Source organism: Nocardia iowensis (genome assembly GCF_019222765.1).
Classification (GTDB): domain Bacteria; phylum Actinomycetota; class Actinomycetes; order Mycobacteriales; family Mycobacteriaceae; genus Nocardia; species Nocardia iowensis.
The window spans coordinates 173,015-398,383 of record NZ_CP078145.1 but is presented as its reverse complement, the minus strand read 5'-3'; the positions used below and the strand labels follow the sequence as shown (position 1 = coordinate 398,383).

General features: G+C 65.7%; 232 protein-coding genes, 5 tRNA genes, 1 other RNA gene and 1 pseudogene (2 of these 239 only partly in view). 110 read left to right on the top strand and 129 right to left on the bottom strand.

Annotation, left to right across the window (positions count from 1 at the left end):
• Positions 1-460, bottom strand: a pseudogene (locus KV110_RS01925) (DNA polymerase III subunit gamma and tau) (its annotated part extends 1,133 nt beyond the left edge of the window); the annotation flags it as partial.
• Positions 461-947: 487 nt separating this feature from the next.
• Between KV110_RS01925 and KV110_RS01920 the strand changes: the two are divergent.
• The 6 genes from KV110_RS01920 to KV110_RS01895 all read left to right on the top strand — a co-directional run bounded on the left by KV110_RS01920 (position 948) and on the right by KV110_RS01895 (position 8,810).
• Positions 948-1,775 (top strand): hypothetical protein, encoded by an 828-nt coding sequence (locus KV110_RS01920; RefSeq protein WP_218472821.1) that lies wholly within the window; start codon positions 948-950, stop codon positions 1,773-1,775.
• 180 nt (positions 1,776-1,955) lie between these two features.
• The gene (locus tag KV110_RS01915) at positions 1,956-3,254 is read left to right on the top strand and encodes an ammonium transporter (RefSeq protein WP_218472820.1); all 1,299 of its coding nucleotides are present in this window, start codon (positions 1,956-1,958) and stop codon (positions 3,252-3,254) included.
• A gap of 86 nt (positions 3,255-3,340) precedes the next feature.
• Complete coding sequence (locus tag KV110_RS01910) at positions 3,341-5,626, top strand: MMPL family transporter (RefSeq protein ID WP_218472819.1); 2,286 nt, start codon at positions 3,341-3,343, stop codon at positions 5,624-5,626.
• Positions 5,623-6,300, top strand: coding sequence for a TetR/AcrR family transcriptional regulator (locus KV110_RS01905; protein WP_218472818.1), 678 nt, complete (start codon positions 5,623-5,625; stop codon positions 6,298-6,300). The genes KV110_RS01910 and KV110_RS01905 overlap by 4 nt, the downstream gene beginning before the upstream one ends.
• Before the next feature lie 147 nt (positions 6,301-6,447).
• The gene (locus KV110_RS01900) at positions 6,448-7,155 is read left to right on the top strand and encodes a DUF8020 domain-containing protein (RefSeq protein ID WP_218472817.1); all 708 of its coding nucleotides are present in this window, start codon (positions 6,448-6,450) and stop codon (positions 7,153-7,155) included.
• Positions 7,156-7,520: 365 nt separating this feature from the next.
• Complete coding sequence (locus tag KV110_RS01895) at positions 7,521-8,810, top strand: ROK family transcriptional regulator (RefSeq protein WP_218472816.1); 1,290 nt, start codon at positions 7,521-7,523, stop codon at positions 8,808-8,810.
• A 218-nt stretch (positions 8,811-9,028) separates the two neighbouring features.
• Here KV110_RS01895 and KV110_RS01890 read toward each other — a convergent pair whose 3' ends face one another.
• On the bottom strand, positions 9,029-10,660 hold the full coding sequence (locus tag KV110_RS01890) for a DUF2207 family protein (RefSeq protein ID WP_218472815.1): 1,632 nt from the start codon (positions 10,658-10,660) through the stop codon (positions 9,029-9,031).
• A gap of 373 nt (positions 10,661-11,033) precedes the next feature.
• Here KV110_RS01890 and KV110_RS01885 point away from each other — a divergent pair, with 373 nt between their 5' ends.
• Positions 11,034-11,951, top strand: a complete 918-nt coding sequence (locus tag KV110_RS01885; protein WP_218472814.1) for a neutral zinc metallopeptidase — start codon at positions 11,034-11,036, stop codon at positions 11,949-11,951.
• A gap of 109 nt (positions 11,952-12,060) precedes the next feature.
• Here KV110_RS01885 and KV110_RS01880 read toward each other — a convergent pair whose 3' ends face one another.
• A complete protein-coding gene (locus KV110_RS01880) occupies positions 12,061-12,393 on the bottom strand; it encodes a hypothetical protein (RefSeq protein ID WP_218472813.1) in 333 nt (110 codons plus the stop codon).
• Positions 12,394-12,529: 136 nt separating this feature from the next.
• Positions 12,530-13,105: an HhH-GPD-type base excision DNA repair protein gene (locus KV110_RS01875; RefSeq protein ID WP_218472812.1), complete on the bottom strand. Its 576-nt coding sequence runs from the start codon at positions 13,103-13,105 to the stop codon at positions 12,530-12,532.
• A gap of 255 nt (positions 13,106-13,360) precedes the next feature.
• Here KV110_RS01875 and KV110_RS01870 point away from each other — a divergent pair, with 255 nt between their 5' ends.
• Positions 13,361-13,948: a phosphatase PAP2 family protein gene (locus KV110_RS01870; protein ID WP_246634309.1), complete on the top strand. Its 588-nt coding sequence runs from the start codon at positions 13,361-13,363 to the stop codon at positions 13,946-13,948.
• A gap of 239 nt (positions 13,949-14,187) precedes the next feature.
• A complete protein-coding gene (locus KV110_RS01865) occupies positions 14,188-14,994 on the top strand; it encodes a methyltransferase domain-containing protein (protein WP_218472811.1) in 807 nt (268 codons plus the stop codon).
• Between the two features lie 52 nt (positions 14,995-15,046).
• Here the strand turns inward: KV110_RS01865 and KV110_RS01860 are convergent, their stop codons facing one another.
• The gene (locus tag KV110_RS01860) at positions 15,047-16,336 is read right to left on the bottom strand and encodes an aspartate aminotransferase type Ic (RefSeq protein WP_218472810.1); all 1,290 of its coding nucleotides are present in this window, start codon (positions 16,334-16,336) and stop codon (positions 15,047-15,049) included.
• A gap of 180 nt (positions 16,337-16,516) precedes the next feature.
• Positions 16,517-16,611, bottom strand: an RNA gene (gene ffs, locus KV110_RS01855) — signal recognition particle sRNA small type.
• 139 nt (positions 16,612-16,750) lie between these two features.
• Between ffs and KV110_RS01850 the strand changes: the two genes are divergently transcribed.
• From KV110_RS01850 to KV110_RS01815, 9 genes are all read left to right on the top strand, one after another.
• Positions 16,751-16,835: transfer RNA gene (locus tag KV110_RS01850), tRNA-Ser, on the top strand.
• Positions 16,836-16,973: 138 nt separating this feature from the next.
• Positions 16,974-18,215, top strand: a complete 1,242-nt coding sequence (locus KV110_RS01845) for a tyrosine-type recombinase/integrase (protein ID WP_218472809.1) — start codon at positions 16,974-16,976, stop codon at positions 18,213-18,215.
• A gap of 6 nt (positions 18,216-18,221) precedes the next feature.
• Positions 18,222-18,833 (top strand): site-specific integrase, encoded by a 612-nt coding sequence (locus tag KV110_RS01840; RefSeq protein WP_218472808.1) that lies wholly within the window; start codon positions 18,222-18,224, stop codon positions 18,831-18,833.
• A gap of 116 nt (positions 18,834-18,949) precedes the next feature.
• Positions 18,950-19,186 (top strand): hypothetical protein, encoded by a 237-nt coding sequence (locus tag KV110_RS01835; RefSeq protein WP_218472807.1) that lies wholly within the window; start codon positions 18,950-18,952, stop codon positions 19,184-19,186.
• A gap of 97 nt (positions 19,187-19,283) precedes the next feature.
• Positions 19,284-19,688 carry a hypothetical protein gene (locus KV110_RS01830; protein ID WP_218472806.1) on the top strand — a complete coding sequence of 135 codons (405 nt, stop codon included), beginning with the start codon at positions 19,284-19,286 and terminating at the stop codon, positions 19,686-19,688.
• A 140-nt stretch (positions 19,689-19,828) separates the two neighbouring features.
• A complete protein-coding gene (locus KV110_RS01825) occupies positions 19,829-20,236 on the top strand; it encodes a helix-turn-helix transcriptional regulator (RefSeq protein ID WP_218472805.1) in 408 nt (135 codons plus the stop codon).
• 81 nt (positions 20,237-20,317) lie between these two features.
• Positions 20,318-20,446, top strand: a complete 129-nt coding sequence (locus KV110_RS41755; protein WP_281427733.1) for a hypothetical protein — start codon at positions 20,318-20,320, stop codon at positions 20,444-20,446.
• Between the two features lie 188 nt (positions 20,447-20,634).
• Positions 20,635-21,009: a hypothetical protein gene (locus KV110_RS01820; protein ID WP_218472804.1), complete on the top strand. Its 375-nt coding sequence runs from the start codon at positions 20,635-20,637 to the stop codon at positions 21,007-21,009.
• 379 nt (positions 21,010-21,388) lie between these two features.
• Positions 21,389-21,748 carry a hypothetical protein gene (locus KV110_RS01815; RefSeq protein WP_218472803.1) on the top strand — a complete coding sequence of 120 codons (360 nt, stop codon included), beginning with the start codon at positions 21,389-21,391 and terminating at the stop codon, positions 21,746-21,748.
• Here the strand turns inward: KV110_RS01815 and KV110_RS01810 are convergent.
• Positions 21,745-21,885: a hypothetical protein gene (locus KV110_RS01810; protein WP_218472802.1), complete on the bottom strand. Its 141-nt coding sequence runs from the start codon at positions 21,883-21,885 to the stop codon at positions 21,745-21,747. The genes KV110_RS01815 and KV110_RS01810 overlap by 4 nt on opposite strands.
• On the bottom strand, positions 21,882-22,409 hold the full coding sequence (locus tag KV110_RS01805) for a hypothetical protein (RefSeq protein ID WP_218472801.1): 528 nt from the start codon (positions 22,407-22,409) through the stop codon (positions 21,882-21,884). Before KV110_RS01805 ends, KV110_RS01810 begins: the two co-directional genes overlap by 4 nt.
• 513 nt (positions 22,410-22,922) lie before the next feature.
• Here KV110_RS01805 and KV110_RS01800 point away from each other — a divergent pair.
• On the top strand, positions 22,923-23,108 hold the full coding sequence (locus KV110_RS01800) for a hypothetical protein (RefSeq protein WP_218472800.1): 186 nt from the start codon (positions 22,923-22,925) through the stop codon (positions 23,106-23,108).
• Positions 23,109-23,161: 53 nt separating this feature from the next.
• Here the strand turns inward: KV110_RS01800 and KV110_RS01795 are convergent, their stop codons facing one another.
• From KV110_RS01795 to KV110_RS01780, 4 genes are all read right to left on the bottom strand, one after another.
• On the bottom strand, positions 23,162-23,383 hold the full coding sequence (locus KV110_RS01795) for a hypothetical protein (protein WP_218472799.1): 222 nt from the start codon (positions 23,381-23,383) through the stop codon (positions 23,162-23,164).
• The gene (locus KV110_RS01790; RefSeq protein ID WP_218472798.1) at positions 23,380-23,703 is read right to left on the bottom strand and encodes a hypothetical protein; all 324 of its coding nucleotides are present in this window, start codon (positions 23,701-23,703) and stop codon (positions 23,380-23,382) included. The genes KV110_RS01795 and KV110_RS01790 overlap by 4 nt, the downstream gene beginning before the upstream one ends.
• The gene (locus KV110_RS01785; protein ID WP_218472797.1) at positions 23,696-24,073 is read right to left on the bottom strand and encodes a hypothetical protein; all 378 of its coding nucleotides are present in this window, start codon (positions 24,071-24,073) and stop codon (positions 23,696-23,698) included. The genes KV110_RS01790 and KV110_RS01785 overlap by 8 nt, the downstream gene beginning before the upstream one ends.
• 89 nt (positions 24,074-24,162) lie before the next feature.
• Positions 24,163-24,915 carry a hypothetical protein gene (locus KV110_RS01780; protein WP_218472796.1) on the bottom strand — a complete coding sequence of 251 codons (753 nt, stop codon included), beginning with the start codon at positions 24,913-24,915 and terminating at the stop codon, positions 24,163-24,165.
• Between the two features lie 241 nt (positions 24,916-25,156).
• Between KV110_RS01780 and KV110_RS01775 the strand changes: the two genes are divergently transcribed.
• Together KV110_RS01775 and KV110_RS01770 are read left to right on the top strand one after the other, a co-directional pair.
• Entirely contained in the window at positions 25,157-25,624 is a 468-nt protein-coding gene (locus tag KV110_RS01775; protein WP_218472795.1) for a hypothetical protein, read from the top strand.
• Between the two features lie 100 nt (positions 25,625-25,724).
• A complete protein-coding gene (locus KV110_RS01770) occupies positions 25,725-26,099 on the top strand; it encodes a hypothetical protein (RefSeq protein WP_218472794.1) in 375 nt (124 codons plus the stop codon).
• A gap of 68 nt (positions 26,100-26,167) precedes the next feature.
• On the opposite strand, the gene KV110_RS01765 is transcribed toward KV110_RS01770, so the two are convergent.
• The 6 genes from KV110_RS01765 to KV110_RS01740 all read right to left on the bottom strand — a co-directional run bounded on the left by KV110_RS01765 (position 26,168) and on the right by KV110_RS01740 (position 29,079).
• A complete protein-coding gene (locus KV110_RS01765) occupies positions 26,168-26,320 on the bottom strand; it encodes a hypothetical protein (RefSeq protein WP_218472793.1) in 153 nt (50 codons plus the stop codon).
• 140 nt (positions 26,321-26,460) lie between these two features.
• Positions 26,461-26,757, bottom strand: coding sequence for a hypothetical protein (locus tag KV110_RS01760; RefSeq protein WP_218472792.1), 297 nt, complete (start codon positions 26,755-26,757; stop codon positions 26,461-26,463).
• Positions 26,754-27,011 carry a hypothetical protein gene (locus tag KV110_RS01755; RefSeq protein ID WP_218472791.1) on the bottom strand — a complete coding sequence of 86 codons (258 nt, stop codon included), beginning with the start codon at positions 27,009-27,011 and terminating at the stop codon, positions 26,754-26,756. The genes KV110_RS01760 and KV110_RS01755 overlap by 4 nt, the downstream gene beginning before the upstream one ends.
• A 65-nt stretch (positions 27,012-27,076) precedes the next feature.
• Complete coding sequence (locus tag KV110_RS01750; RefSeq protein WP_218472790.1) at positions 27,077-28,003, bottom strand: nucleoside hydrolase; 927 nt, start codon at positions 28,001-28,003, stop codon at positions 27,077-27,079.
• Positions 28,004-28,126: 123 nt separating this feature from the next.
• The gene (locus KV110_RS01745; RefSeq protein WP_218472789.1) at positions 28,127-28,558 is read right to left on the bottom strand and encodes a DUF4254 domain-containing protein; all 432 of its coding nucleotides are present in this window, start codon (positions 28,556-28,558) and stop codon (positions 28,127-28,129) included.
• Between the two features lie 5 nt (positions 28,559-28,563).
• Positions 28,564-29,079, bottom strand: a complete 516-nt coding sequence (locus tag KV110_RS01740; protein ID WP_218472788.1) for a hypothetical protein — start codon at positions 29,077-29,079, stop codon at positions 28,564-28,566.
• Positions 29,080-29,871: 792 nt separating this feature from the next.
• Between KV110_RS01740 and KV110_RS01735 the strand changes: the two genes are divergently transcribed.
• The 4 genes from KV110_RS01735 to KV110_RS01720 all read left to right on the top strand — a co-directional run bounded on the left by KV110_RS01735 (position 29,872) and on the right by KV110_RS01720 (position 33,498).
• Complete coding sequence (locus tag KV110_RS01735; RefSeq protein WP_218472787.1) at positions 29,872-31,257, top strand: NsdA family TPR-like regulatory protein; 1,386 nt, start codon at positions 29,872-29,874, stop codon at positions 31,255-31,257.
• Positions 31,258-31,339: 82 nt separating this feature from the next.
• Positions 31,340-31,771, top strand: a complete 432-nt coding sequence (locus KV110_RS01730; protein ID WP_218472786.1) for a GNAT family N-acetyltransferase — start codon at positions 31,340-31,342, stop codon at positions 31,769-31,771.
• 17 nt (positions 31,772-31,788) lie between these two features.
• A complete protein-coding gene (locus tag KV110_RS01725; protein ID WP_218472785.1) occupies positions 31,789-33,066 on the top strand; it encodes a hypothetical protein in 1,278 nt (425 codons plus the stop codon).
• A gap of 93 nt (positions 33,067-33,159) precedes the next feature.
• The gene (locus KV110_RS01720) at positions 33,160-33,498 is read left to right on the top strand and encodes a glycosyltransferase (RefSeq protein ID WP_218472784.1); all 339 of its coding nucleotides are present in this window, start codon (positions 33,160-33,162) and stop codon (positions 33,496-33,498) included.
• Here KV110_RS01720 and KV110_RS01715 read toward each other — a convergent pair.
• From KV110_RS01715 to KV110_RS01705, 3 genes are read right to left on the bottom strand one after another with little or no spacing between them, the layout of a single operon-like run.
• Positions 33,495-34,283, bottom strand: coding sequence for a DUF4253 domain-containing protein (locus KV110_RS01715; protein ID WP_218472783.1), 789 nt, complete (start codon positions 34,281-34,283; stop codon positions 33,495-33,497). The two genes, KV110_RS01720 and KV110_RS01715, sit on opposite strands and share 4 nt — an antisense overlap.
• Before the next feature lie 9 nt (positions 34,284-34,292).
• Positions 34,293-34,778 carry a PPC domain-containing DNA-binding protein gene (locus tag KV110_RS01710; protein ID WP_218472782.1) on the bottom strand — a complete coding sequence of 162 codons (486 nt, stop codon included), beginning with the start codon at positions 34,776-34,778 and terminating at the stop codon, positions 34,293-34,295.
• A gap of 2 nt (positions 34,779-34,780) precedes the next feature.
• Positions 34,781-35,827: an asparaginase gene (locus KV110_RS01705; protein ID WP_218472781.1), complete on the bottom strand. Its 1,047-nt coding sequence runs from the start codon at positions 35,825-35,827 to the stop codon at positions 34,781-34,783.
• Between the two features lie 409 nt (positions 35,828-36,236).
• Between KV110_RS01705 and KV110_RS01700 the strand changes: the two genes are divergently transcribed.
• Positions 36,237-36,800 (top strand): HD domain-containing protein, encoded by a 564-nt coding sequence (locus KV110_RS01700; protein WP_218472780.1) that lies wholly within the window; start codon positions 36,237-36,239, stop codon positions 36,798-36,800.
• Here KV110_RS01700 and KV110_RS01695 read toward each other — a convergent pair.
• Entirely contained in the window at positions 36,788-37,255 is a 468-nt protein-coding gene (locus tag KV110_RS01695) for an NUDIX hydrolase (RefSeq protein WP_218472779.1), read from the bottom strand. The genes KV110_RS01700 and KV110_RS01695 overlap by 13 nt on opposite strands.
• A gap of 15 nt (positions 37,256-37,270) precedes the next feature.
• On the bottom strand, positions 37,271-37,741 hold the full coding sequence (locus tag KV110_RS01690; RefSeq protein ID WP_218472778.1) for a hypothetical protein: 471 nt from the start codon (positions 37,739-37,741) through the stop codon (positions 37,271-37,273).
• Between the two features lie 423 nt (positions 37,742-38,164).
• Here KV110_RS01690 and KV110_RS01685 point away from each other — a divergent pair, with 423 nt between their 5' ends.
• From KV110_RS01685 to KV110_RS01665, 5 genes are all read left to right on the top strand, one after another.
• The gene (locus tag KV110_RS01685; protein ID WP_218472777.1) at positions 38,165-39,064 is read left to right on the top strand and encodes a radical SAM protein; all 900 of its coding nucleotides are present in this window, start codon (positions 38,165-38,167) and stop codon (positions 39,062-39,064) included.
• Positions 39,065-39,125: 61 nt separating this feature from the next.
• On the top strand, positions 39,126-39,626 hold the full coding sequence (locus KV110_RS01680) for a hypothetical protein (RefSeq protein ID WP_246634308.1): 501 nt from the start codon (positions 39,126-39,128) through the stop codon (positions 39,624-39,626).
• A 109-nt stretch (positions 39,627-39,735) separates the two neighbouring features.
• Positions 39,736-40,284, top strand: coding sequence for a class I SAM-dependent methyltransferase (locus KV110_RS01675; RefSeq protein WP_218472775.1), 549 nt, complete (start codon positions 39,736-39,738; stop codon positions 40,282-40,284).
• The gene (locus tag KV110_RS01670; protein WP_218472774.1) at positions 40,281-40,838 is read left to right on the top strand and encodes a class IV adenylate cyclase; all 558 of its coding nucleotides are present in this window, start codon (positions 40,281-40,283) and stop codon (positions 40,836-40,838) included. The genes KV110_RS01675 and KV110_RS01670 overlap by 4 nt, the downstream gene beginning before the upstream one ends.
• A gap of 440 nt (positions 40,839-41,278) precedes the next feature.
• Complete coding sequence (locus tag KV110_RS01665) at positions 41,279-41,827, top strand: hypothetical protein (RefSeq protein WP_218472773.1); 549 nt, start codon at positions 41,279-41,281, stop codon at positions 41,825-41,827.
• Positions 41,828-41,892: 65 nt separating this feature from the next.
• On the opposite strand, the gene KV110_RS01660 is transcribed toward KV110_RS01665, so the two are convergent.
• Genes KV110_RS01660 through KV110_RS01650 form a run of 3 tightly spaced genes read right to left on the bottom strand, consistent with a single transcriptional unit; the run spans position 41,893 to position 43,886 of the window.
• Positions 41,893-42,219 (bottom strand): hypothetical protein, encoded by a 327-nt coding sequence (locus KV110_RS01660; RefSeq protein ID WP_218472772.1) that lies wholly within the window; start codon positions 42,217-42,219, stop codon positions 41,893-41,895.
• Between the two features lie 57 nt (positions 42,220-42,276).
• Positions 42,277-42,882, bottom strand: a complete 606-nt coding sequence (locus KV110_RS01655; protein ID WP_218472771.1) for a hypothetical protein — start codon at positions 42,880-42,882, stop codon at positions 42,277-42,279.
• On the bottom strand, positions 42,882-43,886 hold the full coding sequence (locus tag KV110_RS01650; protein ID WP_218472770.1) for a glycine-rich domain-containing protein: 1,005 nt from the start codon (positions 43,884-43,886) through the stop codon (positions 42,882-42,884). Before KV110_RS01650 ends, KV110_RS01655 begins: the two co-directional genes overlap by 1 nt.
• A gap of 282 nt (positions 43,887-44,168) precedes the next feature.
• On the opposite strand from KV110_RS01650, the gene KV110_RS01645 reads away from it, so the two are divergent.
• From KV110_RS01645 to KV110_RS01610, 8 genes are all read left to right on the top strand, one after another.
• On the top strand, positions 44,169-44,480 hold the full coding sequence (locus KV110_RS01645; RefSeq protein WP_218472769.1) for a WXG100 family type VII secretion target: 312 nt from the start codon (positions 44,169-44,171) through the stop codon (positions 44,478-44,480).
• 3 nt (positions 44,481-44,483) lie between these two features.
• Positions 44,484-44,783 carry a WXG100 family type VII secretion target gene (locus KV110_RS01640; RefSeq protein ID WP_218472768.1) on the top strand — a complete coding sequence of 100 codons (300 nt, stop codon included), beginning with the start codon at positions 44,484-44,486 and terminating at the stop codon, positions 44,781-44,783.
• A gap of 74 nt (positions 44,784-44,857) precedes the next feature.
• Entirely contained in the window at positions 44,858-46,171 is a 1,314-nt protein-coding gene (locus tag KV110_RS01635; RefSeq protein ID WP_246634307.1) for a WXG100-like domain-containing protein, read from the top strand.
• Positions 46,168-46,431, top strand: a complete 264-nt coding sequence (locus KV110_RS01630) for a hypothetical protein (protein ID WP_218472767.1) — start codon at positions 46,168-46,170, stop codon at positions 46,429-46,431. Before KV110_RS01635 ends, KV110_RS01630 begins: the two co-directional genes overlap by 4 nt.
• Before the next feature lie 78 nt (positions 46,432-46,509).
• Positions 46,510-46,941 (top strand): hypothetical protein, encoded by a 432-nt coding sequence (locus KV110_RS01625; RefSeq protein WP_218472766.1) that lies wholly within the window; start codon positions 46,510-46,512, stop codon positions 46,939-46,941.
• 261 nt (positions 46,942-47,202) lie between these two features.
• Positions 47,203-47,484: a YegP family protein gene (locus KV110_RS01620; RefSeq protein WP_393537387.1), complete on the top strand. Its 282-nt coding sequence runs from the start codon at positions 47,203-47,205 to the stop codon at positions 47,482-47,484.
• A gap of 1,434 nt (positions 47,485-48,918) precedes the next feature.
• A complete protein-coding gene (locus tag KV110_RS01615) occupies positions 48,919-49,212 on the top strand; it encodes a hypothetical protein (RefSeq protein ID WP_218472765.1) in 294 nt (97 codons plus the stop codon).
• Positions 49,193-49,825 (top strand): HAD family hydrolase, encoded by a 633-nt coding sequence (locus KV110_RS01610; protein ID WP_218472764.1) that lies wholly within the window; start codon positions 49,193-49,195, stop codon positions 49,823-49,825. Before KV110_RS01615 ends, KV110_RS01610 begins: the two co-directional genes overlap by 20 nt.
• A gap of 248 nt (positions 49,826-50,073) precedes the next feature.
• On the opposite strand, the gene KV110_RS01605 is transcribed toward KV110_RS01610, so the two are convergent.
• The 3 genes from KV110_RS01605 to KV110_RS01595 all read right to left on the bottom strand — a co-directional run bounded on the left by KV110_RS01605 (position 50,074) and on the right by KV110_RS01595 (position 52,921).
• Complete coding sequence (locus KV110_RS01605; RefSeq protein WP_218472763.1) at positions 50,074-50,718, bottom strand: class I SAM-dependent DNA methyltransferase; 645 nt, start codon at positions 50,716-50,718, stop codon at positions 50,074-50,076.
• 704 nt (positions 50,719-51,422) lie between these two features.
• Entirely contained in the window at positions 51,423-52,010 is a 588-nt protein-coding gene (locus tag KV110_RS01600; RefSeq protein WP_218472762.1) for a hypothetical protein, read from the bottom strand.
• A 194-nt stretch (positions 52,011-52,204) separates the two neighbouring features.
• Positions 52,205-52,921, bottom strand: a complete 717-nt coding sequence (locus KV110_RS01595) for a hypothetical protein (protein WP_218472761.1) — start codon at positions 52,919-52,921, stop codon at positions 52,205-52,207.
• A 210-nt stretch (positions 52,922-53,131) separates the two neighbouring features.
• Between KV110_RS01595 and KV110_RS01590 the strand changes: the two genes are divergently transcribed.
• Positions 53,132-53,938 (top strand): barstar family protein, encoded by an 807-nt coding sequence (locus KV110_RS01590; RefSeq protein WP_246634306.1) that lies wholly within the window; start codon positions 53,132-53,134, stop codon positions 53,936-53,938.
• Positions 53,939-54,387: 449 nt separating this feature from the next.
• Here KV110_RS01590 and KV110_RS41310 read toward each other — a convergent pair whose 3' ends face one another.
• From KV110_RS41310 to KV110_RS01475, 23 genes are all read right to left on the bottom strand, one after another.
• Positions 54,388-55,710, bottom strand: coding sequence for a peptidoglycan DD-metalloendopeptidase family protein (locus KV110_RS41310; RefSeq protein WP_246634305.1), 1,323 nt, complete (start codon positions 55,708-55,710; stop codon positions 54,388-54,390).
• Positions 55,707-56,267 (bottom strand): phage gene 29 protein family protein, encoded by a 561-nt coding sequence (locus KV110_RS01580; RefSeq protein ID WP_218472760.1) that lies wholly within the window; start codon positions 56,265-56,267, stop codon positions 55,707-55,709. Before KV110_RS01580 ends, KV110_RS41310 begins: the two co-directional genes overlap by 4 nt.
• Positions 56,264-58,309, bottom strand: a complete 2,046-nt coding sequence (locus KV110_RS01575) for a Gp37-like protein (RefSeq protein ID WP_218472759.1) — start codon at positions 58,307-58,309, stop codon at positions 56,264-56,266. Before KV110_RS01575 ends, KV110_RS01580 begins: the two co-directional genes overlap by 4 nt.
• Positions 58,306-59,244 (bottom strand): phage tail protein, encoded by a 939-nt coding sequence (locus KV110_RS01570; RefSeq protein WP_218472758.1) that lies wholly within the window; start codon positions 59,242-59,244, stop codon positions 58,306-58,308. The genes KV110_RS01575 and KV110_RS01570 overlap by 4 nt, the downstream gene beginning before the upstream one ends.
• The gene (locus KV110_RS01565) at positions 59,241-63,032 is read right to left on the bottom strand and encodes a tape measure protein (protein ID WP_218472757.1); all 3,792 of its coding nucleotides are present in this window, start codon (positions 63,030-63,032) and stop codon (positions 59,241-59,243) included. The genes KV110_RS01570 and KV110_RS01565 overlap by 4 nt, the downstream gene beginning before the upstream one ends.
• A gap of 7 nt (positions 63,033-63,039) precedes the next feature.
• The gene (locus KV110_RS01560; RefSeq protein WP_218472756.1) at positions 63,040-63,429 is read right to left on the bottom strand and encodes a DUF5361 domain-containing protein; all 390 of its coding nucleotides are present in this window, start codon (positions 63,427-63,429) and stop codon (positions 63,040-63,042) included.
• A gap of 2 nt (positions 63,430-63,431) precedes the next feature.
• Positions 63,432-63,686: a hypothetical protein gene (locus KV110_RS01555; protein WP_218472755.1), complete on the bottom strand. Its 255-nt coding sequence runs from the start codon at positions 63,684-63,686 to the stop codon at positions 63,432-63,434.
• A gap of 212 nt (positions 63,687-63,898) precedes the next feature.
• Complete coding sequence (locus KV110_RS01550) at positions 63,899-64,069, bottom strand: hypothetical protein (RefSeq protein ID WP_218472754.1); 171 nt, start codon at positions 64,067-64,069, stop codon at positions 63,899-63,901.
• A gap of 31 nt (positions 64,070-64,100) precedes the next feature.
• Positions 64,101-64,931 carry a phage tail tube protein gene (locus KV110_RS01545; RefSeq protein WP_218472753.1) on the bottom strand — a complete coding sequence of 277 codons (831 nt, stop codon included), beginning with the start codon at positions 64,929-64,931 and terminating at the stop codon, positions 64,101-64,103.
• An 82-nt stretch (positions 64,932-65,013) separates the two neighbouring features.
• Positions 65,014-65,943 carry an MBL fold metallo-hydrolase gene (locus tag KV110_RS01540; RefSeq protein ID WP_246634304.1) on the bottom strand — a complete coding sequence of 310 codons (930 nt, stop codon included), beginning with the start codon at positions 65,941-65,943 and terminating at the stop codon, positions 65,014-65,016.
• 62 nt (positions 65,944-66,005) lie between these two features.
• Positions 66,006-66,407 (bottom strand): hypothetical protein, encoded by a 402-nt coding sequence (locus KV110_RS01535; protein ID WP_218472752.1) that lies wholly within the window; start codon positions 66,405-66,407, stop codon positions 66,006-66,008.
• A complete protein-coding gene (locus KV110_RS01530) occupies positions 66,404-66,667 on the bottom strand; it encodes a hypothetical protein (RefSeq protein ID WP_218472751.1) in 264 nt (87 codons plus the stop codon). The genes KV110_RS01535 and KV110_RS01530 overlap by 4 nt, the downstream gene beginning before the upstream one ends.
• Complete coding sequence (locus KV110_RS01525) at positions 66,667-67,029, bottom strand: hypothetical protein (protein ID WP_218472750.1); 363 nt, start codon at positions 67,027-67,029, stop codon at positions 66,667-66,669. Before KV110_RS01525 ends, KV110_RS01530 begins: the two co-directional genes overlap by 1 nt.
• Complete coding sequence (locus KV110_RS01520) at positions 67,026-67,607, bottom strand: hypothetical protein (protein ID WP_218472749.1); 582 nt, start codon at positions 67,605-67,607, stop codon at positions 67,026-67,028. The genes KV110_RS01525 and KV110_RS01520 overlap by 4 nt, the downstream gene beginning before the upstream one ends.
• Before the next feature lies 1 nt (position 67,608).
• Positions 67,609-67,863, bottom strand: a complete 255-nt coding sequence (locus KV110_RS01515) for a hypothetical protein (protein WP_218472748.1) — start codon at positions 67,861-67,863, stop codon at positions 67,609-67,611.
• Positions 67,864-67,955: 92 nt separating this feature from the next.
• Positions 67,956-68,243, bottom strand: a complete 288-nt coding sequence (locus KV110_RS01510) for a hypothetical protein (protein ID WP_218472747.1) — start codon at positions 68,241-68,243, stop codon at positions 67,956-67,958.
• A 117-nt stretch (positions 68,244-68,360) separates the two neighbouring features.
• A complete protein-coding gene (locus KV110_RS01505; RefSeq protein ID WP_218472746.1) occupies positions 68,361-69,743 on the bottom strand; it encodes a phage major capsid protein in 1,383 nt (460 codons plus the stop codon).
• Between the two features lie 156 nt (positions 69,744-69,899).
• On the bottom strand, positions 69,900-70,619 hold the full coding sequence (locus tag KV110_RS01500; protein WP_218472745.1) for an HK97 family phage prohead protease: 720 nt from the start codon (positions 70,617-70,619) through the stop codon (positions 69,900-69,902).
• The gene (locus KV110_RS01495; RefSeq protein WP_218472744.1) at positions 70,594-71,829 is read right to left on the bottom strand and encodes a phage portal protein; all 1,236 of its coding nucleotides are present in this window, start codon (positions 71,827-71,829) and stop codon (positions 70,594-70,596) included. The genes KV110_RS01500 and KV110_RS01495 overlap by 26 nt, the downstream gene beginning before the upstream one ends.
• Positions 71,826-71,981 (bottom strand): hypothetical protein, encoded by a 156-nt coding sequence (locus KV110_RS01490; RefSeq protein WP_218472743.1) that lies wholly within the window; start codon positions 71,979-71,981, stop codon positions 71,826-71,828. Before KV110_RS01490 ends, KV110_RS01495 begins: the two co-directional genes overlap by 4 nt.
• On the bottom strand, positions 71,978-73,501 hold the full coding sequence (locus tag KV110_RS01485) for a terminase large subunit domain-containing protein (RefSeq protein WP_218472742.1): 1,524 nt from the start codon (positions 73,499-73,501) through the stop codon (positions 71,978-71,980). Before KV110_RS01485 ends, KV110_RS01490 begins: the two co-directional genes overlap by 4 nt.
• Complete coding sequence (locus KV110_RS01480; RefSeq protein ID WP_218472741.1) at positions 73,485-73,781, bottom strand: terminase small subunit; 297 nt, start codon at positions 73,779-73,781, stop codon at positions 73,485-73,487. The genes KV110_RS01485 and KV110_RS01480 overlap by 17 nt, the downstream gene beginning before the upstream one ends.
• Positions 73,781-74,185 carry a hypothetical protein gene (locus tag KV110_RS01475; protein ID WP_218472740.1) on the bottom strand — a complete coding sequence of 135 codons (405 nt, stop codon included), beginning with the start codon at positions 74,183-74,185 and terminating at the stop codon, positions 73,781-73,783. Before KV110_RS01475 ends, KV110_RS01480 begins: the two co-directional genes overlap by 1 nt.
• Before the next feature lie 489 nt (positions 74,186-74,674).
• Here KV110_RS01475 and KV110_RS01470 point away from each other — a divergent pair, with 489 nt between their 5' ends.
• The 3 genes from KV110_RS01470 to KV110_RS01460 all read left to right on the top strand — a co-directional run bounded on the left by KV110_RS01470 (position 74,675) and on the right by KV110_RS01460 (position 76,093).
• Positions 74,675-74,950, top strand: a complete 276-nt coding sequence (locus tag KV110_RS01470) for a hypothetical protein (RefSeq protein ID WP_218472739.1) — start codon at positions 74,675-74,677, stop codon at positions 74,948-74,950.
• Positions 74,947-75,168, top strand: coding sequence for a hypothetical protein (locus tag KV110_RS01465; RefSeq protein WP_218472738.1), 222 nt, complete (start codon positions 74,947-74,949; stop codon positions 75,166-75,168). Before KV110_RS01470 ends, KV110_RS01465 begins: the two co-directional genes overlap by 4 nt.
• Before the next feature lie 550 nt (positions 75,169-75,718).
• Positions 75,719-76,093, top strand: a complete 375-nt coding sequence (locus tag KV110_RS01460) for a hypothetical protein (RefSeq protein ID WP_218472737.1) — start codon at positions 75,719-75,721, stop codon at positions 76,091-76,093.
• Positions 76,094-76,111: 18 nt separating this feature from the next.
• Here the strand turns inward: KV110_RS01460 and KV110_RS01455 are convergent, their stop codons facing one another.
• From KV110_RS01455 to KV110_RS01445, 3 genes are all read right to left on the bottom strand, one after another.
• On the bottom strand, positions 76,112-77,362 hold the full coding sequence (locus tag KV110_RS01455; protein ID WP_246634303.1) for a DNA modification methylase: 1,251 nt from the start codon (positions 77,360-77,362) through the stop codon (positions 76,112-76,114).
• 566 nt (positions 77,363-77,928) lie between these two features.
• Positions 77,929-78,204: an HNH endonuclease gene (locus KV110_RS01450; protein WP_218472736.1), complete on the bottom strand. Its 276-nt coding sequence runs from the start codon at positions 78,202-78,204 to the stop codon at positions 77,929-77,931.
• A gap of 416 nt (positions 78,205-78,620) precedes the next feature.
• Positions 78,621-80,024: a hypothetical protein gene (locus tag KV110_RS01445; RefSeq protein ID WP_218472735.1), complete on the bottom strand. Its 1,404-nt coding sequence runs from the start codon at positions 80,022-80,024 to the stop codon at positions 78,621-78,623.
• Positions 80,025-80,223: 199 nt separating this feature from the next.
• Here KV110_RS01445 and KV110_RS01440 point away from each other — a divergent pair, with 199 nt between their 5' ends.
• Positions 80,224-81,114 (top strand): hypothetical protein, encoded by an 891-nt coding sequence (locus KV110_RS01440; RefSeq protein ID WP_218472734.1) that lies wholly within the window; start codon positions 80,224-80,226, stop codon positions 81,112-81,114.
• 3 nt (positions 81,115-81,117) lie between these two features.
• On the opposite strand, the gene KV110_RS41990 is transcribed toward KV110_RS01440, so the two are convergent.
• The 14 genes from KV110_RS41990 to KV110_RS01370 all read right to left on the bottom strand — a co-directional run bounded on the left by KV110_RS41990 (position 81,118) and on the right by KV110_RS01370 (position 90,565).
• A complete protein-coding gene (locus KV110_RS41990) occupies positions 81,118-81,300 on the bottom strand; it encodes a recombinase family protein (RefSeq protein ID WP_423710053.1) in 183 nt (60 codons plus the stop codon).
• Positions 81,301-81,347: 47 nt separating this feature from the next.
• Positions 81,348-81,614 carry a hypothetical protein gene (locus KV110_RS01430; protein ID WP_218472732.1) on the bottom strand — a complete coding sequence of 89 codons (267 nt, stop codon included), beginning with the start codon at positions 81,612-81,614 and terminating at the stop codon, positions 81,348-81,350.
• Positions 81,615-81,652: 38 nt separating this feature from the next.
• The gene (locus KV110_RS01425; RefSeq protein ID WP_218472731.1) at positions 81,653-82,582 is read right to left on the bottom strand and encodes a hypothetical protein; all 930 of its coding nucleotides are present in this window, start codon (positions 82,580-82,582) and stop codon (positions 81,653-81,655) included.
• 425 nt (positions 82,583-83,007) lie between these two features.
• On the bottom strand, positions 83,008-83,733 hold the full coding sequence (locus KV110_RS01420) for a hypothetical protein (protein ID WP_218472730.1): 726 nt from the start codon (positions 83,731-83,733) through the stop codon (positions 83,008-83,010).
• The gene (locus KV110_RS01415; RefSeq protein WP_218478088.1) at positions 83,730-84,725 is read right to left on the bottom strand and encodes a DNA-methyltransferase; all 996 of its coding nucleotides are present in this window, start codon (positions 84,723-84,725) and stop codon (positions 83,730-83,732) included. Before KV110_RS01415 ends, KV110_RS01420 begins: the two co-directional genes overlap by 4 nt.
• The gene (locus tag KV110_RS01410; RefSeq protein WP_218472729.1) at positions 84,719-85,159 is read right to left on the bottom strand and encodes a hypothetical protein; all 441 of its coding nucleotides are present in this window, start codon (positions 85,157-85,159) and stop codon (positions 84,719-84,721) included. Before KV110_RS01410 ends, KV110_RS01415 begins: the two co-directional genes overlap by 7 nt.
• A complete protein-coding gene (locus KV110_RS01405) occupies positions 85,159-86,082 on the bottom strand; it encodes a phosphoadenosine phosphosulfate reductase domain-containing protein (RefSeq protein WP_218472728.1) in 924 nt (307 codons plus the stop codon). Before KV110_RS01405 ends, KV110_RS01410 begins: the two co-directional genes overlap by 1 nt.
• Positions 86,075-87,103 (bottom strand): hypothetical protein, encoded by a 1,029-nt coding sequence (locus KV110_RS01400; RefSeq protein ID WP_218472727.1) that lies wholly within the window; start codon positions 87,101-87,103, stop codon positions 86,075-86,077. The genes KV110_RS01405 and KV110_RS01400 overlap by 8 nt, the downstream gene beginning before the upstream one ends.
• Before the next feature lie 195 nt (positions 87,104-87,298).
• Positions 87,299-88,543, bottom strand: coding sequence for a DNA cytosine methyltransferase (locus KV110_RS01395; protein ID WP_218478087.1), 1,245 nt, complete (start codon positions 88,541-88,543; stop codon positions 87,299-87,301).
• A 419-nt stretch (positions 88,544-88,962) separates the two neighbouring features.
• Positions 88,963-89,310: a WhiB family transcriptional regulator gene (locus tag KV110_RS41985; RefSeq protein WP_218472726.1), complete on the bottom strand. Its 348-nt coding sequence runs from the start codon at positions 89,308-89,310 to the stop codon at positions 88,963-88,965.
• Positions 89,307-89,702 (bottom strand): hypothetical protein, encoded by a 396-nt coding sequence (locus KV110_RS01385; protein WP_218472725.1) that lies wholly within the window; start codon positions 89,700-89,702, stop codon positions 89,307-89,309. The genes KV110_RS41985 and KV110_RS01385 overlap by 4 nt, the downstream gene beginning before the upstream one ends.
• A complete protein-coding gene (locus tag KV110_RS01380; protein ID WP_218472724.1) occupies positions 89,699-89,872 on the bottom strand; it encodes a hypothetical protein in 174 nt (57 codons plus the stop codon). The genes KV110_RS01385 and KV110_RS01380 overlap by 4 nt, the downstream gene beginning before the upstream one ends.
• 136 nt (positions 89,873-90,008) lie before the next feature.
• Complete coding sequence (locus tag KV110_RS01375) at positions 90,009-90,314, bottom strand: helix-turn-helix domain-containing protein (protein WP_218472723.1); 306 nt, start codon at positions 90,312-90,314, stop codon at positions 90,009-90,011.
• Positions 90,311-90,565, bottom strand: a complete 255-nt coding sequence (locus tag KV110_RS01370) for a helix-turn-helix transcriptional regulator (protein WP_218472722.1) — start codon at positions 90,563-90,565, stop codon at positions 90,311-90,313. The genes KV110_RS01375 and KV110_RS01370 overlap by 4 nt, the downstream gene beginning before the upstream one ends.
• A gap of 176 nt (positions 90,566-90,741) precedes the next feature.
• Between KV110_RS01370 and KV110_RS01365 the strand changes: the two genes are divergently transcribed.
• Positions 90,742-91,395, top strand: a complete 654-nt coding sequence (locus KV110_RS01365) for a hypothetical protein (protein WP_218472721.1) — start codon at positions 90,742-90,744, stop codon at positions 91,393-91,395.
• Between the two features lie 165 nt (positions 91,396-91,560).
• Here KV110_RS01365 and KV110_RS01360 read toward each other — a convergent pair whose 3' ends face one another.
• On the bottom strand, positions 91,561-92,481 hold the full coding sequence (locus tag KV110_RS01360; protein ID WP_218472720.1) for a CE1 family esterase: 921 nt from the start codon (positions 92,479-92,481) through the stop codon (positions 91,561-91,563).
• A 152-nt stretch (positions 92,482-92,633) separates the two neighbouring features.
• Here KV110_RS01360 and KV110_RS01355 point away from each other — a divergent pair, with 152 nt between their 5' ends.
• From KV110_RS01355 to KV110_RS01330, 6 genes are all read left to right on the top strand, one after another.
• On the top strand, positions 92,634-93,650 hold the full coding sequence (locus KV110_RS01355; protein WP_218472719.1) for a GAF domain-containing protein: 1,017 nt from the start codon (positions 92,634-92,636) through the stop codon (positions 93,648-93,650).
• A 412-nt stretch (positions 93,651-94,062) separates the two neighbouring features.
• Entirely contained in the window at positions 94,063-94,773 is a 711-nt protein-coding gene (locus tag KV110_RS01350) for an alpha/beta hydrolase family protein (RefSeq protein ID WP_218472718.1), read from the top strand.
• A 262-nt stretch (positions 94,774-95,035) separates the two neighbouring features.
• Positions 95,036-95,560, top strand: coding sequence for a DUF6932 family protein (locus KV110_RS01345; protein ID WP_393537405.1), 525 nt, complete (start codon positions 95,036-95,038; stop codon positions 95,558-95,560).
• Positions 95,554-96,453 (top strand): hypothetical protein, encoded by a 900-nt coding sequence (locus KV110_RS01340; protein WP_218472716.1) that lies wholly within the window; start codon positions 95,554-95,556, stop codon positions 96,451-96,453. Before KV110_RS01345 ends, KV110_RS01340 begins: the two co-directional genes overlap by 7 nt.
• A 703-nt stretch (positions 96,454-97,156) precedes the next feature.
• Positions 97,157-97,531, top strand: coding sequence for a hypothetical protein (locus tag KV110_RS01335; protein WP_218472715.1), 375 nt, complete (start codon positions 97,157-97,159; stop codon positions 97,529-97,531).
• 149 nt (positions 97,532-97,680) lie between these two features.
• On the top strand, positions 97,681-100,497 hold the full coding sequence (locus tag KV110_RS01330) for a tetratricopeptide repeat protein (protein ID WP_218472714.1): 2,817 nt from the start codon (positions 97,681-97,683) through the stop codon (positions 100,495-100,497).
• A gap of 839 nt (positions 100,498-101,336) precedes the next feature.
• On the opposite strand, the gene KV110_RS01325 is transcribed toward KV110_RS01330, so the two are convergent.
• On the bottom strand, positions 101,337-102,353 hold the full coding sequence (locus KV110_RS01325) for an alpha/beta hydrolase (RefSeq protein WP_218472713.1): 1,017 nt from the start codon (positions 102,351-102,353) through the stop codon (positions 101,337-101,339).
• 495 nt (positions 102,354-102,848) lie between these two features.
• Between KV110_RS01325 and KV110_RS01320 the strand changes: the two genes are divergently transcribed.
• Together KV110_RS01320 and KV110_RS01315 are read left to right on the top strand one after the other, a co-directional pair.
• Positions 102,849-103,733, top strand: coding sequence for a hypothetical protein (locus KV110_RS01320; protein WP_218472712.1), 885 nt, complete (start codon positions 102,849-102,851; stop codon positions 103,731-103,733).
• 311 nt (positions 103,734-104,044) lie between these two features.
• Positions 104,045-105,145, top strand: coding sequence for a type I restriction endonuclease (locus KV110_RS01315; RefSeq protein WP_218472711.1), 1,101 nt, complete (start codon positions 104,045-104,047; stop codon positions 105,143-105,145).
• Positions 105,146-105,234: 89 nt separating this feature from the next.
• Here the strand turns inward: KV110_RS01315 and KV110_RS01310 are convergent, their stop codons facing one another.
• Both KV110_RS01310 and KV110_RS01305 read right to left on the bottom strand, forming a co-directional pair.
• Positions 105,235-106,581, bottom strand: coding sequence for a hypothetical protein (locus KV110_RS01310; RefSeq protein WP_218472710.1), 1,347 nt, complete (start codon positions 106,579-106,581; stop codon positions 105,235-105,237).
• A 106-nt stretch (positions 106,582-106,687) separates the two neighbouring features.
• Complete coding sequence (locus tag KV110_RS01305; protein WP_218472709.1) at positions 106,688-107,809, bottom strand: hypothetical protein; 1,122 nt, start codon at positions 107,807-107,809, stop codon at positions 106,688-106,690.
• A 294-nt stretch (positions 107,810-108,103) separates the two neighbouring features.
• Between KV110_RS01305 and KV110_RS01300 the strand changes: the two genes are divergently transcribed.
• The gene (locus KV110_RS01300; protein WP_218472708.1) at positions 108,104-108,379 is read left to right on the top strand and encodes a hypothetical protein; all 276 of its coding nucleotides are present in this window, start codon (positions 108,104-108,106) and stop codon (positions 108,377-108,379) included.
• A gap of 264 nt (positions 108,380-108,643) precedes the next feature.
• Here the strand turns inward: KV110_RS01300 and KV110_RS01295 are convergent, their stop codons facing one another.
• The 3 genes from KV110_RS01295 to KV110_RS01285 all read right to left on the bottom strand — a co-directional run bounded on the left by KV110_RS01295 (position 108,644) and on the right by KV110_RS01285 (position 111,052).
• Positions 108,644-108,976, bottom strand: coding sequence for a hypothetical protein (locus KV110_RS01295; RefSeq protein ID WP_218472707.1), 333 nt, complete (start codon positions 108,974-108,976; stop codon positions 108,644-108,646).
• Positions 108,977-109,153: 177 nt separating this feature from the next.
• Positions 109,154-109,960: an NmrA family NAD(P)-binding protein gene (locus tag KV110_RS01290; RefSeq protein ID WP_218472706.1), complete on the bottom strand. Its 807-nt coding sequence runs from the start codon at positions 109,958-109,960 to the stop codon at positions 109,154-109,156.
• Between the two features lie 168 nt (positions 109,961-110,128).
• A complete protein-coding gene (locus tag KV110_RS01285; protein ID WP_246634302.1) occupies positions 110,129-111,052 on the bottom strand; it encodes an oxidoreductase in 924 nt (307 codons plus the stop codon).
• A gap of 154 nt (positions 111,053-111,206) precedes the next feature.
• Between KV110_RS01285 and KV110_RS01280 the strand changes: the two genes are divergently transcribed.
• The gene (locus tag KV110_RS01280) at positions 111,207-111,857 is read left to right on the top strand and encodes a TetR/AcrR family transcriptional regulator (protein WP_218472704.1); all 651 of its coding nucleotides are present in this window, start codon (positions 111,207-111,209) and stop codon (positions 111,855-111,857) included.
• An 8-nt stretch (positions 111,858-111,865) separates the two neighbouring features.
• On the opposite strand, the gene KV110_RS01275 is transcribed toward KV110_RS01280, so the two are convergent.
• Complete coding sequence (locus tag KV110_RS01275; protein ID WP_218472703.1) at positions 111,866-112,387, bottom strand: CAP family protein; 522 nt, start codon at positions 112,385-112,387, stop codon at positions 111,866-111,868.
• Between the two features lie 176 nt (positions 112,388-112,563).
• On the opposite strand from KV110_RS01275, the gene KV110_RS01270 reads away from it, so the two are divergent.
• From KV110_RS01270 to KV110_RS01260, 3 genes are all read left to right on the top strand, one after another.
• Positions 112,564-114,117, top strand: coding sequence for an MFS transporter (locus KV110_RS01270; RefSeq protein ID WP_246634301.1), 1,554 nt, complete (start codon positions 112,564-112,566; stop codon positions 114,115-114,117).
• Between the two features lie 99 nt (positions 114,118-114,216).
• Positions 114,217-114,639: a YciI family protein gene (locus tag KV110_RS01265; protein ID WP_218472702.1), complete on the top strand. Its 423-nt coding sequence runs from the start codon at positions 114,217-114,219 to the stop codon at positions 114,637-114,639.
• Positions 114,640-114,643: 4 nt separating this feature from the next.
• Complete coding sequence (locus KV110_RS01260) at positions 114,644-115,951, top strand: RNA polymerase sigma factor (protein WP_218472701.1); 1,308 nt, start codon at positions 114,644-114,646, stop codon at positions 115,949-115,951.
• Here the strand turns inward: KV110_RS01260 and KV110_RS41905 are convergent.
• Together KV110_RS41905 and KV110_RS01250 are read right to left on the bottom strand one after the other, a co-directional pair.
• Positions 115,944-118,136: a bifunctional serine/threonine-protein kinase/ABC transporter substrate-binding protein gene (locus tag KV110_RS41905; protein ID WP_218472700.1), complete on the bottom strand. Its 2,193-nt coding sequence runs from the start codon at positions 118,134-118,136 to the stop codon at positions 115,944-115,946. The two genes, KV110_RS01260 and KV110_RS41905, sit on opposite strands and share 8 nt — an antisense overlap.
• 103 nt (positions 118,137-118,239) lie before the next feature.
• Positions 118,240-118,908, bottom strand: coding sequence for a helix-turn-helix domain-containing protein (locus KV110_RS01250; RefSeq protein ID WP_246634300.1), 669 nt, complete (start codon positions 118,906-118,908; stop codon positions 118,240-118,242).
• 150 nt (positions 118,909-119,058) lie between these two features.
• On the opposite strand from KV110_RS01250, the gene KV110_RS01245 reads away from it, so the two are divergent.
• On the top strand, positions 119,059-119,442 hold the full coding sequence (locus tag KV110_RS01245; RefSeq protein WP_218472699.1) for a hypothetical protein: 384 nt from the start codon (positions 119,059-119,061) through the stop codon (positions 119,440-119,442).
• Between the two features lie 16 nt (positions 119,443-119,458).
• Here KV110_RS01245 and KV110_RS01240 read toward each other — a convergent pair whose 3' ends face one another.
• From KV110_RS01240 to KV110_RS01230, 3 genes are all read right to left on the bottom strand, one after another.
• Positions 119,459-120,679: a cytochrome P450 family protein gene (locus KV110_RS01240; RefSeq protein ID WP_218472698.1), complete on the bottom strand. Its 1,221-nt coding sequence runs from the start codon at positions 120,677-120,679 to the stop codon at positions 119,459-119,461.
• Positions 120,680-120,689: 10 nt separating this feature from the next.
• A complete protein-coding gene (locus KV110_RS01235) occupies positions 120,690-121,958 on the bottom strand; it encodes a cytochrome P450 (protein WP_218472697.1) in 1,269 nt (422 codons plus the stop codon).
• A gap of 504 nt (positions 121,959-122,462) precedes the next feature.
• Positions 122,463-123,050: a TIGR03086 family metal-binding protein gene (locus KV110_RS01230; RefSeq protein WP_218472696.1), complete on the bottom strand. Its 588-nt coding sequence runs from the start codon at positions 123,048-123,050 to the stop codon at positions 122,463-122,465.
• Positions 123,051-123,239: 189 nt separating this feature from the next.
• Between KV110_RS01230 and KV110_RS01225 the strand changes: the two genes are divergently transcribed.
• Positions 123,240-123,722, top strand: a complete 483-nt coding sequence (locus tag KV110_RS01225; RefSeq protein WP_246634299.1) for a GNAT family N-acetyltransferase — start codon at positions 123,240-123,242, stop codon at positions 123,720-123,722.
• Positions 123,723-123,777: 55 nt separating this feature from the next.
• A complete protein-coding gene (locus tag KV110_RS01220; protein ID WP_218478083.1) occupies positions 123,778-124,419 on the top strand; it encodes a class I SAM-dependent methyltransferase in 642 nt (213 codons plus the stop codon).
• 40 nt (positions 124,420-124,459) lie between these two features.
• Here the strand turns inward: KV110_RS01220 and KV110_RS01215 are convergent, their stop codons facing one another.
• On the bottom strand, positions 124,460-126,226 hold the full coding sequence (locus KV110_RS01215) for a wax ester/triacylglycerol synthase domain-containing protein (protein ID WP_246634867.1): 1,767 nt from the start codon (positions 126,224-126,226) through the stop codon (positions 124,460-124,462).
• A 416-nt stretch (positions 126,227-126,642) separates the two neighbouring features.
• On the opposite strand from KV110_RS01215, the gene qcrB reads away from it, so the two are divergent.
• A complete protein-coding gene (qcrB, locus tag KV110_RS01210; RefSeq protein WP_218472694.1) occupies positions 126,643-128,298 on the top strand; it encodes a cytochrome bc1 complex cytochrome b subunit in 1,656 nt (551 codons plus the stop codon).
• 167 nt (positions 128,299-128,465) lie between these two features.
• On the opposite strand, the gene KV110_RS01205 is transcribed toward qcrB, so the two are convergent.
• The gene (locus KV110_RS01205) at positions 128,466-128,675 is read right to left on the bottom strand and encodes a DUF397 domain-containing protein (protein WP_218472693.1); all 210 of its coding nucleotides are present in this window, start codon (positions 128,673-128,675) and stop codon (positions 128,466-128,468) included.
• 418 nt (positions 128,676-129,093) lie between these two features.
• Between KV110_RS01205 and KV110_RS01200 the strand changes: the two genes are divergently transcribed.
• Genes KV110_RS01200 through KV110_RS01190 form a run of 3 tightly spaced genes read left to right on the top strand, consistent with a single transcriptional unit; the run spans position 129,094 to position 131,303 of the window.
• Positions 129,094-129,576: a DUF309 domain-containing protein gene (locus KV110_RS01200; protein ID WP_218472692.1), complete on the top strand. Its 483-nt coding sequence runs from the start codon at positions 129,094-129,096 to the stop codon at positions 129,574-129,576.
• A gap of 48 nt (positions 129,577-129,624) precedes the next feature.
• Positions 129,625-130,542: a tRNA glutamyl-Q(34) synthetase GluQRS gene (gene gluQRS / locus KV110_RS01195; RefSeq protein WP_218472691.1), complete on the top strand. Its 918-nt coding sequence runs from the start codon at positions 129,625-129,627 to the stop codon at positions 130,540-130,542.
• A gap of 47 nt (positions 130,543-130,589) precedes the next feature.
• Positions 130,590-131,303, top strand: coding sequence for an RDD family protein (locus KV110_RS01190; protein ID WP_218472690.1), 714 nt, complete (start codon positions 130,590-130,592; stop codon positions 131,301-131,303).
• A gap of 77 nt (positions 131,304-131,380) precedes the next feature.
• On the opposite strand, the gene KV110_RS01185 is transcribed toward KV110_RS01190, so the two are convergent.
• A complete protein-coding gene (locus KV110_RS01185) occupies positions 131,381-131,893 on the bottom strand; it encodes a DUF4190 domain-containing protein (RefSeq protein WP_218472689.1) in 513 nt (170 codons plus the stop codon).
• Between the two features lie 29 nt (positions 131,894-131,922).
• On the opposite strand from KV110_RS01185, the gene KV110_RS01180 reads away from it, so the two are divergent.
• Positions 131,923-132,702 (top strand): queuosine precursor transporter, encoded by a 780-nt coding sequence (locus KV110_RS01180; protein WP_246634298.1) that lies wholly within the window; start codon positions 131,923-131,925, stop codon positions 132,700-132,702.
• Positions 132,703-132,772: 70 nt separating this feature from the next.
• Here KV110_RS01180 and tgt read toward each other — a convergent pair whose 3' ends face one another.
• The 5 genes from tgt to KV110_RS01155 form a co-directional block, all read right to left on the bottom strand.
• Positions 132,773-134,026 carry a tRNA guanosine(34) transglycosylase Tgt gene (gene tgt, locus KV110_RS01175; RefSeq protein ID WP_218472688.1) on the bottom strand — a complete coding sequence of 418 codons (1,254 nt, stop codon included), beginning with the start codon at positions 134,024-134,026 and terminating at the stop codon, positions 132,773-132,775.
• 138 nt (positions 134,027-134,164) lie between these two features.
• A complete protein-coding gene (locus KV110_RS01170; protein WP_218472687.1) occupies positions 134,165-136,087 on the bottom strand; it encodes an ABC transporter ATP-binding protein in 1,923 nt (640 codons plus the stop codon).
• A complete protein-coding gene (locus KV110_RS01165) occupies positions 136,084-137,817 on the bottom strand; it encodes an ABC transporter ATP-binding protein (RefSeq protein ID WP_218472686.1) in 1,734 nt (577 codons plus the stop codon). The genes KV110_RS01170 and KV110_RS01165 overlap by 4 nt, the downstream gene beginning before the upstream one ends.
• 162 nt (positions 137,818-137,979) lie before the next feature.
• Entirely contained in the window at positions 137,980-138,495 is a 516-nt protein-coding gene (locus tag KV110_RS01160; protein WP_218472685.1) for an RrF2 family transcriptional regulator, read from the bottom strand.
• Between the two features lie 44 nt (positions 138,496-138,539).
• Positions 138,540-139,133, bottom strand: a complete 594-nt coding sequence (locus KV110_RS01155; protein ID WP_218472684.1) for a TetR/AcrR family transcriptional regulator — start codon at positions 139,131-139,133, stop codon at positions 138,540-138,542.
• Between the two features lie 198 nt (positions 139,134-139,331).
• Here KV110_RS01155 and KV110_RS01150 point away from each other — a divergent pair, with 198 nt between their 5' ends.
• Complete coding sequence (locus KV110_RS01150) at positions 139,332-141,626, top strand: MMPL family transporter (protein ID WP_218472683.1); 2,295 nt, start codon at positions 139,332-139,334, stop codon at positions 141,624-141,626.
• Positions 141,627-141,842: 216 nt separating this feature from the next.
• The gene (locus tag KV110_RS01145; RefSeq protein WP_218472682.1) at positions 141,843-144,143 is read left to right on the top strand and encodes an MMPL family transporter; all 2,301 of its coding nucleotides are present in this window, start codon (positions 141,843-141,845) and stop codon (positions 144,141-144,143) included.
• 54 nt (positions 144,144-144,197) lie between these two features.
• Here the strand turns inward: KV110_RS01145 and KV110_RS01140 are convergent, their stop codons facing one another.
• The 3 genes from KV110_RS01140 to KV110_RS01130 all read right to left on the bottom strand — a co-directional run bounded on the left by KV110_RS01140 (position 144,198) and on the right by KV110_RS01130 (position 145,100).
• Positions 144,198-144,458, bottom strand: coding sequence for a hypothetical protein (locus tag KV110_RS01140; RefSeq protein ID WP_218479559.1), 261 nt, complete (start codon positions 144,456-144,458; stop codon positions 144,198-144,200).
• Between the two features lie 59 nt (positions 144,459-144,517).
• The gene (locus KV110_RS01135) at positions 144,518-144,718 is read right to left on the bottom strand and encodes a hypothetical protein (protein WP_218472681.1); all 201 of its coding nucleotides are present in this window, start codon (positions 144,716-144,718) and stop codon (positions 144,518-144,520) included.
• Between the two features lie 181 nt (positions 144,719-144,899).
• Positions 144,900-145,100: a hypothetical protein gene (locus KV110_RS01130; RefSeq protein WP_218472680.1), complete on the bottom strand. Its 201-nt coding sequence runs from the start codon at positions 145,098-145,100 to the stop codon at positions 144,900-144,902.
• 276 nt (positions 145,101-145,376) lie between these two features.
• On the opposite strand from KV110_RS01130, the gene KV110_RS01125 reads away from it, so the two are divergent.
• The 3 genes from KV110_RS01125 (at position 145,377) to KV110_RS01115 (ending at position 146,675) form a co-directional block, all read left to right on the top strand.
• Positions 145,377-145,670, top strand: a complete 294-nt coding sequence (locus tag KV110_RS01125) for a DUF6191 domain-containing protein (RefSeq protein ID WP_218472679.1) — start codon at positions 145,377-145,379, stop codon at positions 145,668-145,670.
• A 62-nt stretch (positions 145,671-145,732) separates the two neighbouring features.
• Complete coding sequence (locus tag KV110_RS01120) at positions 145,733-146,056, top strand: hypothetical protein (protein WP_218472678.1); 324 nt, start codon at positions 145,733-145,735, stop codon at positions 146,054-146,056.
• Position 146,057: 1 nt separating this feature from the next.
• A complete protein-coding gene (locus KV110_RS01115) occupies positions 146,058-146,675 on the top strand; it encodes a carboxymuconolactone decarboxylase family protein (RefSeq protein ID WP_218472677.1) in 618 nt (205 codons plus the stop codon).
• A gap of 20 nt (positions 146,676-146,695) precedes the next feature.
• On the opposite strand, the gene KV110_RS01110 is transcribed toward KV110_RS01115, so the two are convergent.
• Positions 146,696-147,550 (bottom strand): NAD(P)H-binding protein, encoded by an 855-nt coding sequence (locus KV110_RS01110; protein ID WP_218472676.1) that lies wholly within the window; start codon positions 147,548-147,550, stop codon positions 146,696-146,698.
• A gap of 62 nt (positions 147,551-147,612) precedes the next feature.
• Between KV110_RS01110 and KV110_RS01105 the strand changes: the two genes are divergently transcribed.
• The 4 genes from KV110_RS01105 to KV110_RS01090 all read left to right on the top strand — a co-directional run bounded on the left by KV110_RS01105 (position 147,613) and on the right by KV110_RS01090 (position 149,782).
• On the top strand, positions 147,613-147,996 hold the full coding sequence (locus tag KV110_RS01105) for a winged helix-turn-helix transcriptional regulator (protein WP_218472675.1): 384 nt from the start codon (positions 147,613-147,615) through the stop codon (positions 147,994-147,996).
• 4 nt (positions 147,997-148,000) lie between these two features.
• Complete coding sequence (locus KV110_RS01100) at positions 148,001-148,438, top strand: hypothetical protein (RefSeq protein WP_218472674.1); 438 nt, start codon at positions 148,001-148,003, stop codon at positions 148,436-148,438.
• Positions 148,439-148,818: 380 nt separating this feature from the next.
• A complete protein-coding gene (locus tag KV110_RS01095) occupies positions 148,819-149,316 on the top strand; it encodes a hypothetical protein (protein WP_218472673.1) in 498 nt (165 codons plus the stop codon).
• A gap of 199 nt (positions 149,317-149,515) precedes the next feature.
• Positions 149,516-149,782 carry a hypothetical protein gene (locus KV110_RS01090; RefSeq protein ID WP_218472672.1) on the top strand — a complete coding sequence of 89 codons (267 nt, stop codon included), beginning with the start codon at positions 149,516-149,518 and terminating at the stop codon, positions 149,780-149,782.
• 367 nt (positions 149,783-150,149) lie between these two features.
• Here KV110_RS01090 and KV110_RS01085 read toward each other — a convergent pair.
• The 3 genes from KV110_RS01085 to KV110_RS01075 form a co-directional block, all read right to left on the bottom strand.
• Positions 150,150-150,240 (bottom strand) — tRNA-Ser (locus tag KV110_RS01085).
• Positions 150,241-150,344: 104 nt separating this feature from the next.
• A complete protein-coding gene (locus KV110_RS01080; RefSeq protein WP_218478080.1) occupies positions 150,345-150,779 on the bottom strand; it encodes a nucleoside deaminase in 435 nt (144 codons plus the stop codon).
• Between the two features lie 34 nt (positions 150,780-150,813).
• Complete coding sequence (locus KV110_RS01075) at positions 150,814-151,353, bottom strand: tRNA adenosine deaminase-associated protein (RefSeq protein WP_218472671.1); 540 nt, start codon at positions 151,351-151,353, stop codon at positions 150,814-150,816.
• Between the two features lie 58 nt (positions 151,354-151,411).
• Here KV110_RS01075 and KV110_RS01070 point away from each other — a divergent pair, with 58 nt between their 5' ends.
• Positions 151,412-152,362, top strand: coding sequence for a prephenate dehydrogenase (locus KV110_RS01070; RefSeq protein ID WP_246634297.1), 951 nt, complete (start codon positions 151,412-151,414; stop codon positions 152,360-152,362).
• 125 nt (positions 152,363-152,487) lie between these two features.
• On the opposite strand, the gene KV110_RS01065 is transcribed toward KV110_RS01070, so the two are convergent.
• The 5 genes from KV110_RS01065 to KV110_RS01045 form a co-directional block, all read right to left on the bottom strand.
• Positions 152,488-153,105: a putative glycolipid-binding domain-containing protein gene (locus tag KV110_RS01065; RefSeq protein WP_107653662.1), complete on the bottom strand. Its 618-nt coding sequence runs from the start codon at positions 153,103-153,105 to the stop codon at positions 152,488-152,490.
• Between the two features lie 51 nt (positions 153,106-153,156).
• The gene (locus KV110_RS01060) at positions 153,157-155,004 is read right to left on the bottom strand and encodes an ABC transporter ATP-binding protein (RefSeq protein WP_246634296.1); all 1,848 of its coding nucleotides are present in this window, start codon (positions 155,002-155,004) and stop codon (positions 153,157-153,159) included.
• 32 nt (positions 155,005-155,036) lie between these two features.
• Positions 155,037-156,860, bottom strand: a complete 1,824-nt coding sequence (locus tag KV110_RS01055) for an ABC transporter ATP-binding protein (protein ID WP_218472668.1) — start codon at positions 156,858-156,860, stop codon at positions 155,037-155,039.
• Positions 156,861-157,221: 361 nt separating this feature from the next.
• Entirely contained in the window at positions 157,222-159,150 is a 1,929-nt protein-coding gene (fadD32, locus tag KV110_RS01050; protein ID WP_393537424.1) for a long-chain-fatty-acid--AMP ligase FadD32, read from the bottom strand.
• Between the two features lie 105 nt (positions 159,151-159,255).
• The gene (locus KV110_RS01045) at positions 159,256-160,503 is read right to left on the bottom strand and encodes a KasA/KasB family beta-ketoacyl-ACP synthase (RefSeq protein ID WP_218472667.1); all 1,248 of its coding nucleotides are present in this window, start codon (positions 160,501-160,503) and stop codon (positions 159,256-159,258) included.
• Between the two features lie 502 nt (positions 160,504-161,005).
• On the opposite strand from KV110_RS01045, the gene KV110_RS01040 reads away from it, so the two are divergent.
• The 3 genes from KV110_RS01040 to KV110_RS01030 all read left to right on the top strand — a co-directional run bounded on the left by KV110_RS01040 (position 161,006) and on the right by KV110_RS01030 (position 163,637).
• The gene (locus tag KV110_RS01040) at positions 161,006-162,139 is read left to right on the top strand and encodes a DNA cytosine methyltransferase (protein WP_218478078.1); all 1,134 of its coding nucleotides are present in this window, start codon (positions 161,006-161,008) and stop codon (positions 162,137-162,139) included.
• Positions 162,136-162,645, top strand: a complete 510-nt coding sequence (locus tag KV110_RS01035) for a very short patch repair endonuclease (RefSeq protein WP_393537426.1) — start codon at positions 162,136-162,138, stop codon at positions 162,643-162,645. The genes KV110_RS01040 and KV110_RS01035 overlap by 4 nt, the downstream gene beginning before the upstream one ends.
• Before the next feature lie 290 nt (positions 162,646-162,935).
• Complete coding sequence (locus KV110_RS01030) at positions 162,936-163,637, top strand: DUF998 domain-containing protein (protein WP_218472666.1); 702 nt, start codon at positions 162,936-162,938, stop codon at positions 163,635-163,637.
• On the opposite strand, the gene KV110_RS01025 is transcribed toward KV110_RS01030, so the two are convergent.
• Positions 163,638-165,212 (bottom strand): esterase-like activity of phytase family protein, encoded by a 1,575-nt coding sequence (locus KV110_RS01025; protein ID WP_246634295.1) that lies wholly within the window; start codon positions 165,210-165,212, stop codon positions 163,638-163,640. It lies immediately after the preceding gene.
• A 130-nt stretch (positions 165,213-165,342) separates the two neighbouring features.
• Between KV110_RS01025 and KV110_RS01020 the strand changes: the two genes are divergently transcribed.
• The 3 genes from KV110_RS01020 to KV110_RS01010 all read left to right on the top strand — a co-directional run bounded on the left by KV110_RS01020 (position 165,343) and on the right by KV110_RS01010 (position 167,475).
• Positions 165,343-165,735: a RidA family protein gene (locus KV110_RS01020; protein ID WP_218472665.1), complete on the top strand. Its 393-nt coding sequence runs from the start codon at positions 165,343-165,345 to the stop codon at positions 165,733-165,735.
• 146 nt (positions 165,736-165,881) lie between these two features.
• Positions 165,882-166,613, top strand: a complete 732-nt coding sequence (locus KV110_RS01015; protein ID WP_218472664.1) for a maleylpyruvate isomerase family mycothiol-dependent enzyme — start codon at positions 165,882-165,884, stop codon at positions 166,611-166,613.
• Between the two features lie 130 nt (positions 166,614-166,743).
• Positions 166,744-167,475 carry a phytanoyl-CoA dioxygenase family protein gene (locus KV110_RS01010; RefSeq protein ID WP_218472663.1) on the top strand — a complete coding sequence of 244 codons (732 nt, stop codon included), beginning with the start codon at positions 166,744-166,746 and terminating at the stop codon, positions 167,473-167,475.
• Positions 167,476-167,568: 93 nt separating this feature from the next.
• On the opposite strand, the gene KV110_RS01005 is transcribed toward KV110_RS01010, so the two are convergent.
• Positions 167,569-167,955 (bottom strand): DoxX family protein, encoded by a 387-nt coding sequence (locus KV110_RS01005; RefSeq protein ID WP_246634294.1) that lies wholly within the window; start codon positions 167,953-167,955, stop codon positions 167,569-167,571.
• Positions 167,956-168,075: 120 nt separating this feature from the next.
• On the opposite strand from KV110_RS01005, the gene KV110_RS01000 reads away from it, so the two are divergent.
• Complete coding sequence (locus KV110_RS01000) at positions 168,076-168,909, top strand: class I SAM-dependent methyltransferase (protein WP_218472662.1); 834 nt, start codon at positions 168,076-168,078, stop codon at positions 168,907-168,909.
• A gap of 103 nt (positions 168,910-169,012) precedes the next feature.
• Here the strand turns inward: KV110_RS01000 and KV110_RS00995 are convergent.
• The 3 genes from KV110_RS00995 to KV110_RS00985 form a co-directional block, all read right to left on the bottom strand.
• Positions 169,013-169,085 (bottom strand) — tRNA-Arg (locus KV110_RS00995).
• A 35-nt stretch (positions 169,086-169,120) separates the two neighbouring features.
• Positions 169,121-169,210, bottom strand: a tRNA-Ser gene (locus KV110_RS00990).
• A gap of 91 nt (positions 169,211-169,301) precedes the next feature.
• Positions 169,302-170,030 (bottom strand): dienelactone hydrolase family protein, encoded by a 729-nt coding sequence (locus tag KV110_RS00985; protein WP_218478074.1) that lies wholly within the window; start codon positions 170,028-170,030, stop codon positions 169,302-169,304.
• 117 nt (positions 170,031-170,147) lie between these two features.
• On the opposite strand from KV110_RS00985, the gene hisC reads away from it, so the two are divergent.
• The gene (gene hisC / locus KV110_RS00980) at positions 170,148-171,227 is read left to right on the top strand and encodes a histidinol-phosphate transaminase (RefSeq protein ID WP_218472661.1); all 1,080 of its coding nucleotides are present in this window, start codon (positions 170,148-170,150) and stop codon (positions 171,225-171,227) included.
• On the opposite strand, the gene KV110_RS00975 is transcribed toward hisC, so the two are convergent.
• Positions 171,224-172,294, bottom strand: a complete 1,071-nt coding sequence (locus KV110_RS00975; RefSeq protein ID WP_218472660.1) for an alpha/beta hydrolase — start codon at positions 172,292-172,294, stop codon at positions 171,224-171,226. The two genes, hisC and KV110_RS00975, sit on opposite strands and share 4 nt — an antisense overlap.
• An 87-nt stretch (positions 172,295-172,381) precedes the next feature.
• Positions 172,382-173,413 (bottom strand): Nickel transporter NicT, encoded by a 1,032-nt coding sequence (gene nicT / locus KV110_RS00970; protein WP_218472659.1) that lies wholly within the window; start codon positions 173,411-173,413, stop codon positions 172,382-172,384.
• Between the two features lie 476 nt (positions 173,414-173,889).
• Between nicT and KV110_RS00965 the strand changes: the two genes are divergently transcribed.
• Positions 173,890-175,014, top strand: a complete 1,125-nt coding sequence (locus KV110_RS00965) for a nitric oxide synthase oxygenase (protein WP_218478073.1) — start codon at positions 173,890-173,892, stop codon at positions 175,012-175,014.
• A 100-nt stretch (positions 175,015-175,114) separates the two neighbouring features.
• Positions 175,115-175,291, top strand: a complete 177-nt coding sequence (locus tag KV110_RS00960; RefSeq protein ID WP_218472658.1) for a hypothetical protein — start codon at positions 175,115-175,117, stop codon at positions 175,289-175,291.
• Positions 175,292-175,339: 48 nt separating this feature from the next.
• On the opposite strand, the gene KV110_RS00955 is transcribed toward KV110_RS00960, so the two are convergent.
• From KV110_RS00955 to KV110_RS00925, 7 genes are all read right to left on the bottom strand, one after another.
• The gene (locus tag KV110_RS00955) at positions 175,340-175,597 is read right to left on the bottom strand and encodes a DUF4235 domain-containing protein (RefSeq protein ID WP_218472657.1); all 258 of its coding nucleotides are present in this window, start codon (positions 175,595-175,597) and stop codon (positions 175,340-175,342) included.
• Positions 175,594-176,154 carry a DUF3618 domain-containing protein gene (locus KV110_RS00950; protein WP_218472656.1) on the bottom strand — a complete coding sequence of 187 codons (561 nt, stop codon included), beginning with the start codon at positions 176,152-176,154 and terminating at the stop codon, positions 175,594-175,596. The genes KV110_RS00955 and KV110_RS00950 overlap by 4 nt, the downstream gene beginning before the upstream one ends.
• Positions 176,151-176,564, bottom strand: coding sequence for a phage holin family protein (locus tag KV110_RS00945; RefSeq protein WP_218472655.1), 414 nt, complete (start codon positions 176,562-176,564; stop codon positions 176,151-176,153). The genes KV110_RS00950 and KV110_RS00945 overlap by 4 nt, the downstream gene beginning before the upstream one ends.
• A gap of 177 nt (positions 176,565-176,741) precedes the next feature.
• Positions 176,742-177,170 carry a hypothetical protein gene (locus KV110_RS00940; RefSeq protein WP_218472654.1) on the bottom strand — a complete coding sequence of 143 codons (429 nt, stop codon included), beginning with the start codon at positions 177,168-177,170 and terminating at the stop codon, positions 176,742-176,744.
• A gap of 118 nt (positions 177,171-177,288) precedes the next feature.
• Positions 177,289-177,373, bottom strand: a tRNA-Ser gene (locus tag KV110_RS00935).
• A 25-nt stretch (positions 177,374-177,398) separates the two neighbouring features.
• The gene (locus KV110_RS00930) at positions 177,399-177,899 is read right to left on the bottom strand and encodes a MarR family winged helix-turn-helix transcriptional regulator (protein ID WP_218472653.1); all 501 of its coding nucleotides are present in this window, start codon (positions 177,897-177,899) and stop codon (positions 177,399-177,401) included.
• Positions 177,900-177,948: 49 nt separating this feature from the next.
• Positions 177,949-179,127, bottom strand: a complete 1,179-nt coding sequence (locus tag KV110_RS00925) for a lactate 2-monooxygenase (RefSeq protein WP_393537430.1) — start codon at positions 179,125-179,127, stop codon at positions 177,949-177,951.
• 337 nt (positions 179,128-179,464) lie between these two features.
• Between KV110_RS00925 and KV110_RS00920 the strand changes: the two genes are divergently transcribed.
• The gene (locus tag KV110_RS00920) at positions 179,465-180,454 is read left to right on the top strand and encodes an NAD(P)H-quinone oxidoreductase (RefSeq protein WP_218472652.1); all 990 of its coding nucleotides are present in this window, start codon (positions 179,465-179,467) and stop codon (positions 180,452-180,454) included.
• A 511-nt stretch (positions 180,455-180,965) separates the two neighbouring features.
• Here KV110_RS00920 and KV110_RS00915 read toward each other — a convergent pair.
• Positions 180,966-182,168: a cysteine desulfurase-like protein gene (locus KV110_RS00915; RefSeq protein WP_218472651.1), complete on the bottom strand. Its 1,203-nt coding sequence runs from the start codon at positions 182,166-182,168 to the stop codon at positions 180,966-180,968.
• Between the two features lie 286 nt (positions 182,169-182,454).
• Between KV110_RS00915 and KV110_RS00910 the strand changes: the two genes are divergently transcribed.
• The 6 genes from KV110_RS00910 (at position 182,455) to KV110_RS00885 (ending at position 188,697) form a co-directional block, all read left to right on the top strand.
• A complete protein-coding gene (locus tag KV110_RS00910) occupies positions 182,455-183,048 on the top strand; it encodes a bacterial proteasome activator family protein (protein WP_218472650.1) in 594 nt (197 codons plus the stop codon).
• Between the two features lie 235 nt (positions 183,049-183,283).
• Positions 183,284-184,186, top strand: coding sequence for a galactan export ABC transporter permease subunit Wzm/RfbD (gene wzm / locus KV110_RS00905; protein WP_218472649.1), 903 nt, complete (start codon positions 183,284-183,286; stop codon positions 184,184-184,186).
• Positions 184,187-184,196: 10 nt separating this feature from the next.
• Positions 184,197-185,036: a galactan export ABC transporter ATP-binding subunit Wzt/RfbE gene (gene wzt, locus KV110_RS00900; protein ID WP_218472648.1), complete on the top strand. Its 840-nt coding sequence runs from the start codon at positions 184,197-184,199 to the stop codon at positions 185,034-185,036.
• Positions 185,033-186,154, top strand: coding sequence for a galactofuranosyltransferase GlfT1 (gene glfT1 / locus KV110_RS00895; RefSeq protein WP_246634292.1), 1,122 nt, complete (start codon positions 185,033-185,035; stop codon positions 186,152-186,154). Before wzt ends, glfT1 begins: the two co-directional genes overlap by 4 nt.
• 233 nt (positions 186,155-186,387) lie before the next feature.
• Positions 186,388-187,434 (top strand): ribosome small subunit-dependent GTPase A, encoded by a 1,047-nt coding sequence (rsgA, locus tag KV110_RS00890; protein WP_218472647.1) that lies wholly within the window; start codon positions 186,388-186,390, stop codon positions 187,432-187,434.
• A 411-nt stretch (positions 187,435-187,845) separates the two neighbouring features.
• Positions 187,846-188,697 carry an SDR family oxidoreductase gene (locus tag KV110_RS00885; RefSeq protein WP_218472646.1) on the top strand — a complete coding sequence of 284 codons (852 nt, stop codon included), beginning with the start codon at positions 187,846-187,848 and terminating at the stop codon, positions 188,695-188,697.
• Positions 188,698-188,834: 137 nt separating this feature from the next.
• On the opposite strand, the gene KV110_RS00880 is transcribed toward KV110_RS00885, so the two are convergent.
• Both KV110_RS00880 and KV110_RS00875 read right to left on the bottom strand, forming a co-directional pair.
• Positions 188,835-190,736 carry a glycosyltransferase gene (locus KV110_RS00880; RefSeq protein WP_218472645.1) on the bottom strand — a complete coding sequence of 634 codons (1,902 nt, stop codon included), beginning with the start codon at positions 190,734-190,736 and terminating at the stop codon, positions 188,835-188,837.
• A gap of 123 nt (positions 190,737-190,859) precedes the next feature.
• Positions 190,860-191,408 (bottom strand): GtrA family protein, encoded by a 549-nt coding sequence (locus tag KV110_RS00875; RefSeq protein WP_218472644.1) that lies wholly within the window; start codon positions 191,406-191,408, stop codon positions 190,860-190,862.
• 147 nt (positions 191,409-191,555) lie between these two features.
• On the opposite strand from KV110_RS00875, the gene KV110_RS00870 reads away from it, so the two are divergent.
• Positions 191,556-192,548 carry a glycosyltransferase gene (locus tag KV110_RS00870; RefSeq protein WP_218472643.1) on the top strand — a complete coding sequence of 331 codons (993 nt, stop codon included), beginning with the start codon at positions 191,556-191,558 and terminating at the stop codon, positions 192,546-192,548.
• Positions 192,545-194,137: a DUF2142 domain-containing protein gene (locus tag KV110_RS00865; protein ID WP_218472642.1), complete on the top strand. Its 1,593-nt coding sequence runs from the start codon at positions 192,545-192,547 to the stop codon at positions 194,135-194,137. The genes KV110_RS00870 and KV110_RS00865 overlap by 4 nt, the downstream gene beginning before the upstream one ends.
• 12 nt (positions 194,138-194,149) lie before the next feature.
• Here the strand turns inward: KV110_RS00865 and rfbB are convergent, their stop codons facing one another.
• Positions 194,150-195,166, bottom strand: a complete 1,017-nt coding sequence (rfbB, locus tag KV110_RS00860; protein ID WP_218472641.1) for a dTDP-glucose 4,6-dehydratase — start codon at positions 195,164-195,166, stop codon at positions 194,150-194,152.
• 310 nt (positions 195,167-195,476) lie between these two features.
• Here rfbB and KV110_RS00855 point away from each other — a divergent pair, with 310 nt between their 5' ends.
• Both KV110_RS00855 and KV110_RS00850 read left to right on the top strand, forming a co-directional pair.
• Positions 195,477-196,181, top strand: a complete 705-nt coding sequence (locus KV110_RS00855; RefSeq protein WP_218472640.1) for a DUF8020 domain-containing protein — start codon at positions 195,477-195,479, stop codon at positions 196,179-196,181.
• A gap of 171 nt (positions 196,182-196,352) precedes the next feature.
• The gene (locus KV110_RS00850; protein ID WP_218472639.1) at positions 196,353-197,057 is read left to right on the top strand and encodes a DUF8020 domain-containing protein; all 705 of its coding nucleotides are present in this window, start codon (positions 196,353-196,355) and stop codon (positions 197,055-197,057) included.
• 206 nt (positions 197,058-197,263) lie between these two features.
• Here the strand turns inward: KV110_RS00850 and KV110_RS00845 are convergent, their stop codons facing one another.
• On the bottom strand, positions 197,264-198,256 hold the full coding sequence (locus KV110_RS00845; RefSeq protein ID WP_218472638.1) for an alpha/beta hydrolase: 993 nt from the start codon (positions 198,254-198,256) through the stop codon (positions 197,264-197,266).
• Between the two features lie 237 nt (positions 198,257-198,493).
• Here KV110_RS00845 and rfbA point away from each other — a divergent pair, with 237 nt between their 5' ends.
• Both rfbA and KV110_RS00835 read left to right on the top strand, forming a co-directional pair.
• Positions 198,494-199,366 carry a glucose-1-phosphate thymidylyltransferase RfbA gene (rfbA, locus tag KV110_RS00840; protein ID WP_218472637.1) on the top strand — a complete coding sequence of 291 codons (873 nt, stop codon included), beginning with the start codon at positions 198,494-198,496 and terminating at the stop codon, positions 199,364-199,366.
• Positions 199,367-199,368: 2 nt separating this feature from the next.
• Positions 199,369-199,917, top strand: a complete 549-nt coding sequence (locus KV110_RS00835) for a dTDP-4-dehydrorhamnose 3,5-epimerase family protein (protein ID WP_218472636.1) — start codon at positions 199,369-199,371, stop codon at positions 199,915-199,917.
• Between the two features lie 68 nt (positions 199,918-199,985).
• Here KV110_RS00835 and KV110_RS00830 read toward each other — a convergent pair whose 3' ends face one another.
• Positions 199,986-201,449, bottom strand: a complete 1,464-nt coding sequence (locus KV110_RS00830; protein ID WP_218472635.1) for an MFS transporter — start codon at positions 201,447-201,449, stop codon at positions 199,986-199,988.
• Between the two features lie 85 nt (positions 201,450-201,534).
• Here KV110_RS00830 and KV110_RS00825 point away from each other — a divergent pair, with 85 nt between their 5' ends.
• Complete coding sequence (locus KV110_RS00825) at positions 201,535-201,960, top strand: MarR family winged helix-turn-helix transcriptional regulator (RefSeq protein ID WP_218472634.1); 426 nt, start codon at positions 201,535-201,537, stop codon at positions 201,958-201,960.
• Between the two features lie 7 nt (positions 201,961-201,967).
• Here KV110_RS00825 and KV110_RS00820 read toward each other — a convergent pair whose 3' ends face one another.
• Positions 201,968-202,849, bottom strand: coding sequence for a helix-turn-helix domain-containing protein (locus KV110_RS00820; RefSeq protein WP_218472633.1), 882 nt, complete (start codon positions 202,847-202,849; stop codon positions 201,968-201,970).
• Positions 202,850-203,051: 202 nt separating this feature from the next.
• Positions 203,052-203,633: a DUF4282 domain-containing protein gene (locus tag KV110_RS00815; protein WP_218472632.1), complete on the bottom strand. Its 582-nt coding sequence runs from the start codon at positions 203,631-203,633 to the stop codon at positions 203,052-203,054.
• Between the two features lie 310 nt (positions 203,634-203,943).
• On the opposite strand from KV110_RS00815, the gene KV110_RS00810 reads away from it, so the two are divergent.
• The 3 genes from KV110_RS00810 to KV110_RS00800 all read left to right on the top strand — a co-directional run bounded on the left by KV110_RS00810 (position 203,944) and on the right by KV110_RS00800 (position 207,656).
• Positions 203,944-204,426, top strand: a complete 483-nt coding sequence (locus KV110_RS00810; RefSeq protein ID WP_218472631.1) for a hypothetical protein — start codon at positions 203,944-203,946, stop codon at positions 204,424-204,426.
• A gap of 183 nt (positions 204,427-204,609) precedes the next feature.
• Positions 204,610-206,796, top strand: a complete 2,187-nt coding sequence (locus tag KV110_RS00805) for a molybdopterin-dependent oxidoreductase (RefSeq protein WP_218472630.1) — start codon at positions 204,610-204,612, stop codon at positions 206,794-206,796.
• 227 nt (positions 206,797-207,023) lie between these two features.
• Positions 207,024-207,656: a pyridoxamine 5'-phosphate oxidase family protein gene (locus KV110_RS00800; protein ID WP_218472629.1), complete on the top strand. Its 633-nt coding sequence runs from the start codon at positions 207,024-207,026 to the stop codon at positions 207,654-207,656.
• 77 nt (positions 207,657-207,733) lie between these two features.
• On the opposite strand, the gene KV110_RS00795 is transcribed toward KV110_RS00800, so the two are convergent.
• Positions 207,734-208,189 carry a GtrA family protein gene (locus tag KV110_RS00795; RefSeq protein ID WP_218472628.1) on the bottom strand — a complete coding sequence of 152 codons (456 nt, stop codon included), beginning with the start codon at positions 208,187-208,189 and terminating at the stop codon, positions 207,734-207,736.
• Positions 208,190-208,281: 92 nt separating this feature from the next.
• Between KV110_RS00795 and dprE1 the strand changes: the two genes are divergently transcribed.
• The 6 genes from dprE1 (at position 208,282) to KV110_RS00765 (ending at position 218,589) form a co-directional block, all read left to right on the top strand.
• The gene (gene dprE1 / locus KV110_RS00790; protein ID WP_246634291.1) at positions 208,282-209,769 is read left to right on the top strand and encodes a decaprenylphosphoryl-beta-D-ribose oxidase; all 1,488 of its coding nucleotides are present in this window, start codon (positions 208,282-208,284) and stop codon (positions 209,767-209,769) included.
• On the top strand, positions 209,766-210,545 hold the full coding sequence (gene dprE2, locus KV110_RS00785) for a decaprenylphospho-beta-D-erythro-pentofuranosid-2-ulose 2-reductase (protein WP_218472627.1): 780 nt from the start codon (positions 209,766-209,768) through the stop codon (positions 210,543-210,545). Before dprE1 ends, dprE2 begins: the two co-directional genes overlap by 4 nt.
• 315 nt (positions 210,546-210,860) lie before the next feature.
• Complete coding sequence (locus KV110_RS00780; RefSeq protein ID WP_218478069.1) at positions 210,861-212,855, top strand: galactan 5-O-arabinofuranosyltransferase; 1,995 nt, start codon at positions 210,861-210,863, stop codon at positions 212,853-212,855.
• 202 nt (positions 212,856-213,057) lie between these two features.
• Positions 213,058-214,857, top strand: a complete 1,800-nt coding sequence (locus tag KV110_RS00775) for a glycosyl transferase (RefSeq protein ID WP_393538186.1) — start codon at positions 213,058-213,060, stop codon at positions 214,855-214,857.
• A gap of 40 nt (positions 214,858-214,897) precedes the next feature.
• Positions 214,898-218,287 carry an arabinosyltransferase domain-containing protein gene (locus KV110_RS00770; protein ID WP_218472625.1) on the top strand — a complete coding sequence of 1,130 codons (3,390 nt, stop codon included), beginning with the start codon at positions 214,898-214,900 and terminating at the stop codon, positions 218,285-218,287.
• A gap of 140 nt (positions 218,288-218,427) precedes the next feature.
• A complete protein-coding gene (locus KV110_RS00765) occupies positions 218,428-218,589 on the top strand; it encodes a hypothetical protein (RefSeq protein WP_218472624.1) in 162 nt (53 codons plus the stop codon).
• A gap of 54 nt (positions 218,590-218,643) precedes the next feature.
• Here the strand turns inward: KV110_RS00765 and KV110_RS00760 are convergent, their stop codons facing one another.
• The gene (locus KV110_RS00760) at positions 218,644-219,231 is read right to left on the bottom strand and encodes a Uma2 family endonuclease (protein ID WP_218472623.1); all 588 of its coding nucleotides are present in this window, start codon (positions 219,229-219,231) and stop codon (positions 218,644-218,646) included.
• 135 nt (positions 219,232-219,366) lie between these two features.
• Complete coding sequence (locus KV110_RS00755; protein ID WP_218472622.1) at positions 219,367-222,729, bottom strand: arabinosyltransferase domain-containing protein; 3,363 nt, start codon at positions 222,727-222,729, stop codon at positions 219,367-219,369.
• 270 nt (positions 222,730-222,999) lie between these two features.
• On the opposite strand from KV110_RS00755, the gene KV110_RS00750 reads away from it, so the two are divergent.
• Positions 223,000-223,497, top strand: a complete 498-nt coding sequence (locus tag KV110_RS00750; RefSeq protein ID WP_218472621.1) for a peptidylprolyl isomerase — start codon at positions 223,000-223,002, stop codon at positions 223,495-223,497.
• Positions 223,498-223,564: 67 nt separating this feature from the next.
• Here KV110_RS00750 and KV110_RS00745 read toward each other — a convergent pair whose 3' ends face one another.
• Both KV110_RS00745 and pks13 read right to left on the bottom strand, forming a co-directional pair.
• On the bottom strand, positions 223,565-225,067 hold the full coding sequence (locus tag KV110_RS00745; protein WP_218478068.1) for an acyl-CoA carboxylase subunit beta: 1,503 nt from the start codon (positions 225,065-225,067) through the stop codon (positions 223,565-223,567).
• Between the two features lie 68 nt (positions 225,068-225,135).
• On the bottom strand, positions 225,136-225,369 hold the end of the coding sequence (gene pks13, locus KV110_RS00740) for a polyketide synthase Pks13 (RefSeq protein ID WP_393538188.1). It continues 4,983 nt past the right edge of the window; only the last 234 of its 5,217 coding nucleotides appear in the window; its start codon lies beyond the right edge, outside the window; the stop codon is at positions 225,136-225,138.

The window sequence follows — 225,369 nt, the reverse complement described above, 5'->3', positions numbered from 1 at the left end:
CGAAGATGAAGATCAGGTGGGCCGGCGGCTCTTCGACGATCTTCAGCAGCGCGTTGAAGCCCGCCGTGGTGACCATGTGCGCCTCGTCGACGATGAACACCCGATACCGGGATTCCGCGGGCGCGTAGAAGGCGCGGTCGCGCAGTTCGCGGGTGTCGTCGACGCCGCCGTGGCTCGCGGCGTCGAGTTCGATCACGTCGAGGTTTCCCGGCCCGCCCGGTCCGAGCGCGATACAGGACGGGCACACACCGCACGGCGTAGAGGTCGGGCCATGCACGCAGTTCAGCGAACGCGCGAGGATGCGCGCCGACGAGGTCTTGCCGCAACCACGCGGGCCGGAGAACAGGTAGGCATGACTGACCCGGCCGGTGTCGAGGGCGATGCTCAGTGGGTCGGTGACGTGCTCCTGACCCACTACCTCAGCGAACGTTGCCGGTCGGTACTTCCGGTACAGAGCCACGGCCAGAGGTTACCGGCGTGCACCGACAAAGAACATTCCCGCTCGTCGCCGGGCCCGGCGCGGCGGAACCCCAGCAGCAGCGTCGCCACAAATGTGATCCAAATCACAAGATTCTATTGACCTTCTTAACACCCATTGAGCGGCAACAACAGCGGCAACGCATGAGCTATCACTGACGCGGGACCGGTCGAATGCGGGAAATTACCGCCCAATTCCCCCATGTAGACCGAAAAATAGGTACTCACGCCCCGATTTGCCGCAGGTTTGTGGAGATAACGAAAGTGTCAACGAGGGTGACACCGACGCAAGCAGCTGGCTACCGTGGCAATCGGCAACTTCGGTAGCCAAACCTTCATCAGGTTGGTTGCCCCGGCCGGTCCCTCATCCCGACCGGGGCACAACCAAAAGTTCCCGCGCAGTTTCCCGCACCGCGCACGTTCCCGCACAGCGCTTTCGAGTTCCACTTCCATCGGAGGAACTTCTCACCGTGCCGTCGCCTGATGACATCGCCGCCGCGTTGCTGTCCAGCACCGACTTCGCCGGCGACCGCTCCGCTGTCGACCTGCTGAGCCGCGCGATCAGCCCGCAGGACTTCGCGATCAAACGCGATTCGCTCCCGGTGGCCGCCGCCGCCGATCCCGCCACCTCCGCCGCCATCCTGGAACTCCTCGAACGCGGCCAAGTCCCCACCATGGCGGCGATCCGCACCCTCACCGCGCAGAACGAGATGCGCCGCGAGGCCGAACGCATCGAGCGCCTCGGCCGCCGCGCCCAGCGCAGCATCGATGACTTCGGTCGCGCCCTCGCCACGTTGGCGCATGCCCACTGGACCGCACACGGCATCGGACCGACCCGCCGCGACGTGCTGTCCTCCGAAGAGGTCATGTCACTGATCCGCACCCGCATCGGCGACATCGCCCCCTCGTCGGTGAAACACCTCTGGCTGATCGAGCGCGCCCAGCGCGCCGGCTGGATCGCCTCCAACGCCAATGCCGGATCCCTGTGCGCCGGAAGGCGTTTCCACTCCGATCAATACGGCAACCGGGTCTCGCTGCGCCCGGTCAACACGATCGGCACCGCTGTGGCGGCCTATCTCGCTGACTACCTGGCCGAGCACGGCCGCGCACCGCGCTGGTCCACCGCCGCGCAGGACTTGCGCGACGATCGGGGCCGCCGAATCTTCCACAACACCGCCGACGCGCGAGCCCAAGAACTCTGGCTCACCACCGCCGAATGGGTCGCGTTGCAGGACGACCTCCCGGTGCCGGGCAAACGTGGTCAACGCGCGATCGCGCGCAAGTCTCGCGTCTCGTAGGCACTCCCGAGCCCGGCCCCTATGCTGCCCGCCCACGGGGGCGGCGTTAGCCCATCACACCCACAACATCGGCAAACATCCCATGTCCGAACCCGCGCCCAACTCGTGTACCAGCGCAAATCCGACAATGAGGGTTCGGTAATTTCCTTGCGACGCATCCCGCGTGGAAGGAGTTACCCCGTGTCCACACCCCTGGATCCCGCGGCCACCGCCTGGCTGCTCATCAGCACAGCCATGGTGCTGCTGATGACCCCGGCGCTCGCGCTGTTCTACGGCGGGATGGTGCGCTCGACCGGCGTGCTCAACATGCTGATGATGAACTTCATCGCGATCCCGCTGGTGACCGTCGCCTGGCTGCTGGTCGGCTACAGCCTGGCCTTCAGCGACGACGCGGGCGGCGGCCTGATCGGCAATCTCGACCATTTCGCCATGGCCGACATCGATCCGGGCAGCGTGCGCGGCGCGGTGCCCGAGCTGCTGTTCGCCACCTTCCAGCTGACCTTCGCCATCCTGACCGCGGCGCTGGTCAGCGGTGCGATCGCGGATCGCGCAAAATTCGCCGCATGGATGATCTTCGTGCCGGTGTGGGCACTGGCGGTCTACTCGCCCATCGCGCATTGGGTGTGGGGTCCGGACGGCTGGCTGGCTTCGTTCGGCGTGCTGGACTACGCGGGTGGCCTGGTCGTCGAAATCGCTTCCGGCGCTTCGGCACTGGCGCTCGCCCTGGTGCTCGGCCCGCGCATCGGCTTCAAAACCGACGCCATGCGACCACACAATCTGCCCTTCGTGTTGCTCGGTGCGGGCTTGCTGTGGTTCGGCTGGTTCGGCTTCAATGCCGGGTCGGCGCTGGCCGCGAATGGTGTTGCGGCGGCGGTATTCCTGAACACGTTGGTGGCGGGCTGCCTCGGCATGCTTGGCTGGCTCGCGGTCGAGCAGATCCGCGACGGGCGGCCGACCACCTTCGGTGCGGCGTCCGGCGTGGTGGCCGGTCTGGTCGCGATCACGCCGTCCTGCGGGTCGGTGAACACGTTCGGTGCGTTGATCGTCGGACTCGCCGCCGGTGTGGTGTGTTCGTTCGCGGTCGGCTGGAAATTCAAGGCGGGCTACGACGATTCGCTCGACGTGGTCGGCGTGCACTTCGTCGGCGGCATTGTCGGCACAGTGCTGATCGGCCTGCTCGCTACCCAGGTGATGACCGGCGGCGTCGAAGGACTGTTCTTCGGCGGCGGGCTCGCCCAGCTCGGCAAGCAGCTTGTCGGCGTGCTCGTCGTCGCGGCGTACGCGTTCGCGGTGACCTTCGTGCTCGGCAAGCTGATCGACCGGGCCATCGGCTTCCGGGTGAGCCAGGAAGACGAGACGGCCGGCATCGACTTCGCGCTGCACGCCGAAACCGCCTACGCGGAAGGGGTGCACGGCCACTCCCCCCGGCGGTTCGGCGAGGGACATTTCGGCCACGGCGGGAGTGACCGGGATCACTGAGCGGGCGGCGGCTCCCTCTATCGGCATAGCGTTAACAACGTTACGCTAACCGCGTTAACCTACTGCGTCGAGCAAGGGAGCCGCGCATGCTGGTCCGGATCGCCCAGATTGCCACCCGATACCCGCGCGCGATCCTGCTCGCCGCAGCCGCACTGGCGATCCTCTGTGGAGTGTTCGGCGCAACGGCGGCGTCCCACCTGAAGTCCGCGGGATTCACCTCACCCGACGCCGAATCGTCGCAGGTCTCGCAGTTGCTCGCGGACAATTTCGACGGTGCCGCACCGAACTATGTGCTGCTGGTCAGCTCGGCTGCGGGCGCCGACGCACCGGCCACCCGCGCCGTCGGACTCGACCTGGTGGACAAGCTGCGCGCCCGCTCCGACATCAAGGGCGTGCAGTCCTACTGGACCGCGCCGCCCGCGATCGGGTCCGCACTGCGCAGCACCAACGGCAAGGACGCGCTCGTCCTCGCCTACCTCACCGGCGACGAGACCAAAGCCCAGCAGACGGCGGGCGAGCTCACCGAACAGCTCACCGGAACCAAGGACGGCGTCACCGTCCGGCAGAGCGGCCTGGCCGCCGTCTTCCACGATGTGAACAAGCAGATCACACACGACCTCGCCCTCGCGGAGGGCGTCGCGATACCCATCTCGCTGATCGTGCTCATCCTGGTGTTCGGCAGTCTGGTCGCCGCCGCGCTGCCGCTGGCAGTCGGCATCTTCGCGATCCTCACCACCCTGGCCATCCTGCGGTTGTTCACGCTGATCACCGACGTCTCCATCTACGCGCTGAACATGACGACGGCGATGGGCCTCGCGCTGGCGGTCGACTACAGCCTGTTCATCGTCAGCCGGTACCGCGAAGAGCTCGCCAACGGCCTCGATCCGATACCCGCCACCATTCGCGCCGTACAGACCGCTGGCCGCACCGTGCTGTACTCCGCGCTGACCGTGGCGCTTTCGCTGTCCGTGCTGAGCATCTTCGACATCTACTTCCTGCGGTCGTTCGCCTACGCCGGTGTCGCGGTGGTCGCCGCGGCCGCGGCGGCGGCCATCGTGATCCTGCCCGCCGCGCTCACCCTGCTCGGGCATCGGGTGAATGCGCTCGACATCCGAATTCCATTGCGGCGCATGTTCGGCCGTCCCGCTCCGGACCCGATGGCGCCGCTGGTGCCGGAGCGGAGCTGGTGGTACCGGACGGTGACGTGGGTGATGCGGCATTCGGTGCCGGTGGCGGTGCTGCTCGTTGCCCTATTCCTAGCCCTCGGATCGCCGTTCCTCTCGGTGAAATTCGGCTACCCGGACGACCGCGTACTGCCGACCACCGCAGCCAGCCGTCAGGTCGGTGACGTGCTGCGCACCGAGTTCCCCGCGGCCAACGCGGGCAACAACACCACCGTCGTGCTGGACGGATATCACGGCGGACCGGGGCCGATCGGCGAGTACGCCACGGAACTGTCCAGGGTGGACGGCGTTTCGGCCGTACTGTCCAGCGCCGGGATCTACATCAAAGGCGCGCGGATGGCCGCAGGGCCGCCCGGAATGGCCAATGGCACAGGCGAATACGTGAATGTCGCGACCCGCGTCGACCCATTCTCACCGGCGGGCAAGGCCCAGTTGCTCGACCTGCGTGACGTGCCCGCCCCCGCGCCGACGCTGTTCGGTGGGGCGGCCGCGGTCAATTCCGATGCGCTCGATTCGCTCGGCGCCCGGCTGCCACTGGCCATCGCGCTGATCGCACTCGCCACCTTCGTGGTGTTGTTCCTGTTCACCGGCAGCCTGCTGTTGCCGCTGAAAGCTATTGTGCTCAACACGCTTTCGCTGGCGGCGGCGTTCGGCGCGATGGTCTGGATCTTCCAGGACGGCCATCTGTCCGATCTGCTCGGCTTCACCGCGGTGGGATATATGACACCGACGATGCCGATCCTGATGTTCTGCCTCGCGTTTGGCATGTCGATGGACTACGAGGTCTTCCTGCTCTCCCGCGTCCGTGAGGAATGGCTGGCCTCGGGCCGCGTCGTCGACGGCGTCATCGTGCGCACCGCGGCGGACAACGAGCACGCACTCGCCGTCGGTGTCGCCAGGACCGGCCGGATCTACACCGCCGCAGCCCTGCTCATGGCCATCGTGATGGGCGCGATGGTCACCTCGAAGGTGTCGTTCATCCAGTTGATGGGCCTCGGGTTGACCCTGACCGTGCTCGCCGACGCCACCCTCATCCGCACCATGCTCGCCCCGTCGCTGATGAAGTTGATGGGCACCGCGAACTGGTGGGCGCCGAAGCCACTGGCCCGGCTGCATGCCCGGGTCGGACTGCGCGAGCACGACGCCGATCCCGATCGGCCCGAACGCGTACTGGCCGGTCGCGAATGATCGGTGCCGGTCGATCCAGGTCGGCCCGCGGCGCCGGAGCGCAGTTGCGGACCGAAATCCTCGATGCCGCACGGGAATTGCTGGCCCGCACCGGGCACGCCGACGCGGTGTCGATCCGTGATATCAGCAAGCGGGTCGGCGTCAGCGCGCCCTCGATCTACCGGCACTTCGCCGACAAGGACGCGCTCATCGATGCCGTGGTCGCACAGGTCTTCGAGGACTTGGACGCCGCGATGCGTGCCGCGACGGATCCCACCGCGTCCCCGACCACCCGGCTGCAACAGCAGGGGCTCGCCTACGTCCGGTTCGCCCGGGAGCATCCCGAGCAGTATCGGCTGGCGACCACGCCGACCATCGTCGGCGGCGCAGTAGACCAAGTGCTGAGTAGCGGTGCGTTCCAACATTTTTCGCAGACCGTGCAGGAATGCATGGACGCGGGCGTGATGACACCGGGCGACCCGTTGCCGATCGTGCTCGACCTCTGGGCGGCCGCGCACGGCATCGCATCGCTGCTGATCGCGAAACCGTATATCCCATGGGGCGATACCGATGCGGCGGCGAACCGCGTGCTGCGCGCCGCGTGCATCGGCCACGTTGTCGTGGACATGATCGGCAGCGACCCGGCGCCGGATGAGGCTGCGGACTGGCTGAGCGAGTTGCGTCACCGGCTCTGACGCGGCGCGTCGAAACGGGCCGCTCGCCGGTCGCGTATTGGAATCTGCCTGCGTTTTTCCCTCGTTCTCCTCGGCCAGCTGCTCGATGCTTTGCCTCGACAGCAGCACCTAGATCGACAGCAGCACCTAGATGAGGGATCGCAGTAGATGAGGATGAGGAAGCTTGCCGTGGTCGCGGCACTGGTGACCATGGCGACCGGGGTCGCCGCAGGCACTTCCGTCGCCGCACCGCAGCCGCCCGAAGGCCCGATCAACTTTTCCGCGCACGCCACCGATAAGCAGTCCATCGTCTCGATCGACTCCGGTTCGCTCGTCGTCGAAGACGACGCTTTCGAAATCAAGGCCGCCAACGGCACCGTCGTCGCGGCGACCCCGTTGAAATTCCGGCTCGACGACTTCGAATTCCCCATCGCCGCCGACATCGTGGGCCGCACCGCGACCCTGACCCCTGAATTCGACATCTCGAAGGCTGTGTACAAGCCAATTGCCCTGCCGTTCGAGGACAAAGCGCCGTGGAAGTCCGAGTACGACCGTGAGCAGGCCGCCTGGAGCCGACTGACCAGCACGATCAGTCTCGGTGCCAGCATCGGCACCCTGGTGGGCGGTCTCGGCGGCGCGGCAGTCGGCTGTGTCCTCGGTGGCGCGCTCGGCGGCCTGGTCGTCGGCGGCACCATCGTCGGCCTGTTCGGCCCGTTCGTCGGTGGCATCATCGCGGGCTGCCTCGGCGGCGCTGCCGCCGTCGGTGCGCTCGGCACGATCGCGGGCCAGATCTTCGTCACGGCTCCGGTCGCGATCGGCGCGGCCATCCAGTACTTCACCACGATCAACCAGCCGTTCGTGCCGCCGGCCAAGTAGTCCACAGTCGATACTGCGAGAAAGCCCGCCCAGCACTCCTCGCGCTGGGCGGGCTTTCGTACGCGCCGCGCCTGCACTCGGACGGAGGTACCGAGCCGGGAAACTGTGTGTGCGAGAACACAGCGGCGGATTGAGGCTTGGTGAGTCGTGGTGGACGGTGTTAATTTCATACCATGTCTGCCGGTCGATCGAACGCTCTGCGGGTCACCTATGTGACCGCCGCGCTCGGCCTTCGGCTGCCGTTGACTCGCGAACTGTGTAGTCGCCCTTGCCGCAGCTGAACGGCCCTTTCGGCTCGTTTGCTGCCTAGTCGCCCCTGTAGGCACGTCCCGCCGGTCGCGGGACCTCGGCAAGGAACCTCACATATGTCCCTCCCTACCCTTGAACGATCCGTCGCCAGGGTCGCGGGCGGTCGCGTCCGCGTCCAGCGTCCCGTGGTCGCCCCGGAACTGCGCATCGCCGACAACCCGGCGGCCGCGGTCCTCCGTGCCGCGACGGGTGGCCCCGTCTCGCGCGACAATGCCGCGCGCACAACGGGTTTGAGCATCGCCACGGTCAACCGCCAGGTGTCCGCGCTGCTCAATGCCGGCCTGCTTCGCGAACGGCCCGACCTGACGGCGTCGGGTGCGGTCGGACGACCCCGGGTGCCCTTCGAGATCGACCACGAGGCGTACCTGACCCTCGGCATCCACATCGGCGCCGCGGTCACCAAGATCGTGGCGGCCGATCTGCGCGGCCGCATCCTCGGCGGACTGGCCATTGCCACGCCGCTGACCGGCCAGGAATTCGCCACCACCACCGTCGCGCGCAGCGCCAAGGCGTTCCTGCAGCGGTGGCATCGGCGCAAGCCGCTCTGGGCGGGCGTCGCCATCGGCGGCCGGGTCGATCCGCTCACCGGCGTGGTCGACCATCCCAAGCTGGACTGGCACGGCGCGCAGATCGGTGCCGTCCTCGGCGAGGTGCTCGAGCTACCGGTATCGGTGGCGCCGCATGTCGAGGCGATGGCGGCCTCGGAGTTGTTGCTGCCCACCATCGAATCGCGGGACGCGGCCAGCGGACGCGTCGCCGGACCGGAACGCGGCAGCAGCCTGTACTTCTATGTACGCGAAACCGCCGGTGTGGCAGTTACTTTGGATGGTCGCGTGCACACGCCGAGCAACGGACCCGGCTCCATCGCGCACTTGCCGACCGGCTCGGATGTCGAATGCGCCTGCGGCAGGCGCGGTTGCCTCGAGGTGACCGTCGGCGACCGTTCGCTGCACTCGCGGGCCGTCGGACGCGGAATCATCCCCGCGCACAATGGAACCGCGGGCTCGACCATCGCCGACCTCTACCGCGCGGCCGAGGCGGGCTCGGAACCGGCGCGCGAACTGCTCGCCGAACGCGCCACCATCCTCGGCCACACCGTGGCCATGGTGCGCGACATGCTCAACCCCGACCGGGTGATCCTCGGCGGCCAAGCCTTCACCGGCTACCGCCCCGCCGTCACCCACGTGGCGCGCGCCTTCGCCCAGGGTTCCACCTTGCCCCCCACCGACATTCGGATCAGCGGATTCGGCGGCAAGGTCCAGGAATTCGCCGCCGTGGTCACCTCCCTGAGCGTGCTCTACGCGGACCCGCTCGCCGCTATCCGCCGCACTACCCTCGCCGACTGACCGTTACCTCCTACCAGGAGAAGGCCGCCGCCCTCGTGCCCACTGGGTGCAGCGGATTGGCGGACACAAACACACCACCCGACCTGCCGCATACCGAATCGCATGCGATTTCGGATGCAGTGGGGTCGGGTGGTGTGCGGGGCTATCGCGGGGCGAGCGCACAGTTTGTTGGTACAGGCCGAGTGATGCTCGCGCACAGGCCAGCTCGGCGACGCGGTCTAGCGGTGGGGATCGCCCGCGGTGGCGAAGAGTCCTTCCAGCGCGGTAATGAAGAACGGGAAGTGGGCTGCGAACCGTTGCAGGTTGCGGTCCCGATCAAAGCCGCCGAACCAGTAGAGGCCCGGCTGGGAGTCGGCGGACGGGTTCAGGTCACGGAAAGCGCGAATCCAGTTGTCGGCACGGCCGCCGATCACCATGAACGGCAGCGCGCGGGAGAACACGGTCTCCTGGTCGAGCGGCGGGACCTGTTCGCGCCGTGTCGATTCCAGGCCGCGCTGGAGGGCGCGGAGCTGCCCGGTCAAGGCGAGACCGTGGGTGGTTCGGACGGGCAGGTACTTCGGCAGCAGCACGGTAGCGAGACCCGCGAGTGCGATGGCGACGCCGACCAGCGCGTGACCCGAGGTGAGGGCGAGTGCGATCGTCGCGGCGACACCGGCGACGATCAACGCGCCACCCAGCCAGATCGCCAGGCCGGGACGGCGGCGATTGTGGAAAGTGCCGCGGGCGACCGCGTCGGCGACCAGCGCGGTCCGCACCGGCCCGGACTGCACCCGTCCCGGTGCGCGCAGTTCGGTGATGGTGACCGCGTCGGTGCCGTCGGGCAATAGTGCCTGATAGATGGCCTTTTCGTAGTCACGTAGCTGGTCGTCGGGGGCATTGACCCGGGTGATCCGCCAGTCGGTATCGCCGAGCGGCGTCACCCAGAGGTACCGGCGCACGGCGAGATCCACCACCGTGGCGGCGATGTCGACCGGGTCCACATATCCGTCGAGCAGCAGGCCTGCCTCGCCGGGCAGCACGCCGTCCGGCGAGGTGAACTGCACTCGCTCACCGTCGCGCACCAGTGGGTCGATCGTCGCCGATCCGGTTCCGGCAGCGGCATTCTGGCGGCGTGCGCGCAGCACGAAGGCGACCAGACCGGCGAGCGCGAGCAGCAGCACGCCGAACGCGATGAGGACCGGCGTGGTGATCGCGAACGGCCCGGAATCGCTGCCATCGCGCACATCGGCATTGCTCGGCACAGTGCCCGGCGGCAGTTGCAAAGTGAGATCGATGGCGTCGCCCTTGCGCAGATCGGTCTGCTCCAGATGGAGCACACCATCGACCTCGGTCTTCACGTCGGCGCATGGCCTGGTGTTGCCGGGTGGGCCGAGTTTGCAGTCCACGATGCCCATTTCGAAGCTCGGGCTGATCAAGGTGGCGCTGATCGACGCGATGTCGGCGCCCATCACGCCCAGCCAGTTGAACACCTGGCTGCCCGGTGCGTCGCTGACCAGGTTGTGCACCGAATAGGTGAACGTCGACTCGCCGGGGTTGGCCTCGATGGTGAATTGATCGTTCGCCACCGTCGCGGTGCCCGCGCCCTTGGTATCGACATCGGTGACCTTGAAGAACCGCTCGGCGTCGTCACCCACTTTGAGCCGCAACGGCAGTGACATCCGGAACGTGCCGTCGGCGGGCACCGCGATCTGTTCGACGACCTCGAGCACCCCCTCGCGACTCAGCTTCAGATCGGCGGTGATGGTCACGCCGCTCGGTGCGGGCTGGGGATGGGCGATCGGGGCGGTCGCGAGCAATCCCGCGGTGGCGAGCAGCAGCGCGCCTACGGCGCCCCCCCGAAAAGTCAGCATGGCTGCCTACTTTAGACAGCTTGCTATTCTGCGTCATCGGCTGTCGGCGATCATTGAAGCGAGGGGGTACGGGGGCGTGACACAACCACCGTACGGATACGGACCGGTTCCGCCTGGTGGGCGACCGGTCGCGCCCTCGCCCGGGTACGGTCAGCCTGCTGCTCCGCCGCCGGGGTACCGCCAGCCGCCAGGGCACGGTCAACCGCCGGGCTATGGGCCGCCACCGGGCTACGGTCCGCCACCGGGATACGGTCCGCCGCCCGGCTACGCCCCGCCAGGTAATCGTCCGCCGCCGGGATATGGTCCGCCACCCGGTTATTCGCCGCCCGGATACGGTCCCCCGCCCGGACATCGCGCGCCGGTTCCGCCACCGATGCCGTATGGCCCGCCCGGCCGTCCGCCGTACCCGCCGCGCCGCCGGTCCGGTGGTGGCGGTGCGTGGATCGCGGTGCTGGTCGTAGTGGTCTTCCTGGTCGCGGGTGGCTTGGTGCGCAACGCGATATCGACCGGCAACGACGACAGCGACGCATCCGGCCCGGCGCCGAGTCTCACCTTCGCCCCCGATGGTTCATCCGGCCCGGCCGAGACCGCGGCCAACCCGCTGCTGGTCGACCCGAACGCCACCCTCGTCCCCGCGCGCTGCGCGTACTCCCCGTGGGGTACCCAGGTGGACGCCGCGCGCAAGTTCTTCGAAAGTGCGGCGGGCTGCCTGGAGGCGGCGTGGAAACCAGTGATGCAGAAGGCGAAGCTGCCGTTCCAGCCACCCGCGTTGAACGTCAGCGCGACCACCACCGGCATCACTACGCCCTGCACCGGTTCCACCAGCAACTTCGCCGCCTTCTACTGCCCGGCGAACAAAACCATCTACATGCCGATCAGCCAGTTGCAAACCGACTTCTTCAGAGACAACTGGGTCGTCTACCTGTCCGTCTTCGCGCACGAATACGGCCACCACATCCAAGCCATGTCCGGCATCCTGCGCAAAGCCAACAGCGAGCGCGCCGACGCGGGCCCGCGCAGCAGTCGCGGCCTCGAACTCTCCCGCCGAGTCGAGTTGCAGGCCAACTGCTTCGACGGTATGTACCTGGCCTCGTCGTCCGGCGGCGGCTCGCTCACCGACGCCCAGCTCAACCTGGCCCGCAAAGACGCCTACGGCCGCGGTGACCAAGCGGGCGACATGCGCGACCACGGCACCTCCGAAAACGGCGGTCTGTGGTTCGAGACCGGTCTCGACAAAAACCGTGCCGCCCACTGCAACACCTTCACCGCCGCACCCGGCGCCGTGAGTTAACCCGCAAGGCGTCTTCGCACGCCTATGCCGCGCTTCAGCCACCGGTCAACCAGTTGTCCGATATGCGTAGTCCTGACCAAGTCCGCGAACTCCAAATCGGGCAGGGGCCTTACGCCCCGTCGGCAAAAGGGGAACTCGACCGCCTCGCGTACGTGTTCTCCGGTGCCACGGTGATCACGTCGCACACCTGCACCAGTTCGTCGGGAACGTCTCCCTCGAAATGTGCTGTGCTGGGGACGATCACCGCATCCGTCTCCAGTCGCTGCGCCACACTCAACAACCTGCCGACGACGTCCTCGGTCTCCGCACCGAACACCACAGTCTTGGCAAGGTCATATCCGAACCGCTGCGCCAAACTCCGAATCAACACCTCATCCCACTGCTGCCGAGCACCGGAGATATCCCGGCGCAGATAGCCAACCGCCGCTGGACGTCGCCTCATCAGACCACTCCCTTCCGCCCCCGACGATCCCGGTAAACAGCGGTCCGCAACAACGCCCGACCGCTGCCAGTAACCCGCCACTGCACCGGCTGCCGGTGCGAGCCTCGCGCAAGTCAGATCGCCGAGCAGGTCAGCATTACCCCTGTTTGGCCGCCGCCTTCGCCTGCTTCTTGAATTCCCTGACCTGTGCCAGCGATTCGGCATCGGTTACGTCGGCGACTGAACGGCGGGAGCCTTCGTCACCGTAGGCGCCCGCGGCTTCCCGCCAACCCACCGGTTGTACGCCGCGCTGTTTACCGAGCAGCGAAAGGAAGATTTTTGCCTTCTGCTCGCCGAATCCTGGCAGGGCCTTCAAGCGGCGGAGCACCTCTTTGCCGTCGGGCTTGTCTTTCTTCCACAGGTTCTCGGTTTTGCCGTCGTAGTTCTCGATGATGTAGCGCGCGAGTTCCTGGGCGCGTCGCGCCATCGATCGACCGTAGCGGTGGATGGCGGGTGGTGTGGCGCAGAGGTCTTCGAATTCTTGGGGGTCGGCCTCGGCTATGCGGTGGATGTCGAAACCACCCATGCGGTCGGCGATCTTTTTCGGGCCGCGGAAGGCGTGTTCCATCGGATACTGCTGGTCGAGCAGCATGCCGAGCAGAGTGGCGAAGTGGTCCTCGGTTAACAGCTCGTCTGCCTCGACGTCCTGCGCCAGGCAAAGCTTGCGACTCATCGCCATTCCTTCCCACCGTGACAAACTGCTCGGACGGATTCGATCATCTCATCTGTCCAGACGCAGTGAAGGCGTCCTCCGCGCGACGGGTGGGCGTAGCGCACGTCCCGTGGTTGGATAGCGGCATGCAAGGGGGGTCTACGGTCCGTTCCGCCGTCGATCGCGTTTTCGCGATAGCGACGAAAAGCGAGTGACCGAACTGTTGAATGCGCTGAGCCGGAAGCCGAACAGCGGAAGGCAACGAGAGGTAATGGCGTGACGGAGACAGCGTTGGTGCGGGCACGGGCCGCGCGGGTGCTCACCGAACTCGGCGCACCGTGGATGATCAACATCGTCACCTCGGTGATCGCCGGGTTCCTGGTGGACGCGCCGAGGTGGGGGCTGTTCATCGCGACGATCTCCGGGGTGCTTCCGATGATCGTCATCCTGCTCGGTGTGCGGCGCGGCATCGCGAGCGATCACCACGTGACGGAAATCCGCGACCGCCATTGGGTGATACCGGCGATCCTGGCCATCGTGTGCGTCGGCCTCGCCATCGAGATCGCCCGAGGCGCGCCACGCGAACTGATCGCCTGGACCATCGCCGCCCTGGTTGTGCTGGTCGGGATCGGCATCGTGACCGTAGTAGGCGGCTGGAAGGTCAGCGTCCACACCGCGGTCGGCGCGGGCACGACGGTCCTGCTGGCAATGATCTCGTCCCTCTGGTTCCTGCTCGCGCTACCGCTGACCGCACTGGTCGGCTGGTCTCGGGTATGGCTGGGCGACCACACCCGTGCCCAGGTGATCGTCGGCGCTTTCCTCGGCGCGGCACTCGCCGCAGCCGCGTACCAACTCGCCGCCTAGCCGACTTCATGATCAACGGCACATGACGGTGACCTCTTCTCCCGAATTACCGCAGCCATGTGCCGTTGATCATGAATTGCGTGCGGGTATGCGGCGTTAGATGTTGTGGTGACAGGGCTCACAGGGCTGGCGTGCGTCGGTATGGGCCCGCGCGTAGGCTCCTGCGCATGCCACAGCAGACGGCAGTACCTACATCGGCTCCCCACACGATGGGCACGGCTAGGGATGGGAACGGGCCCGTGAACACCTATACATTGCGCCCGGATCGGTTCGACCGAGCAGGCCAGGATCAACTCGTCGACGTTCGCGACCTACAGGCCGCGTTGCCCGGCATCCGCCGGTTGCGCGAATGGGCGCACGCCGCGCTCGCACTGCAGCCGGGCGAACGCGCGGTGGACATCGGCTCCGGCACCGGCACGGAGGTGATGGCCTTCGCGGACGCGGTCGGCCCGGACGGAGTGGCGGTGGGCGTCGAACCCGACCCGAACCTGCTCGCCTCCGCGGAACGCCGTGCCGCGCAGACCGGTTCGACCGCCAAGTTCCATTCCGGCGACGCCTACGGCCTGCCGTTCGGCGCGAACAGTTTCGATGCCGCGTTGTGCGAGCGAGTGTTCCAGCATCTGACCGCGCCCGCCCGCGCCGCCAACGAGATCGCGCGCGTGCTGCGCCCCGGCGGCCGCGTCGTGGTGATGGACAGCGACTGGGGCACGGCCATCGTGCACCCCGGCGAGCGGCAGGTGGTTCGCGAGGTGGTCGACACGCTGATCTCCGCGACCACCAACCCGTTCTCCGGCCGCAAGCTGCCCGGCCAACTGACCAAGGCGGGCTTGGTGATCGATGAGATCGGCTCACACGCGCTGGTGCAGGATCGCACCGTCGGCGTCGGCTCGCTGGTCACCCGCATTTCGGCGATGGCGGTGGCGCGCGGCGTGATCACCGAGGAGCAGCGCGCTCAGCTGGTCGAGGACCTGGAAGCAGGCGCGGCCAGCGGCGATATCCACCTCTCGGTGACGATGTTCGCCGTGTTGGCGCACAAACCGAACTGACCTCGAACAGCACAGTGGGCGCGTACCTCGGTACGCGCCCACTGTCGTCGAGCTACTTGTCGAGCAGCTTCTCGGTGGCCGCGAGCAGCACGCAGGTGGCCAGGCCGTCCATCGCCTTCTCCAGTTCGGGCAGCTTCGGGAAGCTGGGCGCGATCCGAATGTTCTTGTCCTCCGGGTCATTCCGGTACGGGAACGCCGAGCCAGCTGCGGTGAGCGCGATTCCCGCGTCCTTGGCCAGCGCGATCACCCGTCCCGCCGTGCCCTCCAGGACATCCAGGCTGATGAAGTAGCCGCCCTTGGGCTCCGTCCAGGACGCGACCTTGGACGCGCCAAGCCGGTCCTCCAGGATGCGCAGCACCAGTGCGAATTTCGGTTCCAGGATGGCGCGGTGCTTCTGCATGTGCGCGCGCACGCCGTCGGCGTTCTTGAAGAAGCGCAGATGGCGCAGCTGGTTGATTTTGTCCGGGCCGATGCTCTTCTTCGACGCGTGCCCGAGGTACCAGTCCAGGTTCGCGGTGGAGCCGCCGAGGAAGCTGACGCCCGAGCCCGCGAAGGTAATCTTCGAGGTGGAGGCGAACACCAAGGGGCGGTTGGGGTTTCCGGCCGCGGCGGCCAGGCCGAGCACGTCGATAACGGGGGCCGCCGTGTCGGTCAGGGGATGAACGGCGTAGGCGTTGTCCCAGATCAGGCGGAAGTCCGGTGCCGCGGCGGGCATAGAAACCAGTTCCCGGACAACATCTTCGGAGAACGTGACGCCGGACGGGTTGGAATAGTTCGGTACCGCCCACAGACCCTTGATCTGCGGATCGTTCGCGATCAACGCGGCGATGGCGCGCGTGTCCGGGCCGTCGTGGTGCATCGGGACCGGAATCATCTCGAAGCCGAGCACCTCGGTGATCGAGAAATGCCGGTCGTAGCCGGGGCTCGGGCACAGGAACTTCAGCTTGTCCTCGGCGGCCCACCGGCGCTCGGAGTCGTTGGTGCCGTACAGCATCGCGAAGGCGAGCACGTCGTGCATGAGTTCGAGGCTGGCATTGTTACCCGCCAGCAGGTTGTCCACCGGGATGCCGAGCAGCTCACCGAAGATCGCCCGCAGTTCCGGAAGTCCGTGCAGGCCGCCGTAATTGCGGCAATCGGTGCCGGTGCCGTCCCGGTAGTCACCGTCGCCGGGCAGCGAAAGCAGTTCGGCGGACAGGTCGAGTTGTTCCGGAGAGGGTTTCCCTCGCGTCAGGTCCAGCGTGAGCTTCTCGGTCTTGAGCGTCGCGTAGTTCGCGTTCTGAGTCTCGTGCTCGGACACGAGTTCCTCGTGGCTCATCAAACCGATCTGCGTTTGCCGGGGCATCCTGGGCAGCCTTTCGAAGCAGCGGGACGTGGGGTGTGGCCGGACCGATGTGCGGCGGCCGGACATTCAGCCCGCCGAGCGCATCGTGCACCGACGGACCGTGTTCACGTTACCCGTGTGTTGCTCTGATTTGGAGGCGATATTCGACAGCCGGACCGCGGTCCCTGCGGGCCCCCGAAATTAAGGGGACCCCGCGCACCCGGCAGAGCCCATTGACCCTTGCTGCCTTCCGGCCCTGGGGGAGTTCACAGGATGCGCGCCGCGCGGGATCCGTCGGCCAGTGTAGCCGCTCCCCCGCCCACCGCCATCCTCCGGGTGCCCATAATCGGGTCAAAAGTGGACCGAACAGGGACTTCTCTGGCCCGAACAGACCCGTTTGGCGTCCACCCGCCCCGTACCGGTATGCTGCTCCACGGAGGATTCGCCTAGTGGCCTATGGCGCTCGCCTGGAACGCGGGTTGGGTTAACGCCCTCAGGGGTTCAAATCCCCTATCCTCCGCAGAGAAGACGCAGGTCGGGGGCTATTTTCGGATAGCCCCCGGGTTGCGGTCAACATGCGGTCAACACGACCGTGGCATCTGAGGCTCGATTCGGCGCACCGACACATTCCTGTAGGCGCGAACCCGAAGGTGACCCGATGCCCAGCATCCGCGAACGCACGACCAAGCGCGGCCCCTCGTATTTCCAAGTCCTGTTCCGGCACAACAAACGTCAGTGCTCCGAACGCTTCGACACTCTCGACGAGGCCGAGCGCTGGCAGGCGGTCCTCAATCTCTACGGTCCGGCCGAAGCGCTGAACTTCCTCTACGCCGAAGCCGAGAAGGCCGACGACGCGGCGGCGGTGCCGACCATCCACGACGCCTTCACCGAGATCATCGACAGCATGACCGGGGTGGAGCCGGGTACCCGGCACCGCTATCGGCGGGTGCTGGTCAACGACATCGAGCCGTTCTTCGGAGCCAAGTCCCCGGTGACGGTGTTCTGCGAGACGGTGATCGGCCGGTGGATCAACCACCTTGCCGAGAACATCGGCAACGCCGCGAAAACCATTGCGAACAAACACGGTGTGCTGTTCGGCATCCTCAAGAAACTCGCCCGCCGGGGAGTGATCACGTCCAACCCGTGCGAGCAAACCGAGCTGCCGCGCGTGGTGCGCGCGGAGATGGACCACCTCGAACCCGAGGAGTTCGCCGCACTACTGCGCGCGCTACCCGAGCGGTGGCGACTACTCGTGGAGTTCCTGGTGGCCTCGGGCGCGCGCTGGGGCGAGGTGACCGCCCTGCGCGTGCGCGACATCAACCGCGCGGCACTGACCGCGCGAATTCACAAGGCGTGGAAGTACACCGGCGGCAAACGCCGTCTGGGCGCGCCGAAGACCCGCAAGTCCACCCGCACGATCAATCTGCCCGGCGGTCTGGTCGCCAAGCTCCCGCTCGACGGGCGCGACCTCGACGAGTGGCTGTTCTGCACCATCGACGGTGAGCCGTTGAGCATCTCGCACTTCTACAAGGACGTGTGGGTACCCACCCGCGACGCGCTCTCCCTCGCGGCGAACGACCCGCTGGGTGGCAAGCGGCCTCGCATCCATGACATGCGCCACACCTGCGCGGCGTGGATGCTCTCGGCCGGAGTGCCGATCCACGTGGTGCAGGCCCATCTCGGGCACGAGTCGATCAAGACCACCGTGGACACCTACGGTCACCTCGACCGCCGGGCCGCCGCCGACGCGGCGGCGGTGATCGGCGCGAAACTCGCACCGCAACCCAACCAGCCCGCACCGCTGCCGCCCGAGCTCACACCGCTGCCGCCCACCCTGGCGAAGGTGATCTCGCTGCCCGCTCCGGTCTATGACACCCCGGCGTTCGCGAAGGCGGCGTGATTCACCATGGAGCACAACGACATCGGCGGCGGCACCGGTGCCGCCCGCCGCTCGCGGATGCGGCCACCGACGCCGCTGCAGCGCGCGCAGTACGCCGCGATCATCGAGCGGATGCCCGCGCACCAATGGCGGCTGTTGACCGACTATCTGGCCTTCTCCGGCGAGCGCCTGGCCGAGGCGTTCGCCCATGCCGATACCGACATCGACCCCGGCACCGGCGCGTGTGAAGTCCGCCGTTATTGGCGGCGTCGGGGCAATCGGTGGGAGCTGGTGGATTCACCCGCGCCGCGCCGGATCTATCTGCCCGAGGCGTTGGTGGCGCGGCTGGAGTTGGGCGGGACGGGTGAGGAGTTGTTCCGCATCGGCGGGGCGAGCGGGCCGGGGCTGCTCACACGCTACGTGCGCCGGGTCTGGACTCCGGCGGTCGCGGCGGTCTCCGACGAGATGCTCGGCGGGGCGCGTCCCGGCGTGGACGTGCTGCGGGTGACGTGTGCCCAGTGGATGGCCGAAGCGGGCGTGCCCTGGCCGCTGATCGCGGCACACCTGGGCTTCCCCGACAACGGAAAGTTCCTCCGGGCACATCCGGAGGTGCTGGCCACGGCCGTCGGGGAACAATAGGCACCGGCCGCAGGCAATCCAGCGGGGCGACTCGGCAAGATCCGGGTCGCCCCGCTGCCGTGGCCGACACCGTTGCCCCACCCCGATCGATCAGGAGATGGACGAGAATGATGATCATGACCGAGGAGCGGGTGCAGGTGCGGTGCATCTTGGTGTACGGCGAGGGCGCCGACGCGGTGGCGCAGCTGGCGACGCCGTGGCATGAAGGCCGTGCGCCGTTGCTGGTGGCGGCGTCGGTGATCGCCGAGCAGGCGGGTCTGCCCGCGGGCGAGCTGCCCGGCCGGCACTTCTGGGCCACCGGCGACGCGGCGGGACTCGACGGGTTCGAGTTGGTGGACGACCCACGCCAATAGCGTTGTAATCACTACTCTTCCGCTGTAATGTTGGTGCCGTTGGGCGGGGTCGGACCCGCCCGGCAGGCAAATCACCAATAACCCGGAAGGGGCTCACATGAGCGACGAACACGACGACCTGCTGGCCGCGCTCAGCGAGGTCACAGACCGCAACCACGCCCGCATCGCCAAGGTCCTGCTACTACTCGACATCCCGATCAAGATCGAGGTACCCGAGGACGCGCAGGATTCCGCAGCTATCGACGCCCTGCTCAACGCCCGCCAGCTCATACGTGAGCTGCCAACGCACCCGGTACACGAGGGCGTGCTGAATACGGTGATACTCGATTTCCTGGGCGGGCTGACCTTGACCAACACCGCCTTCGACAACCCCGGTGACGCGGAGTGGCTACTGCGCGCGGCGCTGCTGAGCATGTACCGGGTCAGCGAGCAGGTGAGCATCGCCTACGGCCTGCTCACCGGACAGATCTCGACCGAGGAGCTCGACGGCTTGCAGGACTGAACAACAGCGGATGCCCGGCGCGCTGCGCGCCGGGCATCCGCCCGTTGACGGTTTGGCGGCCAGCGGGGCGAGGCGAACCTCTGAGTCGGAACCCCGCTGGCCAGACAAATCGACCAACCCAGAAAGGGGGTCAACACACGATGGTAAGCCCAGACGGTCCCGCCGCGCCACGGTGGATCGCGCCCGAAATCGCCCAGCGCTACGGTCGCGCCCTGGCCACGGTGCAGAAGGTGTGGATGGTCAAGCCCGGCTGGCCCGCGCCGGTCGGGCGACGCGGTCACTGGAACGAGTACCTCGCCAGCGACGTCGAAGCCGCGATCGGCCCACCACCGGCCCCCGCCCAGACACCCGGCGACCCGGACGAGCTGCTGACCATCGCCCAGATCGCCGCCTACACCGGCAAGGCCCGAGGCACGATCGCCGCCTACGTCTCACGGGGCCAGTACCCCGCCCCGGACGAGGACGAGAACGGGGTCAAGCGCTGGCGTCGCGCCACCGTCGACGCCGACCTCGCCGCACGCCGGAAGTATCTACGGCCGAAGTCATGAAAACCTGTTCAGGACAACATATTTCACCTTGGGCATCGTTGTAGTTACTACTCTTCCACCGACGCAACGCAGCCGGATCTGGTGCAGACTCCGGCCGACGATCTACGCCCCGGCGACACCATCGTGGCCGTCACCCCGAACCCCGGCACGAATGACCTGTCCTTCACTGTGCGCCGGATCGGCATGCCCGAGCCCTCGGCCGACACCTGAGCACCTCTTGCCCTGGGCGGATCGCCGATTCGCCCAGGGCGATGTGTGTTGTGAAAACTGTTGCGGTAGAAGAGTTTTCATCGTCTATGTTGTTGTAAGCACTACCCTGTCGTTGTAATGTGGGTGTCGTTGGGCGGGGTCGGAACTCGCCCGGCGCGACAGATCACCACACGACGAAAGGGATCGAGATGAACCTCGACCAGTACGACAACAACGCCGAGAAGATCGGCGCGCTCGCCATGCAGACCTACGACGAGATCGCCGGATTCCTGGACACGCTCCCGGAGCCGATCCCGATGCCGACGATGATGCAGGTGAGCATCGACGACGCGCTCACCGCGATGATCGAGGCCCGCCGAAAGCTCAGTAGCGAGAAGGTGTCCGAGGACGCCCGCAGCGCCGCCCTCATGGCGATCTTGACCTGGGTCAGCGGGGTGAACCTGGTGATGATCCAGCGCGCACCCGACGGCAGCGACAACTACCTGCTCGAGGCGGCGGCGTTCCAGCTGCTGGAAACCGCGCACCACGCGCAGAAAGTCCACCGGCTACTGACCGCACACTGATCACGTATTGCCCTGGGCGACAAGCACACTCGCCCAGGGCAATGTCCGTTTCGGCCCCAGGCCGCCCCTCCGCGAGATTCCCCCGCCGATCCCGGACGGCACCGCTACACGAACCCGGCGACGACGCCCCCCCCCCCCCCCCCCCCCCCGGTCGGCACGGGATGCCGTGCCCGTCGAGTCCACATTTCTCCTCGGCGGCAGCGACCCGCCCGATGCCGAGCGAGCCGCGCGTACGCCCAGTAAAACGAAAGATGTTGCAGCACAACAGTTTTGCTCGCCAGATCGTTGTAATAACTACTCCGCCGTTGTAATATTGGACTCGTTGGAGCGGGGTCGGACCCGCCCGACAGGACAGATCACCGACACAAGGGAGCCCACGATGGACACCATCAACTTCGACGCCACCATCACCTTCCCCGCGCCCAGCGCAGACGCCGACGCGGTGCAAGCCGCCGTGAACCTGCTGACCGAGTACTACTGGATGGTGGAGACCGAGCCCGGCGACGACCTGGTCAGCGCCATCGCCGAGAACCTGGCCAGGGAGTTCGAATGCTTCGACGATCCCGAGATCAAGCGCAACGACGACGGGAGTGTGACCATTCACCTCACCGGACAGCGCGACGCCTCGGAAGCCGGTGACGCCTTCGACTACCTGGAACAGGCCGGAGCCACGGGCACCATCACCTATGCCAGCGACGACGGCACGGTCGGGACTTGGACCTTCCCGGAGGCTTCCTAGCCGAACGGTTCGAGGTGGCGGCCCTGCGCCGCCACCTCTTCGGCGTCGTCGGCGCGTGAACGCCCCTCCGGCGCACCGCGTGCGCGCTCTTCTTCTCTGTCCCACCTGGTGAAATCGTCCGCGTCAGCGGAGATCACAGGTCGTGAAAGTCCATGTCATAGTCCTCGTCGGTGTCATCGGTGTAGTTGGCAATGCCCTCGTGCCGGGTACAAGCCCGGTCGCAACTCTGACCGATGTAGCTGTGGGCTTGGGTGAGCGCGTCGCCGAGCTCGGCGACGCAGCGGCGGGCGTCGAGGAACCGGTGCGCGGCGGTGAACGCCTGCGAGGCGTCCAGCTCGTCGTATTCGTGACTCTGTTTGGCCCATCGCGCCAGACCCCAGTACAAGCGACGCTGCTCGTAGGCCATATCGGTCAGCGCGCACGTCAGCTCGAAGCGGTGCGCCGGGTCGGGTGCGCCATGCCAGCCCGGCGTTGCGATCGCGTTGCTGAGATAGCGGTTCAGCACCGACATCAGCTCGATCGCCTGTTTGAGCTGGGCAGGCGCATACGAGGCGCCCAGGTCGTCGTCGCGGAAGAACTTCGCGGTCAGCGCCTGGACGGCGGCGGCGCAGTCGTGGTCACGGGCACTGCGGGACTGCCACAGCGCGGTATCGGAAGTCATGCACGCACAGTAGAAGTGCGGCCGTGGCGCCGGGCGGATACGCGCCGCGATTCTGCTCGATCGCGGCACTCTGTCGCGGCCGGCGAGCGAGTGCCCGGCGGTCGTTGCGCGGCCCGGCGCGGCGACGATCCCGGAACTTCGCCTCAGCGTTGAGATCAGCCGCGGACGTTCGACTTCGGCGGGCGCCCTGGCCGGGGTTCGGGCTTGCCCCACGTCTGTCCGGTGTCGGGGTTGAGACGGACAACGCTGATCGGGTGGATGGATCGACGACCAGCACGCTAATGTCGAACCACGGCCGACCGCCCGCTCCCGCACCAGGGAGGGACGGTCGGTTCTTTCGTTCATCGAGGTCCCGCCGAAGGCCGGAGTCCGGTAAGCGCCACAGCACGTATCGCCGCGAATCTACGTAATGTCCTGTAGACCAGTTGATTACGCGTCGCAACGGTCGACTTTCTCGCCCGGCAGAGGAGTTCATGGTGTGGACGAAACAACCACAACGAGAAGGACGAGGCGATGGCCAACAACCTCTACATCGTGCAGGAGTACGACAACAACGGGATGCCCTTCGACGAGACCCTCTCCGACACCGAGTATTCGATGACGCGGATTTCGGCGGCCGACGCCGAGCCCGCGGCCGTCGCCGCCTGGGAGGCCGCCGCTGCGCGCGGTGGGTTCTGGAAGCTGCACAAGGCCGGGTAGCCCGAGAAGCCGCGATGCCGCCCGGTACGCCGGGCGGCATCGCTCGTCGGGGGTCAGCCCCATTCACCGGCCAGCGCCAGCGCGGCGGTCTCGGCGGTGTCGAAGAACGGGCCGCGCGTGCGGCCAGTGCTGTCGCTGACCTTGCGCCAGCCGGTGGGTACGCGGGCGACGTGCCCGCACGGCCAATCGTTGACCCGGACCTCACACCGCAGGGGCCCATCGGAGTCGGCCTCGACAACGGTGAGCACGACCCGGATCTCGCTTCGCCCGCTCATTCCCGTAGCCCCTTGTCCTGCAAAGCCTCCAGATATCTCACCAGGGCGGAGGCGGCAGCAATGCTGGGTTCGGCTTGTCCGGTGTGTGGCCAATCATCGCGATGGAGAGCGAGGTCATCGAGGAGCTTGTGCGCTTCGCTGACGAGGGTTTTCGGGTCGATTGCGGTGACGCCGCAGACCCATCGATACAGCTCGCGGCAGTAGAACTGGCCGACCCATCCGGCGGCGACGACTTTTGCTTCATCCTCGGTGAGCACGAGGCCCGCCCCCTCGTGACTATAGGCGCGGCGGGCGACGTAGCCGTAGGTCGGCCTAGCCATCCTGACCTGCCCCTGCGTGCAGGAACTCGGCCAATGCGGCGACGGCCAGGGCGGCGGTGTGCGGGTCGCCTGCCGGATCCCAGGTGTGCCATCGCGTCGCGATAGCCGGATGCTGGACTTCGGCCAACAGTCGCTCGGCTTCGGCGGCCAGCTGGCTCCGGGCGATCTGCTCGGCGTGTGGTCCGCCGTCGCACCAGTGGGCGAGGCTGAAGAATTCCTCGCCGTTCCAGGGCGTGCCGCCGTAGTAGTCGGTGAACCATCGCCATGCGATGGTCCGGGCCTCGGCGTGGGTGATCCGCGCGCCGGGGTCGGCGGCGAGCCGGGCGACGACCTCTCCATAGGTCTGATATCGGATATCGGTGTCGGGCATGGGTTTTGCGCCCCTTTCGATGTGGGTTCCAACGGCCAGCCAGGTGCACCGGCCGGTCGGCCGGTGCCCGAGGCTGGGCGTTGGATCCGCTACGCGTCGGCGGCGAGGGTGTAGCGCTTGGGCGCGTCGCAGGTCCGGATGGCGATCCCGTCGGCGACCAGCTTTTCCAGGGCGTTGTGGATGGCCCCGGCGGAGCGCTCCAGGTCCTTGGCGATATCGCCAGGGGTGAATTCCCTACCCTGGCAATCGGTCAGGAGTTCCTTGACCATCCCCCGCAGCACCCCCTTGCCCAGTCGCTTCGGCTTGACCGACACCTCGGCGTCCGAAGCCTCGGCGGCGTCGGTCTCGGCCGGTTCGGCGCTCTCGGTGGCGGGCTCGCCGCTGTCGGCGATGACCTCGTCGAGGTCTGTGGCTTCGTCGAGATCCGTTGTGGGGAAGTCGATTCCGGCGTCCGGAGTGTGGGCCTCGTCCTCGCCCGCTGTCGCGTCGTCATCGCCGGTGGTAGGCGTGGCCGGGTCTTGCGCCGTTGCGGCGGTGTCGGCCGATTCAGCGGGCACTTCGGCGGTCTCGTCGGCAGGGGTCTCGCTCTCGCCGTCGGCGTCGCCGGAGTCGGTGTTGGGCCACCAGCGGTCGGCGGGGCGGCGGGCGCTGCCGTCGGATTCGCCTTCGGTGCGGTACGCGCCGGTGGTGCGCTCCAGGGCGACCAGGAGCTTGCGGGCGGTGGAGCCGCCGATTCCGGCGCGCTCGGCGAGTTCGGCGGAGGTGGCACCAGGTGCTTCGTGCAGCGCGGCCCAGAGCTTGTCGGCGGTGGTGGGTTCGGTGGTCGTTGTGGTGTCGGACATGACAGCTCCTCGAAAGGTGTTGGTGGGTGGTCATGCCCCGGTCGGGGCGGTAGCCCCCGGTGTGCTGCCGGTGTGTTCGGGCTACGACACCATGAACGCTCTCGCGGCCACCGAAGTCAAGCCGGTTGTTGATGAAACATGTTGTGTAACAACCGATTTAGATCAACACGGCGCTTGACTCGCTGGGGGATGCAGAGCGTTCATGGTGTCGCAGCAATCAACCAGCACGAAAGGATTCGCGATGACCAGCGACACCAACCCGACCGCACTGCCCGACTTCTTGACCGGCATGGCTCTGGCCGACTTCGCCGAGCGCCTGGCTGAGCATTGGGGGCCCGGCTGGACGCTGTATCCGTACATGAACGGCGCGTGCGAGGCGTATCTCGACGGTCCGCAGCGCCAGAAGATTCGGGTCTCCCCCGTCGGCAAGCACCGAGTGGAGGTGGTCGGGCTCACCTACGACCTGCCGGACCTCTTCTACGACGAGAACGCCGAGAACTGGCACGAACGCATCAAGGTCAGCACCAAGCGACCCATCGACAAGATCGCCGCCAAGGTCCGCACCGAGTTCCTCGAAGGCGGGAACGGATATCTGGCCCACCACAAGTGCTTGCGTGACCTGCGTGACCGCTTGCGCGCCGAGGAGAAGTGGCCCGGTGTCGACCCTGAGACCTTCCCCAGCCCCCGCTACGGAACCCGCGTCCGCTAACCGGGAATCGGCACGGCGGGTAGAAATGGCTCCTCTACCCGCCGACCTCGTTTGACCAGGTCGTGAACTCGGTCCGGTTCGAGTGTGTTAGGCATGGCGGATGGATCATGCGGCTGCGTGGCTGGTGGCGGTGCTGCAGGTTATCGAGGACGAGGTCGAGGAGCTCGCCGACGCCGGGCAGGGCAGCATGACCAAACCCATCACGGCGCTCGATGTTTTTCGCGTGGTACGCCGCTTGGTCGATCCACCACCGAACGTGAATGAGGTCGCCGCCGTGCTCGACTTTTTGGCGTCACCACTGTTGGGCGGCCTGACCAAGGCCGAGGACGGCTACCTGCCCGGCGTGGATGCCAGTGCGGTCGCGCAGCGACTGCTCGACCTGGCTGAGCCGCTCGTCGAAGTCCACGAGCAGACGGCCGAGTCCAACGCTTACTTCAAGCGCTATTCAGCCGATGAAGACGATGACCGCTATTGAGGCTCCACCCGCGCGGAGTCTGGCCCGGTCGTCCGCGCCGGACGACCGGGCCGTACCGATTCACCAGCTCACAATTGGTGCTCGGATTCGTCACCGCCAAAGGTGGCGCCGCGAAGCTCTGCGAATACTTGCTGGCGCGCGAAGGCGACGATCGCGTTGTAGATCACGATCACCGTGACCGTGTAGGTCAGCGTCGCGATGCTCTTGTACAAAAGGCCCATGATGTTCTCCTTGCGATCCTATCGGGAAGCTTTGTTGGGCAGAGGAATTCGGATCCGCTGCCGGAGATCAGGTATCTGCTTGTCGGCTGAGTGGGGGTGGCGCGCGAGCTTGCACTGTCGGTGAACGGCCAGGACTACCGCTAGGTCGGTTCGCTGAGGCTAGGTCGGTGTTCGGACAGCCGCATTGCCACCCGGAGCCGGGCTGACATCACAGCGCCCCAGCTCTGGTCGGTCATCTCCTCGCTGGCAGCTGGCACCGAGCCGTACTCGGCTTTGAGTGTCGCTTCGGCCCTTCGCAGCGGCAGGCACTGGCGCGAGCAGTCGTGGTGGAGGCTCATCGCAGTGATGGCGTCGTCGCGAGTGAGTTCACCGGGATCGCCCAGGCAGTCACCGAAACTCGTTGTGGCACCGATCTGGTCGAGGCTCGCCGGGTTCATGACAACGCCTTCTCGGCCGCGACACTGTCGTCGACGATGCGCCACCGGCCCCACGCACACGGACGGTTGTCCCACGTCCGGTGCGCCTGAATTACGTTGTCGGCCACCGACACCGACCCGCACCACACGGCAGGGCAGGCGACCCGGATCAGCTGGTGCTCGGCGTCGAATTCGGCTCTGCCGCAATCAGCGTGCAGCCTGACGTATCCTTCTCGGCCTACCGCGACACCGATCGGAATCGTGTCACGTCGCATGTCGGCGGCTGCCGGAGTGCGGCGAGAGTTGGTCCGCGGGTGGGCATGTAGCCATGATCGCCACCTCACCGGTATGCCCCCGCTAGGAGGGTTTCGTGGAACCAATCGATAAAGCCCGGGTAGTCGACCGCGCACGATACCTCCATCACGCGACCGTCGAGGTCTCGGCAGATCCGGGCGTCTTTCTCGATCCGGATCCACTCACCGCGCATGGTCACGAACGGAAGCTGCAGGGGCAGGGTGAGTGTGAGCGGGTCGTGCATCCAACTTCCGCCGCGCCGCGCGAACCACAGCTCGAAGTTGGTCGCCAGCAACTGTGCCGCCGGGTTGGGCGAGGACCGCAGGCTGCGTATCACCGCCCAGTCCGGGGTGATTCGGATTTCTCGCACGTTGGTGAAATCCGACAGCATCAGCCGTGGCTTGTGAGCGATCCGCAACCCCAACCCGGCGGCGACAGTGTCGATGCGCAGGTTATGGCTGGCCACCCGCTTGTCCCGATAGCGATCGAGCCAACCGCCCATTTGATAGAGCACGAACCGCTCGGCCAGCTCCGGTGCAGCGGTCACGACAGCGGTGTAGTTGGTCATCGGCCCCATACCGACCCAGTCGATCGGACCGGTCGTCATGGCACAGACCCGAGCTACCGCATCGACCAGATCGTCGGGCTGTGGCTCCAGGCCATCGAGGTAGTCGTCCATCAGGAACCGCTGCTCGCCACCGAGATCGAGGCCGGCGATCACCGGCACATCGGTACGACCCAGCTGATCGAGTGCGTATCGGGCCAGGCGAGCGCGCCGACCACGGGTCTCATCAGCGGTGATCACAACGAGATTCGGTACCGTCTCGGCGGCAATGAGCAACGCCGCAAGGTCGTCGGGGTCATAGAACAGGTCGGTATCCAGGATCATCAGCCTGTCCAGCCAGCCGGACATCGTGCGGGTGAACGCCGCTTTCAACGGCTGACCGTTCAGCGGTGGCGGGTCGTCGAACATCTTCGATGCACTCCTTCATGGTGATGTTGGGATTCGGAGGGAAGCTCGGTGCCCAAGCTGCACAAGGCCAGGCGCACACAGCCGCCGCCATCGCAGCTATCGATGCCGTTCCGGCGGGTCTGATCAACGGCACTCACCGCCCACAGGAAGCCGCCGTGCCCTATTGCCCACCTCGGTGCACAGGTCGGTGTAACCGTCGGCGAGCTCGGCGACCCGATACCAGGCCGCATGGACCTTGACGTCGGCGGGATCGAGAGTCATCAGCAGGTGATAGGCGCCCACGACAGCGCACGCGAACCGGTCAATCACTTGGCCCAAGGTCTCGGTGTGCAGGGTCGCACTCGGGTGCGGGACCGGCAGCCGCTCCGAGACCCACAAGTCGATCTCGTAAATCAGTTCCGCACGCTCACAGCAGCTTTCGGCACACACGGGCTTACCGAGCAGCTTTCGCCAGTGCAGCCGCCCCAGTTCGTTGGCGAGCTCGCATAGCCGGTGGGTGCCGTCGAACTGCCCTCGGATCGCCAGAAACAGCTCGTCATCAGAAGGCAGCGACACCCCGATCACCGCCGGGTTGTCCGCACCGACGCCGGGTCACGCACCGCAATCGCTCTGTTGTGCAACGGATCCGGTGCCGCCTCGGCATGGTCGATCACGACCAGCGCCGAGTGCAACATCTCGGTACGGGCAGGAAGCAGTGCGCCGCGACGCGGTGGCGAGTGCCATGTCCACCCGAGTCCGGCATCGGTCATCGGTAGCCACACGGGCGACCGTGGCGGCAGGATCGCCCCGTTGTAGCGGGTCAACGCAGGCACCGCCCGGTTACGCAGATGCCCACGCCGCCTGCCGACGAGGAAGACCCAGAAACCGCCCCGTTGACCGTGACGGATGATCGGGATCGAAACGTCCTCGCGGAAACTGTTTTTCACCTGTCGGCCGAGCCATGGTGGCATCAAGATCGCGCCCACCGTGTCGTCGGTCAGCACGAATGCCCGCTGATAGGACAGCTCCGCCGCCAGCCCGTACCGGTTGCGGTAGAACTGCGCCACGTCCTTCGGCGTGTGACAGCCTTCGAACATCACCGCACCACCCTCAAATGAGGCGCGCCCTGATCACCTGGGTCTTCCAGCGGTGCAGGCGACTCGATCGGCTCCCACACGCACTCAGCGGCGTCACGCCGCCCCTCCGCCGCTCCGGTCATAAAGCCCTGAATCCGCTTGCCACGCACCTGGACCCGCTTGCCATGCAGCAACACCCAGTCGTGCGTCATCGAACGGCTCGCATCTCACGGCGAGCACTCGGTCGGACAGGCACAACGAGTTGACGGTCTTGCCATATGCACGGCTCTGTCGCCATGCCAACCACTTCCAGCGTCGTCAGGCCAAGGATCTGCGCACACGCTCCCAACGCCGAAAGTTCTTCGGCTGCCCTCAAGGCAAGAACAGCTTGATCCGCGGTGAGAGTCATCCCGGGCAAGAAGCTGACCTCCCACCCGCCGCCTTCCACACACCGCGCCTGGTGGTCGATCTGGTCACTTCTCATCGAGTGGCCGACTACGTGCACCGCCATCGCTCCCCGATCCCGATCGGCGTTAACCGAAGGATTTGTCGGTCGTTTCTCGGATCGACCGCATTCGGATCTGAACGATGTCCTTGCAGGCCGCGCCCATTGGCAATCCGCCTGTGCTGGTGCAGTTCATGTTCCGATAGCGATCGGTTGTATCCAGCACAAACGATGTCGGCGGCCGTGGCTACCGATCGCGATGCCGCACATCGCCGAACGTTGGCAGGCAGGTGTAGTATTTTGCCGAATTTCGGGTTCTAGCAGCACATTCGCTTCCACTTGCACGAAGTTTCAGTACGATTCAAGGAATGGGTGGGCTGAATTCCAACGCGGAACTGCGACGGCTGCTGGAGGAAATCGGGTGGTCGCCGTACGAATTGGCGCGAGCGGTAAATCGACTCGTCAGTCCAGATCGCCGCATTCATGCCAAGACTCCCTTTGCGTGGCGTGACCGTGGGACCGTGCCACGGGATCCGTTGCCTGCCGTGGTCGCAGGGATCCTCACTGAAGCGCGTGGCGAGATAGTCACGGTCGACCAGCTGTGGCCTGGACAGGCCCACAAGACCGAGGTATGGCTGCCCGCTGTAGCCCAGATTGCCCCGGATAGGTGGCTACCGCACGACACCCTGGCACTGCTGAAGGAGTTCCGGGCATCTGGGAAAGCAAAGACCCACTTCGCAGTCTCCGGTAACGAGCTCACCTCACTCGCCGAGTCCTGGGCCTTCGGCAACCACGCGTTGATGTCGAACCGTATGACTGCTGGACAAGGGCGGATCACCCCCGACTACATCGACTACCTCGAAAAGGACCTAGCCGAACTGCGGCGTCTCGACGACGGGCACGGTGGTGAGCTCGTCTTGCGCGCGGTCGTCAACCGGCTCGCAGAGGCGATCGACCTTCTCAGTGATTCGTCGTATCCAGCGGATCTAGGACGTCGTCTGCTCTCACTGGCTGGTCAGATGGCCCAGTTGGCAGGATGGCTCGGATTCGACCTGGGACGACACGGATTTGCCCAGCGCATGTACCTTCTCGGGCTTCGCGCCGCAGTAGCGGCAGGCGACAAACAACTTGGCGCCCTCGTGCTCAGTTGTATCGCGTTCCAGCAGACATGGCGCAACCGACCTCACGACGCAGTCTCCATCATGGGCACAGTTCAACAGGGGCTCCGCTCAGCCACGACACCTCGTGTGCAAGCGCTAATCGCGATGCGTGAGGCGCGTGCATTCGCTACCTCTGGAATGCACTCCGAGACCTCTGCCGCGCTCGAACGCGCGCACCAAGCCCTTGCGCGCGGCCAGCATGACCACGATCCTGCCTGGGTCTATTGGATGGGCCCGACCGTCCTTACCAGCGAGGCTGGCCGCTGCTATCTTCACCTCGGAGACACCCTTCAAGCCGAGCAACAGCTCGCGGAGGGTCTCGCAAACCTGAACCAGGATGCGACGCGCGACCGAGTCCTCTACGGACTTTCCCTCGCTCTTGCCCACGCCCGAGGAACAGGCGGGCGACAGGATCTTGAGCTCGCCTGCTACGAAGCTGGGCAAGTGCTGCCGATGCTGCCGGAAGTCGGCTCGGCACGCTGCCGCAATCTCATCGACACAATCAACGCAGAACTGCGCCCGCACCGCGCCACCTCAACCGTGCGCACCTTCATCGACAAGTTCGAAACGATGAAGAAGGCAAAAATCTGCTAATTCTGGATGTATGACTTCGTCGGTAACCGCTCAGGCAGTCGTACTGCGCTTCGAGCGATACGATTCTCCGGCCGCCACCGCGATGATCGCGAAAGCGCACGCTGTCAACGCGGAACTCTACGGACACCCGGACCAGACGCCGGTCTCACCTGGAGAGTTCACCCCACAACACGGCGGGGCGTTCGTCGTGGCCTACTTCGACGGTGTACCGATCGGCTGCGGCGGATACCGACGCCACGTCGAGGACAAGACAGGCGCCACAGCAGAGATCAAACGAATGTACGTCGAACCTCGCCTGCGTCGACACGGTGTCGCCCAGCAGCTACTTGCCCGCTTGGAGGAAGACGCCCGTGCTGCCGGTTATCGGGCAGCGATCCTCGACACCGGCAGCAAGCAAACCGCTTCACACGCGCTGTATGAAAAGTGCGGTTACGAGCGAACAGCCGGGTTCTCGATTTATAGGGACAAACCGGGGAACCGCGCCTACTGGAAGGCCCTCCTACCCAAGCGATAGCTGCTCGCTCATCTCGTGTGCAGCGATGGGACACCAAGCCCGACAAGCGCTTCAGGTGGACCTTTGCCCGTCACACCGCGGCGCATAACGTCTTTCTATGCCTGTGGGTTCGGCGAACGTCCGCATCTGCTGATTGCGGGGGATTAGCCATGCCACCGCCACGGTTTCGGCATCACCAGGCGGGAGTGATCGGACGCGGCACAGAATCGGGCGAATATGACGAAGTGCCCGTAGTATCCGCCGATGTGAGGAAAGTGTTTGCCGCTGCGGCGGTGCTGTTTTCGGTTGTAGTCGCCACAACGTCGTGTTCGTCGACACAGGCTAAACCAACGCCCACTTCACCGCCTGACCGGCCTGCGTATCCAGGGTTGCTATCGGCGCAGGACCAACAGACGATTGCCTACCGCGATACCCTCCGCCCACTGGATCCATGCGGCTACCTCGACGACGCAGCGGTACATCGAATCGGGACACCGGCCTACATCGGTGCCCTGTTCGATTTCAACGCGTGTTCGGCGTCGTTCAAGTCCCCGGACGGTGATCTCCTCGGCTCGATCCAAGTCAGCATGTTCCGGGCAGTGCCGGGGAGCGGCACCCAGCCCGAGGTCGGCGAGATCGAGGTCTCGGCCGGGCCGTCCGAAGGCAGCTGCGCAGCGAATGTGCCGATCGATGACCGTGTGAGCATCATGGTGCTCGCTGCCGGCAAGTTCGATTCGTGCGCGGTGGTGCGCGATGTCGGTCGAGCGGCTGTTACGCACCGGCTCGAACGCCCGCTGCGAGCGACTTCGCAACGCGCACACATGAACTCCCGGCTCGCCACTCTCGACCCGTGCGCCGTGCTCGGCAAGATCGGGCAAGGACACCACCCCGCGCTGGTGGCGAACGACGCGTCCCGGCTGGCGCTGAGACCGCACGGCGCTGACTACGACAACAGCGCGAACCCGTGGGAATGTGCCTTCCTACTGGACCGCGGCGCCGACTCGACCTTCCAGGACATCCGATACAAGTTCGCCAATGACTCCTTGAAAGCAGACGCGGGCAGCGATCAGAAGGAACTCAGGATCGGCGGACTCCGGGCCCTCGAGAATCCCAAGCCCGAAACGTCTTCTGTTGGTTCCTGCTTGATCGAGGTCTCGACCTCGCCGCAGCCAGCCGAGCCCGGACCCGACCGCTACAACCCGATCAGCGATGCCTGGAGCTCTGAGATCATCTCGATCGAGGCCGCCAACGGTTGCGACGCCGCCCGCGCCAGCGCCGAAGAACTCATACGTCTCTACAACCAACTCCCACGGTGACCGACAGCCACCGCCTTCGGCCAGTGACCCACTCACGTGCAAGGACCTTCGTCGCCAGCCGCCACCGAGTTCGTGGGTCCGGAGTTAGCGGATGTGTTCGCGCTGGTCGATGTCATCATCTCCCGCAGCGGCGCAGGAACGATCGCAGAGATCACTGCCCTCGGCAAAGCTTCGGTCCTCATGCCGCTGGCCTCGGCCGCGGGCAACGAGCAGGCCCACAACGCACGCACTCTTGCCGGACGCGGCGCGACAGTCGCTCTACTCGACGAGATGTCCGGGCCGTCGCTGCAAGAGGCGATCGCACCCCTGCTCACAGATCCCGGCCGCCGAACCACCATCGCAGCTCAAGCTCGTCGACTCGGTCGCCGCGACGCCGCTGAACAGCTTGCACATCAGGTGCGCTCTGTCGCGGATCAGTCGATGTCGCCCTAGTCCCACCAGAATCCCCAGTTATGGCAGCCGATCAATTTTGCCGCGTAGTCGTCGAAGGTGCCGAAGTCGAAGTTGTCCGGGCAGAAGGTGAGATGTTCGGCAGCCACCTGTAACGCGTGGTCCTGGGTTGTCGGCGGCGCGGCCACCGACAGGTACAGGGTGTCGAAGCCGAGCATGACTACTCGGACGTCGAATCGGTCTTCCCATGATCGAACGATCGCGGAAAGTTCCTCGGTGTCGTTGGTGAGATTCACTGCCCCTTCCCACCCGCTCAGGGCGATCGCGTCGGCACCGCGCGTCGCTGGGACCAGCCCGATCAGGCGATCTCTCTTACGCGCCAAGTCGTGAGCCAGCTTCCGAGCGGCTACGCCTGGGTCGCCGCCACCGGTGCCTGGAGCCGCCACGCCAGGCCAGCTGCTCGGTGCGCCGAGATCGGACGCGTAGGCATCGTCAGTCATTGGCCACATGCCCCGCAGGAGCTGCTCCGCGTCGAGTGCGTCGATCTTCTCGACTGGCACGAAACCCAACTCGCCGCTATGCCAGGGACGGTTCTGCAGATTTCCGGCGGGAGGGAAGGGATCCAGGACATCGAGCAACAGCGGATACAAACCCGTGTCGGCCCGCTGGTCATAGAGTCGGCCCCAGAGCACGTCAGCTCTAGGTTGCCGTTCGTCGGACACCCACAGGACCTCGCGCTCTTCTGCTGCAGTGTTGGTCGCCTTGACCATTCTTCCTGGCGGCAACCCGTTGTCGGGCAATGCGGGGAAGGCGAAGGAATCAGTCACGATCGCTACCTATCCGCCAACGTTGCGGCTGGCACCCTCAACGAATCGCAGCAGCGGCACGTCGTAAAGGTTGGGTTCGCGGATCCTCAGCATGTTTGGTTCCGCGACTTCGATGATGAGCATTTCGGTGAGGAACTGCACCTTTGCACTGAGTAGGTGACTTGTGTACCCGGTGGCTGAGTGCTCTTTGATGCCGACGGCCACGTGGATGTGCGGTAGTACCGTGCCGGTGTCGGGGTCATAGGCGAGGGTGCCTCCGCCGAAAGCTTCAACGTTGGAAAGGTGGACCTTCGACCAAACTGGCGCCTGGGGATCGTCGAGCCGATCACAGGTACCGACGATGTCGACTTCGCTGAATCCCGCGATGAAGGAGGGGATGAACCCTTGGCGGAGGTTGTTGGCGTGACAAAATTCAGCGAGCGTCGGATAGAAGTCGTCGCCGTGGTCGAATGCGACGCCGAATGACCGGCCGAGGGTGAGTTCGTGGCTGCGCATGGTTAGTTGCCCTCACTGAGATCAGTTGGCCACGGCCATGTTTCGGGGTCTCGGTAGCCGCCTGCTGCACCGAACGCCGCCGCGATTGCCTGATTGTCGCAGTCGGTTGCGAGCAGTGTGTGTAGCAGGATGCGCGCTTTGATCGGGTCGAGGTATCCGGCGGAGATGAGTCCGCGGGAGAGTAGGTCGCGCTCGGAACCGGGGAACCCGTAGGTGGATTCGAGGACTGATCCTGCGCCGGTGCGGCAAGCGAGCACGACCGGGATCCTGCTCGCGAGGTTTTCGAGGATCGGGACCAGATCAGCGGGCACGTGTCCGGCGCCAAGACCTGCGATGACAAGTCCGTCGACGTGCTCGCTTACTGCCCGCAGGGTGGTGCCGTCGTCACCCAGAACGATGGTCATGATCGCTACGCGTGTGTCATCGACGGGTTTGGCTGGCACGTTCGTGCGGTGAGTGAGGTGGTTGAGTAGCCGCGGATGTCCTTCGACGATGTAACCGAGGGGGCCGCCATTGGCTGACTGGAAGGTTGCGGTGCTGGTGGTGTGGGTCTTTCGGACGCGGCGCGCGGCGTGGATCTCGTCACCAAACACCACGAGGCACCCTTGGTGGCGAGCTTGCGGGTCGGCAGCGGTTTGGATGGCCGCCAGCAGGTTTGCGGGTCCGTCGGCTCCGGCCAGGGTCGGGTTGCGCATCGCTCCGGTCACCACAACTGGTTGGGCCGCTGTATGGAGTAGGTCGAGCAGGTAGGCCGTTTCTTCGATGGTGTCGGTGCCTTGGGTGACGACAGCGCCGTCCGCGTTGGCGAGCCGATCGTCGATCGCGTCGGCGAGTGCGGTGACGTCGGAGACTTTCAGTGAGGCTCCTGGCAGCTGCCGGAAGTCCACGACCTCTACTTCGATTTCCGTATCGCCGAGTCCGGGGATAGCTGCGATGAGTTGGTCGGCAGACAGTGCGGGTGCGACGCCGCCGGTGGAGGTTCTCGACATGGCTATGGTGCCGCCGAGAGCGAAAACGATCACCCTGGGACGGATTTCGGCACTGGACACTCCGGCAGCCTAGCGATCTTCGCGGGCAAGGTCGGCGAGAAAGCGGAGGCTGTTGTCGAGGCCGGCGAGAGAGAGCGCTTTCAGCTGCCTCCCACCGGATATGGACAAGAGCACGTCATACCGGGACTCGGATGACACCTACTGACAAGATCAGTCTCGCCCGGTGGGATGACCTGTTCACCGGTGGTTCAAGTCAAATCCGACGACGAATTCCTCGGACGTTAGCTGGTCACCCATCCAAGATGTCGTGCTGCGGCCATCGCCGCTTGATCTCCACGAGGCAGATGCTAGGCCGAGCGTGACCCGAACCCCGGGTGGGGACGGGTCGTCAGGTGTCGCGCAAAGTTCCTGTGGTTTGCGCCCGCGCAATCCACGACCAAGCGTATTCAGCAGCCGTTAGCGTTGGACGATGATCGACTACGAATCGTCTTGGGCGTGGCGTCTGGCTGGGAAGGAGTTGGAGACGTCACTGCCTCGGCGTTGGGCGCACTCGAAGGGAGTAGCCGAAGCCGCGGTCGAGCTTGCGGCGCGGCTTGGTTGCGATCGGGTATTACTCGAAGCGTCCGCCATCTTGCATGACGTAGGTTATGCACCCAGGCTTGTGGTGACCGGGTTTCATCCGCTGGATGGTGCCCGTTTCCTGCGGGAAGAGCAGCACGCCGACGAGCGGCTGGTCCGCCTGGTTGCCAATCACACGTTCGCCCTGCTGGAGGCAGAGGAGCGCAGCCTGCGTGAGCAGTTGGAATCAGAGTTTCCGATCCTGGAAGATCCTTTGTTGGTGGATGCCTTGACCTACTGCGACATAACGACTACACCGGACGGCACTCGGACCACGGCTGCCAACCGGATAGCAGAGATTCTGAGCCGCTACGGCCCGGATACCGTGGTGGGGCGGTTCATTCAGCGTGCTGCGCCGGATATCTTTGCGACGGTGGCGCGGGTCGAGCAAGCGTTATTGGCTCATCCGAGGTAGGGGTAGTTGTTGGATAGATAGTCGCCGATCTGTTGGCGCATACTCGGGTGGATGTCGTACTGGCCCAAGTCTTCGGGGAGCACGAAGGTCACGCCGTCGGCTTCCTCGTTGATGGTGGGCTTCCCGCCGATGGGTCGGCCGATGTAGGTGTTCTCGTACTGTTGGCGAATTTCGCCATCGGTGTAGGCGACGATGTGATTCGGGTTGCTGTATACGCCCAGGAACCCAGTGATTTCGGCGGTGATGCCGGTTTCTTCCTGACACTCGCGGATGGCGCACTCCGCGGGCGTCTCGCCCATGTCCATCGCGCCACCGGGCAACGCCCACTGGCCCGTGTCACGACGGCGTTGCAACAGAATCGCCCCCGACTCGTCGGTGACCAGAAGGTTGCATGCCACCACAAGTGAATTGGGCTTGGGTGCCTTCGGGTCGTAGTAGTACTCGATCCTGCCCATGCGATCGGCCTTTCGTCAGGGTGCCCAGGGCTTCGCCTCAGCCCAGATGGCATCGAAGCTTTCGGTGTAGTTGTCGAACCATCCAGTGTCGTCGACGCGGCGCAGTTGGAAGACCGGGTTCGCGCTGGCGGGTTGACCCCAGATGTGCGGGTTGACCATGAGGTTGTCGTCGTAGCGGAACATCGAGTTGTACAGCGTTGTGTCGTGTAACCGGACCTCGCATCCTTCTTCGGATAGCAGTGGCCGGTAGTAGGTGAGTGAGGCTCGAACCTTTGCAGCCAAGGTGTCGCCGATGCCCTCCTCATGGCCGCGAGCGGCTACAGCTTCCCCGCCTGGGTCACCGAAGCACAGGCGAATCCGCGTGCCCTGCAGGGCCCGCTCCGCGAGCATCTTCACGACCTGCGGGTTCGACTGTACGAAGAACGTTCCAGAGAAGACGAGGACGTCTATCTGCTCGGTTGCTTCGCGCAGGAGTGACAACCACACTTCGCGTGGAACCTCAGCGCGGTTGGGGTAGGTAGCCACCAATTCGACGTTTTTCGTGGCAGGCACAGTCTCCGGTGTAGGTGGCCACAGGAATCCTTCCTCGACGCGGAGGTGGTGAGCGACGCGGTGGCGGTGTTTCGGGTGCGGCACCCGTCCACCGAGCCATCGGCCGACCGTCTTCGGGTCCACCTCACACATTTCGGCCAACGCCTCGGGCCTGATTCCTCGCTGGAGGAGCACGGACTGAAGCCGGAGGTTCACAAGCTCTATGGAAGCCGACGTGCCGTGTCATAGGCAAGGACCACGGCCGTGCGGCTACCGAAACGTCCCAGGACGTCTATTGCCCTGTCCCATACGCGGTTACGCGGTCCCGGACCCCGCGGACACGATGGGTTTCCGCTCACAAACCCGAAGGGGGCCATCGTGATTGAGGAAGTCACCGGCATTCGCAAGATTCGGATGCTCTACCTACAGCTGCTGTACCGGTGCAATTTCAGCTGCGGTCACTGTTTCCACGGTGAGCGACTCAAGCACGCCGACGCCTACACGGTTGAGCAGGCGTGCAACCTGATGCGGCTCATGCAGCAACATCACAATGTTGAGGCTGTGACGTTGCTCGGCGGTGAGCCGTTCGTCTACAAGGACTTGGCGCGAGTGGTCCGCTATGCCAAACACACCCTTGGGCTGACCGTGGAGATATGCAGCAATGGCTACCACATCGGTCGCCGTCTGCGTGACATTGCGCCGTGCGTTGATCTGCTCCGTATCTCCTTGGAAGGGATCGGCAACACCAACGACCTCATTCGCCGGGCTGGAAGCTACACGGCTGCGCTCGAATCCCTCACCCTCGCTCGGGATCTGAGGGTTCCGACGGGTGTGACTCTGGTGGTTAATCGTTACAACATCGGCGAAGTGGTGGATCTGGCGTACACGCTGGAAGCGTTGGGGGTGTCGGAACTCAAACTGCACCAGCTACGCCCCGTCGGAAATGCAGCCCTGCACCCCGAGATGATGGTTACCGACGCGGCCGAATACTCGGTGCTACGGGACCAGCTACAGCGCGCATCGCTGAAAATCGACGTAATTCTGGACGAAGACCTGTCCGAAGACGACGCGCCGACTTGCGCCGTTCCCAGTAAGCGACACGAAATCGACCGAATCGAGTCGGACCCACGCGGCGCACTCACGATGTCATGCAAAGCTGTGGGCAAGGACTCGCACGCCTTCTGGTACGACAAGGACAATGACCGCATCCTGCATCGGCCATCGGCGAACGATGAACTGACCCTTTTGATTCCGGATGTGGTGTATAGCCGTGCGTGAACGACACCTTTTCGAGAGCATCGAGGGCCTACCTGGAACCGGGAAGTCGACGGTTGCGCCCTTGCTGGCCCAGGCCCGCCAGGCGGTACTTGTGCCCACAATTCCGGCGTTCTACCAACCACTTCGGCGAGAGCTCGATGTATACGAGAACGTGGATGCGCGGATGTGCTTCTACTTGTCCGCGTTGTTCACAGCCGTCGATCAGATACGCCGCTACCTCGACGCCGGAATACCGGTGGTGGTCGAGAGCTACTTTGCTCGCTGCCTGACTACTCATCGGGTCTTCGGGGCAGAGGTCGATGTCATCCTTCCGCGCAACCTTCCCCAACCCGTCATGTACCAATTGGTGTGTGAGCCGGAAGAACGCCGTAACCGGTTGGCCCAGCGGGAGAAACCGACCACGCGATGGGACGCCATCAGCGAACAGAACGCCGACCGCCTCACCGACGCATACCTTCAGTACCCCGTCCACCAGATCGACACCTCCGGAAGACAACCCGAACAGGTCGTACGAACCATCCTGTCCATGAATGCGATTGAGGCGAATCATGCCGACCGCTAGCCTCTGGGAACGAACCTTGACCTTCTTCCCCCAGTTTCTCCGCGCTCTGGCCGAGGAGTGTCGACCGGGCGCAATCGTCGCCGTGGTCGGTGCCAGTGACGGCAAGTTCGTGTTGCCGCTGGCGCAAGCCGGGTACGGTGTCATCGCAATCGAGAACGATCCGATAGCGCTGAACGGCGGTGAGGTGCTGCTCCCGGTATCCGGCACTGCGTACGCCCCCGGACTGGTGGAGCGCCTGAAGGAGGCCGACCTTCACGACCGGGTTCGTATCGTGTGCAGGGACTTCCTCGAATCCGATCCCGCCGATATGACCGCAGACGCGGTCTGGACAAGTTGCTCTTGGCACTACAGCGCCAACCACAGACGCCCTCTTGGCGAATTCGTATCCAGGATGCAACACCTCGTTCGACCAGGAGGATTGTTCGGCGCAGAGTTCATGATGCCGATCGGATACCGTCACGAGCTCATCGAGCACTACACCACACCCGACAGGCTCGCCCGCTACTTCGGCGACGAGTGGAACGTGCTGCTGACATTGCAGACTGACGCGTTCATCGAACGCGCCCACGTGGGACAACTACGCGACCACACACACCGAATGGGTTTACTCATCGGCACACGACGAATCCAGAGCGAAAGGCGAAAACTGCAACGATGAAAAACGAGTACGAGGCAAAATTCTTGTCGGTGGATGTCAACGACCTGCGGACGAAACTGGCGAGTCTCGGTGCTACGCAGTCCTTTCCGCGAACACTCTTGACCCGCAAGATATTCGAGAATGATTCACTGGCCCAGGGCGCCTGGGTTCGACTGCGCAACGAGGGATCTCGTTCGACCCTGACACTCAAGCAGGTCACCGACGCCACCACCATCGACGGCACCACCGAAATCGAAACCACTGTCGGGGACCTGCCCGCCATGGCCGAAATCCTGATCAAACTCGGCCTGCACGAGGTCCGGTACCAAGAGAACTACCGCGAGGAATGGCAACTCGGCGACGTGGTGTTCGATCTTGACACATGGCCAGGGTTGCCGACGTTCCTCGAAATCGAAGGTCCCGACGAAACCGCCGTGCGGCGTGCGGCGTCGAGCTTGGGATTGGACTACGCAGAAGCCAGGTTCGGCAGCGTGGACGAGATCTACAAGAGCGAGACCGGGCGGGAGATTCTCACTGAACCGACGCTCTTGTTCAAGGACGCGACCGGGCAATAATTACCAGCGGCGACCGCACACGACGGAAGAATGGTGGCCAGGCGAAGCAACGCCGTGGTTTGCCTACTGGTTTATGTCGCCGGACGAATTGGCGCATGTGTTGGACGGCAGCGGGTTGCGGATCGACGAGCTACAGCAGACGCTGCGAGCTATATGGCAGTTCTCGCCAAGTGCTAATGACGATCGACGTGAACCGAAGCGACGTTCATTCACCAGGAAAGCGTGAATACCGCGAGTGCGACCGACACCAAATCCTGATGTGTCGGCACTGCACGTGGGCCGTTTGCCGAACGAGCAACGCACTCCATTCCGACTACGCAACCCATTGCGCGCGCCCTTGTGTTTTAGCTGCCGAAAAGACTCGATATCCGCGTTCCAGTTTCTATCGACTAGAGCTACGTTCCGTATATACATTTCACGTATTGCGAAAGGAACGAGCGATGGCCGATGCCGCCTTGCCGACGGTGACCGCAACCCTCGACAACAGCTATGCCCCAGCGGGTTCAAATGTCATGGTCCATCTCGTCGACAAGGTCGAAATCCCGATCGCGTCCAGCACCGAGGCGTGTGGGCACGAATTCACCATCTGCTCGGAGTGCACCGAGAGTTGGGCGATTGATTACACGATCACCGGGCGGCTGCCGTGGGATACCACGGTGGCAGTGTGTGATCTGCTTCCGTTCGATCGGTGGCACGAGGGCGATCGCCGGGTCACGCGAGTGGTGCAGGATTCGCCGCGACCGGGGCGGGTGATGGTGTTGTTCACCGACCACACCTGGGTGGAGGTGGCGGCGGATCTACGGATCGACCGCACCACAGCGGCAGCCGCTGCGACACCTGGGTTCGAGTTGGTGCCCTCGCCGGAGGTGATCGTGGCGGCGATGGCGATCGTGGATGAACGAGGACTGGACGGGTTGGGCGAATCCAAACGGGAGGATTGGCTGGAGGCGCGGCGACGGGCGACTGGCGGGAGCCGGGTTTCATCCTGACCCCCGGATATGCGAAAAAGGGCCCCGGCTGTGAGGCCGGGGCTCGATCGCGTGCGGGGGTTTTGTCAGGTGGTGGGTGCATCGCCGAGTTGGTAGCCCAGCAGGCCGAGTGCCATGGTGTAGCAGCCTTCGAGGTAGTCGCCGGTGTCCGGATCGCTGTGCAGGACAAAGCTTCCGGGTTGGCGAAGCATCGACCAGGTGGCGCACGCGCCGGTGGCGGACGCGGCGACGACACCGACTTCGGCCTGCTGGTGCGGTAGGCGTGGTTGGACCCACACGGTGACGTATTCGTGGTCGGTGTCGCCGAGGCGGACGGGTGGGTCGAGTTTGTAGCAGCGGGCGGGTCCGATGTACCCGCCGAGGTTGTCGACGTGGAGTACGGCGTGCGCCATGAGTTACCTCTCCTCGGGTGTCGCGTCCTGAAATAGGCAGGTACGCAGGGGTTTGAGTCAGGGCGTGGTCGGCGGCGATTCGAAGAGGTATTCGATGAGGGTCAGCAGCCCTGCCGCACCGTGTGCGCCCGCACCGCCGCCACCCGCAGGAAAGCCACCCGGTTGCCCGTCGTTGCCACCGCCGCCGGATTGCCCGGCCTCCCACAGCACCGGGCGACTGATGCCCGCGGGCACGAGTCCAGAGGCGCCGCCGGTCGATCCGGATCCCGCGCCACCGCCGCCTCCGGCGAGCAGGGCGACAACACCGGACGTGACGGATTCGCCGGGTTGTCCTGGGCCGCCGCCGTTTCCGCCGCGCATGTTGGACGGTCCACCGGTACCGCCGTAGTCGGCACCGAGTCCTGGTGGGGCGGCGATGAGCTCACCGAACGCGGTGGGACCACCATCGTTGCCGAGGTCGCCGCCGGGGCCGACGAGGATGGCGATGGTCTCGGGTAATTGGCTGGCGCGGATGCGGCGGGGATGCACGGCAGCACCGCCTCCTCCACCGTGGGTGGCGTTGCCGCCGCCGCCCCCCGCACGGCCGACGATTTCGATCGATTCCAGCGCGGACGGTTTGTGCCAGGTGTCGTTCGTTGTATATAGGCGAAGGACGGTGCGCATCAGGTGAATCGCTCAACGACGTAGAGCACCCCGGATCCACCGTTGCCACCGTTGCCTCGGGGTGGGGTTATTCCGGCACCGCCGCCACCACCGCCGCCGGAGGGGGCTGCACCGTGGCCGCCGCTGGTGGTGGTGTTGGGTGCGCCTCCCCCGCCACCGCCGCCGGTGGTGACCACACTCGAGGGAGCTTGGCCGTCTTGGCCGGGCAGTCCGCCGAGGGAGATTCCTCCTTGGCCGCCTGGCATTCCTGGCCCGCCGAGCCCGCCGCCGCCTCCACCGCCCCCTCCGCCTCCGTTGAGTGAGTACGGCGAGTAGGAGTTGCCGCCCGCGGTGGCGAGTGCAGTGCTGCTGGAGGACGAGCCCTTGCCCCCGTCCCCACCTCGTATCATGCCGACGCCGCCCGCTCCGCCCGTGCCGCCGATTTCGGTGTCGGCTTGGCCGCCGACGCCGCCGCCTGCGGCGAGGAAGTCACCGAATTTGGTGTCGCCGCCGCCGTTTCCGGGTTCGGCGTCACCGACGCCGCCACCTCCACCACGTCCGATGACGATGGCGATGGGCAAGAAGTTGCCGCCGCGGTCGACCGGGAGCAGGGAGGCGGGGATGCTGTAGTGAACTTCCCCGCCGCCTCCCCCGCCGCCCCCGGTTTTTCGATACGCGCCGAGGACATCCCAGCGGCCGGCCGCGCCTCCGGCTCCGCCACCGAGCAGGATGACCTCGACGGAGACGATGCCCTTGGTGGGCGTGTAGGTGCCGTTGCCGGGGAACACGATCGTACGGCCGTGCAGCGTGAGTTGTTCGTAGGCTTGGCGCAGCTCGGTGATCGACTGGGAGTGGTCGTTGATGACGTTGACGACCTGGTTGTGCAGCCGCTGCTGGTAGCGGGTGAACACCGCCAGCGTCGCCTCTTTGAGCACCGCCTTAGCGGAGTCTTCGTTGATGTTCTGCCCGAACTGCGAGCCCAGAACGAACGAGCCATCGGGAGCGGACTGTCCGGGAGTGGTCATCTCACCTCCTGGCGCGAAGTAGGCAGCGGGCTATGCGAGACCGGCCGCGATGCGGCGAGCAGGGCAAGAAGGCATGAGCCGAAGGGCAGTCGAATCGGCGAACGAGGCTCGACGAACAGCCGTGGCCCGGGTTGTCGGTCTGCGGCACGCGATGTCCGCGGGCTTGGCGGGGCCGTGACAGCCCGCTAAGGAGTGGCGGTCTCCGCTCGGACTCAGACGGGGTTGGGTGCTGGCTTATAGTGCGTAGGCGATCTGGTCGACGGCTCTATGAGGGGAGACGGCATGTCCGAGCTGCAGGTCGAAGTAGATCGACTTCGAGAGACCGCGCGGTTCATCTCCCATAAAGCCCAGGTCATCAAGGATGGGATCGGGAAGCTCGACGGCACCGTCGGTCGAGAGCTGCTGGTGGATGGCTGGCAGGGCGGTGCCGCTTCGGCCTATGACGAGTCCTGGGTCGAGTGGAAGCAGGGTGCCGATGAGATCGTCGCCGCGCTCGAGTCCTCAGCCGCCAGCCTCCTTGTTGCCGCCGATCAATACATGATGCGTGACTTCGCCAATCGCGACGCGATCAACCAAGCTGGCGAGCAGGTGTAGGCAATGGCCGATGACAACAGCTACCGGGTAAACCTCGCGCAGCTCGATGAAGCGATCGCGACCATGGCAGCCTTCGGTGCCGATGTCGAGGGATGGCTACGGGAAGTCGATGCCAAGGTCGCTGAACTGCATCTGTCGTGGTCGAGCCGAGCGGCGCAGGCGCAGCGCGACGCGCACGACCGGTGGATGGCCGGTGCCGCGGAGATGCGGGAGAACCTCGACGAGTTGCGTGAGGTAGCCCGCCGAGCGCACACGAGCTACACGACCGCGGTCAACACCAATGTCGGGATGTGGCCGCAGTGACACCGACACCGACGGTGCCACTCATTGTTTACCGGGCCGGTGAATACAGCTCTGCTGGCGAGGTTTTCGGCCAGATGTCGGCCGACTCAGTGACCACCCATTCCGCGTTGGTCACGGTACTGACCGCGTACAGAGGAATGGCTGGCAGCGACAGCGTCGGCGCGCAGTGGGCGGCAGGCTATGACGAGGCAGCCCAGCTCGCGATATCGGCCTCATCCAGACTGGCGACCGCGTGCGGCCAGACCAGGGACATGATCGTTGTCGGCGCTTACAACCACCAAGTAGCTGAAGCTGCCGCCAACCTGCGGCAGCTGCCGGAGCCGCCAGCACCATCACTGTCGTCGGATCCGTGCCTGCCCGAAACTGCTCCGTCTGCCGCCGGAGACGGGATACCGGAGCCGTTCGGATGGTCGTTCATCGAAGACGTTGTCGGGTGGGCTTGGCCCAACGGGCATCAGGACCAGTTGAACGCCGCCAAAACGGCCTGGCATACCGCGTCATCGGATTTCCGCACCGTTGCTGGTGCGGTTCCGCGCGCGGTCGATCTGCTCACCAATCAGCAGTCACCCGAGATTGAGATCGGGGTGCAAACCTGTCAGACCCGCCAAGCCGACCTCAATGCGTTGGCCGACGCCTGCCAGTCACTCGGTGACGCCTGCGGGGAGTATGCCCACCACCTCGATGAGGCGCACAGCAAGATCCTCGACGAGCTCAAAGACATGGCCATCGAAACCGTCGCCGCCGAAGCAGCTTTCGCGGTCCTGGCACCGTTTACCGCGACCCTGTCGGAATGGGTGGGCAACGCGGCCCTAGCGGCCCGGCTCACCGCCAAGGCCCGACGTATCGCCACGATCATCGCCGAGCTCGCGGCGCGGGCGGCGAAAATCGTCGCCGACGTCATCAGGCCACTCACCGAACGATTGAAACCGCTGGTCGAAAAGGTTCGCACGTGGGTGCAAGCTGCCCGGACGAAGTTCCTTGGCCGTAGTGGACCCACCGCCCTCTACTCGCGCGGTGGCGCCCTGACCAATCGGGAAGTCTTGGAAGGCAATATCGGACTGCCCAGGGACATGGACACCATCGAGCACTACGCCCAGCTCGCTGGCATAGACCTCCGAGGCGCCAAGCTCGAAATCCTCGACGATGCCGACACGATTTCCTACCTGGACTTCCAAGGCGCCATCGCCAGAACCGACGCCCTCGGAGTCCAACTCGGACCCGCGGCGTTCCAGGACGCGGAAACACTCGTACGGACGCTGGCGCATGAAAATGTGCACGTCCGCCAATACACGGAAGGCAAGATCAATTCGATGACACGGGCACTTGAGGACGAAGCCTACGCAGCCGAGGACAGCTTCGTCGATACCTGGCGGAGGAACACGCAATGACCGACGGAACCTCACAACTGATCGTCGAGCGAGTCGACTTCCTCCCGAGCCGACCGGATTGGATCTTCGTCACCGGCACCCTCTCCGGCGATCCGGTCAGCGTCGGCGACAAGGTGTCTATCCACAACGGCGACCAAGCAACGAGCACGATCATCAAATCGATCGAAATACACAGTCGGCCGGGGAAAACTACGATCCTGTTGGATGCTGATCTCCGGCCTATCGTCACCGCCGGAACCGTCATTCGCCGCGAGCAATGACATGGTCGGCCAGGTCCGCGTGGAAGATATCTTTCCGGTGAGCTTCAGACGGAATCTGGAGGAAGGTGCCCAGCCGCGATGACGACCGATATCCAGGAGTGGGAGCAGCAGCTGCAGCGCGACCTCGCCGAGATTCGCCGCAGCGGTGAGAAGCTCGCCGGTGCCCTTGGTGCGGTGCGGGGTCGCGGCGAAACACGTGGTGTCCTCGTCGAGGTCGACGCCGAAGGCGAGATCACCAACCTGCAGATCGCCCCCGGCGCGATGCGCTGGAGCAGCAGCCAACTCACCGCAACCCTGCTCGACTGCCACCGCACGGCACGGGCCGATGCGAAAACCAAAGTCACAAGTCTGCTCAGCAAAGCCGACTCACGCATCCACAACCAGTTCGGACGTCTACGCGGTGAATCAGCCCCCGGTAATCAGCGCCGACAGCCCTCGGACGAAGAGATCCAAGCCGCCGACGATGAATACTTCGAACGCAGGAACCGCGACGGTTGGACCAATACCTAGGTGTGACCTGCGGGTCGGAGTGTGAGCGGAGCCGCCGACCGTTATCCACTCTGCACCCTCTACCAGGGGAGATCAAACCTCTGCTGGAGATAGTTCAACAGCCGGAGGCCACGCATCTTGTGCTGGCCGAACGCCCGCACAACGGCATACGGACGTTGACGAACGCGCGCCATGCGGCATCTTCGTGTGTCGGTGCCAGGTGCTCTTACGGCCGGTACGGGGCGGGACGGTGCAGCTCGTTGATTGCTGTTCGATAACCAGATGACGCTGTCGTTGGTTTCGGCCGTTGTTGATCACCTACCGTCGAAGGGTCAGGCGTTATCCAGGTCAACAAGAGCTGAGGTAACTGAGATGGCTGCGAAGTTCGAGATGTACAAGGACAAGGCTGGCAAGTACCGGTTCCGACTCAAGGCCACCAACGGCGAGATCATTGCTGTCGGCGAAGCGTATGAGTCTGAGACTGCGTGCGAGAACGGCATCGAGTCGGTCAAAAAGAACGCTCCAACCGCAGAAATCGTCAACCAGATAGGAGCAGGGGTCTAGCGAGTTCGATCCGCGGACTCGGCCCGAGGGCGCAGCATCGCCGAGTCGAGCCGGACCGTCCGGCCTCGCCCCGGCGATGCCGCCGTATCCGAGCTGGCGCACGTGCTCGCTGTTGGCAAAGCGGCAAATCGTGCGCCACATGGTATTCGGAGCGAGCCGTCATGAGGATGGCCCAGCCAGGCGTCACTGAGCATGTCGGGCGGCGCGGGCCGGTCAGAACTCGCAGGTTCATGCGTTGATTTCGCACGCCCAGCGGCATGAGCGCTCACTACTTCCGTATGCAGTCAGCTCCTAGTCGTTCGACTACACACGGGTAAGCTGCGGCCACTCGTGCCAGCATTGACAGTCGGTCACGCAGCAATGCATCCAGCCCTTGCACACCTCGTCCGGCGTCCAGAGCGCGTGTTCGGAGATCGGGTGCGGGCACTGATCACAGACTTCGGGTGGAGTCCACTGGCGGCTGGGCTTGCTCACGAGCAGCAATCATCAACGATCGATGCAGACGTAGGCATGTCGGGGCCGAGCAGCGGAGTCTGTGCCTATGCCCGCCCGGCGCGTCTATAAGTCGCTGGTGACGTCCGTCGCCATTTGACCGCGCGGGTCGCGGCATGAGGGTGTGTCCGCGTCGGATAGACGCGCGTCTGAAATCAGCGAGTAGCGCCAGGCCGGGCACCGCGATCGCGGTGGGCCAATTGGCGAAGTCTCCGAAGGTACTGACCGCGGAATCGACGCTGAGCAGTCTCCCGTCGAACATAGCTGGGATCCGCGAAGGCTTCGTAATAGGAGTTCTCTGCCTCATCACGCCCACCGTCAGCGTCGATGAGGCGCGCTAGTGAATCCTTCGATGGCGGATAGCTCGGGAATTCGTCGATCCAAGAGATCTTCGGTGCGCCTTCCTCTGTCACCGAATCAGTATGACGTGGCGGCCACGGCGGGCGGTTCTAAGAACATCGGCTCATCAGCCGTGGCGGACGTTCCAGACGTCATCGGCACGAGATCCCCTCGGGCCGTCGGTCTTGGTCCGTGCTGTCTGACCGCTGTGAACCGCGCGGGTCGCGGCAGAAGCGGACGTTCAGTCAGCACACCACACGCCACCGTTGCCTCCCGGTTGTCGCCGATCCAGAGGCCTGCGTTCGACGTCGGCTGACAGCCTGCTCCAGGGGTGTGTCTAGGATCGAGAATCGACCGAAGTCCGCTCGGAGGTGGCGCCATCATCGGCATCGTGCTCTTTATCGTGATCCTTATCCTGATCGTCGGCGTTGTCCTCGCGGTCTGCTGGCTGATTCTGCGATCGGTGCGCTTAGGAGCAATCCAGATCGACGTCGTGCCCCTGAACCCGCCACGAATTTCGACCGAGCACACCGAGGGCGAGCCCCGCTGATATCGGCAGGTCGCCGCGGCTGGCTGGTTCAGGCTGGGCGGTACGCGCGATAAGTGGTTGTTCTGCGCGGCGGCGCTCTCACCTTCGACCGGCCGCGCGCCCAGCGGCAGATGCGGACGTTCGCCAGCACACGGAATCGGCGTTGGCGAGAAGGTGACCTCCTCGGCTGCTCGTATCCGAGCCGGTACACCGTGATCGCGTTCCTAGCCCGCACCCTCGGCATCCACACCGACGTCGCCGTCGCATGGCAACCCCTGTCCGCCGGAGACTGGACTACCTACGCCGCCGAGATCAGCGGCCGAAACACCAACAAGGAGCGTTACTTTCATGACTGCTCGGACCTATGACGCCGTGCTCTGCGACCTCGACGGCGTGATTCGTCACTATGACCATGGTGAGGTGCATCGCCTGGAGGCGATCGCCGGTATCACGCGCGGCACGACCATGGAGCTGGCGTTCGCGCCAGAACGTGACCTTCCGCTGCTTCTCGGACAGGTCAGCCGGGCGCAGTGGGCCGCGTCCATCGCCAACGCACTCACCACGCTGACAACCCGTGCGCAGGCGGAGCAGTTAGCCCAGGAGTTCGCGCACGCACCATCCTGCACGGATCAAGCAACCGTGGAACTGATCCGCGATCTCCGGAAACGAGTGCCCGTCGTCCTGGTCACGAACGCCACCGTTTGGCTTGACGACGATCTGGCAGCCCTCGGTCTAACCGACCTGGCCGATGACGTGGTCAACAGCTCAATAGTCCAGATTGCCAAGCCCGACCCCCGGATCTATGCAATTGCCGCGGATCGGGCCAGAGTGCCAGTCGAACGTTGCTTGTTCATCGACGACAGCCAGATCAACGTTGACTCCGCCCGTGTGATTGGGATGGCAGCCGTTCACTACCGCTGCTTCGAGAACCTCTACGAGGCCGTCACGCCGCTTCTCACCGGACTGACACAGGAGTCCTGATTCGACAGGCGCCGACCTCTCGCTCATCGGCAGATTTGGACGTTCCAGAGACGTTGGCGGGCCGACCGTCCGAGGCCGGGCTACTGCCCGCTCGAAACGCGCGCTCCGCGCGGGCGGGATTCACAGGGCTTGCAGGGTGTAGAGCGCGTCCGTGGTCACGACGGTCGCGCCGAGGGTATAGCGCAGTGTCGGCGTCCATCTCGGGCATCGGCTCCGGATCCGACTGGCGAGCCCGACATATGCAGAAGTCAGGACTTACTGCGTGCGAAAAGAATCGCTTGCTGAGCTTCCGCCTCCGGGTCGAGCAGCATCTGAGCCTCGACCACGAATCCGGCATCGCGCAGCCAGGATGCCACCTGGTCAGGCTGACGGCGGTGGACATGGACCTTCATCGGGTGACCGCCATAGCCGTCGGTCTTCAACCGCGACTCGTCGCCGACGTGAAACAGCAGCTGCAGCGGTCCGCCGGGACGCAATGCTCGGTGGAAGTGCCCGAACACGGTCGGCACCTCGTCGTCAGGGATGTGGATCAACGACTGCCAGGCGAGCAGGCCGGCCACCGAAGCGACGGGCAGGTCCAGGTCCGTCATCGAGCCCACCTCGAACCGCAGGCCGGGGTGGTCGCGCCGGGCCACGTCGACCATCGCCGGGGAGAGGTCGACACCGAAGGCGTCGACACCGAGCTCATGCAGGTGGGCGGTGACTTCACCGGGGCCGCAGCCGACGTCCGCGACCGGCCCGCCGCCAGCGACCCGCACGCTGTCGGCGAACAACGCCAGAGCCGCGCGGAGGTACTGGTGTCCGGCGAGGGCGCCGCGCACTTGGTCGGCATAGCTGACCGCGACCGTGTCATAGGAGGTTCGGGTGTCGGCCAACCATTCATTCGTGGTCATGACCGGCACGATATTCCATGATCACGACCTCGTGGACGGCCGACGCAGAGAGAGATGATCTGGGCAAAGGGGGACACGAGCTCTCTTCGACCACCGGCAACTCCGGGGAACGCCTCGCTGGCGGTGTCATTACCCTAGAGCAGGATTAGCAGCCAACCCTGCGGCTCACGGCCCGGCTCAAGTACCTGAGCCGGGCCGTGAGCCTCTGCAATGCCTGTCGTATGCCAAGGCGTCGCATACTGCGCGTCGAACGGTGCTACAAAGCGTCAGCACAGCCAGGTCGGCGGCTGGCAAAATGTCCTCAATTCGGGACCACCGGATGTTCTGCGCGGCAGTCGATCTCGCCGTGTAGAACGCGCGCCATGCGGCATTATCGGATGTTCACTGCGAAGCGCGGAGGTCACACGCTTCGGCGACGCTCGCATCCGAACTGGCGAATCGGGCAGCTCGTCCGTCGATGTACCAGAAGGGAATTCGGAGCCGCCGTGTGCTCGATGCCCGACACCCCGGCGACACGATGTGCCGATAGGCACCCCGTCCGATCGTGCGTGTCACCCAAGACCCGCCCTGAGGCAGACGCCGACGTTCACGAACGCACGGGTCGCGGCAATACAAGATTGTTGGCCACGCGGCATCCGGTCGACGTGACTGGCTGCCCGGCCAATGTCGTTACAAGGACCTATGTCTAATAAACGATCAATCTATCAACGCTCACGTGGCGTCGGTGGGCGTTGCTGGCGGGGACGCTTCGTCGGGCCGCCCAGGAGCCGAACCTGCTCACCCTTCAAGGACATGAACCGCTCGCGGGTGTACTCACGCAGCAAGCCGCCCGGAAAAGGGATGAGTGACAGGTGCTCCTCATACTTACCCTGAGCCCAGCCCGCCGCGGTGATCTCGTAGCCGGAGACATGTGCGCAGAGATCGAGCAACACCTGCGGCATCTCCTGCTCGATGAGCAGGTCAGCTTTGGTTACCACTACATCGCGCATGGCCTGAATGTTCGGGATGAAGACCGCTAGAGCCCAGGTGCGCCATTCGGCAAGCTCATCCTCGGTAGGCGGGACATCGTGGCGAAAGGGGTCGCGGCCGTCGGGTCGAGCGAATCTCGCCGAGAAAGTGTCGTAGACGCGACTGTTGGCTTCAATCAAGGCGAATAGAGGGCCGTAGAAGTCGCTCAACTGGAGGTTGATCCTCGCCAACCGTGCCTGTCGCTGGGCCAACCGTAGGCCGTTGAAGTAGGTCGCCAGGTAGCCGACGAACGCTAAACTGACCGTCGTAATTACAGCCACCATGACAACGATCGTAGGCTGAATCGCTCATTTGGGCCCCGGTTTCGTTGGCAGTCAACATGTTTCGTTGGGCGTACGCGGGCTCAGCGGCACCGATGCACTGCGCAGGTCTTCACGGGCTATCACCGACTCAGTGAAGTTCATCAAGAGGCGGACGGAGACGTGGCTTCGTTGTGAGGGCCGGTGGCTCGTGCGGATCAAGGCCGCAGGACCTTGCCGGTCTGTACGTGCGAATTGTCCATCTCGACGAACTCCCAGCTGACGCTCATGTCAGGCACTCCTGACACGAGCGAATAGACGCTCCTGAATCGGTGCCCGGTCGGGGTCGTCCATGCCACGCCTGGCAGCCCATGATGAGTACTCACCATCGTTGGATCGACGGCGATGGCCTTGTAGACGTAGTCGGCACCGTCTTCGAGCACGGTTCCGTCAGTGTCGGAGTCGTCCAACTCGAACCAAACGTGTTGCGCTATAACGCCTTCGCCCTTCGGGGTCCTGACCGCGATCCGACTGGGCGCGATCCGATATATGGCGTCTTTCGAACGGTTCTCGATGGTGATCAACCAATGCGGTGGTTCGGCATCGCTGCGGTTCTCACAGCGGATGCGCACTCCGTTCGCGCGCAGCTGCGCGGCGGTCAGCTCGCTGGCTGCAGCCTGGGTGTGTGTCATCCACGTCAGCCCGATGAGCACCGCGGTCGACGCTATCGAACTCGCCCACGTCGCGACGTTCCCCCATCCCATTTGAAGACCAACATGCAGGTTCAGGCTGAGCAAAAGCGCGAGCGCAAGAATCGCGACCACTGCGACACGCACAGCTATCGGTGCAGGAGAAATCCACTCTGACAAGGCATTCCTCGGGCGCTTCAGCGAGTTCGGCATCGCCATGAAGATAGCGGCCACAACCGCCGTCACAGCCCCCACGAGGGCGCGACACGCGGCGACACGGACGCAGCGTGCGTGTGGTCCGGCCCGTGCCGAGGGTCGGCGGCTGCCTCAGAACAACCTTGTAAGCGGCATTTGCGTGCGTTTCAGGAGATCGCATGGCCGACACCTGCCGAGCATTCTCGCTTGTCTGCGCCCGTGCACGAATGCATAGGATAGGCAGCTCGCGAAAGGGTGGAGATGTCAGTCGATCAGGCCGATGGCTTGGGAATGTGTGCCTTGACAGGTGATGAGGACGACGAACACTGGGGGGACGTGCACGATGTCCGAGGACTTTTCGCAGCACGGGCCGAGGAAGACCTGCTCGCGGTCGAGCTTCTGGGCTGTGACCCACAGGGAAAGCTACGCAAGTGCCTGGACTCCTTACCTGCTGACGGAGTCCAGGTAGGCGGCGCTTCTCTCGACGTCCTCGACTCCAACAAAGTCTCTATGGGCTCCTACTACGTGTCCGAGATGACGGTCACCGCAGCTCGTCCGTCAAGCGTTGTGCCAGGTTCGTTCGATCTCAGTGTGACGCTGTACTGCGATAACGCGCATTTCGGTGGCGAGTGGGTGTGGAACCTGATCCGTGACGGCCGGTTGAACCGTCGCGACATCTGGCATCGGCTCGGTACCGAAGACAGGACCGCTTGGTTGGCGGTGGCTCTCTGGACGAGTGCCTACCAGCGCAGAGCCCGGCCGGATTCTGCCCCAGGACACGTCTTCACCCTGGATGGACAGGCTGTCACCGACATCGTCAGCTTCTACTGTGCGCTCGGGGAAGCGATCAACGGCCCCGGGGGCTATTTCGGCTGGAACCTCGATGCTCTGTCGGACTGCCTGTGCGGAGGATGGGGCGCCTCCAGTCCGTTCACGCTGGAATGGCTGCATTCCGATGTGGCGCGGCAGCATCTGCTGGCCCACCCGGCCGTGGCTGCCGGGCAAACCTTGTTCGATCTGCTCTCGGAGATCTTCGATGCGAAAGGCATCGAGGTGATCCTGAGATAGCGCCCTGTTCGATGCACTCAACTCGGCATTTGCGCGCGTTGAGGAGATTTCTGAGCAACGAATCTGGACGACCGACCAATGCACGCTCCTCGGCATTACAGCGCGTTGGGACCGGGCCGACACCGAGGGGTTGGCGCTACAGAATAAGTACCCTGCGCCGGGATGACCGCAACGTCCTCGTAGGCAAAGCGCGATTTGCTCGACGCTGATCTACTTGTCCGTATCTGGGCCAGTGGCGTTCGGGTGGTCAGAGGTTGTCATCTTCGGGATAACCGCAGCCCGGATGAGTAGTCCAGCGACCACTGGTGCGAGCAGGGTGTAGAGCGTCAGGGCGGGCTCGATCCAGTCGCTGTCGATTTCGCGGTTGAGTGCGTAGGCGGCGATGGCGGTTAACGTGATCAGCGCTGAGCGCACTAGTGCGGGCTCGGGAAGCCTCGGCGGGCGCGGGGTCACGGCTTGTACTCCCGTAGTGCGGCAGTGATCTTGGCGGGCAGGTCGTCGATGCTCTGCTGCAGCCGTTCGAGTGTGGCGGGCAGGTCGATGGAGGACTCGTGGACGCGGCCGTCGATGTTGAGCAGATATCCGGCCATGGTGTCCACCGGTTCGTCGGTGTCGCGGTAGTGCGAGCGTGATGGGTAGAGCTGGGTGAGTTCGCGGTGGAGCTCGTCGAGCTTGCGAGCCTGGTCGGGGGTCATATCGGTGTCCTTTCCGAAGAGTGCCGCGAGGGCGGGTTCGCCCCCGCGTACGGCGTTGACGTCGATGAGTTGTCCGGCGACGCGGGCGGTGGAGGAGAACTGGAGGATCTCGACGTTCTTGCCGCCCATTGGTTCCCATCCGGGATGGTTGTCGCCTGGGTAGAGGTCGCTGGCGTAACCGTCGCCGGTCACGTAGTGGCTGTTCCAGATCCCCACGGGTAGATCAGCAAGAGAGGGCGAGCCCATGCGGGAGGACCAGTACCAGCGCGGTAGGTAGATCGGCAGCAATTGGAAGCCGCGGTCGGTGAGTGCGGTGACCCGCGCCATCAGGTCTTCGATGCTGCCGTCGGCGTCGAGGTCCTCGTAGTCGATCTGCAGGCGGCAGGCGCCACCGGAGTGTGCCAGCGCGGTGTCGGCTTCGCGGTCGGGGTCGGTGCCGACCTTGCAGAACACGTAGCCGCCCCAGGCGTCGGGGAATTGGATGGCCATTTCGTCTCGGGCCAGGGGCCAGCACGGATCGGTCCAGGTGCCTTCGGAAATCTTGTGCGTGGCGAAGCTGAACCCTTCGCGCCGGGCTGCGTCGAAATCGAAGTCCCGTTGATGGTTGGAGACATCGATACCGAAGATTGTTTCCATGGTGGGCCTTTCGTTCGGATAGGTGGCTGCACCGAGCCACAGCAGCGGTTCGAGTCGGCCCGGTCCTGGTGGCACCCAGACGGATTCGTGGATCTCGACGTGGACGTGCGGGGCGACGCCGCCGTTGGTGGCGGGATCGGGATCGACGTGGGCGATGCGTTGACCGGCCTCGACGCGCTCACCGATAGCGACTTCGGGTACGACGTGCCCGTACACGGTGTAACCGCCACCATCAGCGGTGTCGTGGTCCAGGCACACCCAGCGCCCGAACCCGCTCGCGGGTCCAGCGCGATCGACTCGCCCGCCCGCCATGGCATAGACCGCGCGTCCGGCGCTGCCGCCGGGCCAGCCGAAATCGACCCCCCAGTGCCAGCCACCCTCGCGGGGCCCGAAGTAGGAGGTGACGTGGTGACCGCGTTCCATCGGCCAGTATCTGTTCATCCGAACCTCCGAAGGATTCCTTTGCGAGCCCGGTTGTTTCGTTCGACGTGGATGACTCGGCGATGTTCGATCGGATCATCGAGGCCGCGTAGATAGGCGTTGACCTCGGTGACCGAGTGCGCGGTCGGGTCGAAGCGGGGCGGGGAGTCGAGGGTGTCGATGATCTGGGCGGTCGGTGCCGCGGGCTCGGGCTCGTTGATCCGGTAGCCGAGATAGCGCAGCCGCTCGACCTGTGCCTCGCGCTCGCGCACGGTCATCGTCGCCGGGTCCTGGATGACGACCGGCTCGGGATCGGCGATATCGATGTCGACCCATTGCCCAGCCCCGTTGAGCGAGTGCTGCTCCCCCCGGTACGGGCGCTGAAACTTTTTGGTCGCCAACGCCGGATCCATCGGCGGGCACCCGGCTTCGGTGAGATGTTTGGAGATGGCGCGGGCCAGGGGCTCGACGAACACGATCGGAGTGCGCCCGATGATCGGAATGCATTGCAGTGCAGGAAGAAAGCGCTGCTCCGGGTCATCGGGATCGATATCTTCGATGCGCCAGAGCGTGTTCATAGCACTCCCAGGTCTCGTGCGAGGCCGGCGATCTCATCGAGCATTTCCAAGCCTTTCAGTAGTGGGTCGTCGGGTCCTCGCGCGCCGACGGTGATGTCCCAGGTCGGGGTGGTGGTGCGGTCCCAGGCCAGGACGATTTCGGTGATCCGGTCGACATAGACCCGCCCTGGCGTGCCCCAGTCGCGCACCGTGGTGCCGATGCGGGTGCCCAGCCAGGCGTTTCCGTGTCCGTGTTGGCCGACGCGCAGGTTCTCGTAGCCATCGACGACCTTGACCGAATGCGTGGTCTGCTCGCGGGTCCGCCACCGGCCGGTGCGCAGGGCAATCAGGGCATTGAGGGTGTAGGCGCGATCGCCTGCAGCGCACCAGGTTTCGTGATAATGCGACCAGCCGAGCGTGCGTTCGCGGACCGGGTCACCGCGCTTCTGGAAGGCTCCGAAAACGTCAGTGAACAGCGGTTTCAGGATTTCTGAGGCCACACCTCCCAGTGGCGGGATCGCCAAGGAAAGCGACACCAGATCGCCTAGGAGGTTGACCGCTGCCCCGAGCATTTCGTTGATTCCAGGTGCGCTGTGGCCTCCGGTGACGAAGCCGACGTCGGTGGCTGGGCGCCAGTGAAAGTTGTTGGATACCACTCCGGTTCGGTCGCCGTCGCGCAGGATGATCCCTGGCGCTCGCGGGATGGTGCCCTTCCAGCCGGGGCGGGAGTATTCCTGGGGGAAGGTCGGATCCCTGATCTCCTCGATGGTTTCGACCATGCCGTCGGCCGCGATGCGGGTGACCGCACGCACCAGGCCGTCGAAAAGGTTTCCCGCGAAGGAGGTTTCGGTGTCCCAGCCCGAGGAATCGACGAGGTCCCACACGAGTGCGCCGTGGCGTACTCGTGCTCCGGGCCAAGGTTCGGGGTCGCCGGTGAGCCAGCGGCGCGGCTCCCAAGTCAGTTGCGCGTCGGCAACGATGCGCTGACTGACCTCGTACATGGTCTTGAAGCGGGAGTGGACCACGGCGAACTGGGAATGGTCATCGAGGATCGATAGCGGCTTGACCACTTGTGACCAGGTCGAGGTATCCAAGTTCAGCCACGAACGTGGATCCAGCGGATCCCCTACCGGGAGGGTCCACAGTCGCCCTTCGAGGCGAAGGAGATTCAAGAACAGGGTCAGCAGCAGACTCCACCGGGCGGGCCCGAAGCAGTTGTGCACAGTGATTCCGTTGGCGACGAAGCGGTGCACGTCAGCGACCGCGATGTCAAAAACCTCGGTCTCGCCGATGGATTCGAACGCAGTGACCTGTTCGGGGACCTGGTGGTCGGCCATGACCCAGCCGCCGACACCGATGTCTTGGGCGGGTATGAATCCGTCCGGGGTGAGGACCTTGTGGTCTCCGGTGAGCTCGATGTGCTTGCCGGTGGCGGTGGTGAGCCGGTAGACCGGCTTGATGCCGTTGCTCCACGACCCGGTCGGCGAGTGGTGGATGCGCCCGTCGACCACGACCTCGCACGGGCGCCCGGCCAGCTCCCGGATCGGGCGAGCAACGATCTGATCGCCCTCGCAGACCTGCACGAGGGTCTCCCCCGACACGCACGCCCAGGTCTTCGGGAACTGAAATTCCGGCGGCGTGAACGGGTTACAGTAGGCGATTATGTGGCGCAGATGCTCCGTGTCGTGCTTGAACGTCGCCCGGATGATGCGCTGACCGCGCTCGTCGCGGTCCTGCTCGAGGTCGTCGAGCATCCCGGACCATCTCGCCCCGTCACGGTCGACCGTGATGAAAATGTTCTTGGTCGTTCGGGCGTCGTGATTGGTCATCCACCGCGCGAGGTAGTAGGTCGCGGGCAGCTCGACAGTGCCTATGCCGGTGTCGTTTTCGATCGCGGAGAACTTCGCCGAGATCTCGTTGTGGATCTCCCCGCGTAGCACCCAGTTGCCGTCCCAGAGCCGCATCAGCGGCGGCAGGATCCGGCGATCGGTGTCGCGCTTGAGGCGCGCGACGATGTCGTCGAAAACCCGATCGAAATCGATGGTTTCGACGCTCGTGCTCACTCCAACCCGCCCCAAGGGCGCGGCCACGGCCGCGGGCAGCGCACTTGAATTCCGGCACCGATCGGCGCACCGGTCACGGACACCGGAATCCGCGTCTCGGGAGTGCGCCCGGGCAGCGGGTACACAAACCGCTTGCCGCCCATACGCGCGTAAAACTCGGTGTCCAGGCTCGAGTTGGCTTGGCCGTTACGCGCCATCCGGTCGGTGTCGATGACGATATGCTCACCAGCCAGCAAAGGCGGCATGACGATCTTGCGGTCGGCGTCGATCTCGGCGCGGTCGAATTCGTCGCTGCCCCAAGAGAAGTCTGGGATCGTCCAGACGATTCCGGCGGTGCCCTGAAAGACCCAGCGCGGCCAGATCTCATAGTCGATCGGTAGCGGGTTGGCGACGGTGACAAACCCGGTCTCGACACCGCCACCGGTCGTGTCAGTCGTGGTGACGAAGGTGGAGGTGGCGTCGTCTTCGAGCCAGCGCGGATACGCACCGATCAGCGGCACGACGACCAGGCCGTAGTCGTGGACGTTCGGGTCGCCGACGATCTTGACGCGCGGTTTGGCGCCCAGGCGCACCGGCAGTCGGCGCGCGGTGTCGCCGATCTGGACCCGGACCAGCGAGTCGCGTCGGAACGAAAAGGCTTGCCGGAAAGCCGAATCAGCGTTGCGCCACGGCAGCTGTGGTGTGCCGAGAACATGGAAGGCGAGCGAGAAGTCGAACTTCTCTTCTCGCAGCCCTCCGAAGTCCGCGCCGATCTGATAGGCCGTGGCGTTCCAGATCGTGGTGGTCGCGGTCTCATACATCGCGTCAAAGTCGGTGCCGGAATCGATGTCGGCGAGCACGACTCCGTGATCGCCCATGCCCGGCCCGGCGACAGTGAACCGTTCCGCGGAGGGTCCTTCGATGACGATGCGGGTGTCTTCGGGTGGGGTGATCATCGGCCCTGCCAGGTCTTGGCGCGCTGACGCTGGTCCAGAGTCATCAGCGCCCATTCACGCCGGAACTCCGAAGCGCTCATCCCGGTGGTGAGGTTCTCGATGCGGACGCTGGCATCCAGTGCGGGCTCGGCGGCGAACCCACCCATGAACGCCCGCATCTGCCCCGGACTCGACAGCACCGGCTCTGGACGGCGCGACAGGTTGATCGCGGTCTCACCGGGCATCAACCAGCCACCACGGTCGAAAACCTTGGGCCGCAGCTTGTCCCACCATTCCGGCGGCGGCTGACCCGCCACCGGGGTGTAGCCGAGTTGCGCGGCGATCGACTCTGAGGAGAACGACGGCAGCGGCCCGATCGCCTCGCTCGCTTTCTGCGCAGCGCTCTGCCCGGCAGCGATCAGCGGCGAGTAGTCGATGGTCCACCAGCGGGTTTCGCCGAGCCCGAACGGCAGCTGTTCGAGCAGCGCGTCGAACGCAATCCCGGCGGCGTCGGTGACGAAGTCCCGGACGCGGCCCTGGATCTTGCTGCCGGAATTACGCAGCTCGTCGAGCTTGGCCTGCGCCCGCGAGAGCTCGGCATCGGCTTTGAGCCGATCGTTGGCGCTGGCCTCGGGATCGGCGTAGACCTCGTTGCGGCGAGTATTGGCCGAGTCTACGGAGGCTTGAGCGTCGATGCGGGCCAGCTCGTCGTCGCTGAACTTGCGCTCCAGCGCCGGAGCTTGCGGTGCGGGACCATCTGCTTTCCCAGACGCGGCGTCGTCCTTGCGCTGTTGCAGCCCGAGGACCTTCTGTTCGGCCTTCTCTACGGCGAGGTCGGCTTGGCGGCGATCAGCGTCGGACTTGCCCTCATCGGCGTAGACCTTGTCGCGGCGCTGCTTGGCCTGCTCGACGGAGACCTGCGCCGACTCCAGGTTGGTCTGGTCAGCGTCGGTCCACTCCTTTTTTCCCTTGCCCGTGTTGCCCGCAGCACTGGCTCCTTCTGCCCAGCCCGCGATCAGCTCGTTGGGCAGGTGAAAGGCGCGGGTGAATTGGGCGTCGGTCGCGCCGACGGCTGGTGATCCCAGGCGTGAAGTGCCGTGGGAGCCACCGGACTCGGCGGGTTGGCCGTTGATCGTGGCGGCCATGTGCTCGGCGTTCGCGCCGACTTGGAATAAAGTGCCGGCCGGACCGAGTCCGACTTGCAGGCCCGCGAGCCGCCCAGCGAGCAGGTCCAGGGTGGTGTAGAGGCGCACGGCCGGATTCGCCATGCCCATCGCCACGCGCTGGAGGAAGGAGATGAACCCGCTGCAGTCGAAACGGTCCGGGCCGACCCCGCCCCAGGCGTAGGGGTTGCCGGTCACTGTTCGCGCGGCGGCCAGGGCGTCGCGGATGCCGCGCGGGACCGCGCCTCCGGCGGCGAAACGTAGTGCGCCCGAACGCATCGCCGCACGCAGCCGGTACATCGCACCCTGGCCTCCCACGGAGGCGACCTCGCGGGCGGTGACGACGTGCTCGCCCGCGGACAGCCGGGCTACGACGCTGTCGGAGGTCGGGCCGCCGGGTCCGGCGATGGCTCCGCCGTCGGCGTGGCCGGGCAGGATACTGAGAACGCTGGAGCCGATCCGGCCCGCGACGTCGGTGACGGTGCCGATGATGCCTTTGACCCGGTCCCAGTATTCGAGGATCTTCTCGATGGCGGAGACCACCACATCGCGCAGCGAGGTGAACCAGCCCTTGCCGGTCTCGATCGCGGCTCCGATGATCGCCCAACCGGCGCGCAGGCCGTCAGCGAACCACGACACCTTGTCTCCGGCCTCACCGATCCCGGCTTTCCACGCCGCGAGATAAACCTGCACCCCGGACCACCAGCCGCTGATCAGGTCCGATACGAACCCGAACACCGGTTGGACCACGCTGGTCCACCACCAGGACACGATGTCTCCGGCTTCGCCGAGCGCGGTCTTCCAGGCAGCGAAGTAGACCTGCACTCCGGACCACCAGGTCGAGATCAGTGAGCCGATGAACCCGAAGACCGGTTGCGCCACCGATAGCAGCCAGAGCAGTTTGTCTCCGACCCAGCCCAGCGCGTCGAGCAAACCCGCCCAGATCGGTTGGATGTAGGACCAGGTAGCGGCGATCGCGGATTGGATTGCGCCCCAGACGGTTTGCCAGATGTGACGCCCGGTGTCGGTCTGGGTGAAGAACCAGACGAGCCCGGCGACCAGTGCCGCGATCGCGGCGATCACGATGCCAATGGGGTTCGCGGTGAGCGCGGCGTTCCACAACCACGTCGCTGCGGCGGCGACGCGAGAGGCTGCCGCCGTGGCGAGCGCTGCGACCTTGGCCCGCAGGGTGGTGGCGGTCTGGGTGTTCTGTACGCCGGTATTCACACCGGTCGCGACGGTGTTGGCGGTCAGTGCGGCCGTGTGGGCGATCATCGCGGCGGTGAGCTGGCGCTGCACAACCAGCTGCGCGAACATCGCCGGGGTCTGCACGATCCGGGCGATCTGATAGCCGGTCTGCGCGGCCTGGCCGGTCGCATAGGCTGCGGCCAACCCGAGCAGCAGCGGGGTGACGAGTCCGGTGTGCTCGGCCAGGACGCCGAGGATGTCGCTCATCGAGGCGAGGGCGGCGGTGAGCACGGTGATGGTGTCGACGCCGAGGTTGCCCAGCGCGCCGCCAAGGCCGGCCAGCCCGGCGGTGAGGCTGGACAGGAACCCGCTGCCCTCGCCATCATCGGCTTCACCGATCTCGGACAGCGAGTCGGTGACCGTGCTGAATCCGGCGGTGAGCTTCGAAAAGTCGAACTCGCCAAGGGAACTGGTGACCCGCTCGATCGTGGCGGGCAGGTTGGTCATCCAGCCGGTAAATGTCTCGACCGCTTGGGAGTCGGCCAACCGCTGGGAGAACGCTTGAATCTTCGGAGTGAGGGTGTCCAGCCCACCCGCGAGACCGGTCAAAGTGGTGGTGGCTATCGGCAGCCACGGCGCGAGGATCCCCGCACCGAAGCGCGCCATCGCCGCCTGGAAACCACCGGAAGCGCCAGAGAGGGTTTGGCGCAGTCCGGCCATGGTGCCCGCGTAGGCTTTGGTCGCTCCGGCGGCCCCGTCGGAGCCTTCCATGATCCCCTTGGCGAGGATGTCCATCGCCTTGTCGGCGGGCACCGCGCCCTTGGAGATCATCTTCTGCATCTCGGCGGTGGTGACACCGAACCCGTTGGCGAGGATGGCCAGCGCGGGGACACCGGCTTCGGCGACCGACCACACCTGATCCAGCGACACCTTGCCGGTAGCGGCCATTTTCCCGAATGCCGCCGAAACCTGTTCCACGCCTTCTGCGCCCTTGCCGGACGCGGCAGCGGCCTCACCGATCGCGGTGAGATAGCCAGGGACTTTCGCCGCGGGCACGTTCATCGCGACCAAGTTCTTGCCGACGTCGGCGAACTGATCCAAGTTGAACGGGGTGCCGTTGACGGTCTTTTTGATCTCGTCCATCAGGCGACCGGCCTCGGTGGCCGAGCCCATGATCGTCGTCAGCGACGTGGTGGCATTCTGGATCGTGGTCAGCCGATCCAACCCCGACTTCAGTGCAGTGCCACCGAACAGGGCCGCACCGATCCCCCCAGCGGTGACCGCAGTCTTGAACACCGCGCCAAATCCCGAGGCGAACCGCGACCCCAGCGAACGTCCGGCCTTGTCGGCACTGCCCTGCGCCTGGACGAATGCGCCCTCGACACCGGGGGCGACCTTGGAAGTCTCCGGGACCAGCGACACGTAGCCGGTGGCCAGGTTCACTCCGCCGCTAGTCATCACCTGATCACCGACCCTGGTTCTGAGTTCGCAAGGCCCGCAACCGGTCTCGGACCTCATTCATCGGGACCGCGTGCCCGCTGACACGGCGAGAGCCCGGGTCTTCGACGCCGGGGCGCGGGTAGGGGCGCGGCCTGTTGCGGTTCTTCGCGCCGTCTTTGGTCTTGGCCCACAGCAGCAGGCTCGCGAGGTCGATCAGCTCGGCCAGCAGGAACTCGCCTTGTCCCCACCGGGTCACATCGGGGTGCATGACGGCCATGAGCGCGGACTCGCGGGGCGACTGGCGGACCAGGACGAGCAGGTCGTGCCAGTTGAAGGACTCCGAGCCGACGTCGCGCAACCGGACACCAGCGCGGATGAGGTCGGCTTCCACGGCGTCGCGATGCGCATCGACCAAGCTCAGGAGTCCGAGGATTCCCCCAGCTCGATACCGGAATCCTTCTGCCAGGCGTTCATCAGCTCGCGCACCTCGGCTTGGGTCATCGCATCGATCACCGCGAGATCCTTTGCTGCGGCGACACCTTCGATTAGAGCGAAGAACTGCTCAGTGTCGTTCTCCTTGCGCAGTTTGCGGATGATCCCGAACGGGATGTTCTCCATCTTCGGTAGCGAGATCGCCTTGCCACCCGTGCTTGTGTACGTGAACTTCTCCATCACCTTCGGCCGGACCTTCCTCTGGGTTTCATTGGCGGACTGGGCCTTTCGGTGCCCGCCCGGCGAGGGCAGGCCCGGTCCAAGGGATGAATGAACCTCGCCGGACGGGATCGAGGGGCCACATGACGACGGGTGCGTCACAATCGCTTGTGCGCCGGTGCGAAGCGAGTTCCGTTGCTGTGACCGCGTTTTGGGTACGGAGGTCGCTGATCTCAGAGTCGGCCGTATTCGCCGAGGCGTCGGGCGCCGCCCCAGCTCTGGAGTACCTCGGTCTGCCACAGCGGTTTCTCCGGCGAGAACGGGTCCTGATCGATGGGTACGAAGTCCGCGTGCTTGCCGGACGCGCACGACTCGTGCCCTGCCCGCCACCGGCGCTTCGGCACCGGCGACCCGTGCGCGGGCTCGAACTGTCGATCAGGCGGGGGTGACGGTGAGCTTGGTGCCGGTGCCGCCGGTGAGTCCGGTGCCGTTGCCGGTCAAGGTGCCGCCGCTTGAGAGGGTGATCTGGTAGGGGCCACCGGCCGGGCCGGTTACGGTGACACCGTCGGTGCCGACCCCGGCCAGCGCCGCGAGTGCCGAGCGCACCGCCGCGTTGGTGGCGTCGAAAGCGAGTGCGGTGGTGGGTTTTCCGTCGACCGAGAGCAGGAAGGTGCCAGCGGTCGCCGACAGCGCGACGGTCCACTGGCTCGGCGGGCGGCCCTTGTGCACCCACTCATACAGTGGGGTGCCGTCGGCGTCTTCGAAGCATTCGACGGTGACGGTGTAGGCGATGGTTTCGGTGTGCACGATCTGCACGTCGTCGACGGTGCTGATCTGTCCGTCGGGGATCCAGATCCGGCGCAGCGCGACATCGGAGTCGAGGGTGTCGATGATCCAGCTCGAATGCGGAAGCTGGCGCTTGTTGTGCCGCACTGCGATCGAGTTACCCGTCACCGTGACGTTGTCGTCGCCGTACACAGCTCGCAGGACGAGCGCGTTGGTGGACTCGAGGAACGCGAACTGGGCGGTGAGGGTGTAGTCGGTCTGCAGGATCTTGACCGTCGAGCCGCCGAAGGCTTTCTTCTTGTCGACGTCACGCGACTCGGCGAGGGTGTAGCCGTCCTCACCGATGTAGCCGTGATCGAGGAACGCGGGGGCCAGATCGCTGGTGGCGCTGCTCGGACCGGTGGTGCCCAGCGGTGCGCGCAGCAACGAGCCGGTGGCGCGCGGCATTGCCGCGTAGATGTTGGCGACCGTGCTTGCCATGGTCGGTAGCCCCTTTCAGGCGCAAGGCGGACCGGGCCTGCTCGAAAGGGATGTGCAGCGATAGGGATAGAGGCGCGGGGTGTCAGCGCAGTGGCTGCCAGGTGGTGGTGCCGTCGCGACGGCGACGGACTCGGCCGAATGGCACGTCGGCGAAATGGATTCCGGCGGCCAGGTCTCCGGAAGCGGCGAGTTCGTCAATGAGTCGTTGCCGGTGCAGCACGGCTTGCGCGGGGGCGAGGTCTGCGGCGCAGCGCCACTGCGGATGCTGGACCTGCAGCGGTGAGTGCATCGCGTCGCTGAAGATGAGCATCCGGTGCTGGCCGCTGGTGAGTCCGAACGCGGTGTGCCCAGCGGTGTGCCCTGCCATCGCAACCGAGATGATGCTCGGCGCGATCTGCTGGTCCGCGGCGAAGGTTTCCACGCGCGGTACCAGGGCGGCGAGCAGCTCGGGCAGGTGCAGCTGTCCCTTGGCCCAGGGCGCCATGCGTTCGAGCATCGCTTCGAACTGTTGCGGGGTCAGGGTGTTCCACCATGCCCATTCCGCGTCGGCGATCAGCAACCGGGTGCGGGCAAACTCCGGACGGAAGGCCCAGCCGAGGTGGTCGATGTGCATGTGGGTGATGGCCACCGCGTCGAGCTGGGCAGGGGTGCAGCGCAGGCGGGTGAGGTTGTCAAGCAGTGCACCGCCGTGCAGGGCTGCGGTCAGCGGGTTGGCGGGGCCGTCGGGTACCGAGATGGGTCCGACGCCCGCGTCGATCAACAGTCGGTGCTCGCGGTGCTCGACGAGAAGCGCGCCGATGCCTGCGACCAGGTTGCCGTGCTGGTCGAGATGGTCGGCGTGGGTTGCCCAGTCGGCGTCGGTGGTCTCGGGCAGCCAGCCGCGCGGGCGCAGCCGAACCGCGCCGTCGGGGACGTAGGTGACTCGCATGTCGCCAAGCCGGACCGAACGCAGTCGAGGAGGGCGACGCAGCCGCTTGGTGCGGCATCGATTGAGTGCGGAACAGGACAGCATCGTGTAACTCCTTGGTCGGCACCGCGTGGCCGCGTCGAGCCGGGTCGTCGCGGCGGGAGTCGTCAGGTGAGTAGACCGCGCACGTCGAGGGAGACGGTGGCCTGATAGCGCGGGTGACGAGTGTCGGGATCGGGATGGTTGACCGGGGCCCCGGCCGTGACGGCAGCGCGGATCCGTGGTTCTTGGGGATCACGGGGCGCGCCCAGTAGCAGTGCGTGGCATAGCTCGGCCAGTTGTGCGGCTTCGGGTTCGCGCAGGTCCCAGCATTCGATGATCACCATGCGGGAGGCGAGGATCCGCCGGTCGTTACCGCCACCAGCGGCGCTCACGCGCACCAGCCGGTCCGGGCGGGGGTTGGGGACTTTCGTCGCGACCACGGCCCGATCGCCCCGTGCGGCCAGCCGCGCGCTCAGATAGGCGACGACGAGAGCCTCGATCGCCGGGTAGACAACGAGTTCGGTCACCGGCTGCGTCCAGCGTTGAGCGCTTTGACCAGGGTGTTGTCTTTGGCGTTGCGGCGGGCCGCTTTGATCGTGCGGGGGAAGATGGTGACCCGCCAGCGACCTTGCGGGTTGCGTGCGCCTTGGCGGGAGGTCATCTCGAAGCCCTCGCCCGCGGCTGCTTTCACGCGTCGGCCGCGAGCTTCGACGTCGCGGACCACGCCGGTCGCGCGGCGCAGGTTGTAGAAGGCGTCGGGCTTCCATTGGATCTTCGGCTTGGGCATTATCCGTCCACCTTTCGCAGCGTGATGACGTTGCCCGGCGTCCAGTCGAACGGGCCGTGGTTGGCGTCAGCGGCGACGCCGATTACCTCGAAACGACCAGCGGGACCTGACGGCAGGTCGATGAGATCTGCTGGGGAGGGATGGAATTGGGCGGGTGCATACACCTCGACCTCGGTGATCACCCGCGTGTGTCCGTCGAGGTCGGGTTCGCTGGAGCGGGCAGGTCCCCACCCGTACACGCGCACCGCGATACCGGTTTCGTCCAGGGGCGGGGTGTAGAGCGAGACGGGGTTGCCGTGGGAGTCGGTGCCGCCGTCGCGGTGGCGGTGGTGGCTCAGGGTGTGGCGTAGCGGCAGGTTCATGCGACCGGGACGATGCGATAGGCGGCGAGCAGGTCGCGTTCGACCTGGGTCAGCGACACCCCGCCGATTGAGCCGTCCGCGCTGACGGTGAGTTGTTCGCTGAACGGTCCTGCGGCGCGGGCGCGCACCGCCGAGGCTGGAGTGTCCTTGGTGCGCTTGGCGATTCCGAACACGACGCCGACGAGCAGCGGTGGGGGCGCGGGCCATCCGTGGGTGATCTCTATCCGGACGCCGCGCTCGCGGGTCGTCCACGCGACCGTGCGGCGCAGGTGTCCGGTCTGTGACCACCGGACCTTGGCGAGGTCGACCGGGCGGTCGTTCTCGGTGACCGAGTGCAGATCGAGCAGGCGCAGCGTCGGCACCACCTGCACCCGATCACCGGACCCGTCCAGGATCAGGGTCTCGGTGAGGATCGGGGCGATGTGCCAGCCGCACCAGTCACGCACCAGAGCGTTGGCGATCGCCAACGCCAGTGCGGGACTCCCATTTTCGTAATCGGCGAGCGCTGTCTCATCGGCCAGCGGCGGGATCGGTGCAGCTAGGGCCGCAGCCGGGGTAGGCGAGCCCGCGTCGGTCATCTCAATCGTGGACGGTCGTCTCGGGAGCCGGTGCTGGAGTTGCCTTCGCCTTCGGAGCCCGAGGCCGGCGAGGCACCGCAGTGGAGTCGGCTCCGGTATCAGGCTGCGAGGACTTCGCATCCACTTCGTGGTCGAACCGGCTGCGCAGCACCTGCGCGATCCGCGTCGCTTCCCCGGTCCTGCCCGCGTGGCGGGCGCGGGTGTACTGCTCGAGGTACGCGTGGAAGTAGTCGTCCTCGACGTCTCGGCTACTCACGATGTTGTCCTCCTCATAGGGATGAGTCAGTAGCAGTGGGCCTTTCGCTGCGGCCCTAGGCGTCGGGCCGCAGCGAAAGGAACCGCCGTGTGTCAGGCGGGCTCGCCGGTACCAGGCTCTTCCTCGTCCGGCTCACCGGGGTTCGGCTTGTCGGGGACGATGGCGTCGAGGTCGCCTGCGAGGGTTTCCAGCGCGGTGAAGTCCAGGACGCCGGTGCCGGTGTCGAGCTGGTCCTTGAGCCGCTGAATTTCGGTGACGATCTCGGTCTTGACCTTGGTCAGCTGTGCTGCCAGGGCGTCGATCTTGTCCTGATTGGCCATGACTACCTTCCTGATATCGGTGAACGGATCACCGTCGACGGTGATCGTGATGTGCCACATCGGCACTCCTCCCTTTCGGTAGGGGGGCTTGAAGGCCCTGATGAGGGCTGTGGCGCGCAAACCTGTTGTCCCCGAGCGGCGTGCCGCCGCTCGGAGACCAGGTCCCCGCGATAGATGTCAGCCGCCGAAGTCGGGCGGGGTGAGCCCGCCGATCTCGACGATCGACTGCGGGTAGCGCGCGGCTGTGAAGGCCAGGTATCCGTAGACCTGCAGTCGGGTGGTCAGCGTCGCCGAGCGCGGTGACGGGAAAACCCTTGTGCGGATACCGGATTCGTAGAGGCGCAGGTCCGAGGCGCGCATCACGAGGATGACGTCTTCGTTGTTGGCCGTGCCGAGGGTGATGGGCAGGTTCGGGTCGGTGATGACCGGTAGCCCGTGCAGGTTGCCGACGATCTGTTCGGCGGCGACCGCCCCCAGGGTGGCGAGCGCGTTCTGCGGCGAGTTCTGTTGCGGCAGAACCAGAGGGCGCTGGGTGTCGTCGAGCTGTGCGAGCAGCCAGCCCCAGCGGCGCGGGTGCATGGCGATCACCGTCGGCGGCTGGAGCCGCTTGGTGTGCACGCGTTGGACCGCGTCGGCGATCGCCCCGTAGACCGAGCGCACTGTCGGGGTAGCGGTGATGGTCGCGATACCTGCCGTGCGCCGGACGCCCAGCACCTGTCCGGCGGTGCCGGACCCGCCGATGACTTGGATATCGAGCTTGGCCGCGTAATCGGCGATCAGGTCGGAGAAGATCACCTGGTCGAAGTTGATCGGGCTCTGGTCCAGGAGCTGGACGGCAATGTCCTGTTGACCGGCTACGGTGCGCACCGGGGCGGAGACGTAGGTGTCGGTCAGGTCGGTGTCGGCGATCTGGGTGTTGTCGGCGGTCTGGGGTTCGGTCGCGGTGCCGGTGGCGACCTTGGGGATGTTGATCGAGTCCGTGCCCGGCGGCAGCACATCGGACTCGGCGAGGTTGGCGACCGCGCGTCCGGCACGAGCGAGTTCGATGAACTGGTTCATCAACCAGATCGGCGGCACGAAGAACCCACCGGTGCCGTCGACGCGATCGAGGTCGCGGTACTCCGGAGACCGGGTGACGTCCTCGCCGTGGTTACGCAGGCGTTCCTCGGCGGTGCCGTCGGCATCCATCCGAAACGAGAACCGGATCAGGTCCTGCAGGTAGGAGTGGCCGTTGCCGCGGACGTAAGTCGCTGGCTGCTCGGTGACCTGAACGCGCGCCTGGGCGCGACGCAGCGCGACCGCGCCTTCATCGATCGCGCGGGCGCGTTCGATCTCCTCGTTCAGCTCGCTGATGCGTTCGTCGCAACCGGTGATCTCGGCGTCAGCGGTGCGGATCTGGTCAGTGAGTTCGCGGAAGGTGCGGTCTTCGTCCTCGGTGAGGTCTTCGCGGCCGTTGTCGGCGGCCGTGGCAAGGATCGTCGTGCGCGCTCCGAGCAGCGTCGTACGGGTTTCGGTGGCTTGCTCACGCAGCGCGATGAGCCTGTTGAGCCGCTCATCCATGATGAGGTGTCCTTTGCTGGATTCAGGAATGGGTGAATGGCGGCCAGTGCCAGGCCATTTCCGCCCAGTGCCAGGGCTGTAGAAGCCCCCGATCCAGTGCCAGGACTCGGGAAACATGGTGTGGTAGTTGGGGATAAAGCTGTGAGTGGGTGGGGACTACTTCAGGTCGGTGCCCTCACCGAGTGCGATGAGCTGCGCGACGCGCAGCGTGTCGGAACGCTTCGGGCGTAGTGCGCCGTGCAGGCGGCCCAGCAGTTCGTGAGCGGAGCCGAGGCGGTCCGCGCCGACGGATCGGGCCTCGGCCAGCAGGGTGTCATCGACCTCGACGTCGGCCAGCGCGTCGAGCAGCCCACGCAAGCTGGCCGAGGTGGCGGGGTTCGCGCCGAAGTTCACGACGCTGACATCGCCTTTGTGCAGGCTGATCTCGGTGATGCGGCGGGTGGTCTGTTCACGGTTCCAGGCGTCGTCTTTGACGCGGAACGCGAAGCTCATCTCGTCCATGTCGCCTCGGCTCATCTTCGTTTCCAGGCGCACGACATCGGGGTCGCGGCGGTCGAGGTCGGCTTCGACAGCCAGGCCCTGCCGGTCGGCCGAGAGCCGCAGCGTGCCGGATTTCGTTCTGGCCAGCGGCATTCCGTCGTGGTTGATGAGCAGGTGCAGGTCGGGGCGTTCGCGCAGGGTGATGTCGAAGGCGCCGGGGTCGACGGTCTCGGTCCATCCGCCGGCCTCGGGTCCGCCGTACATCTCATACGGGGCATCGAAGATCGAGGCGTAGCCTCGCAAGGTCAGTTCGTCGTCGCGGCTGCGTAGCTGCACGTGATGAGCTGCGTAGGAACGGATCTCGCGTGAATCACGCAACTTCGTCGAGCGGTCCACTCGGGTCCTCCTGGGATGTCGGCTCATCAGAGCTGGTGGGGTCCGCGCCGAGCGGGCCATAGTTGAGGGGCTGGATGTAGGAGTCGCCGCCAGGGATCGGCGGCAGGTCCTCCAGCGCGCGGATCTCGTTGACGCTCATCCATCCGGCGTTGCGCGCGGAGGCGTAGGCGTCATAGCGGGCACGCTGGTCTCCGCGCAGCAAGCCACCGACGTTGAACTTGGCGAACTGCCCGCGGGGCAGCAGGTCCGAGAGGGCGTCCTCGATGCAGGCCAGCCACGGGCGCAGAGTGAAGGTGGTGAACCCGATGCCTTGGGCTTCGATGCCCGCACCCCAGCTGGTCGACTTCTGGGTGTCGCCGATCATGTGCGGCGGGATGCCGTAGAGCATCGCGATCTCGGCGCGCTGGAATTCGCGGGTGGCCAGGAATTGCGACTCTTCCGGGGTGATGGAGATCGGGCGCCACTTCACCCCGCCAGAGAGCACCGCTGGGTGGCGGCGTCCGCCGTGGGAGGAGATCCATTGCTTCTGCAGGTGAGTCACGGCCTCGGCCGAGAGTGGCTGGTCGGTCTCCAGCACGCTGGACGGGTTCGCCGATTGGCCGAACCAGCGTGCCCCGAACCGTTCGGCGGCCAGCCCGAGTCCGATGCTCTGGCGGGCCTGCGTGATGGGGCTCAACCCGATCAAGCTGCCGGGCAGTACGAAGCGACGCAGGTGCACGATGTCGGCAGCCGGAACCGGCTGGCCGAGCACGGAGTAGAAGATCTTGCCGCCGGTGGGGACACCCCGGGAGTCGACCCCGTGCAGGATCACCTCATCGGGGTGCAGCGGTTCGAGAACAGTCGGGAACTGGCTCAAGTCACGTGCGGTCACGTGCAGGTAGGCGTTGCCCCGCAACGCCAGCGAGCACACCACCTGGAACAGCCACTCGAAGCGGGTCCAGCGAGGATCCGGACGCCGCACCCACAACGGTGCGGGCGATATCTCCTCACGGACCTCCCCGCGTCGACGGTAAGCGTCCACCGGCAACGACGCGACCGCATCGGCCAGCAGGCGCACGCAGGCGTAGACGGTCACGTGCTGCAACGCAGTGCGTTCGGAAACCGCGATCCCGGATTCGGAGATGCCCGACCAATTCGAAGGGATCGAGGACAGCTCGGTGAGTGCCCGCGCCTCGCCGCCAGTGCCGAGCAGCCGCCACAACCAGCTCACGAGCGATCGACCCGCCGGTCGATCAGCGCCGCCGCGATGAGACAGATCGCGCCAGCGCCGATGAGAACGAACGCTGGCCCCAACAGCCACAGCCCGCCCAATATCGCCGCTGTGCCCGAAATATCGAGCAACAGCACAGTTTTCGCTCTCATACGCCGGTTTCCTCCCACAATTCCTCGGGCCAGTCATGGATCTGCGGGGCCGGGACATCCGGTGACAGCAGCGCCCACAAGGCCGCGATCGCGGCCACCAGCGGCGCGGCGTCACTCGGTGAGCGCTTGCGGTCGATCACCCACGCATCCCCGACCGGACGCACCGCCGCCGTGGTCGCTGCCAGGTCGAGTCCGGGGTGCGGGAGATGGCGTAGGCGTTTGTTGTCGACCAGGTCGAACGCTTGCCCGGTCGCGCGTCCGAGATCGGGACCAGCCCAGGCCAGCACCGGAAGCCCGGCAGCGGTCAGTGCGTCGAGCAAGCTCGATACCGGTGCGCCGTTGGCCTGCAGCACCACCGCCTCGATCCGGTCGCGGCGCTCCAGCAGCCAGTCGATGACCCAGTCGGTGCCAGCCCGGTCGGCGGTGATCTCCACATGCGCGCGCCCGTCGGCACGGAATCCGGCCAGCGCGATATAGGTGCTCGATCTGTTCCAGGAGACGTCCACGCCCACGACCCGGCGCGATCCCTCGGCGATGCGCGAGCCAGCGTCCAGGCTTGCCGCCCACGTGCCGTCGCCGAACGGTCCGGCGGTGGCTGATTCGAGCCATCGGCACAGCACCTCGACGGAGAACACCGCTGGTGGGTCGGTGCGCAGGGCGGCAGCGATCGCGCGTTCGGTGATCGTGAAGCCCAGGCTGGGGTTAGCCTGGGCCCACGCATCGCGGTCGCGGCGATCCGCGCTCGGCGGCGCGGACCACTCGAACAATGCCAGCGAATCGTCCTCGTCGGGCTCATCGACGACGTCATCGCCGACGAGTTCGAGCGCGGTGGCATCGGCGTCTCCGTCGGGCCAGCCCAGTACCTGGTGGGCCAGCGCCCGCAGGTAGCGCAGCACCACCGACAGCGAGTCACCCGCGTTGGAGAACCCCCACACCTGGGCGTGCGGCCGGGCCAGGGTGGTCTTGGTCGAGGCACCCCATGCGTCCCAGGACTGATGCTCACGCAGCTCGTCGAGCAGCACGAGGTCACCGGAGAAGCCGCGGGCGCCTCTGCGTGACGCGGCGGCGACCCGGTATTGCTCTCCGGCTTGCAGTTTCAGCGACTTCTTGCCGTTGACCTTGACCACATGCCGGATTCCGACCGCGAGATCCGGTACGGCTTCGGCGATTTCGACCGCCTCGCCCCACGCCTTCTCCGCGTTGGCGAGATCTTGAGCGGTGCCGATCACGGTGCGTGAGCCACGCACGTAGATGTGCCACAGCGCCAGGATCAGCATGCACAGCGTCTTGCCGTTCTGACGGGCTATGAGGACTAGCACCGTGCGGAATCGGTAGAGCCCGTCTTCACGCAGTTCGAGTGCGTGGATGAACAGCCACTTCTGCCACGGCAGCAGCTGGATCCCCAGCGTTGCCTCGGCGAAGTCGATCACCGAGAAGCCGTGGGTCGTCTCGCGTGTCAGTTCCCGCAGCGGCGGGGTGAAGATGCGTGGCTGTTCACAGCCTCTACGCGGGGTGTCCAAACTCGCGCCGCAACCTGATCAGCGTCGACTCGACTCCGTCGCCGACGCCGTCACCGAACGCTCGCCGGCCTCCTGGAGTGCCACCCAGCTCGGCGAGCGCCCGCAGTAGGTGCGGACCGAGGTACAGGGCCTTGGTCGCATCCTGACCGCCGCGACTGATCCCGGCTTCGATCTGCACCGCGTAGCGCAGTGCCAGATCTACCGCCGCCTGATCAGCGGGAGTCAGCCACGTCATCTCCTCGACCGCTGCGGCGACCGACTCCGGTAGCGAGCGCGCCATCAGGACTCCACCGCCCGCAACCGCGTTACGGCGCTCTGTTTATTCTCTCGCGCAGCGGCTTTCACCGATTCCAAGTAGTCGCCGACCTCGCTGCCGTCGCCGGATGCGGCGCGGTCGGCGAGCATGTCGGCGCGCATCCGCATCACCTCCAGGCCCTGTTCGACTGCTTTCGGATCGCCCTGGCCGATGTGCTTCCACAGACCGAGCAGCATCGCGTCCAGACGTTCGAGGTCCAGGCGGGTACGGGTCTCGGGCGCTTCCTCGTGCACCTGCAGCGCGGCGGTCACCATGTCGTAGGCGTCGGCTTCGGTGATATCGAGCTGTTCGGCGATCTTCGCGTAGGGAACTCCGGCTTTGCGGAGCTGCAGCGCATGTTGTGGCGCACCGGATTTCGATCGATTCATGTCGGCTCACCCCTTTCGAAGTTGCGCGTACATCGCGTCGAGATTCAAGTCCGCTAATGCGTTGTGCCACAACGTATTGACTCGAGCCGAACAGCGGTTTCGGCGGATGATCAGCGAGCGGCGGGCCGCGCTCCCCTGCCCTTTCGGTTCGGAGCTACCGTCGGGTCCAGGCCGGGCAGCGCAGGCCGCCGCCAGCTCCGGCGAGGCGTGCGTCCTCACCGGGGTCGGGGTCCGTAGCGAGCGGATGCCCCGTCCGTGTGGAGTCCGAGACTCGAACTCGGCGCCCCTGCCACTGGCAGGCTCCAACCCTGGCCCCACCCCGCCGCCCGTCGGCGGCGGGTCCATCTTCCGGTCGCGATCCGGAAGCGATCACACGATAGCTCCGACTTTTGTTGTGCAGCAACCTATTACGGCATCTGATGTCGCTTGACTTCGTTCCTGGTCAGAGCGTTCATGGTGCTGTACCTAGACCAGGAGGGGAGCACCACGATGACCAAGGACCGACGCAAAGAGGAGCTGGAGGTCGAGTGGAACGACGAGCCAGATCCCGACGCTGGCGACTGGATGGACTGGGAGGGCGTGACGGTGGACGACTGGGGCCACGCCCTGGTCGACGTCCGGGGTGGCACCGTACGGATCGCGGTCTATGACGCCATCAACGGCAACGACGTGATCTTGACGCTGCCGCCTGAGCAGGCGACAGAGTTCGCCGAGTGGGTCGACACGGCCGTCGCGTCGGCCATCATGAATCAGAGGCGGACATGATTCCCGGCACGCTGGCCTACTGGCTCGGTGCGACCGGCGTCGACACAACGGTCGGCAAGGTCATCGCCTGCCCGGCGATCGACCCGGACGGCGTCGCCCATCATGGCCTCGCCGAGGTGCAATGGGCGGACGGCAATCTCGACATCTGCACCCTGGACGAGATCGAGGCGATTCCGAATCCGACACACGAACAGGTCGCTGCGGTAGCCGGGTTCTGACCCGCCGCCGAGACCTCCTGCGAGGCCGTGACCTCCACGGTCTCGCGCTCGTTAACCGGTACCCGGCCACAGCGCACATGCGTGCGTGTTCCTGTATCTGGTTGTGCCACTATATATTTCGAGTACTTGCACCGCTTGACTCGTCACTTCTCCAGAGCGTTCATGGTTGTGAAAACCGAGACGACCGCACGCGCAAGGAGCTACCGCCATGAACTTCGACACGATTGGCACCCCCCGTGACCGAGACCTCGTCCTGGCGCGGCGCGCCGTCATCAACCGCGCGATCGGCCACCTGCGTACAGATCATGCCTGCTCTTCGCTCGGGAGATGCGGGCTGGGGATGTGTTCTTCCAGCGCAATCTTTCTTTCCATGGTGACCTCCGATGAAAGTTACGACTCCGAGGCAGCAGAGCGCTGGACTGTAATGTCAAAACTGTTATGTGCCAGCAATTTTCAACATATAGCGTGCGGGTTCTTGGCTTCACTTCCGATAGATCGAGAGCTATCGTTTCATCACCAAGCGTGCGAAACCTGTAGGGAGACCAAGTAAATGAGTGTCGAAGCAACCGACGTAGCCGACTCCGACTACGTGTATATCGCCGTACTCACCGACCTCTTCATCGACGGCGAGCGGAACGAAATCGACAACGCGGAATTCGACACGCCTGCCGAGGCCGAACGGTGGGCCGAGCAACAGCTGCGCAGCGCGGTCGCGACCGGCGACGGAACCTACCGCCGCGCCGACCTCGCCTTCGCCTACCGAGACGACTGGGAGTCTTATAAGGACGGAGGCTTCTTCGATGACACCGTCATCGCGCGCATCGAGGACGACAACATCATCAGCCGGGCCGAGTGGGACGGCACCGCCGGAACCGTTACCTGGCAGACCGACCGCGAGTTCACCTGGGACGGATACAACTTCTGACCGGCTACCGATCGAGCATCAGACGTGCTGGGCTGTGAAGTCCACGGCCTCGCCGTCGTTTCGGACCGGGACGACCCCGGTGTGCTCCTGGAATCGGCGGCAGATGACATCGGCGTAGCGCGGGTCGAGCTCAGCCAGCCGTGCGTTCGACCCGTGCTGGTGGGCAGCGATGAGGGTGGACCCGCTGCCGCCGAACAGATCGAGGACCAGGCCGCCGGGGCGCAGGGAGTTGGCCAGCATCGCCTCGATCAACGCCACCGGCTTCATCGTCGGGTGGTCACGGTTGGCCGAGGGTTTGTCGAACTCGAACGTTGTGGACTGGGCGTTGTCTCCGTGCCAGCGGTCCCCGCCTCGGCCGAGCCGCCCTTGTCCGCCGGGGACGAACCCGTACAGGATCGGCTCGTGCTTGTAGTGGTAGTCGCTGCGGCCCATGACGATCGTGTTCTTCACCCATACCAGGTTCTGCCGGACCAGCACCCCGGCTTCACGTAGCGTCGTCTCGAACCGCAGGCGTTCGGAGTCGGCATGTGCGACATAGACCGGGGCGCCGGGCCGGGCGACCGCGACCATCGAGGCGAACGCCCCGGCAAGGAGTTCGTCAAGATCGGCCACGGCGTCACCCTGGATCCGCAGGGCGTCCTTGGTCTTGCCGACGTAGTCGACGCCGTAGGGCGGGTCGGTCCACACGCAGTCGGCCTGCTCGCCGTCCATCAGCGCTTCGACCACCGCGTAGTCGGTGGCGTCACCGACCACGAGCCGGTGCGGCCCCAGCTGCCAGATATCTCCCGGCGCACTGGTCGGGTCGTCAGGTAGGTCGGGGGCGTCATCGGGGTCGGTGTGGGTTTCGCGCGGGATGATCTCGGCGACGAGCTTGTCGAAATCCTCGGTGCTGTAGCCGGTTCCAGCGAGGTCGTCGAGGCCGTCGAGGAGTCCGAACAGCGCGGTGTGGTCGTAGTCGCCGAGGTCGGCGGTGCGGTTGTCGGCGGCGACGATGCGCCGCGCAGTCTGCTCATCAACATCGATGATCCCGACGGCCAACTCCTCCCAGCCGAGCTGGCGCGCTGCGAGCAGGGTGTGGTTGCCCGCCAACACTTCCAGTGTCCGGCCGGTGAGAGTGCCTTCGTTGACCACGACGGGCCGGTACTGGCCGGTGACCTCTAGCGACTGCGCGATCGCGTCGACGTTGCCTCGGCGTGGGTTGCCCTCGAAGGTGCGCAGTCGATCCACCGCGAGGGTGTCGAATCGGATCGAGGCGACCGGGCGACTCACGCGCACACCTCGCCAGCCGCCGGACGTTCTGCCCGCCTCGCGCGATGGGGGTATGCCCGCGGGGGGAGATTGCCCACTGCCCGGGGAATCGAGGAGCCGATCGCCGTCAACTTTCCACCCGCCCCTCCCCACCAGTGTCGGTCGTCAGCTACTCTCACAGCGCCTTTCAACTCAACTCCAGCCCCTCGCGCGCGGGGGCTGGAGATGAGATGGGAGGTGATGTTGATGTCGAAGTCGGACAAGCGCGCTCGTAGCCAGCGGGCGCAATGGGCAGACCGAGTTGCAAAATGGGGACCACTGGTCCTTGCGGTCTACCGAACAATCCGTGACATCTGCGATCGACTGCACGGCTAGTCACCGGACATCCGATCTACCTGCCGGGTCTGACTAACCCGACCTGTACCTCACCCATTGCGGGACTATCTTCATGGGGGCCAGGACCGGAGCGCTCGAATGGCACGGACTGGGAGGCAGTTGGTAAGACTGGGCGTCTGAACGATTGAGGGCGCCACAGTATTTCGCCATCTCATAGGCCAATTCGTCTAGCACGAACCGCATTCGGACCCTCAGAAGTCCGACCGCACCCACTCCCCGACCGCCGACGCGGTGTTGCCGCGAGAGCGATTGCAGCGCAGGTGACTTGCACGCGCATTCGCCGGATCCAGAGCCAGGTGTGGGTGGGTGCTGACCGGATAGAAGTGATCGGCTTCGAAGCTGTCCGGCGCGAACCGCGCGGCGTCGTAGTCGATCGGCTGCCCGCAGCGCCAGCACGGCAGCCTCCGGGCACGAAGGTCCGCGACGATGGCCCGCCACCGGTGAGTCTGGCGCGGGTCCGTCGTCACCGGTGTTGCTGTCTAGCTGCCGGTCGGGATGCCAGCCGAGGCGCTGGATGAGCCACTGCCGAGCTGGGTCAGCGAGATCAGGAACAGGATCCACTGAATGAACAAAGGCATGTCGAGCCCTCTCAGAATGTGATGGGTGAGTCGCCTACCCTGGGCGAACGGTGCCAACGATGTTGTGGCACGGTGAGATTGCGAGCTTGTCCTCGGCACGGCATCGCCGTGCTCAAATGAGTCGGGCCTCGATCCAACTCACGGATCGAGGCCCAATGGGTACACGTGTACCACTCGCCCTTCGAGCGTCCCTGAGACGTGTGGTGGATGTCAAGGAGCCGCGGAAGGTCCTGCATGGCGCAGGCGGATCGGAGCCGAAGTGTAGGACGCGAACGTACTCGGCCGCCGACAGCGCCCGAGTACCGTTATTCGCCTTGCTGTTCTACGAGGTAGCCCCAGACCTTAGCGAGAATCGGGAACGGACTCGTGGTGCGCCCGTCGGCGTCCTCACCTCGGATCTCAAAGTTGCGCCGTAGCTTTACCATTCGTCCGCTTGGCGACTGAACCCTGCGCGGCACATTGCGGTCGCCACGACAAATGATCGCCGTGCGGATCGAATTGCCAACAAAGTTCAGCGTCCACTCGCCATCAGAGTGGCAAACGAAGTCGCAGCCGACCTTTCGTCCGCCGACCCCGAATAGCATGAATTCATTCGTTGTGTCGGAAGCATCAAGATCGACGGTAACTCCCGCCAATCTTGGCAACCACTCGGTAAGCCAGCCACGAGCAGCAGCTGGCGCGTTGAACCAGCGCGGCTCCGCTTCTGCACGAGCTTCGCCCGCGACGGTGACTCCACTGACCACGCCGTCCAAAACCTCCGCGACGAGCGGCACCGTAACGACCGCATTCTCGTTGGTACCCTGCCAAGACCGCACAGCCCCATCGTCGCCGACCTCCCGCCTACTCAGATCAAGGTCACCGAAGAGAATTGCTTCGAATTCAATTGCCGCATCGACAGTTCCGTTACTGAAGACTTTGAGATTTGCCATCCCAACCAACAGCGGTTCAGGGAGGATCTGGACATCTATTGCATCGAGCCCCTCGCCTCCTTCACCTCCGAATGATGCATAGTCAACGGCGATGTCGTCTACTTTGAGCCAGGCTCCGGCGACCAACCGCAAACCTCTACTCACTTCCCGGTGGCGAAGCTCAAGTAGATGTTGTGCAACTAAGGCGGTCATATGTTCGGATGCATTGGCAACCGCCACAATCGAATCGAGCAGCCGATGTTCGGGCCGGACATAGATCTCCTCCGTGGAGATCCCCATCCGTTGCATCGTGGCGTAGACGTCCTTGCCGTTCTTGGTGAGAAAGACAATCCGGCTAGGGTCGTTACCGGCAGCAATCAGAGCATCTCGCACCCACGATGAATCTGCCGCACCGGTACGAACCCCTTGCCGTACGGTCCCGGCCCCAGTCCGAAGGATCTGATCTCGAATGCCAGCAATGGCTGCCGTCCCGCTCATCGGCAACACCGTGACGTTGTCGACGGCGTTCACAGCCTCCAACAGCTGGTCAAGCATGACTGAAACTTCCTGCGTCAGAGGAAATCTGTCAGCGACCAGCCCCGCCCTCCGCAGGCTCGTCCACGAGGGAATGATCAGTTCGACGTCGTCGACAGCATGTCTTGCCCACTCCATGACGACTTGTGTTGGGATCCAGACCTTTACGCGCAACTTCGCAAGCCTTCTGGCGAGATCCCGTAGACGGGTGATATCAAGGGTGCCTCGGCCCCAGAGGTTCGTGTCGATGACGACCGCCGTCGGCACCCACCTCATCGGGTTCGGTAGCTCGTCGGATCCCACGCTGTCAGATTTTGCCTTGTAAGGGCGCCAGCCGTCCTCTGCTTTATCGACCGGTCAGAACGAAGGCTCTCCACAGGCACTCCGCCGACGATCCGAATCATCGACGCTGAGCCACCTGCGAAAATGACAGTTCCCCCCGATGATTGAGCCAAGGAGCCAGCGCATGTCCAAGCGACCCGATGAGACCTGGCACCGGCTGCGCGAATGGACCTACGGACAAGCCCTCTCAGAGCGCCTCGCTGCGCAGGTTCTGCTCGCCGACGGCTACAAGAATCTCGACCCCTCGCATCCGCTCGGCGGGCCGGATGGCCGACGAGACGCTGTCGCCGATCGCGACGGCAAGAAGTGGATCATGGCCGTGCACTTTCCCCGCGGGCAGCAGCGCATCAGCGCGATCAAGAAGAAGTTCCGTGCGGATTTGGCCGGCGTCGAAGCGAACGGCGCCGATGGCATCGCTTTCGTCACCAACCAGGAGCTGACGGTCACTGAGCGGAACGAATTAGCTGGGATGACCGACAAGGCGGCCGAGCTGTATCACCTGGAGCGCTGCGTCGCGGTGCTCGACCAGCCGCGCATGGGTCCAGTACGACGGCAGTTCCACCTGGAGGACGAGAACGCCGAGGCACGGCAGCGCGCGACGATCACAGGCGGTGACACCTACGCGCACGTCATGCTGTACCACTTCGACCTCGTCGCAGCGGTAGCCCAGCAGTTCACCGTCATCAAGGACGGGGAGTACCCGCTCTACAACGTCACCATCCGGATCGTCGACATGGACACCGGCCAACAGCTGTACACCCAGGAATGGGGCGACCTCGACGCACCCGCCTATTACGGGTCAGTGAAATGGCGGCTGAAAGACGAGAACTACCTTCGGGCGTTCTTCACCGCCAGGAACGGTCAATGGCATCAAGACCTCCTACTGATGCGTTCCGATCAGGACAGATGCTGGCTAGCAGCAACGAGGGTGTTCGGCCTCCAGCAAGCACCTGATCTCCAGCACATCGACAACAAATACCGGGAACGGTTCGGCGAGCCGGTCTGGCGGTCCTGACGGCTATCGTCTCGACCTGGGCCCACCGAACGTTTCGACAACGTTCCGCGTGTTCAACAACCGAGAGACGTAGGACGGGTACCACTTCGGGCGCCCTGCAGGAGTGGGGATCCCATCGGCGTTGAGCGATCGACAGATGTCGCGGTACCCCACCCCGTTCTGGTGCATTTCAACGATCCGGCGCACGACGTCGTCTGGGCACGTCCTGGGCCGTCCCCTGCGCTGCGGCGCGGTCACCGCCGGAACCTGTTTCGAGGCTGACGGTTGCGCTGTGGTTCTTGTCTCCGGTGGACGCGGAGTACAGCGCCCATCAGCCACAGGAGTGCTTCGAGGGTCGATTCAAACACTCGGATTGCGCGGTCGCCGCACTTCTTTGAGCTGATGACTGCGACGAGCGCGGTTAAGGCGGTCAGGACGGTCAGCGTGATCACAGGCGTCAGGACGATGACCGCGAGAAGCTGGGTGGTGTTTCCCCAGTCGGGGTGGGAAAGGTCCGGCAAGGTGCACTCCTGTGGGAACACGGGGAGCGCTCCGTCGGTCAGTGTTGGATGCGCAAGCCCCGCAGGTGATTTGGAATCGAAGGAGTACCTGCGGTGTTAGGGCCTCGGCTTACATGCGGTGAGGCAGCAACGGTCCGGCCAGGGCACGCATGCGTGGCGCGTCGCTCGGCACGGACCCGGATGATGGCAGAGGCCGCTCGTGTTGCTTCGGCAGAAAGAAGGCGTTGAGGTACGCCGAGCGCTTCGGTCAGTCCGACGATCTTGCTAGCGGTCCACAGCTGGGCCCGAATACGGTGGTAAGTAGTCCCAGCTGCGCTCAGCATGACTTCAAGCGCGCGGCGGAAAACGTCGCGTGATACTCCCGACGTCGATGCCGCCCCCGCTCGATGCGCCCTACCTTGACGTTGCAGTAGCTCTACGAGTAGGCGGTCGGCGCGCCGCGGATAGCCGCCTTCAGGTGCCACTGGCGGCGGGACAGCATTGCCACTGGCCAGCGCTTCACAGGCGAGTCGTGATGCTTGGTGGACGTTGAAATCGAGAAAGACAGCATCCTCGGTGAACTCAAACTCGCGTCCTGCCCTGCCGAGCGCTCGACGTTCGACGTCTGCGTGCGCGAATCGGAGAGTGGCGGTCCGGAACGAACCCGAGCGGTGGAGCCACTTGATTACAGGTAGCGATTCGTTCAGATCCTCGGCATGGCGGTGGGACCGATGCCGGGTAAGGCGGTGGCTCTGGACGGTTCCGCGCCGGGTCATCTCATGGAAGGAGACGCGCACGATGTCGAGGAACACCGTGTTGTCGAGCTGGGTCGCGCCTGTGGCTTTCATGAATCGCACGTCGAACTTCTGGAGGTCGTGGAGTGCCGTGCGCATCCTGAGCTCGTCGACCCCACCGTCGAAAAGCAACGTGCGCATCCGCAACAGCTCGATCTCACGATCGAGCGATACCTTGGAAGCGGTCGGGCTCATGTCGTCAGCGTAAAGGCCGTTGACCTCTGTCCTGCTAATTTTTGGTCGAGATCAGCGTCTATCACGGCGTTTCGGTTGGCGTGATTGCTGCGATAGAACATCTCGCACGCGGTAGATCGTGGTACGGCGCGGGCCGAGGCGACCAGTGATGAGGCCGCGGTGCGCCCACGTTCGAATGGTTGACGCGGGGATGCGCCAGAAGTGCTCAATGTCGGTGGCGGATAGTTCTGCATCGAGTGCATGCTCGGCCAAATACGCTGGTAGTTCGACCGGCGCGACCCAGCCTTGGCCGAGCTCAGTTGCGCGTCGGTCAAGCTCGGCACACCGTTGAGGGTCGACCGCGTGGAGGGCGGCGCGGTAGGAGCCTGCGATCTTGCGGGCGCGTTGCAGCGAGGTGTCCCTGGGGAAGGGCCATGGGTCGGTTGTCACGATGCTCGTTCCGGATCGAGGACGCCAACGCCATTGAGGCGGGCGAATTCTTCCTTGGCCCAGACAGTCCGGCAGGACTGGCAGGTGACCGTCTCTTGGTCCGGGGACGAGGTCAGTGCTTTGACGCCGCACACGTGGCAAGGATCCGGTAGCCAGATGCGGGTTTCGTTGAGGCCAAGCACTTCTCGCGCTCGATGGTGCAGTGCGGCTAGCTTGAGGACCGCGTCTACGCCGTCGAGGTCGACGCTCTGTGGCTCGTCGCCGCCATCGGCCAGTGGTGTCATGCGCCAACGCTGTCGACGTGGGAGATCGACCAGGGTGCCGAGGTTCGCAGACAAGGTGGACACGCACCGGCGTACGCACAGGGTGCGGGAGGTCGGCAGAGGCTCCCCGCGGGTGAGGGTGATGGTCCAGGTGAGGGTTTCGTCCTCGATGGCGGATTGGACGGTGTCGATGTCGAGGCGGATCGGTACCGAGTACAACGCTGTGTGGGTGACTTTTGGAGCTCGGTCTTTCGGCGGCGGTTGAAGTTTCGCGGCTTCGAGCAGTAGCCAGTCGTCGTAGAGCTGGCGGATCGCCTCGAAGGCGGCCTGCTCGCAGCCTCGGCAGAGGCTGTCGGGGCGTTCGACGCCTCCGCCGTGCCAGTGCCCATTGTCGTCACGGACTCGGGACTTACAATGCGCGGCTTGGCGGCATTGGTGAATCGGCTCGTCGTGTGTCACGAGGCGGCCCCGAGGTCGAGCACGCCCTGTCGCAGTCGGGTACGCAGGGACAGGTCGAGGTAAGCGCTGTTGAGATCGATGCCGATGTAGGCGCGGCCATAACGGTGGGCGGCGAGACCGCTGGTGCCGCTGCCGGAGAACGGATCCAGTACCACACCGCGCCGAAAGTCGCTGTGCCCGCAGGTGCTCCACTCCCCGGTCAGTTCGGAGTTCTCTTCATGCTTGGAGGGCCGTCGTTTCGATGCGTGGCTGCAGGTGCGGCAGCGATAGGGCGGGCAGCCTGCTCGGATGCAGCGTTCAGCGATGGCGGTGGCCATGACAGCGAAGTGCGCTTCAGCGAATGGCTGGTTGGCCTGCTCCCAGAGATCGCCGGGGTTTCCGCCGGCCGGATGTGCGGCTGTGTGGCGGGTTCCGTCGGCGGAGAGGTTGGTCTGGGCGTTCCACGGCGAGGCGATGGAGGTGGGTTTGCTGGTGCACCCGCTGCGGGAGCGTCGGGATGCGGATCGGTCGCCGGTGTAGGGCTTGCGGATCGCGTCGAGGTCGAACCAGTACCGCTTGGAGCGGGTAAGTAGAAAGACCAGCTCGTACCGTGACGATAGGCGATCAGTCGCGCTGGAGGGCATGGCGTTGGTCTTGAACCAGACCACGGCGTTGCGGCGGATCCAGCCGTCGCGGCCCAGCGCGAAGGCCACCAGCCACGGCACGCCGACGAGGCTCTTGTCGAGGTAGGTGTCGCCGAGGTTGAGCCAGCAGGTGCCGTCGATGGTGAGGACGCGGCGGATCTCTGCGAACACCGCCCGCAGTCTCTCGACGTACTGCTCGGGTGTCATCTCCTGCCCGTACTGGCCGGGCACGCCGTAGTCGCGTAACCCCCAGTACGGGGGCGAGGTCACCACGCAGTCGACACTGCTGTCGGGCATCTCGCGCAGCACGTCGAGTGCGTCACCGAGGTGCAAGGTGGTCACCTCGTCGCGGTGGTAGAGGCTCACGATGCTCCCGATTCGGGCTGTGCGTTGCAAGTGACCTCCGCGATGAGTGCGGCGACGGCACGGGCGCGGTCGGTAGATAGCGCGACGATGTCGCCGGTTGTGGTGCGCCAGGTGCAGGTTTCGACGGAGAAGAGCGACAGTTCGTCGGTCCACTGCGCGAATTGTTCGGGCGGGTCTATGGTTTCGGTTTCGTGGTCCCAGCGAACCCGCCACCACAGGATTTGCTCGGGCGCGGTCTGGGTGATCGCCCATTCCTCGATGCTGGCCTGGTCGTTTTCGGGGCGCGCGTTGTGGCCGACGAGGAATACCCCGGCCTCGGCGGGGTCGGTGAAGATGCGCACGATCTGGTAGTCGGCCCCGGTTCCGCTGGTAATCACGTGCACGGTCGGCCCGTTATGGGTGAGGGCCAGAAGGGGTCGGCGGGAGTTTGGTGTCATCAGGATGCCTCCTCGTCGAGATCGAACAGTCGAAGCTGGCAGTCGCTGCACAGTGGTCCGGCGGCGCGGGATCGGCGGCCGGAACCGTGGCCCCACCGGTTGTGGGGCGGGCGGTGTCCGGCGGCGGTGACCTCGGCGGCGATTGAGTCGATCTCGGCGTCGGTGTCGGGGTACCAGGCGCGGATCTGTTCGAGCTCACCGGGTTTGGCGAAGCTGCCGCACAGGCATTCACCGGACATGTGCAGCAGTTGGCTCACGGGATTGACCGGGACGTCACCGGCGAGCTGGCGGTAGGTGTTCAGGTCGAGCACGGTCCAGTTCGCGATCGGTGAGATCCAGATGACCGAGCCGTCGCGCTCGTGCAGCGGAACACGGGCTCGGCGGCGCGACTCCTGGCGCCTGCGTCCGGCCAGGAACACCACGCGCTCGCGGCGGGTGTCGGCGACCAGCTTGCGGCGGGCTTGGCGCAGGCCGCGTTCCTTGAGCCGGGAGTACATCTTCGGATGCATCGGCGGTCCAGGGAAGCCGCGCTCGACCACCAACTGGCGGAATGGTTTTGGTGCAATCTCTTCCAGCAGCGGCAGATCCCATTCGAGGCAGGTCGCGCGGACGAACTCCCGGGTGGCCTCGATGCCGATCGTGGTGTTGCAGTGGATCGCATGCGTGGCGCGGTGCCGGAACAGATGCGCGAGGCTGGTGGAGTCGCTGCCGCCGGAGAACAGCACGCACACGGCGGCGACGCGGTGTCGGCCCAGATGCGTGGCGAGGGCGTCGCTGAAGATCTGCTCGGCTTGGTGCCGCAGCCGCAGGACGCGCTCTCTGCGACCGGAGGCGGCGAGTCGAGCGACGTCCTGGATCGGTGTCGGGGCGTCGAGTCCGGGGCGTAGCGGATCGACGGCTCCGAAGAGGGTGTGCTCAGCCACGGCGGTCCTCGCTGGTGTGCCAGTGGTCGAGGCTGGTCGGGGTGCGGTGGTCGCATCGGACCACCGGCGGGTCCGGGTGGAGTGCCAGCAGCTCAGGTGGTGGATTGCGCCAGCGACCATCGCACATCCCGCACCTGTGGCCAGCGTCGCGGTCGGCGCGTATTGCGACGCGAATCGTGTTGGCGTGGACCCGTTCCCACGCATCGCGGGCCTTCCGTGTCTCGCCGCAGGCGCGGCACGGCGGTGGTGAGGGTTCGTCGCGGTGCCGGAGGCACCTGCGTGGTGGCGGCTCGCCGTCCGCGGGTGAGCCCACGTGAGCTTCCGTAGTTACGTCACCACCACCAGAGGGTGCAGGGTGTGGGGTGTAGGTGCTGGGGATCAGTGCCGAATTCGATTGGTGTTCCGATTGGTATTCGGCGCTCGGGTCGGCAACGGTATCGGTCATTGTTTCGGATACGGTGTCGTGGACCGGCTCGGTATTGGTATTCGGGACCGGTCCGGTATCGGTGTCGGGGATCTGAATTGTGTTGGTGTAGCCGACCGTGTCGAGGTTGGGCATCGTCAGCAGTTGGTTGAGCCGCTCGGCGGAATCTTTGTGGCTCCACGACGAGTACTCGGGGTGTTCGCGGCGAACCCGTTGGATCTCGGTGATGATGGCCGCACGCAGGGTGCGGGAGGCGGCGGCGTAGTAGGCCGTGGTGACCGCAGCGGCCATCTTCGGGTTGCGCAGTAGATGGTCGCGGCGGATGAGCGAGCGGACGAGCACTTCCTCGGTCGCGATGTCGACGAGGATGTAGCGGCGGCGTTCGAGTTCGGATGCGGCGACGAGGATTCTGGGCAGGGTCAGGTCGCTGGCTCTGCCCACGAGCCGGTTCGGGCGCCAGTCGGCGATACCGCAGTAGGACAGGGTCGGTTCGGGCAACAGCACTCGGGTGTAGAACATTTGCGCGTCGGCGGTCAATGATTCGAAGTCGACGTCGCCGTTGATGCTCAGATAGAGCTTCGCGAACTCGCGAGCCACGGTTCCTCCTTCCGGTGCTCGACAGGAAGGAACGGTGCGGCGTTCATGCCGCGTTCCTGTCATGGTGATTTCGTCGCTTCTCTGCGGCGGCGTGGTAGTCGATCCACCGGCGGGCGGAGGAGAATCCGAATGCGCGCGCAATCGATTCGAGGTCGCTGTCGGACACGATGGTTCCGTCGGCGTAGTGCAGGACGCTCATGCGACGTCCTCCAGCGGCTGGCGGGCGCGCAGTTGCCTGTATGCCTCGACTGCGCAGGGGACGACGACGCTGTTGCCGATGATGCGCAACTGCTGGACACGCGACAGACCGATCTCGGGATCGGTGACCCACCGACGGGGCATCATCATCATCCATTCCGCGAACGCTGGTGACAGGCGAGGGTTTCCGTCGCGATTGGGCTCATTCGGTGGCGGGGGCGGGCGGGTCAGCGCTTCCTGGCGGGCGATCGCGTTCGCGTAGATCCCCCATCTGCTGGGGTCGGATCCGAGTGCAGGGGCGCTGTCGATGCTGTCGCGTTCGTGCCCGCGGTGGGGGCCGTGTGTGAGCGCGTAGATCGCCGAGGGGAGCATGAGGTCGCCGCCTGAGCCATGTTGGCGCGGTGAGCCTTTGGCTCCGTCACTGGCGCGGGGTGTGGGCAGGAGTGTGCCCTCGGCGTGGGCGCGTGCGATGCCGCCGAGGAGGAGCTCGCCGATGCGGGCGCCGGAGCGAGAGATATGCCCGCCGGTACCGTCGGCGACCGATGGTGTCGGCAGTAGCCTCAGATCCTGTCCACTGCGTCGGGCAGCGTGTCGTCGCCTCGGGTGCGTGGCCTGCCTTTGCGTGTCCGTCCGGGCGGGTTGGCCTTGCCTTTGTGATCTCGGGACATGGGAGTGGGCAGAAGCGTTGGCGAGGAGGAAGATTCGGCGTCGTCGGTGGCATGCTCCGACGTCGCACGCACGTAAGCTCGTCCACTCTGCATCGAACCCGAGCGTGGCCAGCGCGCCGAGAACGGCACCGGCAGCCCGGACACTAGGTCGATCTCGGTGGCTTCCCACAGCATCCGGCGTGGGTTCCATTGCGCGTACGGCGTAGGCACTTAGTAGTCCTTCGACATTCTCGATGAGCACATGCCGAGGTTCGAGTGCCACGATTGCCTCGGCCATGTATAACCAGAGCCCGGAGCGTGTTTCCTTGCCGAGGCCGGCGAGATGACCGGCGAGGGAAACGTCCTGGCAAGGGAACCCGCCGACGAGGATGTCGACGGGTTCCACGTCGCGCCAGCGGATTTGGGTGATGTCGCCAAGGTTGGGTACCTGCGGCCAGTGGTGCGCGAGTACCCGGCTGGCGGCGGGGTCGTTGTCGCAGTGCCATACCAATCGTGATCCTGGAAAGACCTGCAGCGCGGCGAGATCGAGTGTTCCAGTGCCGGAAAAGAGGGATCCGATCCGGATCTCATTCATCACTGTCGACGCCTTCGTCTATCTCGCGTGGTACCGGTTCGGCGGTGTCAGCGCCGGAGGGTCCTGGGGTTGGCTGTTGGGAGCTGGGCTGTAGGGCGGCTTTGCCTCGGGTCGGCTCCTTCGGGCTGATGAGCTGCCGCCCGAGCTGGCGGGCCCGGCAGGCGTGCCTGTGGGTGAAGCTGGTGAGCGTTTGGTTTGTTGCCGAGGTGGCAGCGCATTTCTGCCGATGTACGTGGATGGGTCGGGTTGGTGAGCGCGTTGGTGTCGCTGGGGCTCGGCTGGTACGTGTGGGTGGCGGTGATGGGCATAGCGGTCTCCGGTCGAGTCGGGTTGTCGCGGCGAGGCTGGGAGAAGTTCTCGCGGATCCAGCTCCTTTGGGGGCGTTGGAGTTCGGAAACGGCGCACGGTCTCTGCGGTGCTCATCGCCTCGCTCCCTGCCGGTCCGGGTGCGAGTGGGCTCTGCCGGTCTCGGGGCCGGTCATCGAGGCAACCGCAGGCTCGTCGACCACCTCGAGCAACCTGGTGCGCGCGTCGCGGGCTTCGAGGTCGATGCCCGCATAGACTCCGTGCTTCCAGCCACGCTTAACAGTGGCCAGGCCGAGACGGGCGCAGCTGAGTCGCACCGGACAGCGCTCACAGATGCGTCGCGGGGTTTCTCGGTCGGCAGGTATGGGTCGAACGCCCGGTTTGGTGTGAGAGATGGGAAAGAAGACCTCTGGATGTACGCTGCGGCACGCGGCCCGCTCTCGCCAGTCGTAGCAGCTCATCGGCTCTCCTCGGCAATGGCGGCCAGATCTCGGCCGAGCTGGTGCAGATCGCTTCCGACGGGACTCGACAGCAATCTCCGCGCGATGTCGCCGACTTGCTCCACCATCGAAGGGCTATCGGCGCGGTCGCCATCGGAGTTCGCGGCGAGTGTGACGAGCGCGAGTTTGGCGGCCTCGGATTCATAGATCTTGTGCGCCAAGGTGATCGCCATCGTCGCTTCCTGCAGGTGCCGGTGCCGATCGAGCACTCCGGCCGCGGCATCAAGGTTTTCCGGCAGGCTCCGATTCCGTTGTGGCCCCTGCGGAGACTGCGCCAAGGCAAGTCGCACCGAGCCGATCGTCGCCGCTTCCAACAAATCGGCGACTTGCAGAAGATCCTCGTTGGCTTTCATGCCGCAGACCCCCCGCCGTCGTAGTCGTGGTCGTTACCCTCGGGGGGTTCGAGCGATGGCTCTAGATCTGCGGCGTGATTCTCGCGGCGCAGCCGTGCCTGCAGGTCGGTCACCGGCACCGCGTGTGGACGGTCGCTGTGATGGCGACCGCCCCGTTCATTGTTCGACATCTGTTCTCCCACAATGTTGTTCGATTTAATGTGCGTCTTGGGAGCACGAGCTCTGAGGGACTCGCGTGGCCTCCCCCAAGACGCACGCCCCCGGCACGAGTCGGCGCACCCGAGCCGAGGGAGCCTGTTCGGGCGCTCACGCGCGCCGAGGGGGTCGCTTTCGGCGAGGACGAACTGGCAAGAATCCGGCTGGTAGCAGGGTGGGCGCACCGGCGGGCCGGGCGGTCAGCAACTGCGCCTGCTTGACGTCGGATTCGGTCAGATACCACTGACGTCCAGCCTTGTGACCAGGCAGCTCACCGCTACGTAGGCGCGTCAGATACCAGCCCGCGGTCTGCTTGAGGATTGCCGCGCCCTCGGCGACGGTAAATGTCGGCTCAACCTGAACCACGGCGCGGCCCTCGTCGTCGGTGTCGCTGTCGTTGTCGGCGAGCACACTCACATCGCACCGCTCACACTGCGTGTATAAATGTCGCTGTCTGCGTGCTCTCTGGACACGAAAAGAAGATCCGACGGCACCGCGAGAGCCTCCGCGATACGTGCGGCCAACTCGGGGGTGCAGCTTCGCTTAGCTTCCTTGCAGAGCTGTCCAATGAAGCTGCGCGAACATCCAGCTTTCCTGGCCAACGAGTCCATGGTGTCGCCTCTTTGACGCATCAGCGCCCGGAGTGTCTCCCCTGATGTCAATCGCATCGCGATCCTTCCCGCCCGGCGGACCTATGTTCGAATACGGCCGATCGTGCCAGGTAGATGCGTTGATTTCAAAGAATACGCGAGCTTTCCGCGCGCAGTAGGTGGACGGAAGCCTATGCTTGCTGTTGGCATAAACCTCACAGCCTGCGTATTCTTCCGCCTCGGCGCTGTGTCGAATGGTGGATAAAAAGTTGGCTTTCCGGCCGACCGAAATGGTGTGCAGGCCAGTGGAAGCGGGCGTCGCGCAAGCGGCGACGCCGGAACGGAGAGCGATCATGAGCGAGTTGTTACGCCTCGTGCAGAACCACATCGACCGCTGGGGTGTGAAAAAGGCGGAGTTCGCTCGGCGAGTAGGCAGCGCCCCGCAAACCCTCTACACCTGGGCGGCGCGACCCCTCCGGCAACTGCCCGACAAGCGCATCCTTGAAGGTATCGCCCGAGAGGCGCAGTACCCGTACTGGCTCGTCGTGGATGCCGCGTTGATCGACTCCGGCTATCGCCGCTCGTATCCCGATGTAGTCGAGATTTGCGAGAGGCTTCGCATGCTGCCACCGGAAGATTGCCGTGAGATTGCACGCGTAGCAGTCGATTTGGCCGCCAACGCTGAATCCAAACAGCAGCGAACCCCCGGCAACCCAGGCCATGCTACTGGAGGTGCAACGCTACAGCCCACTCAATCCCACACAGCTGCCTCCGACGCCTACTGGCCCAGCCCCTGGATCGAAGACCTCCTGGATGGCGGTCGCCAGCAGGTGATCGAGCAAGGAGCGAAGGAGAGGGCACATGCGACTGGCAGGTCATTGCGGCCCCGACGAAAGGTGGGAGAGTAAAGCTTCGCGGTCGAAGCTCGATTGGAAATACAACCAACAGCAGCTGTCTGCGCAGACCCAGGCTGCGTCCGTGCGGCACACCGTTGCCGAGGGCTGGTCGCGTGCCGAGCTCGGTCGCACGTTGCCCGGCGCTATACCATCCTGCGTGACGAGTAAGGTTGCTGCTCAGCGTTTCTCATCAGAGCGGAGCGTGATCCCGAGGAACTCTGCGGCGACGCTGGCCGCAGACAGGGTGCTAGGCGATATCCCAAAGAGCCACGGCCACACATGCCGGTGTCCTGGGATCTGGTGGCCGCCGCCCACGATGCTGTAGAGACGCACCGACGGGCAGCCGATTTGCCGGTACTCGGTGCGGCTGACGCTGCCGAGCTCGGTGGGTGCAGGTTTGCCAGGTAGCCATTCAATGCTGGGTTCGACGTTGATTCCGTTTCGGGCGGCAAAGTATTCGGCGGTCTGCAGTGCCGACAAGTGCTCCCCCTTGGGGAAGTGCCCGCGCCAACTGATCACACCGCCGTCGTAGGGAGCCCACGGATCGGCAGTGCCGTGGATCAGCACCATCGGCAGCGGCGTTGCTGACCTACCCGCGCTTTCGAGGTTGCCGGGTGCGGGTTGGTTGGTACCGATCAGCATCGCCCCGACCAACAGTTCGGGGGCGTCGTGGACGAGACGGATCGCCATGTGGCCGCCGAGTGAGTAACCAATGACGAGCACCCGCTCGGCGTCGACGGGGCAGCGTGCAGTGATTTCGCTGATCAGCGAACTCAGGAAGCCGACATCGTCGATGGTTTTCACTGCTGGCGAGAGCATGACCGCCTTGCGGGCACCGTTCCACTCGCGTCGCACCGCGCTCGGGTAGGCGATGACGGCGTTGCCTGTGCGCGCGAGCTCATCGAAGATCAGGCCGCTGTGGCGCTCGTGTACCGACTCACCGCTTTGCGCAGTCCCGTGCAGCACCATGATCAGTGCAGCTCCCGGTGTCGTTCCGGCTGCTCGACGCACGAGGGTGTACCTGCGGCGACGGTGCTCGTGATCGAGGAAGTGTTGATCGGCACGAACGGCGTTGTTGTGCTGCGCTTTTGGCTCCACGTATGACAGTGTGTCGAATTTTGGCGATACAGTACAGGGTTCTGAACGCCACTTCGCCGATGCATGAGGCCCGCGGTGGCGCCTCGGTGCGGATCGGCCGCAGCTGGCGGTTGTGGCGAGCAGTGGACGCCAATATGGGACGGGAGGCTAGCATGTGGTTCCTGGTTGATGCTGCGGACCCGGATAGAGCGTTGTCGTCCACGCTGGACGAGGGGATCGCTCGGGAGCGTTCGCTGATCCGCGCGATTCGCCCCAACTCCCTTGCTGCGGCCGCGAATAGCGCTATCGCCCAGGTGCTTTCGAGCAACCGACCGGCCAGCCGCGACTTGCGGGTCCGCGGAGGAGATCGTGAGATATTGGCAATACCGGTTCCCGGCCCCGACGACGAGACCCTCGCGGTGCAGTTGTGGGCAGGCCCCAGGCGGCGACCCGGGCGCGATGAGCCACCACCGATCGATGCTTTCGTGTGGGACGGCGGGGAATGGACATTGATGAGCGGTGGCCGAGGCGGGGCGGTTCTCCCGGCGCGGCACCGGCTGCTGCACGGCGCGTGGTTCCTGTCGCGGATCATCGAGTGCGAGGAGCGCGACCAGTTGATGACCGCCGTGCTGGATCCGAATCCCGATACGGTGTGGGAGGGACCGATGCGGGTACTCACCCCAGACGATGCCCACACCACTCGCATCTTCGGCACATTTCGATACCATGCGCGGAATCGACTGCGGGCGTTGCTGTTACAAATCGAGGAGGACCGGAAGCCGGGAATCGTGCTGCCGACCTACCACAACGATGCGGCGGCGGCCCTGCTCGGTGGTACCACCGCGCTGATGGACCTTCTGACGATGCAGATCCTGGAATGGCTGACCCCGCCACTGCCAGAGATCGCATGGCGCCATCATCCACAGTCCCACGACACAGATCCGACCGATCGCCGGTCGACTTTTAACCTTACCAACACCCACCTCGTACACCCCGACGATCGAGCATCCAATCGCCAGACCTACCTAGACCTGGCGGAGGGGCGCATCGAAACTGCGGAGAGAACTTTCCGACTGCTGACGGTGAGCGGCGGCTGGCAAGCAGTGCAGATCTCCTGGGTGCCAATCCCGCACGCGCTTCCGCGTTTTCGCGCGATGTTGTTCAGACCAGTCGGCAATCCTGTTCCCTGAGATGGGCCCGCGCGATACCTGGCGCGCAGTGACGCAGTTCGGCTATTGTTCGGGTTGCACTCCCTCCAGGGGGTTACGCGGAACGTGTCGATATCCGTTCCTGCGTCGCTACTTAGCCTTTCGTGGGCGGTCGACTGCGCTGCTCACGTCAGCTGCCACTGGAGTTTGTCGTGTGCATCAAATCATTCAGGGTGCAATCTATCGCCTTCGACGGGGTCGACCCGTCCCTGTCCGTGAGCGGTGCTGCCCCTGACTGGCGTGTCGTGGTGGACACGAGAAGTTCAGCTACGGAAGGCATCCCACGCCAGATGGTTCCCACCTGCCGTCACGCCCGGCCGCCGAGGGTCACAACAAATGACCTGGAGGAGCGCGTCCGCCAGGTTCTGCCCCTGCTACGCAAGGAGAATCACCAGTGATCACGTTTGTTCTCGTACACGGCGCCTGGCATGGCCCATGGGCATGGGATCGGGTCATCCCGTTATTGCGCGCCGGTGGTGTGCACACCCTCACTCCAAATCTCAGCGCTGATGGCGACCACGGGTTGCACGACCACGCCGCCGCAGTGGTCGCGGCCATCGACACCGTTCCCGAGGAGGACAAGGTTGTGTTAGTCGGGCACAGCTACTCGGGACTGGTGGTCCGGGAAGCCGCCGACGCGCGAGCCGACGCAGTCGACCACGTCATCCTCGTGGACGGCTGGGCAGGGGCCGACGGTGTCAGCTTGCTCGACCTTGGCGGCGACCCCGTCGCCGCAGCGATCAGCACCGCGGTCGAGACGCCCGGTGGCGGATGGCAGATCCCAGCACCGCCGCCGGATACGTTCGGCATCGTCGACAACGACCCCGCGGTCTGGCTGACCTCACGTCTGATCCCCCAGACGATGCGCACGTTCACCGAACCGACGCGACTGACCGGCGCTATCGACCGTATTCCTGGAACTGCCATCTACTGCCTGCCACAGATATACCCCTTCGCCCGGTTCGGGGAGGCCGTGGGATACCAGACTCTCGCATTGGACGGCCCACATGACGTAATGCTGACCGACCCGGAGGCGCTCGCCGAAATGCTCCTGACATCGCACTCTGTTCAAGTTTCGAGAAACGGAAGGTCTGGACAGTGGTGATGTTGATATCGAGAATTTCGGCGGGGCGGTAGGTGGTGTGTTAGCGGCTGGTAACGCCGCTCTGGTCGAAGCCATCTCGGGGAACGCTTCACGCAGTTGCAGCCAATCGGGCCGGGACTCCAGGACTTCGGAGTTCGACAGATACCGATTTAAGCGCATCAATCGAAACGCATTCGAAGTCTATCGCTCCGCACTGTTCCAGGTCGTTTACCTGGTGCAGGCAGACGCGCCCGGTTGACGGAACGACGACAAGGGGGACAACATGGGGTTACCGGACTGGACTGCCGAGGGGCTACTTCCATTCGGGTGCTGGCCGGCAACTATGGCTGAGGTTCACGAGCGGCTCGTGATCGACGCGAAGCACTCCGATACCCGCCAGGTGGTCTATTACGGGTTGCAAGCCTACCTGGGCCAGTTGCGGGAATTCATGACCAGGGGACACATTTGGCTTGATGGATGCTTCGTCACCCGCGACGGCCAACCCGGTGTTGGGCGGGGTCCGGCGTTGACGCTGGCCGTGTTTCCCGCAAACCTGGCCGAGTTGGAGTTGCTGACAGGGGAAAGGCGCAGCCGGTTGAGAAAGCTGTTCACGATGCGCGATGTGGTCGTCGGTGGAGACGCACGCACGAGCTCTTACCTCGACGCCGTTCATCCTGTCGGCTTTCACATCGCCGCGTACCTGGGCACCGACACCGACAAGCAGGAGTGGCTACGCGGGTGGGCTACCGGACATGGCGCGGAGGAGGCCGCGCTCGCCGACCGAGGGTTCGTGGAGGTGCCGTGGTAGACAACACCCCTTTTCGACAAGCCATGGCGCGCCACCAAAGCGGCAGCATGGTCGACGAATTGCTCAGATCCTCACTCTGGGCCGCTGAGGCGCAATACTTCCCAGAGACTCACCCGCGGCTGATCGTGGACTCCGATGACAGCGTCTCCCCCCGCGATGCGACGAAGATCGTCCTCGCACTGACCAGCGCGACCGCGCTGTTCGTCCACCACAGCATCGCCCCGCACACCGCCTGCACGATCCACGATCTCGACCAGTCGCTCGTGCCCGAGGTCACCCGGCTCGTGATGACGCGCCACATGATGGTTTTCGGACTCCCGCCGGAACCCTGGACAGCGGACCACCGTCCCGAGGCCAGTCACGCGTCGAGCGTGCGCGCGGCGTTGGAGTTGTGCCAGACGCTTCCTTCGAAAGCCGACGACTGGCTGACAGTGGAAACGTTGCAGTCGCTGCCGAGCACCTTGCGATCAGCCGTCGGGTTAGTGATCTCGGTGATAGCCGAGACGAACAGATCGCTGGGGATCGAGATCCAGTCCTCCGTGGGCGAGGACCGTTCGTTGGTGTCCCGCGAGCACGCACTCGCCCTGCTCAACTCCCCCCTGCTGGACGAGCCTCTGGCTAAAGAAACCACCACGAGCACCGGCATTCTCGACGCCAGCAGGACGGGCCGCCGAATGTTCTATCTCGTCAGTTCTGACGACCCAGGAGACAGCGACATCTACGGATCGGTAGTCGAGTCCGCCCTTCCGTGCCTTCCTCCATTGCTCGGGCGAAAGGTCAAGGCACTCATCGGCTCGTCGATGTATCGCACCGCCGAGGGACAGATACAGGTGAGCTACCGCCTCCTGTCCATCGCCGCCGAGGATGGGCACCAGGGCTGTATGCCATGTTGAGGACGGGGCAGACTTCACCGTGGTCGGTTAATCACGTACGTCACCAAGAACATCGGGACAATGCTCTGGAAAGTGACGGACGCAGTGGCGATCGAATTACATCAGCAGGGCTACATTGCCGCGACTAGAGACAACGACGATCTTGGGGCGCAGATCCGCAGGTAGCTGAGGGATGGTCGCGCATCACGGGGTCGTTGGGCATCCATCGGAGATGATCACTCGCTTGACGGTAAATATTCACGGGCGCCTTTCGAACTTGCGGCCCGGGCACCGCATCCCGGCCGGGGAGGACCCTCATGGAGCGAACCGGTGGCGTGAGGGGCGAACGCGCGGTATTGCCGTTGCGCGGGCATCCGCGCGCCGTCATGGACAGCACCGACTGGTGTTGGTCGGCCGGTCAGGAGGAGCTAAGTCTGACATCCAGCGACAGAGACGCCAGTGACATCAGTCCCCCTGATCGTTTGTCCAGCATTGTATTTCGGGGGTTGCGATCCAAACGTACGCTCGTGCTGATGAGCGGGTGACGTGCATTGGTCGTAGGCAGGCTGTCAGCGGGTGTGTGGGTTGTGCGAATGCATGTGGAATTGGGGTGTCATCTCTACGATTGAGCCAGTATCTGACCTGCGCTGGCTTCGGTGAGTTTGTTTGTGTCAAGGCTGGTGCGGAACGAGATCCCGTGTGCTGCTGGAAAGGGGAGGCTGTGGTGGCGGATGATTCGATGGTGCGACGGGTCGCAGCTCCGACGGCGATGACAGCGGTGGTCTCGACAGCGCTGGCGGTGGTGGTGAATCTCGCCACCAGCAGCGTCGAGTCACGGTGGTTGTGGGTTGCTGTCGCGGTGTTGACCGTGGTCGGTTTCGTGGCCTCGCTATGGCTGTACCGCCGCAGCGATCATTCACCACAGCCGGATCGTCCCCCGGTAGGGGTGGATTTGGGCACGGTCAAGGCGCGGGGGTTCCGGATTCAGGGTGTCCGATCCACCGGCGATGGAGTGCGGCTGGGTAAGGGCCGGTTCCGTCGAGATGTCGATATCACCGATGTGGCTGCCGGAGCAGGTGAGGGACCGGACCCTTCCTGAGCGCGGCGACAGCTCTTGGTCCCGCGCCGCCAGAAGGTCTCGCCTCCCACCACGTGGAACGCATCCGCGCTGGACGGGATGTGGTGCTAGTCAACCAAATCCATCCACCGCAGGCGCAGGGACGGGTGATAGTAGGTGAAATACCGCAGTTGCCAACCCATTTCATCACCCGGGTCGAGTTGGATCAGTTGCGGGAGACACTGGAGCAGTCACAAGTGGCGGTCGTGGTCACTGGCATGCGGGGAGTAGGGAAGACGCAGTTGGCTGCTGCCGTTGCCCGTGACGAAGTCGAGCGTGGTGCTGGTTTCGTGGGATGGATCAATGCCGAATCCCTTGACACGACACGCGCTGGACTGGCCGAGATAGCTGAGCGATTCGGCGTTGCCGATCGTGAGGGCGATTCCGCGGTTTCAGCTCAGCGCCTGCGTGATTATCTGTCGGGTCGTACCGAGGTTGGGTTGCTGGTGTATGACAATGCCGTCGATCCGGACAGCCTGCGGCCGCTGTTTCCTGTCACCGGCGGGGTCCAGGTCATCGTGACCACGACGGATCGTTCGTTCACCAGTTTCGGTAAGGCTATCGAGCTTCGAGGATTCACCCGTAGCGAAGCACGCTCCTATCTCGGTAGTGCCACCGGGCTGCCCGATGACGCCGAAGCCGATCGAGTCGCCGACGTGCTGGGCGATCTGCCTTTGGCGTTGTCGAGCGCGGCTGCGACCATCGACGGCCGACGCCTGGACTACCCGCACTATCTGCATTTACTGAGTGAGCGGCTGCTGCCGGATGTGTTGGCGCGCAAGACAGGCCACGACTATCCGCGGTCGGTAGTTCAAGCGATCCTGCTGTCCATCGACACTGTCGAATCGGCCACAGAAGCCCCCGCAGTGGACGCGATCGTGTCGTGGTTGTTGACAGTGATGGCGATGCTCTCGCCTGCGGGGGTAACCAGAACACTGCTGCCAGATCCGCACGGCCACCTGGATGAAGCCATCGAGCGCTGCGTGACCGCCTCATTGCTGTCCTGGTCGACCACCGGCGATTCGGTAATAATGCACCGCCTCGTCGCCCGGATAATCCGCGAACGCGCTCAATCCGCCGATGCCACAGATGTTCTCGTCCAAAACGCGCTAGACGTCATTGCCCCGGCACAGTTCGGCAGCGAAGAGGCATGGGCACGGCGTGAGCAGGGATCACATCTAGCCGAGCAGATCGAGGCGATCTGGGACACCGGCCTACCCGAAATCGCAAAGCGCCAACTACTCGAACCAGTACTCGCCACTCGAACCTGGGCCGTCCGCCAACTGACCGCCTCCACCGACACCTCACGATCACTAACACTCGCCGAACGAACCCACACCGACTGTCGACGTCTTCTCGGCGGTGACCACCCCCACACACTCGCCTCCCGCAACAACCTCGCTTACGCCTACCAGTCGGCAGGGCAACTGGACACGGCCATCCCCCTCTACGAAGCCACCCTCACCGACTGCGAGCGTGTCCTAGGCTCCGACCACCCCGATACCCTCACGTCCCGCAACAACCTCGCTGGTACCTACGAGTCGGCGGGTCAGCTGGGCAAAGCCATCCCGCTCCTCGAAGCCACCCTCACCGACCGCCAACGCGTCCTCGGCCCCGACCACCCCGATACCCTCACCTCGCGCAACAACCTCGCTGCTGCCTACGAGTCGGCAGGGCAACTGGACACAGCCATCCCCCTCTACGAAGCCACCCTCACCGACCGCCAACGCGTCCTCGGCCCCGACCACCCCGACACCCTCACCTCCCGCAACAACCTCGCTTACGCCTACCAGTCGGCAGGGCAACTGGACACAGCCATCCCCCTCTACGAAGCCACCCTCACCGACCGCCAACGCGTCCTCGGCCCCGACCACCCCCATACCCTCACCTCCCGCAACAACCTCGCTTACGCCTACAGTTCGGCGGGTCAGCTGGGCAAAGCCATCCCGCTCTACGAAGCCACCCTCACCGACCGCCAACGCGTCCTCGGCCCCGACCACCCCGATACCCTCACCTCCCGCAACAACCTCGCTGGTGCCTACAGGTCGGCGGGTCAGCTGGGCAAAGCCATCCCGCTCCTCAAAGCCACCCTCACCGACCGCCAACGCGTCCTCGGCCCCGACCACCCCGATACCCTCTCCTCCCGCAACAACCTCGCTGCTGCCTACGAGTCGGCGGGTCAGCTGGGCAAAGCCATCCCGCTCTACGAAGCCACCCTCACCGACCGCCAACGCGTCCTCGGCCCCGACCACCCTGGCACACTCACCGCCCGCAACAACCTCGCTTACGCCTACGAGTCGGCAGGGCAACTGGACACAGCCATCCCGCTCTACGAAGCCACCCTCACCGACCGCCAACGCGTCCTCGGCCCCGACCACCCCGACACGCTCTCCTCCCGCAACAACCTCGCTGCTGCCTACGAGTCGGCGGGTCAGCTGGGCAAAGCCATCCCGCTCCTCGAAGCCACCCTCACCGACCGCCAACGCGTCCTCGGCCCCGACCACCCCGATACCCTCACCTCCCGCAACAACCTCGCTTACGCCTACAGCTCGGCGGGGCAACCGGATAAAGCCATCCCCCTCTACGAAGCCACCCTCACCGGCTGCGAGCGTGTCCTCGGCTCCGACCACCCCGATACCCTTATCTCCCGCAACAACCTCGCTTACGCCTACCAGTCGGCAGGGCAACTGGACACAGCCATCCCCCTCTACGAAGCCGCCCTCACCGACCGCCAACGCGTCCTCGGCCCCGACCACCCCCATACCCTCACCTCCCGCAACAACCTCGCTTACGCCTACAGCTCGGCGGGGCAACCGGATAAAGCGGTTCCATTGCTGGAAGCCTTATTGCGAGATTGTCAGCAGTTCCTTGGTGCCGATCATCCGATCACCGGCGGAGTACAAGCCAATCTCACCGCCACGCAAGCAAAATCAGCCACCGAGCACTGACTTTGCCCGAACGAATGGACCACCACCCCGCTCCCCAGAAGTCCAATGCCCTGAACGAAAGCCGGAACGCTGACCAACCACGACCGGACGAGGCTTATCACGCCGAACCTGACTCCGAGGACAATGCCACCAGCACTGAGTAGCCCGCTCCAGTACTTGGTCATCGCAGACTCTGTGTACATCGTGGTAAGAGCTGGTCAATCGAAACCCTCGTGAGTGCCATCCCTCCGAACCTGCTAAGTATTCGAAAGTCTGGGTTCGACCGCCGAGATAGGGCACCAACCCGCGATCATGCGCTACAGCCACCGTACTGGGATCCAATCGGTGACATGCGTTCAGGCATCACATGCCGGTGAGGGAACTTCGCGGCCAGAACGCACCCGATTGTGGGCGGCGCACCTCCGATCAACTTGTCCTTCGCCGAAGCGGAATGACTCACGATAGGCGTTGACCGCGTCAACACCTGAGCCTAACGTTTGCGTTGTCAGTAGCGCTGAATCAGGCTGAACTGCACCGAGTTTCGCTGGTCGCACGACTTTCCTGTGGAAATGGATGGGTTCAAATCCCCTATCCTCCGCCACGGCAAACGCCTCTGACCACGCCGCACCGGCTGGTCAGGGGCGTTTCGCGTTGCATCCCACTCCCACTGGCGAATAATCAGCTTTGTTGACCGTCGGGCCTGGTCAGAGCCCTTTGCGGAGTCGCTAGCAACTGTTTCCGCAGGTGGACGGCGTGTTGACCGCGTCAACAAGCCTCGGGGCAGAGGATCTACCCCCTACGTGGGCCGGTTGAGGAACTGTTTCGAGCCGCTGTGGTGTCGAGCACGATGAATGCCGACGTCACAAGGCGGCGAGCAGCATCGGCAGGGATCGGTCGAGTTCGCGTCGCCAGTAGGGTGGGCTGTGGGTGCCGCGAGTGAGATGGACGACCGGTTGTGCTCCCAGTTGGCGAAGTCGGTCGGCGACCGCACGGGTGCTTTCATGCATCACGGCCTCGGTGAGATCGACCGCATCTGGGAATTCGGCTGCGTGCCGGTCGATTTCGTCGAACAGTGGTGCGCGCTGGAGGTCCGGCGGGTCGAATTCACCCGGAGCGCCGTCACCGCTGGACAGGAAAATCGGTATGGCGGTGAGCTTGTCGGACAGGTGGTAAGGATCGTGGGCTGCCCAGGTGGCGCGGTCACGGATCGGGTCACCCCAGATGCGGGTGCCGTCGTCGATATCGACGAACCGCGCTGCGCCGAGGACGATGTCGGCCCGCTGTAGCGGATGGAGCCAGCCGCTGTAACTGGCGGCGGCGCGGAACAGTCCGGGTCGGCGTGCAGCGTAGGCAAGTGCGCCGTAGCCACCTTGGGAGACACCGGCGATGACGCGGTGATCGCTTGCGCCGTAGTCACGTTCGAGTAGCGGCAGCAGTTCGTCGAGGTGGAACGACTCCACGGCAGGTGTGCCGTCGTGCCAGTCGGTGTAGAACCCGAACATCGGCATCCCCGGAACCACGACCAGCACGTCGCGCAGTTGTGGCAGGTTGGCGACGTTGGTGTCGGTGGTCCAACCGGTGTGGTCGCCGTCCCCGCCGGGCAGCAGATACAGCACCGGCCATCTCCGATGCGGTGCTCGGTCGGTCCAGCCCTGCGGCGTGATCAATCGGACGGCCACTTCCGCACCGAGACTCGGCGAGTGCAGCATCAGATCGACAATGCGGTCGTCGACCCGCTGCTCGGAAACGACGCGAACCGGTGCGGTCGAGCGTTCGCTGTCGGGGCGCGCGGGTGCAGCGCAAGCCATCGCGGCGACCGCACTGACGACGAGAGTTAACGCTGTGCACAGCCGCCGAAACCGTGTCGAATGCTGCATGGCCCGACGCTATGCCGCAACCGGCGACCATCGCATCGGGGACCACCCCGGAGTTTCGGCGTCGAAAGTCAGGGTCGCGCGCCCGGGATGCCGTAGGCCCGGGGACCGCGGAGTGTCGTCGAGATAGAGGATTCCGCTCCGAGCGTGGTGCGGCAGGCGGGAACGGCGACACCGACAACGTCGTACCATTCGCGTACGCCCATCAGCCCCGGATTTGGCGTTGACCGCGTCAACACCTGAGCCCAACGTCTGCCTTGCCACTAGCGCTGAATCAGTCTGAACTGCAACATATTTCGCTTGCCGCATGACTTCTGCGGACCTCTATGGCGCACCGGAACCGACTGCTGACGGAGGGCGTCACGACGTTACATGGATGGTTCACCGGAGGCATGCTGCGCTGGAGCTGACGGCCAAGTGTGGCGACACAGGGGCCGGTCCGGATTTTGGGCGCTCCCGAGGTCATAGGCTGAATTCTCGGGGTCCATACTGTGCGGCGTGACACCATTCCGGGCCGGGGTACTCACCTTTGGAGCGGTCCTCGTCACGGCCATCATCGCCTTTGCTATCGCCGCGGTCGTCGGTAGTGAAGTCGTCAAAGGAGTCGGTGTGCTCGGTGCTTCGGCGGGCGTTATCGGTCTGGCGACCATGACGTATCAGCACTTCACGCGAAAAGCTGGCGTGCCCCCGGCGCAGGAGCGCAACCCGCCCGCCGAGGAAACCAGTGCGGCAGCGCCGGACTCCGGGACGATGCCTACGGCACAGGTGAGCCACGGCCCCGGCTGGTTCAACCGCATCACCATCAATCAGAGCTCACTCGTCGCCCAGCCGAACTCGAATCGGGCATCGCTAGCCCGCTGGCTCCCGGTCGTCATCGCGCTGGCCTGTCTGGCCGTGCTGATCCTCGCCCTCGACAAGTTCTCCGGCAGTTCGGAATCGAATGCTCAAAACAATTACCCACCCGCCGATTTGACACCGCCGAACGTGAACCTCACTGCCCCGACAGGCAATTGGACACCGAATCCGCAAAATAACAACGGCATCAGCGGACTTCCCTGTGTTCAGCTGTGTCAGCAGGCCCAGATGCAGATCGGCACGGCAATAGATGTCGACCCGCCCGCAGGCGACGACCGCCCCGATTTCGTCGCTCTACCGGGAAACCAACTGAAACCCATCAATGGCGCCGGAATCAAGCCAGCACCTGAAGGCCCGGTCGACGCGGGCCGCTGCTTTCCGGAAATGAGCCTCGATACCACCGGCCCAACCACCGCCGGTCCACCCATGTGCTTGCTGACCACTGCGGGGAACCAGGTCATGCTCGTCAGTCGTCAGCACAACGGCTCCGACTACCTGACCCTCGTCTACGCCGTGCTGCCGCGATAGCCGACCCCCCAGGCGCAGGAACCGCAAGCAGTATCGCGCAACACGACTATGGGTACTACTCGATCAACTGTCGCGCCCACCGGCATTCCAGTGCGACACGCAGGGCGCAGAGTCGCACGTGCGGATGGTCGCCAGCACATTTCGTACCGACCGGGTTGTCATGTCGCGCCCGGCTGTAACAGCCCGAGGACAGACAGCGACGGAAAGAGTGTGCGCACCTCAACCGCATACGCCATGTCCTCGAATTAACCATATTGGGGCCATCGCACCAGTGCGCCCGCGCACACCTACCGGTAGAAAAGATCACGTCCATGTCCAGCACCCTTGACCGGATCAACGCCATCGCCAGCAAGCTGCGATCAGCGCAGGCGACCATCGTCACCGAAGAGGCGACGAAGAATGCCCTGGTGATGCCGTTCATCTCGCAGGTTCTCGGCTATGACGTGTTCGACCCCGCCGAGGTCGTGCCCGAGTTCATCGCAGACGTGGGCACCAAAAAGGGTGAGAAGATCGACTACGCAATCCTCAGGGATGGCGCTATTCAAATATTGGTCGAGTGCAAGAAGATATCGGAACCGCTCGATATCAACCACGCCTCCCAGCTCTTCCGTTATTTCTCGGTCACGTCGGCTCGGATCGCAATCCTCACCAATGGACGTGAGTACCAGGTATTCACCGATGGTGACCGTGCGAACCTCATGGACTCGACGCCTTTTTTGGTGTTCGACATTCTCGGCATGGACAGGCTGCTCGTCCCCGAGGTCGCGAAGCTGTCGAAGGAATCGTTCGATCTCGATTCGATCGTAAGTGCTGCGGAAGAGCTCAAGTACATCGGGCAGATCAAGCGCCTGATCGCCGGTGAGATCAAGAATCCATCCGACGCTTGGGTGAGGTTCTTCACGACTCGCGTCTACGAGAGGAACGCTACACAGCGGGTTGTCGAGCAGTTCCGCGTCTTGGTGGCCAAGGCCTTCGCGCAGTACATCGCAGATCAGGTGAGCGACCGCCTGAATACCGCCCTGAGTGACAATGACGGCTCTGTCACCGCCGCTCCCGCAGAAGCGACGCCAGCGGCACCGACGACGGTGCAAAATTCGGTCGGCCCAAACAAGGACGACGGCATAGACACCACTGAGGAGGAATTGGACGGATTCAACATTGTCCGCGCCATCTTAGCCAGAGCGGTGGACCCGGCCAGAGTGTCCTACCGCGACGGGAAAGTCTATTTCGCCATTCTGCTCCACGACAACAACCGCAAGCCGATCGTTCGCCTCTACTTGAGTGGAAGGAGAGTCAAGTTCATCACGACGTTCGAGAACGGCAAGTACGGAGAACGTCACGAAATCGGCAGCGTGATCGACTTGTACCAGCACATCGACAGGCTCCTCGCCACGATAGACAACTACGCGTGATGGTTCCGCGGGCGCGGCTCGCCCCGACCGGATACCGCTGTCTGTAATCATTTCGGTGAGTGGCTCAGGCCAGTTGTGGGCTTCAGTCGTCACGTTGGGCAGAGATCGGTTGCCGGAGCACCTTGGCGGGTCGGGTCGTCTAATTGGGGGTGGGCTTGCCCGTTGACCAGGAGGATGTGCCCATGTTCGAACTGGAGGGTACCGGTCATCGACTTATCAAGGGCGTTCAACGGGCGCCCGAAGGCGCGTAGGCCACCGAGCTCCTGGTATTTCCTCCAGACCGGATGGGGTAGCCATACGAATCGATTCTGTGGGGTGGTCACCATCGCGCCCGGGGTGTATTCGCCCCGGTCCAAGGGGACTATCCGCGCGTTGTCGCAATCGATGGGGTCGGAGGTGGGGTAGCCCTGCAATCTCGCCGCGTGTATGCCGTGGGGATAGGTGTAGTCGTACCAGTAATCCCCGGACATCACGATCACCCGGTCGGGCTGCAACGCCATCAGGCGCGACTGGCGGCTCTTCTCGTCGGCAAGATCCTGACTCCACCCCTGGTCCCAGCGATGGACGAGACCCTGTTCGCGCCGGGGCACCGGGCAGCCGAGGACGGCGCGCCCGCCCGCGGCATTGTAGGCGTCCACCCAGGTCTGACGGTTCCAGCGGAAATCATCGATACCCTCGACGAATTTGCCGATGTCCTGGCATCCGGGCAGACCGTGGTCATCGGAACGTTGCCTGTCGATCAACGCGACTACGCCCGCGACGATCAGACCGATCACCATCGCCGCGCCGCCGAAGGCGAGTCGGCGGTGCGGTGTCCGTCTAGTTGCGGAATTACCTGAGCTGAGGGGCAATTCAGGTGCGGATCCGGCGAGTTGGTGAAAGTCAGCGGCGGGTGGATCTTCGACGATCGCACCGGAAGCCGCTGAGCTCACCGGCAATTCGGACGCCGGTTCCGTATCGGCCCTGACCGGAGGCGCTTCCGACCGCATTCGGAGGATCGCCTGCTCGACGCGCTCCGGGCGAAACCTGTCGGGCAGATTCTGCGCTTTGCGGAGTTTGCCTACGACTTCGCCAGGAAGGTCGCAGACATAGGCCAAGTCGTCGAACCATCGCGTCTGGAAGCTACGGGCATCGCCGGAAACCACCCGGTTCACCTGTGTTTTCAATACTTCTCGGCGCTTGGACACCACGTCGCTGTCGAGCAAACGCTGTAGCGTGCCGAGTTCTTCCCGGCGTTCTCCGGCCAGGATCAGTACCGCGACGGCGCCACCGGTCGGGACCTGGAGGCCGGCGACCGTTTGCGGCGGTTGGTCGGATGCTCGCGGGCGGCAGATGCCGCGTCGAACGAGTTCGCTGATCTGCGGCTGCGCGTAAACGGTCAGCGTAGCGAAGAGCTCGTCGGCGAAAGAGGGCGGACCGAGCGCTGTGACGGACACGTCATCACGATGGCACAGTGGACTATTCGGGCCAGGTGTCGATCCGGCTGGACACCGTGGTCGCTGCTGCGGCCTCGGTTCCGGCCGCTCCGAAATGGTCAGTGGCTCAGCCGGGACACAGGTCGTTTGCCGAACGGTTTGCCGGGCCGACGATGAGATGCGGTATAGCGGCGTGGTCGTCGACCATCTCGATCGAGCCGCCGTGTTCGAACGCGATATGGCCCCGTATCTCCTTGGCCAGACTGTTGACTGGCCGCCCGAGGACAGGCGCACCGCCGTACTGCTGGAAAATCCGCCACACCGGCCCCGGCAGCCAGGCGTAGCGGTTGGCCGGTGTGCTCACCATCGCGCCGGGAGCTAGTCGCCCTTCGTCCAGCGGCACGATTTTGGCATTGCCGCACGGGACGGGATCCGAGGTGGGATACCCCTGGAGTTCGGCCGCGTCGGCGAGATGGGGGCGGGTGTAGTCGAACCAGTATTCGCGGGTCATTGCCACCACGTGTGCCGGGTTCAGCGCCATCAGCCGCGTCTCTAGACCGTCCGCACCGCGGATGTCTTGGCTCATGCCGCGGCCCCATCGGTGTACATAGCCCTGCTCGGGCCGCTGGACCGGGCAGCCTATGGCGTCCTTGCCGCCCGCCCTGTTGTAGGCGTCCCACCACGGCTGCCGGTTGCCCCAGTAGCTGTCGATTCCGGCCATGAGGACGCCGATGTCGTCGCAGCCCGGAGTGTCTGCTGCAGTATCGTCTCGACGACTGATCGCGACGATGATGCTTGCGCTGGCGAGTATGGTCACCAGACCGGACACGCTCAGAGTGAGCAGCGGGCGTCGTTTCCAGAAACGCACGGGTAAATCAGGGGCGGATTCCGGCCTTGACCGAGCGGAAGGCGCTTGGGCGGGAACGGGTTTGCTCACCAGCAGATGCAGAATCTCCTGCTCGACACGTTTCGGGTCGAACTCCCCCGGCAGGTTCTGGGCTTCGCGCAGTCTGTCAACGACCTCGGTCGGAAGAGCGCAAACGTAGGCCAAGTCGTCGAACCATCGTGATTGGAAGCTGCGGGCATCACCCCCGGCCACCCGGTTCATCTGGGTACGCAGCACTTCTCGTCGTCTGGTTACCTCCTTGCTGTCCAGCAGTGGCGTCAAGGTGGCGAAGTTTTCTCGACGTTCTCCGGCGAGGATCAGCACCGCGACCGTCCCGCCGGTGGGTACCTGAAGCCCGGCCACCGTTTGCGGAGGTTTGACTGAAGTCCGCGGACGGCAGATACCACTGTGCACGAGTTCGCTGATTTGCGGCTGCGCATGCACGGTCAAGGTGGCAAAGAGTACGTCGGCGAACGAAGGTCGACCGCTGGACACGGAATCACGATGCCACAGCAGATTGTTCGGGACCTGCTGTTTCGTATACGGAACAGCTGCGCAGGGGTGCGTAACGGGTCCTTGCGGTCTCCTTGTCGGCGTGCCGCTTATCGAGTCCGACTCGCTGACGTCGAAGCGGCCAATTACGAAAGGAGCCGCCGCATGAGGCAACTCGTGGTGCCCGCGTCGGTGACGGCGAACGGAGCGACAGTCCTAGGTCTGGCGGTTGTGGGCGAGCCACTGTGGGTCGTGTCGTTTGTGGCCGCACCCGTTGCTGTTTGGCTGGGACTGGTGGTGGTGTTGGCCGCCGCTTCAGTGTTCGCCGAGAAGCGTGCGCGGCGCGATGCCGCGTATCGAACGTTAAAGCTGATTACGTCGTTACAGGTCGTGCAGCCCGCGAACACCGGCGGTCCCCCGACACGAGTCGGCGGCAACTGAGGACGCGTGATTCGGGTCAGGCGTCGACCATGTCGACACCTGGGCTAGCGTTTGCCTCGTCGGCAGACCGAAAGTGCCTGAAACGCAACGAAATTGGTTGGCTGCAGAGTGCTCCTGCGGAAGCGGATAGGTTCAGATCCCATATCCTCCGCCAAAACGGCAGGTCAGGGCCACTTTCAGGGTCCTGACCTGCCGTTGTTTTTCTGCGCGAGTCATGATCGAGCGGGCATCGGTCACTGCCACTACCCACTCGGCATCTGCGCTTTAGACCTTGTCGAGGCGCACGGAAAGTGCTTCCACGCCTGCAGGGGCGTTCCAGAACAGGTCGACTTGGGCGACTTCATTGCCGCTACCGCACGCGGCATCGCTGTACAGGAAGGCGGAGTCGGAGGTGCCGTTCTCGAAGCGCACCGCGCCGGCCTGGAGTTGGAGGCAGGTGCCGCTCGGCGCGCGGTCGACGTGGATGAGCTGTCCGTCTGTGGTGATGTAGGAGAATCTGCCGTCGGCCGCGTGCGCACTGCCGGGCGTCAACGCCAGCGACGCAAGGGCCGCCGCTCCCGCAAAGACCGCTTTCCTGAGCCCACCTTGCAATTCCATGATCTTCCTCTCCCCGGCCGTCTCCGGCCGAAGTCGACACTTTTTAGCTGCCAAGAGAGTCTTCCATCACGCGGCGTTTCAGGTCAGCCTTTTCGCCGCTGAAGACGCCGAAACAGTGTGAAGTGCAACATCTTTCACTGCTGAAAGCGTGCTCCCGCAGCAGCGGCGGCCGAAAAGTTAGAACCGATCCGCGTGCTCGCGGGCCCATTGTTCGAAGGTGCGGGCGGGTCGCCCGGTCACCTTCTCGACGGTGTCGACGACCGTCGTCGCTTCCGTGTTCGGTGCGGCGTACCAGCCGACGACATACTCGGCGTCGGCGCGGGAAACGCCGGTGGCGGTGAGTCGTTCGATGGCCTGCTCGTGGGTGATCGCGGCGAACGCGATGTCCCGGCTGAGCACTCGGGACAGGATCGCGATCCGCTCGCGCGGGGTGAGCGATTCCGGACCGGTCAGGTTGTACGCGCGCCCGGCGTGACCGTCCTCGAGGAGCGCGGCGGCGGCCACGGCGGCAATGTCGGCCTCATGCACGATCGCGCTGGGAGAGTCGTACGGCTCGCGCACGACCCCCTCGGCGCGGATCGAATCGATCCAGGTCAGCGTGTTGGACATGAACTCCTGCGGCTCGAGACGGGTCCACTCCACACCGGAGGCGGCGACAGCCTGCTCGACCGGGCCGATCCCGCCACCCCACACGATGGTCATCCGCCGGACCCCGGCGTCGACGGCCCGCCGCACCAACTCGGCGCCGACATCGGCGAGTCCCGCTGTCACGGTGATGTGCAGTCCGCTGACACCCGCGAGCGCGGTATCCAATGTGCCTGGCACGGTGTGCGTTCCGGTGACCAGTTCCACGCCCGGTGGGAGCTTCGCCGCAGCGGCAGCTGGATCCCGGGTCAGCGCCCGCACCCGCTGCCCACGCCGCACCAGCTCTGCCACCACATGGTGACCGGTGTTTCCGGTTGCGCCTGTTACCAAGATCGTCACGATTGCTTCCTTTCGTCTCCCCAGACGCTAGAAGCTCAACATGACTTAAGGTCAATACGGACGATCGCGGCGAGACACGTTCCGCCCTAAGCGATCTGACAAACCCGCTCGGCCAGCGCGCTGCGACCGCAAAACATATCGATCGGTGCTGCGGTAATGGCCTTGCCTTTAGACGATCGTGAGATCGGTTGTGGTGGTGGGAATTCGGTAGCGCACACCAGTGAGCTCTTCGGACAGCTCCCACAGCCGAGCGGCAGTCACGGTGTCGCGCATGGCGCGTTCGCCGGTGCGCGGCACGGGTTCGCCGCGCAGTTGCAACAGACCGTCGGGCACCACATAGCTGCCGCCGGGCAGGTCGGCGGCGGTCGCGGCGTACAGGGAGGTCTTGGCGCCCTCGGGCGTCGGTCGAAACAGCCAGCGCACCAGCAAACGCGTCGACGTCGCGTACAGCCGACCGCGGTCGACATTGGCGCCGCCGGTGAGCACATTGGTTCGGGTGAGACCTGGCGCGACGGCCATGCTCCGCAGGGGCAGCCCCGCGGCGTCGGCCCGCCGCTGTAGCTCCATCGCGAAGTAGAGATTCGCGCGTTTGGACTGCACGTAGGCGAACGCCGTGCGATACCGGCGTTCGGCGTTGAGATTCTTTAGGTCGAAGGGTGCGAACCGCTGGCCTTCACTGCTGACGGTGACCACCCGCGGTTCCGGCGCGGCGGCCAAGTACCGGAGCATCAGGCCGGTAAGGGCGAACGTGCCCAAATGATTGACGCCGAACTGGGTTTCGAAGCCATCCCGGGTCCGCGCGAACGGAACCATCGCGATACCCGCGTTGTTGACCAGCAGGTCGAGTCTGTCGTGCGCCCAATCCGCGGCGAACGCGCGAATCGAGGCCGAATCCGCCAGATCGAGGGGACGCAATTCCAGCTGCGCGCCGGGCACTTCGGCACGAAGACTGTCCACCGCGGCGCGCCCGCGCGCCGGATTCCGGCAGGCCAGCACCACGTGCGCGCCCGAACGGGCGAGCTCACGGGCGGTGACGTAGCCGATGCCGCTATTCGCGCCGGTCACCACCGCCAGCCGACCGTGTTGATCCACGGTCGGGTAATCGGATCGAGGTCTGGGAGGTCGAGACATGTCATTCCTTAATCGCGAAGCGAACGGCTGAGGAGGGGCACCCGCGATCGCAACTTCGAGTTGCGATACGCTGCAGTCTGCCACGATTCACGCAGTATCGCAACTAGGAGTTGCAATGGAGAGTAAGAGCCCCGCGCGCCCCCGCACGGTCGGCCGCGGACCGAAGGTCCGCGCGGCGGTACACGCGGCGACCCTGGCCGAACTCCTCGACAAGGGATACGCCGGGCTGACCGTCGAAGCTGTCGCCCAACGCGCCGGGGTGCACAAAACCACCGTCTACCGGCGGTGGCAGGATCGCGAAGCGCTGGTCGTCGACGCGCTGTCCGAACATTTCGCCGCCGACATCCCCACCCCCGACACCGGATCGATCGAGTCCGATCTCCGACTCCTCACACAGGGGCTGGTCGACAGCATGACCGGACCGATAGGCCAGGCGGTCCAGGTGGCGATGTACTCCGACGCCGGACGCCTGCCCGAAATCGCGGCGGCCCGTCGCCGGGTCTTCGCCGACCGTTTCCGGCGCGCCGAACCCGTGGTGTCCCGCGCCATCGAACGCGGTGAGTTGCCGCACGGAACCGATCCGACCCAGGTGTTCACCACCTTGGCCGCGCCCATCCATTTCCGCTTGCTCGTCACCGGCGAACCGGTCGACGAGGCAACCGCCGATCAAGCGATTCGGGTTACCCTGGCCGCCGCCCGCGCGGGCGCGTTGGCCGTTGTGCACGGCGCCGAACCGGCTGAGCCGCAACGGAATCCGCTAGAGTGACGGGTGGCTCAGCCCTGCGGACGACCCACATTCTGCGCGAACTGCCCGATAACGTTGCCGGGCGGCGTGAAGCGGGCCACCACGAGCGTGCTCGGCTGAGCGAAGATGGTGCCTGCGGGGCACGAAGCGATACCCACCGCGATCCGGGTGCTGCTCTTCCAGACAACCTGAGTGAAGTGTCCGGTCTCGGGGGAAAACTCCGGCCGGTCGTAGTCGTACAACTCCGCCTCGGCCATCCAGGCCCGCATGGCGTCCTCGAAACCGACGTTCCCTGTTCCGGCATAAAGGTTTTCGCCGTATCGGCCTTGCGAATTCGAATGCTCGAACCTGCAGGCTTCCGCGTACTGCTTCGTGCTGGGGTACAAGTCGGCGTTCCAGGTTAGCGGTGATGCACCGTACTGTGCCCGCGCCGGGTTGACCACGGCGAGCACTTCGTCACTGGACGTATCCGCTTGGGCCGGAACGGCACACGCGACCGACCCGACCAGGGCCAGCAGGGCGACGGCGATGGCTGTACACGATATTTTCATCCAATTTCCTTGTGGGATAGGAGATTCATCGGTTCCAGCAAGGTTAGGGCGGTGTATTTCAGATCACAAGAGAACGATGTCAACCACCTCGTGCACACGAGGTGAACGCCAGTTGTCCGATCGCCGCGAGATCACACTTGACTCTCACATAAATGTGAGACTTTAGCGTAGCCGACATGACCGATCGAGAATCAATGCACGACACCCGGATACAGCCCGGGTCCGCCGGTCCACGCCAATGGATCGGTCTCGCCGTCCTCGCCCTGCCCACCTTGCTGCTGGCCATGGACGTCACCGTGCTCTATCTGGCCCTGCCGCAACTGACCGCGGATCTGCGGCCGACCGGCGTCGAGCAGCTGTGGATCGCCGACATCTACGGCTTCATGATCGCTGGATTCCTGATCACGATGGGCACTGTCGGTGACCGCATCGGGCGGCGCAAGTTGCTGATGCTGGGAGCGACCGCGTTCGGCGCTGCCTCGGTACTCGCCGCCTTCGCGACCAGTCCCCTACTGCTGATTGCCGCCCGCGCGGTGCTCGGCATCGCGGGTGCCACCCTGATGCCGTCGACACTGGCCTTGATCAGCAACATGTTTCGGGACGCCAGGCAGCGCGGGCTGGCCATCGGGGTGTGGGCCACCTGCATGTCGGCGGGGATAGCGGTCGGGCCGATCGTCGGCGGGGTGATGCTCGAATCATTCTGGTGGGGTTCGGTTTTCCTGCTCGGCGTGCCGGTCATGGTGCTGCTGTTGGTAACCGCGCCGGTGCTGCTGCCGGAATATCGGGACAGCGCGGCGGGCAGTGTCGACCTGTTGAGCGTCGCGCTGTCGCTCGGCGCCATCCTGCCGGTCATCTACGGCATCAAGAAGTTTGCCGAAACCGGTCTGTCGGCGGGGTCGGTGGCGGCGATCGTGGTCGGCGGCGGACTCGGCTGGATATTCGTCCGCAGGCAACGAGAACTCGCCGACCCGCTCCTGGACCTGCGCATGTTCGGCAGCCGGTCGTTCTGTGCGGCACTGCTGATTCTGCTGCTGAGCCTGGGCCTGGTCGGCGGGATCTACCTGTTCATCACCCAATACCTGCAACTGGTCCACGGGTTGTCCGCATTGGCGGCCGGATTGTGGCTGCTGCCTTCGGCATTCGCGTTGATCGTCGCTTCCGTGCTGACGCCGGTCATTGCCCGCAAGGTCGAGCCCGGATACCTCGTCGGGGCCGCGCTGGCCGTCACCACGGTCGGCTACCTGGTGCTCGCCTTCACTTCGGCGCTACCGACGCTGGTGGCGGGTTTCATTCTGGTCTATATCGGTACGAGCCCGCTGATGGTGCTCGGCACCGACCTGGTCATCGGGACGGCACCGCCGGAGAAGGCGGGCTCCGCGGCGGCAATGTCGGAGGCGAGCATGGAGTTCGGCGTTGCCGCGGGCGTCGCCATCCTCGGCGTCATCGGCACCACGGTTTACCGCACCGATGTCGCGCGTACCGGTCCGGCCGGGATTCCGGACGCGGCGACCGACTCACTCGCCGGTGCCCACGCCGCGGTCCTACCTGGGCAACTCGGTGACGCGCTGCTGGTGTCGGCCCGCGAAGCGTTCACACACGGCCTCAACACCGTTGCTCTCAGCTGCGCCGCGGTCGCCGCTCTGCTCACGATCGCGGCCGTCGGCTTGCTGCGGCACGTACGCACCGATGACGACATCTCCGAACCCGCGCTGCCCCGCTCCGGCGAATGAGTCGGAACAACCGCCACGGCCTTGTCGATCCGGAAGCTTTTCGTTCGACGTCTGGAGTGAGAGGGTCGAATCGCGACCCGCCACCGAAGGAGCGAACCGATGAAATACATGCTGATCATGCGGGACACCGACGAAGCTGTCGAAGCCGCGAAGGAAATCCCGTTCGAGCAGGTCATCGAGGCCATGGGCAAGTACAACGAGGAACTGATGAAGGCGGGCGTCCTGCTCGCCGGGGAAGGGCTGACCGAGCCGGACCAGGGTTTCGTCGTCGATTTCGCCGCGGCACCGCCGCTGGTCACCGACGGCCCATACGGCGAGACGAAGGAGCTGTTCGGCGGCTTCTGGATCATCGAGGTCGCCTCGAAGGAGGAAGCGGTCGAGTGGGCGAAGCGGGTTCCCCTCGGACCGGGTTCGAAGATCGAGGTCCGCCGGGTGGCCGAGATGGCAGATTTCCCGCAGGACAACGAATGGATCCAGAAGGAAGCCGGCTGGCGCGAGGAGCTCGAACGGCGGAATGCCTGACCGAATGACTGATGCCGCGGCAGTGCGTCGCCCGGACCCGGTGGAGTCGGTGCGTCGTTCTGTCGCGGCGGTCTGGCGGATCGAGTCGGCCCGCCTCATCGCGACGCTGACTCGCGCGGTGGGCGACTTCGGGATCGCCGAGGACCTCGCGCAGGAAGCACTTGTCGACGCGCTCGCGCAGTGGCCGGAGACGGGAATCCCGCGGAATCCGGGAGCTTGGCTCACCACGGTCGCGAAACGCAAAGCGATCGACAGCTGGCGACGGCGGGAACGCTTCGATGAGCGGCTCGCGGCGATCGTCCGCGACCTCGCCGCCGAGGAGGCGGCCGCGATCGGCGCCGCGGCCGAGCCGCCGTGGGACCCCGACCGGATCGACGACGATGTGCTCCGGCTGGTGTTCATCTCGTGCCATCCGGTGCTCTCCCGCGAGGCGCAGGTCGCGCTGACGCTGCGGGTGGTCGGCGGGCTGTCGAGCGAGGAAATCGCGCGGGCCTGCCTCGTGTCCACCGCCACCGTGCAGCAACGCATTGTCCGCGCGAAGAAGACGCTCGCCGCGGCCAAAGTGCCCTTCGAGGTGCCGGAACGTCCGGACTTCTGCGAACGGCTCGCCGCCGTGCTCGGGGTGGTGTACCTGATCTTCAACGAGGGCTACGCGGCCAGCAGCGGCGAGCAGTGGATGCGGCCGGAACTCACCCGGGAATCGCTGCGGCTCGGCCGCATCCTCGCCGAGCTCATGCCGCACGAGCCCGAAGTACACGGCCTGGTCGGTCTCATGGAGCTCACGGCGGCGAGATTTCCGGCGCGGCTCGACGAGAACGGCGATCCCGTGCTACTCGCCGACCAGGATCGTCGACGCTGGGATCGCGGCCGCATCGCGCGCGGGCGTGCCGCACTCGAACGTGGCGACGCACTCGGGCGAGGACGGGCCGCCTACGGGCTACAGGCGGCGATCGCCGAATGCCACGCGGTCGCGGCATCGGTCGACGACACCGACTGGGAACGCATAGTGCTGCTCTACGAAGCGCTCGGCCGCCTCACCCCCTCGCCGGTCGTCGAGCTCAACCGGGCCGCGGCGGTGGCCATGGCAACGGGACCGGCCAAGGCGCTACGCATCGTCGACGATCTCGTCGCAGGCGGCCAACTCGCGAAATACCATCTCCTGCAAGCGACACGCGGCGAACTACTCACGCAACTCGGCAAGCACGAGCAGGCACGGGCGGCCTTCGAAGCAGCCATCGAGCTCACCGCGAACGCCCGAGAACGAACACTCTTGCTGCGGAAGATGGCGGCCCTACCGCCACCGGCTAGCTGACCTTGTAGATCCAGATTCCCGGGTTCGCCAATTCGCCGGTGGCCGACCACCGGTACGTGCGCGCGAGGCCGTTGCCTTCATATTTGCGCAGGTAATCCAGTAGGTCCGCGCGGGTGCGGTGACCGGATGCGATGCCGTTCAGCGCGATCGTGGTGAGGTCGTAGGCTTCCACCGAGTTCCAGCCTGCGCCTTGGCCGTTCAGGGCTTGGAAGTCGAGGTAGAACTTTCCGGCGACCGGCCCGCATCGGCACGACAGAAGTGCACCTTGGGCCGAATTCCCCGACTGGGTAAAGAAATCCACGTTGAGGGCGCCTTCGGTGGTGACGAAGGGAGCGGTGACGCCCGCTTGTTTCAATTGCTGGGTGAATACGGCTGCTTCGGCGCTGTAGCCGGAATAGAAAATCGCATCCGGCGCGGCGGCGGCAATCTTGCTCACTACTGCGCTGAAGTCACGGTCGCCCTGCTTGACCTCCGCCCGGCAGGCCGGGTCGGCCACGGTGCCGAGGACTGCGACGATGTCGTGCGCCATCCCCTTGCCGAAGCCGGAGTCATCGCGGACGACGCAGATCTTGTCGAAGCCCGCGGTCTCGACCAGGTACTTCGCCACGGCACGGCGATAGACATCGTCGGTGGCCAGGCCGCGGAACAAGCCGCTCCAGCCACCGCTGGTCAGATCCGCGGGCGTGCTGCCCGGCGACAGGAACGGCAGCCCGGCTTCGCTGAAAAACCCGCCACTGGCCCGGATTTCGGGGGAATGCACTGGGCCGATCAGTGCCACGATCGACGGATCGCTCACGATCTGGCGAGCCACCTCGGCGGCTGTCTGCGGAAACCCGCCGACGTCGAACTCCTTCACGGTGACCCGGCAACCAGGGTTCGCCTTGGTGAACTGGTCGACGGCCAGCCGCACGGCACCGGGAGCGCTGCGGCCGGACCCCGCATTCGGTCCGGTGAGCAGTGCGGTCGTGGCGATGGTCATCGGCTCGCACGTGGCTTTGCCATCCCCTGCCGGACTGGCCGCGGTGCTCGGCCTGGCCACCTCTTTGCCGTCGGCGTCGATCTGCACCAGCGGTTGGAACAGCGCGGGCCAGCCCGTGGTCGCCGGCGCGACGGCACCGGACCAATCGATCGGCTGCTGCGCGATGGGCCCGGATCGGGAGTCGCTTTTCCCTGGAGATGCGGGATCGGAGGTCGCCCACAGGACTCCTGCCACGATCGCCAGCACGACGACCAGCGCCGATCCGCCGATCGCGGCGAAGCGCACAGACCGGTTCGGCGGGCGTCGGACCAACTGCTGCGGCCCCGATGCGAGCTCGGGCTGTTGCGTCGGCGCGACCCAGGATTGCGGAGACGGCACCGCCAACGCCTGCCACGCCGCAGCGGCAAGTTCCGTACACGACCCGAACCGGTCGTCGGGTCGCTTGGCCAGCGCCTTCGCCAGCACCGAGTCCATGGCGGCCGGCAACTCGGGTCTGCGGGCGCTCGCCGGCGGCGGCGGATGCTGCAGGTGGCCCGCGATCATCGCGGCCGGATTGTCCGCCGCGAACGGCGACGAACCCGTCAGCAGCCAGAACAGGCTGCAGGCCAGCGAGTACTGGTCGGATCGCTGGTCGAGCGGCGCGACGGACAGTTGTTCCGGCGACGCGTACGCCAGGGTGGCGGTGAACGAACCGGTTTGCGTGAGGTGTAGTGAGTCGTCGCGCAATCGGGCAATTCCGAAGTCCGTCAACAGAACCCGTTCGCCCTGTCCGGTGGCGGCCCGGGCCAGCATGATGTTGGCCGGTTTCACGTCACGGTGCAGCGTGCCGGCGGCGTGCGCGTAGTCGAGCGCTTTCGCCGTCTCGGTGACGATCTCTACCGCCCGCTCCGGCGGCAAGGTCCGCGGGTCGACATGCGCGGCGTCGATGCCGTCGACGTACTGCATCGAGATCCACAGCACGCCCTCTTCGACACCGCGGTCGTACACCGTCACGATGTTCGGGTGGTCCAGCCGCGCGACCAGATCCGCCTCGCGCTCGAACCGGGCCCGAATCTCGCTGTCGGAATACAACTCCGGGTCGAGCAGCTTCAAGGCGGTCAGCCGGGGCAACCGCGGATGCCGTGCCAGGTACACCGCCCCCATACCGCCGCGACCCAGCTGACGCTTGATCACATATCCGGCGAATACCTCACCAGCGCGCAGCATCCAGTCCCCTCAGACTTCGAGTCCCGGAACCGGACACCGATCGTCAGCTGAGGCCAATACTAGCTTCGAGATCTCCGGCCACACAGCCGATTCGGCTGCCGCCTCACCGGCCGCGCGCCTCCGGTGCGTCGAGAACGACGAGTTGGGCGCCCGCGCCGAGCAGTCCGCTCGGGGTGAGTCCACACATGGCGTGGAAGGTGTCGCTGAAATGCGAAGGGCTGGCGAAACCGGCGTCCGCGGCCGCCGTCGTAAAATTCGCGCCCTCGGCGACGGCTCGACCGACGCTGAGCATGCGAGCCCACATCCGGTATCGGCGGAAGCTGGTACCGGCCTGGCGGGCGAACAGGTGCAGGAACCGTGAGGTCGACAGATGTGCTTCGGCGGCCAGCTCGGCAGCCGTGTTGGGTCTGGCCGGGTGGGCTCGCAGCGTCGCCGCCGCGGCCGCGATCCTGCCGTCGATGGTCGGCACGCCGGAACCACAGGCCAAGCCGACCGCGGCGACGGGATCGAATTCCGCCTGCCCGGCCAGGGTTATCAGGTCATTTTCGGCGCAGTGTGTCAGTCCGAATCCGCCGGATCGATCGGTCATCCGGTCCCAGCAGGTTTTCGCCCGCGGCGAGCTGGGATCGATATAGCAGAACAGCATCTGCGCACCGTGGGCGACCACGCGATGGATCGTGCGCGGCGGAATCAACGCGGTACGAACCGTTTCCGCCAACCCGTCGGCACGCAGCGTGAACGGTGCATCCAGTCCGACCGCCAGACAATGCACCGAACCGCGGTGCGCGTCGAGCCGCAAAGAGGGCCCCCGATAAACGGCGTGGCCCGGCCACAGCCAGACGGTCGCGAGACAGCGCGTTTCTGGAAGTGCCCTACTGCCCATACTCGCCATGCTTGCACGACCAATGAAAGGCAGACGAGTATGCGATTCGAATATCTCGCGCAAGCGGCACTGGTGCTGATCGGGGTGATCCACCTGCTCCCCGGCGTCGTCGCCTTCGCACCCGGCCGTGCGGCCGCGGCCTACGGCACCGAACTCGGCAACCGCGACCTCGAGCTGCTGCTGCGACATCGCGCGCTGGTGCTTGGGCTGATCGGTGCGTGGGTCATCGTGGGCGCCTTCCTCACCACGATCCGCGCGGCCGCCATCGGCGCGGCCGTGCTGAGCCTGAGCACCTTTGTCGCTCTCGCGTTCATCATCGATTTCCGCGAGTTGAACGAGCAGACCAAACGCGTTGCCCGCCTGGATATTTGCCTGCTCGTCGCCCTCGCGAGCGTTGTCGCGGTCTTGACCGTCAGCGAATAGAGCTCACCTACTTTGCCTACTGGAGGAACACCGGCAGCTGCCGGTGGCCGTTGGAGACGAAGCTGCCAACGGGGGCCAGTTCGGCCGGATCCACGGCCAGCCTGATGTTCGGGAAGCGTGCGAAGAGGGCGGGCAGGGCGATCGCCGCCTCGAGCCGGGCGAGCGGGGCGCCGATGCAGAAGTGCGCGCCGTGGCCGAAGGACAGGTGTTCTTTGTTGGTGCGGTGTATGTCGAATTGGTCGGCCGTCGTGCCGTGCACCTTCGGGTCGCGTCCGGCACCGGCGTAGGAGGCAAGGATGGCGTCCCCCTTCGGAATTCGGATGTCACCGATTTCGATGTCTTCGACGGCGTAGCGCAACGGCAGATGCGCGATCGGCGCCTCGTAACGCAGCGTTTCCTCCACCACGTCGGACCACGGCACTCGGCCCTCGACGACATCGGCGCGCTGCTCGGGATGGGTCAGTAGCGCGTAGATCGCCTGATCGAGCAGGTTGACCGTGGTCTCGTGCCCGGCATTGATCACCAGCATCAGGGTGTCGACGAGCTCCTTCTCGACCAGCTGCGAACCGTCGTCCTCGTCGCGGGTGGCGATCAACACGCTGGTGACGTCGTCGCCGGGGGTCTCTCGGCGGTAGGCGACGAGTTCGCAGACCAGCCCGTACATCTCGATGTAATTGGCCTGGGACTGTTCGGGGGTGAACGAGGTGTCGAAGAACCCGTCGACACATTTGTGCAGACCCGGACCGAGGTGTTCCGGCACCCCCATCATCTCGGTGAACACCTTGATCGGCACCGGATACGCGAATCGTTCACGCAGGTCGACTGATTCGTCCGGCGGCGTGCTGGCCAGCGCCGTCAGCAGCTCTTCGGTGATCGTCGCGATGCGCGGGCGCAGCGCCGCGGTGCGGCGGTGGGTGAACGCGGGCGAGACCAGTTTCCGCAGTCGGCGATGGTCCGAGCCATAGGCGGTGAACATGTTGTCCACCGCGACCCAGGGGTGCAACGGCCAAGCTTCGGTGATCTCGCCGTTGATGAACGAAGCCCAGTGCTGCCGAGCGTCTTTCGAGACGCGCGGGTCGGCAAGCAGGCTCTTGAGCACGGCGGCGTCGGTCACCGACCAGGCAGGCACACCGGCGGGCAATTCCACCAGCGCGACGGGCCCGCGCGCACGGATCCGCGCGGACTCGCCTTGGATGTCGGCACCGGTCGGGTCAAGAACTATCGCTTCATGCTCCATCGGACGCTCCTTACATCATGTTCAACGGAGGGGACTTGGGGAAGACGACCGGCAGTGACGCGACGGCGCGGTGGAAAGGACCTGGCCGCCAGACCAATTCGTCGGCGGGCACGGCAAGTTCCAACTCCGGGATGGCGTCGAGCAACTGGTCGATGGCGTCCTGCACGATCAGGTAGGCAACGGACTTGGCCGGGCAGGCATGCGGCCCGGCCGCCCAGGCCAGGTGCGAGCGGTTCCCGGCGCGGTCCCCGCCGCGGATCTCAGGGTCGTTGTTGCAACCCGCGAGACTGATCAGGACCGGCTGGTGGGCCGGCAGCCAGTTGTTGTCGATCAGAATCGGCTGCCGCGGGTAGGACGTGCAGAAGTTCGCCATCGGCGGGTCGTTGAACAGCACCTCGTCGAGTGCGTCCCGGGTCGACAGACTGCCGCCGAGGACATCGCCGCCGAACCGATCGTCGGTCACCATCAGCAACAGGGTGTTGATGATCAGGTTCTGCTGCGGTTCGAGTCCCGCGCCGTAGAAACTGATCAGCTGGCAGAGCATCTCCGTGTCGTCGAGACCGGCGGGATGATGCGCCAGCCGCGAGGTGACGTCGTCACCTGGCTCCGCGCGCCGGAGGTGGATCAGCTCCATCAGCGCCGCACTGAGCATTTGCATGCCTTCGGCGGCGTTGACCGTATCGAACAGCGCGGCCATACCGGTCGCCACGCGCTGGCCCAGTTCCGGTGGGCAGCCGACCATTTGGTTGAGGACATCGAAGATGAGCGGAAACGCGTACTGGGTCACCAGATCCGCCGAGCCCGCCTCGCTGAAGGTGTTGATCAGCGGGACGGCGATCTTTTCAACGGTGGAATGCAGGGCGTGCAAGTCGATTCCGTCGATGGCGGCGGTGTAGGCCTGGCGATAGCGCGCATGGGCCGCGCCGCTATTGCGCAGTGCGTTCGGATACCACTCCATCATCGGCTTGATGGGAGAGTCATCCGGAATGCTCTGCTGCCAGGTGCGCGGATCGGCCGGAAAGTGCTCAGGATCGTTGAGGATTCGCAACGCGGCCTGATATCCCACCACCAGCGTGGCCGGCACGCCGGGGGCCACCTCGATCGGCACCAACGAGCCGTACTGACGGCGCATCTCGGCGTAGGCGCGATGCGGATCGGCGGCGAACTCCGGAGTGTGCAGGAGCACCCGGGGGCCATCGGTATCGATGGGCGATCCGTGCTGCACGGGGCAGACCCCGGGCGCGGTGGTGTCGGATGCGGCGAATTGTGGCGTGGTCAAAGACTTGACTCCAGACGGTGCGGGCACGTTGCTCGGTCACGTGCGTCAGGAAAGGTCGGAGGTGTAGCAAACTCCAATCGACCATAGGTGATCACAGTCGCGAGGTATCCGTCGAGTGTCGGAACACTTTGTGGCAGCCGCAGATTCACCGTCTCCACCTCATAGTTCCTGCAAGACCCCCTATTTCGGCCGCTGAGCACCGGCCGAACCCGGCGAGCCTGCCAGGCGCCTGGAACTTGGCAGCTAACTCACGTTAGCAGCATTGCCACACGGTCCAAGGCAATGTGACAAGAGGTTGTCGTTCGCCGAAACGACTCGGAAATATGTTGAGCTGTCAGGTAATAAACAGTTGTATCGTGCCGTTCACCCAGGGCGAAATGGTTCGCCGACTCGCCTCAGTGGTCAGCGGCTTATCGAGGCCGCGCCTCGGCTGCCACGACGCGATACGGAACCGGCGTCAACCGAAATAGTTGAGCCGTAGGGGTATCCGTTGTTAAATAAAGTTCACCCTCGGATAGCGGCGTCGGCCCACCGTGGATTGCGACCGGTGACAGCGACGATCCGTTCGATCAGTCCGGCATCATCGGATGTTTCGACCGCGGAACCCCACAGTTCCGGGACGGGTGCGTTCGGGATGAATTCGATGACATGGGCGAGGCAGGCACGCAATGTCGCGGCGGGCAGGGTGCAGGATCGGTCCGTGGCCACGGCGAGATCCCAGCCGTGCACCACCATCTCGGTCAGGGCGATTTTGCCCCACGTCTCGTTTGTTAGCACCACGTCCGCGGTCAGCGCGGTGTCGCCATGCCAGGCGGCCTGGTCGTCCCAGGCCTGGCCGAGGGTCCGCACGCGAGCGGCGATCAAGCGACGCCCCTCGGCACTGTGTTCCGGGGTGGCTTCGGCGACGGTGCCGTCCGGCTCGCCGGTGTCCTTGCGCGCGATCGCCGCAAATCCTTGGGCCACCTCGTCGATGTGGTCGATGAGGTCGGCAACCGTGTACTCGGCGCAGGGCGTCGGACGGGTGAGCTGGTCGTCGGAGGTGCCGGTCAGCAGGTAGATCATGGTCTCGCAGGCGGGCTTCAAGTCGATCATGGCGATCCCTCTTCGGTCGGGCACGCTTGCAGGCGTTGCACACGTCTCTCGATGGTGCAGACGATCGGGACAGCCGAAACTCATCGGCTTTCGGCCTTAGGGGATGGAAGCAGTGGCACGTCGCGCCCGGCTCCGACGCTCGCGAAATTGCGTTGACCAGGCCGTACATGGTCCGGGAGGCTCGGTGTTGTGCAAAGGAATACAGAGCCGATCGGGCTCGAGCCGCTTACGGAGCACAATCTCGAGCTGCTGCTCGAGGCGGCCGTTTCCGACGCGGATCCGCTGGAGGTGATGCCACCGGTGGCTGGTGAGGCAGGGTGGAATGCGAAGCGGCGGCAAGCGTTTCTCGACTTTCATCGCGGACGCGGGCTGCGGCCGGGACAGCCGGTGGAATACACGTATGTGATCGCGGTGGCCGGGCACGTTGTCGGAGCGGCCCGGTTGCAGCCGGGCGATGACGGGTTCGAGGCGGGGGTCTGGATCGGGCGCTCGTATCGCGGGCGTGGTGTCGGCCGGGTTGTTGCCGAGCAGCTGCGGATAGTCGCCGCCGAGATCGGTGCGCGGCGGGTCGTTGCGGTCACCACGGTCGGTAATTCGGCTGCGCGCAGGTTGCTCGGTGCGGCGGCGACGGTCAGCGGCGACACTGTCACGGCGACTCTCGAGCTCGACTAGTCCGGGCTCGATCATCGCCCGATGGTCCGAAAAGCTGTGGCAGAGTGGGTTCTTGATGGGCGTATTCGACTGGAACCACAACAGCTTCTACCACCGCTTTCTCGTGCGTCAGCTGCCGAGTCCGTGCTCGCGGGTACTCGACGTGGGATGCGGGGCTGGTGCGTTCGCGGTCGAACTGGCGCGGCATGCCGGACAGGTCGACGCCATCGATCGGTCTCCGGCGATGATCGATGCGGCGAAGCAGGGAACGCCCGGCAATGTCACCTGCATGCTGGGGGACGTGCTGGAAGAGCCGCTGCCCGCAGGGGCCTATGACGCGATCGTGTCGATCAGCACGCTGCACCATATGCCGCTCGACGAGGTGTTGCCGGTGTTGGCCGAGGCCTTGCGGCCTGGCGGTGTCCTCGCTGCCGTCGCACTACCGCGGGCTGATCTCGGCCGGGAACTCCCGGTGGAGCTTTTGGCGGCGATCGGCCACCGGGTTCTCGGGGTGGTGTTCGCTGTTCTGCGGAAGGTCGGTCGGGGAAGCTGGTTTGCCCACGAGGCGAGCCATCAAGCGATGCCGGTCGTCCTCGATCCGCCGCTGACAACGCGCCAGGTGCGGCAGCAGGCAGCCGCGATACTGCCGGGGGTACGGGTGCGACGGCTGGTGTACTGGCGCTACTCACTGGTGTGGCGCAAACCCGCCGACAGCTAGTCTGCTTGCCGCGCAGGGCTCGAGTTCGCCAGTAGAGCAATCACTTCAAGTCCCCCACCGCTTCGTCCAACGCGGTGCGCAACAGGCGGGCGTAGACATCGATGTCCGGGACTGTGGCGCTGTCGGCGTGCAGGGAGATCGTGACGGTCTCACCGAGTCCGTGGACGCCATGGGTCAACTGCATGACCGACCCGATCGCCGGGAAACCGCCGGTGAAGCGGACCTGCCCACCGCCGAAGGTGAGGTCCGCGGGGCCCCGGTGCACGCTGGAGACAACGGTGTGACCGGCAATGGAATCAGGGACGATGTCGAGTGGATAGCGGGCGATGTCGCGCCGGAGTAGTGGAGCGGGTACGACGGCGGTGACGCGGTCCTGTGCCACCAACAAGGGGTGCTGTGCGCGCAGGCGACGGTCGGTCAAGGCTCCGGTGATCTTGTCGGCGCGGCGACGAAGATCGGGCTCATCGATGAAGAGGTCGACGCTGAGGCTGCGATAGTTGTTGCGGGCGTTGGCCATCGCGGTGCCGGACAGCGCCATGGGCACCTGGGCGCCGAGCCGCTCGACCGGATCACCGCGAGTTTCGAGGTAGCGCGCGAGCGCGACCGACACGGCGGTCAACACGATGACGGTTACCGTGCAACCGGGGACACGCAGTGTTGCCGCGTCGCACACGATCATTCGCACCTGATGTGCCGCAACGGCTTCCGTCGCTGCCCTAGCAGCCTGGCCAGGCGGAAGATTGCCCGCAGGGGACGGCTGACGTCCTGGCGGAGCGGATCGGACGGGCTCCTGGTGGGCCGAAGCGTTTTCTACGGCAACTGGATCGTCAACGCCGCGCGGAAGAGTAGGCAGCGGACGCGCCGCAGCGGATCCGGCGAGCTCCTGCGAAGCCGAGGCGTTCTCGTCACGAACGTGATTGATAAGGCTGGGCGGAAAGTCAGGTCCAGGTGGCGGCAGCTGTCCCGTCGCGGTGAGTTCGGCGAGCCGCTGTTGCGCCCGGAAGGCTTGATAGCCGCGAACTACCGTACGGGCCAGCTGGATCGGCATTCGCGGCACAGCCAGCGCGGCATCTACCGGTGCTGCCTTCACCAAGCCGACCGGAGCGCGCAGTACGCGGCTCACCGAATCTGCCAGCGCGGCAGTCGGTGCTGACTCCTTCACCACGCCGACCGGAACACGCAACACGCGGCTCACCGAATCCACCAGCGCGGCAGTCGGTCTCCGTACGACCGCCGCAGTGACCGATCGCGCCGTCGTCACCAGTGAGGAGACGAGCGCAGCAGGGGTGGCCTCCGTATCGGCAGGCACGCGCACCACAGCCCAATTGCTGAGTTCGTCCTGCTGAACGTCCGTACTGAACAGCGCGCGTGCGATCTCGGCGGCTCGGCGTCCATCGGCGAGTGCGTGCGACATCTGCAGAACTACTACGAGCGCAGGATCATCTAGTCCGGGTGCACCGATGACGCCTCGGAACACATGCACCCGCCACGGCCGCACCGCCGCATCCACCCCGGTACCAACCACCGCGCCGACCGCCGCCTCCAGATGCGCCCAATCCGGTTCCGGCAGTATATGTTCGACGAACTGGTCGGCCGTGAATTCGCACGGCACCCACGATGGATAGTCGAGGTCACCCGGCACGCTGCGCAGCCGGACCCGCAGGTCGGGGATACACGCGCTGCGTTCGGCGACAAAGGCGCGCAGTTCCGCCGACGGGCGACCGGTGTCGGCGAAGCAATACAGCAGGAACAGATCGTTGCGGGTGCGCGCCGACAACCAGTACATCGTCGCGTCCTGCGCCGCCATCGACCTCACCACTCGACAGTATCGAACGCGCCCGAACCCGACCCGCCACCACTGCACACCGCGCCAGGCACCGGCGAGACTCCCCCATCAGCCCAACTCGACACCTCCCATGGCTCGCCAACAGCAGACACCGTCGAATGGGACCACACAGCGACAAACGCCGAGACGCCCCGCCGTCATGCCTCACTCGAGGCACAGAACCCGGTGGGTTCGGTGGCGAGCGGGGCATGGTTGCGCCAAACAGCGAGACGGTCCACCGTCACGTTCCGTTCGGTGCCTGGAGGTAGTGGGCTGGTCGGCGGGGCTGAATGATCTTGATTCGCAGGGTGATCGGACGAAACCTATCGATTCCGGCCGTGCCTCCTGCTACCGTCTGTAGTAGAACGCATTCCACTCTCCAGGGGCGGGTGTCGACCATGGCAGCAACTCAACTCGGTCGTAAGGTCAGCGCGCAGGCGAACGCCGCCGATGAGCGATATCAGGCCGCCAACTTTCTCAAGCGGTCGATCAACAAGGTCTTTCCGACGCACTGGTCGTTCCTGCTCGGCGAGATCGCGCTGTACAGCTTCATCATCCTGCTGCTGTCCGGTGTGTATCTGACCTTGTACTTCGACCCATCGATGGCCGAGGTGGTCTACAACGGCTCCTACCAGCCGTTGCGCGGCGTGACGATGTCGCGGGCCTACGAGTCGTCGTTGAACATCTCGTTCGAGGTGCGCGGCGGGCTGTTCGTGCGGCAGGTACACCACTGGGCGGCACTGCTTTTCGCGGCGTCGATCATCGTGCACCTGTTCCGCGTCTTCTTCACCGGCGCGTTCCGCAAGCCGCGCGAGGCGAACTGGGTGATCGGCGCGATCCTGCTGATCCTGGCCATGTTCGAGGGCTACTTCGGCTACTCGCTGCCCGACGATCTGCTCTCCGGCACCGGGCTTCGGGCGGCGTTCTCGTCCATCACGCTCGGCATGCCGATCATCGGCACCTGGCTGCACTGGCTGATGTTCGGCGGCGACTATCCGGGCACCATCATCATTCCGCGGCTTTTCATCGCGCATGTGCTGCTGTTCCCCGGCATCATGCTGGCGCTGATCGCCGCCCACGTTGCCCTGGTCTGGTATCAGAAGCACACGCAATTCCCTGGACCGGGCCGCACCGAGAAGAACGTGGTCGGCGCCCGCATCGTGCCGGTGTTCTCGCTGGATCAGGGCGCGTTCTTCGCGTTCACGCTGGGGATCGTCGCGATCATGAGCGGACTGCTGCAGATCAACCCGATCTGGAATATGGGTCCGTACAACCCCTCGCAGATCTCCGCGGGTTCGCAGCCGGACTTCTACATGATGTGGACCGACGGCATGATGCGCCTCATCCCGCCCTGGGAGCTGTATCTGGGCCGATATACAGTGCCTGCCCCGGTGTGGGGCGCGCTGATCATGGGCTTGGTGTTCGCGCTGCTGATCACGTATCCGTGGATCGAGAAACGTCTGACCGGCGACGTCGCACACCACAATCTGCTGCAGCGACCGCGCGACGTGCCGGTGCGCACCGCGATCGGCGCGATGGCGATCTCCTTCTACGTCGTGCTCACCCTGTCCTGCGTGAACGACATCGTCGCCTACAAGTTCGACATCTCGTTGAACGCGACTACCTGGATCGGGCGGATCGGCATCCTGATCGTCCCGCCGCTGGCCTACTTCACCGCCTACCGGATCTGTCTCGGCTTGCAGCGCAGCGACCGGGCGGTGCTGGAGCACGGCGTCGAGACCGGCGTGGTCAAGCGGCTGCCGCACGGCGAGTACATCGAGATCCACCAGCCGCTCGGCCCGGTCGACGAGCACGGCCACCCGATCCCGCTGGAGTACCAGGGCGCGCCGGTGCCGAAGAAGATGAGCACGCTCGGCGCGGCGGGCAAGCCGGGGACCGGCAGCTTCTTCCGGCCGGATCCGTGGCAGGAGTCCGAGCGTAATCACGCGATGGACCACGAGGAGGAGCGCCGACAGCTCGCGGTGCTGCGGGATTACCAGGAACGCGGCAACGGTACCGGCAACGGCTCACACGGTAACGGATCCACTCGATAGCTGAGCGACGCCAAGAGCCGGTCGTGGGCCGATAGCCGTCCGGCGGGCAATATCCCCGCAGGCAAGTATTCGGACGCCGGAACCAGCGGCCGGTGTCCGAATATTGCGAAGGCCCCGAGTCCGTGCCGACTCGGGGCCCGTACTGCCTGTTCAGGTGACCCGCGGTATCAGGCGCGCCCGAACTCCCCCTGCGCAACTCCGCTTAGGAATGCGTCCCACTGACCCGGGGCAAACGCCAGCACCGGACCATATCCGTTGTCCTTGGTGTCACGGACCGCGATTTTGCCGTCGACTAGAAAGGCGACTTCCACACAGTTCCCATCGGGGCCGCTGTATGTGCTCTTGCGCCACACAGCATCCGTCAAATCAACCTCCACGGCACTAGCTCCTTTGCTGCGTCGAGAACGAGATTTCTTCTGACATCGTTCTAACTAGCACCGGCACCCGGCCAGGAACGCCGAATCCCCTGCGCGCCAAACGGAAGCGCGCAACTCCACGGTGCGTCGTTATCGCACTGTACGTCGGGGTGAATACACCCCACGAGGTTGCCCCCGCGCGATAAAGACTAGCAGGTCTATCGAAAGTTTGCCCGGCTCTTGCTTATTCAATCATCAGAACTGCCAAGTTTGCGAAGATGAAAAGTTGCGGAAACATTGCCAGCCGGTAGAGACCATTCCTCTGATCGGGCTGCCGCAAACTTTACGGCCGATGTGATTGCTCCGTGATCCGTCATTATTTCTTTCTTCGGACACTGTCCCATGGACGACACCACCGGGGCCGTGCATCATGGAGATCATGGTTGACCGCGATCGCGACGACGCAGGTCGCGCCCATAACTCTCGTCCGCGTGACAGATTGGGGCGGCCACTGCCGCCCGGCAGTGTCGGAGTTGCCCGAATTCCCGACGATCTGGACCTGCCACCACAGCAAACCCTCACCTTCGCTCAGCAACTGCTGGACGACGGCTTGGCATTCAACGCGCACGAGGTATTAGAGGCGGCGTGGAAGAACGGACCGTTCGCCGAACGGATGCTGTGGCAAGCGCTCGCTCAACTCGCTGTCGGCGTCACACACATCCAGCGAGGTAATAGCAAGGGCGCGCGCACCCTGCTGACCCGGGCGGTGACCCGGCTGACGGACTATCGATACGACGACGCGGACGCGCCCTACGGCATCGACCGCACGGGGCTGATCGCACACGCAAACGCACTCATCGACGCCCTGGACGCGCAGACGCCGATCCCGCAGGCCGCCCTGGCGCCGCGGTTGTGCGGCTGACACCTACCATGGCCACCGTGCACAGACCATCCCGCACGAGCCGGGCCCATGCCTGATCCGGGTGCCGGCCGGTACGCGCCGAGCCCATCCGGGGATCTGCACCTGGGAAATCTGCGCACGGCGCTGCTCGCGTGGGCGTTCGCCCGACACACCGGCCGGCGCTTCCTGCTCCGGATCGAGGATCTCGACCGGGTACGCCCGGGCGCCGAGCAACGACAGCTGGCCGATCTGGCCGCGATCGGACTCGACTGGGACGGCCCGGTGGTCCGGCAATCCGAGCGACTGCCGTATTACCAGGCCGCCATCGAGCGCCTTACCGCCGCCGGGCTCACCTACGAATGTTTTTGCACCCGAAGGGAAATCCAGCAAGCGGCGACGGCGCCACACGGTCCGATGGGCGCCTACCCCGGCACCTGTCGCGCCCTGACCGATCAGGCGCGCACCGCGTTTCGGGCGGAAGGACGTCCGGCCGCGTTGCGCTTACGTTCGGCGGCAACCGAATTCGACATCATCGACGATCTACACGGCCGCTATCGCGCCCCGGTGGACGATGTGGTGCTGCGCCGCGGCGACGGCATCCCGGCCTACAACCTCGCGGTGGTGGTGGACGACGCGGCGCAGGGCGTCGACCAGGTGGTCCGTGGCGACGACCTGCTGCCGTCCACTCCACGCCAGGCGTATCTCGCGACGCTGCTCGGCCTTCCGGTACCGCACTACGCCCACGTTCCGCTGGTGCTGAACAGCGAAGGCAAACGCCTCGCCAAGCGGGACGGCGCGGTGACGCTCGCCGATCAACGCGCGCTCGGCAACACGCCCGAGCAAGTCGTGGCGGCGCTCGCCCACTCGCTCGGCTACGACGCGAGCTCGTCGGCGGAGCTCCTCGACGGTTTCGACCCGGCACATCTGCCTCGCGAACCGTGGATACTCGACGGGAATGGGTTGTTGCAACGCAGTCGATGTCCGTAACGTACGCATTCGTCCAACTACTGATCACTCGACGAGGACAAACAACTATGACAAGCGGTGGGTACGACCCCAACCAATATCCGCAGGGCGGGCAGCCGTATGGGCAGCCGTACCCGCAAGGCGGCCAGCAACATCCGCAAGGCGGTCAGCAGTTTCCGCAGGGCGGCCAACAGTTCCCGCAGGGCGGCCAGCCCTACGGCCAGCAGCCCCAGTACGGCCAGCAGCCGCCGCAGTACGGCCAGCAGCCGCAGTACGGTCAGCAGCCCCAGTACGGCCAGCAGCCGCAGGATCCGTACGGCCAGTACCCGCAGCAGCCGGGCGGCTTCAACAACTACGGTGGGCAGCCGGGTGACCTCGGCACCCGCATCGGTGCGCGCGTCATCGACGCACTCATCCTGATGATCCCCTATTTCATCCTGTACATGCTGGTCAAGAACAGCATCGGCCTGACCATCGGCCTCGGCCTGGTCTGGACCCTGGTGCAGCTCGGCTACTTCGTCGGCATGGAGACCTCGCAGGGCACCACGCTCGGCAAGAAGGTGCTCGGCCTGAAGGTGCTCGCCCCCGGTGGCGCGGCCAAGATCGACCCGGTCACCTCGCTCAAGCGCAATCTGTTCGTCGCGGCCAACATCATCCCGTGTATCGGCGGACTGGTCTCGCTGGTCCTCGCCATCTACATCATGGTCACCATCTCGCAGGACCCGAACAAGCAAGGCTGGCACGACAAGTTCGCCGGCGGCACCCAGGTCGTAAAGTCCTGACGCCGATCGGCTGAAGACACGAGCAGGGGCGCACCCGTTGTCGGGTGCGCCCCTGACGTTTTCGTGCGCTGGGCCGGTTACGCGCCGCTGACTCCGGCGATGATCACGACCAGGAACCACAGCACGGCGAGCACGATCGCGCCGACGCCGATCCAGATGCCGGCCAGGGCCATGCCCTTGCCCTCCTGGCCGGACTGTTTGACCTGGTTCAAGGCGATGACGCCGAGGACTATCCCGACGATCGACCCGAGGCCACAGGTGACGAACCCGGCCAGCGAGGAGATCAGCGCGCCGATGGCCATGCCGTTGGTGCCCTGCTGCTGCGGCATCCCGTACGGCTGATAGCTGGGCTGGTAGCCATACGGCTGCCCATACGGTTGCGGTGGCTGCTGGTAGCCCTGGTACTGCTGCTGCGGCGGGGGCGTCATGGGCTGGGCGGGCTGCTGCGGGTACTGCGGCGCCGACGGGTACCCCGATGGCTGGTCAGCGTTCGGGTATTGCGGAACCGAGCTCTGCGCACCGGATTCCGGCGATACGCCTTGGCCGCCGTACTGCTTCCACCATTCGTCGGAATCGCCGGGATTCGTCATTGCTACAGCGTATTCCACAACCTGGTTGGATGAAGCGCGTGAGTGAGCCGAATACACCCGAAGCCCCCGAACCTGGGCACCCCGCGCCGGAACATGCGGCATTCGCCCAGGTGGCGCGGGGGTACTACACACCGATCGTGGCATTGTTCACGGCGACGCTGATTATTTCCAATATCTGCGCGACCAAGGGCGTGCAGTTCTTCACCGACCACTCGGTGCAGCTCGGACCCTTGGAGATACTGCCGATCAGCACGGACGGCGCCTGGTTCCTTTTCCCGCTCGCCTACATCCTCGGCGATGTGCTGAGCGAGATCTACGGCTTCCGGTCCGCGCGCCGGGCCATCTACTACGGGTTCGGCGTGCTGCTGCTGACCGTGGTGTGCTTCAAGATCGCGATCGAGCTACCCGCCGCGACGTTCTACGAGAACCAGGACGCGTTCCGCACCGTTATCGGCACGACGCCCCAGCTGGTCGCCGCCGGTCTGGCCGGTTACTTCGTCGGCGAGATGCTGAACTCCGCGACGCTGGTGCTGATCAAGGAACGGACCAAGGAAAAGCACCTGTGGGCGCGACTGATCGGTTCCACCGTGGTCGGCGAATTCGGTGACACGCTGATCTTCTGCTCGATCGCGGCCACCGCCATCGGCATCGATTCCTGGAGCCAGTTCGTGAACTACGTGATCGTCGGCTTCCTGTGGAAGACCCTCGCCGAGATCATCGTGCTACCGATCACCTACCGGGTCATCGGCTGGCTCAAGAAGAACGAGCCCACCTACGCTCCCACTGAAGTGCCAGCGCTCCAAAGCTGAACAGCCCTGCTTGGTCGACGGGACATGGCAGTGCCCGCTCTCGGACGATGCCGCCGCCATGTCCCGTTGATCAGGGCGCCTTGACCCGGCCCTTCCAGCGGCCGAGCGTTTCGGCTTTGTGCTCGTCGAAGTAGCCGCCCTCGATGCTGGCGCGGATGCGGTCGACGAGGCGAATCGTGTAGCGCTCGTTGTGGATGGTGCACAGGGTGGCCGCGAGGATTTCCTTGGCCTTGAACAGATGGTGCAGGTAGGCGCGGGTGTAATTGGCGCAGGTGTAGCAGTCGCAGGTGTCGTCGATCGGGGTGAAGTCGCGCCGGAAACGGCTGGTGTTGATGTTGAATCGGCCCTCGGCGACGTAGATGGCGGCATTGCGGGCGACCCGGGACGGGTTCACGCAGTCGAAGGTGTCGGCGCCGTTCTCCACGGCGGTGAAGATGTCCTCCGGCTCGCTGATGCCGAGCATGTGCCTCGGCTTGTCCTCGGGCAGTTCGTCGCAGCACCAGCCGACGATGGTGCCGAGGTTGTGCTTCTCCAGCGCGCCGCCGATGCCGTAACCGTCGAAACCTGTTCCGGCACTGCCGCGGATCGATTCCAGCTCGCGACATGCCTTGCGGCGCAGGTCTTCGTACTGCGCGCCCTGAATCACCGCGAACAGCGCCTGATACGGGCGGTGTGTACGGGTCGCGGTCAGTCGCTCGTGCTCGTCGATGCAGCGTTGCGCCCACTCGTGCGTGCGCTGCAGCGACTTCTCTTGGTAGCCACGGGTATTGAGCAGGGTGGTGAGCTCGTCGAAGGCGAACATGATGTCGGCGCCGAGCTGGTGCTGGATGCCCATCGACACCTCGGGGGTGAACCGGTGCTTCGAGCCGTCCAGGTGCGAGCGGAAAGTGACGCCGTCGTCGTCGACGGTGGCCAGCCGCTCCTTGCCCTTCGCGATCACGTCGTCGCTGCGGACGTCCACCGCCTCCATCGCGAGCACCTTCTTGAAGCCGACACCTAGCGACATCACCTGGAAGCCGCCGCTGTCGGTGAAGGTGGGTCCCGGCCAGTTCATGAACTTGCCCAGCCCGCCCGCCTCGTCCACGATGTCGGAACCCGGCTGCAGGTAGAGGTGGTAGGCGTTGGCGAGCAGCGCCTGCGCGCCGATCTCCCGCATCGTCTCCGGCAGCACCGCCTTCACCGTCGCCTTGGTGCCCACCGGGATGAACGCGGGAGTGGCGATCGGGCCGTGCGGCGTGCTGATCACGCCCGACCGGCCGTGCCGCCCATCGAGGCGGGTACCAACGGTGAAGGAGAAGGATTCGGGGTCAGACACGGTGCCCATCCTCTCAGGCGGCGCCGATGACCTCCGCCGTGTGGTCATCCTGGGCTCACCGGCCGTCCTCGCGACCGTCATCGCCCGGTCACCCGAATGGCCCCTGCCTTGCGCCTCGGGTACCAGCGGGCGGACTCGAGCGACCGGCTACACGTCGACGGCAGCCGCCGCCGCGAATTGCGCGTTGTAGAGGCGGTAGTAGGCGCCGCGTTCTTCGAGCAGGCGTTCGTGGGTGCCGTGTTCGACGATGCGGCCCTGCTCCATGACGACGATCAGGTCGGCGTCGCGGATGGTGGACAGGCGGTGTGCGATGACGAAGCTGGTGCGGTCGCGACGCAGGGCCGCGGTCGCGTGCTGCACCAGCAGTTCGGTGCGGGTGTCCACCGAGCTGGTCGCCTCGTCCAGGATCAGGATGGACGGCTTCGCCAGGAACGCCCGGGCGATGGTGATCAGCTGCTTCTCGCCCGCGCTGACCCCGGAACCCTCCTCATCGATGACCGTGTCGTAGCCCTCGGGCAGCGCGTGCACGAAGCGGTCCACATAGGCGGCCTTGGCGGCGGCGAGGACGTCCTCTTCGCTCGCGTTCGGGTTGCCGTAGGCGATGTTCTCCCGAATGGTCCCCTTGAACAGCCAGGTGTCCTGCAACACCATGCCGATGCGGGAACGCAGGTGGTCGCGGGTGATTCGAGTGATGTCCACACCGTCGATGGTGATGGTGCCGGAATCCAGTTCGTAGAACCGCATCAGCAGATTCACCAGCGTGGTCTTGCCCGCACCGGTCGGGCCGACAATGGCGACCACGTGACCCGGCTCGGCGATCAGCGACAACCGCTCGATCACCGGCTGCTCCGGCTCGTAGCGGAAGGAGATGCCTTCGAACTCGACCTTCCCTCGGTCGACCGGGCGGGTGTCGGCCATGATCGGGTCAGGGCGCTGTTCCTCGGCGTCGAGGATCTCGAAGATCCGCTCGGCCGAGGCGACACCGGACTGCAGCAGGTTGGCCATCGCGCCGATTTGGGTGAGCGGCTGACTGAACTGGCGCGAGTACTGGATGAAAGCCTGCACCTCGCCGAGCGAGAGCTGACCGGTCGCCACCCGAAGACCACCGACCAGCGCCACCAGCACGAAGTTCACGTTCCCGAGGAACATGATCGCGGGCATGATCAGGCCGGAGATGAATTGCGCCTTGAAGCTCGACTGGTACAGCTGCTCGTTGCGCTTGTCGAACTCCTGGCCGACCTCGCGGTTGCGGCCGAACGCGGTGACGATCTCGTGCCCGGTGTATGCCTCCTCGACCTGCGCGTTCACCACACCGGTGTATTTCCACTGGTCCACGAAATGCGGCTTGGAACGCTTGGCGATCAGCGCGGTCACCCCGATGGCCGCGGGCACTGTAAGCAGGGCGATCAGCGCGAGCAGGGGCGAGATCCAGAACATCATCACCAGGATGCCGAGCACCGAGAACACCGAGACGATCAGCTGGCTCATGGTCTGCTGCAGGCTCTGCGACACATTGTCGACATCGTTGGTGACCCGGCTCAGCACGTCACCGCGCGGCTGGGAATCGAAGTAGCGCAACGGAAGTCGATGGATCTTGTCCTCGATGTCGCTGCGCAGCCGCTTGACCGTCCGGTTGATCACCAGGTTGAGCAGGAAGCCCTGCAGCCAGCCGAACAGCGAGGCGCCGATGTACAGCGCGAGCACCAGCAGCAGCACCCGGCCGACGGCGCCGAAGTCGACGCCGACACCGGGCACGACATTCATCGCGCTGAGCATGTCGGCAAAGGTGTTGTCGCCCTTGGACCGCAGGTACTCGACCGCCTGTTCCTTGGTGGTCCCCGACGGAAAGTTCAGCTGCTTGCCCACCACACCGTCGAACACGAGGTTGGTCGCCTTGCCGAGCAGGTACGGACCGAGCGTGTTCAGCACAACCGAGCCGATGGCCAGCAGCACCACGAGCCAGACGAACTTCCGCTCCGGTGCGAGCCTGCGCAGCAGTCGCTTCAGCGACGGGCCGAACGACTTCGGCTTGGCGTCCGGCGCACCGGGAGCCGGCATTCCGGGCCTCATCGCACTTCCTCCGCGCTCAGCTGGGACGAGACGATCTCTTGGTATTCCTTGCAGTCGCGCATCAGCTGCTCATGGGTGCCTACGCCCGCCATCTCGCCGTCTTCCAGCACCACGATCTGATCCGCGTCACGGATGGTCGTGATCCGTTGCGCCACAATGATGACGGCGGCATCCCTGGTCACCGGGCGCAGTGCGTCCCGCAGTCTGGCATCGGTCGCCACGTCGAGCGCGGAGAACGAGTCGTCGAACAGGTAGACCCGCGGCTGCTTCACCAGCGCCCGCGCGATGGCGAGCCGCTGGCGCTGGCCGCCGGAGACGGTGGTGCCGCCCTGGGCGACCGGGGTTTCCAAGCCCTGCGGCATCTCGCGCACGAAGTCGGCGGCCTGCGCGACCTCCAGCCAGCGCCACAGTTCCTCGTCGGTGGCGTCCGGGTTGCCGTAGCGCAGGTTGCTGGCCACCGTTCCGGAGAACAGGTACGCCTTCTGCGGGATCAGGCCGATCTGCGCGCGCAGCAGTTCGAGGTCGACGTGCCGGATATCGGTGCCGCCGAGGTAGACCGCGCCGTCGGTGACGTCCATCAGCCGCGGAACCAGGTTGAGCAGCGTGGTCTTGCCCGCACCGGTGGAGCCGACGATCGCGGTGGTCGTGCCCGGTTTCACCTGGAACCTGATGGCTTTCAGCACCGGCTTCTCGGCGCCGGGGAAAGCGAACTCGGCGAACTGGAAGTCCACCTCGGCCGGGTCGCTTTTGAACGGCTGCGGCAGCTTCGGCGGCACGACCGACGACTCGGTCTCCAGTACCTCCCCGATCCGGTCGGCGGAGACCGCGGCGCGCGGGGCCATCATCGCCAGGAACGAGGCCATCATCACGGCCATCAGGATCTGCATGATGTAGGACAACATCGCGGTCAGCGAACCGATCTGCATGGTGCCCGCGTCGACCGCGTGCCCGCCGAACCAGATCACCGCGACCGCGGTGACATTGCTGATCAGCATGACCAGCGGGAACATCAGCGCCATCAACCGGCCGACGCGCAGCGCGGTATCGGTCAGCTCCGAGTTGGCGACGCCGAAGCGCCAGGTCTCCTGGCGTTCCCGGACGAACGCCCGCACGACTCGGATGCCGGTGATCTGCTCGCGCAGCACCCGGTTCACCTCGTCGATCCTGGTCTGCATGTCCCGGAACCCGGGCACCATCTTGCTGATGATGAAACCCATCGACAGCCCGAGCGCGGGCACCGCGATCAGCAGCAGCCAGGACAGGCCGAGGTCCTCGCGCAATGCCATGATGATGCCGCCGACGCACATGATCGGCGCCATCACCAGGATCGTCGCGGACATCACGATCAGCAGCTGCACCTGCTGGATGTCGTTGGTGTTGCGGGTGATCAGCGACGGCGCGCCGAACATGCCGACCTCGCGCGCGGAGAAGGTGCCGACCCGATGCAGCAGCGCGCCACGCAAATCGCGGCCCGCGCCCATCGCCGCCTGCGCGCCGAGATAGACCGAGCAGGCCGAGGCGACGATCTGCACGCCGGTGACCACGAGCATCCGCAAACCGGTGCTCCAGATATAGCCGATATCGCCCTTGGTGACGCCGTTGTCGATGAGATCGGCGTTGAGGCTCGGCAGATAGAGCATGGCGATCACCGAGATCAACTGCAGCACAACAACCCCTGCCAACTGGGCGCGGTAGGGGATTAGATAGGTGCGCAGAAGTCGAATCAGCATGATGAATCGCAGGCTACCGGCAAACAGTGACATACGTCGCGCAGATTCCTGACCTGCATCAACGGCCTCCCGGCCCGGCGCTTATCCGCTCGCCAACCATCAATTCAGCGCCCCGATGACCGGTTCAGCGGGCGCTTTGTCCGTTTCCGCGGGCGGCGTTGTCTAATTCGACGGACGCTCTCTCCGCGCCCACGCGCCCGGATCATTCGTGAGCGCGTCGACGAACTCGGGCAGCCGATTGTCGGCGACGTCGTCGATCGACACGTTCTCCAGTACCGCACGAATATTCACCCGTAAGGCGATCCACACACGCTGCAGGGATTCGGCCGCACCGGGATAGGTCACGTCCTCGGGCCGCTCGCCGCGCACCGACGCCAGCGGGCCTTCGATCGCCCTGATCACATCGGCGATGGAGATCTCGGCGGCCGGGCGGGCCAGCCAGTACCCGCCGTCGGGACCGCGCCTGCTGATCACCAGATCGGCGCGGCGCAGGTCGCCGAGCACCGTCTCCAGCACCTTGGGCGGGATGCGCTGTGCGGTTGCGATCGCGTCCGCCTTGACCACGGGCGCCGCCTGGGCAACGGGGCCGAGGCCGATCGGGGCCTGATTCAGCCGCGGTGCGCGGGCGATCTCGAGCAGCGTCCGCACCGCGTAGTCGACCTTCGCGGTGATGTGCACAGCGTCTCCTGGCGTTTCCGATTGGTCCGTCGAGTAGCTGCAATCTACGCGGTGCCGCCCGCAGTTAGCACGCAGGTCGCCGCATCGAGCAGCGTGGATTCGACCAGCGCGTCATCGGCGCCCGGCGCGAACTCTTTGGACATCAGGGCGACGCCGAGCATCGCAAGCGCCGCGCTCGCCCGGAGTTTGGCCTCATCGGTCGCGTCCGGCCCGGCCAGCCATTCGCGCAGGGTCTGATCGTCGTCGACGAGATCGGGATGCCGATCGGCCATCGCGTTGACGATCGCCACCGTGTCGCGCAGCACCAGCGCGCCCGCGTCCCGGTGGTGCACCATGCCGCGGAGATAGCTGCGCAGCACGTCTCGAATGCCGTCCGCGTCGCGCGGCACCTGGTCGAGATCGCCGACCACCGAACGCATGTGATCGATGATCGGATCGATGATGGCGTGCAGCAGGTCGATCTTCGACGCGTAGTGATAGTAGAGCGATGCCTTTGTGATTCCTACCGCATCTGCGACCTCGCGCAGACTCGTCTGCTCGAATCCCTTGGCGCCGAATAGCTTCACCGCGGCGTCGCGGATCGCGAGTTTTGTCCCCCGACCAGCGGCAACGGTGTCTGGGGCAGTACGGACGGCCATCGGACGATCCTCTCACCATTCGTGCGCCGAGCTAACGGTGCCAGCAATATTGAGGTTGTACCTCCACTTAGACCTCGGATAGTCTACCTACCGCACGGTAGGCAGAAAGCGTCATGTGGAGGCGGGGACGGCAGGGCACCCCGCGAGTGCTGTCTACGGCCTGAATCAGCACGCCCCAGCACCGCTAGGAGAACTTTCGTGTCCGTTTATCTGTACAGATGGGGGAAGTTCGCTTTCCGCAGAAAATGGCTGGTGCTCCCCGTCTGGCTAGTCCTGTTCCTGATCCTCGGCGGTCTCGGTGCGCAGCTCAGCAAGCCGATGACCAACGACTTCAGCATGCCGGATCTGCCATCCGCACGCGCCAACGACATTCTGGACAAGCACTTTCCGGGCGCTTCCGAAGCGTTCAAGTTCGACGCCGTCACCGGCACCTATGTGATCGGTGCGCCGGACGGCCAGAAACTCACCGACCCGGCGAACCGGACCGCGCTCGACGCGTTCATCGCCAAGCTCGGTGAACTCGACATCGTCGATCACAGCAAGCCGATCATGAACCCGGTCGAGGCGGCCGAGAAGATGGGCTGTCTGACCAACCCCGATCCCACCCAGTGCAGTGGCGCACCGCTGAACGTGCTCAGCAAGACCGTGCCCGACTCGGTGGCGGTGATGAACGTGCCGTTCACCATCAAGAAGTTCACCGACGTCACCGACGAGCAACGCGACGCGGCCTACGCGGTAGCCGCCGACGCGCGCAATGCGGGCCTGACCGTCGAGATGAGCGGCTCGATCGCGATGGAGCAGCAGGCGCCGAGCGGCAAGTCCGAGATGATCGGCATGGGCGTCGCACTGATCGTGATGATCGTGGCGTTCGGCGCGATCGTCGCCGCCTTCGTCCCGATCGTCACCGCGATCGTCGGCCTCGGCGCGGCGACCTCGCTGATCATGTTGGGTACCTCGGTGATCGAGGTGCCGAGCTTCACCACGTTCCTCGCCTCGATGATCGGCATCGCGCTGTCCATCGACTACGCGCTGTTCATCGTCTCGCGCTACAAACACGAACTGGCGGTCCAGGATTCACCGGAGGAAGCGGCCGGGTCCGCGCTCGGTACGGCCGGGTCCGCAGTGGTGTTCGCCGGGTTGACCGTGATCATCGCCCTTGCCGGGCTCAGCATCGTCGGCGTGCAGTTCATGACCTTCATGGGTCTGGGCGGTGCGATCGCCGCCGGGTTCGCGGTGCTCACCGCGATCACGCTGATGCCAGCGCTGCTCGGCGCGTTCGGGCGGTTCCTGTTCAAGCCGAAGCTGCCGGTTGTCGCCCAGCACGATCCCGAGGACGACAACTCGGTCACCAACGGCATGCGCTTCGGCCGGTTGATCGGCAAGGCACCCTGGGTTGCCTTGGTGCTCAGCGTCGCGGTGCTCGGTGCGCTCGCCGCCCCCGCGGCCGGGCTGAACCTCGGCCTGCCCGGTGACGACAGTCAGCCCAAGACCTCCACCATCCGCAAGGCCTACGAGCTGCGCACCGAGGGCTTCGGTGAGGGCAGCAACGGCGTGCTGAACGTGGCGGCCGACCTGTCCGAGGTGCCGGTGGAGATCCGGGACAACGCGGTCAAGGCGTTGCGCGACAAGCTCTCCGCCTACCCGGGCATGGACTACGTGACCGAGCCGCAGTGGAGCGAGGACAAGCAGGGCGTGCTGCTCGACGGCGTGCCGAAGTCGGGCCCGAACAACCAGGCCACCAAGGACCTGGTCAGCGATGCCCGCGACGCGGAAGGCCAGCTGAACGCCGAGTTCGGCATGAAGTACGGCATCACCGGAACCACCGCGATCTATGCCGACGTCGACAACGTGCTGCTCGGCAAGATCGTGCCGTATCTGGCGATCGTCGCCGGTGCCGCGTTCTTGCTGCTGATCCTGGTGTTCCGCTCGATCCTGGTACCGCTGACGGCGGCGCTCGGCTTCCTGCTCTCGATGGCGGCGACGTTCGGTGCGACGGTGCTGATCTTCCAAGAGGGCAAGTTCGGCCTGATCGAGGACCCGCATCCGCTGGTCAGCTTCATGCCGATCATGTTGATCGGCCTGGTGTTCGGCCTCGCGATGGATTACCAGGTGTTCCTGGTGACCCGGATGCGCGAGGAGTTCGTCAAGGGCAAGTCGCCGAAGGAAGCGGTGGTGGCCGGTTATCACCACGGCGCCCGAGTGGTGACGTCGGCGGCGGTCATCATGATCTCTGTCTTCGGCTCGTTCCTGCTGGAGACCGACGTGACCGCGAAGTCGTTCGGCTTCGCGCTGGCGGCCGGTGTGCTGTTCGACGCGTTCCTGGTCCGGATGATCCTGATCCCGTCGCTGCTGGTGCTGATGGGCAAGTGGTCCTGGTGGATTCCGCAGTGGCTGGACCGGATCCTGCCCGACATCGATGTCGAAGGCGCGAAGCTGCGTGAGCTGCAGCAGCGGTCGGCGGAGACGGTGAAGGAGCCGGTCGGCGTCAGCTGATCGCCTGAAGTACTCGGCGCGGCCCCGCACTCGATTTTCGGGTGCGGGGCCGAGTCGTATCCGCAACCGGTTCTTGATCTTGTCGGCCGTCCACAGCAGACTCAGAAGAAGTTCGGCCTCTCCAGCTAGGTAGTTCCCCGGCGGGCGCAGTCGGCCCGCGCGCGTTTGTCGCTCGATCCGATCCGGCACGACCCCGATCACCGCGAGGAGAACCCTGTGTCCGTGTATCTATACCGGTGGGGAAAGTTCGCCTTCCGCCACAAGTGGCTAGTGCTGCCCATCTGGATTGTCCTGTTCCTGGTGCTGGGCGGTTTGGGAACCCAGCTGAAGGAGCCGATGAGCGACGACTTCAGCATGCCCAACCTGCCGTCGGAGCGCGCGACGCAGATCCTCGACCAGCACTTCCCCGGCATGTCCGAGGCGTTCAAATTCGACGCCGTCACCGGGACCTATGTGGTCGGCGCGCCCGCTGGACAGAAGCTCACCGACCCGGTCAACCGGCAGGCGATCGACGCGCTGATCGGGCGACTCGGCCAGTTGGACATCGTCGACCACGCCAAGCCGATCGCCAACCCGGTCACGGCGACCGAGGAGATGGGCTGCCTCGTCCCCGACCCGGACGCTTCCAAGTGCAGCGGCGCACCGCTGAACGTGCTCAACAAGACCGAGCCGGACACGGTCGCGTTCTTCAGCGTGCCGTTCACCATCAAGGAATTCACCGCTGTCACCGCCGATGACCGCAAGGCCGCCTATGACGTGGCCGACCAGGCGCGGGGCGCGGGTTTGACGGTGGAGCTGAGCGGCACGATCGCGATGGAACAGCAGGCGCCGAGCGGCAAATCCGAGATGATCGGCATGGGCGTCGCGCTGGTGGTGATGATCGTGGCGTTCGGCGCTATCGTCGCCGCGTTCGTCCCGATCGTCACCGCGATCATCGGGCTCAGCGCGGCCACCTCGCTGATCTTCCTCGGTACGTCGTTCCTTTCTATCCCCAGCTTCACCACGTTCCTCGCCTCGATGATCGGCATCGCGCTGTCCATCGACTACGCGCTGTTCATCGTCTCGCGCTACAAACACGAACTGGCGGTACAGGATTCGCCGGATGAGGCGGCGGGTACCGCGCTCGGCACCGCGGGATCGGCGGTGGTGTTCGCCGGACTGACGGTGATCATCGCGCTGGTCGGGCTGAGCATCGTCGGCGTGCGCTTCCTGACCTTCATGGGTCTCGGTGGCGCGGTTGCCGCGGCGTTCGCGGTGCTCACCGCGATCACGCTGATGCCAGCGCTGCTCGGCGCGTTCGGGCGGTTCCTGTTCAAGCCGAAGCTGCCGGTCATCGCCCAGCACGATCCCGAGGACGACAACTCGGTCACCAATGGCATGCGGGTGGCCCAGGTGATCGGCAAGGCGCCCGCCGTCGCGCTGATCCTCAGCGTGGTCGTGCTAGGCCTGCTCGCCCTACCCGCGACCAAGATGAATCTCGGCCTGCCCGGCGAGGACAGCATGCCCAAGACCTCTACCGTCCGGAAGGCCTATGAGCTGCGCACGGCCGGATTCGGCGAAGGCAGCAACGGCGTCCTCCAGGTGGCCGTCGATCTCAGCGCGGTGGCGGCCGACCAGCGCACCCCTGCGCTGAATTCGCTGCGTGACGAGCTCGCGTCCTACCCGGATATGGACTACGTGACCCAGCCGCGGCTGAGCCAGGACGGCCTCGGCGCCGTCATCAACGGCGTGCCGAAGTCGGGCCCGAACGATCAGTCCACCAAGGACCTGGTGCGCGACGCCCGCGATGCCGAGGGTCGGCTCGACGCGCAATACGGGATGAAATACGGCATCACCGGCACCACGGCGATCTACGCCGACATCGACCATGTGCTGCTCAGCAAGATCGTGCCGTATATGGCCATTGTGGCGGGCGCCGCGTTCGTGCTGCTCATCCTGGTCTTCCGATCCATCCTGGTGCCGCTCACCGGCGCACTCGGCTTCCTGCTCTCGATGGCGGCCACCTTCGGTGCGACGGTGCTGATCTTCCAGGAGGGCAAGCTCGGGCTGATCCAGGATCCGCGGGCGATCGTCAGCTTCCTGCCGATCATGTTGATCGGGTTGGTGTTCGGACTTGCGATGGATTACCAGGTGTTCCTGGTGACCCGCATGCGCGAGGAATACGTGCACGGCAAGCCGCCGAAGGAGGCGATGATCAGCGGTTATCACCATGGCGCCCGGGTCGTCACCTCGGCGGCGATCATCATGATCTCGGTGTTCGGCTCGTTCTTGCTGGAGTCGGACGTGACCGCGAAGATGATGGGTTTCGCGCTGGCGGCCGGCGTGCTGTTCGACGCCTTCCTGGTGCGGATGCTGCTGATCCCGTCGCTGCTCGCGCTGATGGGTAAGTGGGCGTGGTGGATGCCGAAGTGGCTGGACAAGATCGTGCCGGATATCGATGTGGAGGGCGCCAAGCTGTTCGCGTTGCGCGGGCAGCCGACACCCGGCGGCGCGAAACAACCCGCCGACGTCGGCTGATTACGGAGCACTCGCCCCCGCCCGGTTTGCCGGGTTGGGGCGAGTGCTCGGTTATTACTGACTCGGCTGCGGCAACGTGCAGTCGTCGACCTTCGGGTTCACACCCATGTAGTTGAGCGGACCGGCAATCGCCGTGACGGCGATCGTGCCCCAGCCCGCGCAGTTCGTCGGGCTGCTGTCGAAATAGTGGCGCTGACCCGCGGCGAGCATGCCGATGGCCAGCCAGGCAAGCAGCAGCAAACTGACCAGGCGGGTACCTGTATGGCGCACTGCTCGTCCGCGAACATCGCGGTCGCGAATTTCGTGGTCGCGCATGTCATCGCTCCCTTCCGTGCTCCTTACCTGGGAATACCCGTCTGAACACGAGTTATCCCCTAGGGGCTCGGCTGCGGCACGTTGCAGTCGGGGACCTTGGGATTGGCACCCAGATAATTGAGCGGGCCGGCGAGGATGGTCAGCGCTATATTTCCGAAGTTCGCGCAATTGATCGGTCCACTGTCGAAATAGTCCCGCTGGCCAGCGGCGATCAGGCCGACAACCAGCCAGATCACGACAATCAGGCTTCCAAGTCTCATATTGCTGCCTCGTTCGTCGGCGTCCGTTGAGCAACCTCATTATCTGGTGCCCGACGCGACGCGCCGAACGCGACGATGCTGCCTGCGCGCCGACAGGCGACGGACCTCGCACCCGTCGCCAGGTGCGAGGTCATCGAATGGGCTGCGCCGGTTCGCAGTCCGCGCTCACCGGTGCTGTCGATTACGGACTTGGTTGCGGCACATTACAATCCGCGACCTTGGGATTCACGCCCATGTAGTTGAGCGGGCCCGCGATCACGGTGACCGCGATGGTGCCGAACCCGGCACAGTTCACCGGGCCGCTATCGAAGTAGTCGCGCTGTGCCGCGGCGACAACGCCGATCAGCAACCACACCAGGACAATAATGCTTCCGATTCTCATGTTTCTCTCGCTCATCGGTCTCGAGCGGACTGTTCGACGGCGCATGGGCACATCACGTCCTTCCCGCACTTAGCTATCGGGCGTATACCCTGGTTTCTCCGAAATATCCGCTCCAGCCGAACTATTGCTCGTCGGCGTGGATCGGCTGCGGGGTGGCGCGACCTACGCGCCACCGACCAGGCACGGAACCGCCTCGGCAATGTCCGAGTCGGGACGCGACGACGGCCTGTCTGTGACGCAGGGAACACCGGGGCGCGTCCGATCCGTTCGAGTGACATGGCGGCGGTACTGCAATGGTGGATCCCCGGCTGGATCATCCTGCTGGTGTTGGTCGCGACCTACGAGCTGACGGTGGGCAAGCGGCGCAGGCGGCGCCGAACTCCGGTGTCGGGCACCTTTACCGACGAGTTCACGGCGATGTTCTACGGAACCAAGCGGATGGAACTGGACCACCGCGAGTCGGTGTCGATGCTGCGCGACGAGGACGCGGAGGGCGCGCCGCCGTTGGTCGGCATCGACCTGGAACGGCGCACCGTCGTGCTGCGGCCCGAAGGTCGGGAGCCCGAATAAGGCTGGCCTCCTTACTCTTCCGATAGCGCGCGGCGGAGACCTCGATCAGCGACAATGGGTCGATGGGACGGCAGTCGATGAACGAGAAATGGCAGGCGTTCGGCGAGCATGTCGAGTCCGCGCCAGGGCAGTTGCCCACCGAGGTGCGGCGGCAGATCCGTAGGCAGACAGCCGATTCCGCGGGCGATGACGGCATCCCCGCTGAGCTGGCCGCCTTCACCGATCTGGTCGCGGAGCGTTCGTACCGGGTCACCGAGGAGACCATCGCCGCGTTGTCGGCGGCGGGCCACAGCGACGACCAGATCTTCGAGGCGGCCGTTGTCGCGGCTTACGGCGCGGCCGACCGGCGCCTGCGCGCCGCCCGCCGCGCGTGGGAAGGACACTGAAATGTGGATCGGCGCAATCGAATCCGGCCATGACCGGCCGACCCGAGTGGTGCTCCGCACGATGGAGCTGTTCAGCCGGATGGAGGTTCCCGCGGTACTGAAGGTGCTGTTCTATCGGCACCGCTTCTTCGGGTCACCGCTGTCCGAACTCATCCAGCAGGCCATGCGTGGGCCCTCGTTCTGGACGGTGGCCGAACGCGAGATCTTCGCTACCGCCACCTCGCAGGCGAACGAATGCCCCTTCTGCGCGTCGGCCCATCATGCGATCGCGGGCGTGTATACGGATATCAATGTCGTGCGGCTGGCATTGGCGGACGGGGATGTTTCGCCACTGCGCCCCGAGGCGCAGGCGATGCTCGACTTCCTCCGGAAGATGACCCGCGACCCCGACGGTCTCACCACCGGCGACGCCGACAAGGTCCGGCACGCGGGCGTTTCCGCCGAGGCGTTCGACGAGGCCGTCTGGGTGGGCACCACGTTCAACGTGATCAATCGGCTGATGAACACCGTCGGCGCCGACCCGCTGGAGAGTAGGGACGCGCGGGTCAGCGCACGATTCATCAAGACCGCCGGTTACAAGGTTCCGCCACCGGTCCGGCTTTTCTCCCGCGGCGTTTGACGACCAGCTGACAGTTGTCGTCAGCGAAAGTCCGCAGCGTGGTCGGCTGCCCACTCGGCGTAACCGCGGGCGGGTGACCCGGTGACATCCCGCACCGTCGACGTCGGCTGGCCAGGCGCGTCGACCATCGCCGCGAGTCCGGCGAGCACGAAGTCCGCGTACTCCGGCGGGACCCACCGCATGTACTGCTTGGCCTGCTCCGGCGTGATCTCCTTCCATTCCAGCGGACGACCCAGTGCCCGGCCGATGGCCGCTACCTGGTCGACTCGGCTCAGCGACGCCGACCCGGTCAGCTCATATCGCGCCCCGGCGTGCCCCTCGGTCGTCAACGCGCGCACAGCGACCGCGGCGATGTCGGCCTCGTGCAGCAGGGTCATCGACGCCGCTCCGTACGCGCCGCGCACCACATTGCCCGCGCGGATCTGCGGCGCCCATTCCAGCGTGTTGGTCGCAAAACCATGCGGTCGCAGGAAGGTCCATTCCAGTCCGGATTCCACGATCGGCCGTTCGATGATCGCGTGCGCCCGGCCGATCGGATTGTCCTGCTCGTCGACGTCGTCACGGACCGCGCCGGAGGACAGCAGGACGATGCGACCCGCTTGTCCGGCAATCGCTTTCACCACGGAGCTCGCGATGTCGGCGGACAACATCGGCCAGGTCAGATATACCGCGTCCACTCCGTCGAGCGCCCGGGTCGGGGTGTCCGGCACGGATAGATCGCCGGGCACGACCTCCACCTCGGCGGGCAGCGATGCCGCATCGGGCTTGCGGACGAGTGCGCGGACCGCGATCCCGGTAGTCGCGAGCTGCGAAACCACTTGTCCGCCAACGTGACCGGTCGCACCGATCACCAGAATCCTGTTTGGTTGAACCATGGGCTCACCATACGAATGGAGCTAACTTCAGGTAAGGGCCTACCTAGAAGTAAGCTCATAGCGTGGAAGTAGGTTTCCAGGACAATGGGTCGTCGACCGCACACGGACGTGACGTATTCGACAGCGATTGCCCGGCCCGCACCGTCCTCGACAAGCTGACCAGTCGTTGGGGAGTCCTGATCCTGGCGTCCCTGCGCGATGGCCCGATGCGATTCCATGTGCTGCGTGACCGGATCGGTGGCATCAGCGAGAAGATGCTGTCGCAGAATCTCCGCACCTTCACCGGCTACGGCCTCACCGAGCGCACCGTGGAGCCGACCACCCCGCCGAAGGTCTCCTACGCGCTCACCCCCATGGGTAAGGAAGTGGCGGAACAATTGCACGGGCTGTTGGAATGGGTCAGTGTGAATACCGAGGACATCGTGAAATTCCAATCAAGGAGGTAGCACGATGAGCAGGTCCCTCTCCCGCGCCGTGGTCAGCGCCGCGGCCTTCGCGGCCATGACCGTCACAGTCGCCGTATCCGGCGCCCCGGCGTACGCCGACGTGACCGCTGTCAGCGTCGCCGTCGGCCCCGACGGCCTCCTGACCGGCTGCCGCTACCAGGTGACCGCGACGGTCACCGATTCCGAGATCCCGCCTGGCTCGGTGTTCTTCATGCTCGCGGGCGGCGTCATCCCCGGCAATGGCGAACGGATCCCCGGCGAGGCCGTCCACCACCCGGAGAACAACACCGTCACCACCACCTGGACCCCCACCCGCATCGGCCCGCAAAACCTCATCGCCATCCAGAGCATCCCCGGCCAGTACACCTCGCAGGCCTACATCCCCGTCGAAGTCGTAGGCACCGGATTCGACACCGGCAGCTCCTGCCCGCGCCTGGGATAGGGACCGGTCAGCGACGCCGTCGTAGTCCGCACGGCACAGCGGGAGCGCGGAGCTCTGAGACATCCGGAGGCGGGTCGTTAACAAACGAACCCGTACAGCCTCAGCGCGGTGAGCACCAGCGAGCGATCACCCGCCGCTTCGGACAAACCGAAGGACTTCCGCGCCATGTCGACATCAACCATCAATTAATGTGTGATTGATATAACGCCTGGGATGTGCCGCGCGATAAACCAGTATGTCGAACGATCATGAACCGAAGAACTCAGGTGACAAGGCCGCACCGGACCGTAAGCCACCGCCGAAACCGCCACCGACGGACAAAGGGTGGCTCAAGGTCGAGAACGTCCGCGGAAAGCGCGCCCATCCTCAGGAGAAGCGCCGTGACTGAGCAGGGCCAAACCTACGCGGCGTTCATCGAAACCGAACTGAAGACCGAGCGTGAGCGGCGAGCGACCTTCGATGCGCGTGGCCAAGCATTGGTCACCACCTCAGGGGCGCTGTTCACCCTCTTAGCTGGCGTAGCTGCGCTGGTCAAGACACCCGCCACTACACGCTTGCCCTCGGCGGTGTTACCGATGGGCACTGTGACGTTGCTGTTGTTCGTTGGGGCCGCTATTTGCGGCGCCATCGCGGGATGGAATCGCTGGTATGCCGTTGCGGCGGCGGACACTCTTGCCGTCATGGTGTCGGCAGACCACTGGATAGATGATGAGGTGGACGCCCGGAACTACCTGTCCACCCTTGCGGTGGAGACGTTGCGTACCCTGCGAACATCCACCGATCTCAAAGCCAAATGGGTGGGGATCGGACTGGTGATCCAGGTACTTGCGCTGGTTGCGCTCGGAGTAACGGTGTTCATAACGGTCTTGCACGGTTGAGCTACGCTGCGACCCCGGGACCCGTACAACGGTGCTTCCGCTATACGGAACGGTGACACATAACGCCAGGCAGGGGACCCCCCTTGGGTGCGGCTGTTCCAGCTCGTCCTCTTCAGCCGGATCGAATGTTAACCGATCGGTAGCACTCGTATACCTTGTCTCCCTTCGCCTCTGCGCGGCATACACCAAGGAGCCCGTCATGCTGAATGAGGGATGGGGCGACCAGTACGAACGCATGCGCCGGGCGCACCAACGTCTTGTAATCGCATGCAGCCCAATCGAAGATGCTGGCTCAGACGACGCCCGCGACTCGCTCTACGCGTTCTTCGAAGAGGCCTACAAGCTAAAGGACTGGATCAAGTTCGATACGGCGACAAGCCATCTCGAACGCGCCGCGAGAGGACGGTTAGTCGCTCGGTCGCGCTGGCCGCGTGCGCCGACATCGCCAACGGGGCCAAGCATTTGAATCTGAAAAGCTCGCCGCGCACCGCTGGCGGTCGGCACGCGGAAGTTTCAACGCAGAATGTCACCTGCGAAGGCAACGGTGCAGTCCGACGGCACCGTTACCCATGATGAGAGCGAAGGCGGTCGGACGCAGCACACCTGGACGATAACCGCAGACCACGGCAATGTTCACGACGCATTGGCTCTCGCAAACGCCGCCGTAGCGGACTGGGATGCTTGGCTGACAACCAAGAACCTTCTCTGATTTTGTTGCCTGACGGAAATCCGGAGCCGGTAACGTTGCTGCATGCCGGATCGCAAAACGACCCGAGCGTGATGCCCTGCGCATAGCGAAATAGCCCCTCACCTGTTGAACAGGTGAGGGGCTTTGGCGGTGGCGGAGGGATTTGAACCCTCGGAGGGGGGTTACCCCTCACACGCTTTCGAGGCGTGCTCCTTAGGCCGCTCGGACACGCCACCGCCGACAACCATACCGGAACGCTGCCTGATCGCTAAATCCCCAGGGGAGCTGCGGGTGTGGTGTGACTTGGCGCACGACGCGGGGTGCGGAGTGCGTCGGGAGGTCAGCGCTGGGTGCGGAAGAAGGTGTCGAGCAGGGCGGCGCAGTCGGGTTCCAGGATGCCGCCGCGGACTTGGGGGCGGTGGTTGAGGCGGCGGTCGCGGACTACGTCCCAGAGGGAGCCGACGGCGCCGGTTTTGGGCTCCCAGGCGCCGAAGACCAGCCGTGATACGCGGGCCAGAACCAGGGCGCCCGCACACATAGTGCAGGGTTCCAGAGTTACCGCCAGGGTGGCCCCTTCCAGCCGCCAGCCGTCGCCGTTGACCTCGGCGGCGCGGCGAAGAGCGAGCACCTCGGCGTGCGCGGTGGGATCGCCGAGGGCTTCTCGCGCGTTCGCGGCGCGCGCGAGTTCCCTACCGGCGGCGTCGAATACGACGGCGCCGACGGGAACGTCGCGTGGATCCGCCGCGGCGGCCGCGGCGATCGCGGCGCGCACCATGTCGGTGTCCGACGGGAGGGACGGGCCGTCCACGTCAGCGGGGCAGCTTGTCCAGCACCGCCGATAGTTCGTCGGCGAAGCCGAGGCGCTGGGCGATCATGCCGAGCTGCTCGTCCGGGTAGAGGTCGGTCTCGGCGAGGATGACGCTCAGCACCGGCTCGGGCAGACCGAGGTCGGCGAGTACACCGAGGTCGCCCTCCTCCCACGGCTCGACGTCGTCGAGCTCGTCCGGGTCGATGTCCGGGATTTCCACATTCAGGGCGTCGAGTACGTCCGCGGCGATGTCGTAATCAATGGCGGCCGTCGCGTCCGATACCAGCATCCGGGTGCCGCTCGGCGCGGGCCGGACCACGATGAAGAACTCGTCGTCGATGTCCAGCAGCCCGAACACGGCGCCCGAGCTGCGCAAAGCCTTCAGTTCGTTTTCCGCTGCGGACAAATCCGTGAGCGCGGCCTGGCTCAGTGGGCTGCACCGCCATTTGCCCTCTTCGCGGACAACCGCCACTGCGAACCCTTCTACGTCGTCGTAATCATCCGACGCCGCCCTATTCGTGCCCGAGCGCTGTGCTGCCATGGCCGCAACGGTAGTCTGTGCGAGCGGAAATGTTGAAGTCGTATGCGAATCTGTTCGAGTGACTTCTGCTGCGAAAGCGCCCGTGTGCGTCCTCGGAACAGGCTTGATCGGCGGTTCCCTGCTGCGCGCCGCCGTCGCCGCCGGCTATGCCGCCTGGGGTTTCAACCGCTCAGCCGCCGGGGCGGAAGCCGCGAGAAGCGACGGCTTCGATGTCACCGAAGACCTGCCTGCCGCACTGGCGCGGGCCGCCGACGCCGACGCGCTGATCGTCCTCGCGGTACCGATGCCCGCGGTCGAGCACCTGCTCGCGTCCATTGCCACGTTCGCCCCTGACTGCGTGCTGACCGATGTGGTCAGTGTGAAAGCACCGGTCGCCGCCGCGGTGCGTGCGCAAGGTCTGTCGGCCCGCTACGTCGGCGGGCATCCGATGGCGGGCACCGCCGAATCCGGATGGGCCGCCACCGATTCCGGCTTGTTCCGGGACGCGGTGTGGGCGGTCGGCGTGGACGAGGGCACCCACGTCGACCCGTGGACCAGGGTGGTGCGGCTGGCCCTTGACTGCGGCTCGGTGGTCGTCCCGGTGGTCGCGGACGAGCACGATCGCGCGGTGGCCCGGATCTCGCACCTGCCGCACGTGCTGGCCGAGGCGCTGGCGGCGGCGGGTGCGACGGGCGGCGAGCTGGCGCTCGGACTGGCGGCGGGTTCGTTCCGCGACGGCACCCGCGTCGCCGCCACCGCGCCGGATCTGGTCCGCGCCATTTGTGAACCGAATTCCGCCGCGCTGTTGGCGGTCCTCGAGGAAACGCTCACCGTGCTCGGCGCCGCCCGCGACAGCCTGCGCGCGGACAATTCCCTCGCCGATCTCGTCGAAGCCGGACACGATGCCCGTGAACGCTATGAAACCGCGCAACGATGGGAAATCACCGATATCCGCCCCGGCGACCACAATTGGCTGGTGAACTTGCGGGACGCGGGTAGGCGCGGCGGGGTTATCACCAGCTTGAACTGATTACCACGCCCGACTGGTCATCCCGGCGAACGCCGGGTTCCAGTCGGGACGTGGCAGCTCGATTCCACATTCGCCGGAATGCCAAGGGTCAGCCAACCGGAATGGCGGCACCCGTATACCGAATGTCAAATACGTTCGGCGAGGCCCGGGTAGTCGAGCAGGAAACCGTCCGCGTCGACCGTGACGGTGGCGCTGGAGACCGGAGACAGCACGCTGATGCCGTCGGCGGCGCTGCTGTAGGTCAGGCTCGCCTCCTGGACCAGCAGGTCGGGCAGGCGCACGTAGACGACCGGGACCTGGACGTCGTGCACCGCGTGCTGCAGATCGAACCGACGGATCGGCAGCGTGTTGAAGAACGGGCTGAGCACCACGTCGACATCGAGCGCACCGGCGAAGGTGGAGCGCACGTGGCTGCCGCCGGCGTCGACGAGCCAGTAGTTCTCCTCGTCCCTGGCGATGGACGCGTGCCGCTCACCGGCGGCCGTTGTGGTGCGCAGGGAGAGGCGCTTGGTGGCGCCGCTCTCGTCGGTGACCAGGTCGTAGGACGCGCTGAACGCCGGATGGTCGTCGCACGCGCCGCCGATCATCCGACCGGCGGCGCGGATGCGGTTGCCGTTGAGGGTCACGCGCACCGACTCCATCCGCGACGCGTTGTGCGCGCGCCAGGTGAGAATCGCCGGCCAACGGGAGGCCGGTGGCGTCTCGGGGCCAGAGGCTTGGCTCTCGGGGGCTGGGGTCGTCACGTATCTACCGTAAGCGACACCGAGCTGTTGGCCGCACCACACCAGCCCGCATCACACCAGGGACTCCCGCCACGCCGCATGCAGAGTGGCGAACCGGCCGGTGCCCGCGATCAGCTCGGCCGGGGTGCCGTCCTCCACGACGCGCCCGGATTCCAGCACCAGCACCCGGTCGGCGATGGCCACGGTGGACAGCCGGTGCGCGATGATCACGGCGGTACGGCCGCGCAGCACTGTTTCCAGTGCCTGCTGGATCAGCCGTTCGCTCGGGATGTCCAGGCTGGAGGTGGCCTCGTCCAGCACGATCACCGCCGGGTCCGCCAGGAAGACCCGGGCGAACGCGACCAGCTGCCGCTGGCCGGCGGACAACCGGCCGCCGCGCTTGCGCACGTCGGTGTCGAAGCCCTCCGGCAACGCCTGCACGAAGTCGTACAGTCCGACCGCACGGGCCGCCGCGAAGACCTCCGCGTCGGTCGCGTCCGGCCTGCCGAGCCGAATGTTGTCGGCCACGGATCCGGAGAACAGGTAGGCCTCCTGGGTGACCATCACGACATTGCGGCGCAGGTCGGCATCGGAGATGCGGCGCAGGTCGATGCCGTCCAGGGTGACCGCACCGTTTGACGGGTCGTAGAACCGCGTCAGCAGCTTGGCCAGCGTCGACTTGCCCGCACCGGTGGCGCCGACCAGTGCGACCACCTGTCCGGCCGGGATCTCCAGGGAGAACTCCGGCAGCACCTCGCGGTCGGGGCCGTAGCCGAACGAGACCCGATCCAGCAGGACCGCACCGCTCGCCTTCGCCAGCGGCGTCGGGTCGGTCGGTTCCCGCACCGTCGGCTCTTCCTCGAGCACGCCGGAGATCTTCTCCAGCGCCGCGGCCGCGGACTGGTACGAGTTGAACACCTGGGCGAGTTCGTCGAGCGGGCCGTAGAACTCGTTGAGGTACAACAGGTATGCCGCGAGCACACCCACCGCGAGATGGCCCTCGATCACCTGCCACGCGCCGACCAGGATGATGATCACCGTGGTCAGGTTGCCGAGCAGCCTGGTCAGGCCCGCGTAGTCGCCCATGCCGCGCATGGCCGTCGTGGTCGCCTGCTGGTATTCGGTGTCCTCGTAGGCCAGCACCGACTCGTTGCGCTGCTCCCGGCGGAAGGTCTGCACCGCACGCATGCCGCCCATCGACTCGACGAACTGCACGACCACCTTCGCGATGGCGCCACGGGTCCGGCGGTAACCCGCCCGCTGCCTGCGCTGCGCCCATCGGGTGACGAACACCAGCGGCACGAAGCCGACCAGCACGATCGCGGCCAGCGTCAGATCGAGGTAGACCAGCAGCACCGCGATGGTGAGCACCGAAAGGATCGCGCTCAGCGCCTGATTCAGCGCGCTCTCCAGCAGCTCCTGCAGCGTCTCGATATCGCCGGTGAGCCGCGAAACGACCTTGCCCGAGGTGTACTTCTCGTGGAAGGCGACATCGAGCCGCTGCATGTGCGTGAACGATCGCACCCGCAGGTCGAACAGCACGCTCTGACTCAGCTTGCCCGACACCCGCAGGAACAGGAACGTGGTCGCAACGCCGAGCAGCACCGCGGCGAGATATCCACCGGCGGTCCAGGCCAGCGGGGCCCAGTTGCCTTTGCCGCCTTCGCGGATGCCGGTGTCGAGGCCGTGCGCGACGAACAGCGGCGCGGAGACCATCGCGGCGTTGTCCACCACGATGAGCACCAGTGCGAGCGCCGCCAGCTTGCGGTACGGCCGGACCAGGTCGAGCAGCAGTCGCCGGGATCGTTCGGCCAGCACCAGGTTTCCGGCCTGAGTGACCTCTTTGTCCTCGCTGGCGATGCCGCGCCAATCGGCGGCCTCGTCGCCCTGTTTTTCCAGTACGACCGAATCGTCGTTCACTGCCGCATCTTTCGACGTGACCGTTTCCGTGCTCACTGCTCCTCACCTCCCATCAGTTCTCGGTATCGGCTGCTGGTACGCAGCAGTTGGTCATGTGTGCCCTCGGCGACGATCCGGCCTTCGGCCAGTACCACGACCCGATCGGCCAGCGCCGCCGTCGACGGCCGGTGTGCGACAAGCAGCGTCGTCGCGCCGGCCAGCACGGTGCGCAACCGTTCCTGCACCCGCTCCTCGGTTTCCACATCGAGCGCGGACAGTGGGTCGTCGAGCACCATGATCCGGCTGCGGCTCCCCCGCCCCGCCCCGCTCAGCACGGCGCGGGCCAGCGCGAGCCGCTGCCGCTGACCGCCGGACAGGCTGAGTCCCTGTTCGCCGATCCTGGTGTCCAGTCCCCACGGCAGGTTGTCGACGAACTCTGTGGCCTGCGCGACATCCAGCGCGCGACGCACATCGGCGTCGGTGGCGGCCGGGTCGCCGAGCGCGACGTTCTCCCGCACGCTCGCCGAGAACAGCACCGGCTCCTCGAACGCGACCGAGACGAGGGACCGCAGATCGTTGAGCCGCATGGACGCGATGTCGATGCCGTCGATGGTGATCACGCCGCCGGACAGGTCGTAGAGCCGGGGAATCAGGTTGAGCAGCGCGGTCTTTCCGCTACCGGTCGCGCCGACCAGGGCGACGGTCTCGCCGGGCCGAACCTTGAGCGAAACATCGTGCAGCACCTCCCCTTTCGCATCCGGGAACGCGAACTTCACGCCTTCCAAGCGCAACTCGCCGACGATCACTTCCGGCAGCTGCACCGGATCGGCCGGGTCGGTGATGTCGACCGGGGTATCGATGATCTCCCAGTACCGATCACCTGCCGTGCGAGCGTCGTTCAGCTCGGCGAGCAGGAAGCCGGTCCAGATGATCGGCCACTGCAGGAAGTTCGCCAGCGTGATGGCCGCGACCAGGGTGCCGAGCGTCATCGACCCGTGCACCACCGCGTAGCCGCCGTAACCGAGCGCGAACGCGATCGCCAGCTGCGGCAGACCGGTCATCGCCGACCAGAGCCGCGCGTCCAGCCGCACCTTGAGCAGTTCGGTCTGCTGGAGTTCGCGCGACTGCGCGGTGAACCGTCCGCCGAAGAACACGCCACGACCGAATGCCTTCAGCACCCGCACGCCCTGCGCCGACTCTTCGGCGATGGTGGCCAGGTCGCCGGACTGGTCCTGGGACCGCCGCGACGCCTTCGAGTACTCCCGCTCGAAGCGAATGCAGATGTAGGTCAATGGAATCGCGATGATCGCGAAGATCAGGCCGATCTGCCAGCTCAACCAGACCAGTGCAAGCAGGCCGATCGGAATCAGGAAGATGTGGATGATCAGGAACGGCCCGGCGAACGCGACGAAGCGGCGCATGGTGGCCATATCGTCGACCGCACGCGAGAGCAGCTGACCCGATTCCCAGGAGTCGTGCCGTCCGATGGACAGCGACTGCAGCTTGCGGAAGATTTTGGCGCGCATGGTGATCTCGAACTCGGTCGCCGGTTTGGAGACCAGCCAGCGGCGCCCCCACACACCGAACGCTTCCAGCAGGCCGAGCAACAGCACCAGCAGCACCGGCCCGACGACGCCCGCGAAATCGCGCCGGGCAATCGGCCCGTCGATGATCCGTGCGAGCACCAGCGGAATGGCGATCGCCGTCAGCGAGGCGAGGATCGCGAGCGTGGTCGCGCCGAGCAGGGCACGACGATGCGGGCGCACGTACGGCCAGAAACGCCGCAGCGATTGCAGGCGGCCGGGCGCGGACGCCGCGGGCCGCTCCGGTCTGTCGGCCTCCGGATCGGCCGTTGCGACGTCCAGTGCAACTGACATAGCTCCCCCTCGAGGTCTGTGGATTGCGGTGTCGTGAAGCGGGACACTCGGTGATGTTCGCATCGAGGTCCGACATTTCAGGGTGGCAGCATCGCCCGGATCAGCCAACCGATTTTCCGGCTGCACCGATACCCCCGCGTCCGCGTTCGTGCTGGACATCACCGTTGGCTCGCAGGTCCCGACAACCTTCATGACGACAGCAAACAACCTCGAGTAACCTCGAGGTCAAGGGTGGCGCCACGCCAAAAACGTCCCGGGCCGCAGTGGAAAAGTTCCGCGGCACCGGGACGTCCGGTGACCTCGACGCCCAGATCGTGGGCGCCGACGTCGGTGAATTCGAATGTTCGAACGAGGTCCGGCTCTAGCGAACGCCCGCGCTCTCGGATTCCCGCTCCACCGGAACGTCCGGGAATGCCTGCTGCTGATATCCGCCGCGCAGCGTGCCGTCCAGATAGGCGGCCCGGCAGGCCCGGCGGGCAATCTTGCCGCTCGAGGTCCGCGGAATCGAACCCGCGGGTACCAGCAGCACATCACGCACCGTCACACCGTGCCGCTGGGAAACGGCCGCGCGCACGGTGTCGGCGACCGGCCCGGTTTCCAGCTTCCCCGCCCCGGTGTTGCGTTCAGCGACGATCACCAGTTGCTCGGAGTTGTCCTCGGCATCGAAATTCAGGCCGGAGTGGCTGCCCTTTTCGAAGACCAGCGCTGGAAGTTCGTTGGCGGGCACCGAGAACGCCGCGACGAAACCGGGCCGCAGCGCCGTGCTGGATTCCTGCGCCGAGAACTCCAGATCCTGCGGGTAGTGGTTGCGGCCGTCGACGATCACCAGATCCTTCACCCGGCCGGTGATGTAGAGCTCGCCGTCGAGGTAGGCGCCGTAGTCGCCGGTGCGCATCCAGTTGGCGTCCTCCGGCGTCCCCTCCGCGTGACTGCCTTGCGCCTGCCGGGCGATCAGTTTGGCCTGGAAGGTGGCCACGGTTTCGTCGGGCTTGCCCCAGTAGCCGATGCCCATGTTCTCGCCGTGCAACCAGATCTCGCCGACCTCACCGTCCGGGCGCTCGACGCCGGTCTCCGGATCAACGATGGTCGCCCACTGCGACAACGCGACATAGCCACAGGACACCTGGGCGATCGCATTGTCGGTACCCGGCTCGACCTCGACCATCCGGCCCGAATTCAATTGGGCGCGATCGACATACACCACCCGCGCCTCGTCCTCGGCCTTGGTCGCCGAGACGAACAGCGTCGCCTCCGCCATGCCGTAGCAGGGCTTGATCGCCGTTTTCGGCAGTCCGTACGGGGCGAATGCCTCGTTGAACTTCTTCATCGACGACACCGACACCGGCTCGCTGCCGTTGATCAGGCCGATCACATTCGACAGATCGAGCTCTTCGCCCGCTTTCGGCCTGCCCCGCGCCGCGGCGTGCTCGAACGCGAAATTCGGTGCGGCGGCAAAGGTTCCGGCACCGTCGGAGGCAGCGGCCAATTCTTTGATCCAGCGGTACGGACGGCGAACGAACGCGCTCGGCGACATGATGGTGATGAATCCGCCGCCGACGGTCGGCAGGATCACACACAGCAAACCCATGTCGTGGAACAGCGGCAGCCAGGTGACGCCGCGCGAATTCTCGGTCACCCCAATGGCATCGATCATCTGCAATAGATTCGTGCCGACCGCGCGATGGGTGATCTCCACGCCCGCAGGCGTTCTGGTGGAGCCCGAGGTGTATTGCAGGTAAGCGACGCTGTCGATATTGATATCCGGCCGCACCCAGGTCGCGCCGACGCTGTCCGGAATCGCTTCCACCGCAATAATCCGCGGGCGCTGCGCCGCGGGCAGATGCCGGAAGAAGTTCCGCACACCGCCCGCCGCGGAACCGACAGTGAGGATCGCCGCGGGCGTGCAGTCGCTGAGCACCGCGGTGAGCCGGTCGGTGTGCCCCTGCTCTTCCGGGTCGAACAGCGGAACCGCGATATTGCCCGCGTAGACGGCGGCGAAAATGGAGACGACATAGTCGAGCCCTTGCGGGGCCAGAATCGCTACTCGATCGCCTGGTCGGGTCACCTGCTGCAGCCGGGCCGCAACGGCCCGTAGCCGGACGCCGAACTGCCGCCAGGTCAGCTCGTGGTACTCGCCGTCGCGTTCCCGCGAATAGTCGATATAGCGGTAGGCGAGGTCGTCGCCGTTCTCCGCGCTGTGCTTGTCGACGAAGTCGATCAGGGTCTTGTCACCGCGGATCTTGATATTGCCCTGGTCGTCCAAATAGTCGTCGAAGGTCTCGTCGATCATCGCCTTATCCTTTTGCCAAAGCACGCATACAGCCGTGCAGTTACACCGAACACAGGTCGATAACGAAGCGTCGGGAAGGCTAGCAGGTGCGTAGCCTTCCGACGCTCAGTACCGCCCGAAGGCGATCGCCACGTTGTGTCCGCCGAAACCGAACGAGTTGTTCACGGCGTAATCGATACGGCCCTGCCTGCTCTGGCCCTTGACGATGTCGAGGTCGATTGCCGGATCCTGATTGTCCAAATTCAGGGTCGGCGGGACGACGCCGTCGCGCACGGACAGCACGGTGATCACGGACTCCAGCGCGCCGACCGCGCCGATCGAGTGCCCGAGCGCCGATTTCGGCGCGTAGACCGAGGCGTGATTACCTACCGCCGCCGTAATCGCTTGCGCCTCAGCGGTATCGCCGATCGGCGTGGCGGTGGCGTGCGCGTTCACATGGGTGACATCGCGCTTGGTCAGCCCGGCCTTCTCGATCGCCCTGGTCATCGCGCGCGCGGCGCCCTTGCCCTCGAGATCGGGCGCGACCAGGTGGAAGGCGTCGGAGGTGATGCCTGCCCCCATGATTCGCGCGTGGATGGTCGCGCCGCGCGCCTTGGCGTGCTCCTCGGTCTCGATGATCATCATCGCGCCCGCCTCACCGAACACGAAGCCGTCCCGGTCCTTGTCGAACGGCCGCGACGCGCTCTTGGGGTCGTCGTTGCGGGTGCTCATCGCGCGCATCATGGTGAACGCCGCGATCGGCACCGCTTGGATGGAACCCTCGACACCGCCGGTGACCACCATGTCCGCGTCACCCATCACGATCATCTGCCACGCGTTCGCGATCGCCTCCGAGCCCGACGAGCAGGCCGACACCGGCGTGACCACGCCCGCCCCGGCGCCGAGCTCGATGCCGACACAGGCGGCCGACCCGTTCGGCATGATCCGTTGCACGGTCAGCGGTGAAATCTTGCGGTAGCCACCGTTTTTGATCCGGTCCCTGGCGTCGACGATGTACTCGCCGCCGCCGAGGCCGGTGCCGATGGCGACGCCGAGCCGGGTTTTGTCCACCTCCGGGCTGCCCGCGTTGCGCCACACTTCGCGGCTGAGCACCGTGGCCATCTGCTCCACATAGGACAGGGTGCGCGCTTCGACGCGGGTGAGGCTCTCGGTGGGCGAGACCTTCAGATGTCCGCCGATGCGGACCGGCAGCTCGAACTGCTCGATGAAACTGTCCTCTAGGACGTCGATGCCGCTTTCGCCGTTGAGCAGGCCCTTCCACGTCGAATCGACGTCACCGGCGATCGAGGTGGTCGCCGCCAGGCTGGTGACGACAACGTTGGGAAAGCTCCTGTTTTTCGAAGGTATCTGCATGTTCGCTCACTTTCCCTAGCGTGACTACTAAGAAATTTGTCGAGCCCGAAACCTGGTGGAGCAAGCACCTTGTGGAGCAATGGCATTTCGCATGCGGACGGGCCGCCGTGGAACATGGGCATCCGCGCGTATCGCGCTGGAGCGCAGGCAGATCAGTCCGCCGAGCCTGTCATCAGGGCCGCACACATGATCGGCCGATGAGCATTATCGAGGAGCAGCAGACCGATCATGTTGCTGACACGCGGACGGTACCAGGCGTTCCCCGGCCTTCGCTCCGGCCATCCGCAATCCGGCGCCGAAGTTCGTCCGCCGGGGTCCGTTCGGGGTACCGCGGCCCTTACGCTACGCCGCTGGATTTCCGTTCGGTCGCCGCCGTTCTGAGCGCCGTCATGGCGTCGTTCGCGGACGGCCACCGGCAACTCGAGTAACCTCTCCCCGGCACGGGCGCGACGGCGGGTGGCCCGAGGACGCGAGGAAGGGACGGTCGGTGACGGGCGCGCGGATGGTCGGGCTGTTCGCCGGGATCGGCGGGCTCGAGCTCGGCCTCGGGCAGAACGGCTGGCAGACCGAACTGCTCTGCGAGATCGATCCTGGCGCGCAGGGAGTACTCGCCGCCCGCTTTCCCGACGTGCCACTGCATTCCGACATCACCAGGTTGCGCGCGATACCTGCCGGGACCGAATTGGTCGCGGCCGGGTTCCCCTGCCAGGACCTGTCCCAGGCCGGTCGCACCGCGGGCATCACCGGTACCAGGTCGGGGCTGGTCGACGAGGTGTTCCGGCTGGTCCGCCGCAAGCGTGGACCGCGCTGGCTGTTGATCGAGAATGTGCCCTTCATGCTGCAACTGGGGCGCGGCGCCGCTATGCGGCACATCACCGCCGCCCTGGAGGAGCTCGGCTACACCTGGGCTTATCGGGTGGTGGACGCGCGCGCGTTCGGCCTGCCACAGCGCCGTCAGCGGGTGCTGATGCTGGCCTCGCGGACCGAGGACCCGCGCGGCGTGCTGTTCGGTGACGACGCCGGGCCGCGGATAGTCGGCGACGCCGACCGCGACCCGTGCGGGTTCTACTGGACCGAAGGGGTACGCGGGCTGGGCTGGGCGGTGAACGCCGTGCCGACGGTGAAGGGCGGGTCCGCGCTGGGTATCGCCAGTCCGCCAGCGGTGCGGCTGCCGTCCGGCGAGATCGTCACACCCGGTCTGGTGGACGTGGAACGGTTGCAAGGTTTCGCCCCCGGTTGGACCGCGCCCGCGGGTGAGGTGCCGGGCATCCGGCAGGGACATCGGTGGAAGCTGGTCGGTAACGCGGTGAGTGTGCGAATGGCGGGCTGGGTGGGATCGCGGTTGGCCGCGCCACTGGATCCGATTCCCGGTGACCAGCCGCTATCGCCGGGAACGCCGTGGCCGGTGGCTGCCTGGGGACGCGACGGGACGGCCTATCGGGTGCCGGTATCGACCTGGCCGGTGCACGAACCGTACGAGGATCTGCGGAACTTTCTCACCGATTCGCGGCTGCTTTCGGCGCGGGCTACCGCCGGATTCCTGCGCCGGGCGGGCATGGGCAGCCTGCGGTTTCCGCCAGGATTCCTCGATGATGTGGAGAGTCATCTCGATCGGATGGGCGGCTGGGCGGCATGAGCGAGCGGACGGGCGCGGGACGATCGGGCGACCCACCCGACCATGCGCGGCGACTCCCGCCTTCGGCGGGAAAGCCGGAATCGAGTCGCGGCGGTGGAACCCGACGACCGAGCACCGACGCGGCGACCAGCGCGCGAATGGCGCGGCAGCGGCGGACCGGGACGAAGCCCGAACTCGCGCTGCGGCGGGAACTACATCGGCGGGGAGTTCGCTATTTCGTCGATCGGGCGCCGATCCGCGGCCAGCGGCGGCGGGCCGACCTGGTGTTTCCGCGGCTACGGGTCGCGGTCTATGTGGACGGTTGCTTCTGGCATCGGTGCCCGCAGCACGCGACCGATCCGCGAAACAACGCCGAATGGTGGGCCGTCAAGCTGGCCGGGAATGTGGCGCGGGACCGGGCCACCGACGCGGCGCTGATCGCGGCAGGTTGGCAGGTGATCCGTGTGTGGGAACACGAAGACACCGTGGCCGCGGCCGAGCGGGTGCTTGCCGCGCTCGGGCGATGAACTATCGGGACCGGACCCGAACCAATGTGCGCGGCGCGTGGGCGGCGAGATAGCTCGACGCCACCATCACCGCCATCACGGCGACTCCGGCGGCGGCTGTGGCATAGCCGATCATGGGGACCTCCTTGGGAACGCTTCCCTGACAGCCTGTCCGCCGAACCTGACAGGAGCCTGTGCGCTGGTTGACAAACCCGTGTGTTTGATCCCATCGGCCGCCGACTCCGAGACACTCCGAACGCGCTGACCTACCGTTTGATCATCAGTCCGGCGGCAGGTAGGAGAATGAGTCCGTGACAGGTAGCCGGAAGATCGCCGAACGGCGCGTGCGGGTGGCGTCCTTGGTGATCGCGGCGGCGATCCTGATCGCGGGGGTCTGCTATTCGTCCTGGGTGCTCGAGTTCGTCCTGAAGATCGATGTCGACCCGGTCAACTCGTTCCTCAGCGAGCTCGATGCGGAAGGCAAGCCCTACCGTGCGGTTTTCGCGACCGCAGACAAGATCGTCGGCGCCTTGCTCATCCCCGCCGCGATCGGCGGGCTGCTGGTGTTCCCGCGACGGCGCTTCACGACGATCGGCTGGGTCGCGCTGCTCTGCTTCGGCGCGGCAACCATCGCTGACGTGTTGCTGCCATTGCAGGATTGCACCGCGAGCGACGCGGGGTGCGGCGGCGGCAGCGAGCTGTTCCCGCAACTGCACCAGCCGCACGCGCTGTCGAGCACCATCGCGGTCACCTCGATCGCCGTCGCCACGTTCGCGTTCAGCCTGGCCGCGTTCCGCTATCACCGCTGGCGGATCCTGCGCGAGTTCGGGCTGGTCGTGCTCGTGGTCGGATCGGTGGCGACGGTGTGGATGCTGGTCGCCGACAACCTGACCGGGAACTACGCGCTCGGCATCGCCCAGCGGATCCAGGTCGGTTCGATGTCGCTGTGGCTGATCACGCTGGCCGCCGCGGTGATCCTGGAGGGCCGGGAATGGACCGACCCCGACGAATAGCTACTCGACGTTCAGCTTGATCGTGTGGCTGTCGGTCTTGGCTGGCAGCTTGCTGGTATCGACGAAGAGGATTTCGCCGCTGTCCTGCACGCCATTGGGCAGCGTCTTGGGCTTCAGGTCGAACGGCGGCTGCTCACCCGTGCTGCCGGCGAGGCCGAAGTCGCTGTCGTTGGCGATGTAGAGCGTCTTGCCGCCGTCCAGGGTGGCGACGCCCTCGATCTTGTCGTGGCCGAAAAACTTTCCGTTCGCGTCTAGTTCCTTGACGAGGGCGGCGAGGTCGAGGTGCTCGGTCTTGGCGGCCGGGGTGACGCCCGCTTTGGTCAGTGCGGCGATGCCGTCCGCGGTCGAGACCGGGCCGACCAACGTCTCCAGCGGTTTGCCGTCGACCTGGAGGCCGCCGCGTTCCGGATCGTATTGTGCGCCGGGCACCTTCGCGTCGGGGCCGACGTCGGTGGCGTTGGCGATGTCGACGGCCCACAGCTTCTTGTCCGACTTCGGCGCCAGCGCGCCGTCGCGTTCGTCGATCAGGAAGGTGGTCGCGCTCAGCGCGGTGATCTCGGAGTCGGCGACCTTGGTGTTCTTCGGATTCTCCAGCTGGACAATGAATTCCTTCAGCGCCTTCGTCTTCAGATCGACGGTGACGATGCGGGTCAGCGGCACTTCCTTGGCGGAGCCGTTGAGACCCGGGGTGTTCAGCCCGCTCTGCAGCACACCGACGAGCGTGCTGCCATCAGGGGTGATGGTCAGGCCCTCCATGCCCTGGTTCGGTGTGCGCAGCGAAAGTTCCTTCGGCAGGCCGGAACCGGGAGCGAGGCGCTCGATCTCGCCACCCTTGGCGTCGAAATGCACTAGGAACGGGCCGTATTCATCGGATACCCAGAAGGTGCCGTCAGGCAGTGCGACCAGGCCTTCGGGGTCTAGACCGTGATCGGTGGGCGGCAGTACGTTTCCCGCGAGGTCCTTGATGGTTTCGCCGGTGTTCGCGGCGACATCGACCTGGCCGTTGAACGGGACACCCGCGGCCGTGTGCAGATCGATGCTGGATTGCAGCACCGCTCGGCTGCCGACCAGCTTGAAGCGGGCGATCTTCGGCACGAAACTCGGTGTCGGCGAAAGCTTCTCGTTCTTGCCGGGGCCATCCACATTCGGGCCGCGGTCGGTGAGCCCGTAGAACTCGTCCGTGCTGCCCGGCACCGGCGTCCACGCCGAGCCGAAACCGCTGCCCTGCACCGTCGTTCCACCGAACTCGCCGAGCACCGGAAAGTCGGTGGTGTACAGGCGGACCGCGTCGGTGGTGGTCACCTCGAAGCTGTCCGATCCCAGGTACCCGGCGTCGGGTGTGTAGACGAGCGCACCGTCGACGCGGCGGCTCAGCTTGCCGTGCGCCGGGTCGGCGATGCGAACGGCGGCGCTGCCACCGGTCTTGGCGAGCAGGTCATCCAGGGAGATCACCAGCGGCTGGTCTTCGGTCGCGGTGAAGTCCGCGGCCGAATCCTTCGATGAGCAGCCTGCGGCCAGTACGCCGACGCAGAGCGCGGCGACGGCGGTGATGCGGGGACGAGAATGAGCTTTCACTGCGCCTGCCTACCCTGTCGATCCGACGTGTGGACGACGCAAGGATGACAACTCGGTGTCGCTGCCCGCCGCCTCGCCCCCCCGTTCGCGACCGCTGGCTCCAAGATCAGCGCCATGCGATGCTGTCGCCATGACTGCTCGCGTGAACATTTCCTCCGGCTCCGAGTTCGAAGCCATCGTCGGCTACAGCCGGGCCGTCCGGGTCGGCAACACCATCGCGGTCAGCGGCACCACCGCCTCGATTCCCGGCCACGCCGCGGTCGGCGGCGACGATATCGGCGAGCAGACCCGGGAAGTCCTGCGCCGCATTGCCACCGCCCTCACCGATGCGGGCGCGAGCCTCGCCGACGTCGTCCGCACCCGCATCTTCGTCACCGACATCACCCGCTGGGCCGAGGTCGCCAAGGCGCACGCCGAGGTATTCGGCGACATCCGCCCCGCCACTGCCATGTACCAGGTCAGCGCCCTCATCACCCCCGCCCTGCTGGTCGAAATCGAGGCAGACGCCATCGTCACCGAGTGATCCCGGGTGGTACGCACAGAGCTTTCCTACGCCGCACAGGGAGTACTGGCCCGGTGCGGCGCGTGGAGACTCTGTGAGCTCGGGGAGTCCGTCGGGTTGGCCCATTGGGGCGGCGGGTGGTGGTCGGGGTCGCTAGGGTCGCAGGGGTGACCAGTGCAGCTCCGGACGGCCCTGTCTCGCTCGACACTCTCGGCGAGGCGACCGATCGTTTTCTCGACACCATTCGCAAGCTGAGCAATGACGATGTGATCGCGGCATCGCTGTTGCCCGGTTGGACTCGCGGGCACGTGCTCGCACATATGGCCCGTAATGCCGACAGCTTGCTCAATCTGCTGTTGTGGGCGCACACCGGCGTCGAGATACCGCAGTACGCGAGCATGTTCCTGCGCGACTTCGACATCGAAGCCGGTGCGCCCCGGCCCATCGCCGAACAGCTCGTCGACAACGAAGCCGCCGCCAAGCGCCTTCTCGCACTGGCGAATTCGCTGACCGATGACATATGGCACGCGGAAGTCCGCACCCGCCAAGGGCGCCCGATTCCGGCGCTCGAAGTTCGCTGGATGCGCCTGCAGGAGGTGGAAATCCACCACGTGGACCTGAACGCGGGTTACCAGCCCGCCGACTGGCCCGCACCTTTCCTCGCCCGCATCCTCCGTCAGGCGACCGTCGACATGAACCGAATCACCACCGCGGCAACCGAACCGACGGCAGCCTTCGAACTGCACGCCACCGACACCGACTTCACCGGCATCGTCGGCACGGAGACTCCGACCGCCACCATCGCCGGCCCCGCTGCCGCCCTCGCCGCCTGGCTTCTCGGCCGCTCCGACGGCTCCGACCTCACCGGCAACCTCCCCACTCTCCCGGCCTGGAAATAGGCCCCCGCGGTTCTGGCTCTGTCAGCCGCACACCGGGTGTGCGGCTGACAGAAACGGTGCACGGTACCGCCGACCAGCTACGCCGAAAATGGTTCGCTCGCGGGAGCTGGCTCGGCCTAACGTGGTAGCCGTGTTAGGTCAGGAGGAATTACGCACCTTCGCTGAGCAGGGCTTCCTCGTATTGCCTCAGGTCGTTTCCCATGAGCTGGTGGCCAGGGCGGCAGCGGCCGTGGACGGTTCGATCGCGGCCGAGCCGCCGGGGTCCGGTGTTCGCGGTCCATACTTCTACTTCCCAGCGTCGCAACAGGTTCCCGATCTCCTGTCATTGTTGATGGACAGCCCCGCCTTCGAGCTGGCCGAATGCCTCACCGGGTCGAACACTTTGACGCCGCCGGAGCAGGTACAGATCGCCTTGAACATCCCGCCGTTCTCCCATCGCCCAGGCGGACCCCACATCGACGGCTTTCCCCCTGAGCCGGACGGGCGACCGGGAACATTCACATTGCTCGCCGGTGTCCTGCTCTCCGATCAACTCGACGAAGACGCCGGAAACCTGTGGGCCTGGCCAGGAACACATCTGACCCATGCGGAGTACTTTCGCCGATACGGCCCCGACGCGTTCTTCAAGGCAGCCGGTTATCCACACATCTCACTGCCGGAACCAGTACAGATCCGTGGGCGAGCGGGTGACCTACTCCTGGCGCACTACTTGCTCGGTCACAATATCGGCGGCAACACGGCGAAGCAGACCCGACGAGCGATCTACTTCCGAGTCAAGCGATCCGGGCACAATCCACGCTGGCGTGAGTTCCTGCAGGACCCATGGTTGGAGTACGACCCGATCCGCAGCCTCGCCACCTGACGCCACAAAGCCCCACCCCTCGATTTGGTCGAGGTGGCGGGGCTTCGGCGGTGATCGGGGACGCTTGCTGTTCGACCGCAACGGTTTCCGCACTCAGGCCGCAGCTCCCAGCCCCGCGGCAACGATCACCGGCACCATGTACATCAACGGGAACGGAATGTGCGCATACGCCCCCGCCCGAATATTCGTGACAACCGCCCCGGCGAAGTACAGCACCACCCCGATCGCAGCCAGCACACCGATCACCGGCACGAACAACCCGACCACAAGCCCAACCGCCCCCGCTGCTTTAGCCACCCCCAGCCAGGTCCACCACGACTGCGGCACACCATATTCGGTCAACGGATCCACCACCCAGCTGGCCCGAAAGAAGATCGACCCCGCCGAAAACCCCACCCAAGCGGCAGCCAAAACAGTGACAACAACATATGCGATGTACATCGGAACGAGCTCCTTGCGAGTGATGTTCGGGACCAACACCCGGTAGACGAAGCTCCCCCGCAGAGTGTGACAATCGCAGCCCTCCTCCCCGAGCCGCCGGAAAAGGCGAGTTTCGACAACAACTCGTGGAAGTGCGCGGCACCCGCGAGAATTGGCGACATGACCGGCTTCGGGCTGACGGATGAACGGCGGAACGAACTGGCGGCGCTGCTGGCGGACGAGCAGCGGCTTCGTGCGGAGTATCCGAGGGTGGCGGAGTATCTGGATACGGCACCGCGGTTGTCCGGTACCGGTGATCCGGGCGCCGACTCGGCGTTCGATCTTCGGCTCGTGCACTACATGGCCGGTGGGAAGTCGCCTACAGGTAACCCGTACTGGGACATCGTCGCACCGTCGGTTGGCGACGACGGTGGACGTCGAGTCGTGAACGGCGGCAGGCCAAGCGGCAGTGCACGACTCGCCTTCGCTCAAACGATCCTGCAAGCGGCGTACGCGTATGCGGTGCCCTCGCCGGAGACGATCGAGTGGCTGGCACGGTTCAGCGAAGGGCGTCGGGTGCTCGAACTGGGCGCTGGGCGCGGGTACTGGGCTGGGCAACTCGCCGCCCATGGCGTCGACGTCGCCGCGTTCGACGTGGAGCCGCCGAACAGCACCGCCAACGTGTCGTTCCCTGGGGCAGCGGGCCAGCTGGACGTGTGGCACCCGGTTGGCGGGCTGGCGGAGTTCGACGCCGACCTCGATAACGACTGCGTGCTGTTCCTCTGCTGGCCGCCCGGATGGGGCGACCCGATGGCATCTGAAGCACTGCGAAAATTCGAAGCCGGCGGCGGTAGTCGGCTGGTCTACATCGGCGAACCCAAAGGCGGCAAGACCGGCGACGACGCCTTCTTCGACCGCCTCACAGAGCACTGGGCTCTGGAATCACAAGATGCGCACCATGTTTCGTGGTGGAACCTCGCCGACGCAGCACAAGCCTGGGTGCGCAAGACTTAGGGGCTTCTGGAGCGAAACAACTGAACCGCCCCCACAATGCAAACAAACCGCGAACAACGACCTCGTTCGCGGTTTGCCCATCCAGCGTTTCCGCTGTCCAAAGTGCGGCTGAAGGGATTCGAACCCCTAACCTTCTGATCCGTAGTCAGATGCTCTATCCGTTGAGCTACAGCCGCATGGGTTATTCAGTTGTGTACCGGTTGCCCGGGTGTGGCGGAGGCGAGAGGATTTGAACCTCCGGTCCCCGTGAAGGGACAACTCATTAGCAGTGAGTCCCATTCGGCCGCTCTGGCACGCCTCCTGGAGCCTTCTCTTCGAGGGCACCGGTCCTTTCGAACCGCCGAGCATGAAGGTTACAGGAGCCGTTGTCCAGATCGCAAAACGGCTGGTTATCAGCGTAAGTTGCTGTCGAACCAGTCGAAGATCCGGGTTTGTGAGTCGACCAGACCGTAGTCGTCGTCGGTGGCGGGATGGTGGTCGGCCCGGTGGCGTAGGCCGGGGTAGCTGACGACGAGGCTTGCCACGGCGGCGCGGCCGGTCGCGTCGCGCAAGCGCTCGACCTCCGAGGGCGGGGTGGCCGGGTCGTCGGTGCCGAACAGTCCGAGCCACGGCGCCTGCAGGTTGGGGGCGGCGCGGACCAGGGCGTCGGCCTGCTCGGTGAGCGGTTCGACGATGCCGGGTGCGGCGACGCTGACGGCCGCGCCGACCGGACGGTTGGTGGCGACCAGGAACGCGGCGGTGCCCGCGGAGTCGAAGCCGAGCACGCCGATGGTGTCAGGAAAGACGCCGCGGCGGGTGAGCCAGTCGAAGCAGGCGTCGAAGTCGTCGAAGAGTTCCTCGCCGAAAACCTCGGCCGCCGGTTCGCCGTTGGAGCGATGGAACAGGTTGGGCGCGACCACCGTCCAGCCTTCGGAGGCCAGCGCGCTCATCAGATCGAGCACGGCGGGGGTGAACTCGCGGGACTCGTGCAGCATCACGATGCCGCCCCTGGCATTGCCCTCGGGTTCGACCACGATGATGGGCACCTCGGTATCGGCGGCCCGCCGTTTCGCTTCGGTCTCGGATTCGGGCGCCAGGTCGTCGCAGCGCAAGGGGGCAAGGTCGTTGTAAGTGCCCGACATCATTCCAGCGTAGGGCGACTTGTTGATCTTCGGTAGAAATTGCTGCTGAGGGCCCATTGCCCACAGAATTTTCGGTACGCGGGCCAGGCTTTGCGCTTCTCGACATATGGTTGGGGTGTGACAGCGTCAACCCGGCCGGACCTCGATTCGATTCCGGCGTACGTCCCTGGCCGCAACCACCCCGGCGCGGTCAAGCTCGCCAGCAATGAGACCACCTTCGGCCCGCTACCCGCCGCGGCCAAGGCCATCGCCGAGGCGGCCGAGCTGGCCAACCGATATCCGGACAATCAGGCCCTGGAATTGCGCGCCGCCTTGGCCGATTTCCTCGGCGTCACCGAGGCGAACGTCACGGTGGGCTGCGGCAGCGTGGCGCTGTGCCAGGAACTGGTGCAGATCACCTGCGACGCCCCGACCGACGAGGTGGTGTTCACCTGGCGCTCGTTCGAGGCGTATCCGATCGTCACCAAGGTGGGTAATGCGACAGCCGTTCAGGTGCCGCTCACCCCGGATATGGTGCACGACCTGGACGCGCTCGCCGCGGCGGTCACCGAGCGGACCAAGTTGATCTTCGTCTGCAACCCGAACAACCCGACCGGCACTGCGGTCGGCAAGGCCGAGCTGACCCGTTTCCTCGACTCGGTGCCCGAGCGCGTGCTGATCGTGCTGGACGAGGCGTACTTCGAGTACCTGCGGCTGGCGCCGGAGGACTTCCCGAACGGCGTCGAGCTGGGCCGCACCCGACCCAATGTCATTGTGCTGCGCACCTTCTCGAAGGCATACGGCCTGGCCGGGTTGCGTGCGGGCTACGCGGTGGGCGATCCGGCGGTGATCACGGCGCTGATGAAGGTGCACATCCCGTTCAGCGTGAACCGGGTCGCGCAGGCCGCGGCGATCGCCTCGCTGGAGGCGCGCCACGAATTGCTGGACCGCACCGACACCCTGGTCGTCGAGCGCGACCGCGTGCGCGACGCCCTGCTGGCCGCCGGCTACCGGGTGCCGCCGAGCGAATCCAACTTCCTCTGGCTGCCGCTGGGCGAGCGCAGCGCCGAGTTCGGTGAGGCGAGCGCGGAGGCGGGCGTACTGGTGCGGCCCTACGGTACCGACGGGGTGCGGGTCACCGCCGGCGATCCGCACGAGAACGACCTGTTCCTGAGCTTCGCCACCGATTCGGCGGTGTTGCGGCGCTTCCTCGGCTAGCCGCCGAGCGCACCCGCCACGACCGGCCACGACCGGACCAGCTCGTCAGCCCAATATGGCCACGAGTGGGTTCCGGTCGGCCGGAAGTGCGCGGTCACCGGGATGCCGAGCACGCGGAGCCGATCAGCGAGCCGCTGCGTGCAGATATTGGTGGCAGCCTCGAGCGGCCCGCCGAAGCTGACGGCGGTGGCCACGTCGACGTCCTTGTTGCCTGGCACGTCGTGGATGCCGGGCACACCGCTACCGACGGACATGTAGATCGTCTTGCCGCGCAACGCTTCCGCGTGCAACGTCACGTCGTGGTCGAGCCAGGCGGGGTCATCCTGCGGGCCGAACATGTTGTCCGGCTCGCCCTGGTAGGTGGCAATCACGGCCCGTGCTTGCGCCTGACCGATATCGGTGCCCATGGAGAAGCATCCGCTGTGCGCGGCGATCGCCGTGTACAGCCGCGGCTGCCGGATCGCCAGCATCATCGCGGCCTCGGCGCCCATGGAAACACCCATCACGGCATTGCGGCCGTTGCCCTGGAATTTCGCGTCGATCAACGGCGGCAGCTCGCGCGCTAGGAAGGTTTCCCACATGTTCGTGCCGAGCACCGGATCGGGCTTCTGCCAATCGGTGTAGAAGCTGGCCGGACCGCCGACGGTCAGCACCACGTTGACGTCTTTGTCCTCGAAGAACCGGTCGGCGTGACCGAGTTCGGTCCAGTTGTTGCTGGTCGGGTTCGCGCTGCGGCCGTCGAGCATGTATACGGTCGGGCGCGGCCGTGCGGTGTCCCGCGGCAGCAGCACCTGCACCTCGACGGTGCGGCTCATGGCGGGTGAATCGACGAAGACCCGCAGCCACCGATCGTTGATAGGTTCGATGCGGTCGATCGCCGCTTTCGCCGGTCGCTCGGTGGTCGGCTCGGCCGGAGCCGGGCCGTCCGAGGAGCCGGTACTCGGTTTGGGTGCGTCCGAGGGTGCCGCCGACAACTGGGGAGCGCCGAACCCCACAGCACCGGAAACCAGTGCCGCGCTGACCAAGACGCCGGATACCCAGCGCCGCACCCCACGCCGAGACAGCATGCGACCATCCTGCCAGAAATGCCGGGATCGATCGTCTGGTCATAGCGTGCCGCAATAATGTGTGACCAGGGCCACTTTCGAGGCTGTTCAGCTGGCCGCGAGGCGCTCCTGCCAGCGTCGTTCCACTCCGGCGAACCGCCACACCGCGACGGCGACCGCCCAGGTCAGCACGAACAGTCCGACGATGATGTAGCCGAGATCACCCAGGTCCAAGTTCCCGATCCAGGCCAGGACGCCGGTCTGCACGCCGAGCTTCTCGGTGAGGATCGACACGATCTCCTGTCCGCCGATCAGCAGCGCGACAGCCACCGAAAGGCCGGTGATCACCAGGTTGTAGTAGATCTTGCGCACCGGTTTGGCGAAGGCCCAGTCATAGGCGTAGCTCATGAACGACCCGTCGAGCGAGTCGAACAACGTCATCCCCGCCGAAAACAACACGGGCAGAACCACAATCGCGTACCACGGCAATCCGGTCGCGGCCGCGCCTCCGGCGATCACCAGCAACCCGACCTCGGTGACGGTGTCGAAACCCAGGCCGAACAGCAACCCGACCGGGTACATGTGGCGCGGCTTGCGCACCAGCCGGACCACCGGCACCAGCAGCCGGTTCAGCAGCCCACGATTGTCCAGGTGACGTTCGAGCTGCGCCTCATCGAACTCACCGTCGCGCATCCGGCGGAACACACCCCAGATCCCGATCAGCGCCGATAGATTCAGCAAACCGATCAGGATCAGGAAGGTCCCCGAGACGCTGGTGCCCCACACCCCGGTCCAACGCTGCAGCGACGAATCCTCGTCTTCCAGACTGGACGCGAGCGCACGCACACCGAACGCCAGCAGCGCGACGAGCACGAACACCACCGTCGAGTGACCGAGGGCGAACCAGAACCCGACGGTCTGAACCTTCGCTTTACCGTTCTCCGCGACCAGCTTTCGCGTGGTGTTGTCGATCGCGGCAATGTGATCGGCATCGAACGCGTGCCGCATCCCCAGGGTGTAGGCGGTGACCCCGAGCCCCACCCCGAACACCGAACCCTGCACCAGGTAATGACCGGGCACCACGACCAGCATCAGCAATCCCCAGCCGATGACATGAAGAGCGACAACGGTAGCCGCCATCCCCAGAACACTACGCACGAGCAAACCCTCACTACTGAACTCCAGGCGGTGTCAACGCTACTCGACGCCACCTATTTCTCATCGCCACATGCGGCTATCCAGCAAATCCAGCAAATCCGGGCACACCGCCAGCACACCCGCCGTACGCTACTCTCCGGGCCTTTTCCGGGCATGAACAAGGACGAGCATGATCGTGGATCCGCACTATCGGCACCGAGGTCACCTGGCTGCGCATAGGTGCAGCAAGCGGACAGGGCGCTCGGTACGGAGTCGCGACAGACCCCGCTCACTTGCACTACCCCTCGAGCCGAAGCTATTTCGCGGCATCACTGTCATGACGCAGCCTCGCGGTCCGCCGCCGAGGGCGGTATCGGCTGCGCGCCCGCGCGAATTCTCCCGCTCGAACTTGTCTGTTTCACCGCAGCACCTATGCCCGACCGGAGAAAACCGTGAATCCTGCATTACCCGTACCACCGATCGAAAACCCGCCTGACACAAAACCTTTCAGCAGCGAACTGGAGCGCCGGCTCCGCGAATGCGATGAATTCTTCCGGATGCCCGAACTGGCGCATCTCACCGCGCAGCGCCGCCGCACCGCGCTGGAGCAACTCGAACAAACCGGCGGCTATCTGCAGACCGCCGAGGAAATCTTGATCGGCGCCAAGCTCGCGTGGCGTAATCACGCCCGCTGCGTCGGCCGCAAGCATTGGCGCTCATTGAAATTGCTCGACGCGCGGCGGGTGCGGTCCGCCCGCGACCTGGCAGAGGTCTGCTGGCAGCACCTGGAGCTGGCCACCAATGGCGGCGCCATTCAATCGATGGTCACCGTCGGCCCGCCGCGTCAGCCCGACGGGCGGGAATTCCGGATCGTCAGCCCGCAGCTCATCCGGTACGCGGGCTACCGCAATGGCGACGGCACGGTCACCGGCGACGCGGCGAACGTCACACTCACCGAGTTCGCCATGAAGCTCGGATGGCGCGGCGCCAGAACACCATTCGACCTGCTGCCGCTGCTGATCAGCACCCCGGACGAGCCGATCCGCTGGTTCGACGTCCCGCCCGAACTGGCCCGCGAGGTGGAGCTGGAGCATCCTGAGTTCGAGTGGTTCGCCGGCCTCGGGCTGCGGTGGCACGCACTGCCCGCGGTCTCCAACATGAACCTCGAAGTCGGCGGTGTCACTTACCCTTTCGCGCCATTCAACGGCTGGTACCTGGGCGCGGAGATCGGCGCACGCAACCTCAGCGACCCCAACCGCTACAACATGCTGCCGCTGATCGCCGAAATGATGTGCCTGGATACGCGATCCGAGCGCAATCTATGGCGCGATCTCGCCCTCGTCGAGCTCAATCGCGCGGTGCTGCACAGCTTCCGCAAATCGGGTGTGTACATCGTCGATCACCACACGGTGGCCAAGCAGTTCTGCGATCACGTCAAGCGGGAAGAGGCGGCGGGCCGTACCTGCCCGACCGACTGGAGCTGGATCAACCCGCCGATCTCCTCGGGCCTGACCCCGACCTTCCACCGGTACTACGACCCGCCGGACCTCGATATCCGCCCGAACTTCGTCCGCCGGGACTTCAGTGCGGACACCGACAGGTAATCCGTGGTCGTCGTCCTAAGGGAAGGTTAGGAATCTCTTCGGTACCCGCCAGAGGGCGCATGCTGGAGTCGAACGTTATGCATTTGGGAGGTGGATGATCGTGTCCGACAACCCGACCTGTACCGCGAGAGCGCTGCCGACCGACCTGGATCTCGAGCACGCGCACCGCATGATGCAAGTCCATCGGTCCTGTCCACGATCCTGCCCGACTCGGCAGGCGGCCTTGGAAATGCTGGTCGCCACCGGCCATTACCGCCTGTCCAGCAGATTCGGTTGACGGAACAGCCCCACCACTCGGTGGGGCCGCTCACGTTTCAGGTCGCTGCTATTCCGGCCAGGTGCCGGTCAACGATTTGTAGCCGGTCGCGCCCGCCCGGTCGATGGCGGCCTTCACCAGTCCGAAGATCGCACCTTGCAGGGCCGCGGCGACCAGGACTTCACTCCAGGTGTAGTTCCGGGCCGTGGCGCTCGGGGCTTGGTCTTCGCCGCTGACGGTGCGCCATACCCGGGTGAACGCGGCGTTGGCGGCGAGCCCGCCGATAACGCTGACCAGCATGCCGAGCGGCTTGTAGAGCGTCTTCATGCGCGCCGCCGCCGCAGGATCCACCAGACCACCAGCGCTGCTAAGGCCGCGACGCCCGCGACGGCGACCGGCTGCCTACGGGCCACGTCGGTGACCTGCCTGCCTCGCTCGACGACCGGTTCCGGCGTTGCCGCCTCGGCCTTCTCGACCAGTTCCCGGGCCTGCGCCTTGGCCTGCTGAGCCTTCTCCTCGGCGGCCTGCTTGGCCTTAGCCGCCTTCTGGCTCGCCGCTTCCTTGGCTTCCGCCGTCTTGCGGCTCGCGGCCTCCTTGGCCTCGGTCGCCTTCCGGCTCGCGGCCTCCTTGGCCTGCGCCGTCTTCTCGGCGGCCGCTTCGGCGGTCTCGGCGGCCTTCGCCCGCGCGGTGTCCGCGGTCTCGTGCAACTTGTCCTGCGCCCGGCCCTTGACGTCCAGCTTGGCGGTCAATTCCGAAACCGTTTGCCCGAGTTCTTCTCTGGTCAGGTCGCGGTCCGCGCGCAGGGCCTCCTCTTCGATCGGCCCGCTGAGGATCGGCTTGTCGGATTCGGTTGCGGCGTCGGCGGATCGGCGTTTGTCGCTCATCGGTTTCTCCCGTCCTTGATGGTTTCGATGTCGCGTTTGACGCCCTCGGCCGCTTCCTGCGGCACCGGCGGGACAGCCTCCTGGACATCCTTCTTACCCAGGAGCGCGAACACCGCGCCGACGACCAACAGCACAGCGCCGACGATCAGCGCCGCGGCCCATTCCGGCAGCGGAATCGCCAGCGCGAATATCGCCGCCGCGATCAAGGCCGCTCCGCCGTAGAACCCCAGTAGCGCACCCACCCCGGCGAGCCCGGCTCCGCGGCCGATCAGCTTGCCCTTTTTCTGAACCTCGAGCCTGGCGAGCTGAATTTCGTCCCGAATCAGCCTGCTCATCTGCTCGGTCGCGTCGTTGACCAATTCCGCCACCGACCGTGTCTCCGTCGGTGGGCCGCTCCGCGTTTCCGTCATGGTGGCACCTCCCAGTCGACGGCCGGTTACCCGGCGGCGAGGGAGACAAACTCGCTCCGGCCTACTTGGTAGGCCTTTTCGGTGGGCCGGAGCCGAGCTCCGCGAGCCACCCGACCGGCACCGGCGAGCGGCGCAGGGCTGCGGCGAACACCGCGCCTGCACCACTCACCGTGGCGGCTAGCCCCCGAAGCTACCGGTTGCGGGCTTGTTGGCAGGGACGGTGACGAGGACTGTCTCGCTCAGCTCGTACCCGCCCGCGGGAGTGGTGTCCACGCAGCCGCCCCGTGCGGTGATCGTGGATCCGGGCTCGAGGCCGGTCAACGAGGTCTTGATCGTCTGACCTGGGTTGGCCACCGACTCCGGCGTGCCGTCGCCGAAGAAGGCGTGGTTGTTGTCGGGCCCGATGCCGGCCTCGGCCCAGCACTGGCCGCGGTCGTTCGGATTGTGCAGCGTCGCCGTCACCGTGCCCGGTCCGGTGCCTTCGAAGGTGACCACCGGAGCCTTGAGCGGTGCCACCGCACTCGCTGGCGCGGCGGTAAGGGGCGCGAGCGTCACGGCCGCGGCGGACACGGCCAGCAGGATCGCTGCATTGATTCGTCTGTTCATCACACGACCGGATACTGCCCGGTAAACGGTTCGAGCACAACAGAATCCGCCGCCCGCAAAGTTGAGGGCTCCCTACCGCATTCGTCGGCGGGGAGCCCTGTGCACGCAGGTACATAAGCGGAGACGGAGGGATTTGAACCCCCGGTCGCTCTCGCGACGCTCGCTTTCAAGGCGAGTGCATTCGGCCGCTCTGCCACGTCTCCAGGAACCACGATGGTAGCGGACGGGTCAGCGGGGCCGCGTTCCGATTTCCGCATCGATGCGGGCGAACACTTCTCCGATGACCGCTAGCTGGTCGGGCGAGAGCAGGTCGACGAAGTTGCGGCGAACGGCCTCGACGTGGCCGGGGGCGGCGGCTTCGAGGCGGCGCATCCCTTCGTCGGTGAGTTCGGCGAGGACGCCGCGGCCGTCTTCGAGGCAGGTGTTGCGGCGCACGATGCCCTCGGCTTCCAGACGCCGGATCTGGTGGGTGAGTCGGCTTCTGGAGGAGAGCACGCCGTCGGCCAGTTCGCTCATGCGCAGGGCGCGACCAGGCGCTTCGGACAGCAGGACCAGGATGCGGTATTCGGCGACGCTCAGGTCACTGTCCCGCTGTAGCTGCCGGTTCAGCTCGGTCATCAGGCGCTGGTGCCCGTCCATATAGGCCCGCCAGGCCCGTTGCTGCGCCGGAGTGAGCCATCTCGGTTCGGCCGCCACGGGACTGCTCGGTTCGGGATGCACACTGCTCATTCTATGTTGCCTCAACTGCGCAAACTCGCTGTGGGGAAAGCGGTATCGCTCAGCGGACGGTGGCGATCAGCGAGCGATCCACCTCGGCGAGGTTCGCGCAACCGGTCAAACCCATGGCGGTATCGAAGTCCGCGAGCAGCAGCCGCAGCGCGTGCCGGACGCCCGCGTGGCCCGCGATGCCGAGCCCGTAGACCCACGGCCGCCCGTACAGCACCGCCTTCGCGCCGAGGGCGAGAGCGGTCAGCATGTCCGAGCCGGTCCGGATGCCCGAGTCGAACAGCACGTCGGCGCGGTCGCCGACGGTGGCCACGATGGTGGGCAGCGCGTCGAGCGCGGCGATGGCGCCGTCTACCTGGCGGCCGCCGTGGTTGCTCACCACCACCGCGTCGGCGCCGGCGTCCACCACCTGGCGGGCATCGTCGGGGTGCAAAATGCCCTTCACCACGATCGGCAGTTCGGTCCACTCCCGTAGGCGCGCGAGATCGGCGGGGCGCAGCGAGTGGTTGCCGAACAGGCTGATCCAGACGAGGATCGCGGCGCGCATGGCATCCTCGCCCTCCTCCGGCGGTGTCGCCAGTTTCGATCGAAAGACCGGGTCCGACAGGTAGTTCGCGATGCCCTTGCCGTGCAGGAAGGGCAGGTGCGCCAGCTCGAGGTCGCGCGGACGCCAGCCGAGGGTCGGCGTGTCCACGGTGACGACGATCGCCTTGGCGCCTGCCCGCTCGGCACGGCGGACGAACGATCTGGCGAGTTCGTCGTCCGCGGGCCAGTACAGCTGAAACCACCACTCGCCCGCGGCCGCGCCGACCTCCTCGATGGTCGAGGACGCCGCGGTGGACAACACCGTGCCGATGCCGAGTTCCTTCGTCGCCGCGGCGGCGATCACCTCGCCGCCTTTGTGCAGCAGCTCCAGCACGCCGATCGGCGCGGTCAGCACCGGCGCGGCCAGCCGGGTGCCGAGTACCTCCACCGAAAGATCGCGGGCGGCCGGGTCGGTGGCGCCGCGCAGCATGCGGGGCAGCAGCCGTTGCCGGTCGAAGGCGCTTCGATTGGCCGCGGCGGTGCGCTCCGCCGACGCGCTGCCCGCCACGTACGCGTACGCCGCCGGGTCGAGCAGTTCCTCGGCTCTGTGCGCCAAACCCGCTGCCGTCATAGGTAATTCGGGGACTGTGCCACCCAGACCGCCGAGGTAGATCTCGTGCTGGAAACCGGCGAAACTGCTGCTCACGACCGGAACGGTAGTCCTAGAGCGCGATGTACGTGGCCGCTCGCGAAAATACGGTGCGAGGTGCCTTAGCTGATCGGTAGCGGGCTCGGCGGCTGGCGGTGCAGCGCACTGGCGCGGGGTCGGGACGGCGGGGGTTCGCGCGGGAATGGTGCGGAGGGGGCTCGGGACGGCCGGGCCCGCGAACAACGAAGATGCGGCCGGGAGCCCAGGACGGTGCGGCCCCACGTATGACGACGGGGCGGAACGCCGGGGCCGCACACGACGATGACGCTGACGCAGGCTCAGGACGGCAGGGCCCGCGAACAGTGATGCGGCGGGCGGGGGCAGTATGGGACACGTGCGTGCGATCAAGCTGAATGGTTTCGGCGGGCCCGAGGTGATGGCGTGGGCGGATGCGCCGGATCCGGTGCCAGGGCATGGCGAGGTGCTGATCGAGGTGGCGGCGGCGGGGGTGAATCGGGCCGACCTGCTGCAGCGCCAGGGGAACTATCCGCCGCCGAAGGGGGCCAGCGAGGTTATCGGTCTGGAATGCTCCGGCATCATCGCCGAACTCGGCGACGGCGTGCGCGACTGGCAGGTCGGTGATCGGGTCTGCGCGCTGCTGTCCGGCGGCGGGTACGCCGAAAAGGTGGTCGCCCCCGCCAGCCAACTGCTGCCGGTGCCGGATGGCTTGGATCTCGGCGCGGCCGCCGGGCTGCCCGAGGTGGCGGCGACGGTGTGGTCGAATTTGGTGATGACGGCCGGGCTGCGCGCGGGCCAACTGGTGTTGATCCACGGGGGCGGCAGTGGCATCGGCACGCACGCCATCCAGGTGGCGCGCAGCCTCGGCGCGCGGGTAGCGGTCACCGCCGGGTCGACCGAAAAGCTGCGGCGATGCGCGGAACTCGGCGCGCAGGTGCTGATCAACTACCGGGACGACGATTTCGTCGCCGCGGTGCACGCCGAGGACTCGGGCGCCGACGTCATCCTGGACAACATGGGCGCGGCCTACCTGGCCCGCAATATCGACGCCCTGGCGAATTTCGGGCACCTGGTCGTGATCGGCATGCAGGGCGGCGCCACCGGCGAACTGAATCTCGGTGCGCTGCTACGGAAATGGGGCACCGTGCACGCCACCAACGTGCGCAACAGGCCCGCCACCGGACACGGAAGCAAGGCCGCCATCATCGCCGAAGTGCACCGCCACCTATGGCCATTGGTAGCCGACGGCACCATCGCACCGGTCATCCACGCGGAACTACCGATCACCGAGGCGGGCGAAGCCCACCGCCTGCTCGAATCCGGTGACACCTTCGGCAAGGTCGTCCTACAGGTGCGGGACTCCTAACCAAAACTGTTGCAGCAGTTGCGCTCCCGAACTTCGGCGCATGCAGCTACTCGCACCTGCGGACGAATCCTCTTGGCGCGCACTAAATAGCTAGCTGCTTCGAGGGCGGGACGCAAACTGGTGCGCGGCAGGCAGACTGAGCACGCCGTGCACGGCACCGGCGTGAACCTCGCTGAGGCCGCCGGTCGACCGAGCTCCGCACCGCTGTTGGCGCGCATGGGTTGTCGTGGCGCGCATGAAATCGCTAGCAATTCCGAGCGCGCGGCGCCGATTCGTGCGTGGCGGGCTGTTCTGTGCGCGACAGGCTGAATTCGTGTGGGGGCTGCTCCGTGCGGCAGGCTCTCCGCGTGCGGCGGGCGGGTTCGTGCGCGGCGGGCGGGTTCGTGCGCGGCGGGCGGGTTCGTGCGCGGCGGGCGGATTCATGCGCGGCAGCCGGATTCATGCGCGGCAGGCGGATTCATGCGCGGCAGGCGGATTCGCTCGCGGCGGACAGGGTGACGCAAATGGGCGTCTACTCCATGGCGGCGAGGGCACGGCCGAGTTGGTCGATTTCGAACTTGGTGGTGTAGGGGGCCAGGCCGATGGTTACCGCGCCGCCTTCGTCGTTGACGCCGAGGGCGTCCAGCAGTCGGCTGCCGCCGTGCACTCCGCTGAGGGTGCCGATGCGGTTGTCGGCGAGTTTGGCGGCGACCTTTTCGGCTTGCATGCCCGCGAGAGTGAAACTGACGGTGGGGATTCGGGTGGAGGCGCGGCCGATGACGGTCAGGTGCGGGATCTTGTCCAGCACGTCCATCAGGTGCTCGAACAGTTGATCGTGATAGTCCTGCAGCGAGGTGATCGACATTTCCAGCCGCTGCCGCCTGCTGCCGCGGGCCCGCTCGTCGAGTCCGGCGAGGAAATCGATCGAGGTGGTCAGCCCGGCGAGCAGGGCGTATTGGTGTCCACCCACCTCGAGCCGCTCGGCGCCCTTGGCATAGGGATTCAACGACATCGAGGGAATGCGGTCCAGGAAGGCCGGATCGCGGAATACCAGCGCTCCGATCTGCGGCCCGCCCCAGGCCGGCGCGCTGAGCGCGACGACGTCGGCATTGAGTTCATCGATGTCGATGAGCGCGTAGGGCGCCGCGCCGAACGCGTCGGCGACGAGCAGACCGCCCACATCGTGCACCCGGTCCGCGGCCACCCGGACCGCGGGTGCGGAGCCGACGATCGGCGAGGCCGCGGTGAGCGCGACCAATCGCGCGGTGGGCCCGATCAATTCCTCGAACTGCCAGGACGGCATCTCGCAGGTTTCGATCTCCACCTCGGCCCAGCGCACATGCGCGCCGTAGCGATTGGCGATCCGCAACCACGGCGCGACATTCGCCTCATCGTCCAGCCGGGACAACACGATGCCGGTGCCGAGCCCGAGCCGCGAGCTCAACGACTCGGCCAGCCAGGCGAGCAGCACCGCCCGGTCCGGGCCAAGGACAACGCCCGCCGGATCGCCGCCGACCAGATCCGCCACCGCCTCGCGAGCCGCGTCCAGAATGGCGGCGCTACGCACTGCCGCACCATTGCGGCCGATATGCGAAAAAGAGGAAGTTCGGAATCCCGTTGACACGGCGCGAGATACCGCATCGGGCACCAGCATGCCCGCTTGCGGGTCGAGATGGATCCAGCCGTCGCCGAGGGACGGTATCAGGCCCCGAACCCTCGCGACGTCGTAAGTCATGTTGGCCACTCTAAGGGCAGCGGGCGAGCCTGTGTAACCGTGTTCCCCTCCACGTCATAGCGGGGGCACAGCGACCTGGGACTCAGCATGGCAACCGACTTTCAGCAAATCCGAACCACACGACCCGAACAGAATAGAACGCCGCCGGGTCGCTTTGTCAGGGACCGGGCGAGACGGTCGGCGCCACCCCGTGGCAACCCGTTGAGCTGGTGTCCGTCCGTGGTTTGCCGACGGGTTTCAAATACCGGCTTAGCGCGTTCTGGAACGACGCGACATGATAGGGACCATGACGCAATCGGATGACGCACCGGACCACATCGTCGTAGTCGGACCGGATGGCCGCCCGTTGGTCGTCCCGGCGGACGCGCCCGTCACCGCACAGGTGGTGACCGACGAGGACAAGAAGGACGAGTCGGACGACCGGGACGATTCTGGCGAATCGCTCGCCGACATGGTCGAGCAGCCCGCGAAGGTGATGCGCATCGGCACCATGATCAAGCAGCTGCTCGAAGAGGTGCGCGCGGCTCCGCTCGACGACGCCAGCCGGAGCAGGCTGAAGGAGATCCACAAGTCGTCGGTGCGTGAACTGGAACAGGGCCTCGCCCCGGAACTGCGCGCCGAGCTGGAGCGGCTGACACTGCCCTTCACCGACGACGCCATTCCGTCCGACGCCGAGCTGCGGATCGCTCAAGCCCAGCTGGTCGGCTGGCTCGAAGGCCTGTTCCACGGCATCCAGACCGCGCTGTTCGCCCAGCAGATGGCGGCGCGGGCGCAACTCGAGCAGATGCGCCAGGGTGCGCTGCCGCCCGGCATCCACGCGGCCGACCCGCGCGGCGGCCAAACCAATCACGTCACGGGCGGTTCCGGGCAGTATCTGTGAGGCGTTGACCCGCGTGTGCCACGCGGGTCGGTAGGAATGTACAAGGGTAGTGTCGAGCACCGTGCCCGCCGCTGCCGCTCGCCCCGACTCGGAACTGAGTTCGGGGCGTCCTGAAGAGAGCTCAGTGCGTTCAGATGACAGCCAAGTTCGTTCAGATGACTCTGTGCGTCCGGAGGAAGAATCCTTCGGCGACAGTTCTGCGCGTTCCGATGACGGCTCGGCGGAAGAGGATCCGATGAGTCCTGGGGAGACGCCTGCCGCGCAGGAGAAGCTCGCCGAGGACACCGCCGGGTCGGCCGAGGTCGAGCCGATCGCGTCGGATTCGCAGACCTTCCAGCGGGCCTTCAAGGACTTCCGCGTCGGCTTCGGACAACGGGAACTGTGGTTGTCGCTCGGCTGGCAGGACATCAAGCAGCGGTATCGCCGGTCGGTACTCGGACCGTTCTGGATCACCATTGCCACCGGCGTACAGGCGGCCGCGATCGGCCTGCTGTACGCCGCGCTGCTCAACCAGCCGATCAAGGACTACCTGCCCTATGTGGCGGTCGGCATCATCGTCTGGAATGTCATCAACGCGAGCATCCTCGAGGGCTCCGATGTATTCATTGCGAACGAGGGGCTGATCAAACAGCTGCCGTCCGCGCTGAGCGTGCATGTCTATCGCCTGGTATGGCGACAACTGCTGTTCTTCGCGCACAACATGCTGATCTATCTCGTGGTGCTCATCGCGTTCGGTGTCTGGGAAAAACTGCACTGGACCGCGATATTCGCCATCCCCGCACTCGGTCTGCTTTTCCTCAACGCGATGTGGGTGTCGATCGTGTTCGGCATCTTCAGCACCCGCTACCGCGATATCGCGCCGATCCTCGGCAGCCTCACCCTGATGCTGTTCGTGCTGACCCCGGTGATGTGGAATACGAAAAGCCTGGAGTCGCAGGGCGGCCAGGTGAGTGAACGAGCGAAACTGGCCGAGATCATCCCGACGTTCCACTACCTGGAGATCATTCGCGCACCGTTGCTCGGCGACGATCAGCATCTGTATCACTGGGCCATCGTCGGCGCCATCACCGTGGTCGGCTGGCTCGTGGCGATCTTCGCGATGAAGCAGTTCCGTTCGCGCGTGCCGTACTGGGTCTAGGAGGGGCTCGATGACCGACCATGTGAGTATCGAAACCCACAACGCCTGGGTCGAATTCCCGATCTTCGACGCCAAATCGCGGTCGCTGAAAAAGGCATTCCTCGGCAAGGCGGGCGGCGCGATCGGGCGCAACCAGTCCGACGTGGTGGTGGTCGAGGCGCTGCGCGACATCACGCTGTCGCTGAAGGAAGGCGACAAGGTCGGCCTGGTCGGCCACAACGGCGCGGGCAAATCGACCCTGCTGCGGCTGCTTTCGGGCATCTACGAACCGTCAAGGGGCAGCGCGCGCATCCGCGGCCGGGTGGCGCCGGTGTTCGATCTCGGTGTCGGCATGGATCCGGAAATCTCCGGCTACGAGAACATCATCATTCGCGGCCTTTTTCTCGGGCAGACGCGCAAGCAGATGCTGGCCAAGATCGACGAGATCGCCGATTTCACCGAGCTCGGCGAATATCTGTCCATGCCGCTGCGGACCTACTCCACCGGCATGCGGGTGCGCCTCGCCATGGGCGTGGTGACCTCGATCGACCCGGAGATCCTGCTGCTGGACGAGGGCATCGGCGCGGTGGACGCCGAATTCATGAAGAAGGCCCGGCTGCGCCTGCAGAAATTGGTGGCCCGATCGGGCATCCTGGTATTCGCCAGCCATTCCAACGAATTCCTCGCGCAACTCTGCGATTCGGCGCTGTGGATCGATCACGGTCAGATCCGTTTGCGTGGCGGTATCGAAGAAGTGGTGCGAGCCTATGAAGGTCCGGACGCGGGCAACCACGTCGCGACCGTGCTGCGGGAAATGGAAGCCGAACGGACCATGGGAACCGAACGAGAACTGGAGCGGAATCAGGCATGAGTGAGCCGACCGGGCAGGACACCCCGATCGAGACCGGGGCGGATGCCCGGGTCGACTCCGCGCCCGAGCAGCCCGGCGCTGCGGTGTCCGCGAGCGTCGGCGAATCCGCGGCAGACTCGAAACCCGAAGTGGCCCAAGCGGCTAGCGCCCCCGCACACTCCGACGACGCGACACCACCGGCGGCCGAAGCCGCGACACAGAGCTCCGGCGGCACCGGTCCGGATGCGCGGATCGTCGCGGTCGTGGTCACCCACAAGCGCCGCGAACTGCTCGCCGAGTCGCTGAAAGTCATTGCGTCCCAGTCTCGTCCGGTCGATCACCTGATCGTTGTCGACAATGCCAACGAGTCCGAGGTCGCCGACCTGGTCCGGGACCAGCCGATCGAAGCCACCTATCTCGGTTCGGCGCACAACCTCGGCGGCGCGGGCGGTTTCGCGCTCGGCATGCTGCACGCGCTGAGCATGGGCGCGGACTGGGTGTGGCTGGCCGATGACGACGGCAGGCCCGAAGGACCGGAAGTCCTTGCCACCCTGCTGGATTGCGCACGGCGACACGGACTCGTCGAGGTGTCGCCGGTGGTCTGCGACATCGATGAACCGGACCAGCTCGCCTTCCCGCTGCGTCGCGGTGTGGTCTGGCGGCGGTTGCGTTCCGAACTCGGCGACGAGGATTTCCTACCCGGCATCGCCTCACTGTTCAACGGCGCCCTCATCTCCGCCAAGGCGGTCGACGTGATCGGCGTGCCCGACCTGCGGCTGTTCGTGCGCGGCGACGAGGTCGAGGTGCATCGCAGGCTGGTGCGTTCCGGCCTGCCGTTCGGTACCTGTCTGCAGACCGCGTACCTGCACCCCAACGGCGCCGCCGAATTCAAGCCGATCCTCGGCGGCCGGATGCACACCCAATACCCCGACGACCCGGTGAAGCGCTACTTCACCTACCGCAACCGTGGCTACCTGATGTCGCAGCCCGGCATGCGCAAACTCCTCCCCCAGGAATGGATCCGCTTCTCCTGGTTCTTCCTCGTCACCCGCCGCGACCCCGCGGGCCTGCGCGAATGGTTCCATCTGCGCTCCCTCGGGCGGCACGAGCAATTCGGCAAACCCGACCAGCGGCCCTAGCCGTCCGTCGGTACCCGCGCCGGACGTTAATTCGGTTGCGCGGGTGAACGGGGCATGTCAGGGTGGGGAGCAACTGCGAGAGAGGCAAGGAGGTGTGGACCGTGACCAGGAACGTTCGGATTGTCGTGTGCGGTCGAGCTGTGCTTGTGCACGCCGCCACACGGAACTCCACCTCAATCTCCAGTCGCTGAGTCCCGATCGGGCTCAGTGCCCGACGAAGGATTCCTTCCATCATGGTCGAGTACGACCTTCTTGTTCCTTACGGCTGGACTGAAGCCGTAGCCGATGAATACGCCTCGATGATCGAGGAAGGCTGTGTGCCCGCCCGGGTTATCCGGATGGATCGCAGCGAATGTGATGTCGCCACGCCGACCGGGGTTACCCGGGCCCGGTGCCCTCGGGCGGATTCCGAGGTCAGCGGGCTGTGCACCGGTGACTGGGTGACCATCGACGCCGAACCGGCTGTGCGGCAGTTGCTTCCACGGCGGTCGGCGATCATGCGGTCGTCGGTGTCCGGCCGGTCGCAAGGGCAGGTGCTCGCCGCCAATGTCGACACGGTGCTGTTGTGCACGGCCGCCGACGCGGATGTCGATCTGGGGCGGATCGAGCGGATGCTCGCGCTGGCCTGGGAGAGCAATGCGCAACCCTTGGTGGTGCTCACCAAAGCGGATGCGGCAGACGATATTCCGATCGAGGAAGTGCGGGCTGTCGCGCCCGGCGCCGCGGTGCTCACGGTGAGTGCCAGCAACGGGGTCGGGCTGGACGTACTCGGCGCCATGCTCGACGGGACGGTGGCGCTGATCGGTCCGTCAGGCGCGGGCAAGTCCACCCTCGCCAATGCCCTGCTCGGGCAAGAAGTGTTCGCCACCAACGCCGTTCGCGCGGCGGACAAGAAGGGGCGGCACACCACGGTGCATCGGGAGCTGCGGCCGCTGCCCAACGGCGGCACCCTCATCGATACCCCTGGCCTACGCGGAATCGGGCTATGGGACGCCGCCGAAGGGATCGAGAAGACCTTCAGCGACGTCGAATCCCTCGCCGCCCGCTGCCGTTTCAGCGACTGCGCGCACAACGGCGAACCCGGCTGCGCCGTCCGGGAAGCCATCGACAACGGCGAGCTCACCCAGCGCCGCTTCGACAGCTACCGCAAACTCGCCAAGGAAAACGCCTGGATGGCAGCGCGCACCGACAAGCGCCTGCAAGCCGAACGCGACCGCAACTGGCGAAGCATCATCAAACAGCAGCGCCAGGCCTACCGAGAACGAGGCCCCCGCCGCTGACCCACCCCAGAACGCGAGGCGGGCGGCACGCAGTCGGCGATCAGCGCCCGCCCGCCCCGCATCCGGCCCGGCCATGATCAACGGGACATGGCCGCGCCATAGTGCGGGTAACCGCTCAGACACGTCCCGTCGAGCACCAACCACCCTGGTGGACCGTGGCCACGGACGGGACACAGCTGCGGCATGGGCGCGTGGGCGCTCAGCCATGTCCCGTTGATCACATCCGCACCCGGTGGGCCGTGGCCCAACGGGACATGGCCGTGCCATAGTGCGAGTAGCCGCTCAGGCACGGCCCGTTGATCATGAACCCCGCCCTATGCAACTGGTTGCATAGGGCGGGGGTTTACGCTTAGTGTGCAAAGGGCGGAAGGCTGCGGGGGTGCTCGCGGCGCAGACGACAGGAGCAGGTTAATGACGGAACCGGGATCTAAGCCGCTCACAGGCCGGACGATGATCATGTCGGGTGGCAGCCGGGGTATCGGGCTGGAGATCGCTAAGCGGGCAGCGGCGGACGGCGCGAACATCACCTTGATCGCCAAGACGGATCAGCCGCACCCCAAGCTTCCCGGCACCATCCATACCGCGGCCGCGGAACTCGAGGCGGCGGGCGGTCAGGTGCTGCCGTTCGTCGGCGATGTGCGCATCGATGAGTCGGTGGCCGAGGCTGTGCGGCAGACGGTCGAGCGGTTCGGCGGGATCGACATCGTGGTGAACAACGCCTCCGCGATCGACCTGTCCCCCACCGACGCGCTGTCGATGAAGAAATACGACCTGATGCAGGACATCAACTGCCGAGGCAGCTTCCTGCTGTCCAAGCTGAGCATCCCGCACCTGCGCGCATCCGCTGCGGCCGAACGCAATCCGCACATCCTCACCCTGTCCCCGCCGCTGAACCTCGACCCCAAGTGGGCGGGCACGGCACTGGGCTACACCATCGCCAAGTACGGAATGTCGCTCACCACATTGGGTTTGGCGGAGGAGCTGAAAAACGACGGCGTCGGCGTGAACTCGCTGTGGCCGCGCACCACCATCGCCACCGCCGCGGTGAAGAACCTGCTCGGCGGCGAGGAGATGATCGCCACCTCACGCACCCCCGACATCTACGCCGACGCCGCCTACCTGGTGCTCACGTCCCCAGCCAAGGACACGACCGGCAACTTCTTCATCGATGAGGACGTCCTCGCCACCCACGGCATCACCGATCTCGACAAGTACCGCGTGGTCCCCGGCGACGGCGAACTCACCACCGACTTGTTCCTCTGAGCACTACTCCGGCCGACGTCGGGACTCAGTGCGATCGGCCGCGGATTCATCTCGAATGACGAGCAGCCCTGAAGTACGTCGAGCCGCCCCAGACCTGGGGCGGCTCGACGCATCTCTCAGAGTTCTTGTGCGGCGACCTATTCCGGCTTGATGCCGTACAACCGCTCCCAGTTCGCGCGGCTGGTCAGTTCGGGTACGGCGGCGCGGTACTGCTGCTGCAGCGTGGGTAGTTCGCGGCGTAGGCGGCGCAGCACGCGGATGGTGCGGCGGAGCAGTTGCCGGGCCCGCGCCTTGTCCCGTTGGCGGACTCGGACACCGGACTGCGAGGCGTCGGTGACTACCACGTGGTCGAACAGCGAAACATGCCACCAGTGCGCGTCTTCGCGGGTGACGCCGATGATGCCGTGTTGGGTGCGGCCGAACCACTGGTTGATGGCTCGCTTGATCAGCACGAGCATCGGCCTGCTCGGTTCGCCGGTGGCGCGGCGCAATTGGATGTCACCGGAACGCACCGGCGGTGTCGAGGCGGGGTGCTTGATCGTCTCCGGATAGTCCGCCCGGCTACCGCGCGCGGCGGCCAGCGCGGCGATGCCGCCGTCCTGCAACACCTTCGGGCCTTGCAGGAAGTCCTCGATACCTTGCAGCGTGGTGTGCACCAAGCCGTACTGCATGGCGACCAGCTGTTCGGCCAGTTCACGGAACAGCTTGCGGGTGATCGCCTTTCCGTCCAGATCGGTGTGCAGCGAGCCGACGATCAACGAATTGCGCGTGCTGAAGTAACGCGCCCAGTCGTCGTAGTCCTTCCAGTAGAAGTCCGCGTGCCACACCGCCGCATTCGGCAGGGTGACCGTGACGAAACCGTTCTCGCGCGCCCGGATGCCGTATTCGACGTCGTCCCACTGGAAGAAGATCGGGACGGGCAGTCCGATCTTGGCGACCACCTCGGCCGGAATCAGGCAGGTCCACCAAGCGTTGTAGCCCGCGTCGACGCGACGTTCCTGGTTGCGCTTGAGCATGCTGGTGTTGCGCAACGCCTTCGGCACCTTCTGCCCGTGCCGCAGCTCCTGCAGGTGCACCTCTTCGGCGCCGACATTGAGGTAATCGGGATTGAGCAGGAACAGCATCTGGGCGCCGACCAGGGTCGGCTCCACCGTCATGTTGGCGAAGGCGTTGAGCCGCAACACCGTTTCCGGCTCGCACAGGATGTCGTCGTCCATCAGGATGACGTCGGCGTGCTCGTTGGCCGCGGACACCTCGTAGAGCCCGCGCGTGAAGCCGCCCGCCCCACCGAGATTCGGCTGCCGGATGTAGCGCAGCTTGTCGCCGAAGACCGGGACGACCTCCTGGTAGCGCGGCCGGTTCGCCACCAGGTCGGTGCCCTGGTCCACCACGTACACCGCGTCGATCGCGTCGAGCACGACGTCGTCGGAGGCCAGCGCCGCGACCGTGTGCGCGCAGTCCTCGGCCCGGTTGAACGTGCAGATGGCGATCGCGACGGGACGGATGCGGTCCGGCGCCGCCGTGGTCCAGCTGACCTCGGTGATGCCGAGGTCGCCGCCGATGGCGTCGAATTCGAGCCAGATCGCGCCGCCGTCGACGTACTGGTCCAGCGGCGCGGTCAGCGTAAGCGGGCCGCTCGCGGTGACCTGCGCGGTGTCGATGATCCGGCGGTGCCCCGCGATATCGGAGGCGACGAGACGGACCCGCGCCTTCTTGGTCACGTCGAGCACCATGGCCGCCCGCACCTCGGTGACGGTGGTCCAGCGCTGCCAATAACTGGCCGCGAACCGGCCGAAGTAGGTGTTGGTGTGCGCGGCCGCACCCTTCTCCAGCCGCAGCACCTGCCGTTCCCGATGCGCGCGACCCTTGACCACGGCATACAGCTCGTCGCTCACCTTCGCCGACGGACCGGAGAAGATGCCGCGCTGCAACACCAGCCGATCCGGCGCCCGGTGGTCGGAGCGCAGCGAGGCCGGGGCGTCAACGGCCGGCGCTCGATCGTTCGTTTCGGTAACGGCCTGGGTAGCCGACTGATCCATGAAGTCCTCGAAATCGTTATCGTGCCGGACGGGACAAACACGCCCCTGGATGCCGTTCGCGGCGGGGGTGAGGATATCAACCAGCCTCGGTACCTGCCGGTTCAGGCGCGATGCCGCCGTGTCCTAGCGCAGTTGCTGACCATTCGCTGACGCGTCGGTCGCGACTTCGTCGTCGCGTTCGCGCGCCCCGGTGAAGACGAACTTGTCGTAGGCCCAGTAGCGGAAGATGACCGCCACCATCTGGCCAATGAGCGTTCCAGAGATGTTGTCCGACAGCGGTGAGGACAGGTCGAGGACGTAGCGGGAGAAGCCGAGACACCCCAGTTGCAGGCCGATCGCGACAACATTGAAGACGGCATAGAGAAGATATTCGCGCCCTGGATTATCCGTCTTCTTGTGCGCGAAGGTCCACCACTTGTTACCGAAATAGGTGACCACCGTCGCCACCGCGATCGCGATGATCTTGGCTGGCAACGGGTAGTGATAAAGCACGCCCTCGCCACCCCAGAAGACCAGGAGGTTGTAGGTGCCCGCGTCGACGAGGAAGCCGATGGCTCCGACCACCAGGAACGCACTGCCCTGCCGTAGCGCGGTGAGCACCTTCCGAACTAACGAACCATCGGCGGGAGGTACGGTCGCGCCCGCCTGCGCGGTCGACTCACTGGTTGGCACGGCCCGACGGTACCGCAGCCCCGACACGACGTGCCCCGGGCGGAAATTCCGCCCGCTGCGCGGTGAGGTCGGCCACGCGTCAGCGGTGAGTTCCCTGTACCCTCCCGGTGTTCCCACATTCACCACCGATCGCGAGGATTGACCCGGGTGGACTCCACCGAGCTTCGTATTGCCGCCGTGGTGCCGTGCCACAACGAAGAGGCTGCCGTCGCCAAGGTCGTGGCCGACCTGCAGGCCGCCGTGCCGGGAATCGTCGTCTATGTCTACGACAACCTGAGTACGGACGCCACCGCCGAACGCGCCCGCGAGGCCGGTGCGATCGTGCGCCACGAGCACACCAAGGGCAAGGGCAACGTGGTGCGCCGCGCCTTCGCCGACATCGAGGCCGATGTCTATCTGATGATCGATGGCGACGACACCTACGAGGCGTCGGCCGCGCCGCTGATGATCAAGACGCTGCTCGACGGCCCCTACGACCACGTGCTCGGCGTCCGCAGGCAGGACGAGAGCGGCTCGGCGTACCGGACCGGCCACGAGACCGGCAACAAGGTGCTCAACGGCGTGGTCGGCAAGGTGTTCGGCGAGAACGTCGAAGACATGCTCAGTGGCTTCCGGGTGTTCTCCCGCCGGTTCGTGAAGAGCTTCCCCGCCGTCTCCCGCGAGTTCGAGATCGAAACCGAGCTGACCGTGCACTCGCTGCATCTTCGGGTGCCGCGGACCGCGGTGCCGGTCGGTTTCCGCGACCGCCCCGCGGGCAGCGAGAGCAAGCTTCGCACCTACCACGACGGGTTCAAGATCCTGGCGCTGATCATCGGCCTGGCCAGGCACGAGCGGCCGGTCGCTTTCTACGGCCTGTTCGGCACGCTGAGCTGGCTGGTTTCGATCATCCTGAGCATCCCGATCGTCATCGAGTTCTACAACACCGGCGAGGTGCCGCGTTTCCCGACCCTGTTCCTCGGCTTCACGTTGCTGCTGCTCGGCAGCCTGGCCTGGACCGCGGGCCTGATCCTCGACGGCATCCGGCGCTCGCGGCACGAGGCCGCGCGCCTGGTGTATCTGCGCTACTCCGCGGTGAGCGCGGACGACTTCCATCCGAACGGCAACGGCGGTGACGCCCGCACCGGCGGAGCAGGCCGGTGACCACCTCCGCGGACAAAGCCACGGCGGAGGAATTGGTTCCGGAACAGGCGCTGAACGAGACGTCCCCCGGATCGGCGCAGGCCAACGGCGCGACCAAATCGGCCGGCAGCGCTGACAGCTCGACCTCGTCGAACGCCGCCCGCGATTTCGCAGCCAGGATCGTGACGCGCCTCGGTGCGGCGACGGTGGCCTTCACCGTCCTCGTCGCGATCTTCGGCGGACTGTTCACGGTCCTCACCCCGCCCTTCTGGGGCCATGACGAGATCACCCAGTTCGGCCGCGCCTACCAGGTCGCGCACGGCGGGTTGCTGCCGCAGCAGATCAAGGACACCCGCGGCGTCGCCTACGGCGGCGACGTCCCGGCCAGCATCACCGCCCTGATGGGCTACGCGCTGCGGGACTACACGACCAACCCCGAAGAACCCGGCTCGATGGTCGAGGACCCCGGCGCGTACGACCGGCTCGGCGGGGCCGCGGTGTCCGACGACACCGAACCGGTCTGGTTCACCAACACCGCCGCCTACTCGCCGGTGCCGTATATCCCTGCCGCCGTTGGCATTCGGCTCGCCGAGTTGTTCGGTCTCGACGTCGGCGGGACGATCGCGCTGACCAGGCTCGCCGGGCTGCTCGCCTACTTGTCGGTGGTCGGCTTCGGCCTGTACGCGCTGCGCAGGCATCGGGTGCAGTGGCTGGCGTTCACCGTCGCGGTGTTGCCGATCGCGGTGTTCCAAGCGGGCACCGTCACCGCGGACACGATGACCAACGCGCTGGCCATCATGGTTTCGGCGTTGCTGGTCAAGGCGCTGTTCCTCGGCGACCGGCTCGGCCGGGTGGAAACCGGTGCGCTGCTTGCCGCGACGATCCTGTTGCCGGTGAGCAAGCCGACCTACGTACTGCTGGCGATGCTCGTCGTGCTGGTGCCCGCGGACCGGTTCGGGTTCACCGGCTGGCGGCGCGCAATTCCGTTGGCCTTCGCGGTGGCCGGTGGTCTCGTCTTCGCGGTCTGGATGAAGATCGCGGCGCCGACCGGCGACGGCATGGGCCTGATGCGGCCCGAGCACCAATGGCATTCGGTGAAGCCGGGTGAGCAGTTGCGCGGAATCCTCAGCGACCCCGGTCATTTCATCAGCGTGTTCGGCGAGAGCATCGCGCTGCGCGACGAGCGGTGGTTCAGCCAGTTCTTCGGCGAGCTCGGCTTCGCCTACATCGACGTCCCCGCCCTGACGATGCTGGCCTGCCTGTTCGCCTTCGCGGTGAGCATCGGCGTCGCGGATCGGATGACCGCGGCCACCTTCCGGCGCACCCTACTGGTCGCGCTCACCGTGGCGGCCAGCGTGGCGATGATCTACGTGACGCTGTACATGTCGTTCACGCCGGTCGGCTACTACATCATCGACGGCGTACAGGGCCGCTACTTCGTGCCGCTGGCGATCGTCGCATTCGCGGTGCTGCTGCGCTGGATGCCATTGCGGCTCACCGACATCGCGGGCAAGACGCCCACCGTCGGCCCGGCGGTCACGGTCATCGTCGCGACTGTCGTCGCGCTGACCGCGGCGGCGTGGAAGTACTACGACATCGTCTGGGGCTGAACCCCCCGGCGGCTATTCCGTTGCGCCGCTGAGGGTCTGTTCGCCCGCTGCCACGTAGGCCCGCTCGGTGATGGCTTTATATGGGCGCCACCAGGATTCGTTGTCACGGTACCACTGGACGGTCGCGGCGAGTCCGGCGCGGAAGTCGGCGTAGCGGGGGGTCCAGCCGAGTTCGGTGCGCAGTAGCGTCGCGTCGATCGCGTAGCGCTGGTCGTGGCCCGGCCGGTCGGTGACGTGGTCGAAATCGTCCGGGTCACGATCGAAGGCTTCCAGGATCATCCGCACCACGGTCTTGTTGTCGAGCTCGCCCTTGGCGCCGATCAGGTAGGTCTGCCCGATTCGGCCGCGCTCCAAGATGTCCCACACCGCGCGGTTGTGGTCGTCGACGTGGATCCAGTCGCGCACCTGATGGCCCGCGCCGTAGAGCCGGGGCCGGACGCCGTCGATCAGGTTGGTGATCTGGCGTGGAATGAACTTCTCCACATGCTGATAGGGCCCGTAGTTGTTGCTGCAGTTGGACAGGGTGGCGCGGACACCGAACGAGCGGGTCCAGGCGCGCACCAGCAGGTCACTGGATGCCTTGGTGGCCGAGTACGGGCTCGACGGGTTGTACGGGGTCTGCTCGGTGAACGCGGGCTCGTCCGGCGTGAGATCGCCGTAGACCTCGTCGGTGGACACGTGGTGATAACGCACGTCGTAGCGGCGCACGGCCTGCAGCAGCGAATAGGTGCCGACGATATTGGTCTGCACGAATGGCCACGGATCGGCCAGGGAGTTGTCATTGTGTGATTCGGCGGCGAAATGCACCACCGCGTCTACCCCACTGACGAGCTCATCGACCAGATCCAGGTCCGCGATATCGCCGTGCACGAAATCGATGCGGTCGGCTACCGGGTCGAGTGATGCCCGATTCCCCGCATAAGTCAACGCATCGAGAACGGTTACCGTGGTGTCGGGATGGTCGACAATGGTCTGCTTGACGAAGTTGGCTCCGATGAATCCGGCTCCGCCGGTGACAAGCAATCGCACCCCATGACTCTACTTCGCCCGGCGGGCGGAAGCGGGATCGATGCCGGGCCAGGCAATCTCGGGGCCGATCCGCCAGAGTTGCGCTCTGTGACCTTGGTCTCATACTCTCCGGTAGATATAGGACGCCCAGTTCGCTTTGTTGCCCAAAACCCCGGTCGGCGTGCACATTTCCGCGACCCCACCATGCCATGGGTCTCTTTGGTGAACAAAATTTGAATAAAGGGTCACAACGGGTTCACCACTCGTTAGCTGGTCTAGATTTCCATCGTCTAGTCCCCTCCGAACGCTTCACATCGAGGTTCCGAACAAAATGCTGATGAGGAAATTCGCCGCTACCTCGGCGCTGCTGATCGCCGCTCTCGGCGTGACCGCGGGCACCGTCAACGCGGCTCCGGCCGCTGACGCGCCGATCAATTTCACCGCACAAGGCACCGACACCCAGTCCATCATCTCCGTCGATGCCGGCTCCATCGTCGTCGAGGACGACGCGCTGAAGATCAAGGCCACCGACGGCACCGTCGTCGCGGGCACCCCACTGAAGTTCCGGCTCGATGACTTCGAATTCCCCATCGCCGCCGACATCGCGGGCCGCACCGCGACCCTGACCCCCCAGCTCGAAATGGACAAGGCCGTCTACAAGCCGGTCGCCCTCCCCTTCGAGGACAAGGCACCGTGGAAGAGCGAGTACGACCGTGAGGTCGCGGCGTTCAACCGCATGAAGGACACCATCGCCATGGGTGCCACCATCGCCACCCTGGTCGGTGGCCTCGGCGGCGCGGCTGTCGGCTGCGTCCTCGGTGGCGCGCTCGGCGGCCTGGTCGTCGGTGGCACCATCGTCGGCCTGTTCGGCCCGTTCGTCGGTGGCATCATCGCGGGCTGCCTCGGCGGCGCTGCGGCCATGGGTGCGCTGGGCACGATCGCGGGTCAGCTCTTCATCACCGCTCCGGTGGCGATCGGCGCGGCGATTCAGTACTTCACCACCATCAACCAGCCGTTCGTCGCGCCTGCCAAGTAAGACGAACTGCTCTGCCCACAAGTGAACTCGCATAACTGAAAGCGAGCCAGGAGCCCCGCCCGGCTACTGCCAGGCGGGGCTCTTTCAACACCGACCGAAATGCTGGAAATTAGCGAGCTCGGTCAATGGTCACTACCGCCTGTTGAACGCTACTGATTGAGGACTACAGACATGCTTATCAAGAAGTTTGCTGCTACTTCGGCGTTACTGATCGCCGCGCTCGGTGTCACCGCAGGCACCGTCAACGCGGCCCCCGCCGCTGACGCGCCGATCAATTTCACCGCCCAGGCCACCGACACGCAGTCCATCGTTTCCATCGATGCCGGTTCCATCGTCGTCGAGGACGACGCGCTGAAGATCAAGGCCGCCGACGGCACCGTCGTCGCCGGTACCCCGCTGAAGTTCCGGCTCGATGACTTCGAATTCCCCATCGCCGCCGATATCGCGGGCCGCACCGCCACCTTGACTCCACAGCTCGAGATGGACAAGGCCGTCTACAAGCCGGTCGCCCTGCCGTTCGAGGACAAGGCGCCCTGGAAGAACGAATACGACCGTGAGCAGGCCGCCTGGAGCCGGATGACCGCCACGATCAGCCTGGGCGCCAGCATCGGCACCCTGGTCGGTGGCCTCGGCGGCGCGGCTGTCGGCTGTGTCCTCGGTGGCGCGCTCGGCGGCCTGGTCGTCGGCGGCACCATCGTCGGCCTGTTCGGCCCGTTCGTCGGCGGCATCATCGCCGGCTGCCTCGGCGGCGCGGCCGCAATGGGCGCCCTCGGCACCATCGCGGGCCAGATCTTCATCACCGCCCCTGTCGCGATCGGTGCGGCGATTCAGTACTTCACCACCATCAACCAGCCGTTCGTCGCGCCTGCCAAGTAAGCGACAGCGGAACCGTACGCGCACAACCGAATACGGCACGAACCCCGCCCGGCACCGCTGGGCGGGGTTCGCCTGTCTCCGCCCCTGCCCGCCAAGCGGATTCCGTCTTCACGCACTGAAATACCGCACGGCCGAACTGGTTCCGGCAGGCGCGAGCCCCGTCCCGGCCACAGCGGAACGGGGCTCGCCTGGATAGGCCGGACTGCTCACGCAGTCCGCGCCTGCTGGCCCTCCTCGATCCGAGCACGGACGAAGCGCGACACCCGCGCCAGCGCCGCCCGGCTCTCCGGCAGGCTCGGGGCGATGCTCATGAACGCGTGCACCTGACCACGCCAGAGCTCCACCGCGTTCGGCACGCCCGCGGCAGTGAGCCGCTGCGCCATGAGCTCACAGTCGTACCGGAGCACTTCGTCTTCCGCGGCGATCAGCAGGACCGGCGGCAGGCCCGCCAGGATTCCGTTGACCGGTGACAGCAACGGATCGAGCTTGCCATCGATCTCCGCGCCGATCCGGACCACCGCTTCCAGCGCCAGCAGCGGAATATAGGGATCACGCCGGACATTGACGTGGCTTCGCTTGGCCGCGTAGTCCAGATCGAGCAGCGGGCTCAACCCGACCAGCCCGGCGGGCGCGGGCAGCCCCACCTCGATCGCGCGCAGTGCGGTGGCGAAGGCGAGGTAGCCACCGGCCGAATCACCGGCGAAGACGATCCGGCTCGGGTCCGCGCCGCGGCGCAGTAGCCAGCGGTAGGCGGTGAGGCAGTCGTCCACGGAGTTCGTGATGCGCCGGTTCGGCAGCTGCCGATAGTCGACGTTCACCACGGGCAGGCCCGTACGCCGCGCCAGGCTGGCCGCGACCGGCCGATGGGTGCGGAGCCCGCAGATGGCGAATCCGCCGCCGTGCATGTACAGCAGGGCACCGTGCCGCAGCGCCCGGGCCGCGCCCGCGGGACGAACGATCTCCATCCGGAAACCGTTGAGCGACACCTGCTCCCGGTCCACCCCGCGCGGTTCCGGCCGCAGCCTGGCCAGCGTGTCGATTGCCATCGCGCCGATCGGGATGGTCGCGCGGGTGATCGGTGCGGCGCGCAGGGCGGGGCGGACGACGCCGAGGCAGGCCGCAAGCACCAGGCGCGCGGGTGCGCTCAAATTTTCCGGATTCATCACATTGCCGGACTCGCCGACTCTGGTCGCTGACATCGCGCACCTACCTCACCAACTGGCGCGCCGAGCCACGACCGAGCGGTCCCAGGCGAGCTGTCGGCGCTGACATCTCACACAGTGTTGTTTCAGAACACTATGCGTTGTGTGACCTACGCAACAGAATCGCTCGAGCAGCGGCTCTGGAAACCGTGAACGCCATTTCCGTAATCAATTCGACGATCACTCGGAACCTCGCCGACGCCGAGCGCGGGCCGAACTGGCAGACTCCTGGTCATGCGGGGAATTATCTTGGCGGGTGGCACCGGCTCCCGGTTGCATCCGATCACACGCGGGGTGAGCAAGCAGCTCGTCCCTGTCTACGACAAGCCGATGGTGTACTACCCGCTGTGCACACTGATGCTCGCGGGCATCCGCGACATCCTGGTCATCACCACACCCGAGGACGCCGACGCGTTCGGGCGGTTGCTCGGCGACGGCACACAGTTCGGCGTCTCGATCAGTTACGTGGTGCAGCCCGAGCCGGACGGCCTGGCCCGCGCCTTCGTACTCGGCGCCGACCACATCGGCACCGACAACGCGGCACTGGTGCTCGGCGACAACATCTTTCACGGCCCCGGCCTCGGCGCGAGCCTGAATCGCTTCGCCGATATCGACGGCGGCGCGGTGTTCGCCTATCGGGTGTCGGACCCGACCGCCTACGGCGTGGTCGAGTTCACCGACGGCCGCGCGGTCTCCATCGAGGAGAAGCCGAAGCAGCCGAGGTCGAACTACGCCATCCCCGGGCTGTACTTCTACGACAACGATGTCGTCGAGATCGCCCGCACGCTGCGGCCGTCCGCGCGTGGCGAATACGAGATCACCGACATCAATCGGGCCTACCTGGAACAGGATCGGCTCAGCGTGGATGTGCTCGCCCGCGGCACGGCGTGGCTCGACACGGGCACCTTCGATTCGCTGCTCGACGCCGCGAACTACGTGCGCACCATAGAAGAACGGCAGGGCCTCAAGATCGGCGTGCCCGAGGAGGTCGCCTGGCGACTTGGCTTCATCGATGACGAACAGCTGTGCAAGCTGGCCGAACCGCTCGTCCGCTCCGGCTACGGGAGTTACCTGCTCGACATCCTCGAACGCGGCCGGGATTGGTGAGCATGGAATTTCGCGAGCTCGCGGTCCCCGGCGCCTGGGTGATCACCCCGCAGCAACTCGGTGACGGCCGCGGCATGTTTCTCGAGGGCTTCAAGGCCTCGGAGTTCGAGAAGGCCACGGGCAGGCCGTTCGATCTGCGGCAGATGAACTGCTCGGTCTCGGCCGCGGGCGTGCTGCGCGGCATCCACTACACCGAGGATCCGCCGGGACAGGCGAAGTACGTGACCTGCGTGCGCGGCGCGTTTCTCGACGTGGTCGTCGACCTGCGCCCCGGCTCGCCCACCTACGGGCGATGGGACAGCGTGCTGCTCGACGATGTGGACCGGCGTTCGATGTTCCTGTCCGAGGGGCTCGGGCACGCGATCCTGTCGCTGGAGGACAACTCCACCGTCACCTACCTGTGCTCACTCGAGTACACGCCCGAATTCGACAGGGACATCGACGCTTTCGATCCACAGCTCGGCATCGAGTGGCCGACTGTCGGTCGCGACGGCAGCCCACTGACTTTCGTCCGATCCGCCAAAGACACTGCCGCACCGCCCTTTTCCTGAGCAAAACGCAAGCCGACCGGCACCACCCCACAGTGGTGCCGGTCGGCTCAGTAGTCGGCCACAGCGGGTCAGCCGACGAGTTCGAGCTCCGGTTCCGGAGCAACGTCCGCCTGCTTGGTGCGCCTGCCGAAGAAGGCCGAAAGGGCAACCAGCGCACCGACGATGGAGATACCCGCGGCAAAGATCAGGCCGGGGCGGTAGGTGTCGAGCATCGCGGTGGGCGAGGTTTCGCCGTGCGTGCCCGAGGCGATGATCGCGGTGGTCACCGCGAGCACGATGGCCGCACCCACCTGCATGGACGTTTGCAGCACACCGGCCGCCAGACCCTGCTCGTCGTCATCGATCCCGTTGGTCGCCTGAATGTTGATGGCGGGGAAGCCGACCCAGCCGATGCCGATCAGCATGATCGCGGGCAGCAGCATCGTCCAGTACGACGGTGCGGTGTCCAGCCGCAGGAACAGCAGGTAGCCGACGGCCATCACGGCCATGGTGACGCCGACGATCGGGCCGGTGCCGAACCGGTCGACCAGCTTGTCGGAGAACACCGCGGACAACGCGACCATCAGACCCACCGGCAGCAGGGCCATCGACAGCTTCAGCGGCGACCAGCCGAGGGTGTCCTGCATGTACAGGGTCACGATGAACTGCCAGCTGAAGTACGAGCCGGCCACCGCGACGATCGCCAGACTGGCGCGAACCAGCGACACCTTGCGCAGGATGCCGAGCCGGACCAGCGGGTGCTTGACCCGCTTCTCGACCGCGACGAACGCGCCGAACAACACCAGCACCGCGATGAACGAGCCGATGGTGCGTGCCGATGCCCAGCCCGCCTCCGGGGCGGTGACGACGGTGTAGACGAGCAGCAGCATGGCGGAGGTGGACAGCAGCGCGCCGAAGATGTCGTGGCCACCCTCCTCGGCGGGCTTGTCCTTCGGCACCAGCACCCACGCGGCGGCCAGTGCGGCCAGTGCGATCGGGACCGGCAGCAGGAAGGTCCAGCGCCAGCCGACGCCGGTCATCAGACCACCGAACAGCAGGCCGGACGAGTAGCCGCCCGCACCGAACACGGTGTAGATGGACAGCGCCTTGTTACGGGCCGGTCCCTCCGCGAAGTTCGTGGTGATGATCGACAGACCGGTCGGCGCGGTGAATGCGGCGGCCAGGCCCTTGATGAAACGGGTGAGGATCAGCAGCGGACCTGAGCTCACCAGACCGCCCGCGAGCGAGGCGATCGCGAAGACCGCCAGCGCGATCAGGAAGACCTTGCGGCGCCCGAAGAGATCGGCGGTGCGGCCGCCGAGCAGCAGCAGGCCGCCGTAACCGAGGATGTAGCCGCTGACCAGCCACTGCAGGGTGGAGGTCGAGAGATCGAGTTCATTGCCGATGGACGGCAGTGCGACACCGATCATCGAAACGTCGAGGCCGTCCAGGAACAGCACGATGCACAGCGTGATCAGCATGCCCCAAAGCCGGGTAGTCCATCTGGTCGGATCGGTCGCCGAGGCGGCCGCCAGGGTTGCTGGTGAAGTCATGCGGGGTACGTTACATGCGTGCGCATTAAATGCCAACACATCTAATGCAGTTGCATAGATCTTCGGGGACCACTAAGATGGGGCCATGTCGAACCCGTCGACAATCGAGACAGCCCGGCGCACCGTCGCGCCGACCGGGCTGGTCGGCGAGTGGCGCGAGCTGCTCGACCGCCACGCGACGGTGAGTTGCGCACTGGAAAAAGCGCTACAGGGACAGCATCAGATCGGGCTCAGCGAGTTCGAGACGCTGGACCGGCTGATCGACGCCAACTGCGGCGATTACCGCATGAGCGATCTGGCCAATGACATCTACTTGAGCCAAAGTGCGCTGTCGCGTGCGGTAGCGCGGCTCGAGCGCGATGGACTGGTCTCACGCACCATGTGCCCGGAGGATCGCCGGGCGGTGTTCGTCTGCCTCACCGAGAAGGGCCGCGAGGTCTATCGGCAGGCGCTGCCGACCCATCGCGCGGTCCTGCAGGACAGCTGGGGCGTGCCCGGCCAAAAGTGCTGACGGCGACTCAGACGCTGCAGCTCTCCCGCGCCACGTCGATACCGTCGCGCGCGTCCACCGCTACCGCACCCATGCCCGCGAAAGCCTTTCGATACCGGTCTATTTCGGGTTCTTTGTCGAGGTAGACCGGCCCGGTGAAGGCCTCGACGTAGACGACCGGCGGCTCCGGCAGCTCGCCCGCCCGCAGCTCGGGGAACTCGAGCATGACGAACCGGCCCGAGTCCATGCCGTCGTGGTAGCCGGAATCCTGCGGTATCAACCGGATTCGCACGTTGGGCAGGTCAGCCATGTGCCGCAGATGAGCCAGCTGCCCGGCGAGCACCTCGGCGCTGCCGATGCGACGCCACAGCACCCCTTCGCCGATCACCACGTCGAGTTGCAAGGGCGCATCGGCGCGGGTGATCAACGCCTGCCGTGCCATGCGCAGCTGTACCCGGCGATCTAGCTCGTTCGTCGGCATTTCCGGTCGCGCGGCGGCCAGTAGCGCGCGCGTGTACGCCTCGGTCTGCAATAGTCCGGGCACCAGCTCGTTCTCGTAGGTGGACAGGCGGGAAGCCGCTTCCTCCAAGCCTATGTAGACCTCGAAACCCTCGGCGATCACATCGCCGTACGCGGTCCACCACCCCCGCGCCTTGGTCTCCCGCGCCAAGGCCGTGAGCGGGCCGACGAGATCGGACGGCGCGCCGTAGACCTTGCACATCGCTTCGACGTCGAGGCTGCGCAGCGAGGTCTGGCCCGTCTCGATCCGCCAGATCTTGGCCTCCGACCATTCCAGCTGCTGGGCGGCCGTCCTGGTGGTCATCCGCGCGCGGTTGCGCAGATCGCGCAGATGACGGCCGAGTTGGCGCCGGGGCATTGTCGAACCAGTGGTCCCCTGCGGTAAAGCCATGCGTGTTCCCCCCTTGTTGCCGTGCACCGGCCGCGCCACCGAACTCTGCTGCGACCATCTCGATCAGATACCCGTAACCGATATCCGAGCATCCGAACAGCATTGTTTCACAACGAATCTGCGCCAGGTCACGATCGGTGGCGCAGCTAGGCCGGTGGCATCACGACGCCAAACACCGTCTGCCGGACCCGATTCGGTCGCGCTACCTGCGCGAGCCGCCCCGGCGGAAGCGCCAGAATTGCACCGCGCGCACATCTTCGGACAGCTGGTTGACCGGCTCGGCAACATCGGACAACGCCTGGAACAGATCGTCGGCCAGGTCGCTGATGTGCTCCACCCTGGTCGCCAGGCGGGACGCGTTCACCAGGAATTCCAGCATGAGGCGCACTGCGGCCGCGATGGTCAACCCGAGCGGCACCCCGATCAGCGCGGCCAGCACCCCGAGCACCGCCGAGAACCGCCACATGAGCACCGTCAGCGCGATCGGCACGGCGAAGGCGAACACCAAGCCGAGGATGTAGGCCAGCGGCAGCAGCGTGCGGGTGGCCGGGCGACGGAACTGCACATCGAGCAGTCCGCGCGCCGCCTCGATGCTCCACTGCCGGAAGGCGCGCGGGCTCTCGAACGGTTCCGGCTGTTGCTCCTCCTGAACCGCGGCGCCGCGGGAGAACCTGCGCGACGCCGCTTCTTTCCAAGTGATCCACCGCGATTCGGCTTCGTACTCCTCCGGGTCCGGCGGCTCACTCCCCTTGGCCGGGCCGGTGGCGGTGGATTCATCACTCATGGTGAAATCCTCCCCGCAATCACACATCCGAGCCAGCCGGGACGTAGTGCAGACCACACAAGTCCCATCATCCTCAGCAGTCTCGCAGGAACGACACAGCATAAGAACAGGTCAGCGGTCGAAAGTAGCGGCGGGACAACAAATCCGAACCGGTTCGAGCAAAGTCATAGCAATTTGCTTTCATGCCGTCCGGAAGAGACGTAGCCAACAGTCTCGAAGAAGTTTCGAAGATCGCGTAACGCTGCGGATGTCCACCACCGATACGACCCATGAATGCAGGACCCAGATCTACCGGGGAATGGAGAGAACAGTGCGCACCACGTTTCCGACTTCCGTCTCGGCGGCCACCATGACCGCCGCTGCGCAGGACTACACCCAGCGCGGATGGACGGTCGCAGAAACGGCCAACGGTCTCTGCCTGATCACCGATGACGACCTTTCGGCCATCGAGGTCAGCGGCGAGCTGGCCGGTGAGGTCCGCCGCTTCCTGCGGGCGAACAACCTGTCCGGTCCGGTCATCGAGCTGCCCGGCGCCGAGCGCCGCGAGATCCACCTGGTCACCGGCGTCCGCAAGGCCGCAATGGCGCTAGAGGCGCTTACCTCCGCGGGCGCGATCGTGCACACCGACGGCGCGGGCATCCCGCTGCCGCCCACCCAGCTCTCGGTCGGCTCGGCCTGCTGGGGCGTCGCACCGGCCGAGGCCCGCTGGGTTCCGCCGGTGGTCGCGATCAGCGCCGCCGTTCGCGCCGCCACCGCCAACAAGCGGACACAGCTCACCAGCGTCGCCTGCTGAAGTAAGGACTGAACTACGGCCGGGTCCACCATCCGGCCCCCACGACCGATATCCGAGTAGCGCCGACCGGGCGCACGGGTGTCGGTCGTTTCGTGTGCGCGGGTTTCGGACGATGTAGCCGCCGCGTCCACCGCATATCTCGCGTTCTCTTTTCAGACCGGCGATAGCGCGGGAGGATGAGGCATGGCCTCAGTCACGGATTCTCGCAACTTGTTGCGTACCTGCCCGCTCTGTGAGGCGGTCTGCGGACTCGAAATCACGCTCGATCCGGATGATCATGTGACCTCCGTTCGCGGGGATAAAGCGGATCCGTTCAGCAAAGGATTCATCTGCCCCAAGGGAGCCAGTTTCGGGCAACTGGACGAGGATCCCGATCGGGTGACCGAGCCGATGATTCGCGACCGGGCGACCGATACCTGGCGGAGCGCGTCGTGGAACGAGGCGTTCGATCTCGTCGCGGAGCGTTTCCCCGCGATCCTCGCCGAGCACGGCAAACAATCGGCGGGGGTATATCTGGGCAACCCGAACGCGCACACCGTGGCGGGAGCGCTGTATGTACCGGTGCTGCTGCGCGCGCTGAGCACCAAGAATTTCTTCTCGGCGAGCACCGCCGACCAGATGCCCAAACAGGTGGCGAGCGGACTGATGTTCGGCGACCCGCTGACAGTGCCCGTGCCCGATCTGGATCGCACCGACTATCTGCTGATGCTCGGCGCGAACCCGCTGGAGTCGAACGGGTCGCTGTGCACCGCACCCGATTTCCCCGGGCGGTTGAAGGCGTTGCAGCGCAGGGGCGGCCGGTTCGTGGTGGTGGACCCCCGGGTCACCCGGACCGCGAAGCTGGCCGACGAACACCTGTTCATCCGGCCGGGTAGTGACGCGTACCTGTTGTTCGGGATAGTGCACACGCTGTTCGCGGAGCAGCTCACCGACATTCGGGTCGATGTCGCCGGGCTCGACGAACTGCGTACGGCCGCCGCGGCCTTCAGCCCGGACTCGGTGGCGCTGCGCACCGGTGTGCCCGCGGCAACGGTCATTCGACTCGCGCGCGAGCTGGCCGCGGCGCCGACGGCGGCGGTGTATGCCAGGATCGGCACCTGCACAGCGGAATTCGGCACCATCACCCAGTGGCTCGTCGACGCGATCAACGTGCTCACCGGCAACCTGGACGCTCCCGGCGGCGCGATGTTCGCCACCGCGGCGGCCGGCGGGATCACCCGCAGCAGGCCGTTCCGGCTCGGGCGCTGGACCAGCCGGGTCCGTGAATTGCCCGAGGCGATGGGCGAATTGCCGGTCGCCACGTTGGCCGACGAGATCCTTACGCCAGGCGAGGGGCAGATCCGCGCGCTGGTAACGGTCGCGGGCAATCCGGTGCTCTCCGCGCCGAGCGGTGCCCGCCTGGACGCCGCCTTCGCCCAACTCGACTTCATGGTGAGCGTGGACCGGTATCTGAACGAAACCACCAGGCACGCCGACGTGATTCTGCCGCCGCCACGGCCGGTGCAGTCGCCGCACTACGACTTCGCGTTGCTGCAGTTCGCTGTGCACAACTACGCCCGCTACTCGCGTCCGCTGGTGCCACTTGGCGATCGGCCATCGGAATCCGCGGTGCTCGCGCGCCTGGCCGCGGCGGTCTCCGGCATGCCGCACGAGGGCGCGGACGGTGTCGATCCGCTCACCGGGGTGGATGAACTGATCATCGCGGGCGCCCTGCACAAGGCCGGAATGGCGGATCGGCGTGACGAATTGATCGGCGCGGATACCACCGAGCAGCGCCTCGACATGATGCTGCGCCTCGGCCCGTACGGCGAGTGGACTGGCGGAACACTGAATCTTCAAGTGCTGCTGGACAATCCGCACGGCGTCGACCTCGGCCCTTTACAGCCGAAACTGCCCGGCGCGCTGCGGACCGCGTCGAAGAAGGTGGAACTGGCCCCGCAGCCGCTGCTCGACGACGTGGCCAGGATGCGGGCTCGACTGGCCGACGCCGCGCCGGACGTGGTGTTGATCGGACGACGCCAGCTGCGGTCCAACAACAGCTGGATGCACAACATCGGCCAGCTGGTGAGCGGATCGAATCGCTGTACGCTGCATATCCATCCGGCCGACGTGGTGCGCTTCGGGCTCGGCGAGCACGCGGTGGTGAAGTCGGCCGCGGGGACGCTGACGGTGCCGCTGGAGCCGACCGAGGCGATCATGCCCGGGGTGGTGAGCCTGCCGCACGGGTGGGGTCATGCCGACAGCACGCAGACGGTCGCCCGCGCACACGCCGGGGTCAATGCGAATGTGCTGACCGACGATTCGGTGGTCGATGTGCCGTCCGGCAACGCGGTCTTCAACGGTGTCCCGGTGACGCTGAACCCGGCTTGACGCAGGCCCCCGCCGTGTCCGGCGGACGGGATAACCATCCCGGCCGGTCGGCTTGTAGCTAACGTACGGAATCCCTTGCGCTAATTAAGCATTCAGTGCATTCTCAACATGGATTTCGTAGTTTTGCCAGGCCGAAACGGACTAAAATGTACAGGATTTCGGTTTAGTCGCGGGCTCAACGTCGACCCCTCGAAGATCCGGACTCCGGCGACCAGAGGGTGGCGAAGATGCCCGGTGCACAGTGTGGCAGCGACGGCGAGCACGAGCTACAGGATCGGTACGGTACGCAGGACAGAGCCGCTCGCTTCTACAGCGACCAAGTACTGGACCGACTGAATTCGATGATGATCGAATTCATCGGCCGGATGGACATGGCGTTCATCGCCACATCGGACAAACACGGCGAATGCGACGCCAGCTTCCGGGCTGGCGTCCCCGGTTTTTTACACGTCATCGATGAGCGCACGATTGCGTACCCCGAGTACCGAGGCAACGGCGTGCTGGCCAGCCTCGGCAACATCCTGGAGAATCCCCACGTAGGCATCCTGCTAATCGATTTCGTCCGCGATCTGATCGGCCTGCACATCAACGGCTCGGCCCGGATCATCCCCGACGCCACCCTGCGCAACGCCACCCCCGGCCTGCCGGCGAACCTGCCGGGCCGGGCCGCCGAACGCTGGGTCGTGGTCGACATCGAAGAGGCATACATCCACTGCCGCAAGCACATCCCACACCTGGTCCCCGCCGACCGCGAGCAACGCGAATGGGGCACCGACAACGTCCGCGCCAAAGGTGGCGACTACTTCGGCGCCAAGGCGCAAACCGCTGCCAGGCTCGGATCAGCCCTCGCCACCCACTGACACACCCGGTCTCCCCGCTGGGCGCACACCCCTCGCGTCAGCCGAACACCCCGAATGGCGGGGTGTGCGCCCGACGGCTAGTGGATTTTGAAGATGACCACGCGTTGGACGATGAAGTTGATGACGGTGGCGGTGCCCTGGGCGATGACGAAGGCCAGGAGTTGGCGCCAGGGGGCGTCGGGGAGGGTTTCGAACATCAGCGCGTTGAGGCCGACCTGGACGGCGAAGGTGACGGCGTAGAGGATCACCACGGCGGCGAACCTGGCGCGGCTCGGCGGGGCCTGGAAGGTCCAGCGGCGGTTGATCAGGTACGCCGTCGTCGTGCCGACGATGAAGCTGATCGACTTGGCGGCCTCGCGTGGCAGACCGAGCAGGTTGAAGAGCAGGCTGTACAGCCCGAAGTCGACGACCGCCGACAGACCACCGGTCAGCGTGAACCGGACGATCTGGGTCTTCAGGTCGACATCGGTACCGCCCGGCTCGTCGACCAGCGGCAGCTCGGCCGGGAGCGGCAGGTGGGGTTCGGCATGCACGCGACGAGCGTAGCGGGAGCCGAACCGATAGGTAGATCACTACTCCGGAGTAAGAGACCTCGACCGGATGTCCGGTCATACCTGTAGCCTCTATGCCGATGTCCACGAAAGCTCCGACCGCCACCACGACAACCGGTAACGAGAGCGGCTCCACCGTCACAAACGATGGGGCCGACGCCGGGACCGCGTTCGCATTGCCGACGCAGACCCGCACGTTGACCGGGTGGGGTCGCACCGCACCAACCTCTTCCGAAGTGCTCTCGACCAGCGATCCCGAACTGATCGCCAAGGCCGTCGCCATGGTCGCCGAGGACAACGACGCCAAGCCACCGCACCTGCGCCGCGGCGTCATCGCGCGCGGGCTCGGTCGCTCCTACGGCGACCATGCCCAGAACGCGGGCGGCCTGGTCATCGACATGACGGCGCTGAACAACATCCACCGGATCGACCGCGATACGCGGATCGTCGACGTGGACGGCGGCGTCAGCCTGGACCAGCTCATGAAGGCGGCACTGCCGTTCGGGCTGTGGGTCCCGGTGCTGCCGGGTACTCGTCAGGTGACGATCGGCGGCGCCATCGCCTCCGACATCCACGGCAAGAATCATCACAGCGAGGGCAGCTTCGGCAACCACGTGCGCTCGATCGAGTTGCTCACCGCCGATGGGCAGGTGCAGCACATCACCCCGAAGCGCAACGCCAAGCTGTTCTGGGCGACCGTCGGCGGCAACGGACTCACCGGCATCATCCTGCGCGCGACCATCGAGATGACGCCGACCGAGACTGCGTACTTCCTCAACGACGGCGTGAAGACCACCACGCTCGACGAGACGATCGCGGCGCACAGCGATGGCAGTGAGGCGAACTACACGTACTCGAGCGCCTGGTTCGACGTGATCAGCCCGCTGCCGAAGCTCGGCCGGGCCACGATCACCCGCGGCCGCCTCGCCAAGGTCGACGAATTGCCCAAACGCCTGCGTAAGAAGCCGCTGAAATTCGATGCGCCGCAGCTGATGACGGTGCCCGACATCTTCCCGAACTGGACGATGAACAAGCTGACGCTGCGCTCCATCGGCGAGGCGTATTACGCGATGGGCGGCAACTACACCGGCAAGGTGCAGAACCTGACGCAGTTCTATCACCCGCTCGACATGATCGCGGAATGGAACCGGGGCTACGGCTCCAATGGATTCCTGCAGTACCAGTTCGTGGTGCCGACCGAGGCGGTCGAGGAGTTCAAGCGGATCATCATCGACATCCAGGGGTCCGGGCACTACTCGGCGCTCAACGTGTTCAAGCTGTTCGGCGCGGGCAATCCGGCGCCGCTGAGCTTCCCGATGCCGGGCTGGAACATCTGCGTCGACTTCCCGATCAAGCCGGGCCTGAACGAACTGGTCAGCGAGTTGGACCGGCGCGTGCTGGAGTTCGGCGGCCGGCTGTACACAGCAAAGGACTCCCGGACCACCGCGGAGACGTTCCACCAGATGTACCCGCGGATCGACGAGTGGATCAAGGTCCGCCGAAGTGTCGATCCCACAGGCGTTTTCATGTCCGATATGGCGAGAAGGCTGGAGCTGCAGTGATCAATGCCGTCGGTAACCCGCAGGCCATCCTGCTGCTCGGCGGGACCTCGGAAATCGGTTTGGCGATCTGCGCGGAGTACCTGAAGAAGGGTCCCGCGCGCATCGTGCTCGCCGCGCTGCCGAACGACCCGCTACGCGATGACGCGGTCGCCCAGATGACGGCGGCGGGTGCGAGCCAGGTCGATGTGATCGACTTCGACGCGCTCGATACCGATAGCCACCCGAAGGTGATCGACGCGGCGTGGGACGGCGGCGACGTCGATGTCGCTATCGTCGCGTTCGGCCTGCTCGGCAATGCCGAGGAGCTGTGGCAGGACCAGCGCAAGGCCGTGCAGATCGCCGGAATCAACTACACCGCAGCGGTTTCCGTCGGCGTGCTGGTCGGCGAGAAGATGAAGGCGCAGGGCTACGGGCGGATCATCGCCATGTCGTCGGCGGCCGGTGAGCGAGTGCGTCGCTCGAACTTCGTCTACGGCTCGACCAAGGCGGGCCTGGACGGGTTCTACCTCGGTCTCGGCGAGGCGCTGCGGCCGTTCGGCCCGCGCGTGCTGGTCATCCGGCCCGGTCAGGTGCGCACCAAGACCACCATCGATGCCTGGGCGTCCGCGGGCGTCAAGGAGGCTCCGCTCACCGTCGACAAGGAAGACGTTGCGGCACTGGCGGTTTCCGCCTCGCAGAAGGGCAAGGACCTCATCTGGGCCCCCGGCGCCTTCCGCTACGTGATGATGATCCTGCGCCACATCCCGCGCCCGATCTTCCGCAAGCTCCCCATCTGAGTTTTGCCCGAAGCCGCACCTCAGCCCGAATCCCGCACCGCGGGTCGGGCGGGTGCGGCTTTTTCGTTTCGCCACGACCGGCACGTGTTGCCACATCCGCAGCCGAACCTGGCAGCATGATCGCCGATCGTCCGACGCGAATGCCGACCCGAGTGAACCCGGAGATGCCATGCGAGTAGTCCGAGAATGCCGCACCGGCCGTGGGGCGCCGCCGCGCGCCGAGGTCACCGCCAGGAGTGCGGGTGCGGCAGGTCGCGGCAGCGGGACGGTTCGATGACAACCACGGTCACCGAGCGCGGTGCGGTACCGGCCCCGATGCGCGGACGAGGCTCCATGCTGGCCAGGTACATCGGCTCCGGCGTCGGTGAGGCGGTACTCGCGGCGCTGGTCGCGGTCGTGGTGGCTGCGGTTGGGCTGGTCGCGTTTTCGCTGGTGCAGTGGCCTGCGTTCAACTCTTCCAATGTGACTCGTGCATTGACCACGGTGGGACAGGTCGTCGCCGCGGTCATGCTGGTGGTGGCGATCGCGCTGGTGCGGACGGGGCAGCGCGGCGACCGGACCGGTAAGTGGTTCGTTCGGCCGTGGGTGGCGAAACTGCTTTCCTGGGTTGGTGTTTCGACGTTCGTCACGTTCACCCTCGGAATGCCGCTGGCGGCGACGAAGCTGTACCTGTTCGGCGTCTCGGTGGACCAGGAGTTCCGTACGGAGTACCTGACTCGGCTCACCGACTCGGCTGCGCTGCGCGATATGACCTATGCGGACCTGCCGCCGTTCTATCCGGCGGGCTGGTTCTGGATCGGCGGACGCGTCGCCAATGTGCTCGGGATGGCCGGGTGGGAAGCCTACAAGCCATATGCGATCGGATCGATCGCGGTGGCCGCGGTGATCTCACTCGTACTGTGGACCAAGCTGATTCGCGCGGACTGGGCGATCGCGGTCACCGCGGCGGTCACCGCCGTCGCGGTGGCGTACTCGTCGCCGGAGGCCTACAGCTCGGTGATCGTGATCCTCCTCCCGCCCGCCCTCGTCCTGGCCTGGGGCGCGCTGTACCGGCCGGAGGAGCGGGGTACCGCGCGCACCGCGGGCGGCTGGGGTGCGGTGATCGGCACCGGGTTGTTCCTCGGGCTGGCGGCCACCTTCTACACCCTGTACTTCCTGCTCGCCGCGTTCGCGATCGCGCTGATGGGACTCATCGCGGCCGGGTTCGCGGTGCGGGAACGGTACTCCGAGGACCATCCCCGGCGGGCCCGGACAACGGATGACGCTGCCCGCCCGGCGTGGCGGGCCGCGGTCCCGCCACTGGTGCGGCTGGTGGCGATCGCGTTGATCGCAGGGCTGCTCGCGCTGATCGTGTGGCTGCCATACCTGTGGAAGGCGCTGCGCGGGCCGACCGCCGGTTCCGGGACCGCGCAGCACTACCTGCCGGAGTCCGGTGCCGAGCTGTTCTTCCCGATGGCCGAGTTCTCCTTGCGCGGCGCGCTGTGCCTGGTCGGACTCATCTGGCTGGTGGTGCGTGCGGCCTCCTCGCGACGGGCGCAGGCGCTCGGCATCGGCGTGCTGGCGATCTATCTGTGGACGCTGCTGTCGATGGCGGCGACCGCGGCCGGGACCACCCTGCTGTCGTTCCGGCTGGAGCCGGTCCTGCTGGTGCTGCTCGCCGCGGCGGGAGCGTTCGGATTCGTGGAGGGCGCGAGGGCGATCTATCAGGCATTGAACGAGCCGGGTCAGTTCCGGCTCGCGGCGGTGGCGGTGGCGATTGTCGGCGCGCTCGCGTTCACGCAGCACATCCCGCACATCCTCGCGCCGGAGATCACCACCGCGTACACCGATACCGACGGCAACGGAGACCGCGCGGACAAGCGCAACCCATCGGCCGTCTCGCACTATCGCGCGGTGGACGCCGCCCTCACCGCGCAGACCGGACGGCCCCGCTCGGACACGGTGGTCCTCACCGCCGACACCAGCTTCCTGTCCTTCTACCCGTACTTCGGCTTCCAGGCGCTCACCTCGCATTACGCGAACCCGCTCGCGGACTTTGCAGGCCGGGCTGCGACCATCGAGGGATGGAGCAAGCTGAAGACCGCCGACGCGCTGTTGGACGCCCTCGCGACGTGCCCGTGGCGCGCCCCCGACGCCTTCCTGTTCCGCAGTAGCGGCGACAACTACACCCTGCGCCTGGCCAAGGACGTCTACCCCAACGATCCCAACGTGCAGCGCTACACGGTCGCCTTCCCCAAAGCCCTCTTCGCCGACCCGCACTTCACCACCACCGAAATCGGACCCTTCACGCTCGTCACCGTCCGCCGGTAGCGCCGCAACGAATGGGACATGACAGAGCCGTGCTGACTGTTCCGGTTGCCAGGCACAGCACAGAGTGGTTCGGTACCGTGGGCGGCTGAGTTCTGGCTATTCGAGGAGAAGTTTGCAGGTGGGACGGGCAGTACAGGTCGATCTGGGTACGCGCGACGGGTCGGCGGTAGCGGTCGCGGACAAGGAAACGACGTCGACCGGAGTGCTCGGCACGGCGTCACCGACCCCGGTTCGCAAGCGAAGACTCCCCCGAATTCAGCTGAACCGGGTCGACCTGATCGCCGCGTTCGGCTACCTGGCGCTGGCCACCCTCGTGCTGTCCGGACAGTGGCGCAATACCCAGAGCGGGTACCTGATCAAGAGCGGTCAGGACCAGACGATGTGGGAGTGGTTCTTCGCCGTCACCGCGCATTCGGTAGCGAATCTGCAGAACCCGCTCGGCACGAACCTGCAGAACTTCCCGGCCGGGGTGAACATGATGGCCAACACGGCCATGTTCGGCGTCGGGGTGCCGTTCACGCCGATCACCCTGTTGTTCGGGCCGACCGTCACCTTCGTGCTCGTTCTCACACTCGGGCTCGCCAGCACCGCGTTCGGCTGGTACTGGCTGTTCTCCCGGGAACTCGTCGAGTCCAGACTCGCGGCCGTAATCGGCGGACTGTTCTGCGGTTTCGCGCCCGCGATGATCTCGCATGCCAACGCGCACCCGAACTTCGTTGTGCTGGTGCTGCTTCCGATCATCGCGGGGCAGTTGATCCGGATGGCACGGCACGCCGGTGTCACCGGTCCGGAGCGGCCGCGCAGGCGGGTCCGCGACGCGGTCGCGCTTGGTTTGCTTGTCGCACTGCAGATCGCGCTCGGCGAGGAGCCGCTGCTGATCTTCGCGCTGGCGTTCGGGCTGTTCGCGGTCGTGTACTTCCTGCACGCGCCACGGCTCGGTCTGCGCGTACTGCGCGGGATCACGCCGACGGTGCTGCTCGCGGCGGTGATCACCATCATGCTCACCGAAATACCGCTGTGGTGGCAATTTTTCGGGCCGCAGAGCTACCGCTCGATCGACCACGGGCCGATGGGCAACGACCTGAAGGCGATCGTGCAGTTCCCGTCCGAATCGCTGGGCGGCATGTTCTCACCGGGCCAGTACGTGGCGATCAACGAGACCGAGCAGAACGCCTACTTCGGCTGGCCGCTCCTGCTGCTGGTGGTGGCGACGGTCGCGCTGCTGTGGCGAGACCGGGTGGTTCGCGCGGCGGGCGTGGTGATCACGGTGTTCGGCGTGCTGTCACTCGGTGCGGTCGCGATGTTCGGCAAGCAGCGCACTGGCATCGAATTGCCTTGGCGCTGGGCCGAACACGTTCCGTTGCTGAGTACCGTGCTGGAAACCCGGCTCACCATGGCGGCGATTCCGGCCATCGCGGTGATCCTCGCGCTGGCGACCGATCGGGCGGTCCGCTGGTGGCGCGAGTCGCCGATGGACTGGCGGCCGCTGGCCTGGTTCGGCACGCTCGCGTTCGCGCTGCTGCCACTGGTTCCGACGATCCTGCCGGTGACCGAACGCGCGCCGACACCGGAATTCTTCGCGGACGGGACGGTGCGCGACTACGTCAGCGGTGGATCGGTGGTGCTGGTGCCGCCACCGCGGCCTGCCGACGCGCGAGCGTTGCGCTGGCAGGCCGACGCGGGCTTCGAGTTCCCGCTCGCGGGCGGTTACTTCGTCGGCCCGACCGGGACGCAGAAGAAGGGCATCTACGGCCCGGAAACCCGCCCGACCACCGCGTTGCTGGTGCAAGCGCAAGACACCGGGACCGTGCCGCCGATCGGCGACGAGGCCCGCGCGCGGGCGCTGACCGATCTGCGCTTCTGGCAAGCCGACGTGCTGGTGCTGCCCGCCACCAAGAACAGCGACACCTTGCGCACCACGGTGACGCAGCTGCTCGGCTTCGCGCCGACCAGAGTCGACGACGTGTGGGTTTGGGATGTTCGTGCGCTGATCGTGCGGTGATCACCGGCCCCGGTCGGCAGGGTGGCTAGCATCAACCCCCGTGCGACCGGACCGATCAACTCGAGCGTTCACCCGTTACCGCCTGATCGCCCTCGTCTCCGGGCTCCTCGGATTCGTGCTGGCGCTGCTGACACCGCTGTTGCCGGTGCGGCAGGACCAGGCCACGCTGGACTGGCCCCAGGCCGGCGTCAGCAGCGTCGAGGCGCCACTGGTGTCGTATCAGCCGCAGCGGCTCAGTACGACGCTGCCGTGCTCCCTCGCGCAGGCGGTGGGGTCGGGCACGGTGGTGTCCACCGTGCCGGTCGCCTCGGGCCAGGCGGCGACCAAGGGACTGGTCGTCTCGGTCGCCGACGGCGTGCTCTCGGTGGTGCTGCGCGACGTTCCGCTGCTGTCGGCGCCGGTCGCCGAGATCACCGCGGCGGGCTGCACCGCGCTCACCGTCGACTCGACGGCCGCCGCGACGACCACCGAGATCACCGGTGCGTCCCGGCAGGATGGCACGCCGTTCCGCAACGTCGTGACGCGGGACATCCGTCCGCAGGTGGTCGGCGTGTTCACCGATCTCGACGCGGGGCGGCTGGACGGTGCCCGGTTGCACGCCGACCTCGACTCGCGCTTCTCCTCGTCACCGACGGTGCTGAAGCTGGCGGCGATCGTCGCGGCCGTGCTGTTCACCATCATCGCGCTGATCGCACTGCACCTGCTGGACACCAGCGACGGACGCCGGGCCCGCCGCTTCCTGCCCGCGCACTGGTGGCGGTTCACGGCGACCGACGCGGTTGTCCTCGGGACGCTCGGACTGTGGCACTTCATCGGCGCCAACACCTCCGACGACGGCTACATCCTGAACATGGCGCGCGCCTCCGGGGACGCCGGGTACATGGCGAACTACTACCGCTGGTTCGGCGTGCCCGAGGCGCCGTTCGGCTGGTCGTACGAAGTGCTCGCGTGGATGACCCGGATCTCCGATGCAAGCCCCTGGATGCGGCTGCCCGCAGTCGCCGCAGGGGTGGTGTGCTGGCTGGTGATCAGCCGGGAGGTGTTGCCGCGCTTGGGTGCGCGGGTGCGGCGGAACAAGGTCGCTTTGTGGACCGCCGGGCTGGTGTTCCTCGCCTTCTGGTTGCCCTATGACAACGGCCTGCGGCCCGAGCCGCTGATCGCCGCGGGCGCGCTGCTCACTTGGTGCTCGATCGAACGCGCCATCGCCACCGGGCGGCTGCTGCCCGCCGCGATCGCGGTGTTGATCGCCGGTTTCTCGCTGGCCGCCGGGCCGACCGGACTCATCTGCATCGCGGCGCTGATCGCGGGGTCGCGGCCGGTGCTGCAGATCATCATCAAGCGGGCGCGCGGAGTTATTCCGGCAGCAGGCGGTGGGGTGGCCGAAAGCTCGTCCGGCGCAATGGGGCTCGATGCGGAAGCAGAAGCCTCGTCAGCCACTGCTGACGAGAACAGTGGTGTTGCAACGAAGTCCGGCGCGCACGCCACCCGGCGGCCCTCTTGGACGACGACGTTCTTCCGCTACCTGGCACTGCTCGCACCTGGCCTGTCCGCTGGAACACTGGTGCTGGTCGTGGTTTTCGCCGATCAGACGCTGTCGACCGTCCTGGAAGCGACTCGGGTCCGCACGATCGTCGGGCCGAACGTGGCCTGGTTCGATGAACGCACGCGGTGGGATTCGCTGTTGATGCTCTCGCCGGACGGGTCGCTGGCGCGGCGGTTCGGTGTGCTGGTCATGCTGCTGTGCCTGCTGGTCTGCGTGCTGCAGGTGCTGCGCAAGGGACGCATCCCCGGCACGTCACGCGGGCCGTCGGTGCGGATTCTCGGCATCGTGTTCGCGTCGCTGCTGCTGATGATGTTCACGCCGACCAAGTGGACACACCACTTCGGCGTGTACGCCGGACTGGCCGGATCGCTTGCCGCACTTGCCGCGGTGGCGGTGGGCAGCGCGGGAATTCGCTCGCCGCGCAACCGGGCGTTGTTCGCGGCGGCGGTGTTGTTCCTGCTCGCGGTGACCTTCACCGGGTCGAACGGCTGGTGGTATGTGTCCAGCTACGGCGTGCCGTGGTGGGACAAGGCGCCGCTGTTCGCGGGCAAGGGTTTCTCCACGATGTTCCTCGGGCTCAGCGGGGTCGCGCTGATAGTGGCGGTGTGGCTGCACTATCGGGAGCCGTATCAACGGGCTCGCACGCCGAAGCGCTTCGATCGGTTCGCCACCGCCCCACTGACTATCGCCGCCGCGATCCTGGTGTTGTTCGAGGTCGCCTCGCTGGCGAAGGCGGCGGTCGCCCAGTACCCCGCGTACTCGGTCGCCAAGTCGAATCTCCAGTCGCTGAAGGGTGATTCGTGCGCGCTCGCGAACGAGGTACTGGTGGAGACGAACACCACCAACTCGCTGCTGCTCCCCTACTCGGGATCACCCGCTGACGGATTGGCCGCGGAATCAAAGGGATTCACGCCGAATGGGGTGGCGAGCGATCTCACCGCCGATGCCGACGAAACCGTGTCGGGCGGCGCCAACTCGGTCAACTCCGATTCGAAGAACAAGACCACCAAGACCACCGGTGCTGGCACCGGTGGCGGCACCACCGAGCAGACCGGAATCAACGGCAGCACAGTCGCTTTGCCGTTCGGACTCGACCCGGCGAGCACGCCGGTCATGGGCAGTTACCAGGAGGGTGAGCAGCAGCAGGCGGCGCTGACCTCCCAGTGGTACCGCCTCGACCTGACCGACAGTATGCGCCACGACCCGGCCTACCAGGTGCTCGCGATCACCGCGGCCGGGCGGATCAGGCACGTCGACGCCGACGGTGTCGTCACCTACGGGCAGGAGCTGCACCTGGAATACGGCGTGCGGGACACGGATGGCGCGGTGCGCAAGCTCGGCACGGTCGATCCGATCGACATCGGCCCGGCACCGTCCTGGCGCAACCTGCGGGTGCCGCTGGACCAGCTGCCGGTCGAGGTGAACGCGGTGCGGCTGGTCGCGGTGGACAACGACATCACTGCGAAGCAGTGGCTGGCCGTCACGCCGCCCCGGCTGCCCAAGCTGGCCACACTGAATTCCGTTGTCGGCTCGACGGATCCGGTGCTGCTCGACTGGCATGTCGGGCTCGCCTTCCCCTGCCAGCGACCGTTCCACCACCATGACGGCGTCGCCGAAGTGCCCAACTGGCGCATCCTGCCCGACCGCGTCGGTTCCGACGCCTCCAATGCCTGGCAGGACGACATCGGCGGCGGTCCGCTCGGCTGGACCGGATTGCTGCTGAAGTCGGAGACCATCCCCAGTTATCTCGACCATGATTGGTCGCGCGACTGGGGTTCCTTGGAGAAATTCACCCCCTACGACCCGAAGGCCGAACCGGCTGAGATCGGCGTCACCGTCGAAAACCGCAGCGGGTTGGCCAAGGACGATCCGATCCGAGTCCGTTAGCAGCACCACGGTTTCCGCAACACCGAACCATTCGGTTCGGTGTTGCGGCGGCGCAAAGATGTCGTAAACAGACCGGTTGGACGCCAAATTCGCCGCACGATCGCGGGACGAAACCCACAAAAAACCGTAATCTGTGCACTATGACGTCGGCCTTCGACCACATGGACCTGCGCGATCTCGTGGGTCTGCTCACCGCAGAAGAACAACGCGAACTGCGCCCCGCAATCCTGCGCGTACTGGACCGCCTCCCAGCCCAGGAAGTCCTCCGCCGCGAACTCGGCCTGCGCATGACAAAGGTCTGAATCGATTCGCGTCCTGGTGCGCCAGCGAGTGGCGCAGCGCGAAACCCGGACCACCTAGCCCGACGTCAACTCACTGAACATGGCGTCGATGGCGACTGGTGAATCCAATGTCAGGCGGCGCGTGTGTAGGCAGACGAGGTGGTATCGCCCTTCGGAGAGGCGGTACTCCTCGATCAGTTCGATACCGTCGCCTGCCTCGGTCGGAAACACTATGAGGTACACCGGGATACCCGCGGCCGCGTATGCCGCCTTCTTTTCCACCGTGTCTGTGTGGAAGGAACTATCCGGTGAAACGATCTCGACAACCAGCACCGCGTCACCGGCGTAGAGCTTCGCGTCGTCGTCGAGACAGCGATACACCGTCACATCGGGCCTGCGCAGACTCAATGGGACATCGCTGATGCGTACGTCGACATCGGTCTCCACCATGAGGCAGGGCTCGGGCTTACGGCCGGCCTCCAGCTGCGTGGCCACGCGGCGGGCAACTCGGTCGTGCAAGCGCGACGTGCTCTCGCACTTCACGATATGGCCATCGACCACTTCGATCGTGCGGCAAAAGTCCTCTGGCAACAGCTCATAGTCCCGCGCGGTGATCTGCGCCGGAATCCACCGGTACCAGTCGCTGGGCGCGCCGCTCGTCATGCCGTGAGCCTACCGATCGCCGATCGGCCCGTCGGAGAACTTTCCGCTCGCGGCAGGCACCGACGATGACATGCCGCAGGCCCGTTGAGGCGGCTGGAATGCCTACTCAACGGGCCTGCGGGGGGCGTGGTGCGGTTAGAAGACGCGGAGGTTGCCCGGGGACCAGAGGCCCGAGCGGGTTGCGGTACCGGTGTCGAGCTTGGCCGGGGTGGCGCTGCGGTCGTACTGGTCGTAGCGCTCGAGGGAGCCCCAGTCGCGGGCCCAGTCGTCCTTCAGGTAGGTCGGGACGGTTACCGACTTGGCGAGCATCTGGGAGAAGCCGAGGAGGCCGCCGAATTCTTGCGCCTGCCAGGTGTTGGTGGAGGTGATGGCGGCCTGGCGGTCGGGCAGGATGCGGTAACCGGGGACCTCGGCGACGCCGTTCTTGTGCTCGAGCGGCCGCTGGCAGGGGAACTGGAGACCGACGGCCCAGTCCTCGAGCACCGGCTGCTTGTCACCGATGAAGGTGTTGAGCGACTGCAACTTCGGCATCCGCGGCGGCGTGAACGCCAGCCACTGGTCACCGATCAGGATCGGGTCGTTGGCGACGATGCGCACCGCGTCGGCGTCGGGCGCGATCTCGGCGAGCGGCACCCGCAGGTTGCGCCAGGACGGGAACGGGCCGATGTCACGCGGCAGGTAGGTGCCGAGCTTCTCGACGCTGCCGTCCGGCAGCCGCCTGCCGTAGTCGACGGTGAGCGACTGGCCGTAACTGGTGTCGCCGGTGTCGTCCACCGAGAGGATGCGACCGGCCGCGGAAATCACCACCAGCGGGCTGTCCGCCGAGCGCGGCGACAGTCCGTACCAGCTGGACGTGAGATGCGCGGGCTGCTGCACACCGTTCTGGTAGCTGCCCAGGACCGGCGTGGTCGCCGGATCGAGCCCGAAGGGCAGGGCGACGGTGCTGCCGTTGACACCGCGAGCTCCCTGACCGCCGCCGGTGCCCGCGCTCTCGCCCTCGGCGAACGCGGCGCCGATGGACTGGGTGGACGTGTTACCGGTGCCCGGCTTCACCTCGACGGTGTCGGCGGACAGGTCGTTGGGCACCCCGTTGGGATCGAAGCCGACCGGGTCGGCACCGGCGAGCGGATCATTCGGATCCGTCAGCGGGTGCGCCGGATCGGCGATCGGCTGCAATGCGCCGCCGTTCGGGTCCGGTTCCACCAGAACGTCATTGGCGAGGCCGCAGCTGTTGCCGCCCAGCGCGTCGAAGTTGGAACGGGCCAGCGAGTACGCCGGGTACTGCGAGACAGCGCCCTTGACCAGCGACATCATCTCGAGCAAGACCATCAGCGCGGCGACGACGGTCAGCGGGATCGCGGCGAACTTGCGAATCCGCTTGCCCCGCGCCGACTTCGGCGAGGCCTCCGGTTTGGCATAACCCTCGCGCAACGAGTGCCAGGCGACCAGGGCCAGCGCCACGCCGAACAGGCCGAGCATCAAGGTGTTCGACTGGTAGCCGTGCAGCGAGATCCGCTTGTCGAACCACGGCACCCCGAAGCTGGAGACGTACCAGTAGCCGTTGATGCCGGAGAACGCGAGCGCCAGCACGAACAACAAGCCGGCCAGGAAGATCGCCCGGTTCTTCCGTGCGCGCAACGCCGACGCCGAGACGGCGACCGCGGTCACCGCGGCCAGCGAACCGGCGATGCCCGCGTACGCGCCGAAGTGGTGCGTCCACTTGGTCGGGTTGAACATCATGAAGAAGATGGTGCCGAAGACGACACCCATCAACCGCCAGGTCGGACCGCTCGCGATGCCGGGAACCTGCCTGCGCCGCAACAACACCAGCATGGTGGTGAACAGGCACAGCAGCATCACCAGGAACGCGAACCGGCGCGCCAGCGAACCGTCGACGGACTCCACGAACAGGTAGTAGTAGCGCAGGTAGTCCTCGTACCAGGCCAGGTTCGGCCCGGTCACCTGACGCACCCGGTTGGCCTCCTGAATACCGGCGAAGGTCTGATCGCTGTAGACCACGATCAGCACCAGCAGCCCGGCCGCGGCGATCGGGGCGAGCAGCGGCAGCGTCGACCACCACTTCGCCCCCGCGGAGCCGAACTGCCGACGCCTGCGCACCACGATCCGCACCAGTGGCCGAACACCGGCGAGCAGCGCGGCGACACACATCAGTCCGGTGGGCGCGGCCGCGAGCGTGAACGCCGCGACCAAGACCGCGACACCGGCGGGCAGCAGACGTCCGGTCGCGATGGCCCGTTCGATCGACACCCAGGTCAGCAGTGCGCCGAGCGCGACGATCGGCTCCGAGCGCAGGCCGTTGTCGAACGGCATCCAGAAGGCGAGGAACACCAGGCCGCCGGTCCACAACGCCACCCGGCTCGTGCGCACACCGCGCCCGAGCCGGGGCACCACCTCGCGGCTGATCACCATCCAGCAGAGGATGGCGCAGGCCAGCGCGGGCAAGCGCACCCATGGGCTCGCGGTGGAGATCTCCGAGAAGACCTGGATGACGTAGTAGTACCAGCCGAACGGCGCCTCCGGCACGCCGTACCAGCGGAAGTAGTTGGCCATATAACCGGCGTGCGGCGCGACCCGCACCATGCTCAGGATGTAGCCGTCGTCGGAGGTATTGGCACCGACGAAATGCCAGACCAGCAGCGAGCCGATGACCGCGCCGTCCGGCAGGGTCGGCTTCAGCCAGTTCGACGGCAGGAACCGGCGGTGCCCGCGCCCGTCGCTGCCGTCGAGCCGGGCCAGCGCGGCGAGCGCGATGAGGGTGCACAGCACCGCGGCAATCATCGCGATCAGCTTGATCGCGGTCGGGCTGGAGGAGAACCGGGTGTCCACCGTCATGTGGAAGTCGAGTCCGGCGGGGGCCGCGCCCTTCAGATCGGAGAAGACGCCGACCACCTGCGGCCGCAGGTCACCGTTCAGTGTGCCCTCGACCGGCACCTCGACCTGCTGCTCGGTCCCGGGCGCCGCGCCCTCGACCGGCTTGGTGACCGTTGTGGTCAGGCCGTTGAACACCGCGTGCGTGCGGTCGTGGTCGGAGGTCAGTACGAGCGCCGAACACCGGTCCATGTCCGACCGCGGCGCCGACACGACTACGGCGTTGCGGTCGATCACATCCACGGTGCTATCCGAGACCCGAATGAACATGGCCTCCAACGCGGCCCGGTCGCCCTGCGGCGGCGCGGTGGCCAGCAGCATGCCGCCCCGCTCGGGCAGCTGCGCGACCGTGCTGCACGGGATGGTGGCGCTCAGGTCGATCGGCATCTGGGACATCAACGGGGACTGCACGTTGCCGAGCGTCCCGCTCTGCGGCCAGTTGAGCTCCGCGGTGGTTTGCGTCACCGGCAGGAATGGGGTCGCCAAGGCGAACAGCGCGCCGAGCACACCGGCGACAAGCGCGATTATTCGCGCGGTCCGGAAATCGGCCTGCGAGGCCGCGGGCGCGGCGGGCGGTTTCGTCAAGACAGCAGTAGCGGCGTCGGGCACGGTTGGCAATGCTATAGGGCCGGTCCACCTCTCCGTGTTCCTTGCCGGTCGAGAAGTGCCGCAAATGTGCCGATGCAGGTGCGAACGGGCGTCAAGGGGCCCGACCGTTCACCTCGATGAAACTCGGCAACTGGTTTCGTGAGCACATGGGTAACTCGCCGGGTACGCCCAGAACCGGACTCCACTCCCGACCGCCGGCCCGCGACGACACTGCCGCGAGTACGACGACCGGCAAAAGGCGCGGAGAGGCGGGCTGGCAAGGTGGGGGGTATGACAAAGGTGAATCTGACGACGAATTATGGGCCCATCGTCCTGGAGCTGGACGACCAGAAGGCGCCGAACACGGTGCAGAACTTCGTGGATTACGTGAATGCGGGCCATTACAACGGCACCATCTTCCACCGTGTCATTCCCGGCTTCATGATCCAGGGCGGCGGTTTCGAGCGGGGCATGCGGCAGAAGGGCACCCAGGCGCCGATCCAGAACGAGGCCAACAATGGCCTGAAGAACGACAAGTACACCGTGGCGATGGCGCGCACCAACGACCCGCACTCGGCCACCGCGCAGTTCTTCGTCAACGTCTCCGACAACGAGTTCCTGAACCACTCCGCGCCGACTCCGTCCGGCTGGGGTTACACGGTGTTCGGCAAGGTGACCGAGGGCACCGAGGTGGTCGACAAGATCGCCGGTGTCGCGACGGGCAGCGCGGGCGGGCACCAAGACGTGCCGGTCGACGACGTGGTCATCGAATCCGCCAGCCTCGGCTGAGGTCGTAGTCGGGTGAATCGGGCCGCCCCGCAATGGGATGCGGCCCGATTCCGAGCAGTCGGCGCGCTCAGAGCGGCAGCAGGTGGTGCTTGCGCGGATTGCGCGCCAGTGACTTGTCGCGCAGCAATTGCAACGCTTTACGCAGCTCCAGCCGGGTATTCGCGGGCTCGATGACCGCGTCGATGTATCCGCGCTCGGCCGCAACCCACGGCGTCGCCATGGTGGCGTTGTAGAAGTCGATCATCTGCTGGCGCATGGCCGCCCGCTGTTCCTCCGGCGCGGCCTCGATCTGCTTGCCGCCGATGAGGCTGACCGCGCTTTCGGCGCCCATCACCGCGATGCGCGCGGTGGGCCAGGCCAGGTTCACGTCGGCGCCGAGCTGCTTGGAGCCCATCACCGCGTAGCCGCCGCCGTACGACTTGCGAATCACCACAGTCACTTTCGGCACGGTCGCCTCCACGAAGGAGAACAGGAACCGGCCGCCGCGCTTGATGACGCCGATCTTCTCCTGCTCGACGCCTGGCAGGAAGCCGGGCGTATCGACGATGAAGACCAGCGGGATCTCGAACGCGTCGCACAGGCGCACGAAATGCGCCGCCTTGTCCGACGCCCGCGCGTCCAGCGCGCCCGCGTAGACCATCGGCTGGTTCGCCACCACGCCGACGGGCCGCCCGTCGACGCGGGCGAAGCCGGTGATGATATTGCGTCCGGCGGTGGCGCCGATCTCGTGGAAGTTGCCGTCGTCGAAAATCCGCAGCAGGACGTCGTGCATGTCGTACGCGGCGTTATCCGAGTCCGGCACAAGGGAATTCAGTTCCCGGTCACTGTCGGTGAGCTCCGGCTCCAGGCCGGGATTCACGATCGGCGGCAACTCCTGACAGCTGGTCGGGAGGAAGCTCAGGTAATCGCGCACCCAGTCGAACGCGGACTTCTCGTCCGGGGCGACGTGGTGGATGTTGCCGTACTCGGCCTGGCTCTGCGCGCCGCCGAGCTCTTCCAGGCTCACGTCCTCGCCGGTGACCTCGCGGATCACCTTGGGGCCGGTGACGAACATGTACGCCTCTTCGGTCGCCACCACCACATCGGTGTTGATCGGGGCGTACACGGCGCCACCGGCACACTTGCCGAGGATCATCGAAATCTGCGGCACCAGCCCGGACAACGGTTCCTGGCGACGGCCCAGCTCGGCGTACCAGGCGAGCGAGGTCACCGCCTCCTGGACCCGCGCGCCACCGGAGTCGTTGATGCCGACCACCGGGCAGCCGACCTTGGCCGCGTACTCCATGATCCCGGCGACCTTGCGGCCGAACATCTCGCCGACCGAACCGCCGTAGACGGTCTGGTCGTGCGAGAACACCGCCACCGGCCGTCCCTCGACCAGGCCGTGCCCGGTCACCACGCCGTCGCCGTACAGCGCCGTCGGGTCACCCGGCTTGCGCACCAGCGCACCGATTTCGACGAAGGTGCCCGGATCGAGCAGCATATTGATCCGGTCGCGGGCGCTGGGAATCCCCTTCTTCGCCCGCTTCGCCACCCCCGCTTCACCCGCCGGTTCCTGCGCGAGATCCATCCGTTTACGCAGGTCGGCAAGCTTTTCGGCAGTAGTGCTCACTTGGCCCCTTTCGTAAGGTGCACCCCCTAGGGGGCGATCGCCGCAAGCTTCGCGGCGAGATCGGCTCCGATCTTTCCGATCCGCGGTTCGTCGATGATCTGCAGGTGGTCGCCCGGGATGTGGATGACCTCCAGATTCGGAATGTATTCGTCCCAACCACCATTGGGACGCCGATTCGCGTAACGCGGCTCGAGCTCGATCATGCCGTCCTGGTAGCGGTCGGCGAGGTAGAGCACGACATCACCGTCGTAGTGGCTCGG

What these genes read in the sequence shown, in the direction of transcription:
- KV110_RS01910 (WP_218472819.1), top strand. Translation starts at nt 3,341, where the DNA reads ATGCTGGTCCGGATCGCCCAGATTGCCACCCGATACCCGCGCGCGATC.
- KV110_RS01905 (WP_218472818.1), top strand. Translation starts at nt 5,623, where the DNA reads ATGATCGGTGCCGGTCGATCCAGGTCGGCCCGCGGCGCCGGAGCGCAG.
- KV110_RS01900 (WP_218472817.1), top strand. Translation starts at nt 6,448, where the DNA reads ATGAGGATGAGGAAGCTTGCCGTGGTCGCGGCACTGGTGACCATGGCG.
- KV110_RS01895 (WP_218472816.1), top strand. Translation starts at nt 7,521, where the DNA reads ATGTCCCTCCCTACCCTTGAACGATCCGTCGCCAGGGTCGCGGGCGGT.
- KV110_RS01890 (WP_218472815.1), bottom strand. Translation starts at nt 10,660, where the DNA reads ATGCTGACTTTTCGGGGGGGCGCCGTAGGCGCGCTGCTGCTCGCCACC.
- KV110_RS01885 (WP_218472814.1), top strand. Translation starts at nt 11,034, where the DNA reads ATGCCGTATGGCCCGCCCGGCCGTCCGCCGTACCCGCCGCGCCGCCGG.
- KV110_RS01880 (WP_218472813.1), bottom strand. Translation starts at nt 12,393, where the DNA reads ATGAGGCGACGTCCAGCGGCGGTTGGCTATCTGCGCCGGGATATCTCC.
- KV110_RS01875 (WP_218472812.1), bottom strand. Translation starts at nt 13,105, where the DNA reads ATGAGTCGCAAGCTTTGCCTGGCGCAGGACGTCGAGGCAGACGAGCTG.
- KV110_RS01860 (WP_218472810.1), bottom strand. Translation starts at nt 16,336, where the DNA reads ATGCCCCGGCAAACGCAGATCGGTTTGATGAGCCACGAGGAACTCGTG.
- KV110_RS01845 (WP_218472809.1), top strand. Translation starts at nt 16,974, where the DNA reads ATGCCCAGCATCCGCGAACGCACGACCAAGCGCGGCCCCTCGTATTTC.
- KV110_RS01840 (WP_218472808.1), top strand. Translation starts at nt 18,222, where the DNA reads ATGGAGCACAACGACATCGGCGGCGGCACCGGTGCCGCCCGCCGCTCG.
- KV110_RS01835 (WP_218472807.1), top strand. Translation starts at nt 18,950, where the DNA reads ATGACCGAGGAGCGGGTGCAGGTGCGGTGCATCTTGGTGTACGGCGAG.
- KV110_RS01830 (WP_218472806.1), top strand. Translation starts at nt 19,284, where the DNA reads ATGAGCGACGAACACGACGACCTGCTGGCCGCGCTCAGCGAGGTCACA.
- KV110_RS01825 (WP_218472805.1), top strand. Translation starts at nt 19,829, where the DNA reads ATGGTAAGCCCAGACGGTCCCGCCGCGCCACGGTGGATCGCGCCCGAA.
- KV110_RS01820 (WP_218472804.1), top strand. Translation starts at nt 20,635, where the DNA reads ATGAACCTCGACCAGTACGACAACAACGCCGAGAAGATCGGCGCGCTC.
- KV110_RS01815 (WP_218472803.1), top strand. Translation starts at nt 21,389, where the DNA reads ATGGACACCATCAACTTCGACGCCACCATCACCTTCCCCGCGCCCAGC.
- KV110_RS01805 (WP_218472801.1), bottom strand. Translation starts at nt 22,409, where the DNA reads ATGACTTCCGATACCGCGCTGTGGCAGTCCCGCAGTGCCCGTGACCAC.
- KV110_RS01800 (WP_218472800.1), top strand. Translation starts at nt 22,923, where the DNA reads ATGGCCAACAACCTCTACATCGTGCAGGAGTACGACAACAACGGGATG.
- KV110_RS01795 (WP_218472799.1), bottom strand. Translation starts at nt 23,383, where the DNA reads ATGAGCGGGCGAAGCGAGATCCGGGTCGTGCTCACCGTTGTCGAGGCC.
- KV110_RS01790 (WP_218472798.1), bottom strand. Translation starts at nt 23,703, where the DNA reads ATGGCTAGGCCGACCTACGGCTACGTCGCCCGCCGCGCCTATAGTCAC.
- KV110_RS01785 (WP_218472797.1), bottom strand. Translation starts at nt 24,073, where the DNA reads ATGCCCGACACCGATATCCGATATCAGACCTATGGAGAGGTCGTCGCC.
- KV110_RS01780 (WP_218472796.1), bottom strand. Translation starts at nt 24,915, where the DNA reads ATGTCCGACACCACAACGACCACCGAACCCACCACCGCCGACAAGCTC.
- KV110_RS01775 (WP_218472795.1), top strand. Translation starts at nt 25,157, where the DNA reads ATGACCAGCGACACCAACCCGACCGCACTGCCCGACTTCTTGACCGGC.
- KV110_RS01770 (WP_218472794.1), top strand. Translation starts at nt 25,725, where the DNA reads ATGGATCATGCGGCTGCGTGGCTGGTGGCGGTGCTGCAGGTTATCGAG.
- KV110_RS01765 (WP_218472793.1), bottom strand. Translation starts at nt 26,320, where the DNA reads ATGGGCCTTTTGTACAAGAGCATCGCGACGCTGACCTACACGGTCACG.
- KV110_RS01760 (WP_218472792.1), bottom strand. Translation starts at nt 26,757, where the DNA reads ATGAACCCGGCGAGCCTCGACCAGATCGGTGCCACAACGAGTTTCGGT.
- KV110_RS01755 (WP_218472791.1), bottom strand. Translation starts at nt 27,011, where the DNA reads ATGCGACGTGACACGATTCCGATCGGTGTCGCGGTAGGCCGAGAAGGA.
- KV110_RS01750 (WP_218472790.1), bottom strand. Translation starts at nt 28,003, where the DNA reads ATGTTCGACGACCCGCCACCGCTGAACGGTCAGCCGTTGAAAGCGGCG.
- KV110_RS01740 (WP_218472788.1), bottom strand. Translation starts at nt 29,079, where the DNA reads ATGTTCGAAGGCTGTCACACGCCGAAGGACGTGGCGCAGTTCTACCGC.
- KV110_RS01735 (WP_218472787.1), top strand. Translation starts at nt 29,872, where the DNA reads ATGGGTGGGCTGAATTCCAACGCGGAACTGCGACGGCTGCTGGAGGAA.
- KV110_RS01730 (WP_218472786.1), top strand. Translation starts at nt 31,340, where the DNA reads ATGATCGCGAAAGCGCACGCTGTCAACGCGGAACTCTACGGACACCCG.
- KV110_RS01710 (WP_218472782.1), bottom strand. Translation starts at nt 34,778, where the DNA reads ATGCGCAGCCACGAACTCACCCTCGGCCGGTCATTCGGCGTCGCATTC.
- KV110_RS01700 (WP_218472780.1), top strand. Translation starts at nt 36,237, where the DNA reads ATGATCGACTACGAATCGTCTTGGGCGTGGCGTCTGGCTGGGAAGGAG.
- KV110_RS01695 (WP_218472779.1), bottom strand. Translation starts at nt 37,255, where the DNA reads ATGGGCAGGATCGAGTACTACTACGACCCGAAGGCACCCAAGCCCAAT.
- KV110_RS01670 (WP_218472774.1), top strand. Translation starts at nt 40,281, where the DNA reads ATGAAAAACGAGTACGAGGCAAAATTCTTGTCGGTGGATGTCAACGAC.
- KV110_RS01665 (WP_218472773.1), top strand. Translation starts at nt 41,279, where the DNA reads ATGGCCGATGCCGCCTTGCCGACGGTGACCGCAACCCTCGACAACAGC.
- KV110_RS01660 (WP_218472772.1), bottom strand. Translation starts at nt 42,219, where the DNA reads ATGGCGCACGCCGTACTCCACGTCGACAACCTCGGCGGGTACATCGGA.
- KV110_RS01655 (WP_218472771.1), bottom strand. Translation starts at nt 42,882, where the DNA reads ATGCGCACCGTCCTTCGCCTATATACAACGAACGACACCTGGCACAAA.
- KV110_RS01650 (WP_218472770.1), bottom strand. Translation starts at nt 43,886, where the DNA reads ATGACCACTCCCGGACAGTCCGCTCCCGATGGCTCGTTCGTTCTGGGC.
- KV110_RS01645 (WP_218472769.1), top strand. Translation starts at nt 44,169, where the DNA reads ATGTCCGAGCTGCAGGTCGAAGTAGATCGACTTCGAGAGACCGCGCGG.
- KV110_RS01640 (WP_218472768.1), top strand. Translation starts at nt 44,484, where the DNA reads ATGGCCGATGACAACAGCTACCGGGTAAACCTCGCGCAGCTCGATGAA.
- KV110_RS01635 (WP_246634307.1), top strand. Translation starts at nt 44,858, where the DNA reads ATGTCGGCCGACTCAGTGACCACCCATTCCGCGTTGGTCACGGTACTG.
- KV110_RS01630 (WP_218472767.1), top strand. Translation starts at nt 46,168, where the DNA reads ATGACCGACGGAACCTCACAACTGATCGTCGAGCGAGTCGACTTCCTC.
- KV110_RS01625 (WP_218472766.1), top strand. Translation starts at nt 46,510, where the DNA reads ATGACGACCGATATCCAGGAGTGGGAGCAGCAGCTGCAGCGCGACCTC.
- KV110_RS01620 (WP_393537387.1), top strand. Translation starts at nt 47,203, where the DNA reads ATGACGCTGTCGTTGGTTTCGGCCGTTGTTGATCACCTACCGTCGAAG.
- KV110_RS01610 (WP_218472764.1), top strand. Translation starts at nt 49,193, where the DNA reads ATGACTGCTCGGACCTATGACGCCGTGCTCTGCGACCTCGACGGCGTG.
- KV110_RS01605 (WP_218472763.1), bottom strand. Translation starts at nt 50,718, where the DNA reads ATGACCACGAATGAATGGTTGGCCGACACCCGAACCTCCTATGACACG.
- KV110_RS01600 (WP_218472762.1), bottom strand. Translation starts at nt 52,010, where the DNA reads ATGGTGGCTGTAATTACGACGGTCAGTTTAGCGTTCGTCGGCTACCTG.
- KV110_RS01590 (WP_246634306.1), top strand. Translation starts at nt 53,132, where the DNA reads ATGTCAGTCGATCAGGCCGATGGCTTGGGAATGTGTGCCTTGACAGGT.
- KV110_RS41310 (WP_246634305.1), bottom strand. Translation starts at nt 55,710, where the DNA reads ATGAACAGATACTGGCCGATGGAACGCGGTCACCACGTCACCTCCTAC.
- KV110_RS01580 (WP_218472760.1), bottom strand. Translation starts at nt 56,267, where the DNA reads ATGAACACGCTCTGGCGCATCGAAGATATCGATCCCGATGACCCGGAG.
- KV110_RS01570 (WP_218472758.1), bottom strand. Translation starts at nt 59,244, where the DNA reads ATGATCACCCCACCCGAAGACACCCGCATCGTCATCGAAGGACCCTCC.
- KV110_RS01565 (WP_218472757.1), bottom strand. Translation starts at nt 63,032, where the DNA reads ATGACTAGCGGCGGAGTGAACCTGGCCACCGGCTACGTGTCGCTGGTC.
- KV110_RS01555 (WP_218472755.1), bottom strand. Translation starts at nt 63,686, where the DNA reads ATGGAGAAGTTCACGTACACAAGCACGGGTGGCAAGGCGATCTCGCTA.
- KV110_RS01545 (WP_218472753.1), bottom strand. Translation starts at nt 64,931, where the DNA reads ATGGCAAGCACGGTCGCCAACATCTACGCGGCAATGCCGCGCGCCACC.
- KV110_RS01540 (WP_246634304.1), bottom strand. Translation starts at nt 65,943, where the DNA reads ATGCTGTCCTGTTCCGCACTCAATCGATGCCGCACCAAGCGGCTGCGT.
- KV110_RS01530 (WP_218472751.1), bottom strand. Translation starts at nt 66,667, where the DNA reads ATGCCCAAGCCGAAGATCCAATGGAAGCCCGACGCCTTCTACAACCTG.
- KV110_RS01525 (WP_218472750.1), bottom strand. Translation starts at nt 67,029, where the DNA reads ATGAACCTGCCGCTACGCCACACCCTGAGCCACCACCGCCACCGCGAC.
- KV110_RS01520 (WP_218472749.1), bottom strand. Translation starts at nt 67,607, where the DNA reads ATGACCGACGCGGGCTCGCCTACCCCGGCTGCGGCCCTAGCTGCACCG.
- KV110_RS01510 (WP_218472747.1), bottom strand. Translation starts at nt 68,243, where the DNA reads ATGTGGCACATCACGATCACCGTCGACGGTGATCCGTTCACCGATATC.
- KV110_RS01505 (WP_218472746.1), bottom strand. Translation starts at nt 69,743, where the DNA reads ATGGATGAGCGGCTCAACAGGCTCATCGCGCTGCGTGAGCAAGCCACC.
- KV110_RS01490 (WP_218472743.1), bottom strand. Translation starts at nt 71,981, where the DNA reads ATGAGAGCGAAAACTGTGCTGTTGCTCGATATTTCGGGCACAGCGGCG.
- KV110_RS01480 (WP_218472741.1), bottom strand. Translation starts at nt 73,781, where the DNA reads ATGGCGCGCTCGCTACCGGAGTCGGTCGCCGCAGCGGTCGAGGAGATG.
- KV110_RS01475 (WP_218472740.1), bottom strand. Translation starts at nt 74,185, where the DNA reads ATGAATCGATCGAAATCCGGTGCGCCACAACATGCGCTGCAGCTCCGC.
- KV110_RS01470 (WP_218472739.1), top strand. Translation starts at nt 74,675, where the DNA reads ATGACCAAGGACCGACGCAAAGAGGAGCTGGAGGTCGAGTGGAACGAC.
- KV110_RS01465 (WP_218472738.1), top strand. Translation starts at nt 74,947, where the DNA reads ATGATTCCCGGCACGCTGGCCTACTGGCTCGGTGCGACCGGCGTCGAC.
- KV110_RS01460 (WP_218472737.1), top strand. Translation starts at nt 75,719, where the DNA reads ATGAGTGTCGAAGCAACCGACGTAGCCGACTCCGACTACGTGTATATC.
- KV110_RS01440 (WP_218472734.1), top strand. Translation starts at nt 80,224, where the DNA reads ATGTCCAAGCGACCCGATGAGACCTGGCACCGGCTGCGCGAATGGACC.
- KV110_RS01425 (WP_218472731.1), bottom strand. Translation starts at nt 82,582, where the DNA reads ATGAGCCCGACCGCTTCCAAGGTATCGCTCGATCGTGAGATCGAGCTG.
- KV110_RS01410 (WP_218472729.1), bottom strand. Translation starts at nt 85,159, where the DNA reads ATGACACCAAACTCCCGCCGACCCCTTCTGGCCCTCACCCATAACGGG.
- KV110_RS01395 (WP_218478087.1), bottom strand. Translation starts at nt 88,543, where the DNA reads ATGAATGAGATCCGGATCGGATCCCTCTTTTCCGGCACTGGAACACTC.
- KV110_RS41985 (WP_218472726.1), bottom strand. Translation starts at nt 89,310, where the DNA reads ATGAGCTGCTACGACTGGCGAGAGCGGGCCGCGTGCCGCAGCGTACAT.
- KV110_RS01385 (WP_218472725.1), bottom strand. Translation starts at nt 89,702, where the DNA reads ATGAAAGCCAACGAGGATCTTCTGCAAGTCGCCGATTTGTTGGAAGCG.
- KV110_RS01380 (WP_218472724.1), bottom strand. Translation starts at nt 89,872, where the DNA reads ATGTCGAACAATGAACGGGGCGGTCGCCATCACAGCGACCGTCCACAC.
- KV110_RS01370 (WP_218472722.1), bottom strand. Translation starts at nt 90,565, where the DNA reads ATGCGATTGACATCAGGGGAGACACTCCGGGCGCTGATGCGTCAAAGA.
- KV110_RS01365 (WP_218472721.1), top strand. Translation starts at nt 90,742, where the DNA reads ATGGTGGATAAAAAGTTGGCTTTCCGGCCGACCGAAATGGTGTGCAGG.
- KV110_RS01355 (WP_218472719.1), top strand. Translation starts at nt 92,634, where the DNA reads ATGTGGTTCCTGGTTGATGCTGCGGACCCGGATAGAGCGTTGTCGTCC.
- KV110_RS01345 (WP_393537405.1), top strand. Translation starts at nt 95,036, where the DNA reads ATGGGGTTACCGGACTGGACTGCCGAGGGGCTACTTCCATTCGGGTGC.
- KV110_RS01325 (WP_218472713.1), bottom strand. Translation starts at nt 102,353, where the DNA reads ATGCAGCATTCGACACGGTTTCGGCGGCTGTGCACAGCGTTAACTCTC.
- KV110_RS01315 (WP_218472711.1), top strand. Translation starts at nt 104,045, where the DNA reads ATGTCCAGCACCCTTGACCGGATCAACGCCATCGCCAGCAAGCTGCGA.
- KV110_RS01300 (WP_218472708.1), top strand. Translation starts at nt 108,104, where the DNA reads ATGAGGCAACTCGTGGTGCCCGCGTCGGTGACGGCGAACGGAGCGACA.
- KV110_RS01295 (WP_218472707.1), bottom strand. Translation starts at nt 108,976, where the DNA reads ATGGAATTGCAAGGTGGGCTCAGGAAAGCGGTCTTTGCGGGAGCGGCG.
- KV110_RS01280 (WP_218472704.1), top strand. Translation starts at nt 111,207, where the DNA reads ATGGAGAGTAAGAGCCCCGCGCGCCCCCGCACGGTCGGCCGCGGACCG.
- KV110_RS01275 (WP_218472703.1), bottom strand. Translation starts at nt 112,387, where the DNA reads ATGAAAATATCGTGTACAGCCATCGCCGTCGCCCTGCTGGCCCTGGTC.
- KV110_RS01270 (WP_246634301.1), top strand. Translation starts at nt 112,564, where the DNA reads ATGACCGATCGAGAATCAATGCACGACACCCGGATACAGCCCGGGTCC.
- KV110_RS01265 (WP_218472702.1), top strand. Translation starts at nt 114,217, where the DNA reads ATGAAATACATGCTGATCATGCGGGACACCGACGAAGCTGTCGAAGCC.
- KV110_RS01260 (WP_218472701.1), top strand. Translation starts at nt 114,644, where the DNA reads ATGACTGATGCCGCGGCAGTGCGTCGCCCGGACCCGGTGGAGTCGGTG.
- KV110_RS41905 (WP_218472700.1), bottom strand. Translation starts at nt 118,136, where the DNA reads ATGCTGCGCGCTGGTGAGGTATTCGCCGGATATGTGATCAAGCGTCAG.
- KV110_RS01245 (WP_218472699.1), top strand. Translation starts at nt 119,059, where the DNA reads ATGCGATTCGAATATCTCGCGCAAGCGGCACTGGTGCTGATCGGGGTG.
- KV110_RS01240 (WP_218472698.1), bottom strand. Translation starts at nt 120,679, where the DNA reads ATGGAGCATGAAGCGATAGTTCTTGACCCGACCGGTGCCGACATCCAA.
- KV110_RS01230 (WP_218472696.1), bottom strand. Translation starts at nt 123,050, where the DNA reads ATGATCGACTTGAAGCCCGCCTGCGAGACCATGATCTACCTGCTGACC.
- KV110_RS01220 (WP_218478083.1), top strand. Translation starts at nt 123,778, where the DNA reads ATGGGCGTATTCGACTGGAACCACAACAGCTTCTACCACCGCTTTCTC.
- KV110_RS01215 (WP_246634867.1), bottom strand. Translation starts at nt 126,226, where the DNA reads ATGGCGGCGCAGGACGCGACGATGTACTGGTTGTCGGCGCGCACCCGC.
- qcrB (WP_218472694.1), top strand. Translation starts at nt 126,643, where the DNA reads ATGGCAGCAACTCAACTCGGTCGTAAGGTCAGCGCGCAGGCGAACGCC.
- KV110_RS01200 (WP_218472692.1), top strand. Translation starts at nt 129,094, where the DNA reads ATGGTTGACCGCGATCGCGACGACGCAGGTCGCGCCCATAACTCTCGT.
- gluQRS (WP_218472691.1), top strand. Translation starts at nt 129,625, where the DNA reads ATGCCTGATCCGGGTGCCGGCCGGTACGCGCCGAGCCCATCCGGGGAT.
- KV110_RS01190 (WP_218472690.1), top strand. Translation starts at nt 130,590, where the DNA reads ATGACAAGCGGTGGGTACGACCCCAACCAATATCCGCAGGGCGGGCAG.
- KV110_RS01185 (WP_218472689.1), bottom strand. Translation starts at nt 131,893, where the DNA reads ATGACGAATCCCGGCGATTCCGACGAATGGTGGAAGCAGTACGGCGGC.
- KV110_RS01180 (WP_246634298.1), top strand. Translation starts at nt 131,923, where the DNA reads ATGAAGCGCGTGAGTGAGCCGAATACACCCGAAGCCCCCGAACCTGGG.
- tgt (WP_218472688.1), bottom strand. Translation starts at nt 134,026, where the DNA reads ATGGGCACCGTGTCTGACCCCGAATCCTTCTCCTTCACCGTTGGTACC.
- KV110_RS01170 (WP_218472687.1), bottom strand. Translation starts at nt 136,087, where the DNA reads ATGAGGCCCGGAATGCCGGCTCCCGGTGCGCCGGACGCCAAGCCGAAG.
- KV110_RS01165 (WP_218472686.1), bottom strand. Translation starts at nt 137,817, where the DNA reads ATGCTGATTCGACTTCTGCGCACCTATCTAATCCCCTACCGCGCCCAG.
- KV110_RS01155 (WP_218472684.1), bottom strand. Translation starts at nt 139,133, where the DNA reads ATGGCCGTCCGTACTGCCCCAGACACCGTTGCCGCTGGTCGGGGGACA.
- KV110_RS01140 (WP_218479559.1), bottom strand. Translation starts at nt 144,458, where the DNA reads ATGCGCGACCACGAAATTCGCGACCGCGATGTTCGCGGACGAGCAGTG.
- KV110_RS01135 (WP_218472681.1), bottom strand. Translation starts at nt 144,718, where the DNA reads ATGAGACTTGGAAGCCTGATTGTCGTGATCTGGCTGGTTGTCGGCCTG.
- KV110_RS01130 (WP_218472680.1), bottom strand. Translation starts at nt 145,100, where the DNA reads ATGAGAATCGGAAGCATTATTGTCCTGGTGTGGTTGCTGATCGGCGTT.
- KV110_RS01125 (WP_218472679.1), top strand. Translation starts at nt 145,377, where the DNA reads ATGGCGGCGGTACTGCAATGGTGGATCCCCGGCTGGATCATCCTGCTG.
- KV110_RS01120 (WP_218472678.1), top strand. Translation starts at nt 145,733, where the DNA reads ATGGGACGGCAGTCGATGAACGAGAAATGGCAGGCGTTCGGCGAGCAT.
- KV110_RS01115 (WP_218472677.1), top strand. Translation starts at nt 146,058, where the DNA reads ATGTGGATCGGCGCAATCGAATCCGGCCATGACCGGCCGACCCGAGTG.
- KV110_RS01110 (WP_218472676.1), bottom strand. Translation starts at nt 147,550, where the DNA reads ATGGTTCAACCAAACAGGATTCTGGTGATCGGTGCGACCGGTCACGTT.
- KV110_RS01100 (WP_218472674.1), top strand. Translation starts at nt 148,001, where the DNA reads ATGAGCAGGTCCCTCTCCCGCGCCGTGGTCAGCGCCGCGGCCTTCGCG.
- KV110_RS01090 (WP_218472672.1), top strand. Translation starts at nt 149,516, where the DNA reads ATGCTGAATGAGGGATGGGGCGACCAGTACGAACGCATGCGCCGGGCG.
- KV110_RS01080 (WP_218478080.1), bottom strand. Translation starts at nt 150,779, where the DNA reads ATGGTGCGCGCCGCGATCGCCGCGGCCGCCGCGGCGGATCCACGCGAC.
- KV110_RS01075 (WP_218472671.1), bottom strand. Translation starts at nt 151,353, where the DNA reads ATGGCAGCACAGCGCTCGGGCACGAATAGGGCGGCGTCGGATGATTAC.
- KV110_RS01055 (WP_218472668.1), bottom strand. Translation starts at nt 156,860, where the DNA reads ATGTCAGTTGCACTGGACGTCGCAACGGCCGATCCGGAGGCCGACAGA.
- fadD32 (WP_393537424.1), bottom strand. Translation starts at nt 159,150, where the DNA reads ATGATCGACGAGACCTTCGACGACTATTTGGACGACCAGGGCAATATC.
- KV110_RS01045 (WP_218472667.1), bottom strand. Translation starts at nt 160,503, where the DNA reads ATGCAGATACCTTCGAAAAACAGGAGCTTTCCCAACGTTGTCGTCACC.
- KV110_RS01040 (WP_218478078.1), top strand. Translation starts at nt 161,006, where the DNA reads ATGGTCGGGCTGTTCGCCGGGATCGGCGGGCTCGAGCTCGGCCTCGGG.
- KV110_RS01035 (WP_393537426.1), top strand. Translation starts at nt 162,136, where the DNA reads ATGAGCGAGCGGACGGGCGCGGGACGATCGGGCGACCCACCCGACCAT.
- KV110_RS01020 (WP_218472665.1), top strand. Translation starts at nt 165,343, where the DNA reads ATGACTGCTCGCGTGAACATTTCCTCCGGCTCCGAGTTCGAAGCCATC.
- KV110_RS01000 (WP_218472662.1), top strand. Translation starts at nt 168,076, where the DNA reads ATGACCGGCTTCGGGCTGACGGATGAACGGCGGAACGAACTGGCGGCG.
- KV110_RS00985 (WP_218478074.1), bottom strand. Translation starts at nt 170,030, where the DNA reads ATGTCGGGCACTTACAACGACCTTGCCCCCTTGCGCTGCGACGACCTG.
- KV110_RS00975 (WP_218472660.1), bottom strand. Translation starts at nt 172,294, where the DNA reads ATGCTGTCTCGGCGTGGGGTGCGGCGCTGGGTATCCGGCGTCTTGGTC.
- nicT (WP_218472659.1), bottom strand. Translation starts at nt 173,413, where the DNA reads ATGGCGGCTACCGTTGTCGCTCTTCATGTCATCGGCTGGGGATTGCTG.
- KV110_RS00955 (WP_218472657.1), bottom strand. Translation starts at nt 175,597, where the DNA reads ATGAAGACGCTCTACAAGCCGCTCGGCATGCTGGTCAGCGTTATCGGC.
- KV110_RS00950 (WP_218472656.1), bottom strand. Translation starts at nt 176,154, where the DNA reads ATGAGCGACAAACGCCGATCCGCCGACGCCGCAACCGAATCCGACAAG.
- KV110_RS00945 (WP_218472655.1), bottom strand. Translation starts at nt 176,564, where the DNA reads ATGACGGAAACGCGGAGCGGCCCACCGACGGAGACACGGTCGGTGGCG.
- KV110_RS00940 (WP_218472654.1), bottom strand. Translation starts at nt 177,170, where the DNA reads ATGAACAGACGAATCAATGCAGCGATCCTGCTGGCCGTGTCCGCCGCG.
- KV110_RS00930 (WP_218472653.1), bottom strand. Translation starts at nt 177,899, where the DNA reads ATGAGCAGTGTGCATCCCGAACCGAGCAGTCCCGTGGCGGCCGAACCG.
- KV110_RS00915 (WP_218472651.1), bottom strand. Translation starts at nt 182,168, where the DNA reads ATGACTTACGACGTCGCGAGGGTTCGGGGCCTGATACCGTCCCTCGGC.
- KV110_RS00910 (WP_218472650.1), top strand. Translation starts at nt 182,455, where the DNA reads ATGACGCAATCGGATGACGCACCGGACCACATCGTCGTAGTCGGACCG.
- wzm (WP_218472649.1), top strand. Translation starts at nt 183,284, where the DNA reads ATGAGTCCTGGGGAGACGCCTGCCGCGCAGGAGAAGCTCGCCGAGGAC.
- wzt (WP_218472648.1), top strand. Translation starts at nt 184,197, where the DNA reads ATGACCGACCATGTGAGTATCGAAACCCACAACGCCTGGGTCGAATTC.
- glfT1 (WP_246634292.1), top strand. Translation starts at nt 185,033, where the DNA reads ATGAGTGAGCCGACCGGGCAGGACACCCCGATCGAGACCGGGGCGGAT.
- rsgA (WP_218472647.1), top strand. Translation starts at nt 186,388, where the DNA reads ATGGTCGAGTACGACCTTCTTGTTCCTTACGGCTGGACTGAAGCCGTA.
- KV110_RS00885 (WP_218472646.1), top strand. Translation starts at nt 187,846, where the DNA reads ATGACGGAACCGGGATCTAAGCCGCTCACAGGCCGGACGATGATCATG.
- KV110_RS00880 (WP_218472645.1), bottom strand. Translation starts at nt 190,736, where the DNA reads ATGGATCAGTCGGCTACCCAGGCCGTTACCGAAACGAACGATCGAGCG.
- KV110_RS00855 (WP_218472640.1), top strand. Translation starts at nt 195,477, where the DNA reads ATGCTGATGAGGAAATTCGCCGCTACCTCGGCGCTGCTGATCGCCGCT.
- KV110_RS00850 (WP_218472639.1), top strand. Translation starts at nt 196,353, where the DNA reads ATGCTTATCAAGAAGTTTGCTGCTACTTCGGCGTTACTGATCGCCGCG.
- KV110_RS00845 (WP_218472638.1), bottom strand. Translation starts at nt 198,256, where the DNA reads ATGTCAGCGACCAGAGTCGGCGAGTCCGGCAATGTGATGAATCCGGAA.
- rfbA (WP_218472637.1), top strand. Translation starts at nt 198,494, where the DNA reads ATGCGGGGAATTATCTTGGCGGGTGGCACCGGCTCCCGGTTGCATCCG.
- KV110_RS00835 (WP_218472636.1), top strand. Translation starts at nt 199,369, where the DNA reads ATGGAATTTCGCGAGCTCGCGGTCCCCGGCGCCTGGGTGATCACCCCG.
- KV110_RS00830 (WP_218472635.1), bottom strand. Translation starts at nt 201,449, where the DNA reads ATGACTTCACCAGCAACCCTGGCGGCCGCCTCGGCGACCGATCCGACC.
- KV110_RS00825 (WP_218472634.1), top strand. Translation starts at nt 201,535, where the DNA reads ATGTCGAACCCGTCGACAATCGAGACAGCCCGGCGCACCGTCGCGCCG.
- KV110_RS00820 (WP_218472633.1), bottom strand. Translation starts at nt 202,849, where the DNA reads ATGGCTTTACCGCAGGGGACCACTGGTTCGACAATGCCCCGGCGCCAA.
- KV110_RS00815 (WP_218472632.1), bottom strand. Translation starts at nt 203,633, where the DNA reads ATGAGTGATGAATCCACCGCCACCGGCCCGGCCAAGGGGAGTGAGCCG.
- KV110_RS00805 (WP_218472630.1), top strand. Translation starts at nt 204,610, where the DNA reads ATGGCCTCAGTCACGGATTCTCGCAACTTGTTGCGTACCTGCCCGCTC.
- KV110_RS00800 (WP_218472629.1), top strand. Translation starts at nt 207,024, where the DNA reads ATGCCCGGTGCACAGTGTGGCAGCGACGGCGAGCACGAGCTACAGGAT.
- dprE1 (WP_246634291.1), top strand. Translation starts at nt 208,282, where the DNA reads ATGCCGATGTCCACGAAAGCTCCGACCGCCACCACGACAACCGGTAAC.
- KV110_RS00780 (WP_218478069.1), top strand. Translation starts at nt 210,861, where the DNA reads ATGCGCGGACGAGGCTCCATGCTGGCCAGGTACATCGGCTCCGGCGTC.
- KV110_RS00765 (WP_218472624.1), top strand. Translation starts at nt 218,428, where the DNA reads ATGACGTCGGCCTTCGACCACATGGACCTGCGCGATCTCGTGGGTCTG.
- KV110_RS00760 (WP_218472623.1), bottom strand. Translation starts at nt 219,231, where the DNA reads ATGACGAGCGGCGCGCCCAGCGACTGGTACCGGTGGATTCCGGCGCAG.
- KV110_RS00750 (WP_218472621.1), top strand. Translation starts at nt 223,000, where the DNA reads ATGACAAAGGTGAATCTGACGACGAATTATGGGCCCATCGTCCTGGAG.
- KV110_RS00745 (WP_218478068.1), bottom strand. Translation starts at nt 225,067, where the DNA reads ATGGATCTCGCGCAGGAACCGGCGGGTGAAGCGGGGGTGGCGAAGCGG.